This window comes from Mesorhizobium xinjiangense (assembly GCF_009749525.1).
In the GTDB taxonomy this organism is placed as follows: Bacteria; Pseudomonadota; Alphaproteobacteria; order Rhizobiales; family Rhizobiaceae; genus Mangrovimarina; species Mangrovimarina xinjiangensis.
In genome coordinates, this window is the sequence record NZ_WOAC01000005.1 from 1 (window position 1) to 230,686 (window position 230,686).

Here is a 230,686-nt window from a genome sequence, read left to right on the forward strand (position 1 = left end):
GTGAATTTATGACGGCGGCTGCGAGATGGATGATGGCAATGAACGAGGTGTCGGTTTTGTCGGCGCGCATGGCGATGCGTTTGAACTCTTTGAGCTTGCAGAAGAAGTTTTCGACGAGATGACGCCATTTGTACATTTCGGCATCGAGGGGCAGAGGTTGAGACCGGCGCTGGTGCTGGGAAATGACCACCTTTGCACCGCGCTCGTTGAGTTCAGCGACGATAGCGTTGCTGTCGAAGGCCTTGTCGGCGATCAGCGCATCAAAACAGAGCCCGTCGATCAGCGGCGGCACGCCGACGGTGTCGAAGCGGTGGCCGGGGAGGAGCACGAAGCGTACGAGGTTGCCCAAGGCGTCGGTCAGCGCGAGGATTTTGGTTGTCATGCCGCCCTTGGAGCGGCCTATGGCCTGGCTCTGAGTCCCCCTTTTGCGCCTTGGCCGTGGCGGTGGACCTTGACGATGGTGGCGTCGACCATGGCGTATTCCATGTCGGGCTCGTCCGAGCAGGCCTGGAAAAGCCGAATGAAAACATCGGCTTTGACCCAGTCGCGGTATCGCTTGAAGACCGTGTTCCAATGGGCGTCCGTCAGTACGAATCGTTCCATCCGAAGCTTGAATCATGTTCAAGCCGCGGGTGGAATCCTGAATCTCAACAGGCCTTAGATCGGGGGCCGTCGGAAATGTGTTGACCGGCAGCGTCGCTCGCGCAAGCCATCTGCCGCCGAGGAAGCTGAAGGGCTGGGCCACCCGGAAATAGAACTGGTTCGCGTCCGTGTTCAGCCCCGAAAGCTCGCCCGTATACTGCGTCTGGAAATTGACCGCGGTGGTGTTCGCCAGCGGATTGTTCGCCTGCGCAGCAGCGGCATCCTGGGCCATCGCGGTTCCCCCCGACAGCAGCAGTCCGCCGAGTGCAACCATAAGAGCTGTAGTCTTCGTTGGTGACCTCCCAATCTTAACGGGTCGGGTAAGCCTGGCTAAATTTAGCGCCCACGAATGCCGATCGCATATCCGGCATTCGTGGGGCATTTCCCCATCTGGTTGCTTTCCTTGTCGGCCCCACGCGATATTGCACCTGCATAGAGGGTCAGTGAGCTGATCGAAAATCCGTCATTGTACCTTCTCGATATCGCCGGGTTTCCAGCTGCCATCGAGCGCAGCCTGCTGGGGCAGATAGAGCCTCAGGATCGCAAAGAACCCCCTGCCAGGAGCTGTAGCAAGCCAGTTGCCCTCGTCCCCTTCCGGTGCTTCGGGGCCAATGTGGAGAACCGGCTGCCGGTCATCGCCTCTACGAAGTGGCACTGTCGCAATCGGGTGGAAGAACGTCGCCCAACGAGCCGGCTCGCGAAGGCAGCTATGTGTGGCTAAACCGGGCGTTCACATCAAGCAACAATGGCCGCTCCTCAATTTCGACGTTATATGCAATCACACCAATGCTGCATTCCTGCCCCAAAGACCGCTCACTTCCAAAAGGGGAATTTCATGTCGACCTCAGCCGCACCGCAGGCCTTCGACCAGCGCAAGCGCATCCGCTTGTTATGGGCGGGCGGGGTTCTCGTCGCTGCGACTGCAATATTCTCCACCTCGCGATGGAACGAGGCGAATGGATCCCATGAAGCGGTTGAGTTTGCCGGTGTCGGCTTGGTCTTTGCCTGCATTCTGGGACGGCTGTGGAGCGCGCTCTACATCGGCTCGAAAAAGAATCGGGAACTGACGACGCGCGGTCCCTATTCGATGACGCGCAATCCACTTTACTTCTTCTCCACAATTGGCGCGGCCGGCGTCGGACTGATGTACGGCTCTGTGCTGATGGGCCTGCTGCTTTCATTCGTCACTTGGCAGATCTTCCTGGCAACTGCCGCACGTGAAGAAGCCTTCCTGCGCGGACGGTTCGAGACCGCCTATGCAGTCTACGCCGCCCGCACGCCGCTGTTTTGGCCCAACCCGCGTCTTTACCTGGACGATCCAGAAACCACGTTTTCGCCCCTGGCGCTGAAGCGGACGCTCTTCGATGGACTCTATTTTCTCGCTGTCTTCCCGGTGCTGGAACTCATTGAGCACTTTCATGCCGCCGGCTATCTTCCGTCCTTCTTCAGCCTTTACTAACGCCTTCCAAGCGCAGCCGTCGCAGGCTTCACGTCGCGACGCAAACCAGGCAGATCGCCTTTGGCGCACACCCTTTCAGTTTGGGAATAGATGTCGTCTGTCTAGGGGCAGTGGCTGACGGTTGGCGACGAAATGCACGTGGACAGGCTTCAGCCTGTCTAATGCCACTCTAGTGGATAAGCCGGCGAGCTCCGCCTTGATAGTCGTAGTCATCTCCATGCCATCGTGTGAACCGTCGCCCACGCGGACGATGGACGAGCCGCCGACCAATGTCAGGGCTTCGCCGTCGACGACATCGCCACCGGCCGCAACCAGTGAGCTGGCCAATGCCTAGCCCGACAGATGGACCAGGCACAGTCATCGGCAAAAATCTCAAGTGGTTCCGCCGTCAGCCGCGATTACAGTTGCGCTGATTACGGCCGCGCATGTGAGGCCTCTCTGCGGTCGCGCCTACCACGCATGATTGTAGTTGATTGAAAAGGTTTGCGCGCTTGGCGTCGAATCGCGCTTCGCCACGGTGCTGTTGAAGCTGACGGCAATGGCGTCTACGGGAGTGAAGTTGAAACTGCCGCTTACGCCAAGTCTCAGTGTGTTTTGAACATTATCCTGCTCGGTATCATCAATGCGGGTTTCTCCTCCGTAGGAATAAAAGGCATCAGCCGATAGCCAGAGCGCTCTGGTAAGGTTCTGGCTGTAATGCGCTTCAATCGAAAAGAGAGGATCCTGTTCGAGCACACTGCTGCCGTGGTATTCGTCGTTGTAAGTGAATAGCTGCACGTTGGCGTTGACGGCAAGCAGGGCGCCCCAATTATATGGCTGCCCCCAGGAGAGCTGGGGTTTGAATGCCCAGCGGTTCTTGCCCACGTTTAGGATCTTGTCCGGGTCATACCTGCCAGTAGGTGCGGTAATTGCCAGGGAGGCGGTGAGATATTGCTCCGGCTTCCAGTGTGCAAACTCTTCCTGGCTCAGTGCCGGCGCACCGTAGATGCTGGCAACTAGGATGGCCTGGATATCACCTACTCCGTCAGTGGAACTTTCGACGGAAGTGCCGTCGATTTGCGCATCGATGAAGCCATAAGGCGCAATCAGCTGAATGGCACCCACCCGACCGCCGATATCGAACGACCGAGCATAGCGCAGGATCGGCACACTCGCATGAACCGATGCGCCGTCGATCGGCAGGTTGGAATCGATCGAGGCTTCCGCATTCGAATAGGTGTAATAGACATAAAGAAAGTTCATATCGACTGGAACATTGATCCAATCACGCGCGCCGTCGGCCAACGCATTCATCGGGCACAGCGCAAGCGCCGCGGCGCCGAAACTGGTGAGTTTCTTTCTGCTCATCATTAGCCCTCTCCAAGCAACTGAATATCGATCTGTCGGAAGACGGTGGAAGGACGTTCGGCGGCATGTAGGGGGCACCAAGTGCATCACTGTGTTGAAAGTGCTGACCGAGCTCATCGAGCCATCTAAAGATTCCATACCGCCCCGATATGAAGGCCGCATCAGACACCCGATGTCTCGTCCGCCAACTGTGCCGATAGCCGGCCGGCATCACATCATGCTTTTCAATAGGTCGACGGTGGTCGAAACATCAAACATTCAATTCTATTGAATTCTTACGGCGCGCTTGCAGTTGCGACACTTGCAAGGCTCCGTGGTCGTCCGCAATTCCGACCGCACGCGAAGGTGCTCAACCGCACTTTGGGCCACCAAGCCTTTCAGGCTCGTGCGGCTGGACCTTGCAGTTTCAGGACTGATCTCTCTATCAGATGCCGAAACTGCAATCGAAGGGCAGGAGGGCAAGATTCAGTTAGAATTGAATCGTTTTGTTCAGTGGAAATCGTGACGATAGAGGCTTTACCATTATGGCTGGCTTGGCATTGGGCTGCCGCAATGGAGCATCTTCCGCCGGTGGTGGTTTGAAGTTTGCAACTGGGCAGCGAATGCTTTTCAAGCCCGCTTCGGCTGTGCCGGACCTGGGCTCGAAATCATCTATTCCCCCCACTGTCGCAGCCGCTGCGCAAGGTGGAGATTGCCACCACCGCGTTGGCAGCCAAAGGACGAGGAACGCATTATGAAGTTAGCCAGGCAATTTTGCATCAGCCTGTCGTCGGCCGTCTTTATAGCGGTGAGCGCCCCGGCAATGGCCCAAGAGCAAGAGCAGCCCAACATCGTCGTTGTCATGGGCGACGATATCGGGATGTGGAACATCGGCGCCTATCACCGGGGAACGATGGCGGGCGAGACGCCGAATATCGATCAGCTCGCCGATGAGGGCATGCTGTTCACCGATTACTATGCCGAGGCCAGTTGCACCGCCGGCCGCGCGGCATTCATTACCGGTGAATTGCCCATCCGCACCGGCATGACAACGGTTGGGCAGGCTGGCGCACCAATCGGTCTGCCGGCACAGGCAGTGACAATCGCGACGGCCCTTAAAGACATGGGTTATGCAACCGGGCAATTCGGCAAGAATCATCTCGGAGACAAGAATGAGTTTCTGCCGACCGTGCACGGCTTCGACGAGTTCTTCGGCTATCTCTATCATCTCGACGCAATGGAAGATCCCTGCCACCCCAACTATCCGCAGGAATTGAGGTCGCAAGTTGGGCCGCGCAACATGGTCCACAGCAGGGCCACCAACGAGGAAGATGAGACGGTGGACCCTCGCTGGGGCGAGGTCGGAAAGCAACGCATCGAGGACGCGGGTGAATTATGTCCGCAACGCATGGAGACCGTCGACGACGAGATTCTCCGGCATACATTTGCGTTCATCGACAAGGCTGAAAGTGAGGACAAGCCGTTCTTCGTCTGGCTCAATCCGACGCGCATGCACATCGTGACGCATCTGTCGCCAAAATATGAGTCCATGCGCAACTCGGACAATGGCTGGTCGATCCAGGAAGCCGGGATGGCTCAGTTCGACGATATAGTCGGCTCGGTCATACAGAAGTTGGAAGATATCGGGGAGGATGACAACACGATCCTCGTCATCACCACGGACAATGGAACAGAGCTCTTCACGTGGCCCGATGGCGGAATGACACCCTTTGCCCAGAGCAAGGGTACGGTGATGGAAGGCGGCTTCCGAGTGCCTACAATCGCCTATTGGCCAGGCAAGATACCGGCTGGCGAGGTTGAAAACGGAATTATGTCCGGCCTCGACTGGTTTCCGACTTTGGTTGCGGCTGCCGGCAATCCGAACATCGCTCAAGAGTTAAGGTCGGGAAAGCAGATCGGGGATGAGACATATAAGGTTCACCTCGATGGTTACAATCAGCTGGACCTGCTGACCGGTAAGGGGCCATCAAACCGGGACGAAGTGTGGTATTTCGCCGAAACGCAACTGGGCGCCGTGCGGATCGGGGATTACAAATATCGCTTTATCGATCAGCCGGAAGGCTGGCTGGGGGGCAAGACCGAGGTTTCCGCGCCCTATCTCACGAATTTGCGCCTCGATCCGTTCGAACGCGCTGGCTGGCCTGACAGTGGAACCAAGGAGGGCTCGCTGCAGTATTTCGACTGGTTCAAGTACGAATTCTGGCGCTTCGTATTTGTTCAGGATCAGGTCGCGAAACTTGCGAAGTCCGCTATCGAATTCCCGCCGATGCAGAAGGGCGCGAGTTTCAACCTCGACTCCGTGAAAGCGAAGATTGCAGCGGCCCAATCGGCTATGGGCAAGTAGCCTTGTGGCAGTTCGGTCGACGATACGGCGAGCGGCTCATAACCGCTCGCCTCTTTCGAAAAACACGATGCTCGGCAGCGCTGTCTTTCATTACCTAGCGATGCCGAGGTGAAACATGAGCGTCATAAACGCCTTCATTGCCCGCACCATCAAATGGTTTCTCGTCGTCTTCGGCTTGGCGACGTGCGGGACATTGCCCTTCGCGATGGACATCGATCTGATCACGCCATTATTCGGTGGGCTTGTGGACTATACGCCTTCCAGTGTGCCCGCTTTGCGGCATTGGGGCATCATGGTCTTTGGAATAGGCGTGCTGATGGTGGTCGCGGGTTTTCGCCCATGGCTGCGGTTCGAGACCATGCTGTTCAGTACCATCGAGAAGGCGTTCATGGTCTATCTTTATCTAAGCAATATCGGGCAACCATGGATTGCAGGCTACCTCACTGCATTCATACTCGATTCCACAATTGTCGCGTACAGCATTTTGTATTTCCTCAGTCGAGAAGGCCGGCCCAATCTCTGGATTCGTGAAGATTAGACCTCGCGAATAAGCTCACCAGCCGCAAGGCGGGATTGCTGTCGCAGACAATGCATTGTCATTTGTTACCGGAACTCAGATGGCCGATTTTCCTGCGCCATCATTGAACGACGGCCGGTGCCGTAAATGCATAGCCGACACCATAAATGACCTTGATCGGGGCCTGAAGATGGGTGTGTTCGTCAATCTTGCGACGTAGACGGCTAATGACGGCATCGAGATAACGGTTGTCGAAATGAGTCCTGGGACGGGCAATCGTCTCGGCAAGATTCTCGCGTTCGCAAACGTCGCCCCCATGCTCGCAAAGTGTATTCAAGAGAGAAAACTCGGTTGCCGTCAATTTGATAGAATGCTGGTTCGGCGCTGTGAGAGTCCAGTTTTTGCTGTTCAATATCCAGGTTTCCTCGGCATCATCCGCCGCATCGGCCTGATCTCCCGTTCGCCGCAACAGGCTGCGGATGGCGGCTTCGATCTCGCGCAGCGTGCTGTGCTTCACGAGATAGATGTCTGCGCCGCTTTCAAAGCCCCGAATACGATCGTCGCTTTCGCTAAGAGCTGTGAGCATGATGATACCGCAGCGATGAACCGCGCGGATTTCGGCAGCTAGTTCAAATCCGTTGCCGTCGGGGAGCCCAACATCGAGGATGATTATGTCAGGCAGTTCGTCATGAGCCAGCGCCTGATGCAAACCCTGCGCGGTCGCAACACCTTCGGCCGTGAAGCCGCATAGGATAAGAAAATCGACCAGATCCTTGCGCAGGCGCGACTCGTCCTCGACGATCAGTATATGCGTCAAGTTTCTATCTCCTCTGTCCCTGTCAAATCGGCGGCTGCGCTTGTCAAAGGCAGGCGCACGACAGCCAACGTTCCCCCACCTTCATTGGGAAGCAACTCCAACGAACCGCCATGATAGGCAAGCAATTTGCGAGAAGAATAGAGACCGAGCCCGGTGCCAGTCCCGGCCTTTGTATTGGAAGCCCGAAAGAAGCGTCGCCCGATCTTGTGCAGTTCGGCTTTCGGTATGCCGATACCGCGATCACGTACTTGGAATTGAACGACGCCGTCTTCAACCAGCACCTCAATGTGGACTGGCCAATCCTGCGGCGAGTATTTGAGTGCATTGTCGATGAGATTGATGATGACGGTGGCCAACATATCCGCGTCGACGAAAATCGCAGGCGCTTCGTCGTCCGTCCGGAAGTGCAAGCGTTCACTTTGCCTGCGCATCTCAAAATGCAATTTCACGCTGGCAACAAGGGATGCAACCTCTATCGGTTCCGGTAGAAAGCCGTTGTCGCGGTCGTTCGCCATGAAGCGATCGATCAGGGAAAACAGTCGGTCGAGTGCCTCGCCGATGCCAGAGAGCCGTTCCTTCGTTGCTTCACGCGATCTGTCGCCGACAAGGCCGATCATGTCGACTGCATTGCGGATGACCGCCAGTGGCGTGCGGAACTCGTGACTGACAACACGCATGAAGTCGGTCTGCTCCTCACGAAGGGCCCGTTCGGTCTCAAGGCTGGTATTCAATCGGCTTTCCAGCCTGCGCCGCTCCAATATTTCCCGGGATAAGGCATCGTTCTTCTCGCGCAGGTCAGCGGACAGCTTCGCGTTGACCATGAACAGGAGGCAGGCAAACAAAGCGATCAGGAACAAGATGCCCTGCAGCAGATACCAGGCGTTGCGATCGTTCAGGACCGTGATGTCCTGGGGATCGGCGGGAAGCCAGTATTCTATGGCGCTGTGAAGGATGCTGGCCGCCATATAGTAGGCAAACACGCCTGCCGTCATCCAGCGCAACAGCCAGGGCTGCGTCCTGTCACGCAGCAGCGCCAAAGACATCATCGACATGATGATTAGCGTGAAGAGCGTGGATGTGTGAACGCGGATGGCGATGTTGCTTGGGTCGACGGCAACGGCGACGCTCCAGATCACGCTATAGCAGATGAGCAGCGAGGCACCGATCCAAGTGTAGCGTGGCTGACCCAAAAAGCGCGCCAGACCTTCAGCGAGCAGGACCACACCCAGCTTGATGACTGTGTTGGACAGAACGATGGACCAGACGGCAGGCGGCTCTCCCCGCAGGAGCAGCAGGAGAAGCCCTATCGCGATGGCTTTAAAACCTGCCGCGAGAAACGTGAGTTCGTAGAGATGTCGCCATGCCAGCCAGACGAACAACCAGGCTACCGCCTGCAGGCTGGCGGTTGCGAGACTGACAATCAGAATTGTCTTGAGGTCAAGCATCCTTGAGCATTTGCACGGGTCTCCCGCCGCACGTCCGTGAATATGCAACTTATACTTGGCAGGGGTTGAGCGCTGGCGCAAGTACGATCGCGCGCTGCAAGAATTGAATAGAATTCAATGGAATTCAATTGTTGATGTATTGCCCCTATTTGATCAGTTAATCGTCCGGAAACATGAGCAACCGAGCGCAATTTTGCAAGATTCAGTCAGAATTGAATAGATTTCAGTAGTGCCAATTGTAGAGCCGATGGTTCTATCTTCTGCACAGGCTTGGTTGATCGAGTGCTGGACCGGGCCAGCGCGCAGCATAGCGCAATGGACGATGGGAGTATGAGACCGGTATGGCCGGCATGCGACTTCTGGGGGCGATCTGATGAGGGACCCCGCACGCACCCGAGAATTCTGGCAAGCAACATTGCTTGAGCGGACTGTCTCAGCGTGGAGGACTTCGCGCCATAAAGCACTTTCGCTTCATCGAGTTTTACAACACGCCCAAAACTCTCTCGTCAATTTTCCCATGCAAATAAGGGGGTGTCGCGGCCATCGACCGGCAGTTCGCTTATTTGTTTGCTCACCGCGAGGAAATCACCATGCCAACCCGGCCTAACGACAAACGCGCCGCTCATAGGGCGCGCCTTCTAGGGTCCGTAACCTTCATCGCCGGCCTGTGGCCGGTCCTCCCGGCGGCGGCGCAGAGCTATTACAGCTGCGGGAGTCCTGAAATGGACTGGAACTCGTGTACCGTGCCATCCGGAGAGGGCACGACCGGAGTGAGCGTCGTGGACACCGGGACAAACGTGGACGACCAACCGTACACCCTCACCAACGACGCCGATATCACCGCGTCCACTGCCAATCAGTCCGTTATCCTGCATCTGGAGCTGGACGGCTCCGCAGGCAATGACGACGGCGACACGGGCGATGCAACCGCTCACAGTGGCGGCGCGCTGACGCTCACCAACAACGGCGACATCATGTTGCAGGGCGGCGGCGGCAACTGGGGCCATGTCAATGGCATCTTCGTGCAGGCAAATGGCGGCGCCGGCGCGCGACCCGGTCATAATGGAGATGACGGCGGACGTGGCGGCGACAGCGGCACGATCAATCTCACGAACAACGGAACGATCACCATCGATGCGTCTGCCGGGAGTTCCAGACCCACGGTGACCGGGATCTACGCCGGCGCGAGTGCCGGCGCCGGCGGCGACATGAATTCCGGTGCAGGCGATCAGAAGGGCGGCAACAGCGGCGACGCGAAGACGGTCACCGTGGTCAACAACGGCGAGATCCACATCGGCGCCGAGGGCAACGCATTCACGGGCGACGGCGGAGGTCACGCCATTTACGCATTTGGCGACGGCAGCAACGGCGGCTCGGAGAATGGCGAAGGCGGTGCCGGGGGGACCATCTCGGTCACCAACAACGCCGCGATCTCGCTTTACTGGAATGGCTGGGACAGCGCACCGCAAGGCGTGCACGGCATCTATGCTCGCAGCCAAGGCGGCAACGGCATCGTCTCGGGCGACAACTCCGACCCGGGCGGCAAAGGCGAGTCCGCGCGTCCGATTACCCTGACGACCAACGGCGACATCACCATTGAGTCGAGCGGTGGGACGCCGACCGGCCCGTCCGCCGCCATGTACGCCATCTCGCAGGGCGGCGATGGTGGAGCGGGCCCCGACAAAGACCATGACGGCGGCGCTGGCGGCGGCGCAAGCATCAACGCCGATGGGAGTGAGGGCTACACCACGTTAACCGTTCAGAACGCTGCCGCGATCTCGGCGTCGGGAGCCGGCATCATGGGCGTCGCCGCCCGCAGCCTCGGCGGCAACGGCGGTGACGGAAGCGACGGCACCAGCGGCGGAGCCGGCGGCTACGGCGGCCGCATCCAGATCAACCTCATGGAGGGAGCCACCATCACGACGGGCGGCGAGGAGGGCTATGCCATTCTCGGCCAGTCCGTTGGCGGGATCGGCGGCAGCAATGCCAGCACGGCCGGAGCAGGTGGCGATGGCAGCAAGGTCGGCGTCTACGCCTCATCGGGCACGACGATCACCACCCAGGGCGACCACGCCGCCGGCGTGACGCTGCACTCCATCGGCGGTGGCGGCGGTGTCGGTGGCGATTTCACCGACGTCCTGGCAGGTGACGGCGGCAACGGCGGCAACGGCGGCGATGCCGGCCTGGTCGAGATCACGTCCGGCGCGGATGTGACGACGCATGGGCAGTATGCTTATGGCCTGCTCGTGCAGTCGATCGGTGGGTCCGGCGGTGTGGGCGGTGTGGGCGAGGGGATCATTCTCGCGCTCGGTGGCCAGGGCGGCGAAGGCGGCGGCGGCGAGGACGCGATTGTGAACAACACCGGTGCGGTGACGACAACCGGGTACGGCGCGAACGGCATCGTGGCGCAGACGCTGTCGGGCGGCGGCGGCGCGGCTGGGGCCGCTGGCGGCGCGATCAGCGTTGGCGGCAACGCTGGGGCAGGCGCCAACAACTCGGCAACCGCCTACGTCACGAACAACAACGACGTGACGACGACGGGCGACGCCGCTGTCGGCATCCTCGTCCAGTCGATCGGCGGCGGCGGCGGCGTGGGAGCGGGCGCCGCCGGCGTCGCCGCTGTCGGCGGCTCCGGCGGTGCGGGTGGCAGTGCCGGTGTCGCGCGGATCTTCCACGTCGGCGGCATCGTCTCGACTGCGGGTGAATTCTCGCACGGCCTCGTCGCACAGTCGATCGGCGGTGGCGGTGGCTCGGGCGGCAACGTCGTCGACGTGTCGGTCGGCGCTGGCCTCGGCATCGGCGGATCAGGCTCCGGCGGAGGCTACGGCGGACATGCCTGCGTCAGCAATACTTACGATGGCTGTGACTATACCGACTCCGGCAACCAGGTGGACGGCAGCCCGAGCGACGACGGCTCGCAAGTACCCGCCCCGTCGCAGCCCGGGTCCACCATCATCACGTCGGGCGACTTCTCCGTCGGCGCCATGGCCCAGTCCATCGGTGGCGGTGGTGGCAACGGCGGCACTGCAAACGGGGCTGGCGCACTCGATGTCGCGACGCTGCAGATCGGCGGCTCGGGAGGCGCGGGCTCGGACGGCCGCCCGGCGCTGATGACCTTCGACAATCTCACGCTCACGACGCAGGGCAGCAACGCCCCGGGCCTCCTCACGCAGTCGATCGGCGGCGGCGGCGGCAACGGCGGCAGCGCCAAGTCGGCCGACGTGGAAGACATTCTGCCGGTGCAGGTGGGGGGCACTGGCGGCAGCGGCGGCGCGGGCGTCGAGGCTACGACGGTGCTCAGCGGCGGCCGACTTACGACCACCGGGACGCATTCGTCCGCCGTCGTGGCGCAGTCGATCGGCGGCGGCGGCGGAAACGGCGGCTCGGCTGCCGGCTACAGCGCCTCGGTGGGCCTCGGCATCAACACCTCGGTCGGCGCCTCGGGAGGCTCCGGCGGGTCCGGCGGTACGGTCAGCGTGAATGTCGCCTCCACGACCATTTCCACCGGGATCGACGAGAACGGTAACGTCATCGACGGGGTGACCGACTCCCACGGCGTGGTGGCGCAGTCGATCGGCGGCGGCGGCGGCAACGGCGGCACATCGGTCGCCGATGCAATGACCGTTGCCTTTCCGGGCGCGGAAGTCGACCTTCCGCCCTTTGCCGCGAGCATCACGACCTCGGTCGGCGGCAAGGGCGGCGTAGCGGGCGCGGGCGGGACGGTGGCCGCCACGCTGACGGGCTCAACGCACGTTCAGACGGGCGGCGACGGCTCGATCGGCGTGCTTGCCCAGTCGATCGCCCATGGCGGCGGCAACGGCGGCAGCGCCTCTTCGCTCTCCGGCACGATCGGCGACCTCGACACGGTCTCGTCGGATATCTCCACCGCGGTGGGCAATGCGGGCGGCGCCGGCGGCAATACCGGAGCCGCCAGCGTGGCGCTCAACGATACCGTCTGGGTTCACACCGCGGGCGATCATTCCAACGCGGTGGTGGTGCAGTCCATTGGCGGCGGCGGCGGCAATGGTGGCGTCGGCAGCGCGAGCAACGACCAGATCGGCGGAGGCTTCAACCTGAGCGCCAACATCGGTCTCGGCGGCAAAGGGGGCAGTGGCGGCGCGCCCGGCTCGGCCACGGTGCATTTCGAGGACGGCACGAGCATCACCACCACCGGCTCGGGCTCTCGCGGCGTTCTGGCGCAGTCCATCGGCGGCGGCGGCGGCACGGGGCAAGGCGGTACGATCGGCCTGTCCGGCAGCGCATCCGTTGGCGGCGGCGAGGGCGAGGAGGCGGCCGAGGGAGAAGATGAGGGTCCGATCTCCGGCAGCGTGAACGTCAACATCGGGTCGGAGACCGGCGACGGCATGACCGGCGGCACGGTCAGCGTCACCGCGAACGGTTCGATCAGCACGACCGGCGGCGATGCGGACGGCATTCTCGCCCAGTCCATCGGAGGCTCCGGAGGTCTCGCAGGCTCGGTCGGCAACGATGCAGGCTCCGACAGCGACGGCTTCGCAGGCGGCGACGAAGACACGAATTATACCCTCACCGCCTCGCTGGGCGGGCGCGGAGGCACCGGCGGCCATGGCGGCGACGTCGATGTCACCATCGACAACGGCCATGTGACGACGACCGGAGACTGGGCGGACAGCGTCGTCGCGCAGTCGATTGGCGGCGGCGGTGGCGCGGGGGGCACCTCCACCGCGGCAGGAAGCGACGCGACGGCATCCATCGACCTCGCGATCGGCGGACATGGCGGAGCGGGCGGAGACGGCGGCGCAGTCAATGCCACGTTCGTCGATACCTACGGGAGTGACGATTACTATCTCGTCAGCACGTCTGGATTTGCAGCTTACGGCGTGCTCCTGCAGTCCATCGGCGGGGGCGGCGGCCAGGGCGGCGACGGCTCGGACAGCGCTTCGGGCGGAATCACCGTCGGCGGCGGCATCGGCGGCTCCGCCGGTTCATCCGGCGATGGCAAGGCTGTTACGATCACCTCCGGAAGCGCGCTCAGCGTATTGACGCAGGGGCATGACGCCCACGCCGTCGTCGCCCAGTCCATCGGCGGCGGCGGCGGCATTGGTGGGGCGGGGAACTCCGAGGCGGCGACCGATGACGACAGCCATTCGATCGACCTCAGCGTCGGTGGCTCCGGTGGATCGAGTGGCAGTGGCGGGACAGTCAAGCTCGACGTCGTCGCGCCCTGGTCCGGCATCCAGACGAAGGGCGACAGGTCCTACGGCGTCCTGGCGCAGTCCATCGGCGGTGGCGGCGGCCTCGGCGGGGGCGGATCGTCCGACAGTGTGGCGAGCCTCACGGTAGGTGGGTCGGGCGGCGCAGCCGGCGACGGCGAGGCGGTCACCCTGTCGATGTCAGGCATCATCCATACCACCGGTATCGATGCGCACGGCATCGTCGCACAGTCCATCGGCGGTGGCGGCGGCATCGGCGGCGCGGGCACCGTGACCACGAATACGCCCCTGAAGTTTGGCGGACAGGATGGGGCGAGTGGAGATGGGGGAGACGTTGCGCTGCATCTCAGCGGCCTCAGCGTCACCACCGAAGGCAACGGGGCGCACGCCGTGATCGCGCAGTCCATCGGCGGCGGCGGCGGCATCGCCGGGAACACCGGCGGCTCCGTGGACGCCGCGAACTACTACACCGGCGCCGACAGCTCCGGCTCGGGCCACGCTGTTTCTGTGAACATCGACAACAACATCACCACCCATGGCGATCGGGCCCACGGCATCGTCGCGCAGTCCATCGGCGGCGGCGGCGGCATCTACAACACCTGGGGAGGCGGCGAGACGATCTACGGCTCCACCGCATCCGGCTACGACGGCATCAGCACGTCCGGCGACGTGACGTTCTCCCAAGCCGGCACGCTCACGACGAACGGCGCGGGCTCGATCGGCATCTTTGCCCAGAGCACGAGCCTCAGCGGCGGAAACTCCGACTTCTTGGGCACCATCACCGGCACGGTGAACGGTAGGGTCACCGGCGGAACGGGCGACGGCGCGGCGGCCATCTACATGATCGACGGCAAGAACAACACCCTCACCGTTTCCGAAACGGGTTCGGTTGCGGCCGGCGACTCTGATGCGTGGTCAATCTACTACTTCGGATATACGGTCGCCGACTACTCCAAGCTGGACGTGACCATCGATGAGGGCGGTACGGTCTACGACAACATCTACCTCTCGGCGGGAACCGTTTATAACAACTCCCACAGCAGCCTGATCGGCGCTTCGCTGTACGTGGCGGACATCGTCAACAACGGCCGGCTCGTGGTCGGCGACAGCGGGTCCCGCGACAAGACCCGCATTACCCGCGATCTCACGCAGACCGACGCAGGCTTCGTCCAGGTGGGCGTCGACTTCGATGCGCGCCGTAGCGGCAGGCTGATCGTGGAGGGCGACGCCGATCTTGCCGGCGGCGTTCATCTCGACACGGAGACGCTCGTCAGAAACGTCGAGCTCGGCGTGCTCAATGTGGAAGGAAACCTCACCGGCGGCATCGACGCGATCGACAGCCCGGCGGTGGATTTTTCCGCCCGCACCGTCGACAAGGAGATCCGCGTCAAGGCCATCGACTCGCGCTTTGCCAATGCCTTCGACATGTTGTCGGATAACCAGCGCGAGGCCGGGCGCCATCTCGATGCGATCTTCGACAGGGACTCCGGCCGCTATGCCAGGCTCCTGGGCGGCATCAACATGCTGTCGTGGGAGGAGGATGGCGGAGCCTCCTATGCGGCGGCGCTCTCCTCGTTGTCGCCCGGCGGCTCGCAGGCTGCAGCCGCCGCGCAGGCGACGCTGGCCGCAGGCCGGCTCGATGGTGCGCTGCGCTGCCCCACCTTCTCTGGCGAGGCGACACGCCGTAACGAGGAAAGCTGTTTTTGGGCCGATGCCGGCGGCGCCGCCATCGAGCAGGATGGCCTGCCGGGCTATGACGGCACCGTCTGGGGCCTTGGTACCGGCGGACAGGTGGAATTCGGCGACAACTGGTTTGCCGGCGGCGCCATCGGCTACGAGGACAGCCAGTTCGACGGCACCGACGGTCTCACCAGCGCCGACGGCGGCACCGGCTATCTCGCCGTTGCGCTCGGTCGGCGCTTCGGTGATTTCACTCTGTCGGCGGCGCTGGCTGGCAGCTATGGCTCCTTCGACACTACGCGCAGCCTGTTCCTGCCGGACTTTTCCGGCACGGCTGAGGGCAACACCGATGTCACCACGCTGAGTGCGCGCCTGCGCGCCGCCTACACGATGGGCACCGAGCGCGCCTATCTGCGCCCTTCAGTAGATCTCGATGTCGTCTACACCCATGCTTCCGGCTATACGGAAAGCGGCGCGGGGATCTACAATCTCGACGTTTTCTCGCAGGAGCAGACGGCCCTTATCGCCACCCCGGCGGTCGAGATCGGCGGCAGCAGGCCATTGACAGACGGCTGGAATATGGGCGGCTTCGCCTCGGCCGGCGTCAGCTTCTCGAGCGAGGATGCATGGGAGACGGACGCCACGCTGACCGCTGCTCCCGACGGCGCCGGCACCTTCAGCACGACGCTCCCCATTGCCGATGTGGTCGCCAAGCTGCGCGCCGGCATCTCCTTCACCAACGAGGACAACGATCTGGAGGTTAAGCTCGAATATGACGGCGCCTTTGGCGACGACTATTCCAGCCATGGCGGGCTCCTGCGTCTGTCCAAGCGGTTCTAAGCCTGGTGCGGAGACGGCGCTCCCGGGAGCATCGACTGGGGCTCTTGGAGCTAAAATTCAATGTATGAACTGGTACGAATACTGGCCCGCCAGAAAACACGAATTTCCGCCTATCTGGAGAAGACAGACCTTGCAATGCGAGCCGTCTTTGACCGATTTGGGTCGACTCGAGCCGTTTATTACGCAGCCTCGTGGCCGCCCCAATTTGCTGAACTTGATGCACACAACCACTGGTGCTGTTTTCGACTAGCTTGAAGCCCGCGCTTCTCGAAACGAGATAAGGCGCCTGGTGCTTTCGTCCCACAGCACGAGTTTGACGCATCTTAGGCTCTGGAGAAAGGTTATGCGGCCCAAGTCGCGCAGATCGGGATGATCCCGCAGCACCTCCGGCAGGCGATAAAACGGCACCTTGGATGACAGGTGATGGACATGATGGATGCCGATGTTTCCGGTGATCCAGCGCAGAGGAAAGGGAAGGTCGTAGTGCGAACTGCCGTGCAGTGCGGCGTGCTGAAAGTTCCAATCGTCGCCTTCGGACCAGTGCGTTTCTTCAAACTGATGCTGCACGTAGAAAAGCCAGACGCCCGCGGTGGCCGCCATCAAGGTGATTGGCACTTGCACCATGAGAAAGGGTGCGACCCCCATAAGCCATATCAGGATCGCCATCGGAAGGGCGACTCCAAGGCTGGTGGCGATCGTCGACATCCAAGGCTGTATTCCGGCACGCATGAGGCCGAACGGCAGTCGAAACTGGCAGATGAACAGCCAGGCCGGGCCGAGACCGAACATGACCAGGGGATGGCGATAGAGCCGATAGCGCGCGCGACCCCACCTGGACAATGCACGATACTCGCTGACCGTAAGCGTTGTGACATCGCCGATCCCCCGCTTGTCGAGATTGCCTGCCGTTGCATGATGTACGGCATGGGTGCGGCGCCAGTAATCGTAGGGCGTGAGAGTGAAGACGCCGATGACGCGGCCTATCCAATCGTTGATGCCGCGCCGCGCGAACAAAGTGCCATGACCACAGTCGTGCTGCAGGATGAAAAGGCGAACCAAGAAGCCGGCCGCAGGGATCGTCAGCAGGAGCCCCCACCAGTGGCCGTGCACAACGGCTATCGCGGTCAATGCCCACAACGCGACAAAAGGTAGTGCTGTAACGGCTATTTCGATGGTGCTGCGGGTCGGACTGGGTTCTTTGTACTGTGCAAGAACGGTGGTCCAGCAGCGCCCTTTCCTTTCAATGGCGGCCCTTTCAATGGGGGCGCCGGCGGCAACATTGTTTTTCACAAGGTCTCCAACGTTGTGCGTGCGCCCTGGCAGGACGCGTGTTGGCAATCAGGCACACATCCGGTGCTCAGGCTGCAGAGCGGGAAGCGAACCTCTTCGCTTTCTTTGCAATACGGTGCTTGACTGCCGCGGGTGCAGGCTGCCGCGCCTCCATTTGCAGACGCGCCTGCCTCAACCTCCGAGTCTTGCCTTCGCGGTCATCGGCTTCCGCCTGGATGATCGCGCGCGCCGTACTGTCGGTCAGTTCCGCTTTGCTCTGCGACTTCGTTGGCATGGGCCGAAACAGATTGTCCTTGGTCATGTCATTGATCTCCTTCCGATCGGGCTGAAAGCAAAAGGCCGGGCAGAAGCCCGACCTTTCCTCTCGTCCCGACGATCCGTGCCGGTACATCCGCGGTCACGGCTCTATAGCATTTTGCAGTCAGGTGGACTCACCTGACGTCCGCATAAATGCGGAAAACAAAAAGATAGAACGTCCTTTGTGCGTCCGAATGGACGCACGGCGCTCTAAGACGAATGCTTACGCAGCCTGCAGATTTTCTGCGGCGCTCTTGCCCGAGCGGCTGTCCTTGACAACGTCGAAGCTCAGCTTCTGGCCTTCGACGATGGTGCGCATACCGGCGCGCTCGACGGCCGAGATATGGACGAATACGTCCGCGGCGCCGTCATCGGGCTGAATGAAGCCGAAGCCTTTGGTGGCATTGAAGAATTTCACGGTTCCGATGCTCATGACGAGTTCCTTTCAATCGGTCACGATGTGCAGTGCTCGCCACGCCGAATGCGTGACAATGCGTTTGAGTCGATTTTGATAGGGAAGATCGTTATGAGCGCGGCTTTCCGCGAAATTACAAAGTCCGGCAACAAGATCGATGCTGCCTATATAGGTGCTGCCGATGTTCAAAACAAGGCCTCGTAAAAGGCTTCCGCTCAGGAGCATTTAGCGCCAGCGTCGCCTGAGGTGGAGTTTTTCAAGGCAATTTCATTGATTCGGGCGTCGATTCACAGTCAAGGGAGGGAGTTCCCGCTCGGCGCGCGAGCATAGGTGACACCCTGCGTGGCAGGAAATTGTATGTCCGTCATTGTATTTCCAGCCTCATCTTCGTATTCATGCTCCAGCAAACAGATGATGGAGTCAGCATGGCGCGAGCGCCGAACTACAATCACGAACGCAAGGAACGCGACCGCATCAAGGCAGCGAAGAAAGCAGAGAAGCTGGCAGCCAAGGTGGCCGCAAGAGAGCGCGCAGTCTCCACGGGCCAGAGCGACGCGGAAGGCACACACCAGGACGGTGAGGTTACCCCTCGAACTCGATAGGCTATAGAACATGTCCCGCTCAAACGGTGACGTTTGAAGCAAAGATATGTGCGCCGGCGCCCACGGCGAAAAGGTGGGTTCTGGATCACACGGGCGGCGCGGGGCAGCCGCATGGTCGGTCCTGCCGGATCGCCGCACCGCCGAGAATAGCCGCCGATCCCCATCGATCATGACCTATTGAACAAGGTAGGTCTCGATCATGCCGATGCCCCGTAGCTCCAGCGCGCAGCGTGGCTCGAGCGCCCATGGAGTACGGCAGGCGCGCCTGGTCGCCTCGGAAATCTGCATGCGATCGGCGACACCCTGTGATTCGAGACGGCTCGCTATGTTTACGGTCTCTCCCCACACGTCGTAGACGAAACGATGCCGGCCGATCAGCCCGGCGACGACCGGGCCCGAGTGGATGCCGATGCGGATCCGGAATGGGTGGGCGTCGGGGGGCATGTTCCGCAATGCGGCCAGCATCGATCTGCCGAGTGCCACGATCCTGTCGGCGTGGTCCGCGGCGTGCTCCGGGACGCCGCAGGCGGCCATATAGGCGTCTCCGATCGTCTTGATCTTCTCCACGCGATGCTCCTGTGTGAGCAGATCGAACTTGCTGAACATGCTGTCCAGGCGCCTGATCAGATCGGATGGCGGCAGCCTCGCCGCGATGGGCGAGAAGCCGACGATGTCGGCAAACAGGATGGAAACCTCTTCGAAGCGGTCGGCGATAATCTTCTCACCACGCTGCAACCGGGCAACGATCTGGCCGGGCAGGATCGCATAAAGAAGCGAATCGGCGCGCTGTTTCTCCGCTTCGATCTGCTGGAGGTAGCGGTGCTCGCGGTCGAGCCAGCGCTTCTTTTCGAGGGTGGAGTTGATGCGGGCGCGCAGCAGTATCGGGTTGAACGGCTTCGTCAGATAGTCGTCGGCTCCCGCCTCGATGCAGCGGGCCACCGCAGCGACTTCGCTCAGCCCCGATATCATGATCACCGGAATGTGCCGCCAGCGCTTGTCCGTCTTCAGCCGCGAGAGGATCTCGATGCCGTTCATGTCCGGCATCAATATATCCAGCAGGATGAGTTCGAATTCGTCGTCCTCCAGCCGCGCGAGCGCAGACAGGCCGGAATCCGCTGACACGACCCGATGGCCTTCACGCCGCAACCGGCGGGAGAGAAGATCACGATTGCTGGCGACGTCGTCGACGACGAGAATCCTGCCGGCCTGTTCGAATGCTGCCTGGTGCTCGGCCTTGAACAGGAGCCGTTCGAGTTGCGCCGCGTCGATCTCGTTTTGATCCGCCGGCTGAAGCGTCTCGATCGCTTCCCCGCGCGAGAGACCAGCGATCGCGTCGACATGCTTCACAAGCTCGGCCGCCGCCGCGAGCATCACGCCGAGATCCTCTTTCAGAGCGTGCTGGTCGCCTGCTTCTTCAAGGATCATCTCCGAATAGCCGATGATGGCATTCAGCGGTGTGCGCAGATCGTGGCGCAGTCTCGCCTCCGTTTCGGCTTCCTCTCCCTCCGGTCGTTCGGCGTTGCCGTGGACCTGGCGATCGACAAGGCTGTTCAGTTGCCTTGCAGCAACACCGATCCTCTCGAGGTCGGTCTGCATATCGGCCAGACCGAGATCGCGCGCCTGCTCGAGCAGCAGTTCCTGGAAGCCGAGGATCGCCCGCGCAGGACCGGCCAGCCGCTGTGCCACATGGGCGGCGATGGCGTTGCGTTGGAATTCGTTCCCGGCACTCATCTTTCAGCGAGCTGTGGCGAGCAACTGCTCGATTTTCCGGACGAGCCGCGACAGGTCGACCGGCTTGCTGTCATAATCGTCGCAGCCGGCCTCCAGCGCCATGTCCCGATCGCCGGCCATTGCATGCGCGGTGAGCGCGATGACGGGAATGCTGGACGTGGCCAGATCGGCCTTGATCCGCCGGGTCGCCTCCCAGCCGTCCATCACCGGCAGGCTCATGTCCATGAGGATCAGGTCCGGCTTCTCCGAAACGGCAAGCTCGACGCCGGCCTTTCCATTGTCGGCGATCAGCACTTCGAAGCCGCTGCGGGACAATCGCCGCGAAAGCATGTCGCGGTTCATCTCATTGTCTTCAACCAGAAGGATTTTCGTCATTCCCGGTCTCCTCCGGCTATGCGCTTCTGCTGTCGGCGCCGGTCGCACCGCCAGATTCATGTGATGCCAGCTGACGCTCGAGGGCTTCGCCCAGTTGGGACCTGCTGTTTGCACCTTTGGTTACGACAGCAACAGCTCGGTCGTGCAGCCACCGCAACTCCTTTGCCGAAAGGTCCTTCGCAGTTACCACGACGACCGGAATGTCTTGCAGCTCCGGAATCTTCTGCATCTCGCTGAGCGTCTGGAAGCCGTCCATTTCCGGCATCAGGAGATCGAGCAGAACCAGGCGCGGCAGAAGCTGCTTCATCAGTTCCAGACCGCGGGCGCCGTCAGCCGCCTCATGGACCGTCCATTTCTTCTTCACCAGGATGCGGCGGAGAAACTCGCGGGAGGCCTTGTCATCGTCGACAATCAGCACGTCGCGGTTGCCGCCTCCGCAAGCCTCGATCGTCCGGATCAGCTTGTCGGTGTCGATCGGCTTGGTCAGATATTCGACCGCGCCGAGAGACAGGCCGAGCTCGCGATCCGCCAGGATTGTCGCCAGGACCACGGGAATAGTGCACAGTTCGGGGTCGCTTTTCAGCGCGCGCAGCACTGACCAGCCGTCCTGATGCGGCATGATGATGTCGAGAATGATCGCGGCCGGCCGATGTGTACGGGCGGCAGCTATTCCTTCCGCTCCGCTTGCGGCCTCCAGGGAGGCAAGTCCCGCCTCCGCCAGGGCTTTCGCGATGATGCTGCGGGCTGCCGGCTCATCGTCGATGATGAGGACCATACGATCCGGCCGCGTGATCGGCGGTGGCTCGACCGTCGGCGGCTTTTCGACCTCCTGCCTGCATACCGCAGGGACTTCCATCGTGAACAGTGAGCCATTTCCGGCTGCGCTTTCGACGGTGACGACGCCGCCTATCATGCGGCAGAAGCTGCGAGTGATGCTCAAGCCCAGTCCCGTGCCGCCGTAGGTCCGGGTCGTGGAAGCGTCGGCCTGTGTGAAGGCATTGAAAAGCCGATCCTGCTGATCCTGGGTCATACCGATCCCGGTGTCGGCGACCTTGAACACCAGCCAATCGTCGTCCGCCCTTCTTTCGCGCCGCACCGCAAGGCTCACCTGGCCGTCTTCAGTGAACTTGGCCGCATTGCTGAGCAGATTGAAGAGGTTCTGGCGCAGCTTGGTCTGGTCGGAATGCATCGTCCCCAGATCGTCCTGAAGGTCCTGTACGAACTCGTTCCGGTTCTTCGCCATCAGCGGTGCGACGGTGGCCGAAACGTCGCCGAGCAGCTCGGCGACATCGAAGGTTTCGAGAAAGATCTCCATCTTGTTCGCCTCGATCTTCGAGAGATCGAGTATGTCGTTGATGAGCGAAAGGAGATGTCGTCCGGCGGACGCTATCTTTTCGAGGTCCGAGACGAGCTCTTCTTGCTTTTGCTCGCGCGCCTCCTCGGTCAGCATTTCGCTGTAGCCGATGATCGCATTAAGCGGCGTGCGCAGCTCGTGGCTCATCGAGGCGAGAAAGCGGCTCTTGGCCTCGCTCGCCGCTTCGGCATCACTCTTGGCCCGCTCGAGCTCGACCTGCCTCTGCTTGAGTTCGGTGATATCGGTATAGACGGCGACTGTCCCGCCGTCGGGGGTCTTGTGCTTGGTGATGCGGACCCACCTGTCGCCGAACCGCTTCTCGTCGACAAGGCCCGCGGGGTCCCTGTGCAGGCGCAGGCGTTCCTCGATCCATTCTTCCGGCGACTTGCCGTCGAGGTCGACCCGCCCCCTCGCCACATCCTGCTTCAGGATCTCGTGGAAGGTCTTGCCGCGCAGCGTGTCTGGCTTGTGGCTGGGGAAGATCTCGCAAAACTTGCTGTTGGCGATCAGAACCCTGTCGTCCGGATCATAAAGGACGAAGCCGTCGGATATCGCCTCGAGCGCCGCGGCAATCGTACGTCTCTGCCGCTCTGCCTCATCTTCGAGCCTTTTCCTTTCAAGCATGCTCTGTTTGAACAGCGAGAGCGTTCTTGCCATCGCTCCGAATTCGTCGCCGCCTTCCTGGGGAATTTCGACATCGTAGCGTCCTTCGGTCAGTTCCCCGATCACGCGGTTCACGCGCCGCAGCGGACCGACGATCGAGCGCAGAACGAGAATCGTGAGAAGCGAGCCGATCAGAACCACGCCGGCCACCAGGACGGCGGAGGCGGTGGCCGTCTTCTGCGTCTCCGCGACCACCTCGTTGCGGGCAGCCTCCGCTTCGGTATTGACCTGCTCGACGAGCCTGTTGAGGTCCGCATCGACATTGGCGCTGTGTGTGCGTGCCCTTGCCAGCAAGGCGTTGCCGACGATGCGATTGTCCTGCGTGTAGCTGTCGGTCGCCTGCAGCGCCATCTCGACATAGGCGTCGATTTCGGTTCTGATTTCCTCGACCGCTTCGGGCGAATGCTTCGCAAGGTGCTCCAGTTGCACCTCCAGGCGTTCGCGGGCCTGCTCGGCATTGCGCTGTGAATTCATCAGCAGGCTAACGGAGAGATCGGTGAGCCAGTATCTCAGATCGCCGAAGGCGACATGGGCCACGGTCGCCGATGCGGCGCGATCGAACAGCTCCCTGGTTTCGTCCATACGCTCGGCACTGCGATAAAGCGCCTGGGTAAGAAATACGGAGGACAGGACCAGGCTGATCAGGCCCGCCGCGGTCAGCGCGGCTACGCGTGCGGCGATCGGCAGATTGGCAAGACGGTCCACGATCCCCCTGGTCGGCGCCGAAACGGTTTCGAGGAGTCGCTGCTGCCGGTCGAACGTGCTCATTTGAACAAGACGATGCTGATCGCGCCGCCAATATCGCCGGCTTTGCCTCCCTCTTTCGGATATCCGGTGACGTCGATTTCGCCCTTCGGCGTGCCGTGGCAGGAAAGGCAGGACTCGGTGTAATATTCCGGAAGCAGCATCCGGAACGCAGGGCGGTCGTTTACCTCCGTCTCTTCGGTATAGGCGTCTCCCTTCGGCCTCTGAGTATCCGAGAAAACCTCCTCGATAACTCGCGTCTCCCACGCATCGGGAAGTGACTTTCGGTTGCGCACTAGGTTCTCCGGCGCGGTCACGCGGACCAGCGCCTCGTTCCCGACCTTGGCGGCGAATTTCTCGTTCATCAGGCGCGCAAAGACAGCTGGGACAAAGCCCTTAAACCCGATGCCGGGGCGATTTATGTCTTCCTGCTGTTCGTCGATGACCTCTCGCATGGCCTCGATCTGCGCCTGGACCAGCTTGCGGTCGCGCTGCGTCAGATCACCGGACATCAATTCCTGGCCGGTACGCTCGGCATAGAGGACGATCGCCTCTGCCGTGAAACGCTCACCGTCGAGATGCTTCTCGCCAATGGCGGGATCATTGATCAGCGACTGATAATTCGAAAGCACACTTCGGGCAGATCTGAGCAAGTCCGCAAGCCGCGTTCCAGTCGCTATGTCGGCCGGCTCTTCAGCCACGGAAGGCAAGAAGAACATGCAACCGATAAGAATTGCAAGAATGCAATTTCGCGCAAACGCTGTAATGTTTTCCATCTTTCTTCCCTCTGCGAGGAAAGCGCAAGGCAGAAACATACCACAGGAAGAAAAACGGAAGGAGTCGTCTTTGCGATGTATGTTGGCCGCGCCTTGTTTTCGCTCCCCGCCTTGGCCGCATGCGGATGGGGCGACACCTGGATCCGAGGCAATGTCTGTCGAGGCACCGGTATCCTCAATAACGAGCTTTATGCCGGTGTGCTGGTCTGGAAGCGGCAGCGCCTCATCGGAGAAGCCTGCCAGGACATTGATGTGTGCTGTGAAATCATCACCGCGCGCCGCTGAGCCTCAGAAGAGCGGCCAGCATCAGGTTTGCGCCTCGCTCGATGTCACCCCAATCCGACCACTCCTCCGGCGAATGGCTGACGCCGTCCCGGCTTGGAACGAAGACAAGTGCGGCGGGACACAGCGTCTGCATCGTCTGTGCATCATGTCCGGCGCCCGATGGCATTGAGATCGCCCCGAGCCCCAGCGCCTTGGCCTCCTCGTGCAGCATGGCTGCAAGTGTCGAGTCCAGCTTCACCGGGGCGATGCGGCTTTGCTCGACAATATGGGATTTCAGGTTGCACGCCCTTGCCGCAACCTCGATCTGGTCGCGCAGTGCCGCCTCCACCGCATCCATGGTCGCGCCATCGGTGTCGCGCAGATTGATTACGAACTCGGCCTGTCCGGGTACGGTGTGAATGAAATTGGGTCGCAGATCGACCTTGCCGATGGTGACGCGGGTGTTTTCTCCGCCATGTTGCGCGATGATCTCGGGAATAGCCGCGCCAACCGTCGCAAGGCCAGCGAAGGCATCGGCGCGCAGATTCATCGGCGTGGTGCCGGAGTGATTGGCCTTTCCGATAAAATCCACGCGCAGATTGCGCACGCCGGCGACAGAATGGACAATGCCGGCCGATCGGCGACGGCTTTCCAGTGCCGGGCCCTGCTCGATGTGAAGTTCGAGGAAGGCGTGGAAATCCTCGGGCTTTCGTCGCGCCTTCAGCGCATTGAGCGCGTCGAGCCCTTGCGCCGCCATGGCGGCGGTCAGCGTCACTCCGTCTGCGTCCTGCGCAGTGACGAGCCATTCCGGTGTGACCACGCCTGCTATCGACTGGGAACCGAGCATGCCGCCGAAACGGCCCTCCTCCTCGGCGGTGGCGACAACCTCGATCGCAATGGCAGGTGTCAGGCCCGCAGCCCGGATCGCGCGCACGCATTCGAGCCCGACGCAGACGCCGAGCGCCCCGTCGAAAGCGCCACCTTCCGGTACGGTATCAAGATGCGATCCGATCATCACGCACGGGCCGTTGGCCGGTCCGAAACGGCCGAACAGATTGGCGACACCATCGCGGGTCACCATGAGCCCATCCGCCCGCATCTGGTCCTCGAACCATGCACGCACCGCCATGTCGGCGTCCGAATAGCCGATGCGGTTGAATCCACCGGATTGCGGATTGAACCCGAACCGGTTCACGCCTGCGAGCACCTGTCGGAGGCGGTCGAGGTCTATTGCAAGTCTTGGTTGGCCCATCGATACCCACCTTTCCAAAGGTCTGTCGCCTGCCCCGGCTCACCTCGTTGAACGACAGGCGTATTTATTATGATAAATACTTGCACCGATGCAAATTATGCGAATTAATTAGCCCAATCAAAATAGGATGGCCGTCATGAAAAAGCTCCTTTTCGCAGCTCTCGCGGCAACTGCCCTGAGCATCGCCTCGCCGGTCACGGCACAGCAGACGCCGCCAAACGTGTTGGTGGTCGGCCAGATCGCCGAGCCGAAATCGCTCGATCCGCATGCCGTGACGGCGGTGAACGATTTCCGCATTCTCGTGAACCTCTATGACGGTCTCACCCGCTACAAGGACGGTACGCTGGAGGTGGAGCCTTCGCTGGCGGAAAGCTGGACGATTTCCGAAGACGGCAAGACCTACACATTCAAGCTGCGCGAGGGTGTGACCTTTCATGACGGTTCGCGGTTCAACGCCGAGGCGGTGAAATTCAACTTCGACCGCATGCTGGACGAGAACCACCCCTTCCACGACACCGGCCCGTTCCCTCTGGCCTTCTTCTTCTCCTCGGTCGAGGAGGTGACGGCCGTCGACAGCCTGACCGTCGAGTTCAGGCTGGCGGAACCCTATGCGCCCTTTCTGTCCAACCTCGCCTATCCCACCGGCCTGATCGTCTCGCCTGCCGCAATCGAGGAACATGGCCAAGATTTCGGACGCCATCCGAGCGGCACCGGCGCCTACAAGTTCGAAGAGTGGCAGTCGAATTCGCGTGTCGTTGTGAGCCGCAATGAGGACTACTGGGACGGCGTGCCGCCGCTCCAGGCGGTGATCTATCGCCCGATCACCGACGCCAACACCCGCATTGCCGAGATGCTGTCGGGCGGGCTCGACGTGATGGTCGAGGTACCGCCGGACAGCTTGCAGCAATTCAGGGACGATGGTGCCTTCTCGGTCTACGAACAGGCAGGTCCACATGTGTGGTTCCTGATCCTCAACATGAAGGAAGGCCCGTTCGCCGACCGGAAAATCCGCCAGGCGGCCAACTATGCGGTGAACAAGGAAGCAATCGTCGACAACGTCCTGCAGGGCACGGCCGAGGTCGCGGCCGGGCCAACGCCGCCCGCCTTCGCCTGGGCCTACAACGAAGAACTGGAGCCCTATCCCTACGATCCCGACAAGGCGAAGGCGCTCCTCGCGGAAGCCGGCTATGACGGCGAGACGCTCACCTTCTATGTGACGGAGGGAGGCTCCGGCATGCTCGATCCGATCACCATGGGCACCGCCATACAGGCGGACCTCGAGGCAGTCGGCATGAAAGTCGAGATCGAGACCTATGAGTGGAACACGTTCCTCGGCGAAGTCAATCCGGGCCTCGAAGGCAAGGCCGACATGGCCGAGATGGCATGGATGACCAACGATCCCGATACACTGCCCTTCCTCACCCTGCGCTCGCACGCTTTCCCGAGCGAAGGCGGCTTCAATTCGGGCTACTACTCCAACGAGCGGGTCGACGAACTGCTCGACGAGGCCCGCGCCGCAACGGACCAGGCCAGGCGCGCCGAGCTTTACAAGGATATGCAGGAAATCGTTCAGGAGGATGCTCCCTGGGTCTTCGTCGCCAACTGGAAGCAGAACGCGGTGACCGGGGCCAATGTCCAGAACTTCGCACTGCAGCCCTCCTTCTTCCTGATGCTGCAGGACGTCGCCAAGCCCTGACGCGCATGGCCCGTACCCGGCGCACTCCGCCAGGTGCGGCCTGACCACCAACCGGGAGTCGAGCCCGTGTCCACCTACATCGCCAAGCGCCTGCTTGCCGCCATCCCCGTTTTGTTCGGGCTGTCGATCATCGTCTTCCTGATCATGGCGATGATCCCCGGCGATCCGGCGACCGCCATTCTCGGCTCCTACGCGACACCCGAAAATGTCGAAAAGCTCAACCGCGATCTCGGCCTCGATAAGCCGCTGCCGCAACAATACCTGATCTGGCTCGGCAACCTGCTGCAGGGCGATTTCGGCCGATCCTTCACGCTCAACAGGCCGGTGCTGGACGAAGTGCTCGAGCGGTTCTCTGCAACACTGATCCTGGCGGGGACCTCGTTGGTGCTGTGCACGGTGTTCGGCCTGCTGGCGGGCATCGTCTCGGCCGTCCGCCAGTTCGGCTGGACCGACCGCATCGTCACGTTCTTCGTGCTGATCGGCATTTCCATCCCGTCGTTCTTCCTCGGCCTGCTGCTGATTCTGCTCTTTGCTGTCCGGTTCAAGCTGTTTCCCGCCTCCGGCATGTACGCCATATACGGCGGAGGCGATTTGCCCGACCTTCTGCGCCATCTCTTCCTGCCCGCCGTCGCTCTGGCGGTGATCGCCACGGGCGTGATCGCCCGGCTGACACGGACCGCGATGCTGGAGGTGTTGCGGCAGGACTATATCCGCACGGCTCGCGCCAAGGGGCTCAGCGAGCGCAAGGTGATCTACATGCACGCGCTCAAGGCGGCGATGGTGAGCGTGGTGCCGGTCATCGGCCTGCAGGCGGGGTTCGTCCTCGGCGGCGCGGTTTACATCGAGACGGTGTTCCAATGGCCCGGCATCGGAGCCATGCTGGTCAAGGCCATCTCCACCCGCGACCTGCTGCTCGTTCAGGGCGGAGTGCTGTTCGTCGCGGCAGCCTATGTGTTCGTCAACCTCATCGCCGATGTCGTCCAATCGATTCTCGACCCGAGGCTGAAGTCATGACGACGGCCGTCGACACCGACCGACCTGCCGACAAACACGCCCGCCGACCCAGCGCCTGGCAACTCTTGATGAACAACCGGCTGGCGGCGGTCGGCTTCTACGTCATTTTCGTGATCGTGTTCGTGGCGCTTCTGGCACCGCTTTTGCCCCTACAGGACCCGAATGCCACCAGCCCGGCCGACCGACTGCTGCCGGTCTTCACGGACGGACATGTTCTGGGCACTGACCAGCTCGGACGCGATGTGCTTTCACGGCTCGTGTGGGGAACGCGTGTGTCGCTGCTTGTCGGCATCTCGGCGTCGCTGCTCGCGGCCCTCTTCGGGTCCCTGATCGGGCTTGTCGCGGGCTATTGGGGCGGGCGGGCCGACAACCTCATCATGCGGGGCATCGACATGCTGATGGCGTTCCCGTACATCCTGCTTGCACTGGCCATCGTCGCGGTGCTCGGGCCCGGCCTGCTCAATGCGCTCTACGCCATCGCCGTCGTCAACATCCCGTTCTTCGCGCGCAATGTTCGCGGTGTCACGCTCGGCCTGTCGCGGCGTGAGTTCGTCGATGCCGCCCGGCTTTCCGGCAAGGGCCACGTCTCGATCCTGCTGACAGAGATCCTGCCCAATGTCATGCCGATCATCGTCATTACCGCGTCGACCACGGTCGGATGGATGATCTTGGAGACGGCGGGCCTGAGCTTCCTCGGCCTCGGCGCGCAACCGCCGCAGGCCGACCTCGGCTCAATGCTCGGGCAAGGCAGGTCGCTGCTGTTCACCTCGCCGATGATCTCGATCATCCCCGGCATCACGGTGTTCATGATTGTCATGAGCATCAACCTGCTGGGCGACGGCGTTCGTGACACACTCGATCCGCGACTGCGCGCCGGTGCGCTCAATCGCCCGATGCCGGTCACCAAGATCAACCGTCGCACGACGCCGGAGCCGCCAGGCGATACAGGTGCGGCCGCGCTGTCGGTGACCGGTCTTGAAACCAGCTTCGAGAGCACGGCCGGCCCGCAGCCTGCAGTCAAGGGCGTCAGCTTCTCATTGCGCAAGGGTGAATGCCTCGGCCTGGTCGGCGAAAGTGGTTCGGGAAAGAGCGTCACCGCATTGTCACTGCTTGGCCTCGTTGCCTCACCGCCCGGCGTGATCACCGGTGGTACGGTCACGATCGAGGGACGCGACATGTTCACGCTGTCAGAAAGCGAGATCAGCGCCTTTCGCGGCAGCAAGGTGTCATACGTCTTCCAGGATCCGCTGACCACGCTTCACCCGCTCTACACGATCGGCGAGCAGGTCGCCGAGGCGGTACGCGCCCACCGGCCGGTCGGCCGGTCCGACGCCTGGTCCAAGGCGGTCGAACTGCTGAAGATCGTGCGCATCCCGGAGGCCGAGAAGCGCGCCAATGCCTACCCGCACGAGTTGTCCGGCGGTCAGCGCCAGCGCGTCGGGATCGCCATGGCGCTCGCCGACGACCCGGACATCATCATCGCCGACGAACCGACGACCGCGCTCGACGTGACTGTTCAGGCCGAGATCCTGCGCCTGCTCCAGGTGCTGCGTCAGGAGCGTGGGCTGGCATTGCTCTTCATCACCCACGATTTCGGTGTCGTGGCGGAGATCTGCGACCGGGTGGCAGTCATGCGATTTGGCGAGATCGTGGAGGCTGGCAACACCGCGGAAGTGCTCGGCAATCCACAGCACCCTTACACCAGGCGGCTCATCGCCTGCGTGCCGAGGCCGGGGCAAGGCAGGGCGTTTCTTGACGGCGTGCGAGAGCTGCCGCCGGAAACCGGGAGAACAGGCAGGACATGACAACGGTCGATGCCATCAGCGTCAGTAATCTTTGCAAGACCTTCGGCGGCACGCGCTCGCTGTTCGGCGGGCGAAGCCACGAGATCCGAGCGGTCAAGGATGTGACGCTCGCACTCAATCACGGGGAGACGCTCGCCATCGTCGGAGAGAGCGGTTCGGGCAAGTCGACGCTGGCGCGGATGGTCGTTGGGCTTGAGGTGCCAACGTCGGGTGAGATGAAGATTGCGGGCAGGGACGCATCCGCGCTCCGCGCCAAGGGGCCCAGGGCATTCGGCCAGACGATCCAGTACGTCTTCCAGGATCCGGTATCCTCGCTCAACCCGCGCAAGACGATCGGCTCGATCCTCGAAGCACCGCTCAAAAGGCTCAAGGGATATGGCGGGCCGCGCCGGCGCGCGCGGATGAAAGAGCTTATGGATGCCGTGCGGATGCCAACCGATGCACTCGAGCGCTATCCGCACGAGTTTTCCGGCGGTCAGTCGCAGCGCATCGCCATAGCGCGCGCGTTGGCCGCCGAACCGCGGATCATGGTGCTCGACGAACCAGTGTCGGCGCTCGACGTATCGGTGCAGGCGCAGGTGCTCCTGCTGCTCGAGGATCTGCGCAACGAATTCGACCTTTCCTACCTGTTCATCAGCCACGACCTGGCCGTGGTGGAGGCCATCTCCGATCGCGTCGCGGTCATGTATTTCGGAGAGGTGGTCGAGGTCGGATCGGCAGAGCGGCTTTTCAGGTCGCCACAACACGAATACACGAAGAAGCTGATCTCCAGCGCGCCACGCTTGGAGACGCCGACTGGTTGACGTTCTGGGAATGGCGGGTTCCGCAGATTGGAAAGACGCCATCGGAAAGGTTTTCATGGACGCACCTGCCATCGCGCGGCGGCGCAAGCGACCGGATGTAATCGCGGACCAGATCCGCGAGCGTATCATCGTGGAAGGGCTTTCGCCTGGTGACCGGCTGCCGCATGCATGGATCGAGACCGAGACTTGGCGAGTGTCGCGCGGGACGATGCGGGAGGCGCTGAAGATACTGGAATCGCAAGGCCTGATCGTCAGCAAGACAGGTCCGAGGGGCGGAACCTTCGTCTCCTCCGTCGAGCCGGAGCAGGCCATCATGATGCTCGACAACCTTTTCCTGCATCAGCCCCCGTCGATCGCGGATATCTATACCATCCGCAAGGAACTGGAGCCGCTAATGGCGGCCTCGCTCGCCGGTAACGTCTCGGATGAAACATTCGGGCTGCTCCATGCCAAGATCCGACTTTACGAAAGCGAGCCGGCAACTGTGGAGGAGGAATACCGTCAGCGGCTGGCCGAGCTCGACTTCCATGTGGAATTGACGCGAATCTGCCAGAACCGGCTGCTTGGGTTCGTATGCCGGTTCCTCATCAGCCTTCTGAGAGACATGGCAGTCTGCCGAGACATCTACCGCCAGCGCAATCCCAAATTGCGCGAGACCGGGCTGCATTATCAGGTAGAACTGCTCAAGGCGATCAAGGCCGGCGACGCAGAACGCACCCATGCAATTATGCATGCGCACATGACGGCTGCCGAAACATATATGCTCGAGCGTGCGGAGATTCGGCGCAAGGGCCGGCGATGGGCGGAACCTGCCCCGCTCTAGCTGCGCATGACATGTGCAAAGGCTTTGGAGTCGAGATTGGCAAAGCAGTGATAGTAGCGCCGCTCGTGTTGGATATTGCCTGCGCGCTCGCCCTTGTGGGCCGATGATCTCCCAGATCTCGTCGGGCAGGGCGGCAACCCCTCGCTTGGCAAGTGGTGCCGAGTGTTCTCAACAATTGCCGTCGGCGCCGGTCGGCTTGTCTCGCGATGCGGGGCCGGGGCCGCGCATGTAATGCAATTCCGGTCGGTAGCCATTGCCGAACATCTGCCGCAGCCTGAACAGAGTCCGTCGGATGGCGTCGATCAGGCTCATTGCACCAGATGTCCTCCTTGCTCGGCCGGAGTTGCCGGCCCAACCTTTCATTCGGCGGCCTTGCGTGGGCGGAAATCGCTTACGGGATGCGGCTTGAGCTTCACCGTCAGCTCTTCAGGAAGCTCCGTACCGTCATAGAGGCCGAGCAGCACGCCGCGGCGTCCGCTCTTGCCCTTCAACTTGTCGAGCGTTTCATCCGAGATGGCCGTGCGCTGCGACAGGCGGCGCGCCCAGGCGCCGAGCCGCTCGTAGAGCCGGTCGATCTCGGTGGCGCAAGCCGGGTCCTCGCCGCGATCGACGAACTCGTCCGGGTCGGTCTCGAGATCGAACAGCATCGGCCGGAAGCCGCCCTCGAAATGGATCATCTTCCAGCGCCCGTCGAAGACCATGAAGGCGCGCGCAGCACGGTGGGCGAGGCCGAGCTTGTCGGCCATCGGCGTGGTCGAATAGTCGAATTCGCAAATGACGTGGTCGCGCCATTTCTCGGGTGTCGTGCCGTGCAGGAAGGGCGTCAGCGCGCGCCCCTCCAGGATATGGCCGGGCACCTTGGCGCCGGTCGCCTCCATGAAGGTCGGCGCGAGGTCGATCGCCTCGACAAGGGCGTCGCAGGTCGTTCCGCGCGTGGCATCGGCCTCTTCCCGCGGGTCGTAGACGATCATCGGGATCTTCACCGCCTGTTCGTGGAAGAAGTTCTTCTCGCCCAGCCAGTGGTCGCCCAGATAGTCGCCATGGTCGGATGTCAGCACGATCATCGTGTCCTCCATGCGCCCGGTCTTCTCCAGGTGGGCGAAGAGGCGGCCCATCTGGTCGTCGCACTGCTTGATGAGCGCCATATAGGCGGGGATGACGTTTGCCCGCGCATCGTCGCGCGACTGTCCGCGCGCGACAAGCGTGTCCATGTAGGCGGCATAGACGGGGTGCGGGTCGATGCGCTCGCGCGGATCGCGGTTGGCCGGCTGGACATCCGCTTCTGCGTACATGTGCGCATAAGGCGCGGGGACGATGTAGGGCCAGTGCGGCTTGATATAGGAGAGGTGGCAGAGCCAGGGCTGTGCATCGCGTCCGTCGTCTTCGAGGAAGTCGATGCAGCGGCCGGTCAGCCACGGGGTCTCGCTGTCCTCCTCGCGCACATTGGCTTCGTAACGGGCGAACTGCGACAGCCAGCCGGACGCCATCTTGCCGTCGTCGGTCACGCCGGAATTGGCATATTCGTTCCACGGATTGTCGCCGGGATAGCCGCGCGCCTTGAGATATTCGTTATAGGGCGAGCGGCTCTCGTCGTAATAGCCGTCCACGCCTTCGGCCCACAGCCCGTCGTCGCGCACGACGACATCGAATCCGCATTCGGCAAGCCGGGCGCCGATGATGCTGTCCGGCGCTATGCCGAGCCGGCGCAGCCCTTCGGCATCGGCTTCCATGTGGGTCTTGCCGACCAGGAAGGCGTCCATGCCGTTGGCGCGCAGGTGGTCGCCCAGCGTCTGCTCGCCGACCTTGAGGGGGAAGTTGTTGCGCTGGGCGCCATGGGAATGGACGTAGCGGCCGGTGTAGAAGCTCATGCGCGAGGAGCCGCAGATCGGAGACTGCACATAGGCCCTGGTGAAGCGCACGCCCTTCGCGGCGAGCGCGTCGATATGCGGGGTCTTGAGCGTCTTGTGGCCGGCGCAGGACAGGTAGTCCCATCGCAACTGGTCGAACATGATGAAGAGGATGTTGCGGACGGTCCTGGTCATCGGGCACCTGCGTTCTGTGGAATGGAATGCGTATCGCGATGGCGCAAGATATGCTGCGCCACCAGGGCAAGGCCAATCACGCCGCCCGCCGCCTGCTGCCAGGGCTCGGCTGTCAGCACGAGCACGGCGGCAGCCAGCCGCAGGCCGCGTTCGCCAAACGAGAGCCTGGTCCGATCGAAGCCGCCCATGCCCGACAGGAAGAGATAGATCGCCAGCGCAAGCCGCAGCACCGCCCAGACATAGGCGGGCAGCGTGAACTCGACACCGGCTGCCGGCACGCCGAGCAGGATCGGGTTGTAGACGAAGGCGAAGGGGATGACGAAGATCATCACGCCGACCCTGGTCGAGGCGATGGCCGTGGCGATGGGCTTGCCCTTGGAGATGGCGGCCGCGGCATAGGAGGCGATCGCCACCGGCGGGGTTATGCCGGCGGCCGTGCCGAAAAACAGCACGAAGAGATGCGCCGTCAGCGCTTCTACGCCGAACTGCGCAAGCGTCGGGCCCATCACGACGATGATGGCGATATAGGCGGGAAGGGTGGGCATGCCCATGCCGAGCAGCACGCAGCCGCAGGCGGCGATGACGAGCGCCAGGAACAGCGAGGCGTCGAAGGCCGAGTTCAAGAGCACGGCGAACTTGGTCGGAATGCCCGTGGCCGACAGAACGCTGACGATGATGCCGACGACGCCGATGGCGATCGCCAGCCGCGCCACAGTCTGTCCGCCGCGCGCCAGCGCACCGATGAGCAGAAGGGGATTGCGCCGCACGGCGGGATTGATCAGCGACAACGGAAAGAGAGCCAGGATGGCCGCGATCGAGGCGCCCGACGGCGACATGCCGGCAATGAGCAGCCACACCACGATGCCGATCGGCGCAAAAACCAGGACGAGGTTGAGCCAGTCCTGGACCTCGATCTCGGCATCGTCGTCGGTCATGACGAGCGCGTCGCCCAGCTTGCGGGCCTGGAAATAGACGGCGAGATAGAGCGACAGGTAGAAGGCGAGCGATGGCGTCAGCACGGCCACGATGACGGTGAGATAGCTCACGCCCACATAGTCGGCCAGAACGAGAGCGGCGGCGCCCATGATCGGCGGCAGGATCTGCCCGCCGGTCGAGGCGGCCGCCTCGACGGCGCCGGCAAAGTTCGGCGAGAAGCCGCGCCGGCGGATCATCGGGATCGTGACGACGCCGGTGCCGACGACATTGGCCACTGCGCTGCCCGACACTGTGCCGAACATCGCCGAGGCGGTAATGGCGGCATAGGCAGGCCCGCCGCGCAAGCGACGCATCAGATGGAAGGAGATGCGGATCATCGACTGCCCGGCGCCGACGCCGTCCAGCATCGCGCCGAGCACGATGAAGGGCAGCACCGTGGACAGGATGATCGCCATGATCGAGCCGAGAATGCCCTGGTCGGCGTCGTACCAGATGTTCTGCGCGACCGTTTCGATGAAATCATTGGGCGCGGTCTGCAGGAAACCGGGCCAATACTGGCCGGTCACCAGATAGAGCAGGGCAATGGCGCCCAGGAGCGCGATCGGCAGGCCCCAACTCGCCCAGCAAAGCGCCAGCGTGACCGCCGCCGCAGCCAGGGCGATCGTTGCTTCGCGGCCGGTGAAGAACATCACCGCTTCGTTGAGGATCGTGTAGATGACGTAATAGTCCCAGCACGCCCACACGCCGAGCGCGCCGATTGCCGTCCACAAAAGGGTCTCCGCCCGGCCAAGCCGTTCCTGAGCCAGCCGGTCGGCCAGGTGGACGAGGATGACCGTCAGGACGGACGCGCCGAAGAACAGCGGACGGAACCACGCCACGGGGAAGGGGCCGAAGCGCGGCAGGACGCCGTAGCTTGGCAGGACGTTGAGCAGGCCGACGGCGGCAACGAAAAAACCCATTGCGAGGGCGGACAACTGCAGCCACCGGATGGTTGTATCTCGGTTCGAGAGCATTGGTCGGATCCGATTTGGCTACTGGTCGCCAGCCGGTTCCGGCAGGCGACCGGGGCTGGAGTTAGGGACGCAATTCGTCGGGAACAACGATCCCGGCTTCCTCGTAATAGCGCATGGCGCCGGGATGCAGCGGCACGTTGATATTGACGAAATATTTGCCCTGGCGAATCGTGCGCATGAGCGAGTTCTGTGCCTTCATCTCTTCGAGATTCTCCCAGTAGGCCTTGGTGACGCGGTAGGCGATGTCCTCGTCCATCGCGGCATTGACCCCCAGCACCATGGTCGTGGCGACGGTGGTCAGGTTCTCGTCGCCATTAGCCTGCCCGCTATAGGTGCCTGCCGGCACATCTGATGTCGTCAGGGCGGCATCCTTCAGATATTGCTTGAACCCGTCCGACTCGACCAGTTCCGCCGGCAGGCCGAGAATGCGGATCTCACGCTGCAGGCTGAGCTCGTTGAGCGATTGCTGGCCGACGGCAACGGACGGGATGTGGACGTCGAACTGCCCGTCCTGGAAGGACTGCTGGGCGGCGCCCCAGGGTGCACGGATCCCTTCATAGTCCTCGCCGTCCTTGAAACCGCTGGCCTGCTCGATCAGGCCGCGCATCTGTCCGTTTGCCGCGCCGGCCGGCGGGCCGACATAGACGCGCTTGCCGGCGATGTCGGGCCAGTTTTCGATGCCGCTGTCCGCCCATACGATGACGTGGAAGGTGCCGCCGGGAAAGCCGAAGAGCGCGCGCACGTTCTTGTGCAGTTCGGCCGCCTTGTCGCCCTGCTGGGCGTAGGGGCCTTTGCCGCGTTTCATGGCTTCCAGCGCCGGAGGGGGGATCACCGCCATGTCGAGCTGTCCTGCAGCCACCTTGAGCGCTGATTTGGTCAGGGTCTGGCCGAGGACCACCTGAATATCGACATCCTCGCGCGCCGCATAGGAGGCGAGCGCCTGGGGCACGATGCCGGTGAGCGATGCCATGCCGGCACCCTCGAGGGAATAGGTTTCGGCCTGCGCCGCTTGCGCCGATCCGAATGCAATGAGTGCGCTGGCGGCTATGGCGCGCATGTCGTGAAGCATGGTCTCCTCCCTTGCTTGTTGGCTCGACAACAATGCAGGACCTAACCCGAGGCGAGGGGCAGCGACCAATAAAATAGCCGATCACGCCATATCGAATTTGTTATGATATGGCACTCGGCTCCCGTGCCTGGATCCGTTCGCGCAGGATCGTCAAGAGGAACGAGGCGGGCGGAGACAATTGCCGTCCGGGGAAGAAGGAAAGACCCACGGGGCCACGCAAGGCTTCGGTGGGCGCAGCCAGCTGGATCAGGATGCCCTCGCTCAGCTCCGGCTCCATGGCGCCGAGCGGCAGGGCCACGATCGCATCGGAGTGGAGCAGGAACGGCTTGGCGAATTCGAAGCTCGTCGTCTCGACGGTGTCGTCGAAGCGCGGCAGGCCCTGCGCAATCATGAACTTGTCGAGCTCGGCGCGGATGACCGTTTCGGGCTGGGGAATGATTACGGGGTAACGGTTGATGTCCACGACCGTTACCTTGTCCAAGCCGGCCAGCGGATGGCCGGGCCGGGCAGCGAATGCGAGGATCTCGTAAAGCAGATGCTCGAAGCTCAGTCCCGTCATCGTGTCCGGATCGGCCAGCCGTCCGATGACGAAGTCGACCTCTCCCGTACGCAGCTTGCCGAGCAGGTCGATATTGGTCCCCGTGAGAAGCCTGACGACGACTTCGGGATGGATTCGCTTGAACTCAAGGATGATCTCGGGCAGCACGCGCCGCGTGATGTTGGGCAGCGCGCCCAGCGTCACCACTTCAGCCTGGCCCTCGCCCGAAGCCTCGGCGATGCCCGTCGAGAGATGGGCGATACCCATATCGGCGAAATGATAAAGCCGGGCACCAGCCTTGGTCAGGATCAGCCCGCCGGATGTGCGCTCGAACAGCGGGCGGCCGATCTCCGTTTCGAGTTCGCGCAGCGAGCGTGAGACGGCCGGCTGGGCGGTATGCAGGCGCTCGGCCGCGCGGCTCACGCTGCGCTGGCGCGCAACCTCCAGGAAGGTGCGAATGTGACGAAATCTGATCCTGCGTTCCCGAATGCTCATTGCACGCGCTCGATTCTGTGGCAGTTATGACATATTCGTCCGGTCGCACGGACGACATCAATCGCTTGGCATGATAGCATTGGGATGGGGATGAAGGTGGAGAGCCGGCACGATGAGCAATGAGCGTACTTGACTATCTTAGCCCATCATGCCGCTGCTTGGAAAAGACCCTGCTGATATCGACGGTTGCGCGCCCCCGCAACCAAATCCACCAAGATCATCCAATTCGGGCAAGCAGTTGGCCAAGATAGGCCAACTCCTCTCATTGCGCGCGCCACCAAGAATCAATGATTTAGCGTGCAGGTTCAAATCACCTCGCAACCAATATCAATGTTGGCTGTAAGCGGCGGCTGGACGCCACCTGTCCGTTTCGGTCGTAGTGCTGGATTCCATACCCATTGTCGCTTTGGGAATGGAGGAAGGTTTGGGAGTCCATAGAGCGCTCCATATGGAGTCCATTTGCGGATATGAGATTTTGGTCGGGACCTCAGGAAAGCGGCGCTGGCCGGATGAAGTGAAGGGCCAGCTTGTCGCGGAGACCTATGTGCCTGGAGTGAGCGTGAACGAGGTCGCCCGGCGTGTCGGTATGAAGCCCAACCACCTTTCGTCGTGGCGGCGTTTGGCGCGGGAGGGCAAACTTGTGGTGCCGGATCTTCCGGGAGCCGAGTTTGTACCTGCCGTTCTGGAACCGACCCCAGCATCCGTTGAAGAGGATGCTACGCCGCGGTCTGCAGTGGAGATCATTCATGGGGGAACCACGATCCGGCTGGATGCTTCTGCAAGCCCGGACAGGATTGCCGGGATCGTGCGTGCCCTTGGGCGCGGGTTATGATTTTCCCCTCGAACCGGGTGCGCATCCTGGTGGCGACGCGGCCGATCGACTTCAGAAAAGGACATGATGGGCTGAGCGCCCTGGTCCAGTCCGTGTTGCGCAAGGATCCGTTCACCGGCACGGTTTTTGTGTTCCGGTCCAGGCGCGCCGACCGTTTGAAACTCTTGTATTTTGACGGCACCGGCCTGGTCATGGCTTACAAACGCCTGGAAGATACGACCTTTACCTGGCCCGCCATAAGGGATGGTGCGATGTCGCTGAACCATGCCCAGTTCGAGGCGCTGTTCTCGGGCCTGGACTGGCGCAAGGTGAAGGCATTGGAGGCTCGTTCTCCGGCTGCGGCAGAATGAATCAGGTGCCGGAAATGGCGGGCATCCGAAGCGGCATCGGGCTATTCTGGGCCCATGCCTTCCACTGTCGCCATCGACCTTTCTGCGATCCCCGCCGACCAGCGTGATGCTGTCGCCGCGGTGCTGCGCGAAGCTGAAGGCTCTGGAGCGGGAGAACCGGGAGCTTCGGCAATCCAACGAGATCCTGCGCAAGGCGTCGGCGTATTTTGCCCAGGCGGAGCTCGACCGCCCGTTCAAGCCATGATCGCGTTCATCGACGATCATCGGGAGGCGCATGGGGTCGATCCCCTGCATCAGCATGGCAAGCTTCATCGGCAGCAGGTCGATGGTGAACAGGAACGTCACCGTGGAGGCAAAGGCGATCATCGCGCCGACGAGGGCGGAGGTTTTTGCGGCACTCAGGAGAACGTCGGGCAGGTCCGCGAGCCTGAGCTTGCGCGTGACGAAGAAGCCGAGGAAGAGCGCGTAGCAGACGCCGACCGCCGCGCCTTCGGTGGGGGTGAAGACCCCGGCGACGATGCCGCCGATGACGATGACGGGCATCAGGAAGACGATGAAGCTGCGCCGCAACTCGCGCAGGATGGCGGGCAGGGTCACCGGGTCGCCCGCCAGTGGATAGTCCCGTTCCACGCGATGAGCCAGCACAGAAGCATGAAGGCGGCAAAAAGGATCAACCCCGGCACCACGCCGGACATGAACATGCCGCCGACCGAAACGCTCGACCCGGCCATGAAGGCATAGACGATCATCGCGCCGGAGGGCGGGATGATCGGCCCGAGATTGGCCGCCACCGCCACGATCCCGGTCGAAAAGCCGAGGCCGTATTGCTTCTTCAGCGAGGGCACCAGCGTTGAGGACAGCGCCGAGGCGTCGGCCACCGCCGCGCCGGAGACCGAGGCAAGCCCGGCCCCCGACACGACGGCGACCTGGGCCAGCCCGCCCCGCACCCGTCCGATGAAGGCATTCGCGAAATCGACGAGCCGGTCCATGATGCCGCCCTTCAGCATCAGCTCGCCCGCGATCATGAAGAGAGGAATGGACATCAGCGGGAAGGAATTGACCGCGTTCATCAGCCGGGGCGGCAGCACCAGCAGGTCGAAATCGGCCAGCCACAATCCCGCCAGCGCGGCGACGCCGAGCGAAAAGGCGAGCGGCATGCCGAGAAAGGCGAGGACCAGGAAGGCGGCGATGACGAAGAGGCTCATGCGCGCGGCTCCGCCGGGAAGAGTGCGAGATGGGCGAGATGCAGCGCGCCGAGGATCACGGGGAAGAAGAAGACGCTGGAGGTCATGTCGATGGCGCCGAGCCGCTCGGACCATGTGGCGAGCGCGACGATGACCGAGACCCAGAACACCACGGCCATCATGATCGCGGCGAGACCGCTCGTGATCCTGGCGACGAGGTGGCGAAGACCGGTGGGAAGGCGCGCCACCAGCAATTCGATCCCGACATGGGTGCCGTCGCGAATGCCGAGCGGGATGGCGAGGAAGATGGTCCAGACGAAGGCGATGCGGCTGACTACGTCCGCCCAGTCGAAGGAACCGTTGAAGACATAGCGCATGACCACCTGTGCCGAGACCACGGCCGCCATCATGGCCGCGCCGAGGATGACGAGGAGGCGCGCGCCGGTGTCGGCGCGCGCGAGAAGCCAGGTCAGGAGGCGGTCGAGCGCCATCGGATCACAGGCCGAGCTTGACAGTCTCCTCGTCGAGCAGCTTGACCAGTTCGGGGTCGAGCCGGGACTTGGTCTCGGCGGCGACGTTCGCCGCACCGGCTTGGGCCAGGGCTCCGGCGAGATTGTCGAGCACCTGGCGCGTCTGCGCGGCGATGTCACCGTGCACCACCAAGCCGTCCGCACCGAAGGGCACCTGGCCCGAAAGGTAGATGAAGTCGCCGGCGCGCACTGCCGCCGACAGCGGTACTGCGGGATGGGGAGCGAAGACCTGTTTGCTCATGAAGTGCTCTCCTTAGACACAGGTTCCTTTTGCGGCCGGACCTGAGCGCTCAGCACCAGGACATTGCCGGCCAGCACCGCCGCCGCACCCACGAGGACGCCTGTATCGATGATCAGCTTTTCAAACAGCGCCGACAGGAACAGGGCGACCACCGGCACGAGGGCGAGCGTGTAGGAGGCGCTCGCCGCGCCGATGCGCTGGACCAGGCTGAAATACATGAAGAAGGTGATGCAGGAGGCGACGATCGCCAGGTAGGCGAGACCGGCGAGATAGGCCGGCGTGACCTCGACGCGGAAGCTCAGGTCGCCGAGAAAGGCCAGGGCGAATGAAAAGAGCGCGCCGAACAGAGCCGCCCAGCCGATCAGCGCGGCGATGGGCGGGCCCGTGCGCTGATTGTGCATTGCCACCACCGTGCCGCAGCCCGTGCAGGCGGCGGCCGCCGTGGCGAGCGCAAGGCCGCTTACCGTCTCGCCGCTGGTTCCCATCGAGCCAAGTTGCGGCAGGGCGATCACCGCCAGCCCGGCGATGCCGGCGCAAATGCCCGCAATCATGCGCAGTGTCACCGGCGCGCCGAGAAACAGCCGGCCGACAAGGGCGGCGAACAGAGACGAGGTGGACAGAACGAGCGCTGCGACGCCGCTCGGTATGAAGACCGTGGCATGGTAGAAGGAAATGAAGGCGAGACCGAAAAACAGGATGCCCTGCAGCGCCACCCAGGGATGCTGCTGGTGGCTGAGGCCGATCTTCTGCCCCCGCGCGAGGCACCAGCCGAGCATGACCAGCGACACCAGCGTCATGCGGTAGCCCACCGAGACTTCCGGCGCGCCGGACATCGCCTGATGACTGGTCACAATCGCGCTGCTGCCCCACAAGATGGCAGTGGCGGCAAACAGAAGCATATTCATACTACGGCCCTTCTTCCTTCGCGAGGACATGGAGCCGGCAATGCCCGCCCGTCACACCGGGCGCCCGCCGGAGCCGACAGCCTCGTTCACGCCGTGCCATCCGCGCGCCAATATGCCGGCGCTTGCGTCGTCCAGCTTGGCGAGGATGGCGTCGAGTGCTTCGCGCTCCTGCGGCGTGACCGAGCGCATCAGTTCGGCGTCGATGTTGCGCGATAGATCGGAAATCTCGCCAAAAGCCTGCCAGCCGGCATCCGACAGTGCGATTGCCGCGTAGCGCTTGTCGGACCGGCCAGGCTGGCGTTGCGCAAGGCCCAGTTCGACCAGTTGGCGAATGGCGCGCGACACGGAGAACTGGTCCAGGCCACCGGCCTGGCAGATTTCCTTGACGCTGATGCCGGGCCGGTTGGCGACGATGGCCATGGTTCGCCAGGAGGCACGCGACAAGCCGAACTTGGGACCGTAGAAGGCGCCGAGAACATCGGCGACACGCGCGGAGATCCGGAACAGGCGATAGGGCAGCCAGCTTTCCAGTTGCAGGTTCTCGCCGCCCTTACTGCCCTGCGAATCTGCCCTGTCGGTACTTTGATTGCTTTTTATTTGCATAATGCAACTTTATCCGTTTTGGTTTGTCGAGACAACAGATGAAGCGCTGTTTTCCAACAATGACAACATCATGCGAAACGCCCGTGGTGGACGACGTCAAAATGCAATCAGGAGACCGAACATGCCGTTTGCCGTCCAAGCATGTCCCGCTCAAACGGAATCGTTTGAGCGAAAGGTACATGCTCCAAAATACTGATCTGGCGCGCATATCTTTGCTTCAAACGTTGCCGTTTGAAGCGAACACGCGCTATTGCATCGACCGTCGCGAGGCGGGCGACCTGCGCCGGCGCACCCGTGCTGAACATCTGGAATACATGATCGAGCAGAGGGCGCGCATCGTTTTCGGCGGACCGCCGCAAAACGACGAAGGCACGAGGGTGATCGGCAGTCTCATGGTGCTTTCACACGAGGATCGGGCCGGTGTAGGGGCCTTCCTGCAGGGCGAACCCTATTCGCGCGCCGGCCTGTTCGCCGAGGTCAGGATCACCCGGCTCAGGCAGATGGTGCCCGAGTTCCCGCGCGGTCTCCTGCTGGAGGAATTGGCGCGCGAGCGGGCGGGCGTATGAGCCGCCACGCAGGCCGGTGCCACCTGGAATGTGCGTCACGCCAGCACGAGCTGGTCGTCCTCGACCGCCTCGCCGGTCGTCTTCTTGAACAGCGCCAGCAGGTCGGGAACGTCGTATCTCTTGCGGTCCTCGCCGCGAATATCGAGCAGGACCCGCCCGGCATTCATCATGATCGTGCGCTCGCCATGGTCCAGCGAGTTGCGCATGGAATGGGTCACCATCAGCGTGGTCAGTTTCTGCTCTCCGGTTATCTCCGAGGAAAGCTCCAGGATCCGTGCCGCCGCGCCCGGGTCGAGGGCGGCGGTGTGCTCGTCCAATAGCAGGATCTTCATCGGCAGCAGGGTCGCCATCAGCAGGCTGAGTGCCTGCCTTTGACCTCCGGAGAGCGTCCCGACACTGGTGCCGAGCCGATCTTCCAGCCCCATGCCGAGCCGTTTCACTGGGCCCGGCAAATCAGCCCGAAAGAGCCCTTGCCGCTTCCAAGGGCAGGGGCGGGGCGTCGTAAGGCACCTTCGTCCGAGACGGGCTACGCCGTCAGGAAGCGCAATGCTCGCTGGATGTCGAAAATGTCCGCGGCCTTGAAACCGACTGTTCTCCGGCCGTTCAGATACGCGCCAGGATACCACGACGCTCTCCACGCATCGCCGGGGGTCACGAATTCGAGCGCAATCTCGAACGGCCCCTGTAGCTTCGGTATTTGCGTGCTCGAGACGCGGGAGAGTGCGTCTTCGACACCCTCGCGGATCGCGGCGCGTGCCCTGGCCGGCGAGATCGAGAGAGATGCGCGGCCAAATCCCTCAAGCGTCGCCACAGTCCGCAGCTCCGGGACGAGAGCGCGAGCGTCGGCGCAAATCTCTGCGTCGCCTGACAGGAAGACTGAAGGCACGCCATAGCGCGTTGCGCACAGCGCGTTCATTGTGAACTCAGAGACCACCTCTCCATTGAGGATCAGCCTCGATATCCGGAGGTTCGTCGTGTGGGCCAGCGGGTTGGCCTCGGATCCGGCCTTGGCATGATATCCCGTGTAGATGGCCGCCGTGAATTCGGCGTTGAGGCCGAACATCATGCCGTCCGGATGACCGGACCATGCGCGCACGATCTTTGCATAATCGGGCAGCATGTCGAGGATTAGGTTTCGTCCGCTGTCATGTGCATCCCTGATCACCACCTCGCTTGCCCCGGTGGCGCGTGCGCCTTCGCAAGCGGCAAGAACCTCGCCGGTCATGAGACGTCGGAACTCTTCGAAGTCGGCGTGGCTGCGTTCGACTTCGTCCCAGTGAACAATGCCCGCCGTTCCTTCGATGTCGGCTGACAGAAAGACTTTCATTTCGCGAACTCCGTTGCCCAGTCGGCCAGCGAAGGGAAAAGCCTTCCGGCCCGTCCCGTGACGGCCGGGGCCGCGCAAAGTGCGTTCAATACCGCTTCCTGCGTGGCCTCGGCGGCGGCGCGGAAGGGAAGATCGATCTGAGCCTCGTCAAGCCGGCGGACGGATTGGAATGTCTCGCGCGCATCATGTGCAACGGGATCCGCAGTGGTGAAGGCCAGGCAGATGTCTCCCGAGCCATGCCCCCAAAACGCGCCGAGCCGTGCGAGACCCGCTCCGGCGCGGCGCACCACCCGCTTCAACTGGCGGTCGCCCAGCGGCAGATCCGTTGCGAGAAGGACGATGACCGAGCCCTTTTCAGGCGCGCTGACACTGCGTGAATCGGGGCGGCGGCCATCCGGCAGAATCAGGTCGCCTGGCCGGCCGAAATTTGCCAGGACCAGGGTTCCCATGATGAAATCCGCCCCGGCAACCCGCATCTTGCGCGAGGCGCTGCCAATCCCACCCTTGAAACCGAATGCAGTCATGCCGGTACCCGCCCCGACTGCTCCCTGCGCTACCGGGCCAGCCGCGGCGGCCTCGATCGCCGCGAGCGCATCCGCAGGCTGCACTGCCAGTGCCTGGATGTCGTTGACCGCACCGTCGTTGCATTCGCAGACCACGGGATTGACGGTTGGTCCCTTGCGCCCGATGTCGGAATTCGAAGCAATGGCGCGGCGTATCAGGGCCTCCGTGCAGGCTGCAACGCCGAAAGTGTTGGTGAGCAGGATCGGCGTCTCGACCGTACCGAGTTCGGCGACCTGCATCAGCCCCGCTGATTTGCCGAACCCATTGATGACCTCGACGGCCGCGCGGACCTTTACCCTGAAGAGATCGCCGCCATGCGGCAGCACTGCGGTCACTCCTGTGGCCAGCGCTTCACCGCTCAGTGTGCGATGTCCAACCGCAACGCCGGACACGTCGCTGATTGCATTGAGGGGGCCCGGCGGAAGGTCGTTGGTGCCCTCGCCCCAGAGACCCAATTCGCGCGCTGACGTCATGCGAGATCCTTGTTCACAGGCGCCCAGCCTTCTTCAGGCTCCGCAAAAAGGCCTGCGTCCGCTCCTTTTGCGGGCTTCCGAAGATTTCGGCGGGAGGCCCTTGTTCATGGACCCTTCCAGACTGAAGGAAACATATCCGATCCGCCACCTCGCGGGCAAAGCCCATCTCGTGGGTCGCCAGAATCATGGTCATGCCGCCTGCGGCCAGATCACGCACGATATCGAGCACTTCCGAAACCAGTTCGGGATCGAGAGCCGAGGTGATCTCGTCGAGCAAGAGCAGCATCGGGTTCATCATGAGTGCCCGGACGATGGCCACGCGTTGCTGCTGGCCACCCGAAAGGCGGTCCGGATAGTCATTGGCCTTGTGGGCGAGTGCGATCCGATTGAGGAAGGACATCGCCTTCTCCTCGGCCTCGCGGCGACTCATGCCCAGCACCTTGGTCGGCGCCAGCATCGTGTTTTCCAGGACGGTCATATGTGGAAACAGGTTATAGCCTTGAAACACGATGCCGATGTCGCGGCGCAGCCGGTCGAGGTCGACACCCGGCCCGGTAATGCGGTCGCCATGAATGCGAATTTCCCCGGATGTTATCTCCTCCAGACGATTTACACAGCGCAACAGCGTTGACTTGCCGCACCCCGAAGGGCCGATCAGGCAGATGACTTCATGTTCGGCCACCTCGAGCGACAGGTCGGAGATGACTTCAACAAGACCGTAATGCTTGGTCATGCGTTCGATTTCGAGAAGCGCCATGGCTCTAACCCCCCGCCCGCATGCGCTTGCGGTCACGCTCGGTCAATTTGTCGACGATCCGTGCCTGAGGGATCGTGATGGCGATGAACAGGATGGCCACGGTGGTCACTGCAGAAAGGTTGAAATTGTTCGCGGCGATGATTTTCGACTGATTGAAGGCGTCGATGGCGCCGATGATGGCCACCAGCGCGGTATCCTTTTGAAGGCTGATGCAATTGTTCATCAGCGGCGGAATGATGTTCCTGACGGCCAGAGGTACCACGACATAACGCATGGTCTTGGCGTGACTGAGCCCCAGCGACCGGGCGGCGGCGACCTGGCTGTGATGTACGCCCTCGATACCGGCGCGATAGACCTCGGACGTATAGGCGCCGTAAGTCAGGGTCAGCGCAATGATCGCGTAGGAGGTGGAGGAAAGGTCGGACAGAAAGGGCAGGTCCGTCAGCGGCAGGCCGAAGCCGATGAGATAGATGGTGATGATCGCGGGCAGACCGCGGAACAGGTCGCCATAGGCAATGGCCAGAAAGCGCAGCGGCCGTCCAGTCTCGCCCGGCAATGTGCGGGCTATGGCGATTACCAGCGACCAGGCAAGGATCAGCACCGCGGAAACAGAGAAGATTATGACGTTGGTTCCGAAGGCCCACAGCACCTTGCCGGCAGAGTCGCGGATCAGCGCAAGGTCGAAAAAGGTACGGCTGACGGCTGCATTGTTGACCACCATGAACCAGGCACCGGCCGTGATGATCAGCAAAGCTCCGGACCATGACAGCGCCCGCCAGGCCCCGAGCGACGCCTCGGCGCCCAATGCGCGCGCGGAATAGACGTCGGAACTGCGCGCAGCGACGAGCGATTTCATGGATGCATGCGCAGCCATCACGAGCACGACGGCGGCAGCGATAGCGGCGATGATTCCCGGCAGCGCGGCGGCAATCGAGGAAATGCCCTGGCTGACCGCATAGCGTCCTATATGCTGTGCCGATACGGCGACGACGACGAAAGTCAGCGCCGCAACGCCTAACGTTGCTCCTGCCCGCCCACGATGGGTTCGCGTGACGCTCCGGGCGCGCCAAACAGCGGCACGCCCGGCTTCATCCGGCGCCTCGGATACGAGGTGCTCAGCCATCGATTCAATATTTCCAGATCGGAACGTCCTCGGGCTTCAGACCGCCGCGGGCCGGCGCGAGATACTCGTTCTCGAGTGCCTCGAGCGTGCCATCGGCCGCCATGTCGGCGATGATCTTGTCGATCACCGGCTTTTGCTTCGAACCCTTGGGATAGATCCCGGCCGTATCGCGGCCGCTGGGATACTGACCGATAACCTTGAGCCTCCCGTTGGAATTGGAAACCTGGCCGAGAATGACGGAGATGTCGGTCATCACCACGTCGACATTGCCTGCCGCCAGCGCAGTGAACATGGCGCCCGTATCGTCAAAGACGGAGAGCTTCGCATCGGGAAGCGTCTCCTGCGCCCATGAAACCATGATAGTGCCGGCCTGGGTGCCGAGCTTGGTGGTCTTGATGCTCGTCTCGTCAATCGTGGTGTCGGCGCGAGCGGCAAGGCCGAAGGCGCCATGGGCGTATGGCGTCGAGAAGTCTACCACCTTCTTGCGGGGCTCGGTCACCGAGATCAGGGCGAGAGCGATGTCAAAATCCTTGTTCTGACCCGCAACGATGGAATCGAAGGAGGCATTCTTCAGCACCACCTTGTCGATGCCGAGCCTGTTGGCGATATTGACCGCCATGCAGAATTCGCGCCCGGTGCTAATCGTTTCCGGCCTGTCGCCGTTGAATTCGCCCACGGCAGGCAGGTTGATGATGACAGTGAACTGGCCGGGAACAGCTGTATCGATATGCTCGACTCCAGCCTTGCCGAACAGCTTGCAATCACCGTAGCCCTCGGTGGCTGCCGCCGGGGCGGCAAGGGCGATCAGCGTGCCGAGCGCCGCGACGGCACAATTCATTCTGCTCTTCATAGTGTTCTCCTCTTTGTGATTCTTGGTTGCTTGATGTCAGTGAGGTGTCGCCCCGGACGCGCGTGCCGTGTCCAGGTAGTACGCCTGCAGTTGCCGGGTCATCGGCCCCGGCTTGCCATTGCTCAAAAGCGCTTCGCCGATACGGACGACCGGCGTTACGAGGCTGGAAGCGGATGTTTGAAAGGCTTCGGCGGCACTCTGCGCCTCGGCCGGCGTGAAGGCTCTCTCCTCGACAGTCAGGCCGTGCGCCTCGCAAAGCCGCATGAGCGCGCGGCGGGTGCAACCGGGCAGGGTGACGTGAGAATTTTCCCGGGTCAGGATGCGGCGATCGGCGGTGACGATATAGGCGGTGGACGATGCGCCTTCGGTCACCTTGCCGTCTTCCACGAACCAGACGTCGTCGAAGCCACCGGCGCGTGCCGAACGCTTGGCCAGCACCTGCCCCAGCAACATGACGGTCTTGATGTCGCGCCGGCTCCAGCGCGGATCTGGCGCGAGATCGACGGCGATTCCGTCGCCTTGCGCAGCGGTGTCGATCACCGGCTTGTCTTGTGTGAAGGCGACGAAGGATGGCCTGAGACCTTCGGCGAAAAGAAAATCGCGATCGGCTTCTCCTCGCGAGATCTGGAGATAGACGGTGCCTTCGGTCAGTCGGTTTCTGGCGATCAATTCACGCTGAATGCCTTCGATCTCGGCCAGCGGAGCGGGCAGTGGGATCGACAGTTCTGCCAATGATCGCTCCAGCCGTGCCAGATGCAGGTCGTTGTCGACCATCCGGCCGTCGATGACGGCGGTCACTTCATAGACCGCATCGCCAAATAGGAAGCCGCGGTCGAACAGACCAATGCGAGCTTGCACTTCGGGCATGAACGCGCCCGCGCAATAGACGATCCTGCTCATTCTTGGGAAACCGAATAGAGGTTGGGACTTATTGAATCAACTTTGCTGGCCCGGATGGATTTGACAAATTCGGATTGAGCAAGGCGGTATTCCGAACTTGCATAGGCGTGAGGAATCAGTGTGTTATACTCATTCGTTGCGAGACTCTTTTCCTTCCTCACCATCGGAGCACCAGGAAATGGAACTGAAATGGCTGGAAGATTTCGTAACGCTTGCCGAGACTTCCAGCTTTTCCAGGGCTGCGGAATTGCGCAATGTCACCCAGTCGGCCTTCAGCCGTCGCATCAAGCAGCTTGAGGCATGGCTGGGCGCAACGCTGATCAATCGCGCCACCCTGCCGGCGGAAATTACCGCAGCGGGGCAAAGTTTTCTGCCCGTTGCACAGGATGCGATCCGCGCCTTCTATGGCGCGCGCGAGGCGCTGCAGCCGTCGTCCAAGGTAGGCATGGCCAGGCTTGCTGCGCTTCACACGCTGACGGTCACCTTCTTTCCCGAATGGCTGCAGACATTGGAGAGCGAGGTTCTCGACATTCGCACATCGCTCATTCCCGACCGCGGCGGGATCGAGGCGAACCTTGCCGCGCTGATCGACGGGGAGGCCGACTTCTTCCTGACCTACGCACATTCGCTTGTGCCGTTCCATCTCGACGGAGAGCGTTTCGAGTTTCTCTCGGTCGGTTGGGACCGGTTGGTTCCGGTCGCCGCGCGCCATGTGCGTATGAACCGCGGTCAAACCGCGCCTGGAGAGGGATTGCTTGACAGGGCCGCGGTCGGAGGACCCGAATTGCCCTATCTCAGCTATGGGTCGAGCTCGTTCTTCGGCGTCGCGCTCGGCCGATTGTTCGCCGATCGACCGGCCTTCCGCCACCGCTCGGTGCATGAAAACACGATCAGCGCAGGCCTGAAGACTGTCGCGATGAGAGGCGCCGGCCTGTGTTGGCTGCCGGAAAGCCTTATTCGGGCCGAACTGGACGCCGGGCATCTTGTCAGGGCCTCGACCGACGATCAGTGGTGCTTGGATCTGGAGATACGCCTTTATCGTCATCGGGGCAGCCAGGGTCGGATCGTCAGGACATTCTGGCAGACGGCGAAGGCCGTTGGAGGCTATCGGCCATGATGCGGGTCGCCGCCACAGCTTGCTGTGCGAGAAAACGACGACAACGTTCAAGTAACCGGCGCGATACAGGGCGTGATCCGGTACAGCTTTCGCCGTTCCTCGGAATTTGCCTGAGGCCCATCACGACGCGCAGCGCGTTCAGATGACCGCGCAGACCGCCTTCGTTTCTAGATAATTTTCAAGCCCTTGCGGTCCGTTCTCGTAGCCCCAGCCGGATTCCCTGTGCCCGCCCTTCGGCAGTTCCGGAGAAAAATAGGAATGGCAGTTGATCCAGACCGTTCCGGCGCGAACGCCGGCGGCAAGCCGGTGCGCAGCGGAAAGGTCTTGCGTCCAGACGCTGGCTGCGAGCCCAAATTTGGTGTCGTTGGCAAGAACGAGTGCTTCCTCCGGCTCGTCGAAGGGCGTGACGGCGATGACCGGGCCGAAGATCTCCTCGCGCATCATGCGCATCTCGGGGTGTACCGCCGTGACGACGGTCGGGGCAAAGAAGGCGCTGTCGATGCCGAGACGTTCGCCGCCGGCGGCAATCACTGCGCCGGAGGATTTGCCCTCATCGACATAGGACGCCACGCGCGCCGCCTGTGCGGAGCTCACAAGCGGGCCAAGATCTGTTTCCGGGTCGAGGCCGTGGCCGAGGCGCAGTTTGCCCGCCTCGAGCGCCAGTTTCTCGACGAAGGCGTCGTGGATGCTCGAATGGACATAGGCGCGCGAGCCGGCAACGCAGACCTGTCCGGAATTGGCGAAGATGCCGCGCGCGACGCCGGGAAGGGCAAGTTGCAGATCGGCGTCCGGCATGACGATCGCTGGCGATTTTCCGCCGAGTTCAAGCGTCAGCTTCTTCAGATTTCCCTGCGCTGCACCGACGATCATCCGCCCGACTTCCGTTGAACCGGTAAAAGCGACCTTGTCGACATCAGGGTGCGCGGCAAGATGCGCGCCGACCGTCGAGCCGAACCCGGTCACGATATTGACGACACCGGCCGGCAGGCCTGCTTCGACGAGGAGTTCACCGAGACGCAATGCGGTCAGGGAGGTCTCCTCCGCCGGCTTCAGTACCACGGTGCAGCCGGCGCACAGCGCCGGCGCCAGTTTCATTGCCGCCATCAGAAGAGGCGAATTCCACGGCGTGATCGCTGCGACCACGCCCACCGGCTCGCGCGTGGTGTAGGCGAACAGCTTTTTTCCCGGTGGATGGTAGCCGATCGATGTCGGGATTGTCTGACCAAGGATCTTGTTGGCGAAGCCGGCATAATAGCGGAACTGCTCGGCCGATGCGGGAATCTCGGCCATCCGCGAGGTCGCCCAGGACTTGCCCTGATCGAGCGTTTCGAGTTCGGCGAGTTCATCGGCATGCGCCTCGATCAGGTCGGCGATCTTCCACAGAAGCCGTCCGCGGGCCGAGGGCTTCATGTCGCGCCAGGCAGGATCGACAAGCGCGTCGCGAGCTGCCGCGACTGCGATGTCGGCATCGCTGGCGGTTCCTTCGGCCAGATACGCGAGCAGGGCGCCGGAGGCCGGGTCATGTGTGGCGAAGGCGCCGCCCTCGGCGGCGGTGCGCCACACGTTGGCGATCAGCAGCCGTTTTGCTTTGCCGGCCAGTAAGGCGTTGGCGCCCGGTGTCTTCGGTTGATGAGGAGGAACATGATGGGTCATGGGATTTTCTGAGCCTGTTGGCCGATACGATCTGCGGCGAGAAGCGCGCCGCGCAGGATGGAATGGTAGCCGGTGCAGCGGCAGATATTGCCTTCCAGCGCGGTCAAGATGTCGTCACGCCCGGCGTCCGGATTTTGCGTGAGGAGCGCGACGAGTGAGACGACGAAGCCTGGCGCGCAATAGCCGCACTGGAACGCCGATTCTTCCGCAAGGGACTGCCGCACGGTCTTCGTCACCGGAAGCTCGTCGAGCCCGGCGGCAGTGACGATCTCTGCCCCGTCGGCCCGCCATGCCATGATGAGGCAGGAATTGACGGCTTGGCCGTCCATCAGCACCATGCAGGCGCCGCAACGCCCGACCTCGCAGCCGATCTTGGTTTCGGTGCGCCCCAGCCGGTCACGCAACAGCCTTGTCAGGGAAGCGTCGGCGGGAACCGTTGCCTCCAACTCCTCGCCGTTCAGGTGCAAGCGCACGGTGATGGTTTCGTTTGCCGCCACATGGGTCATCGGGCCGCCTCGCAGGCTTCGAGGATGGCCTCGGGTCGAAACGGCGTGACCGTTGGCCAGCGGCCGATCGCATCAGCCACCGCGTTGGCGATCGCGGGAGTGACGGCGCCGATGCTGATTTCGCCGGCTCCACGCGGACCGTAGGGGTCCGCCGGGTCGAGATCCTCCAGCGCAAATGTGGTCATCTTGTCGGGGGCATCGCGGACGGTCGGCATGAAGTAGGTGTCGAAATTGCCGGTCAGGAAACGTCCGTTCTCGATCAGGACATCTTCGCTCAGGGTAAGGCCGAGGCCCTGCACCAGGCCGCCCTCCATCTGGCCGAGATAGGCCGCAAGATCGATGATCGGGCCGGCAGCGGTATGGAGTTCAAGAGCGAGCACCCGGACCTCGCCCGTTGCGCAGTCGACCGCCACGCGCGCGACGGTCGAACCGAAGGCAAAGATGAAGCGGGCATTGCCATTGGTGTAGTCGGACTTCGGAAATTTGAATGCCGCTTCTTCGACAATGTGCTCGCCGGGGCCGAGTGCCGCGGCCAGTGTGGCGAAGTCGAGCAAGGGTATGCGGCTGTTGGTTGCCGCATCGGCAATGCCGTTCGGGACGATCTTCAGGTCCTTCGCGGCGCGCTCGACGAGGCGTGCTGCCGTCGCGAGCAGCTTTTCGGCAAATGCGGGGACGGTGAGTTCGGCCGCCTTCCAGACCACGTAGCCGCCACGCGATGCCGTGGTCGATCCGGAATCGGGTGTCAGCGCCGTGTCTGCGATGACCGGACGGATATCGTCGCGCGCACAGCCGAGCCTGTCGGCGACCGCCGCCTGTATCGAGGGGATGAGGCCCTGACCCATCTCGTCGAGACCGAAGTGGGCCTCGATCCGGCCGTCGGCGGCGAGCATCAGGCGAGCGGCCGCCGCGTCTGGCGGGATCGTGCCAAGACCGTTGCCCTGATAGTTGAGCGCCATGCCCGTGCCGACAACCTCGTTCTGTTCCGCCTCGCCGGTCGCGTCCCAAAGCGGGCTGGAGGCGGCCGCATCAAGCATCTCTGCCAGGCGTTCCGACGGCGCGACGCGTTGTCCGAGAAATCCGGGCATGCCGGGCATGCGCAGATTGCGCCAGCGGATCTCTACGGGATCGAGACCGCAGGCGGCGGCAAGGCGGTCCATCTGGCACTCGATAGCGAAGGTCATCTGGTTCGCGCCGAAGCCTCGAAATGCGCCGCAGGTGCCGTTGTTGGTGTAGGCGAGGCGTGCGTGCGTCGTGACGCTGGGCGATACATAAGGACCGCAGGCATGCTCCATCGCGGTTTCGACCACGCCCGGGCTCAGCGAGGCATAAGCGCCGCTGTCGGCGACGAGGTCGACCTCCTGAGCGAGCAGCATGCCGTCGGCATCGCAGGCCGTGCGCATGCGAATGCGCATCGGATTGCGCTTGGTGCCGGCCAGAACGGATTCGGCTCGGGTCCACTGCATGCGCACCGGTGCCTTCGCCTTGAGCGCCAGAAGGGCGAGAACCGGCTGGACCGTCAGTTCGTCCTTGCCGCCGAAGGCGCCTCCGGTCGGCGAGGTCACGACACGGATCTTCTCTTCAGGAAGGCCGAGTATGCGCGCAAGCTGCAGCCTGTCGCGCGCGCCGTGCTGGCCGCCCGCAAACATGGCCAGGCCGCCATCCGGCGTGGGTTCGGCGTAGCCGCCCTCGGTCTCCATGAAGCCATGCATCTGGCGCGGTGTGACATAGACGTCTTCGACGATGTGGGCCGCGGCGGAAAATCCGGCGTCGATGTCGCCGCGTTTCAGCTCGATCGAAGCCGCGAGGTTGCCATTGGTGTGCACCGGCTCTGCGTTGCTGTCGAGGGCAGAGATCGGATCGCCGACAATCGGCAACGGCTCGTATTCGACCTCGATCAGCGAGAGCGCCTTCAGCGCAGTTTCGCAGTCGGTTGCCGCCACGCCGGCAACGGGATCGCCCAGATAGCGCACCTTCTCGCCGCAGAGCGCCGGCTGGTCCTGAACCACGATGCCGAAGGCGTTCGTTCCCGCGATATCGCGGTGAGTGACGACGGCTTTGACGCCGGGCAGCGCTTCGGCCGAACTGGTGTCGAGGGAGAGGATGCGCGCGTGCGGTTCGTCGAGACGCAGCACCGCGCCGACCAGCATATCGTCGCGCCTTGCGTCGGTGAGGTAAGGAAGCGAGCCGGCGATCTTCGCCGGCAGGTCCGGCCGGACGTGCCAGCGTTCGCCGCCTTCCTTGCGCGACAGACGGAACTCATCCTGCGGCTCGACAGGGGCAGGCCGGATCGTACGTCTGTCTTTCGGGATCTCGGTTGGCTTTCCCGACAGCATGCCGACCAGGGCGTTGGCGCCGGCGCGCTTGCGATAGTGCGCGCTGCGAAACGCGTCGTCGGGTGCCGCAATTCCTGCTTGGATAGCATCGCGAACCGCCGGCCAGTCGATCTTATCAAGTTCCTGTCCCGCCAGGAGCGTCTCGATGCCGGTCAGCCGTGCCGCCGGTACCGGCCCGCCGCCGACGGCAATGCGCAGGGCCGAGACGATGCCCGCATCGGCAAGGATTGCGCCGGAGACGGCAATGGCGCTGGGCGTAAAGGCCGCACGCAACCCGATCTTGCGGTAGACGTAGCGGCCACGGGCGACCTGGGGTGGCAACAGGATCGCAATGATCACAGACGGTTCCGCAGGTTGGGAGAGCCAGTCGGAAAGGGATATTCCTTCGCTGCCCCTCGGCGTCATGATTTCGAGCCTGGCGTCGAGCGCCATCAACACGGGCAGGAGGCAGCCCTTGCGCCATCCCACATTGCCGCCGATCGTCGCGCGATTGCGGATCGGCGCAGCGCCGACGCGCCGCGCGGCTTCCGCCAGGAGTGGGCAGCGGGCAGCAATGGCGGGCGATGAAATGACGGCCGACAGCGTTTCGGTCGCGCCTATACACAGTCCGTCGTCGGTGACGGTGATGCCGGCCAGTCGTTCGATCCGGGCGATATCGACCAGCACCGACGGCTGAGCCTTGCCGGCAAACCATTCGGCCTGAAGCGCCGTGGAGCCGGCCGAACAGCGCCCGTCGGGCCCGGCTTCCGACAGCATCGCCAAAGCTTGAGAAGGCGTATCGGGCTTCAGGATACGCATCGGCCCACCTATCGTGTCGCCATGGTGGTGCCGAAGCGCAGGCCTTTCTCCTTCAGCCAGCGGCGATAGGCGACCGATGAGGAGTCGGCACGGGTAGGCGTTTCCGCGCGCGGTTCCAGCGGCATGAGCAGCGGACGTTGGTTTTCGACAATGATCCTGTCCTGCAGGAAGATCACCTGTTCGAAACGGCGCAGTTCGGTAAGCGAGGCCTTGTCGTCGAGCAGATACATGACCGGGATCGCCCGGCACAGATCCTCCTCGATTGGCTGAATGAGAAGCGCGATTGCGTCCAGCCGGTCGGGGGCGGACGGGCATGCCCGGTAGAGCATGACGACGAAGGGCGCGGGCACGCGATAGGTGAGCCGGGCGAACTCGCCGTCCGAGCGCGATGTGGTCATCTGGGGTTGAAAGAAGCTGCAGTTGGTCGCCCAGACCTCGTCCACGTCACGGCGGATCTCCGACCTGTATTGCGGCACCTCGGTGTGTGGCTCGGACCCGAGGATATCGGTATGCACGAAGGGAAAGTGCGCCATGTCGAGAAAGTTCTCGACCACGCGCAAGCCCGATGCCCGCATCTTGATCCAGCCGCAGGGGACGAAGCGGCGGTCCGGTTCGTTGGCTTCCTCGATTTCGACAATGCCGTGTTGCGGCTCGCCGAGCGTCGTCCAGAGGCAGCCGTGCTTTTCGCGTACGGGCAGGACCGGGCCGCGCCCGCCGTCGTCCAGCACCTCGCGCACGATAAACGCGCCATCGGCGTGACGCGCGAGTTCGATGTTCTGACCTAGCAGCCGCGTGACGACAGGCTGGACGCTCACCTCGTTGACCGTCGCCACGGCATACCATTGATCGAGCGCGACCTTGTCGGTTGTCTTGGTCATAAGGGTCCTCCGGTCTTCATCCGGTCTTCCGTCAGTTCCGTCCGGTCCACTGGACGGATTCGTTGTCGCCCAGCTACGCCGCCCGGCGCTCGAAAAGCGGCGGCGCCACGGCGTGGATCTCGTCAATGATTTCGCGGAGATCGGCGGTCTTTAGGTCACCGTCCTCCACCACGACCTTCCCGTCGATCATGGTCAACGCGACATCCGACCCGCGCACCGCATGAACGAGATTGTGTTGAAGATTGAACCAGGGGCCGGAGTCGAACAGCGGCGTCATGCGCGGCGTGTTCGTGCGAACGGCAATGATGTCCGCACGCTTGCCCGGTTCGATCGACCCGATCTCCTGATCCAGGCCGATGGCCCTGGCGCCGCCAATGGTCGCCATGCGCAGGACGTCCCAGCTATCCATGGCCGCGGCGTCGCGATCTTTCAGCTTGCCGAGGAGGGAGGTGACCTTCATTTCCTCGAACATGTCGAAATTGTTGTTCTCCTTTTCCCCGTCCGTGCCGATGCCGACGGGGACGCCAGCCGCCAACATGTCGGAAATCGGCGCGATCCCGCTGGCGAGCTTCATGTTGGAAACAGGGTTGTGGGCAACCGAAACGGGCCGGCCGGCAATCAGTTCGACTTCCGATTCATCGAGCCAAACTGCATGGGCGATCATGGTGCGTGGCGTCTCGAAGAAGCCTAGATCGTCGAGGACAGTCATCGGCTTCCTGCCGTACCGCCGGTTGAATTCGGCGATCTCGATCCGGGCTTCGCTGCAATGGGTATGGAAGCCGGTATCATGCTTCTTCGCCAGTTCGATGGCGCGCCTCTGGCCCGCTTCGTCGGCATAGAAGAGATGTTCCAAACCTACCCAGACATTGATGCGGCCATCGGCTTTGCGATGCCAGTCCTCGATCAGGCGCTCATTCATGTTGAGAGTGTCGAAATAGTCATAGTCGGGATGCTCCCCGACATAGGGCACGGCGACGAGACGGTTGCCGATGGCCTGTGCCGCCTCGGCGCTGCCTTCCATGTACCGCCACATATCGACCACGGTTGTCGTGCCGCCGAGAACTGACTCTGCATAGCAAAGCATCGATGCCGCCTTCGCCTCATGGCTCTGCAGCATACGGTGCATCGGGTTGATGTGCAGCGTCAGCCAGTCCCAGACCGGCAGATGCTCGGCGGTGCCGCGCAGGAAGCCGGAGTGGCAGTGGGCATTGACGAGACCCGGCATCAACACGGTGTCCGGCAGATGCTTCAGCCTGGCTTCGGGGTGCTGGCACGTCAGGTCCCCGCGTGTTCCAACAGAGAGGATCCGGCCGCCGCCACCGACGGCGACCGCGCCGTCCACGACAACGGAATTGCCAGCGTCCATGGTCAGGAGATGACCGCCGGCGAGAATGAGTTCGACCTCGCTCATGAATCCTCCATCAGAAAGTCGGATGCGCGCTCGCCGATCATCGTGACCGGTGCGTGGGTGTTGCAGGTCGGAATGACCGGGATGACCGAAGCATCGGCGATGCGAAGTCCGTCTATGCCGTGCACACGCAGGCGCGGATCGGTGACGGCCATTGGATCGCCGCCCATCTTGCAGGTGCCGCAGGGGTGGAAGAAGGTGCTGCAGCCGGTGCGGACGAAATCTTCCACCTCGGCGTCGTTCAGCACACGATCAGGGGCAACCGCGCCGGCATTCAGACCGCGAAAGGCGGTCGTTCCCGCCAAGTCCATGATCGTGTGGAAGCCTGCGACCATGGCTTCCATGTCGGATCGTTCGGTAAGGAAGTTCGGCTGGATCTCGAGTGGTCCGAGCGGGGCCGCCGAGAGCATTTTCAGGTGGCCGACGCTCTTCGAATGCATCAGTCCGAAGCCGATGGAAAAAACCGTTCCGGATGTGTCGTAGCGTTCGCGCAGGCTTTGCACCGCGCTGTTGCCCTGCACGGAAAATGCGTGCAGATCGGGCCGGTCGGCGTCGGCGCGCGACTTCCAGTTCAGCATCGTGCCGCCGCCATTGTCGCGCACCGGGCCGAGCGGACCGTCCGCTCGAAAAACGCATGCCTGGACGAGCGGATGGTCCTGCAGGTTCTGGCCAACCCCGGGCAGATCGTGAAGGATGGAAATGCCGAGCCGGCGGAGTTCTTTCGCGTCACCAATTCCTGACAGCATCAGCAGGCGCGGCGTGTCGATCGCGCCAGCAGCAAGCACCACCTCGCAGTTGGCCCGCGTCTCGGTCGCGCGGCCGTCGAAAACGTGCCGCACGCCGACGCAGCGGCCGTTCTCGATGACCAGCGAGGTCGAGAGCGATGCTGTGAGGACCGTCAGACACTCATTGCCGAGAATTGGATAGAGGTAGCCCGTTGCAGAACTCCACCGCATTCCGTCAAAGACGTTCAGATTGGACGGAGCCGCCCCCTCGTTCGTTTCGCCGTTGGGATCGTCGATGACGGGGATGCCGATTTCGGCGGCGCCGCCCAGCAAGGCGGCAGCGACCGGATGCAGGTTCGGGCTGGTACTGATCTTCAGCGGACCGTCGGCGCCGCGATACGCGCTTTCGCCGCCTTCCCAATCCTCGCAGCGCCTGAAGTAGGGCAGTACATCCTCAAAGCACCAGCCGGTGGCGCCGGCTTCTTCCCAGGCGTCGTAGTCGAGCCGATTGCCGCGATACCAAAGCATTGCGTTGATCGCGCTCGATCCGCCAAGAACCCGGCCGCGCGGAATACCGATGACGCGGTCATTGACCGTTGGTGAGGGAGCGTATTCGTAGCCCCAGTCGAAGCCGCCGCGGCCGAGCCCCACCCATTGCGTCGGATCGTCGATCTCGGCAACGGCGATGCCCGCCTGTCCGGCTTCGATCAGCAAGACCGTGGCATCTGTTCCTTCAATCAGGCGGCGCACGACCGCACACCCGCCGGACCCGGCGCCGACGACAATGTAGTCGTAGGCCTTTTCGAGCGGCTTGTCGGGGATGCTGGCGGCGGTTGGCATGGCGGTCAATTGTGCTCGCTCGGACCCATGATCACGATGTCTTCGGTCTTTTCCACGTGGCGCACGAAGATGTATTTGTCTTCGCGGCCATCGGAATGTTTGCGCCGGATGTCGGGCTGCACCGTGCCGGCAACCTTGGCGACCACCACATAGGGCTCGTCGGCGGCCAAACCCGATTCGCAATGGGCCTCGAATTCCTCGAGCGTGCGGACGGTGAAGGCCTTCTCGACACCGGCACCGCGGGCCATGGCCGCGATATCGACACGTCCGGAAGCCGTGTGGGTCGGCGGGCCGCCAATCGACTGGTAGCACTCGTTGTCCCACACGATGACGAAGAGGTTATTCGGCCGTTCATTGCCTAGCGTGGCGAGGATGCCGAGATTGAACATCATCCCGCCATCGGTATCCAGCGAGACGATGCGCCGATGGGGCAGGCCCGCAGCGAGGCCGAAGGCCTGCGGCGTGACGCAGCCGAGCTGCTGCTGGAACAGGCTGGCCTCGCGCATGTGGGGAGCGGCGTTGTACCATTCGTCGACGCTGGCACCGAGTGAGAGGATGACCAGTTCATCCTCGAGATGCTTTGCAAGCGCGGTCATGCAATCAAAGCGTTTCATCGTACCACGCTCCCTCCCAGCGCCACGGCCGAGTGATAGTAGGCGTTGTAGGACCACTCATAGGCGTCGACGATCGACTGCTCGATCATCTCTTCTTCGCGCACGACCCGGTAGGGGACGCGCAGCGCATTGAGCAGAGGTTCCATGGTGTAGCCGTGTGGAATGGCCCACCAGTTGTTCTCGCCGAGCTCGCCGCGATAGCTCATCAGCATTACGACCGGTATGCCGGCGCCGAGTCCCATGCGGGCCAGCGGTTCGATGGAGGCGCGCAGGCCGGAGTTTTCCATCACCAATGCTGCGCGCTTGCCCGACAGGAACACGCCGCCGCAGATTGCGGCTCCTTCGCCCTCGTTCGTTACCCTTATCGTGCGGATATCAGGATCGGCATCGAGTGCCGGATAGAGCTCCTTGAACAGGGAATCCGGCAGGTAACAGACAATGCTGACCCCGGCGCGCTTCAGGCCTCTGATCACCGCGTCAACGGCGCTTTGCTTCATTGTTGTCTCTCCGGTCACAGCTCGTCGCACAGCTTCGGAGGCGGACGAAAATATCTCTCTGGTTCAGTGGCTTATCTTCGTTCTGTTGCCGCCTGTGCGAGCCATGAATGATACTGGCAAGCCATACTTGTTTCGGATAGATGGAAATCTTTGAGGAAGATGTTGCGCAGGAAGCATCAACTGCGTCCTGGCGGCGGGTTACGCCTTCAGTTGTTCGAAGCGTTGTGAAAGGCTCGTGGCGAATGCCGATGCGGCCTCGGAGATTTCACCTTTGGAGCGCGACATCAGCATCAGGCGGCGGGGCTGAAGTTTTGGATCGCGCAGCGGGATGAAGCGCAGCTCTCCGCTTCTCGTTTCCCTCTCGACGCCGACCCTCGTTTGCAGGATGCTGCCCTGTCCGCGCTTGGCCAGATCGATCATCAGGCCAATTGAATTGGTGCGGGCACGCCGCAGAATCTCGACCATCGATCCGGCGAACAGCTCATCGACCGACATGGCAAGCGACAGGCTGGTGTCGGATAGGATGATGCGTTCTCCCGATATTTCGAACGGTCGCAGTTCCTCGCGCTCGGCAAGGTGGCTGTCGGGCGGAACGATGACGCCGAGCGGTACGGCGATGGAGGCGAGGCGGCGGGCATTTCGCGGCACGCGCACGTCGAACGCGATCGCCAGGTCGCAACTTCCCTCGCTGACCGCATTGACCGCCTCTTGGGAACTTGTCACCTTCGTGTCCACTGTTATCTCAGGGTGGCGTTGCCAGAATTCCTCGAGCGCATCGGGCAGAATACCGCGCGCGACGCTCTCGATGACGGCCACAGTCACGGTGCCGCGACGCAATCCGCTCAGATCGTTGATCTCGGTAACGGCGCGGTTGAGGTCCACATAGCTTTCGCGCACATGGTAAAGCAGCAACTCGCCGGCGCTGGTCAGCCGCAACCGCTGGCGCACCCGTTCGAACAACGGCGTGTCCAGCTCTTCCTCCAGTTGCTTGATCACGCGACTGATGGACGAGGGAGCGACATTCAACGCTTTGGAAGCCTGCCGGATCGAGCCGAGACGCGCGACAAGCTGGAAATAATGCGCCCTGGTTGCGATCAGCCCGAGCCGATAGGGATCCATCAGACGGTCTCTAGAAACGGTACGGTTTCCATCTCCGGCACAAGGACCAGGCCCTTGTCGGTTATCCTGATCTCGGGAATGACCGACAGCGGGATCAGGTTGAAGCCCATATAGGGGATCGTGCAGCCGGCCTTTTCCCACTCCACCTTCAGCGCCTTGACCTCTTCTGCAACCTCATGGACCCGTTTGTCGGACAGCAGTCCGGCGACCGGCAGGGCGACCATCGCGGTAACCTTGCAGTCCATGACGATGCAGACGCCCCCCTGGTTTTGCGCGATGGCGTCGAGCGCCACGCGCATGTCGGCCTCGTTGGTGCCGGCGATGATGACGTTGTGGCTGTCATGGCCGACCGAAGAGGCAACGGCGCCACGCTTCAGGTTGAAATTGCTCAGCAGGCCGTGTGCCACATTGCCTGCCGATTTGCCGTGTCGTTCGACGACGGTCACGAAACACAGACCGTGACGGTCGAAATGATCCTGCCAGTCATTGGCCGGTTCGAGCACGATCTTCTCGTGTGGCAGGGTGATGCCGGGAAGTTCGGTGCGGATCGCGTGGGCGAGGACCTTTTGCGTCGGCAGGTCGGGAACGAGCTTGACCTCTTGCGGCAGCTTCACCGTTGAATAGGCTGCGGCCGGGTAGCGATAGGGCTCCGACAGGGCCGCGTCGAGAATCGGTGTTATCTTGCGGTCCTCGACGACAAGTTCACCGCCGTACCAGGTGTTTACCGGTTTCAGGTCGTCGTCGAGCAGCACCAGGTCGGCACGACGACCGCCGCCGAGCCCGCCGATCTCTTCGCCCATGCCGAAGCGTGTCGCGCCGTGCAGCGAACCCATCGACCAGGCCTGCTCGGGCTTCATGCCGGCGCGGATCGCCTCGCGGGTCACCCAGTCGAGGCCGAACACCAGCAGGTCGTCGGCGTCGCGATCGTCGGTGCAAACCGCGATGCGTTTGTGCGACGCGCCCAGTTCGGTGATCGTCTTGATTGCTTCGGGCAGGCTGTGCCAGGGCGTAGTCGGCGGGCCGCCGCGCAGGAACAGCCAGATGCCCGCCTCAAGCAGATCGTCGGCAATTTCGCGATCGATCGCCTCATGCGTATCGGTTACGCCGGCGGCGGCATAGGCTGCGACGAATTCCCTCCCGTAGACGTGACCGGAGACGGGGCGTCCGCGCTCCAGTGCCGCCGCGATGATGGCGTGGCTGCGCTCGTCGCCCATCGCGACAGGCACGAAGTCCATCTTTTCGCCAAGCGCCACGGCTTCCGGCCACTTGTCGAACAATGCGGCGATCTTTTCCGGCGTCAGATCGCCGCCGGCCGTTTCCAGTTCGGGCGATGTCGCCGGCACGGTGCTGGGCACGGTGAGGAAGATCGAAAGCGGCGCCTGGCGGGCATCTTCGAGCATTGCCTCGACGCCCGCGACATCCATGACGTTGCCGATCTCGTGGCTGTCACAAAAGATCGTCGTGGTGCCGTTGAGCAACGCCGCTTCGGCGTAGGCGCAGGCCGTGACCATGGACGACTCGATGTGAATGTGCGGGTCGACGAGCCCGGGTGCGAGGATGGCGCCGGCGGCGTCATAACGAGGCGATGCGCCTTTGTAGGTCCCGGCGGACTTCATCGCGGCGATGCGTCCGCCGGAAATCCAGATCTCCCTTCCGTCCAGGATCCGTTCCGAATAGGTGGACAGGGCCCGGGCGCCGGTAATGACCAGATCCGGCTCGCTGCGGCCCGATGCGACGTCGGCAAGCCGCCGGGTCATGGTGGACAGCGCAGCGACGGAAAAGCGGTTGATCTTTCGCATGATGGGTCTTTCTCAGTGATAGTCGGGAATACCTGGCATGGTGATGAAGCCGTCGAGCTTTCTGATCGCGCGCGCCCAGCGCCGCAGGGCGGGGAAGTGATCGTGGTCGATGTTGTAATCGCGGCTGAGCGCAAACGACGGGAAAAGCGCGATGTCGGCGATTGTCGGCTGCGGACCGGCAAAATAGTCAAGCCCTTCGAAATGCTGGCGCGTCATGTGATCGTCCATGATGCGCAATGCGTCGCGGGCCGCCGTGCGCAGGGCTTCGATGTCGCCGGGCGCGTCCATCATGGCGGTGGCGCGGGCATGGACTGCGGCATCGAGTTCGCGTGTCGAGAATGTGAGCCACATCATGACACGACCGAACGATGCCGGGTCGTCGGGAAGGAAGCGGCGATCCGGATCGCGACGCGCGAGGAAGGACAGTATCGCTTCTGCTTCATGAAGAACGAAGTCGTCCTGCTTGAGGATCGGCAGGGTGCCTGACGGGCTCATGGCGCGCATCGGCGCGGACAGGTTTTCGCGACCCGGGAAGACGTCGACCGCCACCTGACCGACCTCGGCGCCGAGACAGGAAAGGAGCAGGCGGACCTTGTAGCAATTTTCGTCGAGATCGTAGTTGTAGAGTGTCAGCGCGCTCATGCCGCGATCTCCCTGATAGCGGCTTTCCGGGCGAAAGATTCGGCGTCGCGGCGAAGCTCCTCGGCCCAAAGCGCGAGCGGCTTCATCTGCGCGGCGTCCAATTCCTCCATGGCGACGATGTGAAGTGCCGACTCCTTGTCGGCGACGGGTTGGACACAGGCGATCAGGGTGTTGCCGCCGAGCCTGACCTCCAGAATCCGATCGTCGATCGTCGAAACGTCCGGCGTGAGGCCCTCGACATCGAGCAAACCGACACGCTCGACCAGCAACGGCGCCGGGCAATCGGCGAAAATACTCCTCAGTGCGGCGGCCGCGACCGGCAGTTTCGGCGCCGGCGGCGCATCGTCGTCCTCCTCGCTGAAACAGCCCCAGATGACGCCGCCCGCCTCGGCGACGGAAAACCGCGGCACCTTGATGGTCTTTGGCACGGTCAGATCTGGATGTGCGGGAATGTAGCGGCACTGGCCCGCCGTATCGTATTGCCAGCCGTGATAGAGGCAGGCGATATGATCGCCGCGCACGAAGCCGAAGCTCAACTTCATGCCACGATGCGGGCAGCGGTCTTCCCAGACATGGGCCCCACCCTTGTCGTCGCGCCAGATCACGAATTCGCTTCCATGCACGCGTGTGCCGGTGGAGGTTCCCGGCGCGATGTCGCGGCTGAGCGCCAGCGGATACCAGCCTCGAAAACTCATTGTCCCATCCCCTCGTTTCTGGATTCAAGAAGCGCCTCGGGCGCCGGCTCCCGCTCGACGTCGAGCACGATGCAATCATTCGGGCCAAGGCTGCATGCCATGTCGAAGGCGTCGACAAGGTCCGGCTGGCCACCCACGGCGAGGGCGACCTGACCGTTGTCTGACGTCAGAACTGCCAGGGGCAGATCGAGCCTGGTGGCGCGATGGCGGGCGAAGGCGATGAAACTGTCGGCGTCGAGCCTGCCGCTGAACTTGAATATGACGCTCTCGCGATTCACGCCTTCTCCTTCCGGCACCAAAATGCTGCCGCCCGTTTTGAAGGCCTATGCACATAAAATGAGCACGGCTCCATAATTGGGCAAATCTATCGTCCTGCGTTGATAGTGCTGATTTTTTTGGCGAGTCAAGTGTTGTGATCAATGCATCATCATGGTCGGCAAGTTCGCACTATTCAGAACAACCCAATTTTGGAACGGTCCCTTCTGATTGTTGGAAGCAAACCGGCGGATTGGGCGAAACGCCCCCTATTCGACGAGCATCGTTTCGGTTCGGGCCGATCTCACCCATGACTTGTGCGGCAATGGTGGAGCCGATCTGGGTGCCTGCAGCATACCCGCCGAGCGTCAGGGTCGAGCGGTTGCGGCTGATCAGTCAACTGGCACGGATCATGCTCCGTTTGTCCTGGCGATCATTCGGCCCGGCGCCGGCTGTCATCCATTCGGCCGCCATACGGGTGCATCGGAGAAGAAGGGGAACTGAATATGTACAACATTCGAAATCTCTCGCGGCGCGGTTTTCTCAACTTGAGCGCTGCGGCGGGGACATCTCTGCTTCTGCCGCAGGGATTGATCAAGCCGGCGCGTGCGGCTGAGCCCCTTCCGGCGATCGCCGAGGAAGAGGCCGTCATCGGTTTCGGTCACGTCGGCCCGATCACCGACGAGGGCTGGACATGGGCGCACCATCAGGGCCTGCTGGCCGTCAAGGAGGCCTATCCGAAACTCGCCAATATCCTCGAAGTCGAGAACGTGCCCTATTCGGCCGACGCGACGCGCACCTATCGGCAGTTCGTCTCCGAAGGCGCCAACATGATCTTCGATACGTCCTCGACCGGCGATTTCCTGCACCAGGTCGTCAAGCGCGCTCCCGAGGTGGCGTTCATGGAGTGCAATGGCCATCTGGGGATGGACAATCTCGGCTGGTACTACCTGGCTCACTGGTATCCCACCTATGTGATCGGTGTCGCCGCAGGTTATCTTTCGAAGACCGGCAAGCTCGGCTATGTCGCATCCTTCCCGGTCGCGTCCGTTTATGCATCGACCAACGCGTTCCTGATGGGCGCGCGCACGGTCAATCCCGAAGCGACGTTGCAGACCATTGTCATCAACTCCTGGTTCGACCCGCAGGCCGCTACCCAGGCCGGAACGGCCCTGATCGACAACGGCTGCGACTTCCTGTTCGGCATCATGGACGAGGCCGGCTACCTCCAGGTTGCCGAAAAGCGCGGCGTCTGGGCTGCGATGTGGAACACCGACATTCGCCGATACGGCCCGAATTCCTATGTTTCCTCGGTCATCATCGACTTCAAGGATTTCTACGTCGATCAGGTCGGCAAGCGTCTGGCAGGCACCTGGACGCCGGGCGAATATCTGTTCCCGATGGGTGGCGGTGTCGACCGCGATACATGGGGCCAGAACGTGCCCAAGGAAGTCGGCAAGGCAGCAGACGAGGTGCGTCAGAAGATCGTCGATGGCTGGTCGCCCTTCGTCGGCGAACTGAAGGACAAGGACGGAAAGGTTCGTGTCGAGGAGGGCCAGAAAATGACGGAGATGGAACTCTACAACTGGGACTGGTCGGTCGACGGCGTGACCGGTCTCGAAGGCTGAACTGGCGCGGACAATTGCCGGGCGGCGCAGCCTGCTGCCCGGCTTCCCGCAATCTCCCACCGCGATGATCTGGTGTCACTGACGTGCTGATGAAAGAAACCGAAAACAGGTTCGTTCCCCCAGCCGGGGCCGCGCCGATCATCCAGTTGCAGGGGGTAGCCAAGTATTTCCCTGGCGTCGTCGCCAATGAGGATGTCGATCTGGAGGTCATGCCGGGCGAAATCCACGCCTTGCTGGGTGAGAACGGGGCCGGCAAATCCACCCTGATGAACATCCTTACCGGCATCTACCAGGCGGATGCGGGCGAAATCATCATCGACGGCTATCAGCGCACCTTTGCGACGCCCTTGCAGGCGATCGGTGCCGGAATCGGTATGGTGCACCAGCATTTCAAGCTGGTTCAGGCCTTCACGGTGGCGGAGAACATCCATCTTGGCTGGAGCGATACGCCGAGGCGCGCGTCGGCTGCAGTGCTTGAGGGCCGCACGGCCGAACTGGCAGAAAAATTCAATCTGCAGGTTCGGCCCGGTGCCGTCGTCAGCGATCTTTCGACTGGCGAGCAGCAACGTGTCGAGATCCTGCGGGTCCTGGCGCGCCAGGCCCGACTTCTCATTCTCGATGAGCCGACCGCGGTGCTGACGCCTGCCGAGGCACGCGAACTGTTCCTTGCGCTGCGCGAATTCGTCTCCGGCGGCAACGCGGTCATCTTCATCAGCCACAAGCTTGACGAGGTGATGGAGATTTCCGATCGCATCTCGATCCTGCGCGGCGGCCGCAAGATCGCCACCAAACAGACCGCGGAATGCGATCCGCACATGCTGGCCAATCTGATGGTAGGCCGCGAGATCGTGCTGGCCGACATGCGCACGCGGGCCCCGGGAGCGGCGCCCGTCTCCAGGGAGCCCGTCCTCGTCCTCGACAAGGTCAGTGTCGTCGACGGCGGGGGAGGGCGCCTCCTCGACGAGGTTAGCCTCGAGCTTCGCGCCGGCGAAATACTCGGCATCGCAGGCGTTGCCGGCAATGGCCAGCGCGAGCTCAGCCAGGTCCTGACCGGTGTGCGTCGGGCATCGTCTGGCCAGGTCGTCGTTGGAGGAGAGACGCTGAACGGTGCCAATGCAGCGGACTTTGCGGCGCTCGGCATCGGCCACATTCCCGAGGATCGTCTGAACAGCGGCCTCGCGCCGGCGATGAGCATTACCGTGAACGCCGTGATGCGCGAATATGCGCGGCCGCCGGTCTCCTCCGGTGGGGGCTACAATCCCCGTGCCGCGCAGTTGCTGGCGGTGGACATAGCCAGGGCGGCCGACGTGGCGATCCCCGATTTCGGCATGCCCGTGCGCAATCTGTCGGGCGGGAACCAGCAACGGCTCGTGGCAAGGCGCGAAATGCGCATTGCCGACAAGGTGCTCGTCGCCGCCTATCCGAGCCGCGGGCTCGATGTCGGCGCGATCAACACCATGCTGCGCTATATCGTCGAATTGCGCGACGCCGGCGCCGGTGTCGTGCTGATCTCGGAGGAACTGGAGGAATTGCTCAATCTCTCCGATCGCATCGCGGTGTTCTACGAAGGCAGGATCATGGGCATCGTCCAGAACGACAATCCCGACATCGAGGAAATCGGTCTGCTGATGGGCGGGCGAAAGAAGAAGAAGGCGGCCGCTTGATGCAACTCGGTTCCTTGCGCCTGCAGCGACTTCCCTCGGCACACCCCGGCATCGCCTTTGCGGCCCGTGCGGCAGCCATTCTGATTGCGCTGCTCGTTGCCGGCGTCGGCGTCGCGATTAGCGGCATGAATCCGTTCGAACTTGGCGGACGCGTGATTTCGGCTTCATTCGGATCCAGCTTCGGCATTGAGGACCTGTGCGTTCTGGTCATACCGTTGATCCTTACGGGGCTCGCCGTGGCGGTCGGCCAACAGATCGGCATCTGGAACATCGGCGCCGAAGGCCAGTTCTATGCAGGCGCCTTCGCCGCCTCGGCGGTGGGGCTGTTCGTACCGGGTCCGCAATGGATGGTACTCATCTTGATGTTCGGCGCCGGCTTTGTCGGCGGCATGGTCTGGATCCTGGTGCCGACGCTGGCGCGGGCCTATGCCAACGTCAACGAACTGATCACGACGCTGCTGCTCAACTTTGTCGCCACCCTGCTCGTCTATTATGTGTCGACAGGGCCGTGGCGCGACCGCAGCGGCATGGCGAACTCGGCCACGCCGCCGCTATCCGCCGAGGTGCCGTCCTTCTGGGGCATCGTGCATTGGGGCTTTCCGATCGCGATAGGGCTGGCGATCCTGGTCGCCGCGGCGCTCGCCTATTCCAGATGGGGATATGAAGTCCGCCTCGTCGGCTCCAATCCGTCGGCGGCAAGATATGTCGGCATTCCGGTGCGCAAGCACCTGATCACGGTGATGCTCCTGTCGGGCGGCATTGCCGGACTCGCGGGCATGTTGGAGATCGCCGGCACGGTGCATCGCCTGCAGGGCGGAATTTCGAACAGCTTCGGCTATCTCGGCATCATGGTCGCGGTGCTGGCACGCGGATCGCCGATCGGTGTGATCTTTTCCGGCGCCTTGATGGCCTTCATCCTGAATTCGGGGATCATTTTGCAGACACAGGGCCTGACGACCTCGGTCGTCCTCGCGATCACTGGATTCATCCTGTTCCTGACGGCAATCGGCGACGAGTTGTCCTACTACCGCGTAACGCGCGAAAGGGCTTGAGGTTACATATTCGATGGATGTGCTGACGGGACTTTTGACGACTGCATTTCTGGCTGGCGGTGTGCTCGCGCTGGCCGCACTCGGCGAGGTGCTCGCCGAGAGGGTAGGGGTGGTCAATCTTGGGGTCGAAGGATTGATGGCGCTGGGCGCGGTGACGGGCATTGCCACCGTTACCGCCGTGCCGTCGCCCATGCTGGGCTTCCTCGCCGCACTTGCCGTGGGCGCGCTGTTCGGCATGGTCTTCGCCCTCGCAACCGTGTTCTTGCGGGCCAACCAGGTCCTGTGCGGTCTGGCGCTGACCCTCACCGGCACCGGCCTGGCGGCAACGATCGGGCGCAACTATTCGGGCATGCCGGCGCCGGTCACGTTCGAGCCGGTGCAAGTTCCGCTGCTCAGCAGCATTCCGATCATCGGGCCGGCCTTCTTTTCGCAGAATATCCTCGTCTACCTGATCTACCTCGTCCTGCCGATCTTCTTCAGCTACCTGATGTTTTCCACCCGGCACGGGCTCAACATGCGCGCAGTCGGGGAGAACCCGGCCGCCGCCGATGCGGCCGGCATTCCGGTCAACCTGTTCCGCTTTTCATACGTGACGATCGGTTCGGCACTGGGAGCCGGGGCGGGCGCCTATCTCACGCTCGCCTTCGTCCCCTCCTGGTCGGACGGGGTCGTCGCAGGGCGCGGCTGGATCGCGGTGGCGCTGGTGATCTTCGCCGGATACCGCCCGATCATGGCGACGCTGTCAGGGCTGCTATTCGGTCTCATCACGGCGCTCGGCTTTATCGGCCAGGCGCGCGGCTGGCCGGTGGCGCCGGCCTTCCTCTCCATGCTGCCCTATCTCGGCACAGTCGCATTCATCATCGTGCCTGTGCTGGCGTGGCAGAAGATGCGCCGCGCCATGGCCGCGCCGGCTGCACTTGCGCAACCCTATTTCAGAGACATGCGCTAGAACCATGACATCACTTCTGATCAAGAACATCGCCCATCTGGCGACTTTCGACGACGAGCAACGCGAGATCGGTGATGGCTCCATTCTTGTGCGCGACAATGTGATCGAGGCCGTCGGCACGACGGCGGAACTGGCGGACCGAGAGGCCGACCGGGTGCTCGATCTCTCGGGTCACGTGGTCATGCCGGGGATGGTGAACACACACCATCACATGTACCAGAATCTCACCCGGGTCATGGTTCAGGACGACGAGCTGTTTGTCTGGCTGAAGACGCTCTATCCGATCTGGGCCAAACTGGATGACGACGCCATCGGCGTCTCGGCGCGTGTGTCCATGGCCGAACTCATCATGTCGGGCTGCACGACCAGCTCCGACCATCTCTATGTCATGCCGACCAATGCGCGCCTGGACACGACGATCGAAGCAGCGCGCGAGATCGGCCTGCGGTTCCATGCGGCGCGTGGTGCCATGTCGCGCGGTGAGAGCAAGGGCGGACTGCCGCCCGACAATTGCGTTGAGGACGAGGCGTTCATCCTGAAGGACGCGGAGCGGCTGATCCATACCTATCACGACATGGACCGCCACGCGATGAACCGTATCATCCTTGCGCCCTGCTCACCCTTTTCGGTCACGCCGGAACTGATGCGCGACGCCGCCGCGTTGGCACGCAGCCGGAAGGGGGTAAGGCTCCATTCCCATATCGCCGAGGTGCTGGACGAGGAAGTCTATTGCAACGAGATCTACGGCATGCGCTCGGTCGGATTTGCCGAATCCGTCGGCTGGCTTGGCGACGATGTCTGGTTCGCCCACGCGATCTTTCTGAATGATGACGAGATCCGGCTGTTTGCCGAAAGCGGAACCGGTGCGACCTACTGCCCGTCGGCCCATATGCGCTGCGGCCTGGGGATCATGCGGGTCCGCGAAATGCTGGATGCGGGCGTGAACGTTGGGCTCGGCGTCGACGGATCAGCCTCCAACGACACTTCGAACATGTTCCTCGAGGCGCGCCTCGGTCAGTTCCTTCAGCGCGTTGCGCCGGCGCGCTATCTTTCCGCGACGCCGGGAGGGCGCGGCGGTTTCGGCGGCACACCGACGGCACTGTCGGCGCGCGAGACGCTGACCATGGCGACACGCGGCGGCGCGGCATTGCTCGGCCGCGACGATATCGGCTGTCTGGCGCCGGGCATGAGCGCAGATTTCATCGCCGTGCGCATGGAACAACTCGGCCTTTCAGGTGCGGAGCGCGATCCGCTTGCCGCACTGATTCTGTGCGGTCCCTTCAAGGTCGATCATTCCTTCATCAACGGCGTGCACGTCATTTCAGACGGCTCTTTCACCACGTTCGACATCGAAGCGACGCTGGCCGACCATCGAGCAACGATGAAGCGGATCTATGATGCGTAATGGAAAAGGCAATGACCGGGAAACGGGAAGGACGCGATGATGACCGGCACCGTTGAAAAGGCTGCACTCGATCACTGGTACTGCATCGGATGCGCCGCGGACCTGCCCGTCGGGTGCAGCGCGACGCGTCTGTTGGGGTCCGACCTGTCGGTGGTGAAAGACGACGACGAAACCGTGACGGTCGTGCTCGATGAAGATGAGCGGCTGCTCCCGATCAAGCTGCGCTTCGGCTATGTCTGGACCACGCTCGGCGAACCCGAACGCGACGTGGTGCCGATCCCGGAGGCGGACGAGCCCGATCGCCGCTACGTGGCCTGCGGCGCAGTGACGGTGAAGGCGTCCGGCCTGCGCATCGTCGAGAATTTTCTCGACATGGCGCATTTTCCCTTCGTGCATACGGATATCCTGGGGTCCGAGGCGCACACCGAGGTCGAGCACTACGACTGCGAAATTCGCCGCGACGTCGACGAGGTGTGGGCGACGAACTGCAAGTTCATTCAGCCGAAGGCGGCACTGTCGTCCGAGGGCGCGATCATGACGGACTACATCTACCGTGTTGCGACGCCCTTCGTCACATTGCTCTACAAGACGTGCCCGAACGCCGACGATCGCTGGGACGTGATCTGCCTGTTCGTCCAGCCCATGGACGAAGACCTTTGCCGCGCACATCCGCTGATGCTGCTGATTGACGAGGCCACGCCGCTTTCGGACTTGATCGCATTCCAGCTCGACATCTTCCTGCAGGATCGCATCATCCTGGAGAACCAGCGACCCCGCCTGCTGCCGCTCGAGGCGCGCGCTGAAATCCCGACGCGGGCCGATGCTTCCTCCATCGCCTATCGGCGCTGGCTGAAGGAAAAGGGTTTGAAGTACGGGACCACGCTGGCCGGCGTCTGATGTCAGGGATAGCACATCCGGCGGAGCCAGCCCCGGCAGATATTGTCATCGTCAACGCGACGATCCTGCCGATGGGCGGCAATTCACCCGTCGAAGACGGTGTCGTGACGATCTCCGGCGACAAGATCATGGCACTCGGTGAGGCTGGCGAGGTCGATGCGTCGCAGGCGGTGCGCGTGATCGATGCTGCAGGCCGCGTCGTCATGCCAGGCTTCGTCAACGCCCATACCCACATAGCCTCCAACATGCTGCTGCGCGGTTTGCTGGAAGACGTCCAGTTGTTCGAGTGGCTTCAGACCATGTGGAAGATGAAGCGCAATTTCGACCCCGAGACGCTTTACTGGGCGAGCCTTGCGGGCCTGGTCGAAATGCTGAAGGCCGGCATCACGACCTTCAACGAGCATTTCGACGCCTATGCGGTGACGCCGCAGCTCGAGGCGCTCAGGAAGGTGCCGTTGCGCGCCACCCTCGGTTACGGTTTCGCCGACCGTGGCGTCTACGCTTCCATAAGTGACTGGTCCTGGAAGGCGCTCGATACGTTCGGCGACCGCGTCGCCGCCCATCATCGCAGCGGCAATGACCGCATACATCTGGGATTGTCTCCGCATGCGCCATACTCGTGCGGGGCAGAACTCTTCAAACGCGTCCGCGAGGTCGCCGATGCTTACGGGTTGGTGATCCACACCCATCTGGCGGAAGCGCCGCAGGAACAGGCCTACGTGAGGGATCACTATGGCACGACGCCGGTAAAGTGGTTGCACGACCTGGGCTTTCTCAAGAGCGACGTGACCGCCGCTCATTGCACGCAACTCGATGACGACGACATCCGTATTCTCGCGGAAACCGGAACCCGCATCGCCCACTGCCCATGCTGCAATGCCAAGCTCAATTCGGGTACGCTGCGGCTGCGCTGCCTGTGCGAGGCGGGCATCACCGTGGGACTGGGAACCGACGGTCCCGCCAGCCACAACAGCCTGGACATGTTCCAGGAGATGAAGTTTGCCGGCATGATCCACAAGGACAAGACGGGAGATGTCGAATTCCTGAAGACGCGCGCATTGCTGGAACTGGCGACCAGCGGTGCTGCCGAGGCGATGAACCGTTCCGAAACCGGACGGCTTGCTCCGGGAATGAAGGCAGACATCATCATCGTGGATATCGACACCATCCATGCCTCGCCGGTCTATGATGTGGCCGCAGCCCTGGTCTATTCGGCAAAGGCCGAGGATGTCAGGACCGTTATTGTCGACGGTCAGGTGCTGATGGAGGAGCGCAGCTTGCCTGGCATCGACGAGGATGAAATTCGGGTTCGCTTCCGTGAAGCGGCGTTCGCGCTGCGCGATCGCAGCCTGTGAAACGAGGTCGTAGGTGGAAAGCGTAAGAAACAGGACCGTCTTGGCCTCGGGTTTTCATGCGCCCGCGCTCGGCGAAGCGGAACGTCTGGACGACATACTGATCCGCGTCGGTCGGGACGGCGTGATAGCGGATGTCGTGCGGCCGGGTGATGGGCCCTATGCCGCCGCGCTGGAAGGTGCCCGCGAGGACGGCACGCTGGTCGACCTGCCGAACGGCACATTCATCCTGCCCGGGTTTGTCGATCTGCACATTCACGCGCCGCAATATCCCCAACTCGGCAATGCGCTCGACGTTCCGCTCGAAGTCTGGCTGCAGAAATACACATTTCCGATCGAGGCGCGCTATGCCGATACGGCCTTTGCGCGACGCGCTTACGCACTGCTCGTCGACGACCTGATCGGCTGCGGCACCACGACCGCCGTCTACTACGGCACGATCCACGACGAGGCCAACCGGCTGCTGGCCGATATCTGTATCGAAAAGGGCCAACGGGCACTCATCGGCAAGGTGGCGATGGACGAGCCGTCCAACTGCCCGGACTATTATCGCGACAAGAGTGTCGCGGAAGCGGTCGCCGGCACGAGCGGATTGATCGAGCACATTCGCAACCATCCGGACAATCGCGAAAAGCGTGTGTTACCGGTTGTCACGCCGCGCTTCATCCCGTCCTGCACGGATGATCTTCTGTCAGAACTCGGCAGCCTCGCGGCGGCCCATGATTGCCACGTCCAGACCCATTGTTCGGAGAGCGATTGGGAGCACGCCTTCGTCCGCGAACGCCACGCCATGAGCGATACTGAAAGTCTCGACCGGTTCGGATTGCTGAGAGCCGGAAGCGTGCTTGCGCACGGCGTCTTCCTTTCGGCATCCGACATGGAGCGTATCCGCCTGCGCGAGGCCGCCGTCGCACACTGTCCGCTTTCGAATGCCTATTTCGGTGGCGCCGTCTTCCCGCTCAGGGCCGCGCTGGCAAAGGGCGTGCGGGTTGGCCTCGGGACGGACATATCCGGCGGGCCGGCGCCAGCCATGTTCGATGCGATGCGCGACGCGGTCATGGCGTCACGGATGCTGGAATCGGGTGTCGACCCGGCTGCCGCGCCCGTCGAGCGGTCCAAGAACGCGGGTGCCCGGATCGATTTTCGCGAAGCCTTCCATCTTGCCACCGCCGGTGGCGGAGCCGCGCTCGGGCTGCCGATCGGTGTATTCGCGCCGGGCTATCATTTCGACGCCGTACTGATCGACCCCTCGGCGCCGCTTGGAATGTTGCGCTTGTGGCCCGACCTGCATGAAGGTGACCAGGCGCTGCAGAAAATCGTCTACACGGCAAGTCGTCCCAACATCACCGGCGTCTGGGTCGGCGGCGAGACGATTTCCCAGATCCAGCCATAGGACAGGGGACGGATGAAGACGAGCGAGCTGATACGAAAGCTGCCCAAGGCGGAAATCCACATACACCTGGAAGGGGCGATCCTGCCGGGTACGGCAATGGAACTGGCACGCAAGAATGGCGTCGCCCTGCCGGAATGCGAGCGGGTCGGAGATCTCTACGACTACGCCGACCTCATGGAGTTTCTGGCCGTCTACGGTGCGATCGCCGACAGTATCGTGACGATCGACGACTTCCGCCGCATCACCTATGAAATGCTGCAGTCGGCGGCTGCGAACGGTTGCCGCTATATGGAGTTCTTCATCAGCCCTCATGCTCACGAGGGCGTGCCGTTCGCCCGGCAGTTCGAGGGTATTCGCAGAGGAATGCTGGACGCGGAGACGGAATTCGGCATCGTCTCGCGGATCATTCCGGGCATGAACCGCGAGCTCGGGCCGGAGGCCGGCGAAGAGTATCTCGATGAAATCCTTGCCAACAGGGGCGACGATGTCATCGGTCTCGGGCTGGACTACAACGAGGCGCCATATCCGCCCGAGCCCTTTACGGCGGTGTTCGCGCGGGCAGCTGGGAACGGACTGCGCCTGACCGCGCATGCAGGCGAATCCGGCCCGGCCGCATTCATTGCAGGTTCGCTCGACACTCTGAAGGTCGAGCGTGTCGATCACGGCTACAACGTCGTCAACGACCCGGCGCTCGTCGCGCGGTGCCGGGACGACGGCATCGGGTTCACTTGCTGCCCCTCAACCACGAAATACACCACCACATGGCGCGATCTGGCCGCACCGGATCATCCGATCCGGAAAATGAAAGAGGCGGGGCTCGCGGTCACCATCAATTCCGACGATCCGCCAATGTTCTCGACCGATCTGAGCGCGGAATTCATGATCGCGCATGAGGCACTCGGCTTTTCATTTGCCGATCTCAAAAAGGCGATCCTGACGAGCCTCGAAGTCGCCTGGATCGACGACAGCACCCGTCGGCAATGGCTGACCGATTGGTCGGTGGAAATCGACGCGATCATGGGCACGGCGGACCGGGCCGGCTGACCGCTATCGAACGAAAGGTTGGAGATGACAATGATCGACACGATACCCGTCATAGACTTGAAGCCGCTCTTCGAAGGCGGCGCGGATGGCCGCCGGCAGGTCGCAGAGGAGATCGGCAAGGCCTGCCGCGGCATCGGATTCTTCTATCTTGCGGGTCATGGCATCCCCGCCAGCATGCGCGAGAATGTCTTTGCCATGGCGAAAACCTTCTTCGAAAGCCCGGAGGCGGTGAAGAAGACCGCGCTCTATTCGGCCGCGAGCGGCAATCGTGGCTACATTCCGATGAAGGGCGAGGCCCTAGATCCGACCAAGGCGCCGGATCTGAAAGAAGCGTTCAACATCGGTCTGGATCTGGCGCCGGACGATCCGGAAATTCTGTCGGGACAGAAGTTCCGGTCGCTGAACCTCTGGCCCGATGTGCCGGACTTCAAGGAGACGATGCTCGGCTATTTCGATGCGGTCTGGCATCTCGGACGGACGCTTCACACCGCCTTTGCCAACGAACTCGGCATTGTGACGGATTTCTTCGACGACAAGCTCGACCGGCCGCTGGCAACACTGCGGTTGCTGCACTATCCGGCACGACCGGCACAGTTGGACGAAGGGCAGCTTGGGGCGGGTGAACACACCGATTACGGTTGCGTCACGCTCCTTGCGACAGATGAGGTCGGCGGGCTTGAAATACGCACCCGTGACGGCCGCTGGCTGTCCGCGCCGTTCATTCCCGACACTTTTGTCTGCAACATCGGCGATTGCCTGATGCGCTGGACCAATGACACCTATGTCTCCACGCCGCACCGCGTGGTGAGCCCGGCCGGGCGCGAGCGCTATTCGATCGCGTTCTTCCTCGATCCCAATCCCGATGCCGTCGTGGAGTGTTTGCCAGGTTGCGCGACCGAGGATAATCCGGCGAAATATCCACCGATCCGCGGCGACGACTACCTGATGAGCCGGCTCAATCCGACATACGAGAAGGCGGGTCTGTTGGAGTAGTTCCGGTCGCGCACATTTTCGCTCAAGGTGGCACAAGAGGCGTAAATTGGCGCGCCGGGTCATTTACCCAGGAAGCCAGAATCCCTCGTGCACTGCGGCGCTTTCCTCGGACAGGAGCGGTCCAACCACTTCGACCAGCCGCTGCCCGGCAGAGAACACATCGCGGCACGGCAGGTCCATCGTCAGATTCTCCGGATCGGGACCTATGAGCTCTTTCAGCGCCTTCTCGCTCATACCGTGAACCACACGACCGACGCCGGCCCAGTAGACGGAGCCCGCGCACATCGCGCAGGGTTCGGCGCTCGTGTACATTGTGCAGGTCGCAAGGAATGCTGGATCGTATTTCAGCGATGCCTCGGTCATGAGGTTGCGCTCGGCATGCCCTGTGCGGTCGCCTTTGGTGCCACAGGTGTTCATTGCCTCCAGCAGGATCTGACCATCGGGCCCGGCGAGAAGTGCGGCAAAGGGATGATCGCCGCGGGCTCGCGACTCTGCGGCAAGGTCGATCGTGTGCCGGATGAGTTCGAGGTCCCGGTCGTGTGAAATCGACATTCTTGTTCCCCTTACTGCTTTGATGTTTCGGAGTTAGCGCGATGGTGCGTGATACACAAGTCTCAGTTCGCATAAATTGGAGGCATATTTTTATATGCCTAGTTTTTGATCACACTATGGCGGATCGCCGGGCATTCGTCATGGAGCGGGGGGCGCCATTGGCGTGAAATCGCGCCGCACCAAAATGGCATGAGATGTGCATGACCGACTCGTAGAGTAGAAGCGGTCAGGGCGCCCGGCCCGGGACATTGCTCGGCAAAAAACGATCCAGGAACACCAACGGGACGTCCGATGCCGACTTCGAACTCTGCAACGCGACACATCGCAAGAATATCAGCCGGCACGGCGCGGAATGCGCCGTTGCGGCGGCAACAGGTCATTCAGACAGGGAACATTCAGATGCTGAAACAGTTCGCCAAGTCCTTCCTCGGCGGCACGGTCCTCTTCGCAGGCCTTGCAGTCGCCAACGCCGCCGACAAGGTGGTCTTCCAACTCGATTGGCTGCCTGGCGGCGACAAGGCCGCAATCTATGTATGCATCCAGAAGGGCTTCTGCCCGGATGCCGGCCTCGATGTCACCATCGAAGGCGCGCGCGGCTCTTCAGAAGCGATCACCAAGCTTTCAACCGGTGTATCCGACATCGGTTCGGCAGGCATCGGCGCCGTGATGTCGGCGACGGTCTCAGAGAACGCGCCTGTGACCGCGGTCATGTCCTTGTTCAACAATGGGCCTCACGCCTTCTATGCGGTCAAGGGCACTATGGAGACCATCGCGGATGTGAAGGGCAAGGCGGTCGCAACTTCGCCCTTCACCGAATCGAATATCTACCTGCCGCTGGTGCTCAGCGATATCGGCATGTCTGATGGCGATATCACCCTCAACAAGGTCGATCCCGGCGCGCTCGGGCCGATGCTGATGACAGGTGCGACCGATGTCATCATCGCCTGGATGACCGACGTGACCCGCTACACCAACCAGGCCGAGAAAGCAGGCAAGGAACTGGTCATCCTGCCCTGGTCCGACGCCGGCCTCGAACTCTACTCCGCTTCCATCGTTGCCTCCGACAGGTTTCTCGAGGGGCGTCCAGAGGTCGCCCGCCGCTTCCTGGCTGCCTACAAGCAGTCGCTCCAATTCGCCCGTGACAACCCTTCCGAGGCGGCCCAGGCAGTCGTCGCGATGGTGCCGGAGCTCGATGCTGAGAATGTCGAGGGCCAGGTCAAGGACATGCTGGCGCTCGTCTTCAACGAGGACACCGAGCGCGACGGGTTGGGCGCCATCACCGCGGAGCGTCTCCAGGCAACATGGGAGCGCGTCTCCGCAGCGCAAGGCGTCGATGCATCGAAGCTCGATCCTGAGTCCATCGTCGACCGCTCCTTCACGCCGGAGAGCTGATGGGCAAAGCTGCACAATCCGCTATCCGCTTCTCCAATGTCGGGCAGGTGTTTCGGACGCAATCCGGAACGCTGGAGGCATTGCGTGGCGTGGACCTGACAATCGAGCGCCACGAATTCGTGGCGGTCCTGGGGCCCTCCGGTTGTGGCAAGTCCACTCTCCTGCGGCTTACCGCCGGCCTGCTCACTCCGACCTCCGGTAAAGTCGAGGTCTTCGGCCTTTCCGTGGCCGAGCCGCGCGACGATATCGGCATCGTCTTCCAGAAGCCCACCCTGCTTCCCTGGGCGAGCGCCGAGGACAATGTGGTCTTCCCATTGCGCCACAAGGCCGGGCGCGTGAATGCCGGCGACCGCGAAAAGGCGCGCCAAATCCTCGCCAGGATGGGGCTTGCCGGTTTCGAGAAGCGACTGCCCTCGGAATTGTCGGGCGGCATGCAGCAGCGCGTCGGCATAGCCCGGGCGCTTTTCATGGACCCCGACATCCTGCTGATGGACGAACCGTTTTCCGCACTCGATGCGCTCACCCGCGACGAGATGGGCTTCGAACTCCTGCACATCTGGGAAGCGCGGCCCAAGACGGTGATGTTCATCACGCATTCGATCTCCGAGGCGGTGCTTTTGGCCGACCGCGTGCTGGTCATGAGCGAGCGGCCCGGCCGCATCATCGAAAATCTGACGATCGATCTGCCGCGCCCGCGCGGTTTCGAGACCACGAACAACAAGGTCATGCATGACTATGTCTCACATCTCCGGAGCCTCCTCCTCAAGCGCGCCGCCTGAGCAGCGCGACCGGCGCCAGGTCATGGTCAGGCTCGCGCGTGCGCCGGGTCTGCTCCCGCTGGTGACGTTAGTGTCGATCCTGATCGTGTGGGAAGTCTCTTGCCAGGTTTTCGCCATCCCGTCATTCGTGCTTCCCTCTCCGACGCGCATACTGGGCGGCTTCGGGGCAATTCCCTTTCCGCGCTGGCTCGACCACATCTGGTCGACGCTGAGGGTGGCGCTGATCGGCTATGTCGTGTCCATCGTCATCGCGATACCGACCGCGGTAATGTTGACACGTTCGGAAATGCTGTCGCGGGCGCTCTATCCCATCCTCGTCGTCATCCAGGCTACCCCGGTCGTGGCGGTGGCGCCGGTCATCATCGTGGCGCTGGGCTCCGGCGACCTGCCGCGCGTCGTGATCACCTTCCTGATCACCTTTTTCCCGCTCGTCGTCTCGACGACCACCGGGCTGCTGGCGACGCCGCCCGAACTCATCGAACTGTCGCGCAGCCTGCGTGCCCCGGCGATCCGCGAGATGACGCAGATCCGACTGCCGTTCGCGATCCCCTACGTCTTCTCGGCGCTGAAGATATCGATCACGCTCGCCGTCATCGGCGCCGTGGTTGCCGAGTTCGTCGCCGCCGACAAGGGCATCGGCTACTACATCCAGTTTTCCACCTCCATGTTCCAGGTCCAGCAGGCGTGGGCCGGACTCGTCGTGCTCGTCGCGATCTCCCTGGCCCTGTTCCAGCTTGTCGCGGCGGCGCAGCGCATCTGGTTTCCCTGGAGCATTCCCTCGGAGCGTTCATGACCGATTTTCTCATCACGGGCGCGGTGGGCATCCTCACCGGACTGGACGGTCCTGCTGCAAGGGCGCGGGGATCGATCCGGATCAGGCAGGGGCGCATCGCCGAAATCGGTGAATTGAAGCCGCTGCCGGGTGAACGCATCGTCGATGCCTCCAATGCGGTGGTGACGCCGGGCCTCGTCAACACCCACCATCATCTCTTCCAGAGCGTGTTGAAGGCAGTGCCCGAAGGCATGAACGTGGCCCTCGCGTCCTGGCTGCGGCAAGTGCCCTACACGTACTGGGATCGGCTGGACGAGGAGGCGCTGCGGGTTTCGGCGCGGATCGGGTTGGCGGAACTTGCGCTGTCGGGCGCCACCACGGTGGCCGACCACCATTATTTCTATTCGCCGCGCTACGCCTACGATCCGGGCGACGTACTGTTCGAAACCGCTCGCGACTTCGGTGTCCGCTTCGTACTCGGGCGGGGAGGGGCGACCAAGGGCAGGAAGTTCGACGGTGACGAAGTCGCACCTCTGCCGACCGAAACGCTGGCTGCAATGATCGATGCCGTCACCGCGACAGCCAAGCGGTGGCACGACAGCGCCGAGGACACGCTTCGGCAGGTCGCCTTCGCTCCGACCACGCCGACCTTCTCGCTGGAACTCGGCGAGCTTGCAGAATTGCGTGCCGCCCAGAAAGCCTCCGGTCTCAGGTTGCATTCGCATCTGTCGGAGAACGTGGACTACGTCACCTATACGCTGAGCAATTACGGCAAGCGTCCGGTCGACTGGCTGGCCGATCACGACTGGCTTGGTCGCGATGTCTGGTTTGCACATCTGGTGGAATGCGCGCCCGAAGAGCTGAAGCTGTTGGCCGAGACAGGGACGGCGATGGCGCATTGTCCGCAGGCCAATTCGCGCCTCGGCTCCGGCATTGCGCCGGCCAGCCAGCTTCATGAGATGGGCGGCGTGGTCTCGCTTGCGGTCGACGGGGCTGCCGCCAACGAAGCCGCCGACATGGTGTCGGCAATGTATGCGGCCTTTTCGATCCACCGTGCCGCGCATGGTGTGACGGCCACCACCGCCGAAACCGTCCTGGGCTGGGCGACGGCCGGCGGTGCCAAGGCGCTTGGGCTCGACGCCATCGGGACCTTGGAGATCGGCAAGCTCGCCGACATCGCCATATTCGATCTCACTGGGCCGCGTTACCTGGGCCAGCACGACCGCGCCATCGGGCCCATCATCTCCGGTGGGGAAGCGCGCGTGCGTCACAGCTTCGTTGCCGGGCGGCCGGTGGTCGAGAACTACGTTCTTCCGTGGCTGGACATGGAGCAGCTGGCTGCAGATGCCGTGCGCGTGGTCGAGCGGATCGCCAGAACAGAAGCAAAGGAGAAGCTGCGGGCCACGGCCTGAGGGAGCGCCCGTCCCTGACAGATTGCCTGGAGTATAAGCGGTCAACGCCACTGGCGCGGGACATTGCTCCTTATCCCGAATGCGGCCACGCGCCGCAAGAAATGGAGTAAGCAATGCAAACGGCAAGCAAGGACTACGGCCTCGCCGAACTCAACAAGGAAGCCACATTCGGCGGCATGGGCGGCGTCAAGGATCGCGAAGTCCCGCAGATCGACCTCAGTGATTTCGAGAAGCGCAAGGCCGACATCGCAGACCAGTTGTGGGACGCTTCGACCCGGATCGGGTTCTTCCAACTGATCAATCATGGCATCCCGCAGGCGCAGATCGACGAGGCATTCGAGTATACGGCGCGCTTCTTCGATCTCGCCCATGATGTGAAGGCGCAGTATCCGCTCGAAAAGGGCACGAATTCCGGCTGGGAATACAAGGCGCAGGTGCGCCCTTCGACCGGCACGGCCGACAACAAGGAAAGCTACCAGATAACGCTGCCGCGCATGGCAATGCTCTGGCCGACCGGAGACGAACTGCCCGGCTTCAAGGCCGTGATGCTCGCCTTCGAGCGCGCCAATTGGGCGCTCGGCATGAAGGTCTTGTCGTGCTTTGCCATGAGGCTCGGCTTCAAGCCGGACTTCTTCACCGAGGCGCATGATCCGATGTCGCCGGAATATCAGAGCACGCTTCGCCTGCTGCATTACCTGCCGATGGTGAACGCGAAGCCCGATGATTTCACCGGCTGGCGTGCCGGTGCGCACACCGATTTCGATTGCCTGACATTGCTGCACCAGAAGCCGGGGCAGGGCGGTCTGCAATTGTGTCCGGGCAAGGAAGCGACGGGTGGCGATTTGGAGTGGACGGACGTGCAGCCGCTCCCGGGCGTCGTGACATGCAACATTGGCGATATGCTGATGCGCTGGAGCGACGACCAGCTGCAGTCCACGCTGCACCGGGTGCGTATGCCGCGCGCGGACGAATATCTCGGTTCGCGCTATTCGTTGCCCTTCTTCTGCCAGGCCAACAGGGACGCGATCATTCAGGGTCCGAACAAGAAATACGAGCCGATCAGCGCCGCTGACTATCTCTATCAGCGGGTGACGGCCAACAGCCTGTAAGGGCAGCCAACATAGAATGAAAGACGGGCGGGCGCCCGACGGCGTCCGCCCGGCTCATTTCAGGCGTGATCCCGTTTCTTCCTATCGTTGTCTATAGAGATCGTTCCCGTCGCGCAGCCTTATGAAATAGTCGTCGCGACCGATCTGGCCGCCTTTCAGCGCCAGTTCCAGCGCGCGGCCGGTGGTTTGGTGCGCGTTGCACACCGGTGAGCCGGGGCTTTCGGGAATGGGATGGCGCAGGGTGAGCGCGAAGATATCGAGTTCGCTCAGCGCATGGCTGGATGTGTCGCCGCCGGCGATGACAGCGCGGCTCAGAGCATGCCGCTCGATCAACGCATGCAACAGACGGCCGAGTGTGCGGCCAGCCATGTCGCCCGGTGCCTGTCCGGTCCCGGCGATCGTCTGCGCGCCGCGTGCGGTATAGAGAATCGGGCTCTTGCCTGCCTCCAGCACCGCCGAGGCTTCTGTGAAGGCCCGTTCACAGGCTGCATCCACGCCCTGGCCGGAGATGAGGGCCTGGTAGTCGACCTCAATGCCTTCGAAACCGTCGACGCAGGCGGTGTCGATCTGGCGTTCGGTGGTCGACGAACAACTGCCCGAAACCACGGCGATGCGCTCCAACGGGGTCAGGGGCTGTGGCCGTTCCCGGCCAAGGGCGAGGCCGGCATCCTTCCAGACCCGGAGCAACGCATATTCGACCCCTGAAGAGCCGACGACGAAGCGGCCGAGCGCACCGTCCGTCCGGTCGAGAAGCAGGCCGGCCTTATGCTGCGAGGACCAGTCGTACACATCTATCATGGCGCAGCGAACATCTCGTTTCACCAAGCCGTCAAGCGCGTCCGAGAGGGATGGCCCATCGAGCATTTCCGGGTCGAGCAGGCATGTGGCGTGCCCGGTCTGCATTGCCAGATGTGCAAGCAGATCGGCCTCCTGCATCGGCGTTGCGGGGTGCCGGCTCATCACGGGGTGACGATCGATGCGGTAGACCCTGTCGCGGTAGGCTGCAAAAAGCTGGCCGAAATAGGTATAGCGGCGCAGTTGCGGCGCGCCGACCACGAGCGCCGCCGTCTGCTGATGGAACCGATCCAGCCCGACCTCAAGGGCGCGGCCGATGGAGCCTTGCTGCGGTGCGCTGTCGAAGGTCGAACAGACCTTGTAGTGGCAATGGCGCGCGTCGAGCGCCTTCAGCCAATCGAAAACAGCAGGCAGGTTCTCGTCCATCCATTCGGGCGACTGGCTGCGGCTGACGCCGGCGACGCCTATCGCGCGGTAATCGGCGAAGCGGGCGCATTGGGCCTCGTCCGGAATTCCTGTGAAAAGCACCGTGGGAACACCACCGGATGACAAGGCTTCCATGACGTCGGTGGAGCCGGTGAAGTCGTCCCCGTAATAGGACAGCAGGAGTTGGTCGGTCATGATCGTCCGTCCGTCCCCTGACGCTTGTCCTGGAACATGGCGAGGGCTTGCCGCAGCTCGGCATGCTCGCTGGCATGGTCATCGAGAGCGATGCCCTTCATCGCTGCTTCCGCCGCCTGACGCAGGCTCGCGACGCCGCCGGCCACGCCGCCGGGGTGACCCATGATGCCGCCGCCGGCGCAATAGATGAAATCGCCGCTCCCCAGCGCCTCGAATGTCGGCGGCATCTGCACGGCCGTCTGGCCGGATGAGAATACGGGCATGGCGGCATAGGCATCGTCGGCGAAAAGGGGCTCCCCGACCGAGCGGGCCGAATCAATCACCGAGGCGTCGCTTTCGGTGAACTTGTTGGCGATGCCGTTGACATGCAGGTGGTCGGCACCGGCAAGGCGCCAGAACTTCTGCCAGGCGCGAAAGCCCATGCCGATGTCGGGCGAGCGCGAAAAGAGGCCCCAGCCGTTGCGGTGGCAATGCAGCGGCAGTGCCGCATGGGCGCGGATGGCCGACAGGCCGGCAAGCCCGAGGGAGAACAGGCTGACCATCACGCAGGTGCCGCCGGCGTCGCGCACCAGATCGGCATTGCGCTTCATTTCATCGATTTCGCCGGTGATGTTGAAGGCGTACATGACTTGTCTGCCGGTGCGCTCGGCATGGCCGTTGACGACACGCATGACCTGCTCCACGCGTTCGGCCAAAGGGCAATGCGGGCCGTTGGCCTGCAACTCGTCATCCTTGATGAAGTCGATCCCGCCTTCGGCCAGTTCGCGCACCAGCCCGGCCGTCTCCTGCGGCGACAGCCCGACACTCGGCTTGATGATGGTACCGATCATCGGCCGCTCGCCGACACCGGCGAGGCGCTTCGTGCCGGCAACGCCGAAGGCGGGGCCCGGATAGGCGCGGGCGAATTCGTCCGGGAAATCAATGTCGAGCAGGCGCAGGGCCGATACTTCCGCCAGTTCGAACAGATTGCCGGCGACGGTGGCGAGCGCGTTGGTCAGCGAGGGACCCATGTTGTCGACGGGCCATGACAGAACGATTTCGCCGCGTGCAAAACGCTCACCCGAAAGCCGGCAAGGCAGAGAGGGGTTCGGCGATGCGGAATGCTCGATGATCTCCTCGACCCTGGCGCCGAAGCGCTCGCGCAGGGCGTCGGTCTCGCCGGGCAGTTTCAGGAATGTGCCTGAGGATTGCTCGCCGGCAATCACTGCGGCTGCCTGTTCCAGGCCGACCGGACTTTCCACCTCGTATCGCGCAAACAGCCTCCCCATGCTCTCCTCCCTGGTTCGGTTAGCGCCACTTCAATATCAACTCATCATACCAGTTGACAAGATGATGATTGCTTGCAAGTCTGCGACCCGCAATGCGAGGAGGAATGATGAAGGTCGCGCTTATCGGTGCCGGGGGAAAAATGGGTGTGCGTCTGGCGCGCAACCTCAAGGGTTCGCGCTTCGATGTGGCGCATGTCGAGGTGAGCGAGGCCGGCCAGAAACGGCTGATGGAAGCGATTGGCGCCGATTGCGTCGCACTCGATGCGGCGCTCAATGACGCGCGCGCCGTGATTCTCGCGGTGCCGGACACGGCGATCAAGGCGGTGTCGGCCGGGCTGATCGATAAGGTTGCGCCGGGCACGGTGATCATGGCACTCGATGCAGCCGCCCCGTTTGCCGGTCATCTACCGGCGCGCGACGACGTCACCTACTTCGTCACGCATCCGTGCCATCCGCCGATCTTCAACGACGAAACGGAGTTGCCCGCCAAGCGCGACTATTTCGGCGGCATCGCTGCGAAGCAGGCGATTGTCAGTGCCCTGATGCAGGGGCCCGAAGAGGATTTTGCGCTGGGTGAGGAGATCGCAAGGACCATTTTCCAGCCCATTTTGCGGTCGCATCGTGTGACCGTTAACCAGATGGCGCTCTTGGAGCCGGGCCTTTCCGAGACGGTCTGCGCCACGCTTCTTGTGGTCATGAAAGACGCCATGGACGAGGTCGTGCGCCGCGGCGTCGACCCAGTCGCAGCGCGCGACTTCCTGCTCGGTCACCTCAATATTCTCGGCGCGGTCGTCATGGGTGAGGTCGACGGCGTCTTTTCCGATGCCTGCAACAAGGCCATCGCCAATGGCAAGCCGCGCCTGATGCGCGACGACTGGATCGGCGTTTTCGAGCCGGAGGAAATCACGGAGAGCATTCGCCGCATCACATGAGCATTGGAGGGCCGGGGCTCTGGGAGGAACTGGTCCTTCGGTGCAGTTGCCAAGAAATTCAACAGGGAGGAAATCATGATAATCAAACGCAGAACCGTGCTGGCCGGTGGGTGCTGGCCGGATCGCTGGTCATTCCGGCGGTCGCCTCAGCGGCCGACCTGATCGCCATCATCACACCGTCGCACGACAATCCCTTCTTCAAGGCCGAGGCCGAGGGGGCGAAGAAGCGCGCCGAGGCGCTTGGCTACGAGACGCTGGTGCTGGTGCATGACGACGATCCGAACAAGCAGAGCGAATTGTTCGACACAGCCATTGCCCGCGGGGCCAAGGCGATCATTCTCGACAATGCCGGCGCCGACGCCACCGTCGCTCCGGTAAGACGTGCCAAGGAAGCGGGGATTCCCTCTTTCCTGATCGATCGCGAGATCAAGGAATCGGGCATTGCCGTCTCGCAGATCGTTTCCAACAACTATCAGGGCGCGCAGCTCGGCGCCGAGGAATTCGTCCGGCTGATGGGCGAGGAGGGCAAATATGCCGAGCTTCTCGGTCGCGAGGCCGACACCAATGCCGGCATCCGCTCGGCTGGCTATCACGATATCATCGACCAGTATCCCGACATGGAGATGGTGGTGCAGCAATCGGCCAATTGGAGTCAGACTGAGGCCTACGAAAAGATGGAGACGATTCTCCAGGCCAATCCCGACATCAAGGGCGTGATTTCGGGCAACGACACCATGGCGATGGGTGCATGGGCGGCTTTGGAAGCGGCCGGCCGTGACGACGTCATCGTCGTCGGCTTCGACGGCAGCAACGATGTGCGCGACTCCATCCTCGAGGGCGGCATCAAGGCGACGGTGCTGCAGCCGGCCTATCGCCAGGCGGAACTGGCCGTCGAGCAGGCCGACCAGTATCTCAAGACCGGCTCCACCGGCCAGGACGAGAAGCAGTTGATGGACTGCATCCTGATCACGGCGGAAAACGCCGGCGATCTCGAAACCTTCGCCATGAATTAAAGGCCGATATCGGCATGTGAACCGCGGGACCCGCCTGATTGCGGGTCCTGTCGGACCCAAGCCTGTCCGGATAGTCCGCCGAGGAGGCGAAATTGACGTTTCGCGATGCAATCCCGGCCGTCTGCATTGCCGTGGCGCTGACGGCCATTGCCGGCTGCAAGCTGGTCAAGAATACGCCTGAGGGCGAGGGTGGCGACATGGTCTCCAGCCAGTCCGGCAGGGACATGACCGCGCTGGTGGACGAGATCTGGGATGCCCGGGTCGTGCCTCACATGCGCGACAATGCTACCGATCTTGCGACCCTCGGTCCGGCCATCGAGGCCGACCTGGACGCGGCCGGTAAGGCCCATGGCTATCGTCCATCGAGCGAGGGGAGCCCCTGGAATTTTCCCGTTGTGGTGCGGGGCGTAATCGTTTCGGCCAAGACGGATACACGCGCCGCAACTGCGGATGTCGACGTCGACGGCGACGGCCAGGCCGATGCGGCTCTGCAGCTTGGACCGGTCATCCGCGGAACGGCGCTGCGCGACGTGCTGCCCTTCATCGACTTCACGTCCTTCACCGATCAGATTGAATTCGCCCAGCTTTCGCGGGCGCTCAACACCAGGGCCTTTGAGACGGCATTGAAGGATCTGCCGCGCGAGAATCTCGTCGGACAAAAGCTCGAGGCGATTGGTGGCTTCACGATGCGTTCCAGAGGCGACGCGATCCTGATCACGCCCGTCGAAATCACCGTGGGATCGCAATGAACGCGCCGCGCCACGAGACAGGATTGTCGGTGCGCGGGGCGACCAAGGTCTATCCCGGTACCCTTGCGCTCGACGCAGTCGATTTCGACGTGCACCTGGGCGCCGTGAACGTGCTGGTCGGCGAGAATGGCGCCGGCAAGTCGACCCTGATGAAGGTCATTGCCGGCGTCGAGCAACTGACCTCGGGCGAGATCCTCGTCGATGGAACATCGGTGACCTTCGCCGACACGCGCGCCGCCGCGCGGCACGGCATCGGCATCGTCTTCCAGGAGCTCAATCTGTTCCCCAACATGACCGTGGCGGAGAACATCTTCATCGCCCGGGAGAAGACGCGCGGGCGTGTCGACATCGATGCCGACACGCAGCGCAAGGCGGCCGCGGAATTGATGCAGCGGCTGGAGCACGACATCTCGCCCGACGCGCTGGTCGGCGAACTGAGGATCGGCGAGCAGCAGATCGTCGAGATCGCCAAGGCGCTGGCACAGGATGCGCGCATTCTCATCATGGACGAGCCCACCTCGGCTCTCAGCGCCGCCGAGGTCGAAATACTCTTTCGCGTCATTGCCGATCTGAAGACGCGCGGTGTCGGTATTGTCTACATCTCGCACCGGCTGGAAGAACTGATCCGCATCGGAGACTACATCACTGTCTTGCGCGACGGCAGGATTACCGGCTCGCGCGGCATGGGCGGGGTCGATGTAAGCTGGATCGTGCGCAACATGATCGGCGAGGCGTCCAAGGATTTCGCCAAGGTCGAGGCGCATGATTTCGGCCGGGAAATGTTTCGTGCCGAGGACATCTGCCTGCCGGCCAAGAGTGGTGGTCTTGCTGTCGACCACGTGTCGCTGTCGCTCAGGGCGGGCGAGATCGTCGGCATATACGGGCTGATGGGCGCGGGGCGCTCGGAATTCTTCGAATGCATCATGGCGCAGCATCCCCATGCGACGGGGACCTTCCATGTGGATGGTGAAGTGTTGGACGAGCCCGATGTTGCCGGGCGTATCGACCGCGGCCTCGCCTTGATACCCGAGGACCGCAAGGCGGAAGGGCTGGTGCAGATCATGGCCATCCGCGAGAACATGTCGCTGTCCAGCCTCAAGACCTTCACCAGCGGCTTTCATCTCAGCCTCAGGCGCGAACGCGATTGCGTCCTGTCCTTCGTGCGCGATCTCGCCATCAAGATCGCAAGCCCGGAAAATCCCGTCAGCTCGCTGTCGGGCGGCAATCAGCAGAAGGTGGTGATCGGCAAGGCGTTGATGACGCAGCCGAAGGTGCTTTTGATGGACGAGCCGAGCCGGGGAATCGATGTCGGCGCCAAGGCGGAGGTTTTCCGTACCATGCGGCGCCTGGCCGCCGAGGGACTCGGCATTCTCTTCGTGACGTCGGACCTGGAGGAGGTGATGTCGCTGTCGGATCGCATCATCGTGATGTCGAATGGCCGCATTACGGGTGAATTCGACCAGGCGGATGCCAGCGAGGAAGCGATCGTTGCGGCATCGGCAGTGGGCCATGCACCGACGAGCCACGACGAGATCGACAAAGGGGAGAACCGAACATGACGTCCAATGCCGCTGCCGTGCCCACGCCCGGTCAGGGCGGCCAGCCGCTGCTGTTGCTGCTGCTCAAGCTGCGCACGTTCATTGCATTGATCGCGGTTTTCGCCTTCTTCGCCTTCGCCGCCCCCAACTTCCTGAGCACGGCCAATTTCGTCATCATGTCGAAGCACGTGGCCCTCAACGCCTTTCTCGCCATCGGCATGACTTTCGTCATCATCACCGGCGGCATCGATCTGTCCGTCGGGTCCATCGTCGGTCTGTGCGGCATGGTGGCCGGCTGGCTGATCCTCAACGGCGTTGATCTGGGCATCGGCTATTCGCTCTATTTCAACCTGTTCGAGATCATCCTCATCACGCTTCTGGTCGGCATCCTGTTTGGCGCCATCAACGGGGTGCTGATCACCAGGCTCAACGTCGCGCCATTCATCGCGACGCTCGGCACGCTCTACATTGCGCGCGGGCTGGCGCTGCTTTCCTCCGACGGCGCGACCTTTCCCAACCTTTCCGGCAATCCCGAATATGGCTCAAATGGGTTCTATCTGCTTGGTGCCGGGTCCTTCCTGGGCATTCCGATCTCTATCTGGATTCTGATCGCGGTCGGTCTCGGGGCGGCCTATATCGCAAACCGTACGCCGCTTGGACGCCACATCTACGCCGTGGGGGGCAATGAGCGCGCGGCCGCACTTTCCGGGGTCAAGGTCAAGCGGGTCAAGCTGTTCGTCTACATGTTCTCCGGCTTTTGCGCCGCGATTGTCGGGCTTGTCATTTCATCGCAGCTCGTCGCGGCTCATCCGGCGACCGGCGAGACCTTCGAGCTCAACGCCATCGCGGCGGCGGTGCTCGGCGGCACCTCCATGTCGGGCGGTCGCGGGCGCATCGGCGGCACCATCGTCGGCGCATTCGTCATCGGGATCCTGTCGGACGGGCTCGTGATGATGGGCGTCAGCTCCTTCTGGCAGACGGTCATCAAGGGCCTTGTCATCATTGCCGCTGTCGTTGTCGATCAGGCGCAACAGCGCTTGCAGGCGCGCGTGGCTCTGCAGCAGCAGGCGGCACTTGGCCGATAGGAGGCATGGATGAAGAAGGGCGCGTTGATCGGTTGCGGTTTCTTTGCGCAGAACCATCTGCATGCGTGGAAGGATATCGAGGATGCCGAAATCGTCGCGCTGTGCGACCGCGATGAAAGGCGGTTGACCGAGACGGCACGCCTGTTTGGCATCGACCGGACCTACGTCGAAGCCGCGGCGATGCTCGAGGCCGAGACGCTGGACTTTGTCGATATCGCCACCACTGTTCGCACGCACCGCCCGCTGGTGGAGATCGCCGCCGCGTCACGGGTGAACATCATCTGCCAGAAGCCTTTTGCGGAAACCATGGACGATGCGCGCGCCATGGTGCGGGCGGCGCAGGATGCGGGCGTCGCGTTGATGGTGCATGAGAACTTTCGCTGGCAATCGGCGATCCGTGCCGCGAAGGCCGAGATCGACAAGGGCTCCATCGGCACGCCGTTCTGGGGCCGTGTCAGCTTCCGTTCCGCCTATGACGTCTATTCGGGACAGCCCTATCTGGCGACCGACGAGAAATTCATCATCCAGGACCTGGGCATCCATATTCTGGATATCGCCCGCTTCCTGTTTGGCGACGTTTCGACAATTTCGGCAAGCACCAGACGGGTGAGCCCGAATATCCGTGCCGAGGATGTGGCGACCATGATGCTCGTGCACGAGGGCGGCGTGACCAGCATCGTGGATTGCAGCTACGCGACCAGCCTGCCGCGTGAGAACTTTCCCGAAACGCTGCTCGAGATCGACGGCAGCGACGGCACGCTGCGCCTGGATGCGGGATATCGCCTGACCCTGTGCAATGCGCTTGGAACGACCGAGCGTGACGTGTCGCCGCCCTTGCTGCCCTGGGCCGAACGGCCCTGGCACAACATTCAGGAGAGCGTCCTGAACATCGAACGGCACTTCGTCGATTGCCTTGCCGGCGGCCTTGCACCGGAAACCTCGGGTGCCGACAATCTGAAGACGCTGGCGCTGGTTTATGCGGCCTATGCATCGGCCGCAGACGGCAGCCGCACGATTGCCATGCGGAACTTGGCCTGATGTCGGCGAAGGACGAAGCGATCAGGCTCTTCGGAACGGCCGCGCCGCCGGCACCCTTTCGGATATTGCGCGCCGGTCTGCTTGAGGCGCGGCTGGAAGCGGGCAATCTGCGCTATATCCGCTATGACGGCCACGAGGTGCTGCGCGCCGTCTCCTACATCGTGCGGGATCGCGACTGGGGCACGTTGACGCCGGTGATCGCCGATCTTCAGGTGGAGGAAGATGGCGACAGCTTCCGGGTCGTCTACCGCGGTTCCTGCAACAGCGGCGATGCCTGCCTGACATATCATGTAGGCATCGAGGGCTGGGCGGACGGGCGCTTGTCCTTTTCGGTGGAAGCGACAGCGGATCTGGACTTCGAGACCAATCGCTGCGGCTTCAGCGTCCTGCACCCGATCGACGGTGTCGCCGGCGCGCCGGTGGCGGTCGAGCATTGCGACGGTTCAGTGGAGAAGACACATTTTCCCGATCTGATCGAGCCCTGGCAGCCGTTCAAATCGATCCGGGCACTCACCCACAGTCCCGCGCCGCATCTGTCGGCGACCTGCCGCATGGAAGGCGACGTCTTCGAGATGGAGGACCAGCGCAACTGGTCCGATGCCTCCTACAAGACCTATGTGCGTCCTCTCGAACTGCCCTGGCCCTATTCGATGCCGGCCGGTGAGGCCAACCGGCAGGCCGTCGAAGTGAACATTGTCGCGAACAGGGAGGAGACCGGTGCACGTGCCCGCTCGCTCCAGTCCGACACGTCGGTTCACGTCGAACTGGGTGGGGTGCTTGACACACGTTTTCCCAGGATCGGACTGGTCGTCGCGCCGGACGAAATCCCCGCGGCCTTGCGATATGCCAAACGTCTTGGTGAAATCGCTCCGCAGGCGATCCTGTGCCATTTCGACCCGGCAGCGGGGCACGGTGAATCGGCGCTGGCCGGGTTTGCCGCGCTGCAAAGGGCCTTTCCCGCGCGCTACGAACTGGAATATGTGGTTGCTTGCGCGGGCGAACTTGACGCCGAATTCGAGATTCTGGCCGGTCAATTGCGTTCGACCGGGTTTGAGCCTGCTTCGATCGCCGTCTGTCCCTCGGTCGACCGCCAGTCGACGCCGCCGGGAAGCGAATGGCCCGACTGTCCGCCGCTCGAAGCCATCTATGCTGCTGCCCGCCGGGCTTTCCCCCATATGCCGCTTGGCGGCGGCATGTTCAGCTATTTCACCGAGCTCAACCGGAAGCGCCCACCTGTCGAACTGCTCGACTTCGTCACGCACGCCACCAACCCGAACGTCCATGCGGCCGATGACGAGAGCGTCATGGAGACGCTGGAAACCCTGCCGCACATCACGCGCTCGACACGCGCCATTATCGGGCGGGACAGGACCTATCGCCTCGGCCCCTGCACCATCGGCATGCGGCAGAACCCGTATGGCTCCCGGACCTTCGACAATCCGCACGGCGAGCGCGTCTGCATGGCAAATGACGATCCGCGCCAGCGTGGCCGGTTCGCCGCCGCCTGGACGGTCGGCTATGCGGCGCGGATTGCACCTGCAGGGATCGAACGCTGGGTGCCGGCGGCTTTCACCGGGCCGCGGGGCGTGCTCAACGAGGCCGACGGATCGTTGTTGCCCGTAGGCGAGGCGATCGCAAGCCTGGCCGGATTCGCACATGCACGGCTGATCGAATGCCGCGCCAGCGACGACAGGCGCCTGGCCGCGATTGCGGTGGCGACGAAGAACGGTCCGGCCGTTCTGGCGACCAATCTTACGGACCGGAAACTGAAGGTGGAATTCAATCGCCCCATCGAACTGGAGGCCTTTCAAACCCGAAGGATTTGACGCCTCCCACGCGGTTCCCGGTTATCGAGAGTTGATATAGTTGTCAGGTTCGGATTCGCGTCGTTTGACGATGAACGCCATAGTGAAGGGTCGGTGGAGCCATGGAAAACTGGAATGCTCTGGAGTCCGACGATGGAAAGATCGTCCGGCGCAAGCTGTCGGACCAGGTCCTGGAACGCTTGCGGGAAATGATCGTCAGAGGTGAACTCGGACCCGGAGATCTGATGCCGTCGGAGCGCGACCTCATGGAGCGCTTCGGTGTCGGGCGACCGGCGGTACGCGAGGCCATGCAGTCCATGCATACGCTCGGGCTGATCACCATATCGCATGGCGAGCGGGCCAGGGTGAGCGAGTTGTCCGCCGATCTCATGTTCAGGCAGATGGACATGGTCGCGCGGATGCTTCTTTCGTCTTCCCCCGACAATCTGGAGCATTTGAAGGAGGCGCGCCGCCTGTTCGAACTCGGCATGGTGCGTATCGCCACGAGGAAGGCCGAGCCTGCCGACATAGAAGAACTGAAGAGCCTGGTGCACGCGCAACGCTCCAAACTCGGCGATGCGCCTGCCTTCATCCAGGCGGACATGGCCTTTCACGGCAAGATTGCCGGACTTTCAGGAAACCCCATATTCTCGGCGATCAGTGATGCCATGCTCAACTGGCTGTTCAATTATCACGCGGACCTGCTGCACTGGTCAGGTCAGGAGAACGTCACGCTCAGCGAGCACGACAGGATCGTGGCCTGCATCGCAGCGGGCGACCCAGAGCGTGCAGCGGAAGCCATGCGTTCGCATCTCGACCGCTCCAATGACCTCTACCGCCATCATGAATGATGACCGTCCGCCGGCTGGTTCTCGAGGCTGTCGGCGCGCAGAAGGGTGAGCGCACGCCGGGATCGTCTCAAGCGCAACCTTGGGCTTGAACTCGGCCTAAAACCGTCTGCCTGTCTTCACGCTGGATCGTCCTTGTCATCGGTCGATCCACCTTATGCCCCTGTCTCAGCAACCGGGATCATCTGTGATCGCGGAAATGCGCTTCAGCTCGGCAAAGCTGCCGGGTGTCGCGGCAAGCACCCGGGCAGGCTCCTTCAGCCCGTTTGACGGCAATGGAAGCACGGTTCCGCCGGCCTCGCGCACCAGGCAGTAGCCCGCCATGCAGTCCCAGGCGTTCATGCTCGGCTCCGCGTAGCCGACCAGTCTCCCGGCCGCTTTTCGGAACCGCGGGGCCGGTTCAGCCACCGGTATAGAGCGACTTGCAGCTTTCGCGCAGGACGTTCTTTTGCACCTTGCCCATGGCGTTGCGCGGCAACGCATCGATGAAGATCACGCGTTTGGGCTGCTTGTAGCGCGCAAGCCGCTCCTTCAGTCCTTCGCGCACGGCATCCTCGTCGATCGCGGTATCGGGTTCGCGCACGACGACCGCCGTGACGCCCTCGCCGAAATCGGGATGCGGCACGCCGATGACCGCGCTTTCGATGATGCCGGGAAGCAGGTCGATCTCCGTTTCGACCTCCTTGGGATAGATGTTGTAGCCGCCGGAGATCACCAGGTCCTTGCCGCGCCCGACAATGTGGACATAGCCTTTCTCATCGATCTTCCCCAGGTCCCCGGTGATGAAGAAGCCGTCCGCACGGAATTCGGCTTGCGTCTTCTCCGGCATGCGCCAATAGCCCTTGAAGACATTGGGGCCCTTCACCTCGATCATGCCGGTTTCGTCAACACCGAGCGCCGTGCCCGTTTCGGGATCCACGACGCGCAGCGAAACGCCGGGCAGCGGAAAGCCGACGGTGCCGGCGATACGCTCGCCGTCATAGGGGTTGGAGGTGTTCATGTTGGTTTCCGTCATGCCGTAGCGCTCGAGAATCACCTGGCCTGTGGTCGCGCGGAACCGCTTGTGCGTTTCGGCAAGCAGCGGCGCCGAGCCGGAGACGAACAGGCGCATGCCCGCGGCTGTCTCGCGGCTCAGGCCCTCGTGCTGCAGGAGCCGCACATAGAAGGTCGGCACCCCCATCAGCGCCGTCGCCTGCGGCATCAGCCGCAACACCTCACCGGCGTCGAACTTCGGCAGGAAAAACATCGATGCGCCGGACAGCAGGATCACATTTGAGGCCACGAACAGCCCGTGCGTGTGGAAGATCGGCAGGGCGTGGATCAGCCGGTCGGTTTCGCTGAAGCGCCAGTAGTCACACAATGTCAGGGCGTTGGAGAGCAGGTTGTCATGCGTCAGCATCGCCCCTTTCGACCGCCCGGTCGTGCCGGACGTGTAAAGAATGGCGGCAAGGTCGTCCGGCCCGCGCGCCACATCCGCGAAATCAGGCGCCATGTCCCTTGCCAGGCCGAGCAGGCTGCCGCCGCCGCTGTCGTCGAGTGTTTCGACATGTGCCCCATGCTTGGCCGCGATGCTGCGAACGCCTTCGGCGGCATCGGGTGTCGTGACAACCAGCCGGGGTTCCGCGTCGCCGATGAAATAGTCGAGTTCGGCGATCGTGTAGGCGGTGTTGAGCGGCAGGTAGACGGCGCCGGCGCGCAGGCAGGCCAGGTAGAGCATCAGCGCTTCGGGACTCTTTTCCACCTGCACGGCGACACGGTCGCCTGGCCGCACTGACAGCTTTTCAAGCGTGGCCGCCAGCCGGCCGGAAAGGGCAAGCATCTCATCATATGTCCACACGCGCCCGTCGAGCGTTTCGATGAATGTGGCGTCCGGCCTGGCCGCGCCCCGTATCGCGTCGAACATATGGTTGCTCATCGAGAAAGCTCCTTGTCGTCTTTTGTTCTTGTGCTTTCGTCTGCGGGCTCGCCGGAAACCGGCGCCGGTCGCGGCATACGGCTTGCCGGTGCCAACCGGCGAACTTTCTGCGCCGCCGCCACCTCGCCGCGTGCGGCAAAGGCCTCGTGATTGGCCTCGATGTCCTCGAGCTTGTAGAGATAGTTGACCATAAGTCCATGCGCCTGGCGCATCGCACGGGGCGAGCGGTCGGCGAGGAAATTGATCCTGTCGAGCCGCGCGCCGTTGCCGAGATGAAAGCGGGCCACCGGATCGACCACCTTGCCGCCGGCCGTGCGTGCGCGCAGGAAATAGCGGGCGGCGAGTGCGGTCATGACGGGTTTGAGATGCGTGGCAACGTCCGGCTTGTCGGCCCATTCGGGGTCGTCCAGCGCCTCCAGCCTCTCGCGTTCCGCAGCATCCACCGTTTCAGGCGCATTCGCCCGGCGTTCGCCCTCCAGCCAGGCGGCGAAGCCTGGAACCGGCGAAAGGGTTACAAAGGTGGCGAGCCTTGGCAGTTCGCGGTGCAGATCCTCAACCACCTGCTTGATCAGGAAGTTGCCGAACGAGACGCCGCGCAAACCCGCCTGACAGTTGGAGATGGAGTAGAAGACGGCCGTCGTCGCGTCCTGAGCCGGCACGGGCGCCCGATCCTCCTGCAGGACGTCGGCGATGGTTGCCGGCACGTCCTTCATCAGCGCGACTTCCACGAAGATCAGCGGTTCGTCGACCAGTTGCGGATGAAAGAAGGCAAAGCAGCGTCGGTCTTCCGGTTTGAGCCGCCGCCGCAATTCGTCCCAGCCGTCGATCTGGTGCACCGCCTCGTAGCGGATCACCTTCTCCAAAATGTCGGCCGGCGTCGACCAGCTTATCGGCATCAGCATCAGGAAGCCGCGATTGAACCATGATGTGAAAAGATGCGCGAAATCGGCGTCGACGGCGGCGAGCTCCGGCTCGTCGGCTTTGAGGTCCAATAGCGCCTCGCGCATGCGCACCAGAATTGAGATGCCCTGCGGCGCCAGGTTCAGGCGACGGATCAGCTCCTGCCGGCGCGGCTCCGCCGCCGTGTGCAACTCCAGCAACGCCCTGGGCGTCGGCTCGGCCCGGTAAGCGTCGATGGCCCGTTCAAGCCGCTCGGTGTCCGGCCCGAAGCGGTCAAGCAGCAGCATCATGAAGTCGCGTCCTTGTGTCTGGTCGAAGTGCTGCCAGCGATCCAGGATATCCTTTGCCAGTGCCATCCCCGACGCCTCGCCGCGGCTGGAAAGCAGCGATTCGCATGCCTTCTCGATGGCTTCCATGTTCGCGCCCGCGCCGCCGCGCGGGCCGAGAGACAGCACGCGGCGCCCCCGCTCGGTGATCGCCTGGAGCATATCGCTGAAGAACGTCGTGCCGTTCATCACATTGCTCCCATCATTCGGTTGGGGAGCCAGGTGGCGATTTCGGGAAACACACACAGAATGATGATGGCCAGGAACATGACCAGCACATAGGGCAGCGCACCCCACAAGATGTCCCTCGTGGGCACGTCGGGTGCAATCGCGTTGATGACGAACAGGTTGAGCCCGATGGGCGGGGTGATCAGCCCGACTTCCATGTTGATGGTCAAAACGATCGCGAACCAGTAGGGGTCGAAGCCCGCCTGGGTGATGATCGGGAACAGCATCGGTGCCGTCATGACGATGACGGCCACCGGCGGCAGGAACATGCCTGCCACCAGAAGGAAGAGATTGACGATGCCCATCAGCACCCAGCGATTGACCTCCATGTCGGCGATGGCCACCGCAATGGTCTGGGTGATGAAGAGCGAGGAAAGCGCGAAGGCGAAAAGCTCCGCCGCAGCCATGATCATCATGATCATGACGCTCTCGCGCATGGCGGAGCCGAAGATGCCGGCGATCGGACGAAAACGGAACAACCGGTAGGCGATGACGACGACGAGAAGCGTCAGCGTTGCTCCGACCCCCGCTGCCTCCGACGGTGTGGCAATGCCGCCGTAAAGCACATAGAGCGTGCCGACGATAATGACCAGAAAGGGCAGGACGCGCGGCAGGCCGGCCAGCCTTTCGCGCAGGGTGAAGCGCATGGCGCGGGCATCGAATTCGTATCCCTTGCGCTTGCAGTCAATGATCGCCCAGGTCATGAACATGGCGGTCAGCATGATGCCGGGAAACACGCCGGCCATGAACAACCTGCCGATCGAGGTCTCCGTGGCGATGCCGTAGACGATCAGCGTCACCGAAGGCGGGATGAGAATGCCGAGCGTGCCGCCGGCGGCGATGGATCCGGCCGCAACCGAGGTCGGGTAGCCGCGCCGCAGCATTTCGGGAATGCCCATCTTGCCGATGGCCGCGCAGGTGGCGGGCGAGGAGCCGGTCATGCCGGAAAAGATGCCGCAGGCAGCGATGTTCGACAGCACCAGCCCGCCGGGCACGCGGTTCAGCCAGCGGTCGAGCGAGCTGTAGAGATCGGAGCCCGCCGGCGAGGAGGCGACCGCCGCGCCCATGAGCACGAACATGGGTATCGCCACGTAGGCGAGATTTGCGATGCCGGAAAACATCGTATCGCCGAGGATGTAAAAGACATCGAAGCCGCTTTGCAGGAAGAGGGCAATGAAGGCTGTCAGTCCGAGCGCGAAGGCGATCGGCATGCCGGTGCCCAAAAGCACGAACAGGGCGGCGATGATGGTGACACCGGCGAATGTCGGGCTCATCGGGCGTCCTTTCTCATTGCAGGTTCGCTGCGCACCGGATCTGAAGTATCCGCCGGCCGGGGATCGATCTGCTCCTTCACGAAACCCGACAGCCGCGCCGCAATCTCCGCCACATATTGCAGGCAGAGCATGGCGAAGCTCAGCGGCAGGGCCGAAAGCGGAATCCATAGCGGCGGCGCCCGGACCCCGGAATGACGCCAATTGCCGGCCCAGGCATCGTGGAACTGTATCCAGGTCGCCGCCAGCATGACGATGCAGAAGGACAGGCCAAGCAGGCTCGCGATCAGGCGCAGCCACCGGCGAGTGTTATCGCCGACGATCAGGTCAACCACGTCGACGCCGACATGGCCGCCCTTGAGCAAGACGTACGGCGCGCCGAGGAACATCGCGCCGGTTGCGGCGAAGACGACGAAATCGTTCTGCCAGATCGTCGGCAGCCGGAAGACGTAGCGCATCAGTATCATCTGGCAGACGACCACCATCGCCGCGATCATCAGCGTGGTGGCCAGCACCGCAAATGCGCGCGACAAATAGCCGACGGTACGGACATAGACCTGCACCATTCGCGAATACCTTGTTGAAACGAAAGCCCGTTGGCGGTGTGCGTTGCGCCGCAAGCCGCCAACATTCACACCTTGTTATTCTACGGCCAAGGCCTTCTCGATCAGCTTGTCGCCGCCTGGCACTTTGTCGGCAAAGTTCTTGTAGGCGGAAGCCTTGGCCACTTCGAGCCAGCCGTCGTAATCCGACTTCGACATTTCGACCACTTCGACACCGGCCTCCTTGTAGGCCTCGATCATTTCCTTGTCGCCGTTCCTGATCTCTTCGTTGAAATAAGCCTCGGCCTTCTCGCCGGCGTCCAGGATGGCCTGCTGCTGCTCAGCCGTCAGTTCGTCGAACACGCTTTTCGACATGAGCACGGGCTCGTACATGAACCACAGGGCGTTCTCGCCCGGCGCCGTCAGGCACTTGACCTGCTCGAACAACCGATAGGAAACGAAACTCGCCGAAGAGGTGTTGGCGGCGTCGAGGACGTTCGTCTGCATGCCGGTGTAGATTTCGGACGAGGGCATCGAGGTGATCGACGCACCGGCTGCTGCCAGCATTTCCTCGAATGCCGGGCCGGCCGCGCGTGTCACCTGACCCTTCACAGTGTCCGGCGAGGTGATGCAGTTCTTCTTGGATGCGAACGCACCGGACAGCCATGCATCCGAAATCACCATGGCGCCGGAATCCTCGATGATCTTCTTGATGTCCTTCATGAAGTCGGAATCGTTCAGCCGCATGGCGCGGTCGAAATTGCCGACCAGCCCGGGCATCAGCGTGGCCGAAAACTCCGGATGCCGGCCCGACGCGTAGTCGAGCGGGAAGGACGTCAGGTCGAGCAGCCCGCGGGTGATGGCGTTCCACTGGTCGCGCGGCTTGTAAAGCGAGGCACCGGGATAGACCTGAATCTCGAGGCCGACATCGGCGGCGGCAACCTCGCGTGCGATCAGTTGCACCATCTCGTCTCGTATGTCGCCCTTTCCGCCGGGAAATTGATGCGATGCCTTCAGAACTGTTTGCGCGCTGACGGTTCCGGTGGCGAGACAGCCCACGACGACACAGGTCGCCAGCTTCAACATGCCCGCAAATTTGATCATTTTGTCCTCCCTGATCATGCGGCCTCCCGCCGCATGAGCTTCGCAGCTTGCCGATCTTGTGCGCAATGTCAATTTTTTTGTATACAAAACAGGTTGGTGTGTATTTTTCATGCCGATTCATTTGAGGATCAGATGGCCGCGAACACATTTCACAAACTGCGCGACGAGATCGAAAACGGCATCGTGACCGGAGCTTTCGAGCCTGGAGCACGGCTCGACGAGGCACAACTCGCCGCCCGTTTCGGCGTGTCGCGCACGCCAATCCGCGAAGCGCTGATGCAGCTCAGCGCCATCGGCCTGGTCGAGGTCAGGCCACGGCGCGGCGCCATCGTCGTCGACCCCGGGCCGGACCGCATCTTTGAGATGTTCGAGGTGATGGCCGAGCTCGAGAGCATGGCCGGCGCATTGGCGGCGCGCCGCCATACCGAACAGGACAAGGCGGCCATTCTCGACAGCCATGCGCGCTGCGAGCGCTCGGCCGCGAGCGAGGATTCCGATTCCTATTACTATGACAACGAGGTGTTCCACTACGCGATCTACGCAGCCAGCCACAGCGGCTTTCTCGCTGAGCAATGCGCGGCCCTGCACCGGCGCCTCCGGCCTTACCGGCGCCTGCAGCTGCGTGTGCGCAACCGCATGAAGGTCTCCCTCAGCGAACATGCAGCCATTGTCGAGGCGATCCTGGCCGGCGATGCCGAGACGGCACGATCGCGCCTGCGCAGCCATGTCGCGGTTCAGGGCGATCGCTTCAGCGATCTGGTCTCAAGTCTCAGCCAACGCCAATCGACAGGCACCGGTGGTCAGCCCCGATGAACGCGAACAGAACCGCGATGGCGTCGTCGATGCCCGGATCGGTGTCGATCAGGACGCGGCGGGTCATGCCTCTGGCATAGCGGCTGCCTATTGCGGCGATTGGACATTGTCTGTCCCCCCGCAATGCGCGATGGATTAATGTGCTCCCACAAGACTGACGAGGAGCGTATGACCGCTATCGAAACGCATGACGAGATCCGCGAGGCCGTTGGCCGGCTGTGCCAGGACTTTCCCGGCGACTACTGGCGCAAGCTGGACGAAGTGCGCGCCTATCCCACCGCATTCGTCGAGGCCCTGACGAAGGCAGGGTATCTCGCCGCCCTGATCCCGGAGGAGTTTGGCGGCGCCGGCCTGCCGCTTTCGGCCGCCGCCGTGATCCTCGAGGAGATCCACCGCCAGGGCGGCAATGCGGGCGCCTGTCACGCGCAGATGTACACCATGGGCACGCTGCTGCGGCACGGCTCCGAAGAGCAGAAGCAGAAATATCTGCCGCATGTCGCCGACGGGTCCTTGCGCCTGCAGGCCTTCGGCGTGACCGAGCCGACGAGCGGGACGGATACGGGATCGCTGCGCACGGTGGCGCGGCGCGAGGGCGACCGGTTCGTCGTCAACGGCCAGAAGATCTGGATTTCACGCTCCGAGCACTCCGACCTGATGATCCTGCTGTGCCGCACGACGCCGCGCGATAAGGTGGAGAAGAAGACGCAAGGCCTGTCGGTTCTGCTGGTGGATATGCGCGAGGCGAAGAAGAACGGCCTGACCATCCGGCCGATCCGCACCATGATGAATCATGCGACGACCGAACTCTTCTTCGACAATGTGCCGGTTCCGGCGGAAAACCTGATCGGCGAGGAGGGCAAGGGCTTTCGCTACATCCTGTCGGGTATGAATGCCGAGCGCATCCTGATTGCGGCGGAATGCATCGGCGACGCGAAATGGTTCATCGGCAAGGCCGCCGCCTATGCCGGCGAGCGGGTCGTGTTCGGCCGGCCGATCGGGCAGAACCAGGGCATCCAGTTCCCCATCGCCAAGGCCTATGCCCGCATGCGCGCGGCCGAGCTGATGCTGCACGAGGCGATCAGGCTCTATGAGGCCGGCGGCAATCCGGGGGCTGAAGCCAACATGGCCAAGATGCTGGCGGCGGAGGCAAGCTGGGAGGCGGCGGAAGCCTGCGTCCAGACGCATGGCGGATTCGGCTTTGCCGAGGAGTATGACGTGGAACGCAAGTTCCGCGAGACGCGGCTTTACCAGGTGGCGCCGATCTCGACCAATCTCATCCTGTCCTATCTGGCCGAGCACGTGCTTGGAATGCCGCGGAGCTATTGAGATGGGCCTGGCGGAAATTCTGGCGCATTTTGCCGTCGACCGCGTCGCGGTTTCCGAAAAAATGGCGCAGGCGATCCGGTTCTCGCTCTTCGATTGGGCTACGGTCGGCCTGGCGGGGCGGGCAGAACTGGTGGCGCGTGCCAGCCGCGCGGTCGTGCTTGCCGAAGGCGGCGCCGGTCAGGCCGCGCTCTTCGGTGGCGGACGGGCGCCGGCGCGCGGGGCAGCGCTGGTCAACGGCGCGACGAGCCACGCGCTCGACTATGACGACACCCATTTCCTGCATATCGGGCACCCCAGCGTGGCGGTGATCCCGGCAGCGATTGCCGTGGCCGAGCGCGAGGACGTTTCCGGGGCCGCGCTGAGCGATGCGCTGGCGGTGGGCCTGGAACTGGCCTGCAGGATGGGGGATTGGCTCGGACGATCTCATTACGAGGCCGGGTTCCACCAGACGGGTACGTCCGGGGCGTTCGGTGCGACGGCTGCCGCCGGGCGGCTCATGGGGCTCGATGCAGAGCAGATGGCGCATGCGCTGGGGCTCGTCGCCACGCGGGCCGCAGGGCTCAAGAGCCAGTTCGGCACGATGGGCAAACCGCTGAACGCCGGTTTCGCCGCAGAGGTCGGCGTGGCGTCGGCCGATCTGGCACGCCACGGCGTGACCTCCAACCCTGACGCTATCGCAGGAGGACAGGGCTTCGGGCCGACACACGCCGGTGCGGCGCGCGAATCCGCTTGGGCGGGGCTGGGGCAGGACTGGGCCTTTCCCGGCGTTTCTTACAAATTCCATGCCTGTTGCCATGGCCTGCACGCCATGCTCGAGGCGTTGCGCAGCCTTCGCGAGGCAGGTCTCAAGGCCGCCGATGTCGAGGCGGTGACGGTGGTCACCAATCCACGATGGCTTGCCGTGTGCAATCAGCCGGCGCCGACGACGGGGCTGGGGGCGAAGTTCAGCTATCGCCTGACCGCGGCCATGATGCTGGCCGGGGTCGATACGGCGGCGCTGGAAAATTACAGCGCGGAACTAGCAGTCAGGCCGGATCTCGTCGCCTTGCGCGACCGGGTGATGGTCGAAGCCGATAGCGGCCTGACGGACACCCAGGCGCGCGTGGAGGTCACGACGATCCAGGGCGTGCGCCTGCCTGCATGGCACGATCTGGCGGCGCTCGCCGATGCGGCAACGCTCGAAGAGCGCCTGCGTGAAAAATCGCACACGCTCATCGGGCCGCAGGCGGAGGAAGCGCTCTGGCACGATGTCGCCGCGCTTGGTGCCGCTTCAAATATCGACATGCTGGCCGCGCGGATCGGCGGATAGCGTCCGCCTGACATTCTGCGTCGCGGCTAGAGCAATTCCAGGAGAAGTGGAAGCCGGTTCTCCGTCCGGAATTGCGTCAAATCAAAGAGTTAGATTGGCGAACCGATTCCGCGAAGCGGTGAGCCGGTCTGGCGCGCATTCGCTTCAAACGGAAATGTTTGAAGCTGAGCGGGACATGTTTAAGGCGCACGGCGCGATCGCTCAGTCCCGGTGCTTTGCGGCATCGGCAAATTCCGCTCGGATCGCCGCGCCGTGCGCGTCCTTTTCGGGCACCGGCCCGTAGGTCCTGGCATCATCGCCCTTGACCACCGCACCCGGCGCCAGCAGATCGAGCGTGCCGTTCGGCGTCGGCACGGCGATGAACCGGTTCTGCGGATGATTGACGAGATCCTCCATCTCGGAAAGGCGGCCGAAGGCGATGCGCGCCTTTTCCAGAATGGCGATGTTTTCCTCCCGCCCGCGCTTGACGAGATGCCGGCCGACAAAGGCATCTACCTCGGCGCGGTTGGCCACCCGTTCGCCGTTGCTGGCAAAACCGTCTCTTGCCGCGGCGTCCGGTTCTCCCAATGCGGCACACAGGGCCTTCCATTCGCGCTCGTTCTGAATGGACAGCAAGAGCACCTTGCCGTCGGAGCATGGAAAGGCCCCGTAAGGTGCGATTGTGGGATGATGCAGACCCTGGCGGGTCGGCGTCTTCCCGCCGTAGCGATGCTGGATGTAGGGCACGTTCATCCAGTCCGCCATCGCGTGGAACAGCGAAACCTCGATGTGCCGGCCCTCGCCGGTCGTCGCGCGGCCGATGAGCGCCTCCAAAATGGCCTGGTAGGCCGTCATTCCCGCCGCAATGTCGCAAACCGAAACACCGACGCGCGCCGGCCCGTCGGGTGTGCCGTTGATGGCGCAAAGACCGCTTTCGGCCTGGATCAGCAGATCATAGGCCTTTTGCTTTGCCCGGGGGCCCTCCGAGCCGTAGCCCGAGATCGAACAGACGATCAGCCGTGGATGGCGTATGCGAAGCTCGTCCGCGCCAAAGCCCAGGCGATCGATGACGCCGGGGCCGAGATTCTGGATCAATATGTCCGCCTCGCCGAGAATAGCCGCAAGAACAGCCTTGTCCTCGGGGGCTTTCAGGTCGAGGGCAATTGATTCCTTGCCGCGGTTCAGCCACACGAAATAGGCGCTGCCGCCTGCCGCCAATCGGTCATAATCGCGGGCAAAATCGCCCTCCGGCCGTTCGACCTTGATGACGCGCGCACCGGCGTCCGCCAGCTTTGCCGACGCGTATGGGGCGGCCACGGCATGTTCCACCGACACCACCGTCAGGCCCGCGAGATCCTGCATGCGCATTCGTCCTTTGTCTGTGTGCGGCGCCAAGATGATGCCCCTTCATGACGCATGCAAATAGATTGTTCATTATCGCCCGATAGGCGATACCTATGGGCTGAAGCAACAGGAGGAGGGATGGATTCCCGTCAGCTCGCAAACTTCCGGCAGGTTGTCGAGAGCGGCTCCATGACGGCGGCGGCGCGCGTGCTCGGCATGGCGCAGCCTTCCCTGTCGCAGCAGATCCGCAAGCTCGAGCAGCATTTCGGAACCGAACTGCTCTTGCGAACGGCCCGCGGCGTCGTCGTCACCGAGGCCGGCCATGTGCTGTATGAGCATGCGGTGCGCATCACCACGCTGATGGACGTGGCGGAGGAAGAAGTCCGCACCACCGGTGCCGAGCCGGTCGGGCGGGTGGTGTTCGGCCTGCCGGCGTCGGTTTCCATGGCGCTTTCCATACCCCTTGCGGAGACCATCCGGGTGGAAATGCCGCGCGTCCAGTTCTGTGCCACCGAGGCGATGAGCGGCCATATCAAGGAACTGGTCAAGAATGGCGAGGTCAATCTGGCCCTGCTTTACGATCTGGACGGGGTCGGGGAATGCGCATCGCGGCTGATCCTGCGCGAGGACCTGTGGTTCTATGCGGCGCCTGACAATTGGCCGCTCGACACGCCGCCCGGCCAGCCGGTGCAACTGGACAAGGTCATGGCATTGGACCTTGTCCTGCCCTCGCGCCGCCATGGCCTGCGCACACTGATCGATCGCATCACCAAGGCCGAGCACGTCGCCTCCCATGTCGTGACCGAGATGGATTCGCTGCAGCAGATCAAGGCGCTGGTGGCGCGCGGCAGCGGCTACACGATTCTCTCGCCGGCGGCCGTGCACGATCTCGTCGAGATGGGGCACCTGGTCGGCAGCCAGATCGTCGAACCGCGCATTCGCCGGCCGGTCTATATCGTGCGTTCCGCGCAGCTACGCGTCACGGCTGCCAGCCGTGCCATCGAGACCCATTGCCTGGAGGTGATCAACGATCTTGTCCAGCGGGGCATCTGGCAGGCGGAAATTCCCGACAGCCAGAGCGCAGACCTATGACTCGCGGCGCCTCGGCCTATTGGACAGTCCGAAAGACGGACGCATACTGTGCCGACATGCCGGCGGGCAAAGGGCTTCCGGCGTGATCCTTGAAGTGGATGGCGGCAGGACGATCTGATGGACCAGAGCGTTATCGAGGAGTGCAAGTCGTACATAGGGCGCACGCGCGCCTGCGAGGATGCCATGTCGCCCGTTCCGGCGCGCCGGCTTGCGGCATTGCTCGGGCGCGATGTCGCTCCGGATAATGGCGATGCGCTGCCTGCGACCTGGCACTGGGCCTATTTCAATCCGGGTATTGCGCAGGCGGACATCGGGCCCGACGGGCATGAGCGGCTGGGCCTGTTCCTGCCGCCGGCACCTTTCCACCGGCGCATGTGGGCTGCCGGAGACATCACCGTGCATCGGCCGCTGCGTCTCGGCATGCCGGCGCAACGGGTCTCCACGATCGATTCCGTGGAGTTCAAGACGGGGCGTTCCGGCGATCTGTGTTTCGTCAAGGTCCGGCACGAGGTGACGCAGGACGGCGTTACCTGCCTGTCGGAGATACAGACCGTGGTCTATCGCGATCGCGGGCTGCCGGAGCGGGCCCTGCGCGCTCCCGGCGATCCCGTGCCGCGGGGCTATTTCGTCCACAGCGATATGCAGCTCTTCTTCTATTCCGCGGTCACGCATAACGGCCACCGCATTCACTGGGACCGGGAATTCTGCCGCGATGTCGAAGGCTATCCCGACCTCGTCGTTCACGGGCCGCTCATGGCAACCCATCTGTGCGATGGCATGCTTGAGGAAATGCGCGCTTGCCGCTTCAGCTTTCGCGCAACCGCACCGGTCTTCGTCACCACGCCGATCCAGTTGGCTATGGGCAAGCCCGGCGAGCGCCGCGACGGCCGCATCGAGCGTGCGGACGGGCACGTGTCCATGGAAGCGACGCTGGAACTGCCTTGACGATCAGCCCGGTGTACCGTCGCGCAGCTGCATCGATGGAACGCCGCATCCGCAAGCGCCGAAAAAAAGCGGCCCCGATGCATTCGGGGCCGCTTTTTACTGTCTGGCCTGAAAGGCCGGCCGGCCGTTCAGGGCTGCTGCGGCGGTACGATCTGCTCGATCGGGTTTGCCGAAGGCTGCGGCGGTGCGATCGAGCGCGAGCGCAGATCGAGATCGACATGGCGGCCGACCGACAGCCAGAACATCACCACCAGCGCCGCGATGGTCACGCCGAGTGCCAGATACCGCACCCAGAACGGCGCCTTGCCACCGGGATGGAGATGCTTCTCCTCGATGTCGCGTTTCCTGGTGATCGTCGCCGAATAGAACACCACTGTCGCGATGACGAAGATGAGCGCCCACCGTGTCTGTTCGCCGTCCGAACCCACCAGCGCAACCATGCAGTAGATGGCGCCGGCCAGTCCGACGACCACGAAGAAGGTGTACTGGTTGTGGGGCATCTGGCGATAACCCAGCACCTTTATCGCGATCATCGAGTAGATGTAGGGCAGCAGCGTCATGATCACGGCGATCGAGGCGATCTTGCCGAATTGCTCGCTGGCCGTCGGCGACATGGTGGCCAGCACCTGGACGCTCATGATCACCGCGACGATCACCAGGCCGAGCGTGGGCACGCCACGTCTGTTCACCCGGGCAAAGACGCCGGGGAACAGGCCGTCATCCGCGGCAGCCTTTGCCGTTTGACCCGTCAACAGCGTCCAGCCGGCGAGCGAGCCGAGGCAGCCGACGGCGGCGCACAGGGCGACCGTGCTGCCGGCAAAGTCGCCGAGCGCGATGCGCGCGGCGTCGGCGAAGGGTGCCGAGGAGACGATCAGATCCTTGTTGGGGATCATGCCCATGATGACCGACGAACTCAGCACATAGGCGATCGAGGCGAGGACGACGCCGGCGACCGTTGCGATCGGCACGTTGCGCGACGGGTTTTCGACCACGCCGGCCGACACGGAGGCGCTTTCCACCCCGATGAAGGCCCACAGCGTGAAGGTGAGCGTCGCCATCACCGCGCTCGTGTTGCTCTCGCCCGAGACGTTCCAGGCCGCCGAATAGGTGTCGGCGCTGAACCAGAACCACCCCAGAAGCGCCGTGCCGAAGATCGGAACCAGTGCGAAGACGGTCGTGAAGGATTGCAATCGGCCGACCAACCGCGGGCCCAGTATGTTCGCATAAGTGAAGAACCAGATGACCGCGATCGAGGCGAAGGCGAGGACGATCGGCGTCTTGAGCGAGGGGAAAAAGTGCGAGAGATAGCCGAGCCCGGCAACGGCAAGCGCAACGTTGCCGATCACATTGGCGAGCCAGTAGACCAGGTTGGTCTGATAGCCCATGTAGTCGCCGAAGGCTTTGCGCGTATAGGCATAGGGTCCGCCCGCGGCGGGATCGATCGCCGAGAGCTTGGCGAAGACGAGTGCCAGAGCGACCGCCCCCACCACCGTGAACAGCCAGCCGATCAGGGCGATGCTGCCGATTGCGGACAGGTTGGCCGGGAGCATGAAGACGCCCGAGCCCATCATGTTTCCCGCGACCATCAGTGTCGCGGGAATGAGCCCCATCTTGCTTGCACTGCCGGTATCGGTCTTGTCAGTAGCCATGATGTGCCTCCCGGTCAGCGATTGACGGCCAGAACGTGATAGACGCCGTCTTCGACTTCGACGCCGTGGGTGTCGTGGCCAAAGCCTGGGAAGCGCTGATCATAGGCTTCGAGCGCTTTCAGATAGCCGATGAGCGCGCCCTCGGCGGGACCTGCGTTTTCGCCGGGCATCATCAACGGAATGCCGGGCGGGTAGGGCACGATGCCGGTGGCCAGGGTGCGCCCGGCCAGATCGTCAAGCGTTATTCTCTCGACATTGCCGCGCACCAGTTCCTCATAGGCGCCGACGGGGCTCATATCGGGCGTCGGCAGGATGCCGAAGGCTTCGGACATCGTCTTCGTCGTCTTGAGCTCGCCCATGGCGGCGAACATCAGGTCGGCCAGCTCGCGCAGGCCCATGTCGCCGTAGCGATCGCCATGATCGGCGACGAGGCTGGGGATTGCCCGAGAGAGAGGGATGTTGGCGTCGTAATCCTTGCGGAAATCGAGCAGCGCATTGACCAACGTGCCCCATTTTCCCTTGGTGACCCCCAGCGAGAACAGGAACAGGATGGTGAAATCCGTGGTCTTCTCGACAACGATGTCGCGCGCTGCGAGATAGGCGGTGACGATGCTGGCGGGAATGCCGACGGACTTCATGTCTCCCGTGGCGTCCATACCCGGCGTCAGGATCGAGACCTTGATCGGGTCGAGCATGCAATAGCCCGGCTCTATTTCGCCGAAGCCGTGCCAATCGGCACCGGGTTCCAGGTGCCAGCAGGACGGATCGGCTTGCAGCTGGGCCGGGTCGCATTCGTGGAATGCCACCTTGCGGCCGCGGGCGTCCTTGACCTCGGGTGGCTGCCAGACGTCGAAGAACCAGCCATTGTCGTCGGAAATCTCTGCATTGAGGCGCGAGATCATCTGGCGAAAGGCGATCGCCTCGCGGATCGATGCGGCCGTCAGCTTGTCGCCGGATCCCTCCATCATCGCCGCCGATACGTCGTTCGAGGCGATGATCGGATAGAAGGGCGACGTCGAGGCATGCATCATGAAGGCTTCGTTGAAACGCGCATGGTCGATCGGGTTGCGCCCGTCGCGAACATGGATCATCGATGCCTGCGACAGGGCCGCCAGCAGCTTGTGGGTCGAATGGGTGGTGAAGACGCTCGGCTTGGTGCGGTCGCGCGTGTCCGCGTCGCCATGCATGCCGTAGCGTTCGCGATAGATCGGATTGAACCGCGCATAGGCGTACCACGCCTCATCGAAATGAAGACGGTCGACGCTTTCGCCCATCAGTTCCTCGACGCGCGCGACGTTGTAGCAAAGCCCGTCATAGGTGGAGTTGGTGATCACCGCATGAACCGGTTTCGAGCCATTCTTGGCCAGCGGATTGTTGTCGACGAGGAGCCGCAGGGCCGCCGGCGTCAGGTGTTCGGGCGGGATCGGCCCGATGATTCCGAGCGCGTTGCGCGTCGGCATGAGATAGCTGGGAATGGCGCCCGACAGCGTCATCGCATGCTCGACCGACTTGTGACAGTTGCGATCGCAGAGCGCCACCTGGTCGCGCGTCACGCTCGCCATCAGGATCACGCGGTTGGACGTCGAGGACCCGTTGGTCACGTAGTAGGTGCGATCCGAGCCGAACACCGTGGCCGCGTAGCGCTCGCCGGCGCCGATGGCGCCGCTGTGATCGAGCAGCGAACCGAGATCGCCGACCGAGATCGACAGGTCCGAGCGAAGCATGCTTTCGCCGAAGAACTCGAAGAAGGCCCGTCCGGCAGGAGAGGTGAGAAAGCCCGTGCCGCCGGTATGACCGGGTGTGTGCCAGGAATATTCATGGGTCTGCGCGAACTCGACCAGCTTGGCGAACATCGGCGGCAGGACCGTCGAGCGATAACGCTCCAGCGCCACCTGTATGCGGCCGCTGATGAAGTCGACCGTATCTTCCAGCAACCAGACGAAATCGTCCGCCTTGGTCATCACGTCGACGGATAGGGACGAGGCCACGCTGCGCTCGGCGAGCAGGAAGATCGGCACCACGGCATTGAACTCGCGCATGGCGTCGAGCACGGCGGGGGCGGCGTGCTGGTCGTCGTCGTCGCGCAGGTCCCAGTCGAGAAGCAGGCACTGGACGGTCGGATCGGAACCGACGATGGCAAGGGCGTCATCGAGATGGGTCGACAGGACCACTTCGATTTCGCGCCGTTCGAGGTCTTCGATCAGGTCGTACAGGGCCCGTCCAACGGCCGAGTCGCGGCCAAAGCTCTCGCGGACCAACAGGGCCCGCATCGGCAATCTCAGGCTCGATTGGGATGACATGCATCGCTCCTATGACAGAGTTGAATGACTGACCACCACCCCTATTCATCGCAGCTTATATTGTCGCCGATTCGAATCAACGAGAAATCGTGCTGCATGAACCCCACACGCGATCATGCCCAATACGTTGAAAATTGAAAGTGCGAATTATGAACTGCTTTATAATTTATCCCTAATAGACTATCCCGGTCCACGCCCCTGCTTGAACGAACGTCTATTCCACTGCGTTCGGCCAGCAAGCAAATGCCGCAATTGCCGCGCGGACCAATCAGCGATTGTTGACTTAGGGTTGAGATCGCCACAGGAATGACGGAAATACTGTGCGGGAGCAGGTCGGGCGTCAGCATCAGCTTGGAGGCTTCATGTCGGGAATTCAGCAGTGGCCGTCCGGACGTGGCGCACCATCAACCGGCCGTGAAGCCTGACCTCGGCTCGCACCATGGACACCACGCACGAGCAACGGCTTTTGAGATTGTCGATCGCGGTGACGGTTGTGGTCGGCCTGGCCGGCATCGTCAGCGGATTGTTCACATGGTCGCGGGCGATCGTGTTCGACGGCATGTACAGCCTGGTCGACGCCATGCTGACGACCGGTTCGCTGGCCGTTTCCAAGCTGGTCGCGCAGGAAGGCAGCCGTCGCTTTCAGTATGGCTATTGGCATCTTGAGCCGATGGTCGAGGTCTTTGGCGGTGCGATCCTCGCCCTGGCCTGTCTCTATGCTGCGGTCAATGCGATCGCCGGCCTGCTGGCCGGCGGGCACGACGTTGCCTATGGTTTCGGCGCCATCTGGGCCGGCCTTTTGTGCGCCATCAGCCTGCTGATGGCGGCATATATCCGCCGCCATGCCCGCGCGCTTGGCTCCCCCCTTCTGGCTCTCGATGCGCGCAGTTGGCTGGTTAGCGGATTTCTGAGCCTGGCGCTGCTTGTCGGGTTCCTGATCGCGGTGGCGCTGGGTCAAAGCGGGACGGCCGCGCATTGGGTGCCTTATGTCGATTCGATCGTGCTGCTGGCGATCGCGCTGGCCATGCTGCCGATGCCGGTTCGTCCGGCATTGCAGGCGATGCGCGACGTGCTGCAGGTCGCGCCGGGCGAACTCGACCGGAAAGTGCACTCGGTCATGGATGCGCTCGTCGGCGAACTCGGTTTTGCCGACTACACCAGCCACGTCGCCAAGGTGGGCCGCGCCCGCTTCATCGAGATCCACATTCTGGTGCCGCCGGATTATCGCATCGGAACGATTGCGGACGCGGACAATATCCGCAACATCATCGCGCAGCGGCTCGAGGCGCACTCGCCGCAATTCTGGCTGACCGTCGACTTCACCGCAGATCGGGCATGGACATGAGCGCTGCCACACCGCGCAAGATGGGATTGACGATGGCGACCATGCTGGTCGCCGGCAACATGATCGGCACCGGCGTGTTCCTGTTGCCGGCCAATCTGGCAACGGTGGGAAGCATCTCGGTGTTCGGCTGGGTCGTCGCGACCACCGGGGCCATCGCGCTGGGGATCGTGTTCGCCAGGCTGGGGCAACTCGACCCGCAGCCCGGCGGGCCCTATGCCTATGCCCGCGACACGTTCGGGCCGTTTGTCGGCTTTGCCAGCAACTATTCCTACTGGTTCGGCAACTGGATCGGCAATGTTGCCATCGCCCTCGTCGTCACCGGCTATATGAGCCAGATGGTTCCGGGACTGGAGGGCCTTGGAGCGCGTCTCGCCTTCACGCTGGTGGTGATCTGGGGGCTGACTCTGGCCAATGTGCGCGGCGCGCGCTGGGTCGGCGCGCTGGAAGCCTGGACATTGTCGCTGGCGCTGGTGCCGATCGTTTTCATCGCCGTCGCCGGCTGGTGGTGGTTCGATCCGGAGCTCTTTCGCGCCGGGTGGAACGTCAGCGGCATGGGCGAATTCGACGCGGTTTCGCGCAGTGCCTCGATCGCGCTGTGGGCCTTCATGGGCGTGGAAAGCGCCTCCGTATCGGCCGGGGTGATCGACAATCCGCGCCGCAACATCCCGCTGGCGACGCTTCTCGGCCTGGCGCTCGCCGCCGTGGTCTATATTGCCTGTTCGACCGTCATCATGGGCATGCTGCCGATGCGGGCGCTGCAGACATCCTCGGCACCCTTTGCGGAAGCCGGTCGGATCATGATCGGCGACTGGGGCGTCTGGCTGATCGGGCTTTGCGCGGTGCTCAAATCGACCGGATCGCTCGGCGGCTGGATGCTGCTTGTCGGACAGTCCGCGCAGGCCGCGGCCAAAGACGGGCTGTTTCCAAGCCTGTTCGGGCGCATCAACCGCCACGGCATGCCCGGCGTCGGCCTCATCATCGTCGCCGTGCTGATGAGCGCGGTGTTGCTGGTGACGGCATCGCCGACACTGGCCGCGCAGTTCGACCAGTTGACCAATATCGCAGTGCTGCTGACCATTCCGCCCTATTTGTTCTCCTCGGTGACGTTGTGGCGCATGAGCATGGAGCGCGGCGAACATGGACCCGTGCGCTGGGGAAGCTTCATCGCCGGTGGAGTAGCAATGATCTATTGCATGTGGGCGCTGCTCGGCGCCGAGCCATCCCAGCTCGCACATGCAGTGGTGTTTCTGTTGCTGTGCGCGCCGCTTTTTCCGTTTGTCATGCGGCGTGTGAAGGGATGAAGGTCGATGTTTTCTTTGACCGTCATTGGACGCAACTGGTGAAGGTTGGCTGACTGGTCGATGCGCCGGCGGCCGCATTTTGAGGAGGAAGGCATGATGACGAGATCCTGGCCGGACATTCCCTTTGAACCATGGCGCGAGACCTGCGCCGCCCTCCATCTCTATGCGCAGGTGGTCGGCAAGTACCGGCTGGCCCGCGGCCCCTGGGTCAACCATTCCTGGCACGCCACCCTCTATGTCAATGCCCGCGGACTGACGACCTCGATCGTTCCCGACGGGCCGGGCGGCATAGAGATCGTGCTCGACCTGCTCGATCACAAGGTGATTGGCATGGCAAGCGACGGCCGCAGCGCCAGCTTTCCCCTGGCCGACATGTCGGTCGCCGATTTCCATTCGAGCTTTCTCGATCTGGTTGCGGAGATCGGGGGTACGACCGAATTTCACGGCCGGCCGAACGAGATCGCCGATGCGTTGCCGTTCCGCGACGATCACGAGCCGCGGCCCTACGACGCGGACGCCGTGAGACGCTTCTTCCATGCCTGTGTGCAGGTCGATCGCGTGTTCAAGCAGTTTCGCACCGGATTTTTGGGCAAGGTCAGTCCGGTGCATCTGTTCTGGGGCAGTTTCGATCTTGCGGTGACCCGCTTTTCCGGCCGCGCGGCGCCGCTGCATCCTGGCGGCGTTCCTGCCCTTCCCGATACGGTCACAAGCGAGGCCTATTCACACGAAGTCTCCTCTGCCGGATTCTGGCCAGGCGGCGGCGGTGTCGATTTTCCCGCATTCTATTCATACGCCTATCCGGGACCGGACGGTTTCGCCGACGCACCGCTTGCGCCACCGTCCGCCTATTTCGACACCGCGCTGGGTGAGTTCATCCTGCCCTATGACGCAGTGCGCAGGGCCGACGATCCCGACGCAACCTTGATGCAGTTTCTCCAGACGACCTATGATGCCGCCGCGCGCCTGGGCCAGTGGGACCGTGCGCCGCTGGAATGCGAAACGGGCGTGCCGCGCCGCCCGCGGACGCTTTGAGCACGGCTCGATAACACGCCATCGACGGCTTGCGGCACCGCCTGCGGCACGCGCGACGATTGACTCTCTATCTGGTATTATGTATACCAAACGTTACCGAATCGAGCGAGGATGCGGAGCTGAAGTGCCGGCCTCGCCGTTCGATCGTTACGCGCGGGAACGCCAACACCGGGGCGCGGGGCCGATAAGCGGCCGCTCCGCCTCATGTGTGGCATCCTGACGACCTGCAGGGCGAGGCAGGCCTGCCCGCCCGAACGAAAGGGAGCGACGATGAAGATCTGCATCTATGGAGCGGGCGCGATCGGCGGCTACATGGCGGTGATGCTCAAGCGCGGTGGCGCCGACGTGTCGCTGATCGCCCGCGGCGCCCATCTTCAGGCCATTCGCGACAAGGGCCTGGCGCTTCGCCTCAAGGATGAGGAGTTTGTCGAGCGCCTGCCGGCGACCAGCGACCCGAACGATCTCGGTCCGCAGGATTATGTGGTGGTGGCGCTGAAGGCGCATCAGGCCTGGGAGGTCGCCGAACACATGACGCCGCTCCTCGGCGAGCAGACATCGGTGGTGACGGCGCAGAACGGCGTGCCATGGTGGTATTTCCACGGTCTTGGCCCGGATTACGAGGGCATGCGGCTCAACAGCGTCGATCCGCAGGACCGGCAATGGAACGCGATCGGGCCCGAAAGGGTCATCGGCGCCACAGTCTATCCCGCGGCCGAGATCGCCGAACCCGGGGTCATCAAGCATATTTACGGCGACCAGTTCGGACTGGGCGAGCCGGATCGCAGCGAGAGCGAGCGGGTCCGGAACCTGGCGACAGCATTGGAAGCCGGTGGGCTTCGCCCGCGCCTTTATGACGATATCCGCAACGATATCTGGCTCAAGCTGTGGGGTAATCTCTGCTTCAATCCCATTTCGGCGCTGACCGGCGCGACGCTCGACATCGTTGCCACCGACGAAGGCACGCGCGGTCTCGCGCGCAACATGATGCTGGAAGCCCAGGCGATCGGCGAGCATTTCGGCGCCAGCTTCCGTGTCGATGTCGAGCGGCGCATCAACGGCGCGGCCGGGGTCGGCGCGCACCGCACCTCGATGCTGCAGGATGTCGACAAGGGGCGGCCGATCGAGCTCGATGCGCTGCTGACCAGCGTGCAGGAAATGGGCCGGCTGGCGAAGATCGACACGCCTTTCATCGACAGCGTCCTGGCGCTGGCGCAGCAGATGGGCCGCGTGAAAGGGCTCTATCCGGTATTCCCTGAGTCCGTGACGGGTCAAAACGCCTGACTTCATAGAGCATGTCCCACTCAAACGGAATCGTTTGAGCGAAAGGTACATGCTCCAACAAAACGAGCTGGCGCGCATATCTTTCCCGACACGGCGAAATGCTGCCGTGGCGCCACCGCACACCGGCGCGTTCGTGCTTCGCTTGGGCGCGGGCGGGATTTTCAATCAAACAGGGAGGAAAGAAGATGGCGCAATGGGCGCGTTTTGAAGAGGACGGGCAGGAACGCTTCGGCCGCATCGAGGGTGACGAGATCGTCGTGCATGAGGGCGATCTTTTCGACGGTCCACGACCGACCGGGACGCGCTGTCCATTGAACGCAGCGAAGCTGTTGCCGCCGTGCAATCCTTCCAAGATCATCGCGCTGTGGAACAATTTTCATCAGCTCGCCGCCAAGCTGGAGGTCGCCGAGCCGGAAGAGCCGCTCTATCTGCTGAAAGCGGTTTCGAGCGTCGCGGCTCCGGGCGCGGACATAAGACGTCCGGCATCCTATACCGAGAGGGTGGTCTATGAAGGCGAGCTGGGCATCGTAATCGGACGCGAAATCAGCGATGCCTCGGAGGAGGAGGCCGCCGACGCCATCTTCGGCTTCACCTGCGTCAACGACGTCACGGCGAGCGACATCATCGGCCGCGACAAGACCTTTGCGCAATGGGCGCGGGCCAAGAGCTTCGACGGTTTCGGTCCCTTCGGGCCGGTGATTGCGACCGGGCTCGATCCGGCTGGGCTTTCCGTGCGCACCGAACTCAATGGCGCGGAGCGGCAGAACTATCCCCTGAACGACATGATCTTTGCGCCCGCGCGGCTGATCAGCCTGCTTTCGCGCGACATGACCCTGCTTCCGGGCGATCTCGTTTGCTGCGGCACATCGCTCGGCGTCGGCTCGATGAAGGAGAAGGTCAATACCGTCTCGGTGACGATCGAAGGCGTCGGCACGCTGACCAACCGGTTCCTGCAATAATCATCGGTGATGCCGCGCCAGATCAATATGTTGGAACATGTGCCTTTCGCTCAAACGATTCCGTTTGAGCGGGACATGTTCAAGCGCGCGTTCGCTTCAAACGGAAACGTTTGAAGCAAAGATATGCGCGCCAGGTCAATATACTGGAACATGTGCCTTTCGCTCAAACGATTCCGTTTGAGCGGGACATGTTCTATGCGGCGACCAGCATCGCCCGGCGCATCGTCTCGCCAACCAGATGCGGGCTTTCCGCAATGGATACGCCGGCATCGGCAAGGGCGCGGATCTTGCCCTCGGCGCTGCTCACCGCATCCTGGATGATGGCACCGCTGTGGCCCATGCGCCGCCGCGTCGGGGCGTGGCGCCCGACAATCAGTGCAACGACCGGCATGCCGGCGTTCTCCGCCGCGATGAACTCGGCCAGTTCCTCTTCTTCGCGCCCGCCGATCTCACCGACAAGGACGACGCCATGCGTGTCGGGGTCGGCGAGGAAGAGCTTGAAGCAGTCGCGCATGGCGAGACCGTGGATCGGGTCGCCGCCAATGCCCACGCTGGTCGACTGGCCGAGCCCGGCAGCGCTTAACTGTGCGACGACCTCGCTGGTCAGCGAAGCCGAGCGCGAAATGATCCCGACATTGCCCTTGCGCGCGCTGCCGGTGGCCATGACGCCGATCTTGCACAGGCCCGGCGCCAGGATGCCCTGGGAATTGGGGCCGATCAGCACGGTCTTCGTCTCTTGCAGTGCGTCGCGCACGCGGATCATGTCGTGCAGCGGCACGCGTTCGGTCAGCGCGACGATGAGCGGCGTCTCCGCCTCGATCGCCTCGATCATCGCCGCGGCGGCATGGTCGGGCGGGACGAACACCATGCTGGCATTGGCATTGGTCTCATCCATGGCTTGCGCAACCGTGTCGAAGACCGGCAGGTCGAGATGACGGCTGCCGCCCTTGCCCGGCCGCACGCCGCCGACGACGCGGGTTCCGTATTCGATCATGGCGGCGGAATAGTGCGTGCCGGCTCGGCCGGTCATGCCCTGGCAGATCACGCGCGTGTCGGCGTCGATCAATATGCTCATTGTCTAGCTCCCGCGGATTGGGCGGCATCGACCGCGCGGCTGACGGCAGTCCACATGTCGGGACAGTCGATGACCTTGCAGCCGAAATTCTTGAAACGGAACCGGGCATATTCGGCATTGTTGCCGGCAAGCCGAACGATGGTGGGGCACGAGCGGCCGGTGCGCCGCATGGCAATGCCGAGCCCGTCGGCGATGATGTCACAAGGCTGCATGCCGCCGCCATGCACGTTGACCAGAATGGACCGTACGGAGGGGTTCTCCAACAGCATGGCGAAGCCGTGGGCGACATCGAGACTGGTGGCGGTGGTGCGGATATCCATGAAGTTGGCGGGACGGCCGTTGGCGGCGTGCACCATATCGAGTGTCGCCAGCCCCAGGCCGGCGCCGTTGACGGCGATACCGATGTCGCCGTCCAGGCGCACATAGTTGAGCTGGTGATCCTGCGCGCCCATCTCGATCTTGTCGTCGTCCTCGTCGTCGCGCAGTGCATTCAGATCGGGATGCCGGAAGAGCGCGTTGTCGTCGAGGATCATTTTTGCGTCGAGCGCCACCAGTTCCCCGGTTGTCGTCACGGCCAGCGGGTTGATCTCAATGAGCGTGGCGTCGAGCTCGATGAGAGCTGTACGCAGTTGCCCGACGAGTGTCGTAAACGCGGATTGAAGGTCGCGGGAAAGCCCGAGCCGCTCGGCAAGCGCCTCGATGTCCTTGCGCGGCACCTCGCCTCCGGCGCCCGTCTCAAGGCGCTCCACATGCGCCTCGCCGGACCTGACGCGTTCCTCGATGTCGCCACTGCCTTCGGGGCCGGCCAGGATGACGATCGACGCCGTGGCCGTGTCGATCAGCAATGACAGATAGAGCGTTGCGGACGGCTCAAGGGCCTCCTCGACAAGCACCTTGTCGACCGCATAGCCGGCCGAACCGGTCTGGTTGGTCACAAGCCTGCGTCCAAGAAGCTGCTGCGTCGCAGTGGCCGCCGCTTGCGGGCTCGTCACGAGCGCCACACCGCCGGATTGGCCGCGCCCGCCGGCCGGAATCTGCGCCTTGACGGCAAACCGTTCGGCGCCGAGTTCTTCGGCCAGCCGACGCGCATCCCGCGGTGCCTCCACCATACGTCCGCGCGGTGTCAGCACCCCGTAACGCGCGAGCAGTTCCTTGGCCTGATATTCGTGCAGCTTCATGGCCGTCTCCTCCCCGGAATGGTGGCTCATGGTGCGAAACCTAGATTGGCATACATAATGCCAATACTGAGGCCGACTGTCAATCGGGGAGGGGGAGTGCTGCAGGGCAGACGTTTGAGAGTTTTGTGCCCCTTCGCACCCCCCTCTGCCCTGCCGGGATCTCCCCCTCAAGGGGGAGATCGCTGTCATCGCGGCTTTCGCCAATCGCCGACATCGAAAAAACAGGCTCGGAAAAAGCGGCCGGCGCAATCTCCCCCCTTGCGGGGGAGATGTCGGCGAAGCCGACAGAGGGGGGGTGTGAAGGGCACTGACCCCTAGATCGGTTCACCGCTTCGCGGAATCGGTTCGCCAATCTAACTCTTTGATTCGACGCAATTCCGGACGGAGAACCGGCTTCCACTTCTCCTGGAATTGCTCTAGCGCGCGTTCGCTTCAAACGGAAACGTTTGAAGCGAAGATATGCGCGCCAAATCAATATGTTGGAGCATGTACCTTTCGCTCAAACGATCCCGTTTGAGCGAGACATGTTCTAAGTAATCTCTCTGCCGAGCCTGCTTCCGCGACCAGGACCGGGCGGCAACGAAAAAGCGGCGGCACATGGGTGCCGCCGCAATGCCCGCCGAAGACGGCTATTCCGCCGCGAGCTTGGCCGGCTCCCCGATGGCTCCGCTGCCGCGCAGCTCCTCGAGGGCCGTGTCGTCGAACTTCAAGACGTCGCGCAGGATCTCCTCGGTATGCTCGCCGAGCAGCGGCGAGCGCGTCACCTCGGTCGGGCTGTCGGACAGCTTGATCGGGTTGCCGACCGACAGATAGGAGCCGCGCACGGGATGCTCGACTTCGACGATCGTGCCGGTCGCCCGCAGCGAGGCATCCTCCGCCAGTTCCTTCATCGACAGGATCGGGCCGCAGGGAATGTCCCGCTCATTGAGGACCTTCATCACTTCGAACTTGTCGTGCGTCTCGGTCCACCGCTCGATGCGCTCGAAAACCGCATTGAGGCGCGGCAGCCGGGCATTCGGCGTGGCGTAATCGGGATCGGTTTTCCAGCCCGGCTCGCCGATGACGTCGCAGATCGCCTCCCAGACGGGAGCCTGGGTGATGAAGTAGATATAGGCGTTGGGATCGTTCTCCCAGCCCTTGCATTTGAGGATGCGGCCGGGCTGGCCGCCGCCGGAATCGTTGCCCGCGCGCGGCACGGCGTCGCCGAACTCGAAGCCTTCGCCATACTGGCTGTATTCCTTGAGCGGGCCATGGGCGAGGCGCTGCTGGTCGCGCAGCTTGACCCGGCACAGATTGAGCACGCCGTCCTGCATGGCCGCCGTGACCTTCTGGCCGCGCCCGGTCTTGGTGCGCTGGTAGAGCGCGGTGACGATGCCGAGGCACAGATGCAGCCCGGTGCCAGAATCGCCGATCTGGGCGCCGGTCACCAGCGGCAGGCCGTCGCGGAAGCCGGTCGTGGACGCCGCACCGCCGGTGCACTGGGCAACATTCTCATAGACCTTGCAGTCCTGATAGGGCCCCGGGCCGAAGCCCTTGATCGAGGCGACGATCATGGCCGGGTTGAGCTCCTGGATGCGCTCCCAGGTAAAGCCCATGCGGTCGAGCGCGCCGGGCGCGAAATTCTCCACCAAGACGTCGCAGCTCTTGATCAGCGCCTCGAGCACCTTCTTGCCCTGCTCGGTCTTGGTATTGAGCGTGATCGACCGCTTGTTGTGGTTGAGCATGGTGAAATAGAGGCTGTCGGCCTCGGCCAGGTCGCGCAGCTGGCCACGGGTGATGTCGCCCGTGCCGGGACGCTCGACCTTGATCACGTCGGCGCCGAACCAGGCCAGCAGCTGCGTGCAGGTCGGGCCGGACTGGACATGGGTGAAATCGAGGATACGGACGCCTTCAAGCGCTTTCATTGTCATGCTCCTATTTCTTCTTTCCGACCACGCTTTGCGGGTTGAGATTGCCGATACGGCCGCTTTCGGTGCCGGCCGTGGGATCGATGACCGCGTTGACGAGGGTTGGTTTGCCTGAGTCCATCGCTTCGCTGACGGCGCGGTAAAGCTCGTCGGGCGTCGTCGCATTGACGCCGACACCGCCAAAGGCCTCCATCATCTTGTCGTAGCGCGAGTCCTTGACGAAGACCGTCGTGCCGGGGTCGCGCCCTGTCGGATCCTGATCCGTGCCGCGATAGATGCCGTTGTTGTTGAAGATGACCACGCAGACCGGCAGGTCGTAGCGGCAGATGGTTTCCACTTCCATGCCGCAGAAGCCGAAGGCGGAATCCCCCTCGACGGCCAGGACCGGCTTTCCGGTTTCCACAGCGGCGGCGATCGCCGAGCCCATGCCGACGCCCATGACGCCCCAGGTGCCGACGTCGAGGCGCTTGCGCGGTTGGTACATGTCGATCACGCCGCGGGCGAGATCGAGCGTGTTGGCGCCTTCATTGACCAGAATGGCATCCGGCCGTTCCTTGATGACGGTGCGCAAGGCCCCGAGAGCGCCATGGAAATCCATCGGGATGGAGTTCTTTTTCAGGCGCAGCGCCATCTTGCCGATGTTCTGCTCTTTCTTGGCGTTGATGGCGTCGGTCCACTCGGCAGGCGGGGTCGGCCAATTGTCGCCCAACCCGTCGAGCAAGGCCGAAATGCACGAGCCGATGTCGCCGACCACCGGTGCGGCAATCTCGACATTGGAATCCATTTCCTTGGGCTCGATGTCCACCTGGATGAACTTTTTCGGATTCTCGCCCCAGCTCTTGCCCTTGCCATGCGACAAGAGCCAGTTTAGCCGGGCGCCGACGAGCATGACGACATCGGACTCCTTGAGAACGGTCGAACGGGCCGCCCCCGCCGATTGCGGATGCACGTCGGGCAGCAGGCCCTTGGCCATGCTCATCTGCAGGAAGGGGATGCCGCTTTTTTCGACAAAGTCGCGGATCGCCTCGTCGGCCTGTGCATAAGCCGCCCCCTTGCCGAAAATGATCAAAGGGCGCTTGGCGCTTTTGAGCACGTCGAGCGCACGATCGACGGCCGACGGGGCGGGGATCTGGGCCGGTGCGGGATCGATAACCTGAACCAGCGATTTCCTGCCCGCCTCGGCTTCCATGGTCTGCGGGAAAAGCTTTGCCGGCAGGTCGAGATAGACGCCGCCCGGCCGTCCGGAAACGGCCGCTCTTATGGCGCGCGCAACGCCGATGCCGATATCCTCGGCATGCAGCACGCGGAACGCCGCCTTGCACAGCGGCTTGGCGATGGCCAGTTGGTCCATCTCCTCGTAATCGCCCTGCTGCAGATCGACGACCTCGCGCTCGGAGGATCCGGAAACCAGGATCATCGGGAAACAGTTGGTGGTGGCGTTGGCCAGCGCCGTGAGCCCGTTCAGGAAGCCAGGTGCCGAAACGGTCAGGCAGATGCCGGGGGTCTTTGTCAGATAACCCGCAATACCCGCCGCATAACCGGCATGCTGTTCATGCCGGAAGGAAATGACGCGCATGCCTTGCGCCTGCGCCAGACGGCCGAGATCGGTGATCGGAATGCCGGGCACGCCGTAGATCGTGTTGATGCCGTTAAGCTTGAGCGCGTCGATGACGAGATGAAAGCCATCCGTCAGTTCCTGCTCCGTCCCCCCGGACGAACCGGCCTGGTCGACTTTCGTGACGATTGTCATGGACGTGTTTCCTCCTCTTACGTCTGCTCGCCATTGTGTCGGCACGCACATCCCGACCGCCGGCATCCCACTCGGGCAAGATGTCGGGCCGACCGGCAGCATCGCGCCACCGGAAACAGGCCCTTTTTCGAAGCCGTCATCGATCTAAGCTCTGGCATAACGAATGCCAAAAGTCAAACCTGGATCGACTGAAACGAGGACTGAAAAAGGCGCCGCATGCCGCGGCATTGCGGTGCCCGGTGGAGCGATGGCGACGAGGCGGCGGGATCGCGCATGGCGGCGCGGTCGCCTGGAGCATGTCCCGCTCAAACGGAAGCGTGCGACCGGCAAGCCGCACGAAAAAAGGGGCCGCTGACGATCAGCGACCCCTTGAAAACGGTATTGGCGCCGGCAAGGCCGGTGATTTCTCAAGCGTGGTGGCGTGCCGCATAGGGCGTGCCGGGCGCGGCGCCCTCGCGATGGAGAATGCGCCTGACGACGTTGCCGAGCGCCAGCCCGAGATCGAGCCACCATTGGTCGCGCCTGGAAAGATGGTCGTGATTGCGCTGCGTATTCATCTGTCTCTCCTGAAAACCTTGGAGCCCATATTCGGCTCCCTTCCTATGGTTCTCATTTAATGCGCCGCCGTGATATTTTGTATACCAGATGCTGCATAGCACCTTCGCGCCTGCAGCATAGCTGGTCGCCTTGCCGGGCGGCTGCCGCGACGATCGCTGGGCCGATGGGATCGCTGTTGCAGCGAATCGCGGCAACGCAGCGCGCATTCCTGGCGGAGGGTACCGGCGCCGGAGGCCAGTGACGGCAATTGCGGCCGGACAAATGAAACGGCCGCCGCTCTTTCGAGCGGCGGCCGGGGATCAAACCATTTTTGAGGAGCAGTCCCTTCCTACTCTCCGGCGGGGACCGCGCTGTCGTCGCGTTGCCGGTTGCGCCACCAGCGCAGTGCCAGCGGGTAAACGAAGAGCGCCACCGCGACCAGGATGAAGATCGCCGACAGCGGCCGTTCGAGGAAGATCAGCGGATCGCCCTGCGACGACAGCAGCGACTGGCGCAGCGAACGTTCGGCCAGTGGGCCGAGAACGATGGCCAGCACCGCCGGGGCGACCGGATAGTCGAGCTTGCGCAGCAGATAGCCGACGACGCCGAACAGCAGCATCAGCCACAGATCGTGCATGGTCTGGGTGGGCGCATAGCCGCCGACGATGCACAACACGAAGATGACCGGCGCCAGGATGGTGAATTTGAGCGTCAGCACCCGTACGAAGAGCGGGATCATGGCGATGTTGAGGATCACCGCGAAGATATTGGCGATGTAGAGCGAGCCGATCAGGCCCCAGACGAAATCCGGATGCTCGGTGAACAGCAGCGGTCCGGGCCGCAAACCCCAGATGATCATGCCGCCGAGCAGGATCGCCGTCGTCGGCGAGCCGGGAATGCCAAGCGTGATCATCGGCAGCATGGAGCCGGTCGAGGCGGCGTTGTTGGCCGACTCTGGCGCGGCGATGCCCTTGATGTTGCCCTTGCCGAAGCTGTCGGGATCTTTCGACAGCGCCTTGGTCATGCCGTAGGCCATGAGCGAGCCGGGCGTGGCGCCGGCGGCCGGCAGGATGCCGACGAAATAGCCGAGCAGTCCGCTCAAGGATGCCGGGACGATGTACTCCTTGATGCGCCGGAGATGTTCCGCGATCGAGCCGAGGCCGGCGCGCACCCGATGCACCTGCACGTCGCCCTTGGTCTGCTCGAGCGTCCACAGCATCTCGCCGATGCCGTAGATGCCGATTGCCAGGACGAGGAAGTTCACGCCATGAAAGAAGCCCGAAATGTCGAAGAAGATCAGGCGCGGCTTGCCCGAGATGATGTCGAGGCCGATCGTTGCCAGGATGAGGCCGATGGCGATGGAGCCGATGGTCTTGGCGATATCGTCTCCACCCAGGCCGACAAAGGTGGCGAATGCCAGCATCATCAGGGCGAATTCTTCCGCCGGACCGAATTTGAGGGCGAAGGCGGCGAGCGGCGGGGCGAAGAAGGTGAACAGGACGACCGAGATCGTGCCGCCGACGAAGGAGGCGATCGCCGCCGTCAGGAGTGCCTGGTCGGCCTTGCCCGACTGCGCCATCGGCCGCCCGTCAAAGACCGTGGCGACGGCCGTCGATGCGCCGGGAATGCCGAGCGTGATCGACGACACCGCGCCGCCATACATGGCGCCGTAATAGACGGCGGCGAGGAAGATGATGGCGGCGTCCGGCGGCACGAGGAAGGTCACCGGCAGCAGGATCGCAACGCCGTTCACCGAGCCCAGTCCAGGCATCGCTCCGACGAACAGGCCGATGAGGCAGCCGATGACGAGCATGGAAAGATTGAGCGGTTGAAGGGCCTCGGCCAGACCGCCCATGAGCGGGATAAGTATCGACTCCATTGCCATTACCTTCTCGAGTTTCGGTCAGCGGGCGTCGCGTTGCGCGAATGCCGGCGGCTGGAATTCGTCGTGCGCTAGTGTCGTGCGCTAGTAGAGAAACTGGTACAGCGGATAGAACAGCGGCTCGGTGATGCCTTTTGGCAAAGGAATGGTCATCAGATATTCGAAGAAGAAGAAGACGAATGTCGGTATGAAAACCATAAGGGTGATCGACAAAGTCCAGGAATGGCCGCCGATAAATCTCAGATAGAAAAGAAGAAAGGCCATAAGCGAGACGTACATGCCGAAATAGTGCGAAGCCAGGAGCAGGAAGAACAGGGCGAGCACGGTCAAGCCGACGATCTGCACCGTGTCGCGGTCCACAAACGCCTCATCGGAGCGCGACTGCGGCGTGGCGCGCAGGAACCACCGCACCAGCGTGGCGATGCTCGAGAGAAGCATGATGACTGCAAGCCAGAAGGGCCAGAAGCCCGAGCCCGGTCCGGCGCCGGGAATCCAGCCCACAGACAGGCCGTCCGCGCTCTTCCACATGAGCCCGAGCGAAGCCAGAATGAGAAGGATCGATGCAGTGAACTCGGCCGTGCGAACGGTCATGGCAATAACTCCTCCCAGAGCGCCGGTAGGTGGGATGCGTGGTTGAGCTGCACGCATGAAATCGGCCCCAGGAGCTGCCTTGCGCACGCCCCCGGGGCCAGATCGTTCAGCCGGTCATTCTCCGGCGATGGCGCCGGCACCGACCTTGGCGATCAGAGCCTTGTGGCGCTCGAGCTGCTGCTTGTGGAATTCACCCAGATCCGCGCCGCCGGCGAATTCGTCGCAGGTCAGACCGTCGGACTTGCAGAAATCCTGCCATTCCTGGGAATTGAACAGTTCCTCGAACAGGGCCGTGTACCAGGCCTGCGCTTCGGGAGACATTCCGGGCGGACCGTTGACCGAGCGCTGCATGTAGTAGACCAGGTCGTGCCCGGCCTCCTTTGCGGTCGGCACGTCGGGGAAGGCCTCCATGCGCTCGTCGGTGAACTGGACGAGCGGCTTGCTCTGCCCGGCGCGGAAGAACTCCATCTGCTCGGCCGGGTTGTTGACGGTGGTCATGATATGCTTGCCGACGAGGCTCTTGGCCACGTCCCCTCCGCCGGGGAAGGGAATGTAGGTGACGTCGGCGTTGAACTCTGCCTCGAGCATGGCGAACAGGATGGAATCCTCCTGGCCGGTGCCGGTACCTCCGACCGTCCAATCCTTGTTCATCTTGGCGACCTGGGATCCCCAGGTCTCGAAATCCGATATTTCCGAATCGGCCGGCACCCACAACAGGAACGTGTCGATGGCCATGCGTGCGATCGGCGTGAATTCGGAGATGTCCACGCCCAGTCCCTCCTGGACGAGCGGCGTGGTGTAGAAGCTGTTCAATGTGACGAGCAGCGTGTGGTCGTCGCCCGCCTTGTCCTTTATGTAGCGCAACGCCTCGGCACCCGATCCACCCGGCTTGTTGATCGGGATGAACGGCATTGCCGACAGGTCCTTCTTCTCGATCAGGCCCTGCATGAGACGCGCGATCTGGTCGGCGCCGCCGCCCGTTCCCGCCATGATGATGAATTCGACCGGTTTCCTGGGTTGCCAATCGGCCAGTGCCGGTGTCGTGGCCACGCACGCGGCCGCGACCGAAAATGCGACCCCTGCACTCAGTGATCTGAAATCTGCCATTCGATTTCCTCCCTTTGTCTGAGCGAGTCCAGGGGGATGTCTTCGGCTGTATTGTACCCTTGGGTCGCTCAGCTTCCTATGGCATTTTGTATGCCAATGGCGATGTCACAATATGCTCGAAGCAAAGTCAAGTGGCAAAGCGTTGTGCGGCGCGTCATTGGTGTGGCGCAGTTTGCCGCCCGGCAACCAGAATTGAGCCCAGATTGATGTCCGGTGCTCGAAGGGTTTTTGGAGTTCATGCCTTGGGATGCGGGGCCTGTTTCGGCGGCGTTTCTCAACCGGTCTTAGCCCCTCAGAAACGAAGAAAGCCCCACCACTTGATCAGCGATGGGGCTTTCAGACGGTGTCATCGACGGCCATGTCGAATGGGGCAGGCGCCTTACTTTCGGCGGCGGGACGGAGCCGGCCAGGGCGCGCCCATAACGATGTTTTCCCTGTTCGACATGCGTCGGAAAAAGGTCGACACCGCGTCGGCAATCCCATGCCACCAGGCTTGCTGATCCACAACGACGACGCTATCGGGCTTGTAGTGCATGTTCATCGTCTTCTCCTCGAAGGTATCCGGCCGTTGCGTGGCCTCAAATCGATGACAGACACATAAGCCGTCGTTCTGATATTTTGTATACCAGATGCTGCATAGCACCTTCGCGCTTGCAGCATAGCTGGAAGCAGTCGTCTGAAATCGTCCTGGAAGCCGTGACGATCCTTCGAGAATGTCCAGGGCCTCGCCGGTGGACGGCCCGCTGGCCGATCGCATCAATCGAACGCGCACACCGCCACAACCGTATTTCGGTCCCGTTGTGCCAGGGTTTGGCGATCCATACGCCATCGGGGCCATTTGCTTGACATGGCTACCCGTCGTCATAGGCTGCTACGTGCAATTGGTTCCACGTCGCTCGGAAGGATAGAAAATGCTGCAAGATACCCCTCTTGCCGGCTTGAGCCGGCGCAATCTTCTATCGTTGATCGGAATGACGGCGGGCAGCGCGGCCATGTATCATGCCATGACCACGCTGGGCCTGGCGCGGGAGTCGGGCTACAAGGGGCCCGTCAAGCTCGAGGGCGACCCGAAGGGTGCATCGGTCCTGATACTCGGAGCGGGACTGGCGGGCATGACCGCGGCGCTGGAACTGCGTCAGGCCGGCTACAATGTCCAGATCCTCGAATACAACAATCGCGCCGGCGGCCGGAACTGGACCATACGCGGCGGCGACACCGTCACCGAACTGGGCGGCGCGACCCAGGAATGCGAATTCGACGACGGGCTCTACATCAATCCCGGTCCGTGGCGGATTCCCTATCACCACAACGGGCTTCTTGCCTATTGCAAACGCCTGGGGGTGAGGCTGGAGCCCTTCCAGCAGCTCAATCACAACGCCTTCCTGCATTCGAGCAAGGCGTTCGGCGGCAAGCCGCAGCGGGTCCGCGATATCAAGACGGATCTTCAGGGGCATGTTTCGGAACTGCTGGCCAAGGTGACGCAGAAGGGCCAACTCGAAGGCGACGTCACCAAGGAAGACCAGGAGATGCTGCTGGAGGCGCTTCGTTCCTGGGGCGCGCTCGACAAGGACTTCGCCTACAAGGAGAGCCTTCATACAAGCGAGTTCCGCGGTTTCGAAAAGGATCCAGGCGGCGGCCTCGGCGCCGCACCCGTCCCCAGCAAGCCGATCGATCTTTCCGACATCCTGAGTTCGGGCCTTTGGAACAGTCTGGCGAACTTCGCGCTCTACGAGTTCCAGACAACCATGTTCGAGCCGCTCGGCGGCATCGACATGATCGGTCAGGCCTTCGTCAGGGAAGTCGGCGACCTGATCACCTACAACGCCAAGGTCACCAAGATCGAGCAGGACGACAACGGCGTCACCGCCTATTACGAGGACACCCAGAATCCCGGGACAATGCAGCAGGCCAGTGCCGACTGGTGCATCTGCACCATTCCGCTGACGATCCTGAGCCAGATCGACATCAATGTCGGAGGCCCCATGCAGGCGGCGATCGAAGCCGTGCCCTACGCCTCCTCGGTCAAGGTCGGCCTGCAGTTCAAGCGCCGCTTCTGGGAAGAGGATGATCTGATCTTCGGCGGCGTCAGCTACACCGACCTGCCGATCTCGCAGATCTCCTACCCCAGCACCGACTTCAACACCGCCGGCAAGGGCATTCTGCTCGGGTGCTACACCTGGAACGGGCCGAACTCCTACGAGTTCACCTCGATGGCGCCCGAGGAGCGGGTCAGGAAGGCCGTCGAATACGGCGCGCAGATCCATCCGCAATACAAGGACGAATTCGAGACCGGCGTGTCCTGGGCCTGGCACCGTTCGCCGTTCACTCTCGGCTGCGCCGGCGACTGGACGGACGAGATGCGAAAGGAGCACTATGACAATCTCTGCCAGATCGACGGCCGCATCGTCCTTGCCGGCGAACACGCCTCCTACATTCCGGCATGGATGGAGGGTGCGATCCTGTCGTCGCTGGATGCGATAACGCGGCTGCATCAGCGCGTGATGGCGGGCTGAACCCATGGCGATCCATCCTTTCCCCCCTGATTTCGCGAGGCATGTCACCATGACCAGACAATTCATTCGGCCTTTCGGCCTCATCGCTGCTTCAGCATTGGCAACCGCACTGGCCCCCTCGGGCGCCCTTGCCGACTCGGCCGGCATCACATTCAGTGAAGGCGGCAAGTTCACCGCTCAAACCGGTGAAGCGCTGTATGCCAGCGTTTGTGCGGCCTGCCACATGGACAAGGGACAAGGCGCGGTCGGCGCCGGCTATTACCCGGCGCTTGCCGACAACGAAAATCTCGAGGCCGGCGGCTATCCTCTCTACGTGATGCTGCATGGCCTGAAGGGCATGCCGCCGGTCGGTCAGATGATGAGCGACGAGCAGGTCGCCGCCGTGGTCAATTATGTCCGGACCCATTTCGGCAACGACTATACGGACGAGGTGACGGCGGAAGACGTCGCGAGCACCCGGTAGGCGACAGCACGCCACTCGACAAAAGGAAGCGGGCCCGAAATGGGCCCGCCCGAAGTCTCTGCCGATTGGCCGGCTGTTCAGCTAAGAAACTGCAGATAAAGCACGTAGATGCTGAGGACGGCGAGGCCGATCGTGCCTGTCCATGCCCAGGCGAACATCAGCTTGGAGGGCATGAACTCCAGATCCGATCCGGTAAAGTTGTCCTTGACGGCCCTGATGTTCATCCAGAACAGAAGCGGCGAGAACAAGAGCGCAAGGACCGATGCCACCTGGACCACGAAGATTGGCTTCGGCAGGCCGAATATGATCGCCGTGCCGGCAATCACCCACAGGATCTGGAAACCACGGTAGATGAACTGGCGGGTTTGCGGCTTGTCCCATACCTTGCGCAGGCGGACGCAGCATTCTTCGAAGACACGCGCCTGGCCGTCGAAATAGGTGAACACCGTCGAAAACAGCGCCGACACGCCGCCTGCGATGATCACGGGGAAGATCCACGCGCCAAATGTCTCCGTATACATGGTCGCGATGGTGAGACCCATCTCCTTGGACGACGGCACCAGACCGATCGGATGGAGCACGACGGCGCCGACGATCAGGAAGGCCATGCCCGTCAGCATCGAGATGACATAGCTGATGTTCATGTCGCGCTTGAACAGCGTCATGTAGTTGCGCATATAGTTCGGTGCGAGATTGACCTTGTAGCCTTGGCGCTCGAGTTCGCGCACCTTCACCATCCCGCTCTTCTTGTCGACCGCCCAGTTGGACTGCATGGGCGCGACTTCGACAGTGGTCGGGAAATAGCCGAACATGGCGCCGAAAAGGAGCGCGGCTCCGACAGGCGGCAGCGTCGGCAGGAGGCGCGTCATATAGTCTGCGGGGTCCGGCGCCTGCAGAAGGAACGCGGTGAGTGATGCCAATGCAAAGACGATGATCGCGACCTTAACGAACGCCTCGAGGGCTGCATACTTGCCGGCCCACAGGATCGCCACCGTGAGAACCAGGATGGTGACGGCCCATAATTCCAGCGAAAGAAACGGAAAGGCCGCCCATAGAAGCGCCGCGCAACCAAGGGCGCGACCGGCAATGCCGAACGTGTTCGCCAGCGATTGAAAGCCGAGATACCAGAATGGCCAATTGCCCATCCGCCCATAGGCTTCCATGATGCTTTCGCCGCGCACCAAAGTGTAGCGATGCGCGAATTCGAAGGCGCAATATTTCAAAAAGTATGCGAACGGGATGATCCACAGCAAGGCATAGCCGTATTGGGCGCCGGCCGTGGGCCCGTGCATGATGTGGCTGGCCCCGATGCCGGTCATGGCGGCGGCAATTCCGGGCCCCATCGCCTTCCAGGTGTCACGTACACCTGTACCCGGCGCCTTGAGGTTTATGACCTGATTCTTCCCCGGAAGCTCTGCATCGTCGAAGCCGGCGGCTCCTTCCCGATACACTGCTTCCGTCGATGCTGTTGAATTCATATGGCGTACTCCTCCTCGAATGTGTAGCTTCGTAGAGGGCGTCAGAACCCTCTTTGCCACATTCCGACTGGCATAATGTATTCCTGATGCCGTTTTCGCAATGCTTTTTTTGTCGGCAAACCGATGATCCTCTCTCTGAATGCCCAGAAAGAGGAAGTTAAGAGTTGACATGCCGGCTCGCTGGAATACAAAATGCCACAATATTGAGAATGGCGGCTTCCGGGCTCTTGCGCCTTGCAAATTGGGGCAATTCCCAACTCGTCGAAGGAAGTCAGCCCCACCAAGGAGGAGACCATGCTCGACAAATCCGCGATCCGGAACGTGCTGGAGAAGGCAAAGTCCGAAGGGCGCAACTCTCTCACCGCGCCCGAGGGCAAGTTGCTGTGCGACGCCTATGGCATCACCGTGCCGAGGGAAGGGGTGGCGAAAAGCGCGGACGAGGCGGCCACGCTCGCCGCCGATATGGGCTTTCCGGTGGTCATGAAAATCGTCTCGCCCGATATCCTGCACAAGACCGAGGCGGGCGGCGTGATCGTCGGCGTCAATTCGGCCGATGAGGCCAAGGCGGCCTACCAGACGATTCTCGGCAATGCCAAGGCCTACAATGCCAAGGCCAATATTGAAGGCGTCCAGGTCCAGCAGATGCTCAAGGGTGGCCAGGAAGTGATTATCGGCGCCGTCACCGACGGCAGCTTCGGCAAGCTCGTCGCCTTCGGCATGGGCGGCATCCTGGTCGAGGTGCTCAAGGACGTGACCTTCCGCCTCGCTCCCGTCACGCGGGACGAAGCGCTGTCCATGCTCGACGGTATCCAGGCGGCCGAAATGCTGAAAGGCGTGCGCGGCGGCGATCCGGTCAACCGTGAAGCGCTGGCGGACATGATCGTGCGCGTTTCCGAACTGGTGAGCGACTATCCGGAGATTTCCGAGCTCGACCTCAATCCCGTATTCGCCACCAAGGATGGGGCGATTGCCGCCGATGTGCGGGTGGTCGTCGATTACGACCAGCCGGCGCCGCGCTACCGGCCGAGCCAGGACGAGATCGTCACGGCGATGAACCGCATCATGCGTCCCAAGGCCGTGGCCGTCATCGGTGCCTCGGCAGAGGACGGCAAGATCGGCAATTCGGTGATGAAGAACCTCATCAATGGCGGCTACAAGGGACAGATCTATCCCGTCCATCCGAAGGCCGACGAGATCCTCGGCTACAAGGCCTACAGGAGCGTGAAGGACGTTCCGGGCGAGATCGACACGGCGATCTTCGCCATTCCGGCGAAGTTCGTCGCCGGCGCCCTGACGGAATGTGGCGAGAAAGGCATTCCCGGCGCGGTCCTCATTCCCTCGGGCTTTGCCGAGGCGGGCGCGCCGGAACTGCAGGAAGAGATCGTCAAGATCGGCCGCAAATACAATATCCGCATGATGGGGCCGAACATCTACGGCTTCTACTATACGCCGGAAAATCTCTGCGCCACGTTCTGCACCGCTTACGACGTCAAGGGATCGGCCGCGCTCTCCTCACAGTCGGGCGGCATCGGTATGGCCATCATCGGCTTTTCGCGCTCGGCGCAGATGGGCGTGTCGGCCATCGTCGGGCTCGGCAACAAGTCCGACATCGACGAGGACGATCTGCTCGCCTTCTTCGAGCAGGACGACAACACCAACATCATCGCCCAGCATTGCGAGGACCTGAAGGACGGCCGCGCCTTCGCCGAGGCCGCCAAGCGGGTGTCCAAGAAGAAGCCGGTCGTGGTGCTGAAGGCCGGACGGACGTCTGCCGGCGCCAAGGCGGCATCGTCCCATACCGGTGCGCTTGCCGGCAACGACAAGATCTATGACGACGTCTTCAAGCAAGTTGGCGTCATCCGCGCCAATTCGCTGCGTCAGCTTCTGGAGTTCGCCCGCGGCGTCCCGGTGCTGCCGACGCCCAAGGGCGAGAACGTCGTCATCATCACCGGCGCCGGCGGCTCGGGCGTGCTTCTTTCAGACGCCTGCGTCGACAATGGCTTGAGCCTGATGTCGATGCCGGACGACCTCGACGCGGCCTTCCGCAAGTTCATCCCGCCCTTCGGTGCGGCCGGCAATCCGGTCGACATCACCGGTGGCGAGCCGCCGCAGACCTACAAGAACACCGTCCGGCTGGGGCTCGAGGACGATCGCATCCATTCGCTGATCCTCGGTTACTGGCACACCATCGTCACGCCGCCCATGGTGTTTGCCAAGCTGATGGTCGAGGTGAAGGAGGAGATGGCTGCCAAGGGCATCGAGAAGCCGATGGTCGCCTCGCTGGCCGGCGACGTCGAGGTCGAGGAAGCCGCCGAATATCTCTACCAGCACGGCATCCCGGCCTATGCCTATTCGACCGAACTGCCGGTCGAGGTGCTGGGCGCCAAATACAAGTGGGCGCGCGGCGCGGGTCTCCTCTGATCCTCCCGAACGGGTTCTGTCCGGGCGCGGTGCGGTCTTTGAAACCGCACGGCCCCGGCAGGCCCGATTTTCCCTCCATCGTTGTTTGAAGAGGTAAAGCCTCTATGCATATTCATGAGTACCAGGCCAAGTCCGTCCTGAAATCCTTCGGCGTGCCGGTCCCCAATGGCGCGCCGGCCATGGATGTCGACGAGGCGGGCGAGGTGGCCGCCGGACTCGAGGGCCCGGTCTTCGTCGTCAAATCGCAGATCCATGCCGGCGGTCGCGGCAAGGGCCGGTTCAAGGAACTCGGCGAGGGCGCCAAGGGCGGCGTCCGTATTGCCTCTTCGGTGGACGAGGTGCGCGCCGATGCCGCCGAAATGCTCGGCAACACGCTGGTGACGGTGCAGACGGGACCATCGGGCAAGAAGGTCGGCCGGCTCTATGTCGAAGAGGGCTCCGAGATCGCCAAGGAGTTCTACCTTTCGCTGCTGGTCGACCGGGTGACGAGCCGCGTCTCCTTCGTTGTTTCCACCGAGGGCGGCATGGACATCGAGGCTGTGGCCGCCGAAACGCCCGACAGGATCGTGTCCTTCTCCATCGATCCGGCAACCGGCTTCATGCCCCATCACGGACGTCGCGTGGCCAAGGCGCTCGACCTTGACGGTGAGACGGCCAAGCAGGCCCATGCGCTCGCGGCCAACCTCTATGCCGCCTTCCTCGCCAAGGACATGGAGATGCTGGAGATCAATCCGCTGGTTTTGACCGGGGCAGGCGATTTGAAGTGCCTCGACGCGAAAGTCGGCTTCGATTCGAACGCGCTGGCGCGCCATCAAGACATTGCCGAAATGCGCGACGAGAGCGAGGAGGACGAAAAGGAGATCGAGGCCTCGCGGCATGATCTGTCCTATATCGCCCTCGACGGCGACATCGGCTGCATGGTCAACGGCGCCGGCCTTGCCATGGCGACGATGGACATCATCAAGCACTATGGCGCCGAGCCGGCCAACTTCCTCGATGTGGGCGGTGGTGCAACCGCAGAGAAGGTGGCGGCCGCCTTCAAGATCATCACCGCCGATCCGAATGTGAAAGGCATATTGGTCAACATCTTCGGCGGCATCATGCGTTGCGACGTGATCGCCGAGGGCGTGATCGCCGCCGTCAAGGAGGTCGGTCTCGACGTGCCGCTGGTGGTACGGCTTGAAGGCACCAATGTCGCCGAAGGCAAACGCATCATCGACGCCTCGGGGCTCAATGTGATCTCGGCGGACGATCTCGACGACGCCGCGCAGAAAATCGTCAAGGCAGTGGGAGGCTGAAACCGATGTCGATCCTCATCAATTCCGACACGCGTGTCCTGTGCCAGGGGATGACCGGCAAGACCGCGACATTCCACACGCGCGAGGCCATCAAGTACGGTACGCAGATGGTCGGCGGGGTGGCGCCCGGCAAGGGCGGCATGAGCCATCTCGGCCTGCCCGTCTTCGATACCGTGGCCGATGCGCGCGCGGCCACCGGGGCGGATGCAAGCGTCATCTACGTCCCGCCATTCGCCGCCGCCGACGCGATCTGCGAGGCGATCGATGCGGAAGTCGAGCTGATCGTGTGCATCACCGAGGGAATCCCGGTGCTCGACATGCAGCGCGTCAAGCGGGCGCTGACGGGTTCGCGATCGCGCCTGGTCGGGCCGAACTGTCCCGGCATCATCACCGCCGGCGAGTGCAAGATCGGCATCATGCCCGGCTCCATCTTCCGCAAGGGCTCGGTCGGCATCGTCTCGCGCTCGGGAACGCTCACCTATGAGGCGGTCTACCAGACCTCGCAGAAGGGGCTCGGCCAGACGACGGCCGTGGGCATTGGCGGCGATCCGATCAAGGGCACGGAATTCATCGACGTCCTGGAGAAGTTCCTGGCCGATCCGGCAACCGAATCGATCGTCATGATCGGCGAAATCGGCGGGCAGGCCGAGGAAGATGCTGCCCGCTTCCTCGCCGACGAGGCTAGGCGAGGCCGCGCCAAGCCGACCGTCGGCTTCATCGCCGGGCGCACCGCGCCTCCCGGCCGGCGCATGGGCCATGCCGGCGCCATCATCGCCGGCGGCAAGGGCGGGGCTGAAGACAAGATCGCGGCGATGCAGGAAGCCGGCATCCGGATTGCGCCGACCCCGGCCCGACTCGGTGAGACGCTGGTGGAGTTGCTGGGCGGCAATGTCGATGCAGGGCCGCTTGTGGCGGCGGGATAATGAGCGCTTCCTCCGCCCGGCACCCAACAATGCGCCCTGCGACTTCGTGCTTCACTTGAGAAACGCAATCCAATCAAACATATGGTATTATAGATTCCAGATTTGACCAGGAGAGAGTCGTGAGCCCGAGAACCCAGATGCGTTGGCCGGCGGCCGAAGAATCCACCCCGGATCTCGCGCTGGAGCCTTTTTCGGCCGAGCCGAATTTCAAGACGCGGATCTATGCGGCGCTGAAACACGCGATTGCCGGCATGGACATCTACGGTACCAGCGAGGACACATGGCTCGACGAGCGCCAGCTCGCCGAGCGGCTGGGGGTGAGCCGGACCCCGATCCGCGAGGCGATCGCCATGCTCGAGCAGCAGGGGTTCGTGAAGTCGATCCCGCGGCGCGGCATCATCGTCCTGCGCAAGACGAAGCGCGAGGTCATCGAGATGATCCAGGTCTGGGCGGCCCTGGAAGGCATGGCGGCGCGGCTGATCTCGCTCAACGCCAGCCGCAAGGATATCGACCGGCTGCGCAAGATATTCGACAAGTTTCATGACGGCCATGCGCCGGCCGACTATCTGAGCGAATATTCCGAGGCCAATCTGCAGTTTCACCAGACGCTGATCCAGATGACCGGGTCGCATATCCTGCAGGAAATGACCGAAGACATCCTGTTGCACGTGCGCGGCATCCGAAAGATGACCATCGGCCGCCACGACCGCGCGGACCAGTCGATCAAGGACCATCTGTCGATCATCGATGCATTGGAACGGCGCGATACGGAACTGGCCGAAAAACTCTGCCGGGACCACACGCTCGGTCTGGCCGATTATGTCGAAAAGCACAGCGAAGGCATTTTCGATTGAACGTACGGTGCGTACCTTCACCCGATGGCGGGACGCCGTACCGCGCTGCCTGTGGGACGAACGGAGCCTGCACCTGGTAGGCACGAGGAGATCATCTTGACCGAACTCCCCAAGACCATGACCGCGATCGCCATCACCGAGCCGGGCGGGCCGGAGGTGTTGAAGCCCGAATCGCGTCCGCTGCCCTCGCTTGGCGACAGCGAAATCCTGATCCGTGTTGCGGCCGCCGGGGTGAACCGGCCGGACGTCTTGCAGCGCGCCGGGGCCTATCCGCCGCCCAAGGGCGCGTCCGACCTGCCGGGCCTGGAGGTGGCCGGAACGGTCGCGGCAGTGGGCAGCAATGTGTCGCGCTGGAAAGCAGGCGACACGGTCTGCGCGCTCACACCCGGCGGCGGCTATGCCGAATATGCACTGGTCGACCAGTCCAATGCGCTTTCCATCCCGGATGGCCTGACCTCGGTTGAAGCGGCGGCCATCCCGGAAACCTTCTTCACCGTCTGGCACAATGTCTTTCAGCGCGGGGGGCTCAAGTCCGGCGAAACGCTGCTCGTGCATGGCGGTGCGTCGGGCATCGGCACGACGGCGATCATGCTCGCCAAGGCCTTTGGTTCGACCGTCATAGTGACCGCCGGCTCGGACGAGAAATGCGCCGCCTGCCGTGAACTGGGAGCGGATGAGGCCATCAACTACCGCGAGAAGGACTGGGTCGACGTCGTCAAGCAGGTGACGGGCAAGCGCGGCGCCAATGTCATTCTCGACATGGTCGGCGGTCCCTATATCGAGAAGAACTACCAGGCGGCGGCCATAGATGGCCGCATCGTTTCCATCGCCTTCCTGCAGGGCTCGCGCGCCGAGGTCGATTTCGTGCGACTGATGATGAAGCGGCTTACCCACACCGGCTCGACGCTGCGCGCCCAGTCCGTGGAGGCCAAGGCGGGCATCGCCGGCGAACTGGAAGAAAAGGTCTGGCCGCTGCTGGCGCAAGGCAAGGTGCGCCCGCTCGTCCATGCCCGCTTCCCCCTCGCCGAGGCGTCCAGGGCGCATGCGCTGATGGAAACCAACGCGCATATCGGCAAGATCGTGCTGGAGGTCTGACCCGTCCGGGCCGCTATGACGCGCGGGCGGGCGAGGTATCGGCCTTGATACCCGTTTGCGGCGAGATGGCGGATCGCCTAAACATGTCGTGAGCAAGAACATGGAGTGTTCCGGCATGGCATGCAGGGTTTCGGGCCGTCTATTCGCTGTCGTCGTGATGCTTACGGCAGCGCTCATGACGGGGTCAGCACTGGCCGAGACGAGGACCTTGAATGGCACGGTCGCCTATCGCGAGCGTATCGCATTGCCTCCGTCGACAGTTCTCGAGGTCGCGCTTGTCGATGTGTCGCGTGCCGATGCCCCCGCTATCACGCTGGCGCAGACACGGGTCGAGCCGGCCGGGCAGGTGCCCATCGCCTTCGCGCTGGATTATGAAGACACCGATATCGAACCGTCGCGCACCTACGCGCTTGAGGCGAAGATCCTGGTCGATGGGCAGCCCTGGTTTGCAACGACCAGGCAATATCGGGTGTTCGACGATGGCGAGGCAACGGCCGAGATCATCGTTACGCGGGTTGTCGCAAACGATATCCCCGGCGGGGCAGAGCAGTTGGCCGGCGATTGGATTGTCGTGGACATCGAGGGCCGAGGCGTCATCGAAGACCCTCAGGCGCGCCTGAAAATCGCTGATGGCGGCGCCGTGAGCGGCACGGGCGGATGCAACAGGATGGCCGGTCAGGCGACGATTTCAGGCGACAGGATCGACTTCGGACCCATGGTGGCAACGCAGATGGCCTGCTTGCCGGCCGTCATGGAGCAGGAGCGCAGCTTGTTCGACGCCCTGGAGAAGGTGCGCGGCTGGCGCATCGACGAGACGGGCGACAGGCTTCTTCTGCTCGACGAGAACGCCGAGACCATGGTGACGCTGCGCCGGGGTTGAGGCGGAATGTGTGGAGCGACGATTCATTGTTGGCCTTCCTGGTTGCCCTGATCCGGCCTCTCCGCCTCGATGACCGAATCTTTCAAATTCGCTATCTCGACGCGCAGGAAGGCCGGCAATTTCGGAAGGTCATCCGGCCTGGCGTCGAGCTGGACCGCCAAGGCGATGCTGCGCAGGGCGCGCTTCGATGCCGCCAGCCCCGTATCGTCGATGAGCGCGTGTGCCTGGGCGGCCGCCTCTTTCGCATTCGTTGCCTGTTCGACCGTCCAGCAGGCCGCGAGCACCCGGTAAGCCAGGCGCTCGGTGGCGATGACCGACGGCCACAGCCGTTCCGCTACCCGGCGGTTGTGCTGGGTGGCGCCGACGCTCCTGTCATAGGCGTTCAACAGCATGATGGCGCGGTGACGCAGGTCCCGCCGCGCGCGCCGGGCCGCATCGCTGGTCATGTCGGCGCTGGCGAGATGACCGAGTGTCGATTCGACAGAGGCCAGCGTCTGGGCAATCTCCCGGGGTATGGGAACAGCCAGGGCGCGCGCCGCGCTCAGAAGATGCACCGCCAGCCCGACCGTGCAGCCGATGACGGTATCGACCCCGCGCACCCACAGCAGATGCCCGACATCGGCGACCTCGTGGCCGCCGGTGGATATGGTCAGCGCGGCACAGGTGATGAAGACGACGGCGAGCGCGTAGTTGCGTACCACCACCATCTCGATGGTGAATTGCAGCGCCATCAAAGTGGCGACGAGCCACAGACCTTCGGGATGCAGCGCCAGGACGATCCCGGCAAGGAACAGGCCGACGAAGGTGCCGCTCATGCGCTCGATGCCGCGCTGCAGGCTGCGCGTCCAGTCGAGCCCTTGATGCAGGATCAGGACGGCGGCGGCCATGGTCCAATAGGCGCGCTCCAGATCCAGGGCGGCGCCGATGGCACCGGCTGCGACGCTCGCCACGCCGACGCGCGCGGCCGCCAGCATCGCCGGCGACCAGGGTCTGAAATTTTCGCGGAACGCATCCAGTACGCCGTGATGGCCGAGCGGCACATGGGCTGGGTCTGTCCGCTCGGCATCCTTGCCGGGCCTGGCCGCCGCCTTGCCGAGCTGTCGCGCCTCGGCCGCAATCGCGGCAGGGTCCTCGTCGCCCGGCGTGAGCGCTTTGGCAAACAGGAGGTGAAGCCGGCGGTTGATGGCGCGCAAACGACTCAGCGTGCCATCGGGCCGCGGCCTGGCCGGCTGAAAGGTCACCAAGGTGGTCCACGCCTCGTGCAAGGCCAACGAGGCGTTGTGACGGGCGTCATCCTGGGCGGCGGTGCCGAGTGCGCCGGCAAGGCGCGCAACGGCGTCGGCAGCGCGCCTGACGGCCCTGCGTTCGGGGTTGCGCGGGGCGATGATTGCGCCCGTCATATGCACGAGCCAGGCGAACGCGCCGCCGCCGAACACCAGGAGACCGACCTGCCAGGGCTCCAGGTGATCGGCCGGCATCGCCGTGCCGACGGCGCATGCCAGGGCGAACATATAGGCGCCAGGCGGGCCGACGCGCAGCGCATTGCACAAGAAGGTCGCCAGCACGGCGATCAGCGTGATGGCCGGAACGACGGCCAGGGGCATGCGGTGAGACCAGACGCCGAAGGTGACGACAAGTGCGAAGGACAGGGCGACCAGCGCTACATGACCGGCACGGTTGAGATAGGGCCGGTCGTTGCCGTAGAGCGCCGTGAAGCCGCCGATACAGGCCATGAGCGCGGCCGCCATGTCGCTTGTCGCCCATCCGGCTGCGACAATACCTCCGGTGGTGATGGCGGCGCGCGTGGCGATCGGCCAGCGTGGCCCGGCCGGGCGCAGCTTGAACAGGGCGCCCAGGCGCAAGGAGGCGGCCGGCGGCGGCGGAAACGACGATGTCGAGCGCGATGAACTCATTCGGTTTGTGTCCCCGGTGCCGGGATGTGAACGGATCGCTCCGTATCGCTAGCGCATCGAGCCGGCGAGAGGAAGCCGGTGCGTGTCCTGCTCCATGATGACCGGCGCGTCTTCCTCGGCTATATGGGGCAATCGCGCGGGCAGGACGCGTGACGACTAGATCTGGCGCGCATATCTCTGCTTCAAACGTTTCCGTTTGAAGCGAACGCGCGGTAGTCCAACCGGAGGAAGGTTTTCATGCAGATTGTCGTGGGAATGGCCTTGTTCGCCGCCGGGCTCCGCGCGTCCGATCCCCTGATCGGAGGTCTTTCGTGAGCATCGCCGAGCGGGCGGCGATGGCCGCCGTCGACTGGGGCACGACCAGGCTGCGCATCTGGCTGCTCGACGCGGACGGCAACGTGCTCGGCGAGCGGCGTTCGGACGAGGGCCTGATGACGGTGGGGCCAGGGCCGGATCGGTTCGGCCCGGTGCTGGAGGCGCATCTGGGTGCGCTCGGCGCTCCGGCCGGGCTTGCCGCGGTCGTCTGTGGCATGGCGGGCGCCCGCCAGGGCTGGGTGGAGGCGCCTTATGTTTCGACGCCGGCGAGCGTCGGCGCAATCGCTGACGGTGCGGTTGCCGTGCCCGGCGCGCGGCGCCCGGTCTACATCCTGCCCGGTGTCGCGCAGCGCAGCCCGGACGCGCCGGACGTCATGCGGGGAGAGGAGACACAGATTGCCGGAATTGCGCGGGACCTCGCGGGCCGTGAGCGCCTCGTCTGCCTGCCCGGAACCCATTCGAAATGGGTGCACACCAAAGACGCCGCAATCGCCGGCTACCGGACCTTTCTGACCGGCGAACTGTTTTCGCTTCTGGCCGACCATTCGATCCTGCGTGATACGCTCGGTGATGCGCGCCGTGTTGCGCCCGACAGCCCGGCCTTCCGCGACGCCTTGCTGCAGACACTTCGCGATCCGGCCGCGCTGAGCGCCCGGCTGTTTTCCATTCGCGCCGGCGGACTGCTCAACGGTCTTTCGGCGGGCGACGCGGCCGCCACATTGTCCGGCCTGCTGATCGGCACGGAGATCGCGTCGGCAACCGCCGCTTTGGACGCTGGCGACGCCGGTTCGGTCATCCTGCTCGCCTCGGGACCGCTTGGCGCGCTTTACGCAAAGGCGTTGACGCTGGGTGGAATAACGGTCGAGATTGCGGATGCGGACGGCGCCGCGCGCGCCGGATTGCTTGCGGCCGCGCGCCATCTCGGCATTCTTTCTCACCATGATCGGGGAACGGCATGAACCGGATCGAATGGCCCTTCTTATCGCGCGGCCTCGTGGCCATTTTGCGCGGCGTAAGGCCCGATGAAGTCGTCGGCATTGCCGAAGCGATCGTCGAGGCCGGGATTGGCGCGATCGAGGTGCCGCTCAACTCGCCCGATCCCTTCCGCTCCATCGAGGCGCTGCGCATGGCGATGCCGGACGATGTTCTCGTCGGCGCCGGCACGGTGCTGGAGCAAGCCGATGTCGACCGTCTCATCGATGCTGGCGGCCGCCTGATGGTCAGCCCGAACATCGATGCGGACGTCATGCGGCGCTCGGTCGAACGCGGCATGGTGACCATGCCAGGCGTCTTCACGCCGAGCGAGGCGCTGCTGGCGGTGCGCCTGGGCGCCTCGGCGTTGAAATTCTTTCCCGCCGCGACCTTGCAGCCCGCCGGCATTTCCGCCATCCGCGCCGTGCTGCCGGCGGGGACCGTCATCGGCGCGGTGGGCGGCATTGGGGCAGATGATTTCGACCTGTTCCAGGATGCCGGAGTCTCGGTCTTCGGGCTGGGAAGCAGCCTTTACAAGGCCGGGCTTGACGCCGCCGAGGTCGGCCGGCGTGCCCGCGCCGCGGTTGAAGCCTGGGATCGGCTGACCAACAAGCAGCGCGGATAGGATTCGAGAGCCGGCTGTTGCGGCCATTTCGACTCCGGATCGGAAGACGGACCTCCCACCGAGCAGTGCGCGCATCGCGGCAGCAATTATAGGCTGCCGCGAGCAAGCAAGGATGACGGTATCAACTCGTATAAATTGTATTATGAAATGCATGCTATCTACAGTTGATAACATTGCTGGATTCAAGTACAGTCGAGTGCCCTGGCGGGGTGGCCAAACCGTAGGAGGAATTACTCCATGTTCGGCATGCTGCATCCCGAGCGCGTCGCCGCAGTATGTGACCTTGCCACCGGCCTGTTTCTGGGTCTTGCGGCGGTCCCGCCCTCGGCCCAGGCCGTAGAGACGATCACCTGTACCGGCAGCATAAACACGACCTTCAGCCCGCCTATTACCCAAGAGCTGACAACCGTCAGCTTCTCCTCCGATGCAATCTATGTCCCATGCATATCGACTGTGCCTGGCATAACCGACGGAACCCACACCGCCGCGGGCCAGGTCACCCGATCGTGCCTGACGCTGCCTGACGGATATCCGCAGGTTCTGACGATTGACTGGAACAACGGTCAGTCGAGTACGGCCCAACTCTCGGTGATAACAGGCATCGTCGGAGCGGTTTACACCGTGACCCAGGCCGGCACCATCACGGACGGCGCCTTTGAGGGGCGCGGCATCGTGCATCAACTCACCGCCCCATCGCTCGACATCACGCTGTGCACGTTGGGCTTGGGTGACTTGCCCGGAGTCAACTACACGATCGTCCTGGAGATCCTGTGAGTATTCGGCTCGGGTCGGCATCCTTGGCCCTTTCGCCCTGATGCGAAGGGCCATGGATGGAGAACCGCCGCTTGACACCAACAAATCTCTCGACAAACCGCTCCCGGCGTGGATTGCTGCCCGTCGAGGGAGATTGAAATGGCATTCGAAACCTGGGCCGCTTTTGCCGCGGCATCCGCGATCCTGCTGCTCATTCCCGGACCGACGATCCTGCTCGTCGTGTCCTATGCGCTCGGTCAGGGCTGGCGCACCGCACTGCCGATGGCGGCGGGCGTGGCGCTCGGCGACTTCACGGCGATGACGCTTTCCATGCTCGGTGTCGGCGCACTTCTCATGGCCTCGGCAACAGTCTTCACCATCCTCAAATGGATCGGTGCGGCCTATCTCGTCTATCTCGGCATCAAGCTTTTCCGTGCCGGTGGCACACTCGATGCCAAGCCGCGCACAACGGCGACACCGCCCGCCAAGATGCTCGGCCATGCCTGGCTGGTCACCGCGCTCAATCCGAAAAGCATCACATTCTTCGTCGCCTTCCTGCCGCAATTCATCGACCGCAGCGGCAGTTTCTGGACGCAGATGGCGATCTTCGAGACGACCTTCCTCGCCCTGGCTTTCGCAAATGCGCTTGCCTATGCGCTCGTTGCTTCGCGCGCCGGCCGCGCCGTCGCGAACCCGCGGCTGATGCGGCTTTTCAACCGGACCGGCGGGTCGCTGCTCGTCGGCGCGGGCGTGGCGACGGTGGCGGTGCGCTCGGGAAACTGAGCGGGCTGATATTTACGCTCCTCAACGTGCACACACATGTGTTGTATCGCATGCCACTTGATTTTTTTTGAGAATCGAAAAAAATCAGGAAACGAAGAATGCGGCACGGAATATCTCCGGTCGCTGGTTGCGATCCTGTCGGCGGTTGACGCCGCCGGGGCAAGGCTGAAAGCCGATTGTCGCGAACGGTGTGCAATCGCCGGCGCGAGGGAGGAAGCACAGTGTATCTCGGGCTCGATCTCGGCACGTCTGGTGTCAAGGCGCTCGTCATCGACGATGACCAGCGCGTCGTCGCCTCGGCGACCGGCGATCTCACCGTTTCGCGGCCGCATTCGGGCTGGTCGGAACAGGACCCTGCCGACTGGATCAGGGCGTGCGAAGCCGCACTCGATGCGCTGAAGGCATCGCATCGCGATGAACTTGCGGCGGTGTCCGGCATCGGCCTGTCGGGCCAGATGCATGGCGCGACGCTGCTTGATGTTGAAGACCGTCCATTGCGGCCCTGCATCCTGTGGAACGACACGCGCAGCCACGCGGAAGCCAGCGAACTCGACGCCGATCCGGACTTCCGCCGCATCACCGGCAACATCGTCTTTCCGGGCTTCACCGCGCCCAAGCTGGTCTGGATCAAGCGCAACGAGCCGGAGATCTTTTCCCGCGTGCGCAAGGTGCTTCTGCCGAAGGACTATTTGCGCCTTTGGCTCGCCGGCGAGCACATCTCGGACATGTCGGATTCGGCCGGCACGGCCTGGCTCGACGTCGAAAATCGCTTTTTCTCGGGCAAGCTGCTCAATGCGACCGACCTGAGCGAGGAGCAGATGCCGCGGCTGGTCGAAGGCACCGAGCCGGCGGGCGGACTGCGCGCCGAAATCGCCCAACGCTTCGGCATGAAGCCGGGCATCGTGATCGCCGGAGGGGCGGGCGACAATGCAGCATCGGCCTGCGGCATGGGCGCGGTGCGGCCGGGCCAGGCCTTCGTGTCGCTGGGAACGTCGGGCGTTCTGTTTGCCGCCAACGGCGCCTATCTGCCCAATCCGCAAAGCGCGGTCCACACCTTCTGCCACGCCCTGCCGGGCGCCTGGCACCAGATGGGCGTCATCCTGTCGGCCACCGATTCGCTCAACTGGCTGTGCTCCATCACCGGCAGGAAGGCCGATGAACTGACCGGCGAGTTGGGCGATGAACTGAAGGCGCCGACCGGAGTGACCTTCCTGCCCTACCTGTCGGGCGAGCGCACGCCGCACAACGATGCCGCGATCCGCGGCGTGTTTTCGGGGCTCGCCCATCAAAGCGACCGGCCGGCGCTGACCCAGGCCGTTCTCGAAGGCGTGGCGTTCGCGTTCCGCGACAGTCTGGAGGCCCTGCGCGCCGCCGGCACGGAACTGACCCGTGTCACCGCGATCGGCGGCGGTTCGCGCTCGCGCTACTGGCTCAAGTCCGTCGCAACGGCGCTGGACTTGCCCGTCGACATCCCCGCCGACGGCGATTTCGGCGCCGCCTATGGTGCGGCGCGCCTCGGGCTGATCGCGGCCGAGAGCGCCGATCCGCAGGCTGTCTGCACGCCGCCGGCCACCGCCGAGACCATCGAGCCGGAGCCGGCTCTTTCCGACGCCTATGCCCAGGCCTATGCCCGCTACCGGGCGCTTTACCCCGCCATCAAAGGAGTTGCCCCATGAGTACCGGATTTTTCGGTGACGTCGCCAGGATCGAGTATGAAGGTCCGGAGAGCACCAACCCGCTCGCCTACCGCTTCTACAATGCCGACGAGATGGTCATGGGCAAGCGGATGGAGGATCATCTGCGCTTTGCCGTCGCCTATTGGCATTCCTTTGCCTGGCCGGGCGGCGATCCCTTCGGCGGCCAGACCTTCGAGCGGCCCTGGTTCGGCGATACGATGGAGCTTGCAAAGCTCAAGGCCGACGTTGCGTTCGAGATGTTCTCGGCCCTCGGCGTGCCCTTCTTCTGCTTCCACGACGCCGACGTGCGCCCGGAAGGCGCCAGCCTTGCCGAAAGCATTTCGCGCCTCGACGAGATCGGCGACTATTTCGGCGGCAAGATGGAGGAAACCGGCGTCAAGCTGCTCTGGGGCACCGCCAATCTCTTCACCAACCGGCGCTACATGTCGGGTGCGGCGACCAATCCCGACCCGGACGTGTTCGCCTATGCGGCCGCCACCGTCAAAAGCTGCATCGACGTGACCAAGCGGCTCGGCGGCGAAAACTACGTCCTGTGGGGCGGGCGCGAGGGCTACGAGACGCTGTTGAACACCGACATGAAGCGCGAGCGCGAACAGGCCGGGCGCTTCCTGTCGATGGCGGTCGACTACGCAAAGACAATCGGCTTTACCGGCACGATCCTGATCGAGCCCAAGCCGCAGGAGCCGACCAAGCATCAGTACGACTACGACGTTGCCACGGTCTACGGCTTCCTCAAGGATTTCGGGCTCGAGAAGGACGTGAAGGTCAATATCGAGCAGGGCCACGCGATTCTTGCCGGCCATTCCTTCGAGCACGAATTGGCGCTCGCCAATGCGCTCGGCGTTTTCGGCTCCATCGACATGAACCGCAACGACTATCAGTCGGGTTGGGATACCGACCAGTTCCCCAACAACGTGCCGGAGATGGCGCTGGCCTATTACCACATCCTGCTCGGCGGCGGTTTCAAGACGGGCGGCACCAATTTCGACGCCAAGCTGCGCCGCCAGTCGCTCGACCCGCAAGACCTGCTCTACGCCCATATCGGCGGCATGGACTGCTGCGCGCGCGGCCTGAAGGCGGCGGCGAAGATGGTCGAGGACAAGGCGCTCGTCGAACCGCTGGAGCAACGCTATGCCGGCTGGGCTGGTGCGGAGGCAAAGGCGATGCTGGCCGGCGAGCGCACGCTGGACCAGATCGCCGAGCGTGCGGTCAGGGAGAAGCTCGATCCGCAGCCGGTCTCCGGGCGCCAGGAATATCTGGAGAATATCGTCAACCGCTACGTCTGAGCGGGCGTTGCGCCATTTGACGGGATGCGGCCGCGGGATCAAACTTCGTCGTCATGACCTGCGGCGTGCTCCTCGATCTGGCCGGTGTCGTCTATGACGGCGAAAAGGCGGTGCCGGGCGCACTCGACGCGATCAAGCGGTTGCGCGCGGCCGGTCTGCCGGTGCGCCTCGTCTCCAACACGACGCGCTCGACCAAGGCGTCCGTGCTCGAGCGGCTGCGCGGCTTCGGACTCGATGTCGGCGAGGACGAGGCGTTCACGCCGGCGCGGGCGGCGGTCGGCTGGCTGAAGGCGAACCGGCGCTCGCCGCATCTGCTCATCCATCCCGGCCTCGAGGCGGATTTTTCAGACCTGCCCCCGGGGCAGGGGCGTGCGGTCGTCGTCGGCGATGCCGGCGCGGCATTTGACTACGCCGCGCTCAACGCCGCCTTTCGTGCGCTCAGTGCGGGCGCGGATTTCCTGGCGCTCGCCGCCAACCGGTCCTTTCGCGATGCGGATGGCGAACTCAGTCTCGACGCCGGCCCCTTCGTCGCGGCGCTGGAATTCGCCGCCGGCCGCAAGGCGAGGGTGCTCGGCAAGCCGTCGCCGGAATTTTTCCGCGCCGCGCTTGCCAGCATGGATATTCTTGCGGCCGAGGCGGTCATGATTGGCGACGACGCCGAAAGCGATGTCGCCGGTGCGCTTTCGGCGGGGGTAGGGCAGGGCATTCTGGTGCGGACGGGAAAATACCGGCCGGGCGACGAGACACGCTTTTCGCCGCCGCCGAACTCCGTTGCCGACGATCTGGCGCAGGCCGTCGACCAACTGCTTGCGCAGACGCAATGAACATATGACGCGCCTTGCTTGAACGTCTCTTCGCAACTGACTACGAGTACAGGATGAAGTGAGCAAGAGTCGCTTGACCGGCCGAACGCAGCGCAGCGCGCAGAGAGCCGGGACGACGCGCAGCAGGCCAAGCAGGGAGGAATGATGCGGCAGACCTGGCGCTGGTTCGGGCCGGAAGACAAGGTGACGCTGGCGGACGCCCGCCAGGCCGGTGTCGAGGCGATCGTCACCGCGCTTCACCATGTGCCGACGGGCGCCATCTGGCATGCCGAGGAGATCGAAAAGCGGCAGAAGGAGGTGTCGTTCCACCCCGACGGTTCCCTGGCCCATCTCAGATGGGAGGTGGTGGAAAGCCTGCCGGTTTCCGAGGCGATCAAGACGCAGTCGGGCGATTGGCGGGCGCATCTGGTGCACTATCGCCGCAGCCTGGAAAACCTGGCGCGGGCCGGCATTCATGTCGTGTGCTACAATTTCATGCCGGTGCTTGACTGGACCCGCACCGACCTTGCCTGGCGGGTCGGGCATGGCGGCACGGCGATGCGCTTCGACCTTATCGATTTTGCCGCTTTCGACATTCATATCCTGAAGCGCGAGGGCGCGGCCGAAGACTTCGATGACAATATTGTTTCGGCTACGCAACGACGCTTTGATGGCATGAGTGACGAGCGCAAGACGAAACTCGCCAGCAACGTCACGGCCGGCCTGCCGGGCGCGGTCGAAAGCTGGTCGCTCGAAGGGCTTGCTGTCCAGCTTGCCAACTATGACGGCATCGGCCCGGAGCGGCTGCGCCGGCATCTGATCGATTTCCTGTCCGAGGTTGCGCCGCTGGCGGAAAAGCTCGGCATCAGGCTGTGTTGTCATCCCGACGACCCGCCATTCCCGTTGCTCGGCCTGCCGCGCATCATGTCCACGGAGGCGGATTACAAGGGGATGCTCGACGCCGTGGACGTTCCGGCCAATGGCGTGACCTTCTGCACCGGTTCGCTGGGCGTGCGGCCCGACAACGATTTGCCCGCCATGGTGCGCAAGCTGGCCGATCGCATCCATTTCGTCCATTTGCGCAATGTCCGCCGCGATACCGAGGAAACGCCGTGCTCCTTCTTCGAGGACGAGCATCTGGGCGGCCAGGCCGACATGGTGGCGGTCGTGGCGGCATTGCGCGAGGAAGAGAAGCGTCGGCGCAACGCCGGGCGGGCCGATGCCGAAATTCCCATGCGGCCGGATCATGGGCAGGACATTCTCGACGACCTGACGCGCGGCGCACAGCCGGGTTATCCGGCGATCGGCCGGCTGAAGGGACTGGCGGAATTGCGCGGTGTCATGGCGGCGCTCGAATATAGGGACATGAATGCATGACTGAACGACTTTCTGCACGCACCGTCTTGCCGGCCGGTGTTGGCGCGCCCGGTTATGAGCGTGCCGGGCGCAAATCAGGCATCGTCCATCTGGGAACGGGCGCGTTCCACAAGGCGCATCAGGCGGTCTATACCGACGACGCGCTGGCGGCGTCGGGCGGCGACTGGATGATCACCGGCGTCAGCCTGCGCTCGGCCGACGTGGCCGGGACGCTCAATCCGCAGGACGGGCTCTACACCCTCATCATTCGCGACGGCGAAGGCGATGCGGCGCGGGTTATCGGCAGCATTTCCAATGTCTTGGCGGCGCCGGAAGAGCCGGAGGCGGTGCTCGACGCGCTCGCGGCACCCGAAACCCGCATCGTCAGCCTGACGATCACGGAGAAGGGATACGGCATCGATGCGCGGACGGGCGGCCTTGACCGCGCGCATCCGGCAATCGCTGCCGACCTTGCCGATCCGCGCCAACCCCGGAGCGCAATCGGTCTGATCGTCGAAGCGCTGAGGCGCAGGCGCGAGCGCGGCCTCGAGCCGTTCACGGTGTTGTGTTGCGACAATCTGCCGAGTAACGGCCGCGTCGTGGCGCGTCTGGTGCGTGAGTTCACCCGCGAAATCGATGCAGCGCTCGCCGATTACATTGCCGACCATGTGTCCTTTCCCTCGACCATGGTTGACCGCATCACGCCGGCGAGCACCGACAAGACGCAGGAGGACGTTCGGCGCCTGATCGGCTGCGAGGATCGTGCAACCGTCGAGACCGAGCCTTTTACCCAATGGATCGTCGAAGACGATTTCGTCGACGGGCGGCCGGACTGGGAGGCGGGCGGCGCGCTCTTCGTGAAGAATGTCGCGCCTTACGAGAAGATGAAACTCCGCATGCTGAACGGCAGCCATTCCATGCTCGCCTATTCCGGTTACATCGCCGGGCACAAATATGTGCGCGACGTGATGGCGGATGGCGATCTCGGCGCTCTTGTCGCGCGGCATATGGCCGAGGCGGCGAAGACGCTGGATCCGGTGCCCGGCGTCGACCTCTCACAATATGCCGGCGACCTCGGCCGGCGCTTCGCCAACCCGGTAATGGCGCACGAGACCTACCAGATCGCCATGGACGGCACGCAGAAACTGCCGCAGCGCATCATCGAGCCGGCGCTCGCCGCCCAGGAGCGCGGACTGGCGCTCGACGCCTACTGTTTCGCCGTGGCCGCATGGATGCGCTACGCGCTCGGCGTCGACGAGGCGGGCGAACGCTATGCGTTGCGCGACCCGCGCGAACAGGATATCGCGGCCGCCCTTTCAGGCTGCGGGCGCGACGCCTCGATGATCGTCGATGCCCTGTTGGCATTACCGGGCTTGTTTCCCGCACCGCTTGTCGAGGCACGTGAATGGCGGCGCGGCATTGCCCGGCGGCTGGCGGTCATGCTCGGCGAGGGGATGGGTGCGGCGATTGCGGCGGAAGTGCGTGAACACCGCGCGTGAGCCGGCTCCACGCTTGCTACTGGACCACGAAAAAGTCTTCGATCCGCGCTGCGGCGGCCTTGAGCCGCGGCAGGATGGTGCGCTCCATCTCGGCGCAGGAATGACGTGCCGTTTGCGTGGAGACATTGATCGCGGCGACGATCCCGCCCGTCCGGTCGCGGATCGGCACGGCGATCGAGCGCAGGCCGAGTTCCAGTTCCTCGTCGACGATGGCGAAGTCGTCGCGTCCGGCCTGGAGGATGATCGCCTTGAGGCGGGAGCGGTCGGTTTCCGTCTTCGGCGACAGGGCCCGGATTTGCGCCCTGGCCAGGAACGCCTCGACCTCGGCAGGCGAAAGGCCCGACAGCAGTACGCGGCCCATGGCGGTGCAAAAGGCGGGAAGCCGCGTGCCGACATGCAGCGATACCGACACGATGCGGCGGCCCGGCATGCGCGCCACATAGACGACATCCTCGCCCGACAGGACGGCGGCCGAGCAGGATTCGCTGAAGGCCTGCGAAACCTCGCGCATGAAGGGTTCGGCGAAGCTCCATAGAGGAGCGCCGGAGAGCCAGGTCCGCGCCACCGAGATGAGGCGGGGCGAGAGCATGAATTTGCGGCCGTCCTGCGTCGCATAACCGGTGGCCGTCAGGGTCAGCAGGAAACGTCGCGCCTGCGCCCGGGTGAATTCCGCCTTCTCGGCCACCTCGCTCAATGACAGCCCGGCCGGATTGGCCGCCAGGATCTCGATGACCTGAAGCCCGCGTTCCACCGAGGTGACATGGTCGCGATTTTGTTCCGGTGGTTCGTTCACCGAGGCGACACCGTATTTGTCATGGTCCATCATGGGGCCGATGCGGTTGACATTGCGCAGATTCTGGTTCATCTGCGTATCGCATATAAAACATTTGTTCGCAATACGAACATTTGAATGGCGAAAGCCGGCGCTTCGAAAGCTGGGGACATGGCGGCGATGAACAAGATCTATCCGACCCTGGAAAACGCGCTCGACGCGGTTGACGACGGCATGTCCGTCATGATCGGCGGATTTGGCGGCGCCGGTGCGCCGATCGAAACGATCCACGCCCTGGTCGAGCGCTACAAACGGACCGGCTCTCCAGGACGGCTGACGGTCATCAACAACAATGCCGGCAACGGCGCGGTCGGCATCGCCGCGATGATCTATGCCGGCATGGTCGCCAGGATGGTGTGCTCGTTCCCGCGCTCCTCCGACCCGAAGGCGTTCACCGACAAATACCTGGCCGGCGAGATCGAACTCGAGCTGGTTCCTCAGGGCACGCTCGCCGAGCGCATCCGCGCAGGTGGAGCGGGCATCCCGGCCTTCTACACGCCGTCGAGCTTCGGCACCCAGATCGCCGAGGGCAAGCCGGTGGCGGAGTTCGAGGGGCGGCCATACGTCCAGGAACGCTGGCTGAAGGCCGACGTGGCGCTGATCAAGGCCGACTTGGCGGACCGCAAGGGCAACCTGACCTACCGCAAGGCGGCGCGCAATTTCTCGCCGCTGATGGCGATGGCCGCGAAGACCACGATCGTCCAGGCAAGCCGGGTCGTGGAACCCGGGGGCATCGATCCCGAGCACGTCGTCACGCCCGGCATCTTCGTCGACCGGATCGTCGAGGTGGCGAACCCGCAACAGGAAGAGGCGCTGCTGCGCGAGGGAGCGAAGTGATGACCACGAAATTGACGAATGCGCAGATCGCCTGGCGCGCGGCGCAGGACCTGCCCGATGCGGCCTATGTCAATCTGGGTATCGGCTTTCCCGAAATGGTGGCGAAGTTCAAGCCGAAGGGTCGCGAGGTCACCTACCATACCGAAAACGGCATCCTCGATTTCGGTGAAGCGCCGCCCGCCGGCGAGGAGGACTGGGACCTGATCAATGCCGGCAAGAAGGCAGTGACATTGAATCCGGGCGCGTCGTTCTTCCACCATGCCGACAGTTTCGCCATGGTTCGTGGCGGTCATCTCGACGTGGCGGTGCTGGGCGCCTATCAGGTGGCCGAAAGCGGCGACCTGGCCAATTGGAGCACCGGGCCGGGCTCCGTGCCGGCCGTCGGCGGCGCGATGGATCTGGTACACGGCGCCAAGCAGGTCTGGGTGATCACCGACCACGTGACAAAGAAGGGCGAGCCCAAGCTCGTGGAAAGCTGTACCCTGCCTTTGACCGGTGTCGGCTGCGTCACCCGGGTCTACACCAGCCTCGCCGTGGTCGATGTCGTCGACAAGCGCTTTGTCGTGCGCGAAAAGCTTGCGTCGATCAGCCTGGACGACCTTCAGGCCGTCACCGGGGCGAAACTGGCCGTTGGCGACACGATCGGCGAACTCAACGTACCGGAGATCTGATCCATGGCTGAAGCATATATCTGCGACTATTTCCGCACGCCGATCGGCCGTTTCGGCGGCGCGCTTTCCTCCGTCCGGGCAGACGACCTGGGCGCCGTGCCGATTCGGGCGCTGATGGAGCGCAATCCGGACGTCGACTGGGCGGCGATCGACGATGTCGTCTATGGCTGCGCCAACCAGGCGGGCGAGGACAACCGCAACGTGGCGCGCATGGCGCTGCTCCTGGCCGGTCTGCCGGTCGATGTGCCGGGCTCGACGGTCAATCGGCTGTGCGGCTCGGGCATGGACGCGTCCTCGATTGCCGCGCGCGCCATCAAGGCCGGTGAGGCCGAGATCATGATCGCCGGCGGCGTGGAATCGATGAGCCGCGCGCCCTTCGTCATGCCGAAGGCCGACACGGCTTTTTCGCGCAAGGCCGAGATCTACGACACGACGATCGGCTGGCGTTTCGTCAACCCATTGATGAAGAGCCAATACGGCATCGATTCCATGCCCGAGACGGGCGAGAACGTGGCCGAGGACTTCAAGGTCAACCGTGCCGACCAGGACGCGTTTGCCGCGCGCAGCCAGGCGAAAGCCGTCGCCGCGCAGGAGAACGGCCGGCTGGCCAAGGAAATCGTCTCTGTCACCATTCCGCAGCGCAAGGGCGATGCGGTGGTGGTGTCGAAGGACGAGCATCCGCGTCCCGGCACGACGGTCGAGACGCTCGCAAAGCTGGGAACGCCGTTCAGGAAGGAAGGCGGCACGGTGACGGCCGGCAACGCCTCCGGCGTCAATGACGGCGCGGCTGCGCTCATCGTCGCCTCGGAAGCGGCGGTAAAGAAATACGGCCTGATGCCGATCGCGCGCGTGCTCGGCGGTGCGGTGGCCGGCGTGCCGCCGCGCATCATGGGCATGGGCCCGGCGCCCGCATCGAAGAAACTGTGCGCGCGGCTGGGCGTGAAGCCGTCGGATTTCGATGTAATCGAGCTCAACGAAGCCTTTGCCTCCCAGGGCATTGCCGTGCTCCGCGAACTCGGCCTGCCCGAGGACGCGGAGCACATCAACCCGAATGGCGGCGCGATCGCGCTCGGCCATCCGCTCGGCATGTCGGGCGCACGCATCACCGGCACGGCGGCGCTGGAGCTCAAGGAACGTGGCGCAAGCAAAGCGCTGGCGACCATGTGCATCGGCGTCGGCCAGGGCATCGCGATCGCGCTGGAGCGGGTTTAGAACATCCAGTCTTCGACGGCGAGGCCAGGAACATGGGAAAAGGCGCGGTCGCTGGTTACCAGCGTCGCGCCGGCCTCCAGCGCATGAGCGGCAATCAGCATGTCGAGCGGTTGAAGCGATTTTCCGATGCTTCGCATTTCCGCTCGCAGCCGGCCATAGCGCTCGGCGGTCTCTGGCGTCCATGCGAGTATCGAGACACGCTCGAACAATGCGCGGGCCATCGCATGAAGCCTGACTGCTTCTTGACGCAGGGCCAGCCCGTAATTCGTCTCCCCATAAGCGACCGCCGATATCACGAGCGCATCACGGTCGATCTCGACAATCCGGCGGTCGAGTGCGGGGCTTCGCCCGCGCATGAATGCGCTCACCGCGTTCGTGTCGAGCATGAAACGGCGGCTCATGCGAGCGGGTCGTCGCGTTCTTGAACGCCTTGATCGCGATCTTCCATGAATCCTTCCAGCTCTTCTTTCGGGACAAGGGCGCGAAGCCGAAAGAACTTGTCCCAATTCCTCGTCCTTTTCGGCAAGGGTGACAGGACTACGTCGCCCGTCTCGGGATCACGCCTGATGGCGACCTCAGTGTCCTCGAATCGGAACTCGGCAGGCAGGCGCACGGCCTGGCTGCGGCCGTTCATGAACAATTTTGCTGTACGCGGCTTTTCGTTCATCGTCGCTCCCGAGGCTGGTATATACCGTAATATATATCATTGAGGCGAGTTGTGGACAATGATCGTTCGCCACCTCATCCCCGCCGCATCCTCGCCGGCGCTTGGCCGAACGCCTTGGAAAAGGCACGCGAGAAGGCGGCGGCCGAGCCAAAGCCGGTGCGTGCGGCGATGTCGGCCATCGGCTCGGTCGTGTCGAGCACCAGCCGGCGCGCGGCGTTGAGGCGCAGGCGAAGATAGTAGGCGCCGGGCGTCTCGCCGATGGCGCCGGTAAAGAGCTTTTCCAGCGTGCGGGTGGTCACGCCTATACGCCGGGCGATCGCCGAGATCGGCAGCGGCCGGTCGACATGGCTTTCCATCAGCCGGATGGTCTGGGCAAGACGCGGGTCGAAGCCGTCGAGCCGGCCGAGCGAGACGAGCGGTTGCGCGTCGGTCGCCGCGCGCGCCTGATCGTAGATGAAGACGCTGGCGACGTCGAGCGCCACCGCCATGCCGAGGCGCGAGCGCACCAGATGCAGCATCAGGTCGAAGGTCGGCGACGCACCGCCGGCGGTGAAGACCGGGCCGTCGATCACATAGCGGTCCGGCCGGACATCGGCACCGGGAAAGGCGGCGGCGAAATCTTCCAGATCCTCCCAATGCGTCGTTGCCGCGCGTCCCTCCAGCAGGCCGGCGCGGCCAAGTAGCCAGCCCCCGGCTTCGACGCCGCCTATGGCGCTTGCCGCGCGCGCCGCGCGCTGCACGCCCGCCACCAGCGCCGGCGTTGCGGCGAGCCGCGTGCCGAAGCCGCCGACGATGACCAGAACATCGGTGGCCGCATCGGGATCGAATGTGCCGTCAACCGCGACAGGCAGGCCCGAGGTGGTGACGGGCGGTTTCCCGTCCACCGAAACGACGGTCCATTCGAAGGCCGGCGCGCTGCTGACCCGATTGGCGGCACGCAGCGGATCGACAGCCGAGGCGACGCACATGATGGAACAGCCGGAAAAGACGAGAAATGTGAGATGCAGCGGGTCCTCTGCCGGGCGGAAGATGATCGGCTTTTCGTTTTCCATCAATTACAATTCGTAATTCGCAAAGCAATTTGATGCAAGGCGCGCGATGATCCGCCAACGAAATGACAGCGCCGACATCGAAAGATCGGCCCTATCGAAACGAGAGGAACGACCATGCCGCTTGCTCCGAACCGCGACGTCTTCATCACCTGCGCCATTACCGGATCCGGCGGCACGCAGGATCGCAGCCCGCATGTGCCCCGCTCGCCCAGACAGATCGCCGATTCGGCCATTGAGGCGGCGAAGGCGGGCGCGGCGGTCGTCCATTGCCATGTGCGCGATCCCGAAACCGGTGCGCCGCGCCGCGATATCCATCTTTACCGCGAGGTGACGGAGCGCATCCGCGCGGCCGATGTCGATGTGGTGCTCAACCTGACCGCCGGTATGGGCGGCGACGTGACGTTCGGCTCGACCGTAAGCCCCTTGCCGCTCAACGAGGCGGGCACCGACATGATCGGGGCGGCCGAGCGCGTCGAGCATGTGCGCCAGTGCCTGCCGGAGCTCTGCACGCTCGATTGCGGCACGATGAATTTCGCCGAGGCCGACTATGTCATGACCAACACGCCCGGCATGCTGCGCGCCATGGGCGGCATGATGACCGAGATGGGCGTCAAGCCGGAGATCGAGGCCTTCGACACCGGCCATCTGTGGTTGGCCAAGCAACTCGTCTCGGAAGGTGTCTTGAAGCCGGACGCACTGGTGCAGTTGTGCATGGGTGTGCCGTGGGGCGCGCCGGATGACCTCAACACCTTCATGGCGATGGTCAACAACGTGCCCGCCGAGTGGAACTGGTCGGCCTTCGCGCTGGGCCGCAACCAGATGGCCTATGTCGCCGCGGCCGTGCTTGCCGGGGGCAATGTGCGCGTCGGGCTGGAAGACAATCTGTGGCTCGAAAAGGGCGTGCTGGCGACCAACGCGCAGCTTGTCGAGCGCGCCGTGACCATCGTCGAGAATCTCGGCTCACGCGTGATCGGACCGGACGAGGTGCGCAAGAAGCTCAACCTGACCAAGCGCGCGCCCGTGGCGGCGTAGGACGCCTGTCCCTTCAAGCAAGAAAGACTCATTCATGACCACAATCACCAAGGCCGCCGCGATCGGCGGCGGCGTCATCGGCGCGGGATGGGTAGCCCGTCTGGCGCTCAACGGCATCGATGTCGCGATCTTCGATCCCGACCCGCAAGCCGCCCGCAAGGTCGGCGAGGTGATGGAGGGCGCGCGCCGGGCCTATCGGCGCATGGCGCCCGACGGCCTGCCGAAGGAAGGCCGCATCACCTATGCGGCCACGATCGCCGAAGCCGTTGCCGGCGCCGATCTGATCCAGGAGAGCGTGCCGGAGCGTCTCGAGGTCAAGCACAAGGTGCTGGCCGAGATCGACGCACACGCTCCGGCCGAGGCCGTTGTCGGCTCGTCGACATCCGGCATCAAGGCAAGCGACATGCAGAGCGCGATGCAGCGCCCCGAGCGTCTCGTCGTCGCCCATCCCTTCAACCCGGTCTATCTCCTGCCGCTGGTCGAGATCGTCGGCGGCGAGCAAACGTCCGGCCAGGCGGTCGAGCGGGCCCGCGCGCTCTATGCATCGATCGGCATGAAACCGGTCGTCATCCGCAAGGAGATCGAGGCCTTCGTCGGCGACCGGCTGCTCGAGGCCGTGTGGCGCGAGGCGCTGTGGCTGATCAAGGACGACGTCACCACGGTCGAGGAACTCGACGACATCATGCGCTATTCCTTCGGCCTGCGCTGGGCGCAGATGGGTCTTTTCCAGACCTATCGGATTGCCGGCGGCGAAGCCGGAATGCGCCATTTCATGGCCCAGTTCGGCCCCTGTCTCTCCTGGCCCTGGACCAAGCTTATGGACGTGCCGGAACTGACCGACGAACTGGTCGACAAGATCGCCGACCAGTCCGACGAACAGGCCAAGGGCCTTTCGATCCACGAATTGGAACGCATCCGTGACGATAATCTCGTCGCCATGATGGAGGCGCTGTCGAAGGAAAACGACGGCAAGGGCTGGGGCGCCGGCGCTCTCTACAAGGACTTCGTCGAACGCCTCGGCGAGACGAAGGCGAAGAGTGGGGAAGAGTGATGAATTTCGAACTGACCGAAGAACAAAGGCTCATCGTCGAGACCACCCGCGCCTTCGTCGAAAACGAACTCTACCCGCATGAACAGGAGGTCGAGCGCACCGGGCATCTGCGGCCGGAACTCGTCAAGGAATTGCAGGCCAAGGCGATCGAGGCGGGGCTCTATGCCGCCAACATGCCAGAAGAGGTCGGCGGGGCGGGGCTCGATACGCTGACCTGGCTGCTTTACGAAAAGGAGCTCGGCCGCGCCAACTACGCGCTCCACTGGACCTGCGTGGCGCGCCCGTCGAACATCCTGCTGGCCGGTACGGCCGAACAGAAGGAAAAATATCTCTATCCCTGCATTCGCGGCGAGAAATGGGACTGTCTCGCCATGACCGAGCCGGGCGCGGGCTCGGACCTGCGCGGCATGAAGGCGAGCGCGGTGCGTGACGGCGACGACTGGGTCCTGAACGGCACCAAGCATTTCATCAGCCACGCCGACATCGCCGATTTCGCCATCGTCTTCATGGCGACCGGCGAGGAGGACAGCCCGCGCGGCAAGCGCAAGACAATCACCGCATTTTTCGTCGACAAGGGAACGCCGGGCTTTGCCGTGCGCGATGGCTACCGCAACGTCTCGCATCGCGGCTACACCAATTCGGTGCTCGAATTCGACGATTGCCGGTTGCCGAATTCCCAGGTCCTGGGCGAGGTCGACAAGGGCTTCGAGGTCGCCAATTCCTGGCTCGGCGCGACCCGCCTGCAGGTGGCCGCCACCTGTCTCGGCCGGGCCGAGCGCGCGCTGTCCCATGCCATCGACTATGCGGCCGAGCGCAGCCAGTTCGGCCAGCAGATCGGCAAGTTCCAGGGCGTCTCCTTCAAGCTCGCCGACATGGCGACGGAGCTGAAGGCGGCCGAACTGATGACCTGGGAAGGGGGCTGGAAATACGACCAGGGCACCGTCACCGATGCCGACATGGCCATGGCCAAGCTCAAGGCGACCGAGATGCTCGCCTTCGTCGCCGACGAGGCGATCCAGATCCATGGCGGCATGGGGCTGATGGACGACCTGCCGCTGGAACGCATATGGCGCGACGCGCGCGTGGAACGCATCTGGGAAGGCACCAGCGAGATCCAGCGCCACATCATCAGCCGCGCGCTCCTGAGGGCGGTGGGGGGCTAGAGGGGGGTGTGCATGCGCAGACATGACAGACCGCACCGCCTCGAACGCCTTCTCCGCCCGCGCTCGATTGCCGTCTTCGGCGGCGGCTATGCCGCCAATGTCGTCGAGCAGTCGCAGAAAATGGGCTTTGCCGGCGATATCTGGCCCGTCCATCCGAAGAAGGACGAGGTGGCCGGCCGCAAGGCCTATCGCTCGGTCGCCGATCTGCCCGGCGCGCCGGATGCCGCCTTCATCGGCGTCAACCGGCACCTGACGGTCGAGATCGTCCAGGCGCTGCGCGAGCGCGGCGCCGGCGGCGCGGTGTGCTTTGCATCGGGCTTCCTGGAGGCCGGCGCCGACGATGCCGACGGCGAGCGGCTGCAGCGCGAACTGCTTGCGGCGGCGGGCGACATGCCGATCATCGGGCCCAATTGCTATGGGCTGATCAACTATGCCGACGGCGCGCTTTTGTGGCCCGACCAGCATGGCGGTGTGCGGCTGGACGAGGGCGGACGCGGTGCCGCGATCATCACCCAGTCCTCCAACATTGCCATCAACATGACGATGCAGAAGCGCGGCCTGCCGATCGCCTATCTGATGACGGCCGGCAACCAGGCGCAGACGGGCCTGTCGGAAATGGCGCTTGGCCTGATCGAGGACGAGCGCGTCTCGGTGCTCGGGTTGCATATCGAAGGCTTCGATTCGGTGGCCGGTTTCGAGCGGCTTGCCGCCCGGGCGCGTGAACTGGGCAAGCCCATCGTGGCGATGAAGGTCGGCCGCTCGGAGCAGGCACGTCAGGCGACGATCTCGCACACGGCGTCGCTGGCCGGCTCGGATGCGGCCTCGGACGCCTTCCTCAAGCGGCTCGGCATTGCCCGGCTCGACACGATGCCGTCCTTCATGGAGGCGTTGAAGCTGTTGCATCTCGGCGGGCCGCTCGGCGGCTACAGGCTCTCCTCGATGAGCTGTTCGGGCGGCGAGGCGTCGCTCATGGCCGACGCGGCACAAGGCCGGCGCGTCCACTATCCGCGCCTGAGCGAGGCCCACCGCGCGTCGGTCAAGTCGACGCTCGGGCCATTGGTCGCGGTGGCCAATCCGCTCGACTATCACACCTTCATCTGGAACGACGAGCCGGCCATGACGGCGACCTTTTCGGCGATGGTGTCGGGCGGCTTCGACCTCAACATGCTGGTGATGGACTTCCCGCGCGGCGACCGCTGTTCGGACGCCGACTGGTGGCCGACGATCCGCGCCTACGAACGGGCGTTGAAGGACAACGCCGCGCGTGGCGCCATTGTTGCCGCGCTGCCGGAAAACCTGCCGGAAGATTATCTCGGCGGACTGATGGAGCGCGGCATCGTCCCGCTGATGGGCATTGCCGAGACGATCGATGCGGCCGAGGCGGCGGCGTTCATCGGCGAGGCGTGGAAGCGCCCTCCCACCTCCCACTTGAGGGGAGGCCGGACCGCAGGTCCGGGTGGTGATGCGCCGAACACCCCGGACGAAGCCGAGGCCAAGGCGCTGCTGGCCGGTGCCGGCCTTGCGGTGCCGCCCGGTCTTCGCGCCGCCGATGCCGAGGAAGCCGCGGCGGCTGCCGAGCGCATCGGCTTTCCGGTCGCGCTCAAGGCGCTCGGGCTGGCGCACAAGTCCGAACATGACGCGGTGAAGCTGAACCTCGCCGACGCCGAGTCGGTGCGCCAGGCGGCAGACGCGCTCGAAGGTCTCGGCAACGGCCTCTATGTGGAGCGCATGGCCGAGGGCGGCGTGGCCGAGCTGATTGTCGGGATCACCCGCGATCCGCTCTTCGGTCCGGTCATGACGCTCGGCTCGGGCGGCGTGTTCGTGGAACTCCTCAAGGACAGCGCGACCGTGCTTTTGCCGGCGGATCGCTCGCAGATCGAGGCAAGCCTTCGCTCGCTCAAGATGTTCCCGCTGCTCGACGGCTATCGCGGCCGGCCGAAGGCGGATATCGCAGCCGCCGTCGAGGCCATTGCCGGCATTGCCGGTTTCGCGCTCGAACATGCCGACCGCCTGTCGGAACTCGACATCAACCCGCTTATCGTGTGCGGCGAAGATCAGGGCGCGTGGATTGCCGACGCGCTGATGGTTTTCGCCTCTGTCTCCGCTGAAGGGCGGGGATGAGCGTGCGCCCGCAGCCAAAGGAGAATTCAATGTCCGATGTGATCAAGACCCGCCGCGAAGGCGGGATCCTGGAAGTCACGCTCGACCGGCCGAAGGCCAATGCCATCGACCTCGCCACCTCGCGTGCCATGGGCGAGACCTTCAAGGCGTTCCGCGACGACGCGCAACTGCGCGTCGCCATCGTCAAGACGGCGGGCGAAAAGTTCTTCTCCGCCGGCTGGGACCTGAAGGCGGCTGCCTCCGGTGATGCGGTCGACGGCGATTATGGCGTCGGCGGTTTCGGCGGGCTGCAGGAGCTCATCGACATGAACAAGCCGGTGATCGCGGCCGTCTCCGGCATGGCGGTCGGCGGCGGTTTCGAACTCGCCTTGTCCTGCGACCTGATCTATGCGGCCGACCATGCCTCCTTCGCGCTGCCGGAGATCAAGGCTGGCACGCTGGCCGATGCCGCGACGATCAAGCTGCCGAAGCGCATTCCCTATCATGTCGCCATGGACATGCTTTTGACCGGCCGCTGGATGGATGCCCAAGAGGCGCTTCGCTGGGGGCTGGTCAACGAGATTGTGCCGTCCGAAAAGCTCGAGGAGCGCGTCTGGGAGGTGGCCCGGCTTCTCGCCGGCGGGCCGCCGCTCGTCTTCGCAGCCATCAAGGAGGTGGCCCGCGAGGCGGAGGCGATGGGCTTCCAGGAGGCGATGAACTGGATCACCAAGCGCAAGTTCCGTACGGTCGATGCGCTTTACGACTCCGAAGACAATATGGAAGGCTTCAGGGCGTTTGCAGAGAAGAGGGACCCGGTGTGGAAGGGGAAGTAAGGCTGGGCGCAAGGTCCCCTTCCCCCGTGAGGGGAGGGTCAGGTGACTGATTATTCCAAGCTCATCGATGCGGAGACCTGGGCGTTCATCGACCGCACGAACGCTTTCTATCCGCCCGATACGACCGACTATACGATCGACCAGCAGCGCGCGGTCTACGACCGCATGTGCCGCGAATTCTTTGCCGGCTACCCCGACAGCGTGACGGCCGAGACGACGGCGGTCGAGACGGCGGCGCATGACATCACGATCCGCATCTATCGCTCGGCGACTGCCGGCCATTCCGCAGTGGTGCTCTATTTCCACGGCGGCGGCTTCATCCTCGGCGGGCTCGAAAGCCATGACGACGTGTGCGCCGAGCTTTGCCAGCGCACCGGGTTCGAGGTGGTGGCGGTCGACTATCGCCTGGTGCCCGAGCACGTCCATCCCGCTGCATTCGACGATGCGATGCGCGCATATCGGTGGGCAGCGGACCGCGATGCCCGGCCGATCCTGCTGTGCGGGGATTCCGCCGGCGGCAATCTGGCCGCTGCCGTGGCGCATCGCGCGCGCGATCATGCGCGTGTCCCCGTCGGCCAGGTGCTGATCTATCCGGGGCTCGGCGGAGACATGTCCGCCGGCTCCTATGTCACCCATGCCGCCGCCCCGATGCTGACGGTGCGCGACCTCGAATTCTACGGCAGGCTGCGCAGCGGTGGGTCCGATAGTGCCGGCGACGCCACCTATGCGCCGCTTGCCGATTCGGATTTCGCGCGCCTGCCGCCCTCTGTTGTTATCACGGCTGAATGCGACCCGCTTTCCTCCGATGGGCAAGACTATCGCGACAGGGTGCTTGCGGCCGGCGGCAAGGCAGTGTGGTTCGAGGAAACGGGGCTGGTCCATGGCTATCTGCGCGCACGCCACACGGTCGCGCGGGCGGCGGTGAGTTTCGAGCGCATCGTCGCGGCGGTGAGGGCGCTCGGGAACGGAGAATGGCCCTACTGATCGGGGACGTATAGGCATGAACCTGCCCGCCGCCCCAAGAATTGCCGCAATCATGACTAATCCGTCGAACCCACTTGCGGGGGGCGCATGAGGGAACCGGCCATATAGGCCGGGGGATTGCGCCGGATGATTTTCAGGACATTGATGTGGACGGGCCTCGGCGCCCTTTTTCTCGCGCTGGCGGCCTGCGGCACGACGGGCAAGGTGGCATCGAGTGCCGGCGCGTCGTCGCGGGCAACCGGCTATCTGGCCGAGATCAGGCGGGCCAACGGCATGTCTGCCGCGTCGCCCGACGGCCAGCTGGAGCGCGCGGCCCTGGCCCAGGCGCGCTATATGGCCGAGACATCCTCCATGAAGCACACGACCCGTTTCGGGCGCGATTTCCGCTCGCGCATGAAGGCCGGCGGGGTCAACGGGCCGGCGGCCGAGAACATCGCCCACGGCACGGCCGATCTCGGGCGCGTATTTTCGATGTGGAACAACTCGCCGCCACATCGCCGCAACATGCTCGACCCGCGGCTCCACCGGTTCGGTCTGGCCTATGCGACGGACGGCGCAGGCGATCATTTCTGGGCGCTGATGCTCGGGCGATAGAGTAGCGCCTATTCGAGAAACGGCTTTGCCTTCATCGTCTCCGGCACCGCCACGCCGAGCCGCGTCAGGATCGTCGGCGCGAGCTGCAACTGGTCGAGAAGCACATCCTGGTCGGGCCCTTTTGCCGGACCGAAATAATAAAGCGCGAAATCCTGCTGCGCGTCCTCGCGCCCGCCATGATGGCCGCGCTCGGTCTGGCCGTGATCGGCCGTGACGATGACCTCGTAGCCGGCTTCGCGCCATTGCGGCAGGAAGGCGGCGAGCATGGTGTCCATGACGGCGACGGCATGATCCATCTCGATACAATCATGGCCGAAGCGGTGTCCCATGGAATCCAGCGTGCAGGTGTGCAGGATGCCGTAATCGATGGCGTCGCGCAGCGCCAGCCGTGTGAGCGTGGCGAAGAGGTCGACGTCGGACGGAGTCATCTGGTTGGCATGACCATAGCCGGTCATGGTGTGAAAGCGACCATGCGTGATCGGCCCGCCCGGCTCGTCATATTCGATGTCGCGCACCATGTCGAAGGGATGGCGGTTGAAGAATTCCGACCAATAGGAATGGGTGACGGCGCCGGTCGTTCCGCCCGCCCTGGTCACTTCGGAAAAGATGTCGGGCTGGGCGACCCGAAAGCGCTGTTCGTTCGACAGGATGCGGTGCACCTGCGGCGGCACGCCGGTGTGGATGGAGGCGTAGCAGCAGGCCGACATGGACGGCAGGACGGAGCGCATCTTCCACACGCGCGCCTCGCCCGACTGCACCCAGCCCTCGAGATTGCCCATCAGGCGGCGCCAGTTGCGCCACGGCACGCCGTCGAGAACGATGAGGAGAAGTTTTGCGGACAGGGGCATGAATTTCGGCGGTCAATTGCGGAGAACTGAGGGTGCGCGCACTCGCTCTTGCTTGCTGGCGAGAGGGCGTGGCATGGGATGCAAGATCGTGGTCGGCTAATCGGGACTCAATTGCCCGCGCTTTCCATCTTGCGCCCGGCGATCGCCTTTTCCAGCCAGCCGATTTCCATTTCGGGAACGGAGGACAGGAGAAGGTCGGTATAGTCGTCGAAGGGCGGCTTGAGCACTTGCGACTTGGGGCCGTAGCGCACCACCTCGCCGCGATACATGACCGCGATCGAATCGGCGATCGAGCGCACCGTCGCCAGGTCGTGGGTGATGAAGAGATAGGCGACCTCTTCCTGCGCCTGCAGTTCCAGGAGCAGCTTCAGGATGCCGTTGGCCACCAGCGGATCGAGCGCGCTTGTCACCTCGTCGCAGATGATCAGGTTCGGCCGCGCCGCCAGCGCACGGGCAATGCATACGCGCTGCTTCTGGCCGCCGGAGAGCTCGGCCGGGTAGCGGTCGAGAAAACCCTCGCCCATCTCGATCTTGTCGAGCAGTTCGGCCACGCGCTTGTCGCGCTCGGCGCCGCGCATGCCGAAATAGAATTCCAGCGGCCGGCCGATGATGGTTCCCACCGTCTGGCGCGGGTTCATCGCCACGTCGGCCATCTGGTAGATCATCTGCAGTTCGCGCAGGTCGTCCTTGGTGCGCTCGGCCAGGCGAGGGGAAAGGGCACGTCCGGCAAACATGACATTGCCTTCGCGCGGCGGCAAAAGCCCCGTGATGGCACGCGCCAGGGTCGACTTGCCGGAGCCGGATTCGCCGACCACGGCCAGCGTCTGGCCGGGATAGATGTCGACGGAAATGTTCTTCAGGACATCCACGTCGCCGGAATAGGACGCCGTCACATTATTGACCGACAGAACCGGCGCGCCGCTCTGCTCCTTTTCCTTGTGCACGATCTCGCGCACCGAGACGAGCTGGCGCGTATAGTCCTCGCGCGGCGCATGGATGATCTGCTCCGTCTTGCCGCTTTCGACCGTCTTGCCGTGGCGCAGCACCATGATCTCGTCGGACACCTGCGCCACGACCGCCAGGTCGTGGGTGATGTAGAGTGCGGCCACGCCGGTGTCGCGGATGGCGTCCTTGATCGCCGCCAGCACGTCGATCTGCGTCGTCACGTCGAGGGCCGTCGTCGGCTCGTCGAAGACGATCAAGTCCGGTTCGGGGCACAGAGCCATGGCCGTCATGACGCGCTGAAGCTGACCGCCCGAGACCTGGTGGGGATAACGCGAGCCGATCGATTCGGGGTCGGGCAGGCTGAGTTTGCGGAAAAGCGCGACCGCCTTTTCCTCGGCTTCCGCACGCGTGGCGACGCCGTGCTGCAGGGCCGATTCCACGACCTGGTCCATGAGCTTGTGCGCCGGGTTGAAGGCGGCCGCGGCCGACTGCGCGACATAGCAGACCTCGCGCCCGCGCAGCTTGCGCAGACCGCGCGTGCCGACCTTCAAAATGTCGCGGCCGTTGACGAGGACCTGGCCGCCGGTGATCCGCACGCCGCCGCGTCCGTAGCCCATCGGGGAGAGCCCGATGGTCGACTTGCCGGCGCCGGATTCCCCGATCAACCCGAGCACCTTGCCCTTTTCCAGCATCAGCGAGACACCATCGACGATGGTGACGTCGTGCGGATCCTCGCCGGGCGGATAGACCGTCGCCTCGATCTTCAGGTCTCGAATGTCGAGCAGAGCCGCGGCGGCGCCATCGGGGCGCGTTTCATGATCAGCCATTACCGCGGCCTCCCTTGAGATCGGTCGTGCGGTTCAAGACCCAGTCGGCGACCAGGTTGACGGAGATCGCCAGCGCCGCGATCGCGGCCGCCGGTATGAGGGCGGCGGGAATGCCGAAGACGATGCCCTCCTTGTTCTCCTTCACCATGCCGCCCCAGTCGGCGTCGGGCGGTTGCACGCCGAGGCCGAGAAAGGAGAGCGCCGAGAGAAAAAGCACCGCATAGATGAAGCGCAGGCCGAGCTCCGATATGAGCGGCGACAGCGCGTTGGGCAGGATTTCGCGGAAGATGATCCACGTGCGCCCTTCGCCGCGCAGCTTTGCCGCTTCGACGAAATCCATGACGTTGATGTCGACGGCGACGGCGCGTGACAGGCGGTAGACGCGCGTGGAGTCCAGAATGCCCATCACGACGATGAGAACCAGGATGGTGGACGGCAGCACCGAAAGCACCACCAGACCGAAGATCAGGGTGGGAATGGACATCAAGAGATCGACGAAGCGCGACATCACCATGTCGAACCAGCCGCCGACGACCGCGGCGGTGAAGCCGAGGATCGCACCGAGCGAGAAGGACAGCGCCGTTGCCATGACGGCGATGAAGACCGTGGTGCGGGCGCCGAAGATCATGCGCGAAAGAAGATCGCGGCCGAGATTGTCCGTTCCCAGCCAATGCTGGGCCGACATCGGTTCCCAGACGTCGCCGACGATCTCGCCCATGCCGTGCGGAGCGAGCAGGGGCGCGAAGATGGCGACGAAGGCGAACAGCGCGGTGAGAACGAGGCCGATCAGCGCGCCAATCGGGATATGTTTGAGATCAAGCATCATCGCCCCCTATTTCGGATGCCTGAGCCGCGGATTGGCGACGATCGCCGCGATGTCGGCGATGATGTTGAGGCTGATGTAAACGGCGGCGAAGATGAGGCCGACCGCCTGCACCACCGGCACGTCACGCTTGGCCACGTGGTCGACCAGATACTGCCCCATGCCGGGATAGACGAAGATGACTTCCACCACCACGACGCCGACGACGAGGAAGGCCAGATTGAGCATGACCACATTGATGATCGGCGCGATGGCATTGGGGAAGGCATGCTTGCGGATGATGTCGAAGGCCGACAGGCCCTTCAGTTCCGCCGTCTCGATATAGGCCGACTGCATGACATTGAGGATCGCCGCACGTGTCATGCGCATCATGTGCGCCAGCACGACCAGCGTCAGCGCCGTCGCCGGCAGGGCGATCGCCTTCATGCGATCGAGAAACGGCATGCCGTCATAGACCGTCGAGATGCCCGGAAACCATTGCAGTTTCACGGCGAAGAAATAGACGAGCAGGTAGCCGATGAAGAATTCCGGCAGCGAGGTCGAGGCCAGTGCGAAGCCCGAGATCGCCTTGTCGACGGGGCCGTTGCGGTAGCGCACCGCGATCAGGCCCAGCGAGACCGCCAAAGGGATCGAGACGACCGCCGCCCAGAAGGCGAGAAACAGCGTGTTCTGCAGCCGGCCGCCGAGCGAGGTAGCGATGTCCTGGCCGCTGGTCAGCGCGGTGCCGAGGTCGCCGGTCAGAATGCCGCCGAGCCACTTGAAATAGCGTATGTAGGCCGGGTCGTTGAGGCCGAGCTCCTCGCGCAGATTGGCGAGCGCCTGCGGCGTTGCCTGGTTGCCGAGGATGGACTGGGCCACGTCGCCGGGCAGGATCTGGGTGCCGACGAAGATCAGGACCGAGACCGCAAAGAGAAGCAGGATGCCCAGCGCAACGCGCTGGGCAATGAGCCTGAGGATCGGTGAATCCATGGATCAACGGCCCCTCAGGCCGTCAACCAGCACTTCACCAGTGCATGTCCGTTCATCATCTCCTGCGCCGGGTGGTTTTCCCAGCCTTCCACCTTGGCGCCGGTGGCGTCGATGAAGTCGTTGAACATCGGCAGGATCAGCCCGCCATCGTCGCGCACCATCAGTGCCGCATCGCGATACATCTGCTTGCGCTTGGCCTCGTCGAGCTCTCCGCGCGCGGCGAGGATCAGCTTGTCGAAAACCTCGTTGAAGAAGCGCGTGTCGTTCCAGTCGGCATTCGACAGATAGGCCGTCGAATACATCTGGTCCTGCGTCGCCCGGCCGCCCCAATAGGAGGTCGAGAAGGGCTGCTTGTTCCACACTTCCGACCAGTAGCCGTCGCCAGGCTCGCGTTTGACCTCGATGGTGATGCCGGCCTTGGCGCAGCTCTGCTGGTAGAGCTGGGCGGCATCGACGGCGCCGGGGAAGGCGACGTCGGAGGTTCTGAGCAGGACCGGGCCTTCATGGCCGGACTTCTTGAAGTGGAAGGCCGCCTTGTCGGTGTCGAACGGACGCTGTTCGATGTCGTCGGAAAACAGCGGATAGGCCGCGTTGATCGGGAAATCGTTGCCGATCGAGCCGTAGCCGCGAAGGATCGTCTCGACCATCCCCTCGCGGTCCATTGCATATTTGAGCGCCAGCCGCAGATCGTTGTTGTCGAACGGCGCGGTGTTGCAATGCATGATGAAGACGTAATGGCCGCGGCCGGAGACGTTGCGGATCGTGACGCCGGGCACGCGCTTGACGAGATCGACGATCTTCGGCTCGACGCGGTTGATCATGTGCACCTGGCCGCCCTGCAGGGCGGATGTGCGCGCGGTCGCGTCGTTGATGACGATGATCTCGATCTGATCGGCATGGCCCATCTTGTCGCCCTGCCAGTAATTGGCGAAGCGCTCGCCGCCCTGGCGCACGCCGGGCTCGTTGACGCTGACCTTGTAGGGGCCGGCGCTGATGCCGGCAGTCGGATCGTCCTTGCCGCCATTCGGCTGGATGATGAGATGGTAGTCGGCCATCAGATAGGGCAGGTCGGCATTCGGCTCCTTGAGTTCGACAATGACCTCGTCGCCACTCGCCTTCATGGTGTCGATGCCCTGCATGACACCAAGCGCGCCGGATTTCGACGCCTCGTCGGAGTGGCGCTCCAGCGTTGCCAGAACATCCTCGGGCGTCACCGTCTTGCCGTTGTGGAACTCCACGTCCTTGCGGATCTTGAAGGTCCAGGTCTTGGCGTCGTCGGACGCGCCGATTTCCTCGGCGATGCGGTTCTCGTATCCGCCGTCTGGGGTCAATTCGACAAGCGTCTCGCCCCAGCACTTGCCGAAGCTGAAGGACACCTGGCTGAGGAAGCTCGCCGGATCAAGGCTGTTGGTCGCTTCGCCGCCCTGCATTCCGGCCTTGAGAAAGCCGCCCTTTTGCGGCCCGGCCGCCCTGGCCGCGCTGCCGAGCAAAGTGCTGGCGAAGGTCGATGTGACGCCGAGCGCTGCGGCGCGGCCCAGGAAATCGCGTCGGTTCATCTTGCCGAGTGCGACGCGGCGGCTCAGGAATTCGAGTTCTTTGGACATGAAGGTTGTTCCTCACTCTTGAATGTGTTGCCCCTCGGACCCGCTATCGGGCCTCTTTTGTCAGGAATATTGGCGCTATTGTCGCGACTGCGGCAAGGCCCCATGCGACATTTCTTGGCGTAATCGGTGTCGCTGGAGTGCACCAGGGCGGGGCGATCAGATATGGTTGCGTTGAATCTCCTCGACAAAATCTCTTTCAAAGACAAGCGTATCGCCCTCATAGGCTTCGACGCGCCCGGTCAAATGGAATGTATGGCGCTCCGACGTCATGCGTGTGAACGTCTCGGTGCGCACGCTCCAGTCGCCGCGGGCGAGCGTTTCGGTCCAATGCGTTTCGCCCTGCGCCGACAGCGGATTGTCAGGATGGATCGACCATGTCTCGCGCGCCACGCTGCCGTTTGCCAGGCCGTGATCGAGATCGCGAAGCTCGCCGAAATCGTCTTCGATCCGCAAGGTGACGCGGCCGGTTTCGGCGTCGCGTTCGACTTGTCGGCTGTTGGACGGTTTGCGCAATGTCTCCGTCGCCCAGGGCGTTGCGCCTTCCGGTTCCTTGAACGTCCATTCGTCGCCGGCGCCGGCCGGCCGCACGGGGAGATCGAGCGCGCCCTCGTGCAGCGTCAGCATCACCGGCTCGGGCGCCGACCACACCATCGGCCAATAGGTCGATGAAACGGCCACCCGCAGGCGATGGCCGGGCTTGATCGAATAGGCGACGTCGTCGAGCTTGAGCGTGATCTCCATCACCTCGCCCGGTGCGACGGGCTGCGGAAACTCGTGGCTTTCGCGATGGGCGAGATTGAGAACGCCGTAGGTGATGCGTGTCGAGCCGCCGTCGGGCTGCACGTCGCACAGGCGCACGGCGACCATGGCCTGGGGCCGATCGGCTGAAAGCTTCAGCCGGATGACCGCTCCGCCGACAATGTCGAAGGCCTCGTCGAGGGGCGCAGTGTCGAAACAGGCCGATTTCTCGTCGTCGACGCGCTGGTCGCCCGGCAGGTCGGGGCCGGCCCAGATGGCGCAATACTCGCCGCCGGCAACGCCGCAATCCTGCCGCGATGCGATCTCGACGGCGAGGTCGCCGACCGCGCTGTCGCCAAGCGTGCCGTCGCGGCCGAGATGGAACTGCCTGGTCGGGATCGCGGGCGAGGGCCATTGCGCCTCGGCGATCCAGCGGCCGGGCCGTTCGTCGTACCATTCGCGCGGCGGCACGGAATCCATCAGGTAAAGCCGCATTGCCGGGTCGTCCTCGACGCCCGTCGGTTCGTCCTTCAGCCAGTGGTCCCACCAGCGCAGCGCTTCCTGCAGGAAGCCGATTGCCGGCTGCGGTACGGCGAAATGCGGATATTTGTGAATCCAGGGTCCGACGATGCCCTTTGCCGGTGCCTTGAGATTGCCGACGATACGCGAAACGGCGTTCTTGTAGCCGTCGCCCCAGCCGCCAATGGCGAGCGTGGCGGCCTTGACTTGCGCATAATCCTCGCAGATCGAGCCGTGTTTCCAATAGGCGTCGCGGGTCTGATGGGACAGCCAGATGGCCGGGAAAAACGGCTCGTTTTCCAGCCGGTCGAGCCACATTTCGCGCCACTTCTCACCGACGAGCGCCGGATCCGGAGGGCGCGAGGAGTAGGAGAACATGGTCGCGCCCCACCCCTGGTTCTCGTTAAGCAGCAGCCCGCCCTTGTAGTGAATGTCGTCGGCGTAGCGGTCGTCGGTCGAGCACAGCGTGATGATGGCCTTCAGCGCCGGCGGCTGCAGCGCCGCCACCTGAAGCGAATTGAAGCCGCCCCAGGAAATGCCCATCATGCCGACATTGCCGTTGCACCAGGGCTGGGCCGCCACCCAGGCGATGACGTCGCAGGCGTCCTGCAATTCCTGCGGCGTGTATTCGTCCGCCATCAGGCCTTCGGAATCGCCGTTGCCGCGCATGTCGACGCGGATCGAGGCGTAGCCGTTTCCGGCAAAATAGGGATGGGTGAGATTGTCGCGCGCCGTCGTGCCGTCACGCTTGCGATAGGGCAGATGTTCCAGGATCGCAGGGACCGGCTTGTCCGTCGCGTCCTTCGGCATCCACACCCGTGCCGAAAGCCGGCAGCCGTCCGGCATGACGATCCCGAGATCGGGGAATTCGACGACTTCTCTTGGAAAATCCTTGATGGTCTTCATACGTGCCCCTGTACGGGGCGCTAAGAGGCATAATGTGGCTGGCGATGCAACCCCTTGTCAGGGAAGGACGGGGTCGGACACGCGGTCGTCCACAAATGAGGATTGGCTGCTGTTTCGTCGGCCGAAATCTTGAATAGTGCTTTTTTGAGTGCTATTTATCGTATGATTAGTGGAGCCATAAACATGCCGCATCGTGTTCTCGCGGAGGTCACCGCCAGCGTTTCGGAACTGAAACGAAATCCCATGGGAACCGTTGCAGCAGGCGACGGATTTCCCGTGGCGATTCTCAATCACAACCAGCCGGCCTTCTATTGCATCCCTGCCGAGGTCTTCGAGGCGATGATGGAGCGGATGGAGGATTTCGAACTGAACGCGATTGCGGACGCCCGAAAGGACGAGCCGCGCATCCGCGTCGATCTCGATGAAGTATGAGGTCGAGTTCCTCACCACTGCGTTGAAGGAGTGGAAGGCGCTCGACGCGAATACCCGAGAGCAGTTCCGCAAGAAGCTCAAGGAACGCCGCAATCAACCGAGGGTCCCGTCGGCGAAATTGCATGGTGCGCATGATCGCTACAAGATCAAGCTGCGCAGCGCCGGCTACCGGCTGGTCTACGAAGTCCAGGACCAGCGCGTGGTGATCATTGTCATCGCTGTGGGAAAGCGGGACCGCCTGGCGGTTTACCGGGCCGCGGCGCGGCGATAAGGCTTCATATCGCTCCTGTCACCGCAGCGGGATATCGTTGTCCGCCTTGCTGTCCTGATAGCGCGCCGACAGCGTGTCGTATTTGGCCGCGATGCGGGCGATGCGTTCTTCCAGGCGCTCCCGGTCCGGCCCGGGCAGGCCGCGCACAAGCTTGGGGATCGAATAGCTCTTCCAGAAGGCGTTTTCGGCGTTGTAGCCGCCGGGGTCGAGGGTGAAGACTTCCTTCAGGATCTTCAGGTCGTGCGGAATGGCGAAGGAATCGCGCGAATCCTCGTGGCTGAAAAGGTAGTAGAAATTGTCGAAACCGGTCCAGGTAATGGCCGACAGGCAGAGCGAGCAGGGCTCGTGCGTGGCCAGGAAGATGCAGTCGCTCGTTGCCGGCCGTTCGCTCCCTGGCTGCTCGTAGAAGCGCTTAAGCGCATGCACCTCGCCGTGCCAGAGCGGATTTTCGATCTCGTTGTTGGTCTCGGCAAGAACGAGCGAGCCGTCGGCCTTGTTTACAATCGCGGCGCCGAAGAGCTTGTTGCCCTCGGCCACGCCGCGCTCGGTCATGGGAATGATGTCGAACTCGATGACGTCGAGAAGACGGTCGATGAGGGCGGTGTCCGTCATGGCGTGACCTTTCACGGAAGCTGGATTTCCCAGGGTTCGACGAAATGGAATTCTTCCAGATTGTCGCCCTCGCCGCCACGGTCGACCACCAGGAAATCCTGTGGCTGGCCGATCGGGGTCAGCACGCCGTGCCAGACGTTGCGGTGATAGTTCACGCCCTGGCCGGGTGCGGTGAGGAAGGCGTGCGGTGTGCCGGGACCGTCCGGGCCGTCATGGCAGACGACGACGAGAAATGGCCGCAGCGACAAGGGCATGAAGGCCTGGCTGCCCAGCGGGTGGCGCTCCACCATGGTCAGCGTCAGCGGCAATTCATAGGGCGTGGCCTTGAAGAGGGAGATCAGGACGTGGGCGTTCGGCCCTTCCGCCTCGGCCCTGGCAAGACCGTGAAAGCGCTCGCATTTGCCGTTGTTGATCGGAAAATGGTTCTCCCAGTCGGTGTCGAGCACGTCGCCGAAGGGGGCGAAGGCCTCGCGCGTCAGCGGCCGGGCGGTGATGATGCGGGTCATGGTGCCGACGCCCCTACGATGATTCTTTGAGCCTTGCGCCCTTCGGCACCCCCCTCTGTCCTGCCGTGCATCTCCCCCGCAAGGGGGGAGATTGGCTTGCGTGGGGCGCACCGCTTTGCTCTGCAACGGTGGAGATTGGCCGAAGCGGTCATGACGGTCTGTTCTCCCCCCTTGTGGGGGAGATGGCCGGCAGGCCAGAGGGGGGTGTCAAAGAGCGGTAAACTATGTCCAGTCTCACCTGCCGAACCCTCCCAGCTTCGCATGCCGGTTGACGTCCTTGTAGAGCAGGTAGCGGAACTTGCCCGGCCCTCCAGCATAGCAGGCCTGCGGGCAGAAGGCGCGCAGCCACATATAGTCGCCGGCCTCGACCTCCACCCAGTCCTGGTTGAGCCGATAGACCGCCTTGCCCTCGAGCACATAGAGCCCGTGCTCCATGACATGGGTCTCGGCAAACGGGATCACCGCGCCCGGCTCGAAGGTGACGACGGTGACATGCATGTCGTGGCGTATGTCGGCGGGATCGACGAAGCGCGTGGTCGCCCATTTGCCGTCGGTGCCCGGCATCGGGTCGGGCGCGATGTCGGCCTCGTTGGCGAAAACCGGTTCGGGCAGGTCGATGCCGTCGACCGCTTCATAGGCCTTGCGGATCCAGTGGAAACGGCAGGGTGCGGCGCCTTCGTTGCGCACGCTCCAGTCGGAGGCCGGCGGGATGAAGGCATAACCGCCCGGCCGCATGACGAGTTTCGTGCCGGCGAGCGTCACGGCGAGTTCGCCTTCGACGAGGAACAGGATACCCTCGGCCTGTCCGTCGAGTTCCGGGCGCGTGGAGCCGCCGCCCGGCTGGACCTCCATGATGTATTGCGAAAACGTCTCGGCGAAACCGGACAGCGGGCGCGAGAGCACCCAAAGCCGGGTCCTGTCCCAGAACGGCAGATAGCTGGTGACGATGTCGCTCATCACGCCCTTGGGGATGACCGCGTAGGCGTCGGTGAAGACCGCGCGGTCGGTGAGCAACTGCGTCTGCGGCGGCAGGCCGCCCGTCGGCGCGTAATAGGTTCGGCCAGGCATTGTCTTGTCCATCACATTCATCAGTTCACCCGTCTATGCAGGGAGCATGTCCTTGAGCCTGAGCAGCGCGATGCGTTCGACCTGCCGGCAAGCTGTGGCGAATTCGCTCTCGCGGTCGTTGGCGATGCGCTTTTCGAAGGCCGCAAGGATTTCGTCCTTCGTCAGCCCCTTCACCGCGATGATGAAGGGAAAGCCGAATTTTTCGACATAAGCGGAATTGAGCGCGGAGAAGCGTTCGCGCTCGGCGTCGGTGAGCGCGTCGAGCCCGGCGGAAGCCTGTTCCTTCGCCGAATCCGATGTCAGGCGCTTCGCCTCGGCGAGCTTGCCGGCAAGATCGGGGTGGGCCGTCAGGACGCCCAGCCTTTCGTCCTCGCCGGCAGAGCGGAAGGCCCGGCAGAGCGCGTTGTGCAGGCCGCCGGCGGAGTCGTGTGCCGCGCCGAGCTCGAGCTTGAACGCCCGCTCCGCGATCCAGGGCGAATGCTCGAAGATACCACCGAACCTGGCCACGAAGTCCTCGCGGGCCATGCGCGATGGCCGCAGCGCTTGTGGCTGGTAGGGATGGTTGGCGCGCCAGTGCTCGGCGATGTCGATGCGCCGGGCAATCCACACCTTGTCGTGGCTTTTGACATAGTCGATGAAGCGCTTGAGCGCTGCCGCGCGTCCCGGCCGGCCGACAAGGCGGCAATGCAGGCCGATATTCATCATCTTCGCGCACCCGGCCTCGCCTTCGGCATAGAGCGTGTCGAAGGCGTCCTTCAGATAGGTGAAGAACTGGTCGCCCGTATTGAAGCCCTGCGGGGTGGCCAAACGCATGTCGTTGGCGTCGAGCGTATAGGGTATGACGAGTTGCGGCGCGACCGCATTGCCATGGCCGTCATGATCGAGCCAGTAGGGCAGGTCGTCGTCATAGGTGTCGGATATATAAGTAAACCCGCCTTCCTCGCAGGCAAGCTTGACCGAATTGACCGAGGTCCGGCCGAGATAGAGCCCCGTTGGCCGCTCGCCGACGACCTCCGTGTGCAGGCGGATCGCTTCGAGGAGATCGCGCCGCTCGTCGTTCTCATCGTGGTCGCGATAGTCGATCCATTTCAGCCCGTGCGAGGCGATTTCCCAGCCAGCCTCCTGCATGGCGGCCATCTGGTCGGGCGAGCGCGCAAGGGCAGCGGCGACGCCATAGACCGTGACCGGCACCTCGGCCTGCGTGAACATGCTATGCAGCCGCCAGAAGCCTGCGCGCGCGCCGTATTCATAGATCGATTCCATGTTCCAGTGGCGCTTGCCCGGCCACGGTGCGGCACCGACGATCTCCGACAGGAACGCCTCGGACGCCGCGTCGCCGTGCAGGATGCAGTTTTCGCCGCCTTCCTCGTAATTGACCACGAACTGCACGCAGATCCTGGCCCCGCCCGGCCATTTCGGGTCCGGCGGGTGGGCGCCGTAGCCGCACATGTCGCGGAAATATCGGGGTGCCTGCATGAAAATATGTCCTGCACGTTACTCTGGATCGAGCTTAGCAAAGGGGGCGTTCCACATACCTCATAAAATATTTGAAAGTCTTTTGGGCGCCAGTTTGCCCTGCAGGCCTTTGCATTCGTGGAATTTGCCGCACAATCTGCGGGATTTTGAATTGTGGGTATGGGAAGAGGAAAGTGTAGCATGGCCGCGAACGGCAAACTGACGACCCACGTGCTCGATACCGCATCTGGAAGGCCGGCCGCCGGGTTGAAGATCGCGCTCTACCGCGTGAGCGGCAATTCGCACAGGAAGCTGAAGGAGGTGGTCACGAATGCGGATGGCCGCTGCGATGCGCCGCTGCTGGAGGGCAAAGCTTTTCAGACCGGCCAGTACGAGCTGATCTTCTTTGCCGGCGACTATCTGCGCGCTGCCGGAACCAAGCTGCCGGAGCCAGCCTTCCTCGATCAGGTGCCGATCCGCTTCGGCATGGCAGAGGAAAGCCATTATCATGTGCCATTGCTGATCTCGCCCTATGGCTATTCGACCTACCGGGGGAGCTGACGATGCAGCCGACGTTGCGCAACGAAATCCGCTTTCTCCTCAACGGCGAGGAAATCGCGCTGGCCGATGTGCGGCCCGACGAGACGCTGCTCGACTATCTGCGTCTGCGCCGTTCGCTCCGGGGCACCAAGGAGGGCTGCGCCGAAGGCGATTGCGGCGCCTGCACGGTGCTCGTCGGACGTCTGGCCGGCGGCGAGCTCGTCTATGAGGGCGTCAATGCCTGCATCCGGTTCCTCGCGTCGCTCGACGCCTGTCACGTGGTCACGGTCGAGCATCTGAAGGGCGAGGGCGGCAAGCTTCATCCCGTGCAGCAGGCGATGGTCGATTTCCACGGCTCGCAATGCGGTTTCTGCACGCCGGGCTTCGTCATGTCGCTCTATGCCTTGTGGATGCGCGAGCCGCAGCCCGGCGACGCGGCAATCGAAAAGGCGCTGCAGGGCAATCTGTGCCGCTGCACCGGCTACGAGCCCATCGTGAAGGCGGCCAAGGCGATCTCGGGCTATGGCGCGGCGGCGGCCGATCCGCTGGCGACCGAGCGCGCAAGGGTGACGGCGAGCCTTGCGGCGATGAAGGACGGCGCGCGGGTGGAGATCGGATCGGGTAGGGACCGCTTCGTCGTGCCGGCGAGTGCCGACGATCTGGCCGCGGTTCTGGAGGCCGAGCCCGACTCCACGATCGTCGCCGGATCGACCGATGTCGGGCTTTGGGTGACGAAGCACATGCGCGACATATCGCCGGTCGTCTTCGTCGGGCATCTCGACGAACTGCACGGCGTGGAGGAAAAGGACGGCGTGATCACGCTCAGTGCCTGCGTCACCTATACCGAGGCGTTCGGCATCCTTTCGAACCGGATACCCGCTTTCCGTTCCCTCATCGACCGGATCGGCGGCGAGCAGGTGCGCAATATGGGCACGGTGGGCGGCAACATTGCCAATGGTTCGCCGATCGGCGATATGCCGCCGCCGCTGATCGCGCTCGGCGCGACGCTGACCCTGCGCAAGGGCGACGCGCGGCGCACGATCGCGCTGGAAGATTTCTTCATCGACTACGGCAAGCAGGACCGCGCACCCGGCGAGTTCGTCGAGGCGGTCCATGTGCCGGTGCCGCAGAAGGACGCGTACTACGCCGCCTGGAAGGTGACGAAGCGCCGCGACGAGGACATCACCGCCGCGCTCGGCGCCTTCAACGTCGTCGTCGGCGCCGACGGCAAGGTCTCGTTCGCCCGTATCGCCTATGGCGGCATGGCGGCAACGCCGAAGCGGGCGGTGACAGTGGAGGCGGCCCTTCTCGGCCAGCCCTGGACATTGCCGACGGTGGAAGCGGCGATGGCGGCCTATGCGTCCGACTATGCGCCGATCAGCGACATGCGCGCCTCGGCCGAATACCGGATGCTGGCGGCGAAGAACCTCTTGAAGCGCTTCTATCTGGAAACGAGCGGTGCCGCCGGTCGGATTACGGTGTCGCGCGAATGGGCGGCATAAGGCAGACGATCATGACCAAGCACGAAGCAATCGACCTGAAGGCAGCGCGGATCGCCGGTGGCGTGGCGGCGAACCAGCGCCACGATTCGGCGCACAAGCATGTGACGGGCGAGGCCGTCTATATCGACGACATGCCGGAGCCGGCGGGCCTGCTGCATGGCTGTCTCGGCCTTTCCACGGTGGCGCATGGCACTATCCGGACGATGGATCTGGAGGCCGTGCGCGCCGCGCCCGGCGTGCTGGCGGTGCTGACGGCGGCTGACCTGCCCGGCGAGAACGACATCAGCCCGAGCGGTCGTCACGACGAGCCGGTGCTTGCCGAGGGCAAGGTGCAGTTCTTCGGCCAGCCGGTTTTCGCCGTGATTGCCGAGACGCGCGAACAGGCGCGCCGCGCCTGCGGACTGGCGAAAATCGACTATGACGAGGCGCCCTTCATCACCGATGTGTGGGACATCGACCGCAGAAAGGGCAAACTGGTCACGCCGCCGCTGACCCTGAAGCGCGGCGATGCTGCCGGCGCGATCGCCAAGGCGCCGCACCGTATCAAGGGCACGATGCGCATCGGTGGGCAGGATCATTTCTACCTGGAAGGCCAGATCGCGCTCGCCGTTCCGGGCGAGGACATGGACGTGACCGTCTATTCCTCCACCCAGCATCCAAGCGAGATCCAGCACATGGTCTCCCATGTGCTCGGCGTGCCGTCACATGCCGTCACGGTCGAGGTGCGGCGCATGGGCGGCGGCTTCGGCGGCAAGGAGACGCAGGGCAACCAGTTCGCTGCGCTTGCCGCGGTGGCGGCCAAGAAGCTCGGGCGCGCCGTCAAGATCCGTCCCGACCGCGACGACGACATGACCGCCACCGGCAAGCGGCATGACTTTGTGGTCGATTACGAGGTCGGCTTCGACGACGAGGGCATGATCCTCGGCGTAGACTATTTCTACGCCGCGCGCTGCGGCTTTTCCTCCGACCTTTCCGGGCCGGTCACCGACCGGGCGCTGTTTCACTGCGACAACGCCTATTACTACCCGGCCGTGCATGCGCAGTCAGCGCCGCTCTACACCAACACGGTCTCCAACACCGCCTTTCGCGGTTTCGGCGGGCCGCAGGGCATGGTCGGCTGCGAGCGCGTGATCGAGGAGGTGGCCTTCGCCCTCGGCAAGGATCCGCTGGAAATCCGCAAGCGCAATTTCTACGGCACGAGCGAACGCAACGTCACGCCCTATCACCAGACGGTGGAGGACAACATCGTCCACCGCATCGTGGCGGAACTGGAGGAGAGTTGCGACTATGCCGGGCGGCGACGCGCGATCGACGCGTTCAATGCCGGGTCCGAGATCGTCAAGCGCGGCATCGCACTGACTCCGGTCAAGTTCGGCATTTCCTTCACCGCCACCCATTTCAACCAGGCCGGGGCGCTGGTGCATGTCTATACGGACGGTTCGGTGCATCTCAATCATGGCGGCACCGAGATGGGGCAGGGGCTCTACGTCAAGGTGGCGCAGGTCGTGGCGGAAGAGTTCCAGATCGACCTCGATCGGGTGAAGATCACCGCCACGACGACGGGCAAGGTGCCCAACACCTCGGCCACCGCCGCCTCGTCCGGCTCCGACCTCAACGGCATGGCGGCGCAGAACGCCGCGCGCGCGATCAAGCAGCGGCTCATCGACTTCGCCGCATCGGAACACCAGATTCCGGCCGACCAGGTCGAGTTCCTGCCCAACCGGGTGCGCGTGGGCAATCAGGAGATCGCCTTTCCCGATCTGGTCAAGCAGGCCTATATGGCGCGCGTTCAGCTTTCCGCGGCCGGCTTCTACAAGACGCCGAAGATCCACTGGGACCGCGACAAGGGCTCGGGCCATCCGTTCTATTACTTCGCCTATGGCGCGGCCTGCTCGGAGGTCTCGATCGACACGCTGACAGGCGAATACATGGTCGAGCGCACGGACATCCTGCACGAGACGGGTCGCTCGCTGAACAAGGCAATCGACATCGGCCAGATCGAGGGCGGCTTCATCCAGGGCATGGGCTGGCTGACGACGGAGGAACTCGTCTGGGACGACAAGGGCCGGCTCAGGACCCATGCGCCGTCGACCTACAAGATCCCGCTCGCCTCCGACCGGCCAAAAGTGTTCAATGTCGCGCTGGCCGACTGGGCGGAGAATGCCGAGTCAACCGTGCACCGCTCGAAGGCGGTCGGCGAGCCACCCTTCATGCTCGGCATGTCGGTGCTGTCGGCGCTCTCGGACGCGGTGGCAAGCGTCGCCGGTCACACGGTCTGCCCGCGGCTCGACGCGCCGGCCACCCCCGAACGCGTACTGATGGCGGTGGAGCGGCTGAAGAAGGACGCGGGGCGGTAGGACGCAGGCAATGACCCGCTCGTCCCGCACGCTCCGAGCCTTCCTCGACGCCAACCCGGCCGCCGCGCTGGTCGAGGTGATGGAAGCGAAGGGGTCCACGCCGCGTGAAAAAGGCGCCTGGATGCTGGTCGCGCCGGAGAGCATCTTCGGAACCATCGGCGGCGGCCAGCTCGAGTTCATGGCGATCGCAAAGGCGCGCGCGATGCTGGGTGCCGACCACCCTCCCCTCAATGGGAAGGGGACGGTCACGCTCGACATTCCGCTCGGGCCAGAGATCGGCCAATGTTGCGGCGGGCGCGTCGGGCTCGCCATCCACCTTGTCGATAAGGACCTGCGCGACCATCTCGTTGAGATGATGCGCGCTGAAGACGAAGCCTTGCCTCGCGTCTATCTCTTCGGCGGCGGCCATGTCGGCCATGCGCTGGCGACGGCGCTGGCGCTTCTGCCGGTGAAGGCCGTCGTGGTGGAAACGCGATCCGAGGCGCTGGCCGAATTCCCGACTGAAGCGGAAACGCATCTCACGGCGATGCCGGAGGAATTCGTGCGCTCGGCGCCGGCCGGCTCGGCCTTTGTCGTGCTGACCCACGACCATGCGCTCGATTTCCTGATCGTGGCGGAAGTGTTGAAACGACGCGATGCGGCCTATGTCGGCATGATCGGCTCGGCGACCAAGAAGGCGACGTTCAAGAGCTGGTATCTGAAGACCGCCGGCGGAACCGAGAACGACCTGGCCCGTCTGGTGACGCCGATCGGCGGCACTGCTGTGCGCGACAAGCGCCCGCCCGTCATTGCCGCCCTCGCGGCTGCCGAGATCGTCTCGGCGGTCGCGCAAGGTCAGGGGAAGTCCGAAGAAGGCAGATAGGCGAAGCCCTATTCCTTTTCCTGGATATGGGCTTCCAGGAACCACAGGAACTTGTCGAGATCGCGTGAATAGGCGGTGAAGATATCCGCGCTGTCGGCATCGCCTGCCTCGTCGGTCTCGTCGATCGCCTTGCGGGCGGCGTTGGCAGCCGCTCCGTAGCGGTCGATCAGCGCGTCGAGGTGATCCCTGGTCTTGGAAATGTCGGTCGGATAGGGCTTCAGCGGCGACTTGTCGGCGACCACCTGGCTCGTTCCAAATGCGACGCCGCCCAGTTGCACGGCCCGCTCGGCAATGGTGTCGACATGCCCGTCGAGCGCGCCGCGGAAGGTGTCGAGCATCTCGTGAACGGCGATGAATTGCGGTCCCTTCAGGTTCCAATGGGCCTGCTTGGTAAGGAGCGCCAGATCGATCGCTTCGGCCAGGCGCGCATTCAGGATCTCGATCGCCGCCATCTTCGTATTGGATTTCAGGTCGTTGCGCGTTTCATATGCGGTCATGGGATGTACCTCCTGCTTGCGCCGGCCCCGCGCCATTCAGATGGATATGAGCATATTTGTGGTTGCAGACGAAATGCCGGTCAAGCTGCGCGATCGCGTTGTGTGTCGCTCAACCGTCATTTGCTGTTCATTATGTCGCGGATCATCTTCTGGCAGCGCTCGGCCATGAAATCGAGCAACAGCCGGACCTTGGGGTCCTGGTACTTCTTGTGCGGGTAAAGCGCGGCGAGCTTGACCGGAGCGGGCGCGGCGTCGGCCATGATGACCTTCAGCCGCCAGTCGCGAATGAAGGGCTCCACTTCGAAACGCGGCTTGAGGATGATGCCACGCCCGGCGAGGGCCCAGCCCGTCAGCACGTCGCCGTCGTCGGAATCGTATGGTCCCGAGACGTTGAGCTTCTTCGGGCCGTCTGGCGTGTCGAGGGTCCAGAAATATTCACGCACGCCGGGATAGCGCAGCAGCAGGCAATCATGATCGAGAAGCTCCTGCGGCGATTTCGGTTCGCCACGGCGCTCCAGATAGGACGGGGCGGCGACCAGAACGCGCTCGCAATCCATGATGCCGCGCATCCTGAGGCTGGAATCCTCCAGGACGCCGAGGCGGAAGGCCACGTCGATGCCCTCGCGCATCATGTCGACATCGTGGTCGGACAGTCTCAGCCGCACCTCGATATCGGGGTAGCGATCACGGAAATCGGGAATGCCGGACGCGATCAACCGCCGTCCGAGGCCGAGCGGTGCGGTGACGCGGATGGTGCCGCGCGGCTGGCCGGACAGGGCGCTGACGGCCGCTTCGGCATCGGCGACTGCTTCCAGTACCTTTTTCGCCCCCTCGTAGAAGACCCGGCCATGTTCGGTCGGCACGAGCTGGCGCGTCGTGCGGTTGAACAGGCGCACGCCGAGCTGCTTTTCCAGCTCCTTGATGCGATTGGAGGCAACCGCGGGCGAAATGCGCATGTCGCGCCCGGCCGAAGACAGATTGCCGAGTTCGACGACACGGACAAAGACGGTGACATTGTCGAGATAGGCCATGGGCGTTGGCGCGCTGCTCCCCCGGTTTTACCGAAAAGCAAACTATTATTATTCAGATTTTTTTGAAAGTGCTGGCGAAGCGGGGCCCTTTCCGTTTGCCCGCAACTTCGTAGAGTCCGAGCTGACAGGAAGGGGAAGCCATCGATGAACGATTTCGCGGTTGTCTGGGACTGGCTGAGTTTCGCCGTGCGCTGGCTGCACGTCATCACCGGCATTGCGTGGATCGGCTCGTCCTTCTATTTCGTCGCGCTCGACCTGGGGCTGCGCAGGCGGCCGGACCTGCCCGAAGGCGCTTTTGGCGAGGAGTGGCAGGTGCATGGCGGCGGCTTCTACCATATCCAGAAATATCTGGTCGCGCCGGCCCATATGCCCGAACACCTGACCTGGTTCAAATGGGAAGCCTATTCGACCTGGCTGACCGGCTTCGCTCTCCTGGCGATCGTCTATTATGCCGGCGCCGATCTCTATCTCGTCGACCGCAATGTGCTCGACGTTTCGGGCGAGGTCGCAATCCTCATCTCGCTGGCCTCGATCGGCGTTGGCTGGGTGATCTACGATCTTCTGTGCAAATCCGCGCTGGGCAAGAACGACACGGCGCTGATGCTGGTGCTCTATGCGGTCCTGGTGGCGATGAGCTGGGGCTATACGCAGCTCTTCACCGGACGCGCCGCCTTCCTGCATCTGGGCGCCTTCACCGCCACGATCATGTCGGCCAATGTCTTCTTCATCATCATTCCCAACCAGAAGAAGGTGGTCGCCGACCTGATCTCCGGCAAGAAGCCCGACCCGGCGCTCGGCGCGCAGGCCAAGCAGCGCTCGCTGCACAACAACTACCTGACGCTGCCCGTCCTCTTCCTGATGCTGTCGAACCATTATCCGCTGGCCTTCGCCACCCAGTTCAACTGGGTCATCGCCTCGCTGATCTTCATTATCGGCGTGCTGATCCGCCACTATTTCAACACCGTGCATGCGCGGAAGGGCAATCCGACCTGGACCTGGCTTGTCGCCGCCATGCTGTTTTTGACCATCATCTGGCTGTCGACGGTGCCCAAGGTGCTGACCGGCGAGGACAAGGTGGCCGAGGCGAACCGGGTGCTGATGGCCTCGAGCCATTTTCCGGCGGTGCGCGATACCGTTCTCGGGCGCTGCTCGATGTGCCATACCGCCGAGCCGGCCTTCGAGGGTGTGCATGTCGCGCCCAAGGGAGTGCATCTCGACAATGAGGCGGTGATTGCCGACCGGGCGCGCGAGATCTATCTGCAGGCCGGGCGCAGCCACGCCATGCCGCCCGGCAACGTCACCCAGATGACGGATGAGGAACGCGACCTCATCGTCGCCTGGTTCGAACAAGCGCAGACGCGGGAATAAGACCATGACCGAAACTCTGATCCGCGGGCGCACGCTCGCCTTCCTGCGCGAGCCGCTGGAGGCTGGCGACGGCGCGGCCTACGACTATGTGGAAGACGGCGCCGTTTTGATGCGCGACGGCAAGATCGTGGACACAGGCGCCTACGGGGATGTGCGGGCAAAGGCCGGACCGGATGTTGCCGAGATCGACCACAGGCCGCATCTCGTGCTGCCTGGGTTCATAGACGCGCATCTGCATTTCCCGCAAATGCAGGTCATCGCCTCCTACGGGGCGGAGCTTCTGGATTGGCTGGACAACTACACCTTCCCGGAGGAAACGAAGTTTCGCGACAGCCAGCACGGCCGGCGCATCGCGCGGCTCTTCCTCGACGAGGTGATCCGCCACGGCACGACGACGGTCGCCGCCTATTGTTCCGTGCACAAGGCTTCCGCCGAGGCCTTCTTCGAGGAAAGCCATGCGCGCGACATGCTCAACATCGCCGGCAAGGTGATGATGGACCGCAATGCGCCGGCCGCGCTCACCGACACGCCGCCATCGGGCTATGACGACAGCAAGGCGCTGATCGCCGAATGGCACGGCCGCGGGCGCCAGCTCTATGCGATCACGCCGCGCTTCGCCATCACCTCGTCTCCCGAGCAGATGGAGATGGCCGGGGCGCTGGTCGCCGAGCATCCGGACTGCCACATGCAGACGCATCTGTCGGAGAACCTGGCCGAGATCGAATGGACGGCCGAGCTCTACCCGCAGGCGAAGGACTATACGGATGTCTACGCGCATTACGGGCTGCTCGGGCCGAAAAGCCTGTTCGGCCACTGCATCCACCTGTCGGAGCGCGAAGCGGACGCGATGTCGGAAACCGGCTCGGTCGCCGTCTTCTGCCCGACCTCCAACCTGTTCCTCGGCTCGGGTCTTTTCGACTACCAGCGCTACCGCTCGCGGGCGAAGCCGCTCAGGATCGCCGCGGCGACCGATGTCGGCGGCGGCACGAACTATTCCATGCTGCGCACGATGGACGAAGGCTACAAGGTGATCGCGCTCAACGGGCGCAAGCTCAATCCGCTGGCCTCGTTCTGGCAGATCACGCGCGGCAATGCCGAAGCACTTTCCATCGCCGACAGGGTGGGCACGCTGGAGGCCGGTTCGGACGCCGACCTGGTGGTTATCGATGCAAGCGCCACGCCCGCCATGCGGCTGCGCATGGAGACGGTCGAGACCCTTTCCGAGGAGTTGTTCCTCCTGCAGACGCTCGGCGACGATCGGGCGGTCAAGGAGGTCTATATCGCCGGTCGTGCGGCGAAGAGCCGGATGGATAGCTGATTTCGTATCATCGTATGATACAAGGTCTTGCAGTGGCGTCTGCCGCCAAGAAGGATGAGATAGACAGGATCGTTGCGCTTGACGCAGCCTGAAAATGTCCGTCACCAAGCAAGCATGCCGTTCTCGACGGAACGGCCCGATGATCAGGAAATAGGATATTCATGACCGTCGAGTCCGACATCGCGCGCATCGAGGAGCAGGAGGCGGCGCTCGTCTTCGAGCGTTTCGACGAGGATGACGCCTTTCGCATCGGGCTCTGGCTGCGCGAGCGCGCGGTTGCCGATCATCTGCCGATCGTCATCGATATCCGGACATGGGACCGCCAGCTCTTTTATTGCGCCCTACCGGGGTCGGCCGGCGCCAATGCCAATTGGGTACGCCGCAAGATCAATACGGTGAAGCTGTTTGCAAAGAGCACCTATCTCATCGGGCTGCAGCAGAACACGGCCGACGGATTGCTGCCGGCGCGCCAGGGGCTCGACCCGGCCGATTACGTTGCCGCCGGCGGCGCTTTCCCGATCCGGCTTGCCAATGCCGGCATGATCGGCGCGGTGACGGTTTCCGGCCTGCCGCAGCGTTCCGATCACGGGCTGGTCGTTGAGGCGCTGTGTGCGCATCTCGACCTCGACCACGCCGAACTGGCGCTGCCGCAGCCGTGAGGGAAGATTGCGCGGCAGAAGGTTGTCGCGTCGAGGCGGCAACGGTCGACGGAGTGGTGCATTGCCGAGACTAGCCGCCAACCTGACGACCATGTTCCGCGAGGCGCCGTTCCTTGATCGCTTCGCGCTTGCCGCCGAGGCGGGTTTCGAGGCGGTCGAGTTCCAGTTTCCGTACGAATTCGAGGTGGATGAAGTTGCCGCCGCGCTTGCCCGGCATCGGCTCGAACTGGCGCTGTTCAACCTGCCGGCGGGCGACTGGGCCGCGGGCGAGCGCGGCCTTGCCATATTGCCGGACCGTCGTTCAGCGTTCGAAGCTTCGGTTGACATGGCGCTTTCCTGGGCCGAGCGGTTGGGTTGCCGCAAGCTGCACTGCATGGCGGGGATCGTTCCAGAAGGCGTGGGGCGGGCCTCGCTCGAAGAGACCTATCTGGCCAATTTGCGGTTTGCCGCCGATGCTGCGGCCGCGCACGGCATTTCCATCCTCATCGAGCCGATCAACCGCTTCGACATGCCGGGCTATTTCCTTGCCTCGATGGACGAGGCGGCGCGCATCCAGGACAAGGTTGGCGCGGACAATCTGCATCTCCAATATGATTTCTACCACCAGAGCCGGACCGGCGGCGAACTGCTTGCCACCTTTGAGCGCTTCGCCGGGCGGATCGCTCATGTGCAGATCGCCGGAAATCCGGGACGCCAGGAGCCGGATCTTGGCGAGGTCAATTATGAATTCCTGCTGACAGCGCTCGACGATGCCGGCTATCAGGGCCTTGTCGGCTGTGAGTATCGACCTGCCGGCAAGACACAGGACGGGCTCGGCTGGGCCGCGGCGTGGCTGGACGGGCAAGGTTAAGGGCGGCGGCAAGGATGAGCGACTTCGATCCAAAGGCATTTTTCGGCGCGCTGTTCGAAGCCGCTGTCGCCGCGGCCGATCCGGCCGTCGTTTTGCCGCGCTTCCTGCCGGACAGGCCCAAGGGGCGCACCGTCGTCATCGGCGCCGGCAAGGGGGCGGCCCAGATGGCGCAGGCGCTCGAAGCGCATTGGCCGGGCCCGCTCGAGGGGCTGGTCGTGACACGCTATGGCTACGCTGCGCCGTGCCGGCACGTCGCGGTTCACGAGGCAGCCCATCCCGTGCCCGACGCCGCCGGCCTGGAAGGCGCGCGCCGGCTCATGGACCTGGTGTCGGGGCTCGGTGAAGACGATCTCGTCATTGCTCTGATCTGCGGCGGTGGCTCGGCATTGCTGCCGGCGCCGCCGTCCGGCATGACATTGGACGACGAGATTGCCGTCAACACCGCGCTGCTTGCCTCCGGCGCGCCGATTTCCGCGATGAACACGGTGCGCAAGCATCTCTCGCGGATCAAGGGCGGACGGCTTGCTGCGCTGGCGGCCCCTGCACAGGTGGTGACGCTCGTCGTCTCCGACATCCCCGGCGATGTGCCGGCGCTCGTTTCGTCGGGGCCGACGGTGCCCGATGCCTCAACGCGCCACGAGGCGCTGGAGATCGTGCGGGCGTTCGGCCTCGACCTGCCGTCCGCCGCGCTTCGCCACCTGCACTCGCCGGCGGCGGATGCGCCGCGCCCCGACGACCCGGCCTTCGCGCGCAATGACGTGCATGTCATCGCCTCGGCCGCGGTTTCGCTGGAGGCGGCGGCGCAACGCGCGCGGGACTTCGGGATCGAGGCGGCGATCCTGTCGGATGCGATCGAGGGCGAGGCGCGTGAGATTGCCCGGATGCACGGAGCGATCGCCCGCGAAGTGGCGCTGCGCGAACGTCCCTTCGCCAAACCGGTCGTCCTGCTCTCGGGTGGCGAGACGACGGTCACCCTGCGCGGCAAAGGCAAGGGCGGGCGCAACACGGAATTCTTGCTGTCACTGGCGCTCGCCATCGAGGGCGTGGCGGGCATCGACGCCTTTGCCGCCGATACAGACGGCATCGACGGCTCCGAAGACAATGCCGGGGCTTTTGCCGATGCCAGTTCGACGGCCAGGATGCGCGCCGCCGGCCTTGACCCCAAAGCGCTGCTTGCGGCAAACGACGCCTGGACGGCGTTCGAGGCCGTCGACGATCTGTACGCGCCGGGGCCGACCGGCACCAATGTCAACGATTTGCGCGCGATCCTGATCCGGTAGCGGGGCAACGAACCATCCGTGAGGGACGCCTTGAACCATTCCCAGCTGGCAGCCATCGAAGCCATCACGCCTGAATTCCTGCCACGGGTTCTTGCGCTCAACACGGCGCATGCCACCGAGCTATCGCTTCTCGACGCGGCCGGCCTTTCGGCATTGGTCGACGAGGCCTTCCTGGCGCTGCGGATCGGCGATGTCGAGGCATTTCTCATCGCCTTCGACCAGCATGCCGCCTATGAAAGCCCGAACTTCAACTGGTTCCGCGAGCGCTATCCCCGCTTCGTCTATGTCGACCGCATCGCGGTGGCCGCTTCGGCGCGCGGGCGCGGTCATGCGCGGCGTCTTTACGAGCATCTGTTCGACCGGGCCCGTGACCGCGGCCATGATGTCGTGACCTGCGAGGTCAATGCCGAACCGCCGAACCCGGCCTCCGACGCCTTTTATGCCGCGCTCGGTTTCGAGCCGGTGGGCGAGGCCGCAATCCATGGCGGCGCCAAGTCGGTGCGCTATTTCGAGCGGCAGCTTTAGTTAGATCCGCGCTAATCTGCGCAAATGAAGCTCTCGGCCTTCTCGAGATCGCCGCCCCGATAACGCGCGACCTGCGGCCAGGGGCATAGCTGGCGCGTGCGCTCTTTCGACCAGTTTTCGGGGATGTCCGGGTTTTCCGCCATGAGACCGGCGATCACCGCCTGCGGTTCGACGCCGTTTTCCACCCAGTCGACGAGCGCCGTGAAGAAGTCGAAATCGTCGGTCGCCGGCCCGCCGGCGCAATGGTTCATGCCGGGCACGCCATAGTATTTCACGAAGTCGGCGGCCGAGCCGCCATTGTTCGCGGCGAGCTTTTCATACCAGCGCTCTGTATCGTTGGGTGAAAGGTACGGGTCGGACATGCCGTGGAAGATGATCATCTTGCCGCCGGCCGCCTTGAAATCATCAAGCGTCGGGTCATTGACCCCAGGTGGTGCCGCGAAGTCCATGGCCGATTCGGTGAACGGGTCCTCCGAGGCGTGGATGTTCGCCGCGTCACGGTCGAGATCGAAATCGAGCAGGAAATTTTCCAGCGCGGCGGGTGTCGACGCGACCTCTTCCGGCGGGGTCGTGAATACATGGGCCAGCGTGGCGGCGCCCATGGTGGCGATGATCGGCATCTCCTCCCAGGTCGGCAAGGTGCTTTCCAGCTTCCAGAAGCGCCAATAGGTGCCGCCTATGCCGGCATCCCATGGCCAATCGCTGTAGAGCTGTTTGCCTTCGGAATCGACCGGCCCGGCATGGACGGTCTTGAGCGCTTCGATCTTCCCGGAAGTTAGGCAAGACGTATCCTGGCCGGTGCTGCATAGCAGCGTGTCGATGTCGAAGACGGTCTGGCAGGCCCCAGTGTCGAGCACCATGCCGTCCTCGGTGCCGTCGAGGCGATCGCATGCCGAGCGGATCGCGTCGGCGACAAGGCTGAGGTCGGTCGGCGCGAAGGCGGTGCGGATATCGCCGGTCAGCGGCTTGAAGGTCTGGACGTCCAGCGCATGCTGCAGGGCCGCCTTGGGCAGGTTGAAGCCGGGCGCGCCGGCAAGAAACCCGTCATACTGGTCGGGCAGCCGCTCGGCGGCCATGAGCGCGTGGCGCCCGCCATTGGAGCACCCCACGCCGTAGGACCGCTCGGCGGGCCGGCCGTAATAGGCGGCGATCAGTTTCTTGGCGAGCGGTGCGACGATCTCGACGGCCTTGTAGCCGTAAAAGGAGCGCGCCCGCGGATCGAGGCCGAAGAGGCTGTGGGCAGTGAGGAGCCCGTCGTCGTGACGCAGGCCGCGATTGTGTCCCCCGTCCGACGACAAAACGGCATAGCCTCGGCCCAGCGCAATCCTCGACACATTGCCGCCGAGCATGAGGCCGATGGCCGGAATGATCTCGCCGTCATCGCCGTTGAACTGGTGAAAGAAACGGCCGTTCCATTTGTCGGGCAAGCGCATCTCGAAACCCAGGGCATAGGGCTCGCAGTCAAGACCGGTGCGTTCGGCCGTCCTGGCCTCGATCAGGCAATGGTCGACGGGGATGCGATCGTCAGCCGCCACGGCTTCCGCTTCGACGATCGTGACACCTTCAAGACCGAGCGCCTCGGTGGTCAACTCCGCGCATTCAAGGGCAAAAGCCGGTCCGCCGGCGGCGAACCAGGCCATGGCGGTCGCGCCTGCGGCAAGGGCCAGGTGGCGGATGCACGTCTTCATGGCAGGTCCTCCCGTTTGCGTGCGACTGCAACCAGTATTACCGGTTGCCGGAAGTGATGCAACTGTAAGAGGAAATTGGGGCGATATGCATCTATCGCTTGCACGCCACGAGCGGATGCAGCGGTTTCTTTTCAGCGGCGCGGGTGGCGACGAAGCGGCCGGAGACTGCTAATCCTGGCAAGCGAAGCTGGAGGCCTGGTTCACATCGCCGTCCTGGTAGCGGGCGACCTGTGGCCAGGGGCAAAGCGGCCGCCTGCGCTCCATCGACCAGCCGGCCGGGATGTCCTTGTTGTCCGGCGTCAGGCCGGCGATCACCGCCTTCGGCTCGATGCCGTATTCCACCCAGTCGACGAGCGCGGCAAAGAGATTGAAATCGTCCGTCGCCGGTCCGCCGGCACAATGCGTCATGCCGGGCACCGGATAGTATTTCACGAAGTCCGCCGCCGAGCCGCCATTGTTTTCGGCCAGCTTTTCGTACCAGTTTGCGGTGTCATTGGCCGAAAAGACCGGATCCGAAACGCCGTGAAAGACGATCATCTTGCCGCCGGCCGCCTTGAAATCGGCGAGCATCGGGTCGTCGGCGCCGGGCGGCGTCATGATGTCCATGGCCGACTCGGTGAATGGGTCCTCTGAGGCGTAGATCTTCGGCGCATCGCGGTCGAGATCGAAATCGAGCAGGAATTCTTCCAATGCGGCCGGCGCACCCTCGACTTCCGTCGGCGGCGTCGTGAAGACATGGGCCAGCGATCCGGCGCCCATGATGGCGATGATCGGCATGTTCGCCCATGGCGGCACGGTGCTTTCCACTTTCCAGAAGCGCCAATTGCCGCCGGCGATACCGGTGTCCCAGGACCAGTCGGAATAGAGCTGTTCGCCTTCTCCGTTGATCGGCCCGGCATGAACCGTCTTCAGCGCCTCGACCTGTTTTGCCGACAGGCACGACGTGTTCTGGCCGGGTGCGCATTGCAGCGCGGCGACGTCGAACGCCGCCTGGCAGGCCCGGCTGTCGAGCACCATGCCGTCCTTTACGCCGTCGAGTTCGTCGCAGGCCGCGCGGATGCCGTTGGCCACGTGATGCAGATCGCCCGGCGTGAAGGCGATGCGCATATCGCCCTTGATAGCGGAGAAGGCCTGCACGTCGAGCGCGTGCTGGACGGCCGCCTTGGGCAGGTTGAAACCCGGCGCGCCGGCGAGGATGCCGTCATACGCCTCGGCCAGTCTTTCGGCGGCGACGAAACCGTGGCGCCCGCCATTGGAGCAGCCGACGCCATAGGAGCGTTGCGGCGGCCGGCCGTAATAGGACGCGATCAACGTCTTGGCGATCGGGGTCAGCACCTCCACCGCCCTGTAGCCGTAAAAGGCGCGGGCTTCCGGGTCGAGACCGAAACGGTTGCCGGAAACGAGCCCGGTTTCCGATTGCGCCTTGCCGTCATGGCCGGCGTTGGAGGAAAGTACGGCATAGCCGATACCAAGTGCCGTCCGGGACGTGTTGCCGCTGAGAAGCGGTCCGAGGGCGGGCTTGACCTCGCCGTCATTGCCGCCGTTGAACTGGTGGAAGAAGCGGCCGTTCCAGTCGTCCGGCAGCCGCATCTCGAAACGTACCGCGTAGGGCTGTCCGTCGATGCCGGTGCGCTCGGCCGTCGTTGCTTCGATCAGGCAATGGGCCGCGGGGCTGTCGTCTCCCTTGGGCACCGCCGCGGCACTGACGATTTCGGCATTTTCCAGTCCGAGCGTTTCGGCGGTCAGGCCATCACAATCGAGCGCGGCCGATGCCGGTGCGCGAGCGGCCAGCAGCAGGACGAACGCTGTGCCTGCCGACAAGAGGAAACCGCGGTTGCGCTTCTTCATGGCAACTCCTCCCATTGCGATGACGGGGCGCGCATGCCCGACATGTGAAGATCGATGGCTGGAGATTGTTTGTCAATATAACAATTTTGCGTGACGGGGACGGGACGTCACGGAGAGGGCGGCGCCGGCGCTCAACCGGAAAGGTCGACAACCCCGCAATCGCCGGCTTCCGAGCCGAAAGCGATACGGCGACCGGCACGGTCCCACATCATGGCGGTGATGGCGCCCTTGCCGGGCCGGCGCAACAGCACTTCCTTCTGGTCGGCGATGCGCGCGGCCAGCACCATGCCGTCACCATAGCCGATCGCCACGAAGTCGTCGCTCGGATGACAGGCCACGCAAGTGACCGTGGTATTGCCGCGCGTGCCGAGCTCGACCGGGGCCTTGCCCATCGGCCCGTCCTTGCCCTGAAACGGCCAGACGATCGCCGCCGGCGCGCCGGAAGAGGCCAGCCAGCGGCCCTTGGCGCTCCATGACAGGCTCTTGACCTTGGCCGGATAGCCCGACATGCGCATGTGCTTGCCGTCGGCGATCTTCCAGCCGTGCAGCGCGTTCTCCTGCATGGCGGTGACCAGAAACTTGCCGTCCGGCGAAAAGGTGATCGCCGTGTGGGCGCCGGCCCATTCCAGGTCCTGCGGCTTCATCTGCGTGGCAGGGAAATGCAGCGTGGCGCCATTGTAGCGGGCAACGCCGATGCGCATGCCCTTCGGCGCGAAGGCCACGTCCTCGACGGTGCGGGGATGCTGGAATTCGCCAATGGTGCCGTCGCTGAAACGGACATAGGCCGTGCGTCCCGTGGCAAAGGCGACGGCATCCTGCGGGCCGGCCGCGACCGCGCTTATCCATTTGCGGCCGATCTCGGCCAGGGTCTGCGTCTTCCCGTCGGGGCCGGTGGCGGCGACGCGCCCGTCTTCGCCGCCGGTGAGGAGACGCTCGCCCGTCTGGGAAACGACGGCGCACAACAGGCCGTCATGCGCGGTTACGGTCTCCTGGCCGTGGTCGAGCCGGTGAATCGTGCCGTCCGCCAACGCGAAATGAGGAATGTCGGAGACAAAGCCTGCAAAGACGCAATGACCGTCGAGATCGAGTGGGGCGACAGTAGGCATGTGCTATGCGGCTCCTGCAGTGGGAAGAGCGATGTCGTGTTGGTGCCTAGATCGGTTCACCGCTTCGCGGAATCGGTTCGCCGATCTAACTCTTTGATTCGACGCAATTCCGGACGGAGAACCGGCTTCCACATCTCCTGGAATTGCTCTAGCGCCCTCGTGGTTCGACAGGCTCACCATGAGGGCTGTTGGATGGTCCGCGCATTCGCCTTTTGGCCAGCAGTGATGCGGGGCGCCCGTGTCGCAGTAGCCCTCATGGTGAGCCTGTCGAACCACGAGGGCGCTTGGTATCTTACGCCTGGCAGGCCTCGAAGGTGCGCTTCAGCTTCTCGGCATCGAGATCGCGGCCGATGAAGACGAGCCGGCTTTCGCGCGCCTCGTCGTCGCGCCAGGGGCGCTGGTGGTCGCCTTCCACGATCATGTGCACGCCCTGCACGACATAGCGGTCCGGATCGCCATCCAGTGCGATGATCCCTTTCAGGCGCAGGATGCTCGGGCCGTCGAGCTGGGTCGTCTTTTCGATCCAGGGAAAGAACTTTCGCGGGTCGAGCGGCCCGGCGCGCAGCGAGATCGACTGTACGGTCACGTCATGGATCGGCGAGACGCCTCCATGGCCGTGATGATGATGATCGTGATGATGGTGGTCGTGGTCGCAATCGGGTCCGCACTCATGATCGTGGTCGTGCTCATGATCATGGGCGTCCAGGAAATGCGGATCGTTTTCCACCGCACGCTGGAGGTCGAAGGCGTGGCGGTCGAGCACCTCGCTCAATTCGAGCCCGGCGCGCGACGTGTGGTGAATGCGGGCGGCCGGGTTGATGGCGCGCACCGTCGCCTCCACGGCGGCAAGCTCGTCCTCGCTGACGAGGTCGGTCTTGTTGATGACGACGACATCGGCGAAGGCGATCTGGTCCTCGGCTTCCCTGGAATCCTTCAGGCGCAACGGCAGATGCTTGGCGTCGACCAGCGCCACGACGGCGTCGAGCTTGGTCTTGGAGCGCACGTCGTCGTCCATGAAGAAGGTCTGGGCGACGGGTGCCGGATCGGCGAGGCCGGTCGTCTCCACGACGATGGCGTCGAAGCGTCCGGGCCGGCGCATCAGGCCCTCGACGACGCGGATCAGGTCGCCGCGCACCGTGCAGCATACGCAGCCATTGTTCATCTCGTAGATTTCCTCGTCCGATTCGACGATCAGGTCGTTGTCGATGCCGATCTCGCCGAACTCGTTGACGATCACCGCATAGCGCTTGCCGTGGTTTTCCGACAGGATGCGGTTGAGCAGGGTCGTCTTGCCGGATCCGAGATAGCCGGTAAGCACGGTAACGGGGATCGGCGTTTGCGTTTCGGACATGTCTTGTGCCTCGTGAAGCCTGAGCCGAGCATATAGGATGTCTTGGCGGCGAATGCACCCCGTTTGCGGCCGGCCTTGTGAACCCCAGCATTACGAAAGCTTAATTCGACATTCCGGGCCCGGGCCTTAAAAGGTGATGTCGGCGGACGTTTCAGAAGAACCGTCCCAGGCAGCAGGTCGCAGGAAGCATCATGAGCGTTTCCGCACCAAAAGGTCTCAGTCGCCGCAGGGCACTCGGCCTCATCGCGGTGACTGCGGGCGGGGGCCCTTTTCTCGATGCGGCGGCTTTTGCCGCGGCGCGGCCGGCGCAGGCGGCCGCCCTGATCACCGGGGCCGGCGTCTGTTCCATCATGCCGCAAACGACCGAGGGGCCGTTCTATTTCGACCCGAGCCTCGACCGCGGTGACATCACCGAGGGACGGCGCGGTCTGCCGCTGAACGTCAGGATCCAGGTCGTCGATGCCGGCTGCGCACCCATTCCCGGCGCGCGCGTCGACATCTGGCACTGCGACGCCGAAGGGCGCTATTCGGGCTATGCGCGCCAACCCGGAGGAATCGATACTTCGGGCGAGACATTCCTGCGCGGCACGCGAATGGCCGACGGCGAGGGCATCGCCTCCTTCACCACCATCTATCCCGGCTGGTATCCCGGCCGCACGCCGCACATCCACTTCAAGGCCTTTCCTTCGAACGACCGCGTGCTGACGGGGCAGATGTTCTTTCCCGACGAGGTGAGCCGGCAGGTCTACGAGACGGTGGCGCCCTACAACGATCGCGGAACCGACCGGGTCATGGTCAATGCCCGCGACGGCATTGCCCGGCGCGCCGGACCGGCGGCGCTCGCCGAACTCGTCCGCGAAGGCGGCAGGGTCGAGGCGGCGCTGGTCGTGGCGGTTGCCGAGAGGTGATGGCGGGCGCCCGGCTGGTCACCGCAGCTGAGTGATATCGAAGCGGTCCACATCCTGCAGCAATTCGACGAAACCGCGGGCGGCGTTGTCGAGCAGCTTCTCGCCGAGCTCGGCCGAGGCGGCGGCCGCGTTGCCGACGACGCCTTCGGCCGACAGATCGGTCATCTTCCATCCGAAGGCGTGCGGTCCGTAGGCTCTCAGATGCGTGAAGTCGCGCTCGAAGTCGGATTGGGCAGAGGCGAAGTCGCGTGCCTGGTTCATGTCGACCAGATCGGGCCTGAGCGCCAGCATGACGGAGGTCTCGATCTGCCCGCCATGGATGCCGATGGCCCTTTCGCGCGGATCGACCAGGCCGGCGGGCGGAGTAAACCGAGTCCAACTCGTCGCCACGGCGAGCATGGCATGGCGAACCCGCAATTCGGTCGCCACCACCGTCATCAAGGGAGAATTGCCGCCATGCGCATTCAGCATGACGAATTTGCGCGCGCCCTTTGCCTTCCATTCGGCCGCGATCGCGATCCAGTGTTCGATTGCCTCTGAGTAGGCCAGGCTCCTCGTGCCCGCGACATCGAGATGCTCGATCGAGTAGCCGACCGGTTCGGCCGGCAGGAAATGCACGTCGAGGGAGGCGGGCAGAAGGCGCCGGGCCCGTTCGGCCACGCCCTTGGCGATGATCGTGTCGGTCTCGAATGGCAGGTGCGGACCATGCTGTTCGGTTGCGCCGAGCGGCAGCACGACGATCGCTAAGCTCTTGCCGGCGGACGTGCCGTTCTGGTCTGTCATGGAACTGAAACACCTCTGGCATAGTTTCGTCGGCGAATTAGCCGGCTCGTGTTAGAATGGCGGCTGCCAACCTCGTCGCATCATATATGATGGAGCATGGGAGACGGAAATGGCGAAGGGCACAAAGGCCGCGGCGGTCAATCGGCTTCAGACGACGGCGCGGTTGTTTCGTACCGCGCTTGCGGCGCGGCTGGCCGACTACGGTTTATACGCCGGGCAGGACCAGGTCATGCTGGCGCTCGCCCTGGAAGACGGGCAGACGCCCGGCCAGCTTGCGGCAAAGCTCGGTGTCAGGCCGCCGACCATCACCAAGACAATCAACCGGCTGCAGGCGCAGGCCTTCCTCGACAAGCGCGCCTCGCAGAACGATGCGCGCCAGGCGCATATTTTCCTCACCGATACGGGCCGGGACGCCATACGCGCCATCGAGAAATCGGTGCGCAAGACGGAGAAGGTTGCCCTGAAGGGGCTCGACAAGAAGGAGCAAAAGGCATTCGCGAAGCTCCTTGCGCGCATCGAGCACAATCTTGCCAGCAATGTGCAGGCGCAGCCGGCCGAGGAGCCCGGCGACACGGCCTGATCGCGGCGATGAGACGGCTGGACCAGTCGAATCGCGCTTGCAGTCGGCGGCGACATGACCCAAACAGGGCCAATCTGCTGCAACCGTCGGTCCCATGCCTTGAGTTCTCCCACGAGCGATACCGCGACACCGTCCTCGGCGATCCTGCTCGTCTTCGGCTCAGGCCTCATGTTTTCATGCCTCGACACCAGCGCCAAATATCTGGGCAGCGTCGGGCTGGAGCCGCCTTTCGTCGCCTGGACGCGTTTTGCCGTGCATCTGGTGCTGGCGTTCCTGATCCTGCAGCCGTGGCGCAATCGCGGGGTTCGTGCAATCGCGAGCCCGCCCCGGCAGGTGTTGCGGGCGCTCTTCCTGTTCGGCTCGACGGCTTTCAACTTCCTGGCGCTGAAGACGCTGCAACTGGCCGATACGGTCTCCATCTTCTTTTTCGCGCCAATGGTGATCACCGCGCTTGCCGGGCCTCTTCTCGGCGAGTGGGCCGGCTGGCGGCGCTGGATCGCCGTGCTGGTGGGGCTTGTCGGCGTCCTGGTCATCACCAGGCCCGGCTACGGCACGTTCGAGACGGGGCATCTCTACGCATTGTGCGCCATGATGAGCTACAGCCTCTATGTCATCATGACGCGTGCCATGAGCACGACCGAGACGGCCGAAAGCCTCATCTTCTATTCGGCGCTGATCCCCGTCATCCTCATGGCGCCGACGGTGCCGTTCTACGGGTCCGTGCCCGAGGGCGCGCTGCAATGGGGCGTGCTCTTCTCGCTCGGCATCTTTGGCGGATTCGGGCACTGGCTGCTCATCCAGGCCTATCGCCGGGCAAGCGCCTCGGCCCTGGCGCCCTATCCCTATCTGCAGATGGTGTGGATGGTGACGCTCGGCTATCTCGTCTTCGGCGACCTGCCGGACCGCTGGACGGTTGGCGGGGCGCTGATCATCGTAACGTCCGGCCTCTATATCGTGCACCGCGAAAGGCGGCTCCGGCTCAAGGCCAATTCTGTGCCCAACACCGAAACGTCCACGATGGCGAAAAAGCTTTGAAACGCCCGGCCGCGGTGGCATAAGCAGCTTTAAACTGTTTAAAGAACGAATTTGGACGGCGGGAGGCGCCTCTGGCTCAGAAGATCAAGCTTTCCACGATCGCGGACGCGCTGGGCGTTTCCACCGCCACCGTTTCGCTCGCGTTGCGCGACAGCCCCCTTGTTGCTGACGCTACGCGCGATCGTATCAAGGAGCATGCCCGCACCATCGGCTATATCTACAACCGCCGGGCGGCCAGCCTGCGGACCTCGCGATCGGGGATCGTCGGCGTGGTGGTGCACGACATCATGAACCCGTTCTTCGCCGAGATCCTGAAGTCGATCGAAAGCGAGCTCGACCGCAGCCGCCAGACCTTCATCCTGTCCAACCATTACGACCAGCTCGAAAAGCAGCGCACCTTCGTCGACACGCTGCTGCAACTGGGCGCTGACGGTGCCATCATGTCGCCGGCCATCGGCACGCCGAGCGGGGATATCCGCCAGATCGAGGAGAACGGTCTGCCGGTAGTGCTGATCGCACGCTCGGTCGCCGGCGCCGACGTGCCGGTCTATCGCGGCGACGATGCCTATGGGACCGGCCTTGCGACCAACCATCTGATCTCGCTCGGCCATCGCCGCATCGCCATGATCGGCGGCACGGACCAGACCTCGACCGGGCGTGACAGGTATCAGGGCTACGTCGCGGCCATGGAAAAGGCCGGCCTCGAGGTCCGTCCGCACTGGCGTATTCCCGGGCCGCGGACCAAGCAGGCGGGTTTCGAGGTCGCCGGACAGTTTCTCGCCTTGCCCGACAAGCCGACGGCGGCGGTGTGCTGGAACGATCTTGTCGCCATCGGCCTGATGAACGGCATTGCGCGGGCCGGGCTGGTGCCCGGTGTCGACGTCTCGGTGACCGGCTATGACGATCTGGAGGAGGCGGCGATTGCCACGCCGGCCCTGACGACGGTGTGGAACGGTCAACGCGACGTCGGGCGCCGCGCCGCGCGGGCATTGCTCGACCGGCTGAACGGGGCGCAGGTCAAGGCGTCGCAGGAACTCATCAAGCCCGAGCTTCACGTTCGCCAGTCGACCAGCAAGCCGGTCGAGCGCAAGTAAGGGAGCCGCCCGGCGCATCCCGCCTCTCCTTGGCGCATCGGATTGCGCCATGCGCCTCTTGTTCCGCACCCAATGGCCCCGTAACGTCCCGCTCCAAAGGAACGCCGTCAGGAGACCGACCGATGCCCGATCTGAAGCGCCACACGATTCTCATTCCCGGCAAGCTGCACCCGCACGCCGTCGGGCGCATCGAGGCGGCTTTCCCGACATTGCGGATCGAGCGAGCGGATGCCGCGTTGCTTAACACCGAAGCGATGGCCGGCGTGCGCGGCATCGGCGCGATGACGACGATCGATGCCGACTTCATCGACGCGTTGCCCAATCTGGAGATCATTGCCAATTTCGGTGTCGGCTACGATGCGGTCGACGCCCGACACGCCGCCTCGCGTGGCATCATGGTCACCAACACGCCGGACGTGCTGACCGAGGAAGTTGCCGACACCGCTGTCGGCCTGCTCTTGAACACGGTGCGCGAGTTGCCGAAGGCGGAGGCCTATCTGCGGGCAGGGCGCTGGGCGGCGGAAGGCCCCTATCCCCTGACCCAGGCAACCTTGCGCGGACGCAGCATCGGCATATTCGGGCTCGGTCGCATCGGCCAGGCCATCGCGCGGCGGCTCGAAGCGTTCGGCCTTTCCATCAGCTATCACAACCGCCGTCGCGTCGACGGGGTATCCTATGAATATCACGACACGCTCGAAGGGCTGGCATCGGCGGTCGACACGCTGATCTCGGTCGCGCCGGGCGGCAGCGCCACCGAGAAGATCGTCGGCATGAAAGTGCTCGAGGCGCTGGGACCGGACGGCGTTTTTGTCAATATCGGCCGCGGATCGACGGTTGACGAGGATGCGCTTGTCGAGGCGCTGAAGAACGGGACGATCCGTGCCGCCGGGCTCGATGTCTTTGCCGACGAGCCGCGTGTGCCCGACGCGCTCGTCGCTCTGCCCAATGCAACCTTGCTGCCGCATGTCGGTTCGGCATCGGTTCATACCCGCCGGGCGATGGCCGATCTCGTGGTCGACAATCTCATCTCGTGGTTTTCGTCCGGCAAAGCCCTGACGGCGGTGCCGGAGACGGCGGAGGTCACTTCACCGGCCGGATGATCATAGGCTTCTTCGCGTGGCGCTGCGGGCTGCATTCGCGCGGCCGGGCCGGGCCTTGTTAACCTTTCTTAAAGTTGGCCTAATCATGCTTGCCCGAATCATCGGACAGCGAGGGTCATCGCGATGAAGGGGATAGCACTGCTGGTCTTGGCCACCGCGGTCATGGGCGCGGCGCAATTTGCCGGCGGGGGCACCGAGACGCCGGGCGAGCGGCCGGTTGAGCCGGTCGATCAATCGTCGATTTCCTACCGCCTCCACGTTCTCGGCGAAACCGGCACCTGCCGGATCGAAACGGGCCGGGCCGGACGCAACGGCACGGAGCTCGTTGCCGAGCCGGAATGCGCCGCGATCTTCCCGGCGATCGGCGAGGCCCGGACATGGCGCCAGGATGAGGAAGGCACGGTGCGCTTCGTCGCATCGGGCGGCGAGGTGCTTGCGGCCTTCGCACCGGCCGACGGGACGGCCTACGAATCCTTCAGTCCCGCTCACCCGATCATGTCGCTGGCGGCCGTCGTCGAGTAGGCTCGGGCGGGCTCTTATTCCGCCGCGGTGCGCGAGGCGCTGCGGGCTGCGGCGTGGGCGCGCACGGCGTCGCCGAACGCCCGGAAGATGCGGGCCGAGGGCTCGTCGCTCCTGAACCAGTATTCGGGATGCCATTGTACGCCGACGGCAAAGCCGCGCGCGCCGCGCACCGAGACCGCCTCGACGGTGCCGTCCTCTGCGACCGCTTCGACGTCGAGGCGCGGGCCGAGGCGGCCGGCGGCCTGGCGATGGACCGAATTGACCGCGACGTCCCCGGCGCCGAGCACGGAGGCCAGGCAGGAGCCGGGTTTGACCGAGACGTTGTGGCGGATGGCAAAGCGTTCGTCGTGGCTGTCGCCGGGCGGGGCGCGGTGGTCCATGGAGCCTTCGCGCTCCTGGATCTCGGTCGCCAGCGTGCCGCCGAGCGCGACATTGAGCTCCTGAATGCCGCGGCAGATGGCGAGAAGCGGCACGCCGTGCTCGATCGCCTTCCTGATCAGCGGGAGGGTCGTGGCGTCGCGCTCGGGATCGTAGGGTCCGTCGGCTTCGCTCGCCTCGCTGCCATAGAGCGACGGGTGAACGTTGGTTTTCGAGCCGGTGATCAGCACGCCGTCGACCTTGTCGAGCAGCGCGTCGAAGTCGATGCGCGCGCCGAGGGCGGGCAGGATCAGCGGCAGCGCGCCGGCTCCGTCGATTGCGGCGTCCACATATTGCCGTGGCACGGCATGCCAACTGTAATTGTCGAATTCGCGCACATCCGCCGGGACGGCGACAAGGGGTTGTGTCATGAATTTCTTTCCGTCGGGCCGGCGCGATCCGCCGGGCCATTGCTTCGCGCATCTATACCAACGGCCCCGAAAAATGGCCAGTCTGATCGCAGGTTCAGTGGTGTTGTCTTGATGGGCCGGGTCTTCGATTTTCGAGTTGGCGGATGCGGGGCGCGGGGCATTGCCGGTCGGTCCCGCCAATACAGGTCCCGGCGTCCAAAAGGGCCATGATACAGTATGTAGTCAAACCATTTTATATCTTACTTTCAATTCATTACGCGCAACGGCCATTTTCCGGCCAATCTTTGCGGCGGGTGCTGGACTGGCGCAACTTCTTGTGCAATGTGCAGCGTTCTGAACGCTGCGGGGGGTCTGCGATCTTATCCATTCCACACGCGCAGCATCGTTATGGAGGAGCTAATATGGATCGTCGATCATTCATCAAGAAGGCCGGCCTTGCCGGCACGGGCGCAGCGGCGTCTGCGGCGCTGGCCGCGCCTGCCATCGCCCAGTCCAATCCCAAGGTCACCTGGCGGCTCACCTCGTCCTTCCCGAAGAGCCTGGATACCATCTATGGCGGCGGCGAAGTTCTGTCGAAGATGGTGTCGGAAGCCACCGACGGCAATTTCGAAATCCAGGTTTTCGCAGCCGGCGAGATCGTGCCCGGCCTTCAGGCCGCCGATGCCGTTTCGGCAGCGACCGTCGAGGCCTGCCACACGGTCGGCTATTACTACTGGGGCAAGGACCCGGCCTGGGCGGTCGGCGCGACCGTCCCGTTCGCGCTCAATGCGCGCGGAATGAATGCCTGGCATTATCATGGCGGCGGCATCGACCTTTACAACGAATTCCTCGGCAAGCAGGGTCTCATCGGCTATCCGGGCGGCAATACCGGCGTCCAGATGGGCGGCTGGTTCCGCAAGGAAATCAACTCGATCGAGGATCTGAAGGGCCTGAAGATGCGCGTCGGCGGCTTTGCCGGACGTGTCCTGGAAAAGCTTGGCGTCGTGCCGCAGCAGCTCGCCGGCGGCGACGTCTATCCGGCGCTGGAGAAGGGCACGATCGACGCCGCCGAATGGGTCGGCCCCTATGATGACCAGAAGCTCGGCTTCTACAAGGTGGCGCCCTATTACTACTATCCCGGCTGGTGGGAAGGTGGCCCGACCGTCCACTTCATGTTCAACAAGGAAAAGTTCGAGGCTCTTCCGGCGAACTATCAGTCGCTGTTGCGCACGGCTGCCCAGGCGACCGACGCCGACATGCTGCAGAAGTACGACTACGTGAACCCCACGGCGATCAAGAAGCTGGTCGCCGACGGCACGCAGTTGCGTCCCTTCAATCAGGAGATCCTGTCGGCTTGCTTCGACGCGGCCAACGGCATCTATGACGAGCTGACGGCGTCGAACGCGGAGTTCAAGAAGATCTGGGATTCGATCGTCGCATTCCGCGGCGACCATTATCTCTACGCGCAGATCGCCGAATATAATTTCGACACCTTCATGATGATCCAGCAGCGCGCGGGCAAGATCTAGGCCTGCGCCGGCGTATCCGCCCCCAAATCGGAATCAGTTTCCGACAAGGCAGTGCGCTGAACAAGAACAGCAAAGCGCCGCGCGTCCATCCGGATGCGCGGCGCTTTGTCGTTCGAGGCGGCGGCAGCTTGGCGTGCGGCCTTCCGGCACCTTGCCTCTGCGCGTCTGCCGCCATGATTTTCCATTAACGTTATTAATGACTTGGCTGCCGCCGCGCGGCGGTATCGTGTCCCATTCGTATGTGTGAAAACGCCTCGCACACGCCGGTGCGATGGCTAGACTTGATGGTAGTCATATGTATTGATAGCCAACAGTTGGCTCACCAGAAAATGACAGAGGGGTGGCTGGCTTATGGTTCGATCTCAATACGGGAGGTATTCAATGGATCGTCGTTCATTCATCAAAAAGGCAGGTTTTGCAGGCGCTGGAGCCGCCGGCGCAGCCGCTCTCGCGACGCCTGCGATCGCGCAATCGATGCCCAAGGTCACGTGGCGCTGCACGTCGTCCTTTCCCAAGGCGCTCGACACGATCTACGGCGCGGCGGAGACGATGGCCGATTTCGTCAGCGAGGCGACGGACGGCAATTTCCAGATCCAGGTTTTCGCCGCAGGTGAAATCGTTCCGGGTCTGCAGGCGGCCGACGCCGCTTCCGCCGGCACGGTCGAGATGGCGCACACTGCGTCCTATTACTATTGGGGCAAGGATCCGGTCTATGCTTTCGGCACAGCCGTTCCGTTCGGCCTCAACTACCGCCAGCAGAATGCCTGGTTCTACTATGGCGACGGCAACAAGCTGATGAACGAGTTCTATGCCACGCAGGGGCTCTACGGCATGATCTGCGGAAACACGGGCGCCCAGATGGGCGGCTGGTTCCGCAAGGAGATCAACACGGTCGGTGATCTCAAGGGCCTGAAGATGCGCATCGGCGGCATGGGCGGCAAGATCATCGAGAAGCTTGGTGTCGTGCCGCAGCAGATCGCCGGCGGCGACATCTATCCGGCGTTGGAGAAGGGCACGATCGACGCCACCGAATGGGTCGGTCCCTATGACGACGAGAAGCTCGGATTCCAGAAGGTCGCCCAGTACTACTACTATCCCGGCTGGTGGGAAGGCGGCCCGGTGCTGCACACCATGGTCAATCTGGACAAATGGAACGAGCTGCCCAAGAGCTATCAGGCGATCGTCGAAGCGGCCTGCCGCGCGGCCAATGCCGACATGATGGCCAATTACGACTACAAGAACCCGGCGGCGCTCAAGCGGCTCGTGAGCAATGGCGCGCAGCTCAGGCCATTCAGCCAGGAGATTCTCGAGGCTTGCTACAAGGCAGCGCTCGAGACCTATGACGAGATCAACGCCGAGAATCCGACCTTCAAGAAGATCTACGAGAACCAGCAGGCCTTCAAGAAGGATGCTTATCTGTGGGCGCAGCTCACGGAGTACAATTTCGACACGTTCATGATGATCCAGCAGCGCGCCGGCAATCTCTGACACGCAAAGGTCATTGCCAAAAAAGAACCCCGGGGCGGCGCCCCGGGGTTTTTTCGTCCATGACGCCGGGTCAATCGAACGACGGCGGCTTGCTTAGGTCAGGCTGTTGCTGCTGCCCTTGCGGCCCGGAGCCCGTCGGTTGCTCAGCCTGACCATCCGGCGCGTCGGGCGGCTCGAGACCGCCGAGCGGCGGCAGACCCAGCGGCGCCTGCTGCTGGCCGCCCTGGCCGTTCTCAGTGCCATTGGCCGGTGGTCCGCCGATGGGCGGCAATCCCAGGCTCGGCAATCCGGGTGTGCCGCCCTGACCCTGGCCACTGCCGCCGAGGGGCGGCAGCGTGATTTCCACCTGGCTCGGGTCGGCCACGGCGGGACCGGACTTGTAGTGCGTCACCAGGCCAGGAAATGTGATGACCAGCAGAATCATCGCGAATTGGATGATGATGAATGGCAGGGCGCCCTTGTAGATCTCGAACGTCTTGATGCCCGGCAGGATCTTGCCCGATACGGTGTCCTTCCATTCGTGCACGGGCGCGACCGAGCGCAGATAGAACAGCGAGAAGCCGAAGGGCGGCGTCAAGAACGAGGTTTGCAGGTTGATGCCGAGAATGACGCCGAACCAGATGAGGTCGATGCCCAATTTCTCGGCCACCGGCGCCAGAAGCGGCACGGCGATGAAGGCGATCTCGAAGAAATCGAGGAAGCAGCCGAGGATGAAGACGATGATCGTGACGAAGATCAGGAAGCCGTATTCGCCGCCGGGCAGGGCCAGCAGCAGTTCCTCGATCCACACATTGCCGTTGATACCGTAGAAGGTCAGGCCGAAGACACGCGCGCCGATGAGGATGAACATCACGAAGGCGGCGAGCTTGGTCGTCGAATCGAGCGCCTGCTTGAGCACGGTCAGGTTCAGCCGGCCCTTGGCGAAGGCCAGGATCAGCGCCCCGGTGGCGCCCATGGCGCCGCCTTCCGTCGGCGTTGCGATGCCGAGGAAGATCGTGCCCAGAACCAGGAAGATCAGCGCCAGCGGCGGAATGAGCACGATGACGACTTGCTCTGCCAGCCGCGACAGGATCCCCAGCTTGAACTGGCGATTGGCCAGGCTGGCCAGGTAGGCCGCCAGCGTGGCCGCGGTCGCGGACCAGACCAGCCGCACTTCGTAGCGCATATCGGCGAAGATGGTGTGATAGGTCGCCAAATAGATGAGGACGGTCGCGATGACGATTGCGATCAGCGAGGTCACGCCGCTGCCCAGGGTGCGGGCTTCGACGGGTAGGGCGGGAGCCCAATGCGGGCGCACCAGGGTGACGGCGAAAATGTATACGCAGTACACGCCGACGATGATGAGCGCCGGCAGCAGCGCGCCGACATACATGTCGCCGACCGAACGGCCGAGCTGGTCGGCCATGACGATCAGCACCAGCGACGGCGGCACGATCTGGGCGAGCGTTCCGGAGGCGGCGATGGTGCCGGTGGCCAGTCCCCGGTTGTAGCCGTAGCGCATCATGATGGGCAGCGAGATGAGGCCCATGGCGATGACGGAGGCGGCGACGACTCCGGTCGTTGCCGCCAGCAGCGCGCCGACCAGAATGGCGGCATAGGCAAGCCCGCCGCGGACCGGCCCGAAGAGCTGTCCGATCGTGTCGAGCAGATCCTCGGCCATGCGCGAGCGTTCCAGGATCAGGCCCATGAAGGTGAAGAAGGGAACGGCCAGCAGCGTATCGTTGTACATGATGCCGTAGACGCGCTCGGGATGCGACTGCAGCAGCGGCCAGAAAAGGCGAATCTCGTTTGAAATGCTGGAGAACTCGACGCCGATGACGAAGAAGATCAGGCCGCCCGCGGCCAGCGTGAAGGCGACGGGATAGCCGATCAGCAGCATCGCCATCACGCATGCGAACATGATGGGCGCCAGGTTGTGCGCAATGAGATCAATCACGGTCCCGGGCCTCCATCTCGAGGGCGCCTTCGGCTGCGGGCGGCAAATCGTGCTGCGGATTGGGCTCGTCGATCAGCCCCCTGATGACGCCCCAACGCTTGATGATTTCCGAGAAGGCCTGGGCGGTAAGAAGGATGAAGCCGAGCAGCACCATCATCTTGGCCGGCCACAGGATCAGCCCGCCGGCATTGGACGACATCTCACCGGAATTGTAGGACAGCCAGAACCAGGGCCAGCACAGGCGGACCATCAGGAGCACGAACGGCAACAGAAAGACGATGTGGCAGATCAGATCTATCCAGTCGCGGGTGCGTTTGGACAGGCGATTGGCCAGGATGTCGATGCGCACATGTTCGTTGCGCTTCAGGGTATAGGCGGCCGCCAGCATGAAGACGGTACCGTAGAGATACCATTGCAGCTCCAGCCAGGCATTGGATGATATGTCGAACGTCTTGCGCACCGTGGCATTGCCGGCGCTGATCAACACGGCGACAAGGATAAGCCACGAGACCTGTTTGCCAATGAACTCGTTGATGCGGTCGATGAACCGCGAAAGCGCGAGAAGCCCCGCCATGCATTCCTCCTGGAGCAGTTCTTGTTATTTGGCGGCAGGAATTGCCGGTCAGCACCGATCGTCTTCCCCACGGTCGGTGCGATTGCCGTCCTGCCTCATGCCGCCGCGAGTGATTATCAGCTTTACCGTGCCAGTCAAAGCGCCAGTTTCCGCCCGATATGCGGCGCGTGGCCACGGCGCGGCGAAGCCATGCATGGTGCATCTGTTATCAACCGATATTGGCGCGAATTCGTTTGACGCGCGCGGCAAGCGACGAAACACTGCGGCCGGGTTGTGTCAGGATGGCGACGCAGCCCCGAATGGGAGCATGGAATGACGCTTCACGACGTATCGCTCGACGACAAGTTCGATCTTTCGAAGGAGCGCATCTTCGTTTCCGGCGCACAGGCGATCGTGCGCATGCTGTTGATGCAGCGCGCGCTCGACCGGCGCGCCGGCCTCGACACGGCCGGATTCGTGTCCGGTTATCGCGGCTCGCCGCTGGGCGGTCTCGACCAGCAGCTCTGGCGGGCCAAGACGGCTCTGTCGGATGCCAACATCGTCTTCCAGCCCGGCCTCAACGAGGAACTGGCCGCCACCGCCTGCTGGGGCGCCCAGCAGACCGAACTGCTCGGCGAAGGCAAGCATGACGGCGTGTTTTCGGTCTGGTACGGCAAGGGGCCGGGTGTCGACCGGTCGGGCGATGTCTTCCGTCATGCCAACCTCGCCGGCTCGTCGAAGCATGGCGGCGTGCTGGCGCTGATGGGCGACGATCACACCGCGGAATCCTCGACCAACGCGCATGCGACCGAGTTCCTGTTCGTCGACACGATGATCCCGATCCTCAATCCGGCCGGCGTGCAGGAGATGGTCGATTACGGCCTCTACGGGTTTGCCATGTCGCGGTTCGCCGGCACCTGGGCTGCGGTCAAATGCGTCAAGGACAATATCGAATCGACCGCCTCCGTCGACGTCACGCTCGACCGCCTGAAGATCGAGCTGCCCGAATTCGACATGCCGCCGGGCGGGCTCAATATCCGTCACGAGCTCGACCAGCTCGGACAGGAAGCGCGGCTGCACGAGCACAAGCGGGCCGCCGCGGCAGCCTTCATCCGCGCCAACGGGCTCAATCGCATCGTCTATTCGGGCGGCCGCAAGGCCAAGCTCGGCATCATCACCGTCGGCAAGAGCTATCTCGACGTACGCCAGGCACTCGACGACCTCGGCATCGACGAGGCGACCGCCAGCCGCCTCGGCGTGCGGCTGTTCAAGGTCGCCTGCCCCTGGCCGCTCGATCTGGAGCATATCCGGGATTTCGCTCAAGGCCTGGAAACGATCATCGTCGTGGAGGAAAAGCGCTCGCTGATCGAGGTCCAGGTGCGCGAGGACCTTTACGGCACGGCAATGCAGCCGCTGGTCGTCGGCAAGAAGGACGAACGCGGCGACTGGCTGTTTCCGGCCAAGGGCGCGCTCGACCCCAACGACATCGCGATCGCAATCGGCGAGCGTGTGCTGGCGACGATCGGCCATTCGGAGGAGATCGACCAGCGGGTCAAGCAGCTCCGACAATTCCAGGCGATGCTGGCCGAGACGGAGGACGTGGCCAGCCGCACGCCCTATTTCTGTTCCGGCTGCCCGCACAATTCCTCCACCAAGGTGCCCGAGGGCTCGCTGGCTGCCGCCGGCATCGGCTGCCACTTCATGGCGCTCTGGATGGACCGCTCGACGGTCGGCTTCACGGCCATGGGCGGCGAGGGCGCGCAATGGATCGGCCAGGCGCCGTTTTCCACGCGCGATCACATCTTCCAGAATCTCGGCGACGGTACCTACAACCACTCGGGATCGCTGGCCATCCGTTTCGCCCGCGCGGCCGGGGCGAACATCACCTACAAGATCCTCTACAACGATGCGGTCGCCATGACCGGCGGCCAGCCGCATGAAGGCGCACTCAGCGTCGACATGATCGCGCATCAGATGCGCGCCGAAGGCGTCGAACGCATCGCGGTGGTGACCGACGAGCCCGAGAAATATGGCGGCAAGGCGGTGTTCCCCGCGGGCGCCACCATCGATCACCGTGACGATCTCGATCGCGTGCAGCGCGGATTGCGCGAGGTCAAGGGCGTGTCGGTGCTGATCTACGACCAGACCTGCGCAGCCGAAAAGCGCCGCCGGCGCAAGCGCGGCACTTTTCCCGATCCCGACAAGCGCGTCATCATCAACGAGCTCGTCTGCGAGGGATGTGGCGATTGCGGGGTGCAGTCGAACTGCGTTTCCGTGCAGCCGGTGGTCACCGAGTTCGGCCGCAAGCGGCGCATCGATCAGTCGAGCTGCAACAAGGATTTCTCCTGCCTCAACGGTTTCTGCCCGTCATTCGTCACGGTCCATGGCGCAAAGCTTCGCAAGGCCGAAGGCATTGGCGGAACGGCGGATCCGCTCGACGGCGTGCCGGAACCGGCGGTCTTTCCGGCCGAACAGGGCTGGTCGGGTATCGTCGACGGTATCGGCGGCACGGGCGTCGTCACGATCGGCGCCATCCTCGGCATGGCGGCGCATCTGGAAGGCAAGGGGTGCGGGCTCATCGACATGGCGGGCCTGGCGCAAAAGGGCGGCGCGGTCTTCAGCCACATCCGCATCGCCGCAACGCCTGAAGACATCCATGCCATTCGCGTGTCGGCAGGCAAGGCCAACCTTGTTCTGGGCTGCGACCTCGTGGTCTCCGGGTCGAAGAAGGTGCTGGCGGCGGTGCGCGAGGGCGAGACGGTGTTCGTCGCCAACACGGCCGAGGTCATGCCGGGCGATTTCACCCGCGCGGCGGATTTCTCGCTGCCGACCGAGCGCCTGAAAAAGGCGATCCGCGCGGCGGCCGGCGAGGACAATGCGCATTTCGTCGATGCAACGCGCACGGCGAGCGTGTTGTTCGGCAATTCGCTGGGCGCCAACATGTTCATGCTCGGCTTTGCCTTTCAACGTGGTGGGCTGCCGCTTGGCGCGGAGGCGATCGAACAGGCGATCGAGCTCAACGGCCAGGCAATTTCGATGAACAAGCAGGCGTTCCGCTGGGGCCGGCGCGCCGCCCACGATCCCGCGATCGTGGCCGATCTCGTCGCCCGCGCCGGCAGCGGGCAGACGGCCCGGGCGCCGGCCGACGATTTGGACGAGATCATAGCGCGCCGCGCGGCGTTCCTGTCGGCCTATCAGGATACCGCCTATGCCCGCCGCTACGAGCAGCGTGTGGAGGCTGTTCGCGCCGCGGAGGCGAATGCGGCGCCAGGGTCGACGCGGCTGACGGAAGCCGTGGCGCGCAATCTCTTCCGGCTGATGGCCGTCAAGGACGAGTATGAGGTGGCGCGGCTTTACACCGACGGCTCGTTCCGGCGTCAGCTCGAGGCCGAGTTCGAATCCTACGACCGGCTCGAGTTTCATCTCGCCCCGCCCGTCATGGCGCGCAAGGGGAACGACGGCAGGCCGCGCAAGACCTCCTTCGGTCCGCGCATGATGATCGGGTTTCGCCTGCTGGCGGCGCTGAAGCGCCTGCGCGGCACGATGTTCGATCCCTTCGGCTATACGGCCGAGCGCGAGATGGAGCGGCGGTTGCTCAGCGAGTACGAGGCGGATCTGGAGCTGATTGTCGCCACGCAGCAGCCCGGCAATGTCGATGCGGCGGTCGCGCTCGCCTCGGTTCCCTCGCTGGTCAAGGGATTCGGCCACATCAAGGAGGCGAATGCGCGCAAGGCCGAAGGCGAACGCCGGCGCCTGATCGAGAGACTGAAAGGCATGCCGGACGCGGCGCTGGAGGCGGCCGAATAGCGCGGCGGCGCCGTTCTCCAGCGACTTTGGCCAACAAGTCCTTTGCCAAGTTCGGCCAATAAGCTCTTCTCAAATAAAGCTTTCTTAAGGCGGATGTGCGACTGGAGAGTCCCGACAACCGGGCAGGCCCAGTGAAGAGTAGCAAGGACAGCATCCCCGAGGACATCTATGTAGGGTTCGTCCGGTCGTTGTTCGTCGATCCGGGAATCCTGCTGATTGGCGCGTGCTGTCACGGGCTCATAGGGCTGCTCGTCTATCTCAAGACCGGTGAACCGATCTATCTTCTTCTGGCCGTCGTCATGCTGGGTGCCGGTGTCTACCGGTTTGCCGCCGTTCGCAGAGTGGATCCTTCCAGCATAAGCGACCAGGCATCGGCAGCGGCGCGCGAGCGATATTACATTGCAGCCGGCACCATTCAGGGCTGCGTCGTTGGGCTTTTTGCGCTCGTCAGCGTCTACTGGCTGCCCGATCCGTTCAGCGAGATGGCTGCCGTGAGCGTGATCATGGGCGGAGCCATCACAATTGCCGGTCGCAACTATGGCTCACGAACGATGGTGGCCATCCTGACGGCCACTGCCGTGGCGCCGATCGCCATCGGGCTCATGCTCAAGGGCGACGTCTATCATTTCGTGCTCGGCCTCTTCATCGTGCCCTTCCTGATCGTCGTCATGAAGATGGCCAGTCTCGTGCGTCTCGTTCTGTTTACCGCGCTCCGCGAGGAGAAGAAGGCCACGCGGCTGGCGCAGCGCTTCGACAAGGCGCTCAACACCATGTCGCACGGCCTGATCATGCTGGACGGCGAGGGGCGCATCGTGGTGGCCAATGCGCAGGCCGCCCGGATCATGCGGTTGAATGCGCCGGAGGCCATGTCGGGGCGCACGCTCAAGGCGCTGTTGATGCGGGCCGTCGCGGCGGGAATGCTCGGCCGCGAGGATTGTGCTTACGTGGAGGACCAGCTCACGCGGGCGCTTCGGGAGAATTGCGACAGGAAACTTCTGGTGCGCTTCGCCGATGGCAGCCATTTCGAGTTTTCCGCCCGTGAAGGCAGCGACGAGCTCGGCGTCATTACCTTCGAAGACGTCACGCAACGCGTCGAAGCGGAGGAAAAGATCAGGACCATGGCGCGCTACGACAGCCTGACGGGCCTGCCCAACCGCAACTATTTCCACGAGCTCGTCACCGAGCGAATGGTCGCCGGGGACCGGGAACGGCTTTGCGCCGTCGCCATTCTGGACGTCGACGATTTCAAGAACATCAATGACACGCTCGGCCATCCCGTCGGCGACGGACTAATATACGCCATCTCCGAGCGGCTCGCCTTCTTTGCCGATGACGATGTCAGGATCGGTCGATTCGGCGGCGACGAATTCATCATCTATGTCGACCGGATCGAGGACGAATCGCATCTGGCGGAACTGCTCGACGGGGTCTTCGCCGGTCTGCGCGAGGAAATGGACGTCGCCGGACACGCCTTGCGCGTCCAGTTCAGCGCCGGCACCGTGCTTTTGCCGGCCAGCCTGAGCAATGTCGACAGCATGATCGTCAAGGCCGACCTAGCGTTGCATCGCGCCAAGACGCTCGGCAAGAACGGCTGGCAGCTTTTCGAAACAACGATGGACGCGGCGTTTCGGCACAAGCAGCTTCTCAAGGCCGACCTCAGGCAGGCAGTCGAGACGAATGCATTGCGGGTCGTTTTCCAGCCGATCGTCTCGCTCGACACGATGCGCGTCGCCAGTTGCGAGGCGCTTTGCCGCTGGGATCATCCCGAACTCGGCGCGATATCACCCAGCGTCTTCGTTCCTCTGGCCGAGGAAATCGGCATCGTTTCGGACATCAGTGCGCAGATATTGCGCACGGCCTGCAAGGAATGTGCGCGGTGGCCGGAATCCATCTGCGTCTCGGTCAATCTGTCGGCGCGCGATTTTGGCGATGCCGACGTTGTCCGGCTGGTGCGCGACGCGGTTGCCGAATCGGGACTGGCGCCCGACCGGCTGGAGATCGAGGTAACCGAAACGGCGCTGCTCGATGACAAGTTGTCCACGCGTCACCACCTGGAAGAGATCCGCGCGCTCGGCGTGCGCATTGCGCTCGACGATTTCGGCACCGGGTATTCCAGTCTCAGCTATCTGCACACCCTGCCGCTCGACAAGGTCAAGATCGACCGAAGCTTTCTTGTCGACATCACCGGCAACCAGCGTTCGCTGGAGCTGCTGAAGGGCGTCGTCTCGCTTTCGCGCCAGCTCGGCCTGGACGTGACGGTCGAAGGCATCGAGACCTTCGAACAGCTCAAGCTGCTGGCCGTGCATGTCAGGCCGGACCTGCTGCAAGGGTTCCTGTTCGGTTCGGCGCTGTCTCCGTCGGGCATCGGCACCATGTCGAATACGGTCTGGCCATTCGGTGAAGACCTGGAAAACGCCCGGCGTTCCGCGCACGGCTAAGAGCCCTCTTCAGAACTGACAATCTTCGCTCCATAGCGTGATCGCGCTATAAGCCTAACCCATTGTTAAGGTTAACAATCGGTAAATGGGGCTGCTCAAATTTTCATCTTTACTTAATTAATTCGCTCGCTACCGTGCGGCCCATGCGGGTGATCTGGGGGCAAGATCTTAATGACAGCAATGTTGGCTCGCGGCACAGCCGCGCGCTCACCCGGTCGTGCGGACCGGTCGGGCGGGTCTGGGTTCGTAAGGAATGTCACGGATTTGCTGGACCGCATCGAATACAGACGATGCGAGAGCGGCGAGGATCTGGAGGCGATATATCGGCTACGTTACAAGGCCTATCGGGCTCACGGTTACGTGCCGCATTCCGCCAGTCAGATGACGTCGGACAAGTATGACGATACGCCGAATTCCTATCGCTTCGGCGTATTCATCGATGACGATCTCATCAGCACGGTGCGCATCCATCATGTGAGCCGCGACCAACCAGAAGCGCCCATCATGGGGGCGTTTGGCGACATTATGGGGCCACGACTCGATCGCGGCGAGACCTTCACCAATCCGACCATGCTGGCCGCCGATCCCGATTGTGCCCATGGCGTGCGCGCAATTCCTTACATCACGCTGCGGCTTGCCGTAATTGCGAACGAGCATTTCGAGACCACGGGCTGCGTTTGCGTCATTCGCGAAGAGCATACGGCGTTCTACCGGCGCATCTTCGGGGCCGTTCAGGTTGGAGAACCGAGGGCCTACCCGCCCATCACGATCCCACTGATGCTCTACGACTCCGAATGTGCAATCAACATGCAAAAGACGCTCGATCGCTTTCCGTTCTTCATGTCCAAGCCTTCGGAGCAGCGCATGCTCTTCGACCGGCCGGACACGGGCGACCTGGCGCCGCTGACCATCCTGCCAACGGCGAAATATCTTCAACACGCGGCATGAGTGGACGCCGGGGCCCGGCGGCCTCGGCCCGTCTTGTCATTGCGCCGATGCGCGCCCATAAGAGTTTCTCCCATGGAAACGCGTTGGTGCGTCTCGGCTGCTGTGGGGGAGAATGATCGCCAAGGAAGACATTGCGCGCGCCGCCATCTGGGCGCGCGAACTGACAGAAGACGAAATCGAAAGGGCGAGCCGCGGGCTTTCGGAGCGCTCATATTCGAAGGGCGCCTATATCTGCCATCGCGGCGACAGGCTCGACTACTGGACGGGCGTTTCCGACGGGCTGGTCAAGATCAGCGCCATCTCGCGCAGCGGCAAGGCGATGACCTTTGCCGGGGCGACGACGGGAAGCTGGTTCGGCGAGGGGTCGGTGCTCAAGGACGAGCCGCGCCAGTACGATCTGGTCGCCATCCGCGAGACCCGTCTGGCTCTGATGAACCGGGCGACCTTCTTCTGGCTTTACGAAAGCAGCACCGGCTTCAACCGCTTTCTCGTGCGCCAGCTCAACGAGCGCATGGGCCAGTTCATCGCGACCATCGAATATGACCGTATCCTGACGCCGAAGGCGCGCGTGGCGCGGAACCTGTCCTGGTTCTTCAACCCGGTCCTCTATCCGCGTGTGGGAACCGAGATCGAGATTTCACAGGAAGAACTGGGACTGCTCGCCGGCGTGTCGCGCGCCATCGTCAACAAGTCGTTGCAGGAACTGGTCGATGAAGGGCTCGTGAAGGTGGAGCACAGCCGGATCACGGTGCTCCATCTGGAGGCGTTGAAGTCCTACGAAGCCTGAGACGCTCTCATCGGCAGACCCAGCGGGCAAAACGACCAACACCTCTGTCACTGTTAGCAGACCATCGGGTGGTCTGTCTGTCAATCGCGAAGTTGATCGGGGTCGCGCCTCGTGGAAATCTTGACCCGGATAGCGGTTGCCGTCGGCCATGTGGGAGGAGGGAGGCTGCGCTGCAGCGCCAGGCCGGAACGGTCGATGGCGTCAGAACGAGAATGAGGCCGCTCGGCGCCATCCAGGTAGAGTGGCGAAGCCCGCAGGGCCGACTTGCGCCTCGGGCTCGAGCGGGCGATAAAGGTGGAACAAGCCGCCGAGACAAGGCGGATCCGGGAGGAACATGAACGATGGCTGCGACGGCTGACGCCGGCACGACGCTTGACACTTTTCCAAAATATCTCGTGTACAACGCGCAGCGTTTTGCCGACAGGCCGGCGATGCGGCACAAGGATTACGGCATCTGGCAGAGCTGGAGCTGGAAGGAACAGCTCGACGAGGTTCGCGCATTCGCCGTGGGGCTGAAGGGCATCGGGCTCGAGCGGGGCGACAGGATCGCCATCGTCGGGTCGAACCGGCCGCGCCTCTACTGGACATTTGCCGCCGCCCAATCCCTCGGTGCCGTGCCGGTGCCGGTCTATGCCGATTCGGTGGCCGAGGAGATGGCCTATGTCCTCGACCATGCCGAGGTGCGTTTCGCCGTGGTCGAGGATCAGGAGCAGGTCGACAAGCTGCTTTCGATCGCCGAGAAGGTGTCGACGCTCAAGCATATCGTCTATGACGAGCCGCGCGGCATGCGCGACTACGAGCACGAACACCTGCACGACTATGCCGCGCTGCGCGAGGCCGGTCTTTCGGCATTGGCCGCTTCGCCGGACGCGGCGGCCGACTGGGAGGCGTCGGTAGCCGCCGGCAAGGGCGGCGATCTGGGCATCATGCTCTACACGTCGGGCACCACGGGCCGGCCGAAGGGCGTCATGCTGTCGAACGACAATCTGGTGAAATCGGCGTTGCACGGCAACGCCTTCGACAATCTCGGCGTCGACGAGACGACGATCGCCTATCTGCCGCTGGCCTGGGTGGGCGATCACGTCTTCTCCTATTCGCAATCCTACACCGCCGGCTTCTGCGTCAGCTGTCCGGAAGGTGCCGAGACCGTGACCGAGGACCGCCGCGAGATCGCTCCGACCTACTTCTTCGCGCCGCCGCGCGTCTTCGAGAGCATGCTGACCTCGATCATGGTGCGCATGGAGGATGCCGGACGATTGAAGAAGTGGTTGTTCGACCACTTTCTCGCCCATGCCCGCAAGGTCGGCGAGCCGCTCCTCAACGGTGAGAAGGTCGGGGCCTGGGACCGCATCAAATATGCGCTCGGCGAGTTCTTCATCTACGGTCCGCTGAAGGATGGCATGGGCCTGTCGCGGCTGCGCGTCGGCTATACGGCGGGCGAGGCGATCGGGCCGGAACTGTTCAGCTTCTACCGTTCGCTGGGGCTCAACCTGAAACAGCTCTACGGCCAGACGGAAGCCTGTGTCTACATCACCGCCCAGCCGGACGGCCAGATCCGTCCCGACACGGTCGGCCTCCCGTCGCCCGGCGTCGAGGTGAAAATCGCCGACAACGGCGAGGTGATGTACCGCTCCGACGGCGTCTTCATCGGCTACTACAAGAACGATGAGGCGACCCGCTCGACGAAGACGTCCGAGGGATGGGTGCATACGGGCGATGCGGGCTTCTTCGATCCGGAAGGGCATCTGAAGATAATCGACCGCGCCAAGGATGTCGGCAAATTGAAGTCCGGCGCGCTGTTTGCGCCGAAATACATCGAGAACACGCTGAAATTCTTCCCCGACATCAAGGAGGCGGTGGCCTTTGGCGACGGACGGGATTTCTGCGCGGTCTTCATCAATATCGACCTGCATTCGGTCGGCAACTGGGCCGAGCGCAACAATATCGCCTACGCCTCATATCAGGACCTTGCGGCCCATCCAGAGGTCTACAGAACGATTGCCGAACATGTCGAGCAGGCCAACCGGCGGCTGGCCTCCGAACCGCTCATGGCCGCCTCGCAGATCAGGCGGTATCTGGTCCTGCACAAGGAACTCGACGCTGACGACGGCGAACTGACCCGCACGCAGAAGGTGCGCCGGTCCTTCATCGCTGAGCGCTATGGCGAGCTCATCGAGGCACTCTACGACGGTTCGAACGAGAAATATGTCGAAACCGAGATGACCTATGAGGACGGCCGCAAGGGCAAGGTGCGCGCCACCGTGCGCATCGTCGACGCCAAGGTCCATGACGCACCGGCGGAGACGGTGATGGAGGCGGCCGAATGAATGTGCAGGTCAGGTCCGATCCGTTCACGGCGCGCGACGGCGAGATTGCCAAGGGCGGCGTGCTGCTCGACGTCAGAAACGTTTCCCTCTCCTTCGGCGGGGTGAAAGCGGTCACCGACATCTCGTTCGACGTGTTGCAGGGCGAAATCCGCGCCATCATCGGGCCTAACGGCGCCGGCAAGACGTCGATGCTCAACGTCATCAACGGCTTCTACACGCCGCAGCTTGGAACGATCATCTTCCGCGGCAAGGAGCGGCGCTCGATGAAGCCGCACGAGGCGGTCGGGCAGGGCATCGCGCGCACCTTCCAGAACGTGGCGCTGTTCAAGGGCATGTCGACGCTCGACAACATCATGACCGGACGTTCGGTGATGATGAGGCGCAATATCGGCTGGCAGATGCTCTGGCACGGACCGGCGCTTGCCGAGGAGATCGAACACCGGCGCGCGGTGGAGGAGATCATCGATTTCCTGGAAATCCAGCACATCCGGCGCACGCCCGTCGGCAAGCTGCCATACGGGCTGCAAAAGCGCGTCGAGCTCGGCCGCGCGCTGGCCATGGAACCGTCGCTCCTGCTGCTCGACGAGCCGATGGCCGGCATGAATCTCGAGGAAAAGGAGGACATGAGCCGCTTCATCCTCGACGTCAACCAGCAGCGCGGCACGACGATCGCCTTGATCGAGCACGACATGGGCGTCGTCATGGACCTGTCGGACCGGGTGGTCGTGCTCGACTACGGCAAGAAGATCGCCGACGGCGTGCCCGATGTCGTCAAGGCCGACCAGAACGTCATCGACGCCTATCTCGGCGTGCCGCATTAGGAAAAAGCCATGGAAATCCTCTACGACATTCTCGTAAAGCCGTTCGTCGACATGGTCGCGGCGCCCGACTTTTTCCTGCAGGTGGTGTGGGAAGGTCTCGTCTCGGGAGTCCTTTATGCCCTCATCGCGCTCGGTTTCGTACTGATCTACAAATCCTCGCGTATCTTCAACTTCGCGCAAGGAATTATGGTCGTGTTCGCCGCCCTGACGCTGGTCGGGCTCTATGAGAAGGGCGTGCCGGCGCTTCTGGCGGTGCCGCTGACGCTTGCGGTCATGTATCTGCTCGCCATGACGATCGAACGGGTGGTGCTGCGACCGCTGGTCAACCAGCCCGACATCATCCTGTTCATGGCGACGATCGGCATCACGATGTTCCTGATCGGTTTCGGCGAGATCATCTTCGGTGGCGAGAACAAGGTGATGATCACCGAGCAACTGATGATCCCGACCGGCAGCTACATTTTTGAACCGTTCGGCGGCTTCGTTTCCATCGAGCAGAAGGACCTGACGGCGGTTGTCGGCGCCGTCGTGCTGGTGGGTGTGCTGCTGTTGTTTCTCAACAGGTCGAAAATGGGGCGCGCCATCCGGGCGCTCGGCGACGACCACCAGGCGGCACTGTCGGTCGGCATCTCGCTGTCGACCATCTGGGTGCTGGTGTGGTTCATCGCCGGCGTCATCGCGCTCGCCACCGGCATCGTGTGGGGCGCGCGGGCCGGCGTTTCCTTCGCGCTCGAGGTGATCGCCTACAAGGCGCTGCCGGTTCTCATGCTGGGCGGGCTTGAAAGCGTCCTTGGCGCCATCGTCGGCGGTCTGGCCATCGGCATCCTGGAAAAGCTGTTCGAGATCTATTGGGGTCAGCCGCTGCTCGGCGGCAACACCGAGACCTGGTTCGCCTTCGTCTTCGCGCTGATCGTGCTTCTGTTCCGGCCGCAGGGCTTGTTCGGCGAACGCATCATCGAGCGGGTGTGATCGACATGCTTTACCGTACCGCGGGCCAGTTCAAGACCAGCTACGAGGCCGATTTCGCCCTGTTCCCGGTCAAGCAGGATTCCATCCTGCTCGCTGCCGTTCTCGTGCTTGCCTTTGTCGTCTTTCCGCTGACGGCGAACGAGTTCGCCTTTCGCGCTCTTCTGATACCGGTCCTGATCTATGCGCTGGCCGCCCTGGGGCTCAATATCCTGACCGGCTATGCCGGCCAGCTTTCGCTGGGAACGGGCGCCTTCATGGGTGTCGGCGCCTATGCCTGCTACAAGCTCATCACCATCTTTCCCGAGATGAACCTCCTGGTCGCCATTGCCCTGTCGGGATTCTTCTCGGCAGCGGTCGGCGTGGCATTCGGTCTGCCGTCGCTCAGGATCAAGGGTTTCTACCTCGCCATTGCCACGCTGGCGGCGCAGTTCTTTCTCGTCTGGTTGTTCGAGAAATGGGCCTGGCTCTACAACTACAACGCCTCCGGCGCCATCCAGGTGCCGAATATCGACATGTTCGGCTTTACTGTTGCCGGTCCGAGGGCGCCTGCGATCACGCAGTATTATTTCGTCCTTATCGTGGTCAGCATCGTCACCTTCTTTGCCATCAACGTCACGCGCGGGCGCATCGGGCGCATCTGGAAATCGGTGCGCGACATGGACATTGCCGCCGAACTGGTCGGCATCAACCTGATGAAGGCCAAGCTGTCCGCCTTCTTCGTCTCGTCCTATGTCGTGGGTGTGGCCGGTGCGCTGTTCGTGTTTGCCTGGCGCGGCGCGGCCGAGCCGAACCTGTTCGACATCCCCCTGTCGTTCCGGGTGCTGTTCATCGCCATCATCGGCGGGCTGGGCTCGATCCTCGGAAATTTCCTCGGTGCGATCCTGATCGTCGCCCTGCCGGTGGTGCTGGGCTTTCTGCCGGATGTGTTCGGCGTGCCGATCAGTTCGTCGGCGGTGGAACATTTGAACGTGATGATTATCGGTGCTTTGATCGTCACATTCCTGATCGTCGAGCCGCACGGGCTGGCGCGGTTCTGGGCGGTCATCAGGGAGAAGCTGATTATATGGCCGTTCCCGCATTGACGCGGGACAAGACAACAAAAAGATTGCGGCTGCAGGGCCGCTGAAGGCGGGGTTGGTTCGCCCGCTCCTCTTGGGAGAAACGGACAAGTGGAGGAGAAGACATGAAAACGCTATTGAAGAATGCGCTGATGGCCGGCGCCTTGGCTGCGGGCACGGCGTTCGCCGCGCAAGCGGCGATGGCCCAGGATTCCATCTATCTGCCCAATCTGTCCTACCGGACGGGACCGTTCGCCTCGACCGGCATTCCGCTGATGAACGGCCAGCGCGACTACATGATGATGCTCAACGAGCGCGATGGCGGCGTCAACGGCGTCAAGCTTGGCTATGACGAGTGCGAAACCGGCTACAACACCGAAAAAGGGGTCGAGTGCTACGAAAAGACCAAGGCGGATGCGGCGATCACGCAGCCATGGTCGACCGGCATCACGCTGCAGGTCCTGCCGAAGACGAATGTCGACAAGATCCCGGTGCTCGCGCCCGGTTACGGCTTCTCGCCGATGGCCGACGGCAAGACCTTCCAGTGGGCCTTCAATCCGCCGGCATCCTATTGGGACGGCGCGTCGATGATCCTGAAAGCGATCTCCGACGGCAATCTCGACAATCTCGAGGGCAAGAAGATTGCACTGCTGCATCTCGACCATCCCTACGGCAAGGAGCCCATCCCGCTGTTCGAGGCGATGGCCGAAAAGCACGGCTTCACCTTCCTGCCGATCCCGGTCGGACTGAAGGAGATGCAGAACCAGTCGGCTCAATGGCTGCAGATCCGTCGCGAGCGTCCCGACTTCGTCTTGATGTGGGGCTGGGGCGCGATGAACGCCGGCGCCATCACCGAGGCGGCCAAGACGCGCTATCCGATGGATCAGTTCATCGGCATCTGGTGGTCGTCGCTCGACAGCGATCTGAAGCTGGTCGGTGAAGAGGGCAAGGGCTACCGCGCGATCTCGTGGAACGTGCCCAATTCCGATTCGCCGGTCATGCAGGACATCAAGAAATACGTCGTGGACCCCGGAAAATCGCTGATCAACCAGGGAGAAGGCGAGTTCGACTGGGTGTTCTACCAGCGCGGTGTCATGATCTCGATGATGCTGGTCGAGGGGATCAAGGCGGCGCAGGAGGAGTTCGACGCCAAGGTTCCCACGCCCGAGCAGGTGCGTTGGGGCCTGGAGAACCTCAATATCGACGAGGCAAAGCTGGAAGAACTCGGCATGACCGGCATGCTCGTGCCGTTCAAGACGTCGTGTGCCGACCATACCGGTCATGGCGGCGGCTGGATGCTCGAATGGAATGGCTCCAAATTCGAGAAGGTGTCCGACCTGATCACGCCCGACCGCGAGGCGATCGCGCCGCTGGAAGCGGAGAAGGCCAAGGAATATGCCGAGGCCAATGCGCCATGGCCGGTCAACGACGAGTGCAAGATGTAGGCGAGAGATCCCTCCCCCCTGAGGGGAGGGCCCCGCCCCAGATCGGAGCCGCCATGACCAGTCCCGCGCCACGCCCTGAACCAACTGAACCGATCCTGTCGGTCAATAATATCGAGGTGATCTACGATCACGTGATCCTGGTGCTGAAGGGGGTGTCCCTGTCGGTGCCCAATGGCGGCATCACGGCTTTGCTGGGGGCCAATGGCGCCGGCAAGACGACGACACTGAAGGCGATCTCCAACCTGCTCCGGGCCGAACGCGGCGAGGTGACGAAAGGGTCCGTCGTGTTCGGCGGCGAGCAGGTGCAATCGCTTTCGCCGAACGACCTGGTGCGCCGCGGCTGCATCCAGGTCATGGAGGGACGCCATTGTTTCGGCCATCTGACCGTGGAGGAGAATCTCCTGACCGGCGCCTTCACGCGTCGCGACGGGCCAGGCGCCGTCAATGCGGACCTGGAAATGGTCTATGGCTATTTCCCGCGGCTGAGGGAACGCCGCACGAGCCAGGCCGGCTACACCTCCGGCGGTGAGCAGCAGATGACGGCGATCGGCAGGGCGCTGATGTCGCGGCCCAAGATGATCCTGCTCGACGAACCCTCCATGGGGCTGGCGCCGCAACTCGTCGAGGAGATCTTCGAGATCGTCAAGAAGCTCAACGACGATCAGGGCGTTTCCTTTCTGCTCGCCGAGCAAAATACCAATGTCGCTCTGCGCTATGCCAAATATGGCTATATTCTGGAGTCCGGCCGCATCGTGCTTGACGGCGATGCAAAGGCGCTGCGCGAGAACGAGGACGTGAAGGAATTTTACCTCGGCGTCGGCGGCGAGGGGCGCCGGTCGTTCAAGGACGTCAAGCATTACAAGCGGCGCAAGCGCTGGCTGGCGTGAAACTCGCACCGGTTGGCGCGGTTCCCACTTGAAATGATTTCTGGTATACGTTATGCCATAGAAAATGCTGGATCGCTGGCTGCGGCGAAATGTGTTGCGGTGGCGATGCGGCCTTATCCTCCATTGCCCTTTCGGCGCCTTTTCGTTATGTGCCGGTAGACCAATTCTGGAGAGGTTGCCCGATGGCTGACAAAACACCGACCGGCCCCGTCGAGCTAGGTGCTGAGATGGATTATGCCGAGCATGAAAAGACCTATTCGCTCTTTCTGAACATCTCGAAATATCTTTGCATCATCTGCGCAGCGCTTTTGATCGCGATGGCCTGCGGTTTCTTTGCCGGGTTCGGCCTGATTTCCTCCACGCTGCTGTTCGTCATCATCGTCGGCCTCGGCTCCTACCTGCTGCGCTGACACGCCCCCGCGCCGCATCGGCGGCGGGTGGCCTGAGACGGTTCCAACCGAAAAGGGAGAAGGCGGTGGGACAGACCGTATTTGTGCCTAAGGAAACGGCTTCCGGAGAGGGGCGCGTCGCAGCGTCGCCGGAGACGGTCAAGCGTCTGGGTGGTCTTGGTCTGGCAGTCGTGGTCGAGCGCGGCGCCGGAGAGGGCTCGCGCATTCCCGATGGCGATTTCGAGGCTGCGGGCGCAACGATCGGCGGGTCTGCGGAAGCGGGCAAGGCCGATATCGTGCTCAAGGTGCGCCGGCCGACCGAGAGCGAACTGAAGACCTACAAAAAAGGCGCGGTCGTCCTCGCTTCGATGGACCCCTATGGCAACGAGGGGGCTGTCGCGGCCATGGGCAAGGCCGGCATATCCGCCTTCGCCATGGAATTCATGCCGCGCATCACGCGCGCGCAGTCGATGGACGTTCTGTCGAGCCAGGCAAACCTGGCCGGCTATCGGGCGGTCATCGATGCTGCGGCAGCCTATGACCGCGCACTGCCGATGATGATGACGGCGGCGGGTACTGTGCCGGCAGCCAAGATCTTCGTCATGGGCGCGGGCGTTGCCGGCCTGCAGGCGATCGCCACGGCGCGGCGCCTGGGCGCCGTCGTGACGGCGACGGACGTGCGCGCGGCTGCCGGAGAGCAGGTCGCTTCGCTCGGCGCCAAGTTCATCATGACGGATGCGCTGAAGGATGCCTCGGGCGAGGGCGGCTATGCGCGCGAGCTCACCGAGGCGGAGAAGAGGGCGCAGGCCGATCTCGTCGCCGACCACATCGCCAAGCAGGACATCGTGATCACCACGGCGCTCATTCCGGGCCGCCCGGCGCCGCGCCTGGTGTCGGCCGCGATGGTCGCCTTGATGAAGCCGGGTTCGGTCATCGTCGATCTGGCGGTGGAACGCGGCGGCAATGTCGAAGGGGCAAAGGCGGACGAGATCGTCACGACAGGCAACGGCGTGAAGATCCTCGGGCACACCAACATGGCCGGCCGCGTGGCGGCCTCGGCCTCGGCGCTTTATGCCAAGAACCTCTTTGCCTTCCTGGAGACGCTGGTCGACAAGGAGAAGCAGGAACTCGCCATCGATCGTGAGGACGAATTGGTCAAGGCGACGCTTTTGACGGATGGCGGCAAGGTCGTGCACCCGGCATTCGCCGATGTGGCGTCGAAGCCCGAGAAGAAGCCTGCAAAAAAGACGCCGGCGAAGAAGACGGCTGGCAGCACGGCCAAGCCTGCGGCGAAGAAGCCGGCTGCGAAACGAACGGCCAAGACGGAAACCGCTACCGGGCAATCACCCAAGGCGGAGGGAGAAGGCTGATGGAAAAGAGTGTGTTGGAGCAGGCGTTGGACCAGCTCGACCGGGCCTCGGCGGCGGCGCGGCTGGCGCTGGAGCAGATCGAGGGGTCTGCGGACGCGGCCGGCGCTTTGGCGCATGGCGCCACCGGCGGGGCGATCGACCCCTTCGTCTTCCGCTTCGCCATCTTTGTGCTGGCGATCTTCGTCGGCTATTACGTGGTCTGGTCGGTGACCCCGGCGCTGCACACACCCTTGATGTCGGTCACCAACGCCATTTCCTCGGTGATCGTCGTCGGTGCGCTGCTGGCGGTCGGCATTTCGGCCAGCGGCCTGGCGACCGGCTTCGGTTTCATTGCGCTGGTGCTGGCCTCGGTCAACATCTTCGGCGGCTTCCTGGTCACCCAGCGGATGCTCGCCATGTACAAGAAGAAAGAGAAGTGAGCTGACGATGAACGCCAATCTCGCTTCTTTCCTTTATCTCGTTTCCGGCATCCTCTTCATCCTCGCGTTGAGGGGGCTTTCGCATCCCACGACGAGCCGGCAGGGCAACTATTTAGGCATGGCCGGCATGGCGATCGCAATCGCCACCACGCTGGCGCTCGCCGTTCCGTCCTCGGGCGGTTTCGGGCTGATCGTTCTCGGACTGGCCGTCGGCGGCGGCATCGGCGCGGTGATCGCCCGGCGTATCGCCATGACCGCGATGCCGCAGCTCGTCGCCGCCTTTCACAGCCTCGTCGGCCTGGCCGCCGTGATGGTGGCGGCGGCGGCACTTTATACGCCGGAAAGCTTCGGCATCGGCGCGCTGGGCGCCATCCACGGACAGGCACTGGTCGAGATGAGCCTCGGCGTGGCGATCGGCGCCATCACCTTCACCGGCTCCATCATCGCCTTCCTCAAGCTCGACGGCCGCATGTCCGGCAAGCCGATCATGTTGCCCATGCGGCACGTGGTCAACGCCGGCCTGGCGATTGCGCTGGTGCTGCTCATCATCCTTCTGGTGACCACGCAGAGCCACACGGCCTTCTGGCTGATCGTTCTATTGTCTCTGGTACTCGGCGTTCTGATCATCATCCCGATCGGTGGCGCCGACATGCCGGTGGTCGTGTCGATGCTCAACTCCTATTCGGGCTGGGCGGCGGCCGGCATCGGCTTCACGCTCGGCAACCTGGCGCTGATCATCACCGGTGCGCTGGTCGGTTCTTCCGGCGCGATCCTGTCCTACATCATGTGCAAGGGGATGAACCGCTCCTTCATCTCCGTCATCCTGGGTGGTTTCGGTGGCGAAACGGCCGCCGCAAGCGATGACGGGATCGAACGCACGGTCAAGCAGGGCTCGGCCGACGACGCGGCCTATCTGATGCAGAATGCGCAGAAGGTCATCATCGTGCCGGGCTACGGCATGGCTGTCGCCCAGGCGCAGCATGCGCTGAGGGAAATGGCCGACAAGCTGAAGGAGGCCGGCGTGGAGGTCAAATACGCCATCCACCCGGTCGCCGGCCGCATGCCGGGCCACATGAACGTGCTGCTCGCCGAAGCCAATGTGCCGTATGACGAGGTGTTCGAGCTCGAGGACATCAACTCCGAGTTCGCCCAGGCCGACGTCGCCTATGTCATCGGCGCCAATGACGTGACCAACCCGGCGGCGCGCGACGACAAGACCTCGCCCATCTACGGCATGCCGATCCTCGACGTCGACAAGGCGCGCACCTGCCTCTTCGTCAAGCGCTCGCTCGGCTCGGGCTATGCCGGCATCGACAACACGCTGTTCTACAAGGACGGCACCATGATGCTTCTGGGCGACGCCAAGAAGATGACCGACGACATCGTCAAGGCACTTGAAGTCTGACAGCAATTCCGGACCGGGCCGCCCCGTGGCGGTACCGGACCGAGCTGCCGCGGGCCGCGTTCTGACCGCTTTTTCGAGTGACGGTGTGAGGCGGTCCCGCGGGCTGCCTCACCAGCATGATCCATGCGTGCCCGTCGAGGCCGAAGTGGTGCCTGTCACAATGGAACACTCACCGCCGACCAGGGTCCCGACTGTGAGCGGGCCGAAGCGCTGATGGGCATGCCGAGCGATGTTCCAGGGCATCGGACGCAGCCATGGAACAGATAACTATTTTGACTGCGACGCACGGTTGATTGATCCCCTTGCATCCCCGCAGGCGCATATTCATGCCCTGAAATTTGCCTGTGGTCGGATATTCTCCAGGAATTCAATGGAAGCAGAGTGATGGATCTTGTTCCACTCATAGAGCGGTTTGGCGAGCCAGGAGCCGCGGCCCTTGGCGGCGCCGCGATCGCGCTGGCATTCGGCTTTTTTGCCCAGCGCAGTGCGTTCTGCACCCGTTCGGCGGTTCTCGATATCGTCCGCGGCAGGGACCTGAAAGCGCTCGCCACCTGGAGCGCCGGTTTCGCCGCCGCCGTTCTCAGCGTCCAGCTTCTCCTCACCTTTGGCCAGTTGGATGTGGTGGAGACGCGTTTCTTCTCCACTGCGCAGTCTCTCTCGGGTGCGCTGATCGGCGGCGCGCTGTTCGGGCTCGGCATGGTTCTCACACGCGGCTGCATTTCCCGCCTGCTGGTGCTGTCGGCTACCGGCAATCTGCGCGCCCTCTACGGCAGCATCATCGTCGGCGTTGTGGGCCTTGCGACCTATAGCGGCGTGCTGGTGCCGTTGCGCGATGCGCTCGGCGGATTGTGGAGCACGGCACAGATCGGCGGCAACGACATTCTCGCCCATGCCGGCCTCGGCCAAGGGGCGGGTGTCGTGGTCGGGCTTGTCTTGGCTTTCGGAGCACTCGCGCTGTCCCTCAGATCCGGCCTGTCGCCGTGGCGGAATCTGGGTGGCGTCGGCGTCGGGCTCACCGTCGCGGCAGGCTGGTGGTTCACCTATACGCTGTCCCTTCAGGTCTTCGAGCCGATCCAGGCCGAAAGCCTTTCCTTCATCCGGCCGCTCGCCACCACAGGCGAACTCGCGATCGGCAACGGCGCGGTTGCCAGCCTCGACCAGGGGGTGCTCGCCGGCGTTCTGATCGGCGCCTTCGTTGCCGCCGTCCTGTTTCGTGATTTCCGCGTGGTCACCTTTTCAGATCCGGGCGCGCCTTCGGTGCTGCGCTATACCGCAGGCGCCGCGCTGATGGGCTTCGGCGGCATCCTCGCGGTTGGCTGCACGGTTGGCGCCGGTCTAACGGGAGGATCGGTGTTGGCGCTTTCCTCGATCGTGGGGCTTGCAGCGATGGTGACGAGCGCGGCGATTGCCGACCGCGTTGTCGACGGGCGAGCGGTGAAATCCGGCGGACAAATGCCTGCCCCGGCGGAATAGGCGCCGGCTCTCCTAATCGATCGAGCCGCCTGAAGCCTCGTCCTCGTTCCCATCCTCCGGCGTCACGTCCAGCACCGCGGCGTGCATGGTGATCTTGGCCTTGCCCGGCTTGCAGTTCCTCATGCAGGGATCGGCGGCTTCCGCGTAGTGCGGCTCCGAAAGCCTGTCGTCCACGACGAAACCATCCTCGTTCGGCAGCTCGATCGAGGTGAAATTCTCCTTGCTGAGCTCGAATTCCTGATCGGTAACAACGTCGTTGAGGTAGAGCACATAGGCCGTGAGCGCATAGACCTCGTCATCGGTCAGCGAGCGCGCGTCGCCGAACGGCATGGCGCGGCGGATATAGTCGTAGACGGTGGAGAGATAAGGCCAGTAGGAGCCGATCGTCTTGACCGGCCGCTCCCGGGTCAGCGTGTCGAAGCCGCCGGCCAGCACCGGCCAGCGCCCGATCGCCTCGCCGAAATCGCCGTGGCACGAGGCGCAGCGTTCGGTATAGAGCGGCTCGCCTTCCATCACCGTTCCGCTGCCTTCCGGCAGCCCCAGCCCGTCCGGGCGCACGTCGATGTCCCAGGCGGTGATCTCCTGTTCCGTGGCCGGGCGGCCGAGATGCAGCACACCATGGGTTGGGATGGGCCGCACGATCGCAGTCTTTTCTTCCGGGGTTGGAGCTTTCCCTTCCGCCCTCGCCTCCGGCTCCACGACGGGAGCGGATGCTTCCTCGGCCGGTGCCGTATCCGCCTGTTTGGAAAAGCGCTTCAGATAAGCCGTGAGATCGGAGACATCTCCTTCGTCTTTCAACCCCGGGAAAGCCATACGCGTGCCTTTGACCGAGGCGCGCGGGTTGGCCAGGAAGTGGCCCAGCGTTTCTTCATCCCAGACCAGGCCGCTTGCGCCGGCTTCCTTCATCGCCTTGGAATAGTTGAAGCCCTCAATTGTGCCGGCAGTGCGGCCGAACAGCTCGTTCAGATGAGGGCCTATGCGATTCCTGGCGCTATCGCCCACCATGTGGCAGGCCTTGCATTTTGCGAACACCTTTTCGCCGGCCGTTGCATCCTGCGCGTGCGCCGCTGCGGGGATGGCCAGCAAGGTGGCGGCCGCGACAACGACCTCAAGAAATCTCGACATTTTCGACCGCTCCATCTTTAGCGACA

Annotated in this window: 199 protein-coding genes, 5 pseudogenes and 1 other annotated feature (1 of these 205 cut by a window edge); of the genes and pseudogenes, 110 read left to right on the forward strand and 94 right to left on the reverse strand. The window is 63.4% G+C overall.

The features are described 5' to 3' along the window. Both GM909_RS25715 and GM909_RS07175 read right to left on the reverse strand, forming a co-directional pair. A pseudogene (locus GM909_RS25715) lies at positions 1-576 on the reverse strand (IS5 family transposase); the annotation flags it as partial. A gap of 529 nt (positions 577-1,105) precedes the next feature. Next, positions 1,106-1,306, reverse strand: a complete 201-nt coding sequence (locus tag GM909_RS07175; protein ID WP_198174173.1) for a DUF1214 domain-containing protein — start codon at positions 1,304-1,306, stop codon at positions 1,106-1,108. Positions 1,307-1,387: 81 nt separating this feature from the next. Here GM909_RS07175 and GM909_RS07180 point away from each other — a divergent pair, with 81 nt between their 5' ends. Then, complete coding sequence (locus GM909_RS07180; protein ID WP_235911721.1) at positions 1,388-2,101, forward strand: methyltransferase family protein; 714 nt, start codon at positions 1,388-1,390, stop codon at positions 2,099-2,101. A gap of 450 nt (positions 2,102-2,551) precedes the next feature. Here GM909_RS07180 and GM909_RS07185 read toward each other — a convergent pair whose 3' ends face one another. After that, positions 2,552-3,451, reverse strand: a complete 900-nt coding sequence (locus GM909_RS07185) for a transporter (protein WP_198174156.1) — start codon at positions 3,449-3,451, stop codon at positions 2,552-2,554. Positions 3,452-4,181: 730 nt separating this feature from the next. On the opposite strand from GM909_RS07185, the gene GM909_RS07190 reads away from it, so the two are divergent. Next, positions 4,182-5,792, forward strand: coding sequence for an arylsulfatase (locus tag GM909_RS07190; protein WP_157015540.1), 1,611 nt, complete (start codon positions 4,182-4,184; stop codon positions 5,790-5,792). A gap of 115 nt (positions 5,793-5,907) precedes the next feature. Next, positions 5,908-6,330 (forward strand): hypothetical protein, encoded by a 423-nt coding sequence (locus GM909_RS07195; protein WP_157015541.1) that lies wholly within the window; start codon positions 5,908-5,910, stop codon positions 6,328-6,330. A 100-nt stretch (positions 6,331-6,430) separates the two neighbouring features. Here GM909_RS07195 and GM909_RS07200 read toward each other — a convergent pair whose 3' ends face one another. Both GM909_RS07200 and GM909_RS07205 read right to left on the reverse strand, forming a co-directional pair. Beyond that, the gene (locus GM909_RS07200; protein WP_157015542.1) at positions 6,431-7,126 is read right to left on the reverse strand and encodes a response regulator transcription factor; all 696 of its coding nucleotides are present in this window, start codon (positions 7,124-7,126) and stop codon (positions 6,431-6,433) included. Next, the gene (locus GM909_RS07205) at positions 7,123-8,571 is read right to left on the reverse strand and encodes a sensor histidine kinase (protein ID WP_157015543.1); all 1,449 of its coding nucleotides are present in this window, start codon (positions 8,569-8,571) and stop codon (positions 7,123-7,125) included. The genes GM909_RS07200 and GM909_RS07205 overlap by 4 nt, the downstream gene beginning before the upstream one ends. Positions 8,572-9,293: 722 nt before the next feature. Here GM909_RS07205 and GM909_RS07210 point away from each other — a divergent pair. Further along, entirely contained in the window at positions 9,294-16,283 is a 6,990-nt protein-coding gene (locus tag GM909_RS07210) for an autotransporter outer membrane beta-barrel domain-containing protein (RefSeq protein ID WP_157015544.1), read from the forward strand. Positions 16,284-16,529: 246 nt separating this feature from the next. On the opposite strand, the gene GM909_RS07215 is transcribed toward GM909_RS07210, so the two are convergent. The 8 genes from GM909_RS07215 to GM909_RS07250 form a co-directional block, all read right to left on the reverse strand. After that, a complete protein-coding gene (locus GM909_RS07215; protein ID WP_235911747.1) occupies positions 16,530-17,543 on the reverse strand; it encodes a fatty acid desaturase in 1,014 nt (337 codons plus the stop codon). Between the two features lie 97 nt (positions 17,544-17,640). Next, positions 17,641-17,874: a hypothetical protein gene (locus GM909_RS07220; protein WP_157015546.1), complete on the reverse strand. Its 234-nt coding sequence runs from the start codon at positions 17,872-17,874 to the stop codon at positions 17,641-17,643. Positions 17,875-18,093: 219 nt separating this feature from the next. Continuing rightward, complete coding sequence (locus GM909_RS07225) at positions 18,094-18,303, reverse strand: cold-shock protein (protein WP_157015547.1); 210 nt, start codon at positions 18,301-18,303, stop codon at positions 18,094-18,096. A gap of 12 nt (positions 18,304-18,315) precedes the next feature. Beyond that, complete coding sequence (locus tag GM909_RS07230; RefSeq protein WP_157015548.1) at positions 18,316-18,474, reverse strand: hypothetical protein; 159 nt, start codon at positions 18,472-18,474, stop codon at positions 18,316-18,318. Positions 18,475-19,061: 587 nt separating this feature from the next. After that, on the reverse strand, positions 19,062-20,618 hold the full coding sequence (locus GM909_RS07235) for an adenylate/guanylate cyclase domain-containing protein (RefSeq protein WP_157015549.1): 1,557 nt from the start codon (positions 20,616-20,618) through the stop codon (positions 19,062-19,064). Between the two features lie 3 nt (positions 20,619-20,621). Then, positions 20,622-20,993, reverse strand: coding sequence for a response regulator (locus GM909_RS07240; protein WP_157015550.1), 372 nt, complete (start codon positions 20,991-20,993; stop codon positions 20,622-20,624). Positions 20,994-21,009: 16 nt separating this feature from the next. Then, entirely contained in the window at positions 21,010-23,778 is a 2,769-nt protein-coding gene (locus tag GM909_RS07245; protein ID WP_157015551.1) for a response regulator, read from the reverse strand. Continuing rightward, the gene (locus GM909_RS07250; protein WP_157015552.1) at positions 23,775-24,530 is read right to left on the reverse strand and encodes a Tll0287-like domain-containing protein; all 756 of its coding nucleotides are present in this window, start codon (positions 24,528-24,530) and stop codon (positions 23,775-23,777) included. The genes GM909_RS07245 and GM909_RS07250 overlap by 4 nt, the downstream gene beginning before the upstream one ends. A 75-nt stretch (positions 24,531-24,605) precedes the next feature. On the opposite strand from GM909_RS07250, the gene GM909_RS25720 reads away from it, so the two are divergent. Beyond that, positions 24,606-24,815, forward strand: coding sequence for a hypothetical protein (locus GM909_RS25720; RefSeq protein WP_198174158.1), 210 nt, complete (start codon positions 24,606-24,608; stop codon positions 24,813-24,815). Here GM909_RS25720 and GM909_RS07260 read toward each other — a convergent pair. Beyond that, positions 24,799-26,046 carry a Zn-dependent hydrolase gene (locus GM909_RS07260; RefSeq protein ID WP_157015553.1) on the reverse strand — a complete coding sequence of 416 codons (1,248 nt, stop codon included), beginning with the start codon at positions 26,044-26,046 and terminating at the stop codon, positions 24,799-24,801. The genes GM909_RS25720 and GM909_RS07260 overlap by 17 nt on opposite strands. A gap of 136 nt (positions 26,047-26,182) precedes the next feature. Between GM909_RS07260 and GM909_RS07265 the strand changes: the two genes are divergently transcribed. From GM909_RS07265 to GM909_RS07285, 5 genes are all read left to right on the forward strand, one after another. Then, positions 26,183-27,742: an ABC transporter substrate-binding protein gene (locus GM909_RS07265; RefSeq protein WP_157015554.1), complete on the forward strand. Its 1,560-nt coding sequence runs from the start codon at positions 26,183-26,185 to the stop codon at positions 27,740-27,742. A gap of 66 nt (positions 27,743-27,808) precedes the next feature. Beyond that, a complete protein-coding gene (locus GM909_RS07270) occupies positions 27,809-28,756 on the forward strand; it encodes an ABC transporter permease (protein ID WP_157015555.1) in 948 nt (315 codons plus the stop codon). Continuing rightward, entirely contained in the window at positions 28,753-30,561 is a 1,809-nt protein-coding gene (locus tag GM909_RS07275) for a dipeptide/oligopeptide/nickel ABC transporter permease/ATP-binding protein (protein ID WP_157015556.1), read from the forward strand. Before GM909_RS07270 ends, GM909_RS07275 begins: the two co-directional genes overlap by 4 nt. Beyond that, complete coding sequence (locus GM909_RS07280; RefSeq protein ID WP_157015557.1) at positions 30,558-31,364, forward strand: ATP-binding cassette domain-containing protein; 807 nt, start codon at positions 30,558-30,560, stop codon at positions 31,362-31,364. Before GM909_RS07275 ends, GM909_RS07280 begins: the two co-directional genes overlap by 4 nt. A 55-nt stretch (positions 31,365-31,419) precedes the next feature. Beyond that, positions 31,420-32,187: a FadR/GntR family transcriptional regulator gene (locus GM909_RS07285; RefSeq protein ID WP_157015558.1), complete on the forward strand. Its 768-nt coding sequence runs from the start codon at positions 31,420-31,422 to the stop codon at positions 32,185-32,187. A 168-nt stretch (positions 32,188-32,355) separates the two neighbouring features. Here GM909_RS07285 and GM909_RS25725 read toward each other — a convergent pair whose 3' ends face one another. The 5 genes from GM909_RS25725 to GM909_RS07305 form a co-directional block, all read right to left on the reverse strand. Continuing rightward, positions 32,356-32,499, reverse strand: coding sequence for a hypothetical protein (locus tag GM909_RS25725; RefSeq protein ID WP_198174159.1), 144 nt, complete (start codon positions 32,497-32,499; stop codon positions 32,356-32,358). A 47-nt stretch (positions 32,500-32,546) separates the two neighbouring features. Continuing rightward, positions 32,547-34,229, reverse strand: coding sequence for a sulfatase-like hydrolase/transferase (locus GM909_RS07290; RefSeq protein WP_157015559.1), 1,683 nt, complete (start codon positions 34,227-34,229; stop codon positions 32,547-32,549). Further along, positions 34,226-36,139 carry a TRAP transporter permease gene (locus tag GM909_RS07295; RefSeq protein WP_198174160.1) on the reverse strand — a complete coding sequence of 638 codons (1,914 nt, stop codon included), beginning with the start codon at positions 36,137-36,139 and terminating at the stop codon, positions 34,226-34,228. Before GM909_RS07295 ends, GM909_RS07290 begins: the two co-directional genes overlap by 4 nt. 100 nt (positions 36,140-36,239) lie before the next feature. Next, complete coding sequence (locus GM909_RS07300) at positions 36,240-37,247, reverse strand: TAXI family TRAP transporter solute-binding subunit (RefSeq protein WP_157015560.1); 1,008 nt, start codon at positions 37,245-37,247, stop codon at positions 36,240-36,242. A gap of 100 nt (positions 37,248-37,347) precedes the next feature. Beyond that, positions 37,348-38,280, reverse strand: coding sequence for a LysR substrate-binding domain-containing protein (locus tag GM909_RS07305; protein ID WP_157015561.1), 933 nt, complete (start codon positions 38,278-38,280; stop codon positions 37,348-37,350). Positions 38,281-38,728: 448 nt separating this feature from the next. Between GM909_RS07305 and tnpA the strand changes: the two genes are divergently transcribed. The 3 genes and pseudogenes from tnpA to GM909_RS07320 form a co-directional block, all read left to right on the forward strand. Continuing rightward, positions 38,729-39,112: an IS66-like element accessory protein TnpA gene (gene tnpA, locus GM909_RS26465; RefSeq protein ID WP_157015562.1), complete on the forward strand. Its 384-nt coding sequence runs from the start codon at positions 38,729-38,731 to the stop codon at positions 39,110-39,112. Further along, positions 39,109-39,462 carry an IS66 family insertion sequence element accessory protein TnpB gene (gene tnpB, locus GM909_RS07315; RefSeq protein WP_157015563.1) on the forward strand — a complete coding sequence of 118 codons (354 nt, stop codon included), beginning with the start codon at positions 39,109-39,111 and terminating at the stop codon, positions 39,460-39,462. Before tnpA ends, tnpB begins: the two co-directional genes overlap by 4 nt. A gap of 130 nt (positions 39,463-39,592) precedes the next feature. Then, positions 39,593-39,753, forward strand: a pseudogene (locus tag GM909_RS07320) (IS3 family transposase); the annotation flags it as partial. Next, positions 39,661-39,752: a sequence feature (AL1L pseudoknot), on the forward strand. (Overlaps the previous pseudogene by 92 nt.) A gap of 36 nt (positions 39,754-39,789) precedes the next feature. Here GM909_RS07320 and GM909_RS26270 read toward each other — a convergent pair. The 6 genes and pseudogenes from GM909_RS26270 to GM909_RS07345 all read right to left on the reverse strand — a co-directional run. Next, positions 39,790-40,107 (reverse strand): annotated as a pseudogene (locus tag GM909_RS26270) (TRAP transporter large permease subunit); the annotation flags it as partial. Continuing rightward, a complete protein-coding gene (locus GM909_RS26275; RefSeq protein ID WP_268890749.1) occupies positions 40,056-40,667 on the reverse strand; it encodes a TRAP transporter large permease subunit in 612 nt (203 codons plus the stop codon). The gene GM909_RS26275 and the pseudogene GM909_RS26270, both read right to left, overlap by 52 nt. Then, a complete protein-coding gene (locus GM909_RS07330) occupies positions 40,664-41,137 on the reverse strand; it encodes a TRAP transporter small permease (RefSeq protein WP_157015564.1) in 474 nt (157 codons plus the stop codon). Before GM909_RS07330 ends, GM909_RS26275 begins: the two co-directional genes overlap by 4 nt. Positions 41,138-41,231: 94 nt before the next feature. Then, a pseudogene (locus tag GM909_RS07335) lies at positions 41,232-41,417 on the reverse strand (RidA family protein); the annotation flags it as partial. After that, a complete protein-coding gene (locus GM909_RS07340) occupies positions 41,414-42,322 on the reverse strand; it encodes a DMT family transporter (protein WP_157015566.1) in 909 nt (302 codons plus the stop codon). The gene GM909_RS07340 and the pseudogene GM909_RS07335, both read right to left, overlap by 4 nt. Before the next feature lie 51 nt (positions 42,323-42,373). Beyond that, positions 42,374-42,925 carry a MarR family winged helix-turn-helix transcriptional regulator gene (locus GM909_RS07345; RefSeq protein ID WP_157015567.1) on the reverse strand — a complete coding sequence of 184 codons (552 nt, stop codon included), beginning with the start codon at positions 42,923-42,925 and terminating at the stop codon, positions 42,374-42,376. A gap of 179 nt (positions 42,926-43,104) precedes the next feature. Between GM909_RS07345 and GM909_RS07350 the strand changes: the two genes are divergently transcribed. Further along, the gene (locus GM909_RS07350) at positions 43,105-43,491 is read left to right on the forward strand and encodes a YciI family protein (RefSeq protein ID WP_198174161.1); all 387 of its coding nucleotides are present in this window, start codon (positions 43,105-43,107) and stop codon (positions 43,489-43,491) included. Positions 43,492-43,526: 35 nt separating this feature from the next. On the opposite strand, the gene GM909_RS07355 is transcribed toward GM909_RS07350, so the two are convergent. From GM909_RS07355 to GM909_RS07385, 7 genes are all read right to left on the reverse strand, one after another. Next, complete coding sequence (locus tag GM909_RS07355) at positions 43,527-43,931, reverse strand: ATP-binding cassette domain-containing protein (RefSeq protein WP_235911723.1); 405 nt, start codon at positions 43,929-43,931, stop codon at positions 43,527-43,529. 86 nt (positions 43,932-44,017) lie between these two features. After that, entirely contained in the window at positions 44,018-44,818 is an 801-nt protein-coding gene (locus GM909_RS07360; protein ID WP_157015569.1) for a M55 family metallopeptidase, read from the reverse strand. Next, on the reverse strand, positions 44,815-45,855 hold the full coding sequence (locus tag GM909_RS07365) for a DmpA family aminopeptidase (protein WP_157015570.1): 1,041 nt from the start codon (positions 45,853-45,855) through the stop codon (positions 44,815-44,817). Before GM909_RS07365 ends, GM909_RS07360 begins: the two co-directional genes overlap by 4 nt. A 13-nt stretch (positions 45,856-45,868) precedes the next feature. Next, entirely contained in the window at positions 45,869-46,612 is a 744-nt protein-coding gene (locus tag GM909_RS07370; protein WP_157015571.1) for an amino acid ABC transporter ATP-binding protein, read from the reverse strand. Between the two features lie 4 nt (positions 46,613-46,616). Then, a complete protein-coding gene (locus GM909_RS07375; protein ID WP_157015572.1) occupies positions 46,617-47,735 on the reverse strand; it encodes an amino acid ABC transporter permease in 1,119 nt (372 codons plus the stop codon). 4 nt (positions 47,736-47,739) lie between these two features. Further along, positions 47,740-48,585, reverse strand: coding sequence for an ABC transporter substrate-binding protein (locus GM909_RS07380; RefSeq protein WP_157015573.1), 846 nt, complete (start codon positions 48,583-48,585; stop codon positions 47,740-47,742). Positions 48,586-48,621: 36 nt separating this feature from the next. After that, positions 48,622-49,485 carry a D-amino-acid transaminase gene (locus GM909_RS07385; RefSeq protein ID WP_157015574.1) on the reverse strand — a complete coding sequence of 288 codons (864 nt, stop codon included), beginning with the start codon at positions 49,483-49,485 and terminating at the stop codon, positions 48,622-48,624. Between the two features lie 178 nt (positions 49,486-49,663). On the opposite strand from GM909_RS07385, the gene GM909_RS07390 reads away from it, so the two are divergent. Further along, positions 49,664-50,602 carry a LysR family transcriptional regulator gene (locus GM909_RS07390; RefSeq protein ID WP_157015575.1) on the forward strand — a complete coding sequence of 313 codons (939 nt, stop codon included), beginning with the start codon at positions 49,664-49,666 and terminating at the stop codon, positions 50,600-50,602. A gap of 138 nt (positions 50,603-50,740) precedes the next feature. On the opposite strand, the gene GM909_RS07395 is transcribed toward GM909_RS07390, so the two are convergent. From GM909_RS07395 to GM909_RS07455, 13 genes are all read right to left on the reverse strand, one after another. Beyond that, positions 50,741-52,255 carry an aldehyde dehydrogenase family protein gene (locus GM909_RS07395; RefSeq protein ID WP_157015576.1) on the reverse strand — a complete coding sequence of 505 codons (1,515 nt, stop codon included), beginning with the start codon at positions 52,253-52,255 and terminating at the stop codon, positions 50,741-50,743. Further along, positions 52,252-52,761 (reverse strand): (2Fe-2S)-binding protein, encoded by a 510-nt coding sequence (locus tag GM909_RS07400; RefSeq protein ID WP_157015577.1) that lies wholly within the window; start codon positions 52,759-52,761, stop codon positions 52,252-52,254. The genes GM909_RS07395 and GM909_RS07400 overlap by 4 nt, the downstream gene beginning before the upstream one ends. Continuing rightward, positions 52,758-55,892: a molybdopterin cofactor-binding domain-containing protein gene (locus GM909_RS07405; protein WP_157015578.1), complete on the reverse strand. Its 3,135-nt coding sequence runs from the start codon at positions 55,890-55,892 to the stop codon at positions 52,758-52,760. Before GM909_RS07405 ends, GM909_RS07400 begins: the two co-directional genes overlap by 4 nt. A gap of 8 nt (positions 55,893-55,900) precedes the next feature. Then, positions 55,901-56,770 carry an aromatic ring-hydroxylating oxygenase subunit alpha gene (locus tag GM909_RS07410; RefSeq protein WP_157015579.1) on the reverse strand — a complete coding sequence of 290 codons (870 nt, stop codon included), beginning with the start codon at positions 56,768-56,770 and terminating at the stop codon, positions 55,901-55,903. Between the two features lie 73 nt (positions 56,771-56,843). Beyond that, a complete protein-coding gene (locus GM909_RS07415; protein WP_157015580.1) occupies positions 56,844-58,181 on the reverse strand; it encodes an amidohydrolase family protein in 1,338 nt (445 codons plus the stop codon). After that, entirely contained in the window at positions 58,178-59,743 is a 1,566-nt protein-coding gene (locus GM909_RS07420) for a GMC family oxidoreductase (RefSeq protein ID WP_157015731.1), read from the reverse strand. The genes GM909_RS07415 and GM909_RS07420 overlap by 4 nt, the downstream gene beginning before the upstream one ends. Positions 59,744-59,748: 5 nt before the next feature. After that, complete coding sequence (locus GM909_RS07425) at positions 59,749-60,357, reverse strand: thiamine pyrophosphate-dependent enzyme (protein ID WP_157015581.1); 609 nt, start codon at positions 60,355-60,357, stop codon at positions 59,749-59,751. Then, positions 60,354-60,854 (reverse strand): thiamine pyrophosphate-binding protein, encoded by a 501-nt coding sequence (locus tag GM909_RS07430; RefSeq protein ID WP_157015582.1) that lies wholly within the window; start codon positions 60,852-60,854, stop codon positions 60,354-60,356. The genes GM909_RS07425 and GM909_RS07430 overlap by 4 nt, the downstream gene beginning before the upstream one ends. Positions 60,855-61,052: 198 nt before the next feature. After that, positions 61,053-61,973: a LysR family transcriptional regulator gene (locus GM909_RS07435; protein WP_157015583.1), complete on the reverse strand. Its 921-nt coding sequence runs from the start codon at positions 61,971-61,973 to the stop codon at positions 61,053-61,055. After that, on the reverse strand, positions 61,973-63,772 hold the full coding sequence (locus tag GM909_RS07440; RefSeq protein WP_157015584.1) for an adenine deaminase C-terminal domain-containing protein: 1,800 nt from the start codon (positions 63,770-63,772) through the stop codon (positions 61,973-61,975). Before GM909_RS07440 ends, GM909_RS07435 begins: the two co-directional genes overlap by 1 nt. Positions 63,773-63,784: 12 nt before the next feature. After that, entirely contained in the window at positions 63,785-64,414 is a 630-nt protein-coding gene (locus GM909_RS07445; protein ID WP_157015585.1) for a glutathione S-transferase family protein, read from the reverse strand. After that, the gene (locus tag GM909_RS07450) at positions 64,411-65,109 is read right to left on the reverse strand and encodes a Rieske (2Fe-2S) protein (protein ID WP_157015586.1); all 699 of its coding nucleotides are present in this window, start codon (positions 65,107-65,109) and stop codon (positions 64,411-64,413) included. Before GM909_RS07450 ends, GM909_RS07445 begins: the two co-directional genes overlap by 4 nt. Further along, complete coding sequence (locus GM909_RS07455) at positions 65,106-65,387, reverse strand: acylphosphatase (RefSeq protein ID WP_198174162.1); 282 nt, start codon at positions 65,385-65,387, stop codon at positions 65,106-65,108. Before GM909_RS07455 ends, GM909_RS07450 begins: the two co-directional genes overlap by 4 nt. A 483-nt stretch (positions 65,388-65,870) precedes the next feature. On the opposite strand from GM909_RS07455, the gene GM909_RS07460 reads away from it, so the two are divergent. From GM909_RS07460 to GM909_RS07505, 10 genes are all read left to right on the forward strand, one after another. Next, positions 65,871-66,992 (forward strand): BMP family ABC transporter substrate-binding protein, encoded by a 1,122-nt coding sequence (locus GM909_RS07460; protein ID WP_157015587.1) that lies wholly within the window; start codon positions 65,871-65,873, stop codon positions 66,990-66,992. A gap of 89 nt (positions 66,993-67,081) precedes the next feature. Beyond that, positions 67,082-68,656, forward strand: coding sequence for an ABC transporter ATP-binding protein (locus tag GM909_RS07465; RefSeq protein ID WP_157015588.1), 1,575 nt, complete (start codon positions 67,082-67,084; stop codon positions 68,654-68,656). Then, positions 68,656-69,708 carry an ABC transporter permease gene (locus GM909_RS07470; RefSeq protein ID WP_157015589.1) on the forward strand — a complete coding sequence of 351 codons (1,053 nt, stop codon included), beginning with the start codon at positions 68,656-68,658 and terminating at the stop codon, positions 69,706-69,708. Before GM909_RS07465 ends, GM909_RS07470 begins: the two co-directional genes overlap by 1 nt. Before the next feature lie 13 nt (positions 69,709-69,721). Beyond that, positions 69,722-70,657 (forward strand): ABC transporter permease, encoded by a 936-nt coding sequence (locus GM909_RS07475; RefSeq protein WP_157015590.1) that lies wholly within the window; start codon positions 69,722-69,724, stop codon positions 70,655-70,657. A 4-nt stretch (positions 70,658-70,661) separates the two neighbouring features. Then, the gene (locus GM909_RS07480) at positions 70,662-72,062 is read left to right on the forward strand and encodes an 8-oxoguanine deaminase (RefSeq protein ID WP_157015591.1); all 1,401 of its coding nucleotides are present in this window, start codon (positions 70,662-70,664) and stop codon (positions 72,060-72,062) included. 39 nt (positions 72,063-72,101) lie between these two features. Further along, on the forward strand, positions 72,102-72,959 hold the full coding sequence (locus GM909_RS07485; RefSeq protein ID WP_407941257.1) for an aromatic ring-hydroxylating dioxygenase subunit alpha: 858 nt from the start codon (positions 72,102-72,104) through the stop codon (positions 72,957-72,959). Continuing rightward, positions 72,959-74,314: an amidohydrolase family protein gene (locus tag GM909_RS07490; protein WP_235911726.1), complete on the forward strand. Its 1,356-nt coding sequence runs from the start codon at positions 72,959-72,961 to the stop codon at positions 74,312-74,314. Before GM909_RS07485 ends, GM909_RS07490 begins: the two co-directional genes overlap by 1 nt. A 13-nt stretch (positions 74,315-74,327) precedes the next feature. Continuing rightward, positions 74,328-75,704: a guanine deaminase gene (guaD, locus tag GM909_RS07495; RefSeq protein WP_235911728.1), complete on the forward strand. Its 1,377-nt coding sequence runs from the start codon at positions 74,328-74,330 to the stop codon at positions 75,702-75,704. 12 nt (positions 75,705-75,716) lie between these two features. Continuing rightward, entirely contained in the window at positions 75,717-76,748 is a 1,032-nt protein-coding gene (gene add / locus GM909_RS07500; RefSeq protein WP_157015593.1) for an adenosine deaminase, read from the forward strand. A gap of 30 nt (positions 76,749-76,778) precedes the next feature. Next, the gene (locus GM909_RS07505) at positions 76,779-77,741 is read left to right on the forward strand and encodes an isopenicillin N synthase family dioxygenase (RefSeq protein ID WP_157015594.1); all 963 of its coding nucleotides are present in this window, start codon (positions 76,779-76,781) and stop codon (positions 77,739-77,741) included. A gap of 63 nt (positions 77,742-77,804) precedes the next feature. Here the strand turns inward: GM909_RS07505 and GM909_RS07510 are convergent, their stop codons facing one another. Further along, the gene (locus GM909_RS07510) at positions 77,805-78,293 is read right to left on the reverse strand and encodes a nucleoside deaminase (RefSeq protein WP_157015595.1); all 489 of its coding nucleotides are present in this window, start codon (positions 78,291-78,293) and stop codon (positions 77,805-77,807) included. A 399-nt stretch (positions 78,294-78,692) separates the two neighbouring features. On the opposite strand from GM909_RS07510, the gene GM909_RS07515 reads away from it, so the two are divergent. The 5 genes from GM909_RS07515 (at position 78,693) to GM909_RS07535 (ending at position 83,757) form a co-directional block, all read left to right on the forward strand. Further along, positions 78,693-79,685: an ABC transporter substrate-binding protein gene (locus tag GM909_RS07515; protein WP_157015596.1), complete on the forward strand. Its 993-nt coding sequence runs from the start codon at positions 78,693-78,695 to the stop codon at positions 79,683-79,685. After that, the gene (locus tag GM909_RS07520; RefSeq protein ID WP_157015597.1) at positions 79,685-80,464 is read left to right on the forward strand and encodes an ABC transporter ATP-binding protein; all 780 of its coding nucleotides are present in this window, start codon (positions 79,685-79,687) and stop codon (positions 80,462-80,464) included. Before GM909_RS07515 ends, GM909_RS07520 begins: the two co-directional genes overlap by 1 nt. Continuing rightward, on the forward strand, positions 80,415-81,257 hold the full coding sequence (locus GM909_RS07525; protein WP_157015598.1) for an ABC transporter permease: 843 nt from the start codon (positions 80,415-80,417) through the stop codon (positions 81,255-81,257). Before GM909_RS07520 ends, GM909_RS07525 begins: the two co-directional genes overlap by 50 nt. After that, entirely contained in the window at positions 81,254-82,648 is a 1,395-nt protein-coding gene (locus tag GM909_RS07530; RefSeq protein ID WP_157015599.1) for an amidohydrolase family protein, read from the forward strand. The genes GM909_RS07525 and GM909_RS07530 overlap by 4 nt, the downstream gene beginning before the upstream one ends. Positions 82,649-82,761: 113 nt before the next feature. Further along, positions 82,762-83,757, forward strand: a complete 996-nt coding sequence (locus GM909_RS07535) for an isopenicillin N synthase family dioxygenase (RefSeq protein ID WP_157015600.1) — start codon at positions 82,762-82,764, stop codon at positions 83,755-83,757. Positions 83,758-83,838: 81 nt separating this feature from the next. Here GM909_RS07535 and GM909_RS07540 read toward each other — a convergent pair whose 3' ends face one another. Both GM909_RS07540 and GM909_RS07545 read right to left on the reverse strand, forming a co-directional pair. Further along, positions 83,839-85,173, reverse strand: a complete 1,335-nt coding sequence (locus GM909_RS07540; RefSeq protein WP_157015601.1) for a four-carbon acid sugar kinase family protein — start codon at positions 85,171-85,173, stop codon at positions 83,839-83,841. Then, complete coding sequence (locus GM909_RS07545) at positions 85,170-86,441, reverse strand: ribulose-bisphosphate carboxylase large subunit family protein (RefSeq protein WP_157015602.1); 1,272 nt, start codon at positions 86,439-86,441, stop codon at positions 85,170-85,172. The genes GM909_RS07540 and GM909_RS07545 overlap by 4 nt, the downstream gene beginning before the upstream one ends. A 104-nt stretch (positions 86,442-86,545) precedes the next feature. On the opposite strand from GM909_RS07545, the gene GM909_RS07550 reads away from it, so the two are divergent. The 8 genes from GM909_RS07550 (at position 86,546) to GM909_RS07585 (ending at position 95,452) form a co-directional block, all read left to right on the forward strand. After that, on the forward strand, positions 86,546-87,373 hold the full coding sequence (locus tag GM909_RS07550; RefSeq protein ID WP_235911730.1) for a phosphogluconate dehydrogenase C-terminal domain-containing protein: 828 nt from the start codon (positions 86,546-86,548) through the stop codon (positions 87,371-87,373). A gap of 110 nt (positions 87,374-87,483) precedes the next feature. Continuing rightward, positions 87,484-88,386 (forward strand): D-ribose ABC transporter substrate-binding protein, encoded by a 903-nt coding sequence (locus GM909_RS07555; protein WP_235911732.1) that lies wholly within the window; start codon positions 87,484-87,486, stop codon positions 88,384-88,386. Positions 88,387-88,478: 92 nt separating this feature from the next. After that, entirely contained in the window at positions 88,479-89,135 is a 657-nt protein-coding gene (locus tag GM909_RS07560; protein ID WP_157015604.1) for a DUF2291 family protein, read from the forward strand. Further along, complete coding sequence (locus tag GM909_RS07565) at positions 89,132-90,694, forward strand: sugar ABC transporter ATP-binding protein (RefSeq protein WP_157015605.1); 1,563 nt, start codon at positions 89,132-89,134, stop codon at positions 90,692-90,694. The genes GM909_RS07560 and GM909_RS07565 overlap by 4 nt, the downstream gene beginning before the upstream one ends. Next, the gene (locus GM909_RS07570) at positions 90,691-91,758 is read left to right on the forward strand and encodes an ABC transporter permease (protein WP_157015606.1); all 1,068 of its coding nucleotides are present in this window, start codon (positions 90,691-90,693) and stop codon (positions 91,756-91,758) included. Before GM909_RS07565 ends, GM909_RS07570 begins: the two co-directional genes overlap by 4 nt. Before the next feature lie 9 nt (positions 91,759-91,767). Beyond that, a complete protein-coding gene (locus GM909_RS07575; RefSeq protein ID WP_157015607.1) occupies positions 91,768-92,796 on the forward strand; it encodes a Gfo/Idh/MocA family protein in 1,029 nt (342 codons plus the stop codon). Then, positions 92,796-94,622: a D-apionate lactonase gene (gene apnL / locus GM909_RS07580; protein WP_157015608.1), complete on the forward strand. Its 1,827-nt coding sequence runs from the start codon at positions 92,796-92,798 to the stop codon at positions 94,620-94,622. Before GM909_RS07575 ends, apnL begins: the two co-directional genes overlap by 1 nt. Before the next feature lie 101 nt (positions 94,623-94,723). Next, a complete protein-coding gene (locus GM909_RS07585) occupies positions 94,724-95,452 on the forward strand; it encodes a transcriptional regulator NanR (protein WP_157015609.1) in 729 nt (242 codons plus the stop codon). A gap of 165 nt (positions 95,453-95,617) precedes the next feature. Here the strand turns inward: GM909_RS07585 and GM909_RS07590 are convergent. From GM909_RS07590 to GM909_RS07615, 6 genes and pseudogenes are all read right to left on the reverse strand, one after another. Continuing rightward, positions 95,618-95,827 (reverse strand): annotated as a pseudogene (locus GM909_RS07590) (inositol monophosphatase family protein); the annotation flags it as partial. Positions 95,828-95,849: 22 nt separating this feature from the next. After that, entirely contained in the window at positions 95,850-97,364 is a 1,515-nt protein-coding gene (locus GM909_RS07595; RefSeq protein ID WP_157015610.1) for a malonate--CoA ligase, read from the reverse strand. After that, positions 97,361-98,779: a malonyl-CoA decarboxylase gene (locus tag GM909_RS07600; protein ID WP_157015611.1), complete on the reverse strand. Its 1,419-nt coding sequence runs from the start codon at positions 98,777-98,779 to the stop codon at positions 97,361-97,363. The genes GM909_RS07595 and GM909_RS07600 overlap by 4 nt, the downstream gene beginning before the upstream one ends. Further along, positions 98,779-100,092: a TRAP transporter large permease gene (locus GM909_RS07605; RefSeq protein ID WP_157015612.1), complete on the reverse strand. Its 1,314-nt coding sequence runs from the start codon at positions 100,090-100,092 to the stop codon at positions 98,779-98,781. Before GM909_RS07605 ends, GM909_RS07600 begins: the two co-directional genes overlap by 1 nt. Then, on the reverse strand, positions 100,089-100,655 hold the full coding sequence (locus GM909_RS07610) for a TRAP transporter small permease subunit (protein ID WP_157015613.1): 567 nt from the start codon (positions 100,653-100,655) through the stop codon (positions 100,089-100,091). Before GM909_RS07610 ends, GM909_RS07605 begins: the two co-directional genes overlap by 4 nt. 75 nt (positions 100,656-100,730) lie before the next feature. Next, on the reverse strand, positions 100,731-101,717 hold the full coding sequence (locus GM909_RS07615; RefSeq protein ID WP_198174174.1) for a TRAP transporter substrate-binding protein: 987 nt from the start codon (positions 101,715-101,717) through the stop codon (positions 100,731-100,733). A 150-nt stretch (positions 101,718-101,867) separates the two neighbouring features. On the opposite strand from GM909_RS07615, the gene GM909_RS07620 reads away from it, so the two are divergent. From GM909_RS07620 to GM909_RS07630, 3 genes are all read left to right on the forward strand, one after another. Beyond that, entirely contained in the window at positions 101,868-102,548 is a 681-nt protein-coding gene (locus tag GM909_RS07620) for a GntR family transcriptional regulator (RefSeq protein WP_157015615.1), read from the forward strand. Positions 102,549-102,716: 168 nt separating this feature from the next. Further along, a complete protein-coding gene (locus tag GM909_RS07625) occupies positions 102,717-103,874 on the forward strand; it encodes an acyl-CoA dehydrogenase family protein (RefSeq protein WP_157015616.1) in 1,158 nt (385 codons plus the stop codon). A gap of 1 nt (position 103,875) precedes the next feature. After that, entirely contained in the window at positions 103,876-105,183 is a 1,308-nt protein-coding gene (locus GM909_RS07630; protein ID WP_157015617.1) for an MmgE/PrpD family protein, read from the forward strand. Between the two features lie 201 nt (positions 105,184-105,384). Here GM909_RS07630 and GM909_RS07635 read toward each other — a convergent pair whose 3' ends face one another. Further along, on the reverse strand, positions 105,385-106,524 hold the full coding sequence (locus GM909_RS07635) for a CaiB/BaiF CoA transferase family protein (protein WP_198174164.1): 1,140 nt from the start codon (positions 106,522-106,524) through the stop codon (positions 105,385-105,387). Between the two features lie 120 nt (positions 106,525-106,644). On the opposite strand from GM909_RS07635, the gene GM909_RS07640 reads away from it, so the two are divergent. Then, positions 106,645-107,598 (forward strand): LysR family transcriptional regulator, encoded by a 954-nt coding sequence (locus GM909_RS07640; protein ID WP_198174165.1) that lies wholly within the window; start codon positions 106,645-106,647, stop codon positions 107,596-107,598. A gap of 117 nt (positions 107,599-107,715) precedes the next feature. Then, complete coding sequence (locus GM909_RS07645) at positions 107,716-108,543, forward strand: FAS1-like dehydratase domain-containing protein (protein ID WP_157015620.1); 828 nt, start codon at positions 107,716-107,718, stop codon at positions 108,541-108,543. A 128-nt stretch (positions 108,544-108,671) separates the two neighbouring features. Here the strand turns inward: GM909_RS07645 and adiC are convergent, their stop codons facing one another. Continuing rightward, on the reverse strand, positions 108,672-110,192 hold the full coding sequence (adiC, locus tag GM909_RS07650; RefSeq protein ID WP_157015621.1) for an arginine/agmatine antiporter: 1,521 nt from the start codon (positions 110,190-110,192) through the stop codon (positions 108,672-108,674). A 14-nt stretch (positions 110,193-110,206) separates the two neighbouring features. Continuing rightward, positions 110,207-112,492, reverse strand: coding sequence for an Orn/Lys/Arg family decarboxylase (locus GM909_RS07655; RefSeq protein ID WP_157015622.1), 2,286 nt, complete (start codon positions 112,490-112,492; stop codon positions 110,207-110,209). A gap of 439 nt (positions 112,493-112,931) precedes the next feature. Here GM909_RS07655 and GM909_RS07660 point away from each other — a divergent pair, with 439 nt between their 5' ends. From GM909_RS07660 to GM909_RS07680, 5 genes are all read left to right on the forward strand, one after another. Continuing rightward, positions 112,932-113,837 (forward strand): cation diffusion facilitator family transporter, encoded by a 906-nt coding sequence (locus tag GM909_RS07660; protein ID WP_157015623.1) that lies wholly within the window; start codon positions 112,932-112,934, stop codon positions 113,835-113,837. Then, positions 113,834-115,138, forward strand: coding sequence for an amino acid permease (locus GM909_RS07665; RefSeq protein ID WP_198174166.1), 1,305 nt, complete (start codon positions 113,834-113,836; stop codon positions 115,136-115,138). Before GM909_RS07660 ends, GM909_RS07665 begins: the two co-directional genes overlap by 4 nt. A 96-nt stretch (positions 115,139-115,234) precedes the next feature. Then, complete coding sequence (locus GM909_RS07670; protein WP_157015735.1) at positions 115,235-116,170, forward strand: DUF5996 family protein; 936 nt, start codon at positions 115,235-115,237, stop codon at positions 116,168-116,170. 270 nt (positions 116,171-116,440) lie between these two features. Then, positions 116,441-117,451 (forward strand): 2-dehydropantoate 2-reductase, encoded by a 1,011-nt coding sequence (locus GM909_RS07675; RefSeq protein ID WP_157015625.1) that lies wholly within the window; start codon positions 116,441-116,443, stop codon positions 117,449-117,451. 185 nt (positions 117,452-117,636) lie between these two features. Continuing rightward, a complete protein-coding gene (locus GM909_RS07680; RefSeq protein ID WP_157015626.1) occupies positions 117,637-118,410 on the forward strand; it encodes a fumarylacetoacetate hydrolase family protein in 774 nt (257 codons plus the stop codon). Positions 118,411-118,603: 193 nt separating this feature from the next. Here the strand turns inward: GM909_RS07680 and sucD (GM909_RS07685) are convergent, their stop codons facing one another. From sucD (GM909_RS07685) to GM909_RS07725, 9 genes are all read right to left on the reverse strand, one after another. After that, positions 118,604-119,485, reverse strand: a complete 882-nt coding sequence (gene sucD / locus GM909_RS07685; protein ID WP_157015627.1) for a succinate--CoA ligase subunit alpha — start codon at positions 119,483-119,485, stop codon at positions 118,604-118,606. Then, positions 119,482-120,663 carry an ADP-forming succinate--CoA ligase subunit beta gene (gene sucC / locus GM909_RS07690; protein WP_157015628.1) on the reverse strand — a complete coding sequence of 394 codons (1,182 nt, stop codon included), beginning with the start codon at positions 120,661-120,663 and terminating at the stop codon, positions 119,482-119,484. Before sucC (GM909_RS07690) ends, sucD (GM909_RS07685) begins: the two co-directional genes overlap by 4 nt. Before the next feature lie 629 nt (positions 120,664-121,292). After that, entirely contained in the window at positions 121,293-122,567 is a 1,275-nt protein-coding gene (gene frc / locus GM909_RS07695; protein ID WP_407941258.1) for a formyl-CoA transferase, read from the reverse strand. Positions 122,568-122,577: 10 nt separating this feature from the next. Continuing rightward, positions 122,578-124,320: an oxalyl-CoA decarboxylase gene (gene oxc, locus GM909_RS07700; RefSeq protein WP_157015630.1), complete on the reverse strand. Its 1,743-nt coding sequence runs from the start codon at positions 124,318-124,320 to the stop codon at positions 122,578-122,580. A 407-nt stretch (positions 124,321-124,727) separates the two neighbouring features. Continuing rightward, a complete protein-coding gene (locus tag GM909_RS07705) occupies positions 124,728-124,877 on the reverse strand; it encodes a hypothetical protein (RefSeq protein ID WP_157015631.1) in 150 nt (49 codons plus the stop codon). 329 nt (positions 124,878-125,206) lie between these two features. Continuing rightward, positions 125,207-126,736: a tripartite tricarboxylate transporter permease gene (locus tag GM909_RS07710; RefSeq protein ID WP_157015632.1), complete on the reverse strand. Its 1,530-nt coding sequence runs from the start codon at positions 126,734-126,736 to the stop codon at positions 125,207-125,209. Positions 126,737-126,823: 87 nt separating this feature from the next. Next, positions 126,824-127,330, reverse strand: coding sequence for a tripartite tricarboxylate transporter TctB family protein (locus tag GM909_RS07715; RefSeq protein WP_198174167.1), 507 nt, complete (start codon positions 127,328-127,330; stop codon positions 126,824-126,826). Between the two features lie 114 nt (positions 127,331-127,444). Next, positions 127,445-128,437, reverse strand: a complete 993-nt coding sequence (locus tag GM909_RS07720; protein ID WP_157015634.1) for a Bug family tripartite tricarboxylate transporter substrate binding protein — start codon at positions 128,435-128,437, stop codon at positions 127,445-127,447. 379 nt (positions 128,438-128,816) lie between these two features. Further along, positions 128,817-128,978 (reverse strand): hypothetical protein, encoded by a 162-nt coding sequence (locus GM909_RS07725; RefSeq protein WP_157015635.1) that lies wholly within the window; start codon positions 128,976-128,978, stop codon positions 128,817-128,819. A 370-nt stretch (positions 128,979-129,348) separates the two neighbouring features. On the opposite strand from GM909_RS07725, the gene GM909_RS07730 reads away from it, so the two are divergent. Further along, the gene (locus GM909_RS07730; protein WP_157015636.1) at positions 129,349-130,950 is read left to right on the forward strand and encodes a flavin monoamine oxidase family protein; all 1,602 of its coding nucleotides are present in this window, start codon (positions 129,349-129,351) and stop codon (positions 130,948-130,950) included. A 49-nt stretch (positions 130,951-130,999) separates the two neighbouring features. Further along, complete coding sequence (locus GM909_RS07735; RefSeq protein ID WP_157015637.1) at positions 131,000-131,413, forward strand: c-type cytochrome; 414 nt, start codon at positions 131,000-131,002, stop codon at positions 131,411-131,413. A 77-nt stretch (positions 131,414-131,490) separates the two neighbouring features. Here the strand turns inward: GM909_RS07735 and GM909_RS07740 are convergent, their stop codons facing one another. Beyond that, positions 131,491-132,891, reverse strand: a complete 1,401-nt coding sequence (locus tag GM909_RS07740) for an Nramp family divalent metal transporter (RefSeq protein WP_157015638.1) — start codon at positions 132,889-132,891, stop codon at positions 131,491-131,493. Between the two features lie 294 nt (positions 132,892-133,185). On the opposite strand from GM909_RS07740, the gene GM909_RS07745 reads away from it, so the two are divergent. From GM909_RS07745 to GM909_RS07770, 6 genes are all read left to right on the forward strand, one after another. Continuing rightward, on the forward strand, positions 133,186-135,312 hold the full coding sequence (locus tag GM909_RS07745) for an acetate--CoA ligase family protein (protein WP_157015639.1): 2,127 nt from the start codon (positions 133,186-133,188) through the stop codon (positions 135,310-135,312). A gap of 104 nt (positions 135,313-135,416) precedes the next feature. Beyond that, positions 135,417-136,610 carry an ADP-forming succinate--CoA ligase subunit beta gene (sucC, locus tag GM909_RS07750; protein WP_157015640.1) on the forward strand — a complete coding sequence of 398 codons (1,194 nt, stop codon included), beginning with the start codon at positions 135,417-135,419 and terminating at the stop codon, positions 136,608-136,610. Positions 136,611-136,615: 5 nt separating this feature from the next. Then, positions 136,616-137,533, forward strand: a complete 918-nt coding sequence (gene sucD / locus GM909_RS07755; RefSeq protein WP_157015641.1) for a succinate--CoA ligase subunit alpha — start codon at positions 136,616-136,618, stop codon at positions 137,531-137,533. 137 nt (positions 137,534-137,670) lie between these two features. Further along, complete coding sequence (locus GM909_RS07760) at positions 137,671-138,387, forward strand: GntR family transcriptional regulator (protein WP_157015736.1); 717 nt, start codon at positions 137,671-137,673, stop codon at positions 138,385-138,387. Between the two features lie 117 nt (positions 138,388-138,504). Then, the gene (locus tag GM909_RS07765) at positions 138,505-139,482 is read left to right on the forward strand and encodes an NAD(P)H-quinone oxidoreductase (RefSeq protein ID WP_157015737.1); all 978 of its coding nucleotides are present in this window, start codon (positions 138,505-138,507) and stop codon (positions 139,480-139,482) included. A gap of 175 nt (positions 139,483-139,657) precedes the next feature. Then, positions 139,658-140,362 (forward strand): YbaY family lipoprotein, encoded by a 705-nt coding sequence (locus tag GM909_RS07770; protein ID WP_198174169.1) that lies wholly within the window; start codon positions 139,658-139,660, stop codon positions 140,360-140,362. 23 nt (positions 140,363-140,385) lie between these two features. On the opposite strand, the gene GM909_RS07775 is transcribed toward GM909_RS07770, so the two are convergent. Next, positions 140,386-142,275: an FUSC family protein gene (locus tag GM909_RS07775; protein WP_157015643.1), complete on the reverse strand. Its 1,890-nt coding sequence runs from the start codon at positions 142,273-142,275 to the stop codon at positions 140,386-140,388. Positions 142,276-142,610: 335 nt separating this feature from the next. On the opposite strand from GM909_RS07775, the gene GM909_RS07780 reads away from it, so the two are divergent. The 9 genes from GM909_RS07780 to GM909_RS07820 all read left to right on the forward strand — a co-directional run bounded on the left by GM909_RS07780 (position 142,611) and on the right by GM909_RS07820 (position 152,364). After that, positions 142,611-143,549, forward strand: a complete 939-nt coding sequence (locus GM909_RS07780; protein ID WP_157015738.1) for a 2-dehydro-3-deoxygalactonokinase — start codon at positions 142,611-142,613, stop codon at positions 143,547-143,549. Then, positions 143,546-144,187: a 2-dehydro-3-deoxy-6-phosphogalactonate aldolase gene (locus GM909_RS07785; protein WP_157015644.1), complete on the forward strand. Its 642-nt coding sequence runs from the start codon at positions 143,546-143,548 to the stop codon at positions 144,185-144,187. Before GM909_RS07780 ends, GM909_RS07785 begins: the two co-directional genes overlap by 4 nt. Before the next feature lie 237 nt (positions 144,188-144,424). Then, positions 144,425-144,961, forward strand: coding sequence for a hypothetical protein (locus GM909_RS07790; protein ID WP_157015645.1), 537 nt, complete (start codon positions 144,425-144,427; stop codon positions 144,959-144,961). 138 nt (positions 144,962-145,099) lie between these two features. Beyond that, positions 145,100-145,723: a LysE family translocator gene (locus tag GM909_RS07795; protein ID WP_157015646.1), complete on the forward strand. Its 624-nt coding sequence runs from the start codon at positions 145,100-145,102 to the stop codon at positions 145,721-145,723. A gap of 221 nt (positions 145,724-145,944) precedes the next feature. After that, positions 145,945-147,399 (forward strand): xylulokinase, encoded by a 1,455-nt coding sequence (xylB, locus tag GM909_RS07800; RefSeq protein WP_157015647.1) that lies wholly within the window; start codon positions 145,945-145,947, stop codon positions 147,397-147,399. Beyond that, positions 147,396-148,706 carry a xylose isomerase gene (gene xylA / locus GM909_RS07805; RefSeq protein ID WP_157015648.1) on the forward strand — a complete coding sequence of 437 codons (1,311 nt, stop codon included), beginning with the start codon at positions 147,396-147,398 and terminating at the stop codon, positions 148,704-148,706. The genes xylB and xylA overlap by 4 nt, the downstream gene beginning before the upstream one ends. A 53-nt stretch (positions 148,707-148,759) precedes the next feature. Further along, positions 148,760-149,530: a TIGR01458 family HAD-type hydrolase gene (locus GM909_RS07810; RefSeq protein ID WP_157015649.1), complete on the forward strand. Its 771-nt coding sequence runs from the start codon at positions 148,760-148,762 to the stop codon at positions 149,528-149,530. Between the two features lie 144 nt (positions 149,531-149,674). Continuing rightward, the gene (uxuA, locus tag GM909_RS07815) at positions 149,675-150,886 is read left to right on the forward strand and encodes a mannonate dehydratase (RefSeq protein ID WP_157015739.1); all 1,212 of its coding nucleotides are present in this window, start codon (positions 149,675-149,677) and stop codon (positions 150,884-150,886) included. Continuing rightward, positions 150,883-152,364: a mannitol dehydrogenase family protein gene (locus GM909_RS07820; protein ID WP_157015650.1), complete on the forward strand. Its 1,482-nt coding sequence runs from the start codon at positions 150,883-150,885 to the stop codon at positions 152,362-152,364. Before uxuA ends, GM909_RS07820 begins: the two co-directional genes overlap by 4 nt. A gap of 16 nt (positions 152,365-152,380) precedes the next feature. Here GM909_RS07820 and GM909_RS07825 read toward each other — a convergent pair whose 3' ends face one another. Beyond that, a complete protein-coding gene (locus GM909_RS07825; protein WP_157015740.1) occupies positions 152,381-153,187 on the reverse strand; it encodes an IclR family transcriptional regulator domain-containing protein in 807 nt (268 codons plus the stop codon). A 129-nt stretch (positions 153,188-153,316) separates the two neighbouring features. Here GM909_RS07825 and GM909_RS07830 point away from each other — a divergent pair, with 129 nt between their 5' ends. The 3 genes from GM909_RS07830 to pcaF are packed head-to-tail and all read left to right on the forward strand — an operon-like array spanning position 153,317 to position 155,916. After that, positions 153,317-154,033 carry a 3-oxoacid CoA-transferase subunit A gene (locus tag GM909_RS07830; RefSeq protein WP_157015651.1) on the forward strand — a complete coding sequence of 239 codons (717 nt, stop codon included), beginning with the start codon at positions 153,317-153,319 and terminating at the stop codon, positions 154,031-154,033. Next, positions 154,033-154,704 carry a 3-oxoacid CoA-transferase subunit B gene (locus GM909_RS07835; RefSeq protein ID WP_157015652.1) on the forward strand — a complete coding sequence of 224 codons (672 nt, stop codon included), beginning with the start codon at positions 154,033-154,035 and terminating at the stop codon, positions 154,702-154,704. Before GM909_RS07830 ends, GM909_RS07835 begins: the two co-directional genes overlap by 1 nt. 3 nt (positions 154,705-154,707) lie before the next feature. After that, on the forward strand, positions 154,708-155,916 hold the full coding sequence (gene pcaF / locus GM909_RS07840; protein WP_157015653.1) for a 3-oxoadipyl-CoA thiolase: 1,209 nt from the start codon (positions 154,708-154,710) through the stop codon (positions 155,914-155,916). Here pcaF and GM909_RS07845 read toward each other — a convergent pair. The 3 genes from GM909_RS07845 to GM909_RS07855 form a co-directional block, all read right to left on the reverse strand. After that, positions 155,913-156,317 carry a type II toxin-antitoxin system VapC family toxin gene (locus GM909_RS07845; RefSeq protein ID WP_157015654.1) on the reverse strand — a complete coding sequence of 135 codons (405 nt, stop codon included), beginning with the start codon at positions 156,315-156,317 and terminating at the stop codon, positions 155,913-155,915. The two genes, pcaF and GM909_RS07845, sit on opposite strands and share 4 nt — an antisense overlap. Then, entirely contained in the window at positions 156,314-156,583 is a 270-nt protein-coding gene (locus GM909_RS07850; protein WP_157015655.1) for an antitoxin, read from the reverse strand. The genes GM909_RS07845 and GM909_RS07850 overlap by 4 nt, the downstream gene beginning before the upstream one ends. A gap of 74 nt (positions 156,584-156,657) precedes the next feature. Beyond that, positions 156,658-157,638: a GlxA family transcriptional regulator gene (locus GM909_RS07855; RefSeq protein WP_157015656.1), complete on the reverse strand. Its 981-nt coding sequence runs from the start codon at positions 157,636-157,638 to the stop codon at positions 156,658-156,660. Between the two features lie 111 nt (positions 157,639-157,749). Here GM909_RS07855 and GM909_RS07860 point away from each other — a divergent pair, with 111 nt between their 5' ends. The 7 genes from GM909_RS07860 (at position 157,750) to GM909_RS07890 (ending at position 165,392) form a co-directional block, all read left to right on the forward strand. After that, positions 157,750-158,667, forward strand: a complete 918-nt coding sequence (locus tag GM909_RS07860) for a BKACE family enzyme (protein ID WP_157015657.1) — start codon at positions 157,750-157,752, stop codon at positions 158,665-158,667. 34 nt (positions 158,668-158,701) lie between these two features. Further along, complete coding sequence (locus tag GM909_RS07865) at positions 158,702-159,718, forward strand: carnitine 3-dehydrogenase (RefSeq protein ID WP_157015658.1); 1,017 nt, start codon at positions 158,702-158,704, stop codon at positions 159,716-159,718. Beyond that, positions 159,718-160,881 carry an acyl-CoA dehydrogenase family protein gene (locus tag GM909_RS07870; protein WP_157015659.1) on the forward strand — a complete coding sequence of 388 codons (1,164 nt, stop codon included), beginning with the start codon at positions 159,718-159,720 and terminating at the stop codon, positions 160,879-160,881. The genes GM909_RS07865 and GM909_RS07870 overlap by 1 nt, the downstream gene beginning before the upstream one ends. Before the next feature lie 12 nt (positions 160,882-160,893). Further along, the gene (locus tag GM909_RS07875; RefSeq protein ID WP_157015660.1) at positions 160,894-163,002 is read left to right on the forward strand and encodes an acetate--CoA ligase family protein; all 2,109 of its coding nucleotides are present in this window, start codon (positions 160,894-160,896) and stop codon (positions 163,000-163,002) included. Between the two features lie 29 nt (positions 163,003-163,031). Further along, a complete protein-coding gene (locus tag GM909_RS07880; protein ID WP_157015661.1) occupies positions 163,032-163,814 on the forward strand; it encodes a carnitinyl-CoA dehydratase in 783 nt (260 codons plus the stop codon). A 42-nt stretch (positions 163,815-163,856) separates the two neighbouring features. Further along, positions 163,857-164,798, forward strand: a complete 942-nt coding sequence (locus tag GM909_RS07885) for an alpha/beta hydrolase (RefSeq protein ID WP_157015662.1) — start codon at positions 163,857-163,859, stop codon at positions 164,796-164,798. A gap of 126 nt (positions 164,799-164,924) precedes the next feature. Next, positions 164,925-165,392, forward strand: coding sequence for a CAP domain-containing protein (locus GM909_RS07890; RefSeq protein WP_235911735.1), 468 nt, complete (start codon positions 164,925-164,927; stop codon positions 165,390-165,392). Between the two features lie 8 nt (positions 165,393-165,400). On the opposite strand, the gene GM909_RS07895 is transcribed toward GM909_RS07890, so the two are convergent. The 6 genes from GM909_RS07895 to GM909_RS07920 all read right to left on the reverse strand — a co-directional run bounded on the left by GM909_RS07895 (position 165,401) and on the right by GM909_RS07920 (position 173,571). Beyond that, entirely contained in the window at positions 165,401-166,240 is an 840-nt protein-coding gene (locus tag GM909_RS07895) for an alkaline phosphatase family protein (RefSeq protein ID WP_157015663.1), read from the reverse strand. A gap of 107 nt (positions 166,241-166,347) precedes the next feature. Beyond that, positions 166,348-168,012, reverse strand: a complete 1,665-nt coding sequence (locus GM909_RS07900) for an ABC transporter ATP-binding protein (RefSeq protein WP_157015664.1) — start codon at positions 168,010-168,012, stop codon at positions 166,348-166,350. Further along, on the reverse strand, positions 168,005-168,835 hold the full coding sequence (locus GM909_RS07905; protein ID WP_157015665.1) for an ABC transporter permease: 831 nt from the start codon (positions 168,833-168,835) through the stop codon (positions 168,005-168,007). Before GM909_RS07905 ends, GM909_RS07900 begins: the two co-directional genes overlap by 8 nt. A 9-nt stretch (positions 168,836-168,844) precedes the next feature. Next, on the reverse strand, positions 168,845-169,804 hold the full coding sequence (locus tag GM909_RS07910; RefSeq protein WP_157015666.1) for an ABC transporter permease: 960 nt from the start codon (positions 169,802-169,804) through the stop codon (positions 168,845-168,847). A gap of 14 nt (positions 169,805-169,818) precedes the next feature. Further along, complete coding sequence (locus tag GM909_RS07915; RefSeq protein WP_157015667.1) at positions 169,819-171,408, reverse strand: ABC transporter substrate-binding protein; 1,590 nt, start codon at positions 171,406-171,408, stop codon at positions 169,819-169,821. A 156-nt stretch (positions 171,409-171,564) separates the two neighbouring features. After that, positions 171,565-173,571 carry a CocE/NonD family hydrolase gene (locus GM909_RS07920; protein ID WP_157015668.1) on the reverse strand — a complete coding sequence of 669 codons (2,007 nt, stop codon included), beginning with the start codon at positions 173,569-173,571 and terminating at the stop codon, positions 171,565-171,567. A 183-nt stretch (positions 173,572-173,754) separates the two neighbouring features. Between GM909_RS07920 and GM909_RS07925 the strand changes: the two genes are divergently transcribed. Next, entirely contained in the window at positions 173,755-174,003 is a 249-nt protein-coding gene (locus GM909_RS07925) for a type II toxin-antitoxin system Phd/YefM family antitoxin (protein ID WP_157015669.1), read from the forward strand. Continuing rightward, the gene (locus GM909_RS07930; RefSeq protein WP_157015670.1) at positions 173,993-174,274 is read left to right on the forward strand and encodes a type II toxin-antitoxin system RelE family toxin; all 282 of its coding nucleotides are present in this window, start codon (positions 173,993-173,995) and stop codon (positions 174,272-174,274) included. The genes GM909_RS07925 and GM909_RS07930 overlap by 11 nt, the downstream gene beginning before the upstream one ends. 18 nt (positions 174,275-174,292) lie before the next feature. Here the strand turns inward: GM909_RS07930 and GM909_RS07935 are convergent, their stop codons facing one another. The 4 genes from GM909_RS07935 to puuE all read right to left on the reverse strand — a co-directional run bounded on the left by GM909_RS07935 (position 174,293) and on the right by puuE (position 177,936). Further along, positions 174,293-174,886 carry a nucleoside deaminase gene (locus GM909_RS07935; RefSeq protein WP_157015671.1) on the reverse strand — a complete coding sequence of 198 codons (594 nt, stop codon included), beginning with the start codon at positions 174,884-174,886 and terminating at the stop codon, positions 174,293-174,295. A gap of 11 nt (positions 174,887-174,897) precedes the next feature. After that, positions 174,898-175,392 (reverse strand): ureidoglycolate lyase, encoded by a 495-nt coding sequence (locus tag GM909_RS07940; RefSeq protein ID WP_157015672.1) that lies wholly within the window; start codon positions 175,390-175,392, stop codon positions 174,898-174,900. Positions 175,393-175,626: 234 nt separating this feature from the next. Beyond that, complete coding sequence (locus GM909_RS07945) at positions 175,627-176,460, reverse strand: bifunctional allantoicase/(S)-ureidoglycine aminohydrolase (protein WP_157015673.1); 834 nt, start codon at positions 176,458-176,460, stop codon at positions 175,627-175,629. A 33-nt stretch (positions 176,461-176,493) separates the two neighbouring features. Next, on the reverse strand, positions 176,494-177,936 hold the full coding sequence (gene puuE / locus GM909_RS07950) for an allantoinase PuuE (protein ID WP_157015674.1): 1,443 nt from the start codon (positions 177,934-177,936) through the stop codon (positions 176,494-176,496). A 159-nt stretch (positions 177,937-178,095) separates the two neighbouring features. Between puuE and uraH the strand changes: the two genes are divergently transcribed. The 4 genes from uraH to xdhC are packed head-to-tail and all read left to right on the forward strand — an operon-like array spanning position 178,096 to position 183,176. Beyond that, positions 178,096-178,476: a hydroxyisourate hydrolase gene (uraH, locus tag GM909_RS07955; protein ID WP_407941259.1), complete on the forward strand. Its 381-nt coding sequence runs from the start codon at positions 178,096-178,098 to the stop codon at positions 178,474-178,476. 2 nt (positions 178,477-178,478) lie between these two features. Continuing rightward, on the forward strand, positions 178,479-179,957 hold the full coding sequence (gene xdhA / locus GM909_RS07960) for a xanthine dehydrogenase small subunit (RefSeq protein WP_157015676.1): 1,479 nt from the start codon (positions 178,479-178,481) through the stop codon (positions 179,955-179,957). A gap of 11 nt (positions 179,958-179,968) precedes the next feature. Next, complete coding sequence (gene xdhB, locus GM909_RS07965) at positions 179,969-182,314, forward strand: xanthine dehydrogenase molybdopterin binding subunit (RefSeq protein ID WP_157015677.1); 2,346 nt, start codon at positions 179,969-179,971, stop codon at positions 182,312-182,314. 10 nt (positions 182,315-182,324) lie between these two features. Next, positions 182,325-183,176, forward strand: coding sequence for a xanthine dehydrogenase accessory protein XdhC (gene xdhC, locus GM909_RS07970; protein WP_157015678.1), 852 nt, complete (start codon positions 182,325-182,327; stop codon positions 183,174-183,176). 8 nt (positions 183,177-183,184) lie between these two features. Here the strand turns inward: xdhC and dps are convergent, their stop codons facing one another. Together dps and GM909_RS07980 are read right to left on the reverse strand one after the other, a co-directional pair. Next, positions 183,185-183,673 (reverse strand): DNA starvation/stationary phase protection protein Dps, encoded by a 489-nt coding sequence (gene dps / locus GM909_RS07975; RefSeq protein WP_157015679.1) that lies wholly within the window; start codon positions 183,671-183,673, stop codon positions 183,185-183,187. Positions 183,674-183,789: 116 nt separating this feature from the next. After that, on the reverse strand, positions 183,790-184,704 hold the full coding sequence (locus tag GM909_RS07980; RefSeq protein WP_157015680.1) for a LysR family transcriptional regulator: 915 nt from the start codon (positions 184,702-184,704) through the stop codon (positions 183,790-183,792). A gap of 144 nt (positions 184,705-184,848) precedes the next feature. Here GM909_RS07980 and GM909_RS07985 point away from each other — a divergent pair, with 144 nt between their 5' ends. The 6 genes from GM909_RS07985 to GM909_RS08010 all read left to right on the forward strand — a co-directional run bounded on the left by GM909_RS07985 (position 184,849) and on the right by GM909_RS08010 (position 190,704). Next, positions 184,849-186,072, forward strand: a complete 1,224-nt coding sequence (locus GM909_RS07985) for a urate hydroxylase PuuD (protein ID WP_157015681.1) — start codon at positions 184,849-184,851, stop codon at positions 186,070-186,072. A 4-nt stretch (positions 186,073-186,076) separates the two neighbouring features. Continuing rightward, positions 186,077-187,390 (forward strand): guanine deaminase, encoded by a 1,314-nt coding sequence (guaD, locus tag GM909_RS07990; RefSeq protein ID WP_157015682.1) that lies wholly within the window; start codon positions 186,077-186,079, stop codon positions 187,388-187,390. 161 nt (positions 187,391-187,551) lie between these two features. Next, the gene (locus GM909_RS07995) at positions 187,552-188,049 is read left to right on the forward strand and encodes a heme-degrading domain-containing protein (protein ID WP_157015683.1); all 498 of its coding nucleotides are present in this window, start codon (positions 187,552-187,554) and stop codon (positions 188,047-188,049) included. A 61-nt stretch (positions 188,050-188,110) separates the two neighbouring features. After that, positions 188,111-188,899, forward strand: coding sequence for a 2-oxo-tetronate isomerase (gene otnI / locus GM909_RS08000; protein ID WP_157015684.1), 789 nt, complete (start codon positions 188,111-188,113; stop codon positions 188,897-188,899). Positions 188,900-188,913: 14 nt separating this feature from the next. Then, positions 188,914-190,179, forward strand: coding sequence for a glycerate kinase type-2 family protein (locus GM909_RS08005; protein ID WP_157015685.1), 1,266 nt, complete (start codon positions 188,914-188,916; stop codon positions 190,177-190,179). Between the two features lie 30 nt (positions 190,180-190,209). Next, positions 190,210-190,704, forward strand: a complete 495-nt coding sequence (locus GM909_RS08010; RefSeq protein WP_235911737.1) for a GNAT family N-acetyltransferase — start codon at positions 190,210-190,212, stop codon at positions 190,702-190,704. A gap of 11 nt (positions 190,705-190,715) precedes the next feature. On the opposite strand, the gene GM909_RS08015 is transcribed toward GM909_RS08010, so the two are convergent. From GM909_RS08015 to GM909_RS08030, 4 genes are all read right to left on the reverse strand, one after another. Further along, on the reverse strand, positions 190,716-192,392 hold the full coding sequence (locus GM909_RS08015; protein WP_157015686.1) for a tannase/feruloyl esterase family alpha/beta hydrolase: 1,677 nt from the start codon (positions 192,390-192,392) through the stop codon (positions 190,716-190,718). 168 nt (positions 192,393-192,560) lie between these two features. Next, positions 192,561-194,240 carry a tannase/feruloyl esterase family alpha/beta hydrolase gene (locus GM909_RS08020; RefSeq protein ID WP_157015687.1) on the reverse strand — a complete coding sequence of 560 codons (1,680 nt, stop codon included), beginning with the start codon at positions 194,238-194,240 and terminating at the stop codon, positions 192,561-192,563. A gap of 131 nt (positions 194,241-194,371) precedes the next feature. Further along, a complete protein-coding gene (locus GM909_RS08025) occupies positions 194,372-195,346 on the reverse strand; it encodes a WD40 repeat domain-containing protein (protein ID WP_157015688.1) in 975 nt (324 codons plus the stop codon). Positions 195,347-195,638: 292 nt separating this feature from the next. Next, positions 195,639-196,697 (reverse strand): CobW family GTP-binding protein, encoded by a 1,059-nt coding sequence (locus GM909_RS08030; RefSeq protein ID WP_157015689.1) that lies wholly within the window; start codon positions 196,695-196,697, stop codon positions 195,639-195,641. Positions 196,698-196,888: 191 nt separating this feature from the next. Here GM909_RS08030 and GM909_RS08035 point away from each other — a divergent pair, with 191 nt between their 5' ends. After that, positions 196,889-197,605, forward strand: a complete 717-nt coding sequence (locus GM909_RS08035; RefSeq protein ID WP_157015690.1) for an intradiol ring-cleavage dioxygenase — start codon at positions 196,889-196,891, stop codon at positions 197,603-197,605. 18 nt (positions 197,606-197,623) lie between these two features. On the opposite strand, the gene GM909_RS08040 is transcribed toward GM909_RS08035, so the two are convergent. Further along, on the reverse strand, positions 197,624-198,388 hold the full coding sequence (locus tag GM909_RS08040; protein ID WP_157015691.1) for a creatininase family protein: 765 nt from the start codon (positions 198,386-198,388) through the stop codon (positions 197,624-197,626). Between the two features lie 109 nt (positions 198,389-198,497). On the opposite strand from GM909_RS08040, the gene GM909_RS08045 reads away from it, so the two are divergent. From GM909_RS08045 to GM909_RS08065, 5 genes are all read left to right on the forward strand, one after another. Further along, positions 198,498-198,968 (forward strand): MarR family winged helix-turn-helix transcriptional regulator, encoded by a 471-nt coding sequence (locus GM909_RS08045; RefSeq protein WP_157015692.1) that lies wholly within the window; start codon positions 198,498-198,500, stop codon positions 198,966-198,968. A gap of 99 nt (positions 198,969-199,067) precedes the next feature. Next, on the forward strand, positions 199,068-200,003 hold the full coding sequence (locus tag GM909_RS08050) for a DMT family transporter (protein ID WP_235911739.1): 936 nt from the start codon (positions 199,068-199,070) through the stop codon (positions 200,001-200,003). Positions 200,004-200,074: 71 nt separating this feature from the next. Next, positions 200,075-201,097: a LacI family DNA-binding transcriptional regulator gene (locus GM909_RS08055; RefSeq protein ID WP_157015694.1), complete on the forward strand. Its 1,023-nt coding sequence runs from the start codon at positions 200,075-200,077 to the stop codon at positions 201,095-201,097. 122 nt (positions 201,098-201,219) lie between these two features. Continuing rightward, positions 201,220-202,197, forward strand: coding sequence for a 2-hydroxyacid dehydrogenase (locus GM909_RS08060; RefSeq protein WP_157015695.1), 978 nt, complete (start codon positions 201,220-201,222; stop codon positions 202,195-202,197). Between the two features lie 123 nt (positions 202,198-202,320). Then, positions 202,321-202,719, forward strand: coding sequence for a hypothetical protein (locus tag GM909_RS08065; protein ID WP_157015696.1), 399 nt, complete (start codon positions 202,321-202,323; stop codon positions 202,717-202,719). A gap of 14 nt (positions 202,720-202,733) precedes the next feature. Here the strand turns inward: GM909_RS08065 and GM909_RS08070 are convergent, their stop codons facing one another. Further along, positions 202,734-203,507 carry a gamma-glutamyl-gamma-aminobutyrate hydrolase family protein gene (locus tag GM909_RS08070; RefSeq protein ID WP_157015697.1) on the reverse strand — a complete coding sequence of 258 codons (774 nt, stop codon included), beginning with the start codon at positions 203,505-203,507 and terminating at the stop codon, positions 202,734-202,736. Positions 203,508-203,908: 401 nt separating this feature from the next. On the opposite strand from GM909_RS08070, the gene GM909_RS08075 reads away from it, so the two are divergent. Both GM909_RS08075 and GM909_RS08080 read left to right on the forward strand, forming a co-directional pair. Then, positions 203,909-205,015, forward strand: a complete 1,107-nt coding sequence (locus GM909_RS08075) for a TRAP transporter substrate-binding protein (protein WP_157015698.1) — start codon at positions 203,909-203,911, stop codon at positions 205,013-205,015. A gap of 381 nt (positions 205,016-205,396) precedes the next feature. Beyond that, entirely contained in the window at positions 205,397-206,503 is a 1,107-nt protein-coding gene (locus GM909_RS08080) for a TRAP transporter substrate-binding protein (RefSeq protein WP_157015699.1), read from the forward strand. 70 nt (positions 206,504-206,573) lie between these two features. Here the strand turns inward: GM909_RS08080 and GM909_RS08085 are convergent, their stop codons facing one another. Both GM909_RS08085 and GM909_RS08090 read right to left on the reverse strand, forming a co-directional pair. Further along, positions 206,574-208,439 (reverse strand): TRAP transporter large permease, encoded by a 1,866-nt coding sequence (locus tag GM909_RS08085; protein WP_157015700.1) that lies wholly within the window; start codon positions 208,437-208,439, stop codon positions 206,574-206,576. Then, positions 208,432-209,013: a TRAP transporter small permease subunit gene (locus tag GM909_RS08090; RefSeq protein ID WP_157015701.1), complete on the reverse strand. Its 582-nt coding sequence runs from the start codon at positions 209,011-209,013 to the stop codon at positions 208,432-208,434. The genes GM909_RS08085 and GM909_RS08090 overlap by 8 nt, the downstream gene beginning before the upstream one ends. A gap of 312 nt (positions 209,014-209,325) precedes the next feature. Here GM909_RS08090 and GM909_RS08095 point away from each other — a divergent pair, with 312 nt between their 5' ends. The 15 genes from GM909_RS08095 (at position 209,326) to GM909_RS08165 (ending at position 229,535) form a co-directional block, all read left to right on the forward strand. Next, entirely contained in the window at positions 209,326-212,799 is a 3,474-nt protein-coding gene (locus GM909_RS08095) for an indolepyruvate ferredoxin oxidoreductase family protein (RefSeq protein WP_157015702.1), read from the forward strand. Positions 212,800-212,930: 131 nt separating this feature from the next. Continuing rightward, the gene (locus GM909_RS08100; RefSeq protein WP_157015703.1) at positions 212,931-215,237 is read left to right on the forward strand and encodes a putative bifunctional diguanylate cyclase/phosphodiesterase; all 2,307 of its coding nucleotides are present in this window, start codon (positions 212,931-212,933) and stop codon (positions 215,235-215,237) included. 264 nt (positions 215,238-215,501) lie between these two features. Next, positions 215,502-216,185, forward strand: a complete 684-nt coding sequence (locus GM909_RS08105; protein WP_235911740.1) for an N-acyl amino acid synthase FeeM domain-containing protein — start codon at positions 215,502-215,504, stop codon at positions 216,183-216,185. A 112-nt stretch (positions 216,186-216,297) separates the two neighbouring features. Continuing rightward, positions 216,298-216,972 carry a Crp/Fnr family transcriptional regulator gene (locus GM909_RS08110; protein WP_157015704.1) on the forward strand — a complete coding sequence of 225 codons (675 nt, stop codon included), beginning with the start codon at positions 216,298-216,300 and terminating at the stop codon, positions 216,970-216,972. A gap of 341 nt (positions 216,973-217,313) precedes the next feature. Then, positions 217,314-219,299 carry an AMP-dependent synthetase/ligase gene (locus tag GM909_RS08115; protein WP_157015705.1) on the forward strand — a complete coding sequence of 662 codons (1,986 nt, stop codon included), beginning with the start codon at positions 217,314-217,316 and terminating at the stop codon, positions 219,297-219,299. Further along, the gene (locus tag GM909_RS08120; protein WP_157015706.1) at positions 219,296-220,120 is read left to right on the forward strand and encodes an ABC transporter ATP-binding protein; all 825 of its coding nucleotides are present in this window, start codon (positions 219,296-219,298) and stop codon (positions 220,118-220,120) included. The genes GM909_RS08115 and GM909_RS08120 overlap by 4 nt, the downstream gene beginning before the upstream one ends. Before the next feature lie 9 nt (positions 220,121-220,129). Continuing rightward, positions 220,130-221,089, forward strand: coding sequence for a branched-chain amino acid ABC transporter permease (locus GM909_RS08125; protein WP_198174170.1), 960 nt, complete (start codon positions 220,130-220,132; stop codon positions 221,087-221,089). Between the two features lie 5 nt (positions 221,090-221,094). After that, positions 221,095-222,171: a branched-chain amino acid ABC transporter permease gene (locus GM909_RS08130; protein WP_157015707.1), complete on the forward strand. Its 1,077-nt coding sequence runs from the start codon at positions 221,095-221,097 to the stop codon at positions 222,169-222,171. 101 nt (positions 222,172-222,272) lie between these two features. Beyond that, positions 222,273-223,592, forward strand: a complete 1,320-nt coding sequence (locus GM909_RS08135) for an ABC transporter substrate-binding protein (RefSeq protein ID WP_157015708.1) — start codon at positions 222,273-222,275, stop codon at positions 223,590-223,592. Positions 223,593-223,645: 53 nt separating this feature from the next. Then, positions 223,646-224,479, forward strand: a complete 834-nt coding sequence (locus GM909_RS08140) for an ABC transporter ATP-binding protein (RefSeq protein ID WP_157015709.1) — start codon at positions 223,646-223,648, stop codon at positions 224,477-224,479. 182 nt (positions 224,480-224,661) lie between these two features. Further along, a complete protein-coding gene (locus GM909_RS08145; protein ID WP_157015710.1) occupies positions 224,662-224,889 on the forward strand; it encodes an aa3-type cytochrome c oxidase subunit IV in 228 nt (75 codons plus the stop codon). Between the two features lie 65 nt (positions 224,890-224,954). After that, positions 224,955-226,238 (forward strand): Re/Si-specific NAD(P)(+) transhydrogenase subunit alpha, encoded by a 1,284-nt coding sequence (locus GM909_RS08150; protein WP_157015711.1) that lies wholly within the window; start codon positions 224,955-224,957, stop codon positions 226,236-226,238. Then, on the forward strand, positions 226,238-226,657 hold the full coding sequence (locus GM909_RS08155) for a proton-translocating transhydrogenase family protein (RefSeq protein ID WP_157015712.1): 420 nt from the start codon (positions 226,238-226,240) through the stop codon (positions 226,655-226,657). The genes GM909_RS08150 and GM909_RS08155 overlap by 1 nt, the downstream gene beginning before the upstream one ends. Before the next feature lie 7 nt (positions 226,658-226,664). Further along, positions 226,665-228,062: an NAD(P)(+) transhydrogenase (Re/Si-specific) subunit beta gene (locus GM909_RS08160; RefSeq protein ID WP_157015713.1), complete on the forward strand. Its 1,398-nt coding sequence runs from the start codon at positions 226,665-226,667 to the stop codon at positions 228,060-228,062. 384 nt (positions 228,063-228,446) lie between these two features. Next, a complete protein-coding gene (locus GM909_RS08165; protein ID WP_157015714.1) occupies positions 228,447-229,535 on the forward strand; it encodes a YeeE/YedE family protein in 1,089 nt (362 codons plus the stop codon). Between the two features lie 12 nt (positions 229,536-229,547). On the opposite strand, the gene GM909_RS08170 is transcribed toward GM909_RS08165, so the two are convergent. Beyond that, the gene (locus GM909_RS08170) at positions 229,548-230,660 is read right to left on the reverse strand and encodes a c-type cytochrome (RefSeq protein WP_157015715.1); all 1,113 of its coding nucleotides are present in this window, start codon (positions 230,658-230,660) and stop codon (positions 229,548-229,550) included. Next, positions 230,644-230,686, reverse strand: the final stretch of a protein-coding gene (soxC, locus tag GM909_RS08175) for a sulfite dehydrogenase (protein ID WP_157015716.1). Its footprint extends 1,223 nt past the window's final position; only the last 43 of its 1,266 coding nucleotides appear in the window; its start codon lies off the right edge, out of view; the stop codon is at positions 230,644-230,646. Before soxC ends, GM909_RS08170 begins: the two co-directional genes overlap by 17 nt.

What these genes read in the sequence shown, in the direction of transcription:
- GM909_RS08020 (WP_157015687.1), bottom strand. Translation starts at nt 194,240, where the DNA reads ATGAAGAAGCGCAACCGCGGTTTCCTCTTGTCGGCAGGCACAGCGTTC.
- GM909_RS07395 (WP_157015576.1), bottom strand. Translation starts at nt 52,255, where the DNA reads ATGACCCATCATGTTCCTCCTCATCAACCGAAGACACCGGGCGCCAAC.
- GM909_RS07425 (WP_157015581.1), bottom strand. Translation starts at nt 60,357, where the DNA reads ATGAAACGCTTTGATTGCATGACCGCGCTTGCAAAGCATCTCGAGGAT.
- oxc (WP_157015630.1), bottom strand. Translation starts at nt 124,320, where the DNA reads ATGACAATCGTCACGAAAGTCGACCAGGCCGGTTCGTCCGGGGGGACG.
- GM909_RS07250 (WP_157015552.1), bottom strand. Translation starts at nt 24,530, where the DNA reads ATGGAAAACATTACAGCGTTTGCGCGAAATTGCATTCTTGCAATTCTT.
- GM909_RS07530 (WP_157015599.1), top strand. Translation starts at nt 81,254, where the DNA reads ATGACCGATTTTCTCATCACGGGCGCGGTGGGCATCCTCACCGGACTG.
- sucD (WP_157015627.1), bottom strand. Translation starts at nt 119,485, where the DNA reads ATGAGCATATTGATCGACGCCGACACGCGCGTGATCTGCCAGGGCATG.
- pcaF (WP_157015653.1), top strand. Translation starts at nt 154,708, where the DNA reads ATGGCTGAAGCATATATCTGCGACTATTTCCGCACGCCGATCGGCCGT.
- GM909_RS08075 (WP_157015698.1), top strand. Translation starts at nt 203,909, where the DNA reads ATGGATCGTCGATCATTCATCAAGAAGGCCGGCCTTGCCGGCACGGGC.
- GM909_RS07825 (WP_157015740.1), bottom strand. Translation starts at nt 153,187, where the DNA reads ATGGACCATGACAAATACGGTGTCGCCTCGGTGAACGAACCACCGGAA.
- GM909_RS07340 (WP_157015566.1), bottom strand. Translation starts at nt 42,322, where the DNA reads ATGAATATGCTTCTGTTTGCCGCCACTGCCATCTTGTGGGGCAGCAGC.
- GM909_RS07475 (WP_157015590.1), top strand. Translation starts at nt 69,722, where the DNA reads ATGGATGTGCTGACGGGACTTTTGACGACTGCATTTCTGGCTGGCGGT.
- GM909_RS08090 (WP_157015701.1), bottom strand. Translation starts at nt 209,013, where the DNA reads ATGGCGGGGCTTCTCGCGCTTTCGCGGTTCATCGACCGCATCAACGAG.
- GM909_RS07190 (WP_157015540.1), top strand. Translation starts at nt 4,182, where the DNA reads ATGAAGTTAGCCAGGCAATTTTGCATCAGCCTGTCGTCGGCCGTCTTT.
- GM909_RS08125 (WP_198174170.1), top strand. Translation starts at nt 220,130, where the DNA reads ATGGAAATCCTCTACGACATTCTCGTAAAGCCGTTCGTCGACATGGTC.
- GM909_RS07205 (WP_157015543.1), bottom strand. Translation starts at nt 8,571, where the DNA reads ATGCTTGACCTCAAGACAATTCTGATTGTCAGTCTCGCAACCGCCAGC.
- puuE (WP_157015674.1), bottom strand. Translation starts at nt 177,936, where the DNA reads ATGCAGGCACCCCGATATTTCCGCGACATGTGCGGCTACGGCGCCCAC.
- GM909_RS07760 (WP_157015736.1), top strand. Translation starts at nt 137,671, where the DNA reads ATGCGTTGGCCGGCGGCCGAAGAATCCACCCCGGATCTCGCGCTGGAG.
- GM909_RS07235 (WP_157015549.1), bottom strand. Translation starts at nt 20,618, where the DNA reads ATGAGTGCCGGGAACGAATTCCAACGCAACGCCATCGCCGCCCATGTG.
- GM909_RS07330 (WP_157015564.1), bottom strand. Translation starts at nt 41,137, where the DNA reads ATGGCGCTCGACCGCCTCCTGACCTGGCTTCTCGCGCGCGCCGACACC.
- add (WP_157015593.1), top strand. Translation starts at nt 75,717, where the DNA reads ATGAAGACGAGCGAGCTGATACGAAAGCTGCCCAAGGCGGAAATCCAC.
- GM909_RS07630 (WP_157015617.1), top strand. Translation starts at nt 103,876, where the DNA reads ATGGGCCTGGCGGAAATTCTGGCGCATTTTGCCGTCGACCGCGTCGCG.
- GM909_RS07720 (WP_157015634.1), bottom strand. Translation starts at nt 128,437, where the DNA reads ATGGCAGATTTCAGATCACTGAGTGCAGGGGTCGCATTTTCGGTCGCG.
- GM909_RS07940 (WP_157015672.1), bottom strand. Translation starts at nt 175,392, where the DNA reads ATGACCCGCATCATCACCGCCCGGCCGCTGACGCGCGAGGCCTTCGCC.
- GM909_RS07370 (WP_157015571.1), bottom strand. Translation starts at nt 46,612, where the DNA reads ATGGCGCTTCTCGAAATCGAACGCATGACCAAGCATTACGGTCTTGTT.
- GM909_RS07775 (WP_157015643.1), bottom strand. Translation starts at nt 142,275, where the DNA reads ATGAGTTCATCGCGCTCGACATCGTCGTTTCCGCCGCCGCCGGCCGCC.
- GM909_RS07895 (WP_157015663.1), bottom strand. Translation starts at nt 166,240, where the DNA reads ATGCCCCTGTCCGCAAAACTTCTCCTCATCGTTCTCGACGGCGTGCCG.
- GM909_RS07615 (WP_198174174.1), bottom strand. Translation starts at nt 101,717, where the DNA reads ATGTTGAAGCTGGCGACCTGTGTCGTCGTGGGCTGTCTCGCCACCGGA.
- apnL (WP_157015608.1), top strand. Translation starts at nt 92,796, where the DNA reads ATGTCGGCGAAGGACGAAGCGATCAGGCTCTTCGGAACGGCCGCGCCG.
- GM909_RS08025 (WP_157015688.1), bottom strand. Translation starts at nt 195,346, where the DNA reads ATGCCTACTGTCGCCCCACTCGATCTCGACGGTCATTGCGTCTTTGCA.
- GM909_RS07715 (WP_198174167.1), bottom strand. Translation starts at nt 127,330, where the DNA reads ATGACCGTTCGCACGGCCGAGTTCACTGCATCGATCCTTCTCATTCTG.
- GM909_RS07210 (WP_157015544.1), top strand. Translation starts at nt 9,294, where the DNA reads ATGGACTGGAACTCGTGTACCGTGCCATCCGGAGAGGGCACGACCGGA.
- GM909_RS07535 (WP_157015600.1), top strand. Translation starts at nt 82,762, where the DNA reads ATGCAAACGGCAAGCAAGGACTACGGCCTCGCCGAACTCAACAAGGAA.
- uraH (WP_407941259.1), top strand. Translation starts at nt 178,096, where the DNA reads ATGGGAAGAGGAAAGTGTAGCATGGCCGCGAACGGCAAACTGACGACC.
- GM909_RS07510 (WP_157015595.1), bottom strand. Translation starts at nt 78,293, where the DNA reads ATGTCGATTTCACACGACCGGGACCTCGAACTCATCCGGCACACGATC.
- GM909_RS08045 (WP_157015692.1), top strand. Translation starts at nt 198,498, where the DNA reads ATGGCGAAGGGCACAAAGGCCGCGGCGGTCAATCGGCTTCAGACGACG.
- GM909_RS07545 (WP_157015602.1), bottom strand. Translation starts at nt 86,441, where the DNA reads ATGGGGAGGCTGTTTGCGCGATACGAGGTGGAAAGTCCGGTCGGCCTG.
- GM909_RS07445 (WP_157015585.1), bottom strand. Translation starts at nt 64,414, where the DNA reads ATGAGCGCGCTGACACTCTACAACTACGATCTCGACGAAAATTGCTAC.
- GM909_RS07835 (WP_157015652.1), top strand. Translation starts at nt 154,033, where the DNA reads ATGACCACGAAATTGACGAATGCGCAGATCGCCTGGCGCGCGGCGCAG.
- frc (WP_407941258.1), bottom strand. Translation starts at nt 122,567, where the DNA reads ATGAAAGCGCTTGAAGGCGTCCGTATCCTCGATTTCACCCATGTCCAG.
- GM909_RS07870 (WP_157015659.1), top strand. Translation starts at nt 159,718, where the DNA reads ATGAATTTCGAACTGACCGAAGAACAAAGGCTCATCGTCGAGACCACC.
- GM909_RS07710 (WP_157015632.1), bottom strand. Translation starts at nt 126,736, where the DNA reads ATGGAGTCGATACTTATCCCGCTCATGGGCGGTCTGGCCGAGGCCCTT.
- GM909_RS07465 (WP_157015588.1), top strand. Translation starts at nt 67,082, where the DNA reads ATGAAAGAAACCGAAAACAGGTTCGTTCCCCCAGCCGGGGCCGCGCCG.
- GM909_RS25725 (WP_198174159.1), bottom strand. Translation starts at nt 32,499, where the DNA reads ATGAGCCTGATCGACGCCATCCGACGGACTCTGTTCAGGCTGCGGCAG.
- GM909_RS07460 (WP_157015587.1), top strand. Translation starts at nt 65,871, where the DNA reads ATGTACAACATTCGAAATCTCTCGCGGCGCGGTTTTCTCAACTTGAGC.
- GM909_RS07265 (WP_157015554.1), top strand. Translation starts at nt 26,183, where the DNA reads ATGAAAAAGCTCCTTTTCGCAGCTCTCGCGGCAACTGCCCTGAGCATC.
- sucC (WP_157015628.1), bottom strand. Translation starts at nt 120,663, where the DNA reads ATGAAGCTGCACGAATATCAGGCCAAGGAACTGCTCGCGCGTTACGGG.
- tnpA (WP_157015562.1), top strand. Translation starts at nt 38,729, where the DNA reads ATGGAGTCCATTTGCGGATATGAGATTTTGGTCGGGACCTCAGGAAAG.
- GM909_RS08065 (WP_157015696.1), top strand. Translation starts at nt 202,321, where the DNA reads ATGAAGGGGATAGCACTGCTGGTCTTGGCCACCGCGGTCATGGGCGCG.
- GM909_RS07550 (WP_235911730.1), top strand. Translation starts at nt 86,546, where the DNA reads ATGATGAAGGTCGCGCTTATCGGTGCCGGGGGAAAAATGGGTGTGCGT.
- GM909_RS07525 (WP_157015598.1), top strand. Translation starts at nt 80,415, where the DNA reads ATGACTATGTCTCACATCTCCGGAGCCTCCTCCTCAAGCGCGCCGCCT.
- GM909_RS08110 (WP_157015704.1), top strand. Translation starts at nt 216,298, where the DNA reads ATGATCGCCAAGGAAGACATTGCGCGCGCCGCCATCTGGGCGCGCGAA.
- GM909_RS07765 (WP_157015737.1), top strand. Translation starts at nt 138,505, where the DNA reads ATGACCGCGATCGCCATCACCGAGCCGGGCGGGCCGGAGGTGTTGAAG.
- GM909_RS07520 (WP_157015597.1), top strand. Translation starts at nt 79,685, where the DNA reads ATGGGCAAAGCTGCACAATCCGCTATCCGCTTCTCCAATGTCGGGCAG.
- GM909_RS08060 (WP_157015695.1), top strand. Translation starts at nt 201,220, where the DNA reads ATGCCCGATCTGAAGCGCCACACGATTCTCATTCCCGGCAAGCTGCAC.
- adiC (WP_157015621.1), bottom strand. Translation starts at nt 110,192, where the DNA reads ATGGCTACTGACAAGACCGATACCGGCAGTGCAAGCAAGATGGGGCTC.
- GM909_RS07810 (WP_157015649.1), top strand. Translation starts at nt 148,760, where the DNA reads ATGACCTGCGGCGTGCTCCTCGATCTGGCCGGTGTCGTCTATGACGGC.
- GM909_RS07390 (WP_157015575.1), top strand. Translation starts at nt 49,664, where the DNA reads ATGGAACTGAAATGGCTGGAAGATTTCGTAACGCTTGCCGAGACTTCC.
- GM909_RS07440 (WP_157015584.1), bottom strand. Translation starts at nt 63,772, where the DNA reads ATGCGAAAGATCAACCGCTTTTCCGTCGCTGCGCTGTCCACCATGACC.
- GM909_RS07945 (WP_157015673.1), bottom strand. Translation starts at nt 176,460, where the DNA reads ATGCCTGGCCGAACCTATTACGCGCCGACGGGCGGCCTGCCGCCGCAG.
- GM909_RS07660 (WP_157015623.1), top strand. Translation starts at nt 112,932, where the DNA reads ATGGACACCACGCACGAGCAACGGCTTTTGAGATTGTCGATCGCGGTG.
- GM909_RS07240 (WP_157015550.1), bottom strand. Translation starts at nt 20,993, where the DNA reads ATGACGAAAATCCTTCTGGTTGAAGACAATGAGATGAACCGCGACATG.
- GM909_RS07845 (WP_157015654.1), bottom strand. Translation starts at nt 156,317, where the DNA reads ATGAGCCGCCGTTTCATGCTCGACACGAACGCGGTGAGCGCATTCATG.
- GM909_RS07225 (WP_157015547.1), bottom strand. Translation starts at nt 18,303, where the DNA reads ATGAGCATCGGAACCGTGAAATTCTTCAATGCCACCAAAGGCTTCGGC.
- uxuA (WP_157015739.1), top strand. Translation starts at nt 149,675, where the DNA reads ATGCGGCAGACCTGGCGCTGGTTCGGGCCGGAAGACAAGGTGACGCTG.
- GM909_RS07300 (WP_157015560.1), bottom strand. Translation starts at nt 37,247, where the DNA reads ATGCTTCACGACATGCGCGCCATAGCCGCCAGCGCACTCATTGCATTC.
- GM909_RS07680 (WP_157015626.1), top strand. Translation starts at nt 117,637, where the DNA reads ATGGCGCAATGGGCGCGTTTTGAAGAGGACGGGCAGGAACGCTTCGGC.
- GM909_RS07480 (WP_157015591.1), top strand. Translation starts at nt 70,662, where the DNA reads ATGACATCACTTCTGATCAAGAACATCGCCCATCTGGCGACTTTCGAC.
- GM909_RS08135 (WP_157015708.1), top strand. Translation starts at nt 222,273, where the DNA reads ATGAAAACGCTATTGAAGAATGCGCTGATGGCCGGCGCCTTGGCTGCG.
- GM909_RS08140 (WP_157015709.1), top strand. Translation starts at nt 223,646, where the DNA reads ATGACCAGTCCCGCGCCACGCCCTGAACCAACTGAACCGATCCTGTCG.
- GM909_RS08160 (WP_157015713.1), top strand. Translation starts at nt 226,665, where the DNA reads ATGAACGCCAATCTCGCTTCTTTCCTTTATCTCGTTTCCGGCATCCTC.
- GM909_RS07790 (WP_157015645.1), top strand. Translation starts at nt 144,425, where the DNA reads ATGTTCGGCATGCTGCATCCCGAGCGCGTCGCCGCAGTATGTGACCTT.
- xdhC (WP_157015678.1), top strand. Translation starts at nt 182,325, where the DNA reads ATGACCCGCTCGTCCCGCACGCTCCGAGCCTTCCTCGACGCCAACCCG.
- GM909_RS07985 (WP_157015681.1), top strand. Translation starts at nt 184,849, where the DNA reads ATGAACGATTTCGCGGTTGTCTGGGACTGGCTGAGTTTCGCCGTGCGC.
- GM909_RS07575 (WP_157015607.1), top strand. Translation starts at nt 91,768, where the DNA reads ATGAAGAAGGGCGCGTTGATCGGTTGCGGTTTCTTTGCGCAGAACCAT.
- GM909_RS07830 (WP_157015651.1), top strand. Translation starts at nt 153,317, where the DNA reads ATGAACAAGATCTATCCGACCCTGGAAAACGCGCTCGACGCGGTTGAC.
- sucD (WP_157015641.1), top strand. Translation starts at nt 136,616, where the DNA reads ATGTCGATCCTCATCAATTCCGACACGCGTGTCCTGTGCCAGGGGATG.
- guaD (WP_157015682.1), top strand. Translation starts at nt 186,077, where the DNA reads ATGACCGAAACTCTGATCCGCGGGCGCACGCTCGCCTTCCTGCGCGAG.
- GM909_RS07595 (WP_157015610.1), bottom strand. Translation starts at nt 97,364, where the DNA reads ATGAGCAACCATATGTTCGACGCGATACGGGGCGCGGCCAGGCCGGAC.
- GM909_RS07880 (WP_157015661.1), top strand. Translation starts at nt 163,032, where the DNA reads ATGTCCGATGTGATCAAGACCCGCCGCGAAGGCGGGATCCTGGAAGTC.
- GM909_RS07875 (WP_157015660.1), top strand. Translation starts at nt 160,894, where the DNA reads ATGCGCAGACATGACAGACCGCACCGCCTCGAACGCCTTCTCCGCCCG.
- xdhB (WP_157015677.1), top strand. Translation starts at nt 179,969, where the DNA reads ATGACCAAGCACGAAGCAATCGACCTGAAGGCAGCGCGGATCGCCGGT.
- GM909_RS07275 (WP_157015556.1), top strand. Translation starts at nt 28,753, where the DNA reads ATGACGACGGCCGTCGACACCGACCGACCTGCCGACAAACACGCCCGC.
- GM909_RS07925 (WP_157015669.1), top strand. Translation starts at nt 173,755, where the DNA reads ATGCCGCATCGTGTTCTCGCGGAGGTCACCGCCAGCGTTTCGGAACTG.
- GM909_RS08005 (WP_157015685.1), top strand. Translation starts at nt 188,914, where the DNA reads ATGAGCGACTTCGATCCAAAGGCATTTTTCGGCGCGCTGTTCGAAGCC.
- sucC (WP_157015640.1), top strand. Translation starts at nt 135,417, where the DNA reads ATGCATATTCATGAGTACCAGGCCAAGTCCGTCCTGAAATCCTTCGGC.
- GM909_RS07305 (WP_157015561.1), bottom strand. Translation starts at nt 38,280, where the DNA reads ATGAGCATTCGGGAACGCAGGATCAGATTTCGTCACATTCGCACCTTC.
- GM909_RS07470 (WP_157015589.1), top strand. Translation starts at nt 68,656, where the DNA reads ATGCAACTCGGTTCCTTGCGCCTGCAGCGACTTCCCTCGGCACACCCC.
- GM909_RS26275 (WP_268890749.1), bottom strand. Translation starts at nt 40,667, where the DNA reads ATGAGCCTCTTCGTCATCGCCGCCTTCCTGGTCCTCGCCTTTCTCGGC.
- GM909_RS07910 (WP_157015666.1), bottom strand. Translation starts at nt 169,804, where the DNA reads ATGGATTCACCGATCCTCAGGCTCATTGCCCAGCGCGTTGCGCTGGGC.
- GM909_RS07890 (WP_235911735.1), top strand. Translation starts at nt 164,925, where the DNA reads ATGATTTTCAGGACATTGATGTGGACGGGCCTCGGCGCCCTTTTTCTC.
- GM909_RS08035 (WP_157015690.1), top strand. Translation starts at nt 196,889, where the DNA reads ATGAGCGTTTCCGCACCAAAAGGTCTCAGTCGCCGCAGGGCACTCGGC.
- GM909_RS07915 (WP_157015667.1), bottom strand. Translation starts at nt 171,408, where the DNA reads ATGTCCAAAGAACTCGAATTCCTGAGCCGCCGCGTCGCACTCGGCAAG.
- GM909_RS07820 (WP_157015650.1), top strand. Translation starts at nt 150,883, where the DNA reads ATGACTGAACGACTTTCTGCACGCACCGTCTTGCCGGCCGGTGTTGGC.
- GM909_RS07745 (WP_157015639.1), top strand. Translation starts at nt 133,186, where the DNA reads ATGCTCGACAAATCCGCGATCCGGAACGTGCTGGAGAAGGCAAAGTCC.
- GM909_RS07735 (WP_157015637.1), top strand. Translation starts at nt 131,000, where the DNA reads ATGACCAGACAATTCATTCGGCCTTTCGGCCTCATCGCTGCTTCAGCA.
- GM909_RS07430 (WP_157015582.1), bottom strand. Translation starts at nt 60,854, where the DNA reads ATGAAGCAAAGCGCCGTTGACGCGGTGATCAGAGGCCTGAAGCGCGCC.
- GM909_RS07365 (WP_157015570.1), bottom strand. Translation starts at nt 45,855, where the DNA reads ATGACGTCAGCGCGCGAATTGGGTCTCTGGGGCGAGGGCACCAACGAC.
- GM909_RS07705 (WP_157015631.1), bottom strand. Translation starts at nt 124,877, where the DNA reads ATGAATACGCAGCGCAATCACGACCATCTTTCCAGGCGCGACCAATGG.
- GM909_RS07655 (WP_157015622.1), bottom strand. Translation starts at nt 112,492, where the DNA reads ATGTCATCCCAATCGAGCCTGAGATTGCCGATGCGGGCCCTGTTGGTC.
- GM909_RS08070 (WP_157015697.1), bottom strand. Translation starts at nt 203,507, where the DNA reads ATGACACAACCCCTTGTCGCCGTCCCGGCGGATGTGCGCGAATTCGAC.
- GM909_RS07400 (WP_157015577.1), bottom strand. Translation starts at nt 52,761, where the DNA reads ATGACCCATGTGGCGGCAAACGAAACCATCACCGTGCGCTTGCACCTG.
- GM909_RS07380 (WP_157015573.1), bottom strand. Translation starts at nt 48,585, where the DNA reads ATGAAGAGCAGAATGAATTGTGCCGTCGCGGCGCTCGGCACGCTGATC.
- GM909_RS07625 (WP_157015616.1), top strand. Translation starts at nt 102,717, where the DNA reads ATGACCGCTATCGAAACGCATGACGAGATCCGCGAGGCCGTTGGCCGG.
- GM909_RS07565 (WP_157015605.1), top strand. Translation starts at nt 89,132, where the DNA reads ATGAACGCGCCGCGCCACGAGACAGGATTGTCGGTGCGCGGGGCGACC.
- tnpB (WP_157015563.1), top strand. Translation starts at nt 39,109, where the DNA reads ATGATTTTCCCCTCGAACCGGGTGCGCATCCTGGTGGCGACGCGGCCG.
- GM909_RS07220 (WP_157015546.1), bottom strand. Translation starts at nt 17,874, where the DNA reads ATGACCAAGGACAATCTGTTTCGGCCCATGCCAACGAAGTCGCAGAGC.
- GM909_RS07670 (WP_157015735.1), top strand. Translation starts at nt 115,235, where the DNA reads ATGACGAGATCCTGGCCGGACATTCCCTTTGAACCATGGCGCGAGACC.
- GM909_RS07605 (WP_157015612.1), bottom strand. Translation starts at nt 100,092, where the DNA reads ATGAGCCCGACATTCGCCGGTGTCACCATCATCGCCGCCCTGTTCGTG.
- GM909_RS07290 (WP_157015559.1), bottom strand. Translation starts at nt 34,229, where the DNA reads ATGACCAGGACCGTCCGCAACATCCTCTTCATCATGTTCGACCAGTTG.
- GM909_RS07740 (WP_157015638.1), bottom strand. Translation starts at nt 132,891, where the DNA reads ATGAATTCAACAGCATCGACGGAAGCAGTGTATCGGGAAGGAGCCGCC.
- GM909_RS07450 (WP_157015586.1), bottom strand. Translation starts at nt 65,109, where the DNA reads ATGAGTTTTCGAGGCTGGTATCCGCTGGCGCTCAGCCGCGACATCGCG.
- GM909_RS07995 (WP_157015683.1), top strand. Translation starts at nt 187,552, where the DNA reads ATGACCGTCGAGTCCGACATCGCGCGCATCGAGGAGCAGGAGGCGGCG.
- GM909_RS07780 (WP_157015738.1), top strand. Translation starts at nt 142,611, where the DNA reads ATGGCCGCCGTCGACTGGGGCACGACCAGGCTGCGCATCTGGCTGCTC.
- GM909_RS08040 (WP_157015691.1), bottom strand. Translation starts at nt 198,388, where the DNA reads ATGACAGACCAGAACGGCACGTCCGCCGGCAAGAGCTTAGCGATCGTC.
- GM909_RS07640 (WP_198174165.1), top strand. Translation starts at nt 106,645, where the DNA reads ATGGATTCCCGTCAGCTCGCAAACTTCCGGCAGGTTGTCGAGAGCGGC.
- GM909_RS07645 (WP_157015620.1), top strand. Translation starts at nt 107,716, where the DNA reads ATGGACCAGAGCGTTATCGAGGAGTGCAAGTCGTACATAGGGCGCACG.
- GM909_RS07620 (WP_157015615.1), top strand. Translation starts at nt 101,868, where the DNA reads ATGGCCGCGAACACATTTCACAAACTGCGCGACGAGATCGAAAACGGC.
- GM909_RS07770 (WP_198174169.1), top strand. Translation starts at nt 139,658, where the DNA reads ATGACGGGGTCAGCACTGGCCGAGACGAGGACCTTGAATGGCACGGTC.
- dps (WP_157015679.1), bottom strand. Translation starts at nt 183,673, where the DNA reads ATGACCGCATATGAAACGCGCAACGACCTGAAATCCAATACGAAGATG.
- GM909_RS07540 (WP_157015601.1), bottom strand. Translation starts at nt 85,173, where the DNA reads ATGACCGACCAACTCCTGCTGTCCTATTACGGGGACGACTTCACCGGC.
- GM909_RS07410 (WP_157015579.1), bottom strand. Translation starts at nt 56,770, where the DNA reads ATGACCAAGACAACCGACAAGGTCGCGCTCGATCAATGGTATGCCGTG.
- GM909_RS07345 (WP_157015567.1), bottom strand. Translation starts at nt 42,925, where the DNA reads ATGCAAATAAAAAGCAATCAAAGTACCGACAGGGCAGATTCGCAGGGC.
- GM909_RS07360 (WP_157015569.1), bottom strand. Translation starts at nt 44,818, where the DNA reads ATGAAAGTCTTTCTGTCAGCCGACATCGAAGGAACGGCGGGCATTGTT.
- GM909_RS07185 (WP_198174156.1), bottom strand. Translation starts at nt 3,451, where the DNA reads ATGATGAGCAGAAAGAAACTCACCAGTTTCGGCGCCGCGGCGCTTGCG.
- GM909_RS07515 (WP_157015596.1), top strand. Translation starts at nt 78,693, where the DNA reads ATGCTGAAACAGTTCGCCAAGTCCTTCCTCGGCGGCACGGTCCTCTTC.
- GM909_RS07490 (WP_235911726.1), top strand. Translation starts at nt 72,959, where the DNA reads ATGTCAGGGATAGCACATCCGGCGGAGCCAGCCCCGGCAGATATTGTC.
- GM909_RS07280 (WP_157015557.1), top strand. Translation starts at nt 30,558, where the DNA reads ATGACAACGGTCGATGCCATCAGCGTCAGTAATCTTTGCAAGACCTTC.
- GM909_RS25720 (WP_198174158.1), top strand. Translation starts at nt 24,606, where the DNA reads ATGTATGTTGGCCGCGCCTTGTTTTCGCTCCCCGCCTTGGCCGCATGC.
- GM909_RS08015 (WP_157015686.1), bottom strand. Translation starts at nt 192,392, where the DNA reads ATGAAGACGTGCATCCGCCACCTGGCCCTTGCCGCAGGCGCGACCGCC.
- GM909_RS07285 (WP_157015558.1), top strand. Translation starts at nt 31,420, where the DNA reads ATGGACGCACCTGCCATCGCGCGGCGGCGCAAGCGACCGGATGTAATC.
- GM909_RS08115 (WP_157015705.1), top strand. Translation starts at nt 217,314, where the DNA reads ATGGCTGCGACGGCTGACGCCGGCACGACGCTTGACACTTTTCCAAAA.
- GM909_RS07245 (WP_157015551.1), bottom strand. Translation starts at nt 23,778, where the DNA reads ATGAGCACGTTCGACCGGCAGCAGCGACTCCTCGAAACCGTTTCGGCG.
- GM909_RS07485 (WP_407941257.1), top strand. Translation starts at nt 72,102, where the DNA reads ATGACCGGCACCGTTGAAAAGGCTGCACTCGATCACTGGTACTGCATC.
- GM909_RS07920 (WP_157015668.1), bottom strand. Translation starts at nt 173,571, where the DNA reads ATGAAGACCATCAAGGATTTTCCAAGAGAAGTCGTCGAATTCCCCGAT.
- GM909_RS07505 (WP_157015594.1), top strand. Translation starts at nt 76,779, where the DNA reads ATGATCGACACGATACCCGTCATAGACTTGAAGCCGCTCTTCGAAGGC.
- GM909_RS07385 (WP_157015574.1), bottom strand. Translation starts at nt 49,485, where the DNA reads ATGAGCAGGATCGTCTATTGCGCGGGCGCGTTCATGCCCGAAGTGCAA.
- GM909_RS07585 (WP_157015609.1), top strand. Translation starts at nt 94,724, where the DNA reads ATGGAAAACTGGAATGCTCTGGAGTCCGACGATGGAAAGATCGTCCGG.
- GM909_RS08130 (WP_157015707.1), top strand. Translation starts at nt 221,095, where the DNA reads ATGCTTTACCGTACCGCGGGCCAGTTCAAGACCAGCTACGAGGCCGAT.
- GM909_RS08145 (WP_157015710.1), top strand. Translation starts at nt 224,662, where the DNA reads ATGGCTGACAAAACACCGACCGGCCCCGTCGAGCTAGGTGCTGAGATG.
- GM909_RS07350 (WP_198174161.1), top strand. Translation starts at nt 43,105, where the DNA reads ATGCTCCAAAATACTGATCTGGCGCGCATATCTTTGCTTCAAACGTTG.
- GM909_RS07635 (WP_198174164.1), bottom strand. Translation starts at nt 106,524, where the DNA reads ATGCAGGATCTCGCGGGCCTGACGGTGGTGTCGGTGGAACATGCCGTG.
- GM909_RS07260 (WP_157015553.1), bottom strand. Translation starts at nt 26,046, where the DNA reads ATGGGCCAACCAAGACTTGCAATAGACCTCGACCGCCTCCGACAGGTG.
- GM909_RS08170 (WP_157015715.1), bottom strand. Translation starts at nt 230,660, where the DNA reads ATGTCGAGATTTCTTGAGGTCGTTGTCGCGGCCGCCACCTTGCTGGCC.
- GM909_RS07795 (WP_157015646.1), top strand. Translation starts at nt 145,100, where the DNA reads ATGGCATTCGAAACCTGGGCCGCTTTTGCCGCGGCATCCGCGATCCTG.
- GM909_RS07935 (WP_157015671.1), bottom strand. Translation starts at nt 174,886, where the DNA reads ATGACGGACACCGCCCTCATCGACCGTCTTCTCGACGTCATCGAGTTC.
- GM909_RS07730 (WP_157015636.1), top strand. Translation starts at nt 129,349, where the DNA reads ATGCTGCAAGATACCCCTCTTGCCGGCTTGAGCCGGCGCAATCTTCTA.
- GM909_RS07865 (WP_157015658.1), top strand. Translation starts at nt 158,702, where the DNA reads ATGACCACAATCACCAAGGCCGCCGCGATCGGCGGCGGCGTCATCGGC.
- xdhA (WP_157015676.1), top strand. Translation starts at nt 178,479, where the DNA reads ATGCAGCCGACGTTGCGCAACGAAATCCGCTTTCTCCTCAACGGCGAG.
- GM909_RS07405 (WP_157015578.1), bottom strand. Translation starts at nt 55,892, where the DNA reads ATGCGTATCCTGAAGCCCGATACGCCTTCTCAAGCTTTGGCGATGCTG.
- GM909_RS07195 (WP_157015541.1), top strand. Translation starts at nt 5,908, where the DNA reads ATGAGCGTCATAAACGCCTTCATTGCCCGCACCATCAAATGGTTTCTC.
- GM909_RS08080 (WP_157015699.1), top strand. Translation starts at nt 205,397, where the DNA reads ATGGATCGTCGTTCATTCATCAAAAAGGCAGGTTTTGCAGGCGCTGGA.
- GM909_RS07665 (WP_198174166.1), top strand. Translation starts at nt 113,834, where the DNA reads ATGAGCGCTGCCACACCGCGCAAGATGGGATTGACGATGGCGACCATG.
- GM909_RS08120 (WP_157015706.1), top strand. Translation starts at nt 219,296, where the DNA reads ATGAATGTGCAGGTCAGGTCCGATCCGTTCACGGCGCGCGACGGCGAG.
- GM909_RS07785 (WP_157015644.1), top strand. Translation starts at nt 143,546, where the DNA reads ATGAACCGGATCGAATGGCCCTTCTTATCGCGCGGCCTCGTGGCCATT.
- GM909_RS07600 (WP_157015611.1), bottom strand. Translation starts at nt 98,779, where the DNA reads ATGAACGGCACGACGTTCTTCAGCGATATGCTCCAGGCGATCACCGAG.
- GM909_RS07980 (WP_157015680.1), bottom strand. Translation starts at nt 184,704, where the DNA reads ATGGCCTATCTCGACAATGTCACCGTCTTTGTCCGTGTCGTCGAACTC.
- GM909_RS07610 (WP_157015613.1), bottom strand. Translation starts at nt 100,655, where the DNA reads ATGGTGCAGGTCTATGTCCGTACCGTCGGCTATTTGTCGCGCGCATTT.
- GM909_RS07860 (WP_157015657.1), top strand. Translation starts at nt 157,750, where the DNA reads ATGCCGCTTGCTCCGAACCGCGACGTCTTCATCACCTGCGCCATTACC.
- GM909_RS08030 (WP_157015689.1), bottom strand. Translation starts at nt 196,697, where the DNA reads ATGTCCGAAACGCAAACGCCGATCCCCGTTACCGTGCTTACCGGCTAT.
- GM909_RS08155 (WP_157015712.1), top strand. Translation starts at nt 226,238, where the DNA reads ATGGAAAAGAGTGTGTTGGAGCAGGCGTTGGACCAGCTCGACCGGGCC.
- GM909_RS07900 (WP_157015664.1), bottom strand. Translation starts at nt 168,012, where the DNA reads ATGGCTGATCATGAAACGCGCCCCGATGGCGCCGCCGCGGCTCTGCTC.
- GM909_RS07725 (WP_157015635.1), bottom strand. Translation starts at nt 128,978, where the DNA reads ATGAACATGCACTACAAGCCCGATAGCGTCGTCGTTGTGGATCAGCAA.
- GM909_RS07420 (WP_157015731.1), bottom strand. Translation starts at nt 59,743, where the DNA reads ATGCCAACCGCCGCCAGCATCCCCGACAAGCCGCTCGAAAAGGCCTAC.
- GM909_RS07850 (WP_157015655.1), bottom strand. Translation starts at nt 156,583, where the DNA reads ATGAACGAAAAGCCGCGTACAGCAAAATTGTTCATGAACGGCCGCAGC.
- GM909_RS08095 (WP_157015702.1), top strand. Translation starts at nt 209,326, where the DNA reads ATGACGCTTCACGACGTATCGCTCGACGACAAGTTCGATCTTTCGAAG.
- xylA (WP_157015648.1), top strand. Translation starts at nt 147,396, where the DNA reads ATGAGTACCGGATTTTTCGGTGACGTCGCCAGGATCGAGTATGAAGGT.
- GM909_RS08165 (WP_157015714.1), top strand. Translation starts at nt 228,447, where the DNA reads ATGGATCTTGTTCCACTCATAGAGCGGTTTGGCGAGCCAGGAGCCGCG.
- GM909_RS07570 (WP_157015606.1), top strand. Translation starts at nt 90,691, where the DNA reads ATGACGTCCAATGCCGCTGCCGTGCCCACGCCCGGTCAGGGCGGCCAG.
- GM909_RS07415 (WP_157015580.1), bottom strand. Translation starts at nt 58,181, where the DNA reads ATGAGCGAGGTCGAACTCATTCTCGCCGGCGGTCATCTCCTGACCATG.
- GM909_RS07905 (WP_157015665.1), bottom strand. Translation starts at nt 168,835, where the DNA reads ATGCTTGATCTCAAACATATCCCGATTGGCGCGCTGATCGGCCTCGTT.
- GM909_RS07375 (WP_157015572.1), bottom strand. Translation starts at nt 47,735, where the DNA reads ATGGCTGAGCACCTCGTATCCGAGGCGCCGGATGAAGCCGGGCGTGCC.
- GM909_RS07435 (WP_157015583.1), bottom strand. Translation starts at nt 61,973, where the DNA reads ATGGATCCCTATCGGCTCGGGCTGATCGCAACCAGGGCGCATTATTTC.
- GM909_RS07930 (WP_157015670.1), top strand. Translation starts at nt 173,993, where the DNA reads ATGAAGTATGAGGTCGAGTTCCTCACCACTGCGTTGAAGGAGTGGAAG.
- GM909_RS07675 (WP_157015625.1), top strand. Translation starts at nt 116,441, where the DNA reads ATGAAGATCTGCATCTATGGAGCGGGCGCGATCGGCGGCTACATGGCG.
- GM909_RS07180 (WP_235911721.1), top strand. Translation starts at nt 1,388, where the DNA reads ATGGCCGCTCCTCAATTTCGACGTTATATGCAATCACACCAATGCTGC.